Annotated in this window: 163 protein-coding genes, 11 pseudogenes and 1 riboswitch (1 of these 175 running past the window's edge); of the genes and pseudogenes, 69 read left to right on the top strand and 105 right to left on the bottom strand. The window is 69.8% G+C overall.

Annotation, left to right across the window (positions count from 1 at the left end):
• On the top strand, positions 1-3,360 hold a 3,360-nt coding region (locus ABEA87_RS04350), incomplete at its 5' end, for an RHS repeat domain-containing protein (RefSeq protein WP_345626244.1).
• A 5-nt stretch (positions 3,361-3,365) separates the two neighbouring features.
• Here the strand turns inward: ABEA87_RS04350 and ABEA87_RS04355 are convergent.
• A complete protein-coding gene (locus ABEA87_RS04355) occupies positions 3,366-5,393 on the bottom strand; it encodes a hypothetical protein (RefSeq protein WP_345626246.1) in 2,028 nt (675 codons plus the stop codon).
• Between the two features lie 23 nt (positions 5,394-5,416).
• Positions 5,417-30,154 carry a hypothetical protein gene (locus tag ABEA87_RS04360; protein ID WP_345626248.1) on the bottom strand — a complete coding sequence of 8,246 codons (24,738 nt, stop codon included), beginning with the start codon at positions 30,152-30,154 and terminating at the stop codon, positions 5,417-5,419.
• A gap of 262 nt (positions 30,155-30,416) precedes the next feature.
• Between ABEA87_RS04360 and ABEA87_RS04365 the strand changes: the two genes are divergently transcribed.
• Both ABEA87_RS04365 and ABEA87_RS04370 read left to right on the top strand, forming a co-directional pair.
• Entirely contained in the window at positions 30,417-30,743 is a 327-nt protein-coding gene (locus ABEA87_RS04365) for a WXG100 family type VII secretion target (RefSeq protein WP_345626250.1), read from the top strand.
• 11 nt (positions 30,744-30,754) lie between these two features.
• Complete coding sequence (locus tag ABEA87_RS04370) at positions 30,755-31,081, top strand: WXG100 family type VII secretion target (RefSeq protein ID WP_345626252.1); 327 nt, start codon at positions 30,755-30,757, stop codon at positions 31,079-31,081.
• A gap of 74 nt (positions 31,082-31,155) precedes the next feature.
• On the opposite strand, the gene ABEA87_RS04375 is transcribed toward ABEA87_RS04370, so the two are convergent.
• Both ABEA87_RS04375 and ABEA87_RS04380 read right to left on the bottom strand, forming a co-directional pair.
• The gene (locus ABEA87_RS04375) at positions 31,156-31,536 is read right to left on the bottom strand and encodes a hypothetical protein (RefSeq protein WP_345626254.1); all 381 of its coding nucleotides are present in this window, start codon (positions 31,534-31,536) and stop codon (positions 31,156-31,158) included.
• Between the two features lie 7 nt (positions 31,537-31,543).
• Entirely contained in the window at positions 31,544-33,136 is a 1,593-nt protein-coding gene (locus ABEA87_RS04380) for a S8 family serine peptidase (RefSeq protein ID WP_345626255.1), read from the bottom strand.
• Positions 33,137-33,603: 467 nt separating this feature from the next.
• Between ABEA87_RS04380 and ABEA87_RS04385 the strand changes: the two genes are divergently transcribed.
• The 5 genes from ABEA87_RS04385 (at position 33,604) to ABEA87_RS04405 (ending at position 38,317) form a co-directional block, all read left to right on the top strand.
• A complete protein-coding gene (locus ABEA87_RS04385) occupies positions 33,604-34,464 on the top strand; it encodes a carbohydrate-binding protein (RefSeq protein WP_345626256.1) in 861 nt (286 codons plus the stop codon).
• A complete protein-coding gene (locus ABEA87_RS04390; RefSeq protein WP_345626257.1) occupies positions 34,465-35,658 on the top strand; it encodes a sensor histidine kinase in 1,194 nt (397 codons plus the stop codon). It abuts the gene before it with no gap.
• On the top strand, positions 35,655-36,311 hold the full coding sequence (locus tag ABEA87_RS04395) for a response regulator transcription factor (protein ID WP_345626258.1): 657 nt from the start codon (positions 35,655-35,657) through the stop codon (positions 36,309-36,311). The genes ABEA87_RS04390 and ABEA87_RS04395 overlap by 4 nt, the downstream gene beginning before the upstream one ends.
• A 151-nt stretch (positions 36,312-36,462) precedes the next feature.
• Positions 36,463-37,200 carry a response regulator transcription factor gene (locus ABEA87_RS04400; RefSeq protein ID WP_345626260.1) on the top strand — a complete coding sequence of 246 codons (738 nt, stop codon included), beginning with the start codon at positions 36,463-36,465 and terminating at the stop codon, positions 37,198-37,200.
• A 292-nt stretch (positions 37,201-37,492) separates the two neighbouring features.
• Positions 37,493-38,317: a nuclease-related domain-containing protein gene (locus ABEA87_RS04405; protein WP_345626262.1), complete on the top strand. Its 825-nt coding sequence runs from the start codon at positions 37,493-37,495 to the stop codon at positions 38,315-38,317.
• Between the two features lie 25 nt (positions 38,318-38,342).
• Here ABEA87_RS04405 and ABEA87_RS04410 read toward each other — a convergent pair whose 3' ends face one another.
• Both ABEA87_RS04410 and ABEA87_RS04415 read right to left on the bottom strand, forming a co-directional pair.
• Positions 38,343-39,998 (bottom strand): alkaline phosphatase family protein, encoded by a 1,656-nt coding sequence (locus ABEA87_RS04410; protein WP_345626263.1) that lies wholly within the window; start codon positions 39,996-39,998, stop codon positions 38,343-38,345.
• Positions 39,995-44,842 (bottom strand): LamG-like jellyroll fold domain-containing protein, encoded by a 4,848-nt coding sequence (locus ABEA87_RS04415; RefSeq protein WP_345626264.1) that lies wholly within the window; start codon positions 44,840-44,842, stop codon positions 39,995-39,997. Before ABEA87_RS04415 ends, ABEA87_RS04410 begins: the two co-directional genes overlap by 4 nt.
• A gap of 561 nt (positions 44,843-45,403) precedes the next feature.
• Between ABEA87_RS04415 and ABEA87_RS04420 the strand changes: the two genes are divergently transcribed.
• The 3 genes from ABEA87_RS04420 (at position 45,404) to ABEA87_RS04430 (ending at position 47,969) form a co-directional block, all read left to right on the top strand.
• The gene (locus ABEA87_RS04420) at positions 45,404-46,621 is read left to right on the top strand and encodes a lysylphosphatidylglycerol synthase transmembrane domain-containing protein (protein WP_345626266.1); all 1,218 of its coding nucleotides are present in this window, start codon (positions 45,404-45,406) and stop codon (positions 46,619-46,621) included.
• A 105-nt stretch (positions 46,622-46,726) separates the two neighbouring features.
• Positions 46,727-47,260 carry an SRPBCC family protein gene (locus ABEA87_RS04425; RefSeq protein ID WP_345626268.1) on the top strand — a complete coding sequence of 178 codons (534 nt, stop codon included), beginning with the start codon at positions 46,727-46,729 and terminating at the stop codon, positions 47,258-47,260.
• Positions 47,247-47,969: a class I SAM-dependent methyltransferase gene (locus ABEA87_RS04430; protein WP_345626270.1), complete on the top strand. Its 723-nt coding sequence runs from the start codon at positions 47,247-47,249 to the stop codon at positions 47,967-47,969. Before ABEA87_RS04425 ends, ABEA87_RS04430 begins: the two co-directional genes overlap by 14 nt.
• Before the next feature lie 234 nt (positions 47,970-48,203).
• Here ABEA87_RS04430 and ABEA87_RS04435 read toward each other — a convergent pair whose 3' ends face one another.
• The 3 genes and pseudogenes from ABEA87_RS04435 to ABEA87_RS04445 form a co-directional block, all read right to left on the bottom strand.
• On the bottom strand, positions 48,204-50,546 hold the full coding sequence (locus tag ABEA87_RS04435) for a CDP-alcohol phosphatidyltransferase family protein (protein ID WP_345626272.1): 2,343 nt from the start codon (positions 50,544-50,546) through the stop codon (positions 48,204-48,206).
• Positions 50,547-50,801: 255 nt separating this feature from the next.
• A pseudogene (locus tag ABEA87_RS42515) lies at positions 50,802-51,064 on the bottom strand (IS982 family transposase); the annotation flags it as partial.
• 146 nt (positions 51,065-51,210) lie between these two features.
• The gene (locus ABEA87_RS04445; protein WP_345626276.1) at positions 51,211-51,972 is read right to left on the bottom strand and encodes a class I SAM-dependent methyltransferase; all 762 of its coding nucleotides are present in this window, start codon (positions 51,970-51,972) and stop codon (positions 51,211-51,213) included.
• A gap of 87 nt (positions 51,973-52,059) precedes the next feature.
• Between ABEA87_RS04445 and ABEA87_RS04450 the strand changes: the two genes are divergently transcribed.
• Positions 52,060-52,197 carry a hypothetical protein gene (locus ABEA87_RS04450; protein WP_345626278.1) on the top strand — a complete coding sequence of 46 codons (138 nt, stop codon included), beginning with the start codon at positions 52,060-52,062 and terminating at the stop codon, positions 52,195-52,197.
• 133 nt (positions 52,198-52,330) lie between these two features.
• On the opposite strand, the gene ABEA87_RS04455 is transcribed toward ABEA87_RS04450, so the two are convergent.
• Entirely contained in the window at positions 52,331-52,798 is a 468-nt protein-coding gene (locus ABEA87_RS04455; protein ID WP_345626280.1) for a MarR family winged helix-turn-helix transcriptional regulator, read from the bottom strand.
• A 98-nt stretch (positions 52,799-52,896) separates the two neighbouring features.
• Here ABEA87_RS04455 and ABEA87_RS04460 point away from each other — a divergent pair, with 98 nt between their 5' ends.
• The 3 genes and pseudogenes from ABEA87_RS04460 to ABEA87_RS42520 all read left to right on the top strand — a co-directional run.
• Positions 52,897-53,445, top strand: coding sequence for an NADPH-dependent FMN reductase (locus tag ABEA87_RS04460; protein WP_345626281.1), 549 nt, complete (start codon positions 52,897-52,899; stop codon positions 53,443-53,445).
• On the top strand, positions 53,442-54,728 hold the full coding sequence (locus tag ABEA87_RS04465; protein WP_345626283.1) for an MFS transporter: 1,287 nt from the start codon (positions 53,442-53,444) through the stop codon (positions 54,726-54,728). Before ABEA87_RS04460 ends, ABEA87_RS04465 begins: the two co-directional genes overlap by 4 nt.
• Before the next feature lie 285 nt (positions 54,729-55,013).
• Positions 55,014-55,259, top strand: a pseudogene (locus tag ABEA87_RS42520) (transposase); the annotation flags it as partial.
• 95 nt (positions 55,260-55,354) lie between these two features.
• Here ABEA87_RS42520 and ABEA87_RS04470 read toward each other — a convergent pair.
• The 5 genes from ABEA87_RS04470 to ABEA87_RS04490 form a co-directional block, all read right to left on the bottom strand.
• The gene (locus tag ABEA87_RS04470; RefSeq protein ID WP_345626285.1) at positions 55,355-56,266 is read right to left on the bottom strand and encodes an amino acid ABC transporter permease; all 912 of its coding nucleotides are present in this window, start codon (positions 56,264-56,266) and stop codon (positions 55,355-55,357) included.
• Entirely contained in the window at positions 56,263-56,919 is a 657-nt protein-coding gene (locus ABEA87_RS04475) for an amino acid ABC transporter permease (RefSeq protein ID WP_345626287.1), read from the bottom strand. The genes ABEA87_RS04470 and ABEA87_RS04475 overlap by 4 nt, the downstream gene beginning before the upstream one ends.
• 16 nt (positions 56,920-56,935) lie before the next feature.
• Complete coding sequence (locus tag ABEA87_RS04480) at positions 56,936-57,844, bottom strand: glutamate ABC transporter substrate-binding protein (protein WP_345626289.1); 909 nt, start codon at positions 57,842-57,844, stop codon at positions 56,936-56,938.
• A gap of 53 nt (positions 57,845-57,897) precedes the next feature.
• The gene (locus ABEA87_RS04485; RefSeq protein ID WP_345626290.1) at positions 57,898-58,680 is read right to left on the bottom strand and encodes an amino acid ABC transporter ATP-binding protein; all 783 of its coding nucleotides are present in this window, start codon (positions 58,678-58,680) and stop codon (positions 57,898-57,900) included.
• A 381-nt stretch (positions 58,681-59,061) separates the two neighbouring features.
• Entirely contained in the window at positions 59,062-59,421 is a 360-nt protein-coding gene (locus ABEA87_RS04490) for a hypothetical protein (RefSeq protein ID WP_345626292.1), read from the bottom strand.
• 451 nt (positions 59,422-59,872) lie between these two features.
• On the opposite strand from ABEA87_RS04490, the gene ABEA87_RS04495 reads away from it, so the two are divergent.
• Both ABEA87_RS04495 and ABEA87_RS04500 read left to right on the top strand, forming a co-directional pair.
• Positions 59,873-61,078 carry an NAD(P)/FAD-dependent oxidoreductase gene (locus ABEA87_RS04495; protein ID WP_345626294.1) on the top strand — a complete coding sequence of 402 codons (1,206 nt, stop codon included), beginning with the start codon at positions 59,873-59,875 and terminating at the stop codon, positions 61,076-61,078.
• The gene (locus ABEA87_RS04500) at positions 61,075-61,995 is read left to right on the top strand and encodes an RNA polymerase sigma-70 factor (RefSeq protein ID WP_345626295.1); all 921 of its coding nucleotides are present in this window, start codon (positions 61,075-61,077) and stop codon (positions 61,993-61,995) included. Before ABEA87_RS04495 ends, ABEA87_RS04500 begins: the two co-directional genes overlap by 4 nt.
• Before the next feature lie 176 nt (positions 61,996-62,171).
• Here ABEA87_RS04500 and ABEA87_RS04505 read toward each other — a convergent pair whose 3' ends face one another.
• Together ABEA87_RS04505 and ABEA87_RS04510 are read right to left on the bottom strand one after the other, a co-directional pair.
• A complete protein-coding gene (locus tag ABEA87_RS04505) occupies positions 62,172-63,119 on the bottom strand; it encodes a glycoside hydrolase family 16 protein (protein ID WP_345626297.1) in 948 nt (315 codons plus the stop codon).
• A 30-nt stretch (positions 63,120-63,149) separates the two neighbouring features.
• A complete protein-coding gene (locus tag ABEA87_RS04510; RefSeq protein WP_345626298.1) occupies positions 63,150-64,781 on the bottom strand; it encodes an extracellular solute-binding protein in 1,632 nt (543 codons plus the stop codon).
• 405 nt (positions 64,782-65,186) lie between these two features.
• Here ABEA87_RS04510 and ABEA87_RS04515 point away from each other — a divergent pair, with 405 nt between their 5' ends.
• The 5 genes from ABEA87_RS04515 (at position 65,187) to lspA (ending at position 70,494) form a co-directional block, all read left to right on the top strand.
• On the top strand, positions 65,187-66,242 hold the full coding sequence (locus ABEA87_RS04515) for a LacI family DNA-binding transcriptional regulator (protein WP_345626299.1): 1,056 nt from the start codon (positions 65,187-65,189) through the stop codon (positions 66,240-66,242).
• Between the two features lie 112 nt (positions 66,243-66,354).
• On the top strand, positions 66,355-67,971 hold the full coding sequence (locus ABEA87_RS04520) for an FAD-dependent oxidoreductase (RefSeq protein WP_345626301.1): 1,617 nt from the start codon (positions 66,355-66,357) through the stop codon (positions 67,969-67,971).
• 47 nt (positions 67,972-68,018) lie between these two features.
• Positions 68,019-68,996, top strand: a complete 978-nt coding sequence (locus ABEA87_RS04525) for an ABC transporter permease (RefSeq protein WP_345626303.1) — start codon at positions 68,019-68,021, stop codon at positions 68,994-68,996.
• Positions 68,993-69,907, top strand: coding sequence for a carbohydrate ABC transporter permease (locus ABEA87_RS04530; RefSeq protein WP_345626305.1), 915 nt, complete (start codon positions 68,993-68,995; stop codon positions 69,905-69,907). Before ABEA87_RS04525 ends, ABEA87_RS04530 begins: the two co-directional genes overlap by 4 nt.
• A gap of 80 nt (positions 69,908-69,987) precedes the next feature.
• Positions 69,988-70,494, top strand: coding sequence for a signal peptidase II (gene lspA, locus ABEA87_RS04535; protein ID WP_345626307.1), 507 nt, complete (start codon positions 69,988-69,990; stop codon positions 70,492-70,494).
• Between the two features lie 279 nt (positions 70,495-70,773).
• On the opposite strand, the gene ABEA87_RS04540 is transcribed toward lspA, so the two are convergent.
• The 3 genes from ABEA87_RS04540 to ABEA87_RS04550 form a co-directional block, all read right to left on the bottom strand.
• Positions 70,774-71,316: an RBBP9/YdeN family alpha/beta hydrolase gene (locus ABEA87_RS04540; RefSeq protein WP_345626309.1), complete on the bottom strand. Its 543-nt coding sequence runs from the start codon at positions 71,314-71,316 to the stop codon at positions 70,774-70,776.
• 94 nt (positions 71,317-71,410) lie between these two features.
• On the bottom strand, positions 71,411-72,004 hold the full coding sequence (locus ABEA87_RS04545; RefSeq protein ID WP_345626311.1) for a cation transporter: 594 nt from the start codon (positions 72,002-72,004) through the stop codon (positions 71,411-71,413).
• 81 nt (positions 72,005-72,085) lie between these two features.
• Positions 72,086-72,988 (bottom strand): phytanoyl-CoA dioxygenase family protein, encoded by a 903-nt coding sequence (locus tag ABEA87_RS04550; protein WP_345626313.1) that lies wholly within the window; start codon positions 72,986-72,988, stop codon positions 72,086-72,088.
• A 98-nt stretch (positions 72,989-73,086) separates the two neighbouring features.
• Here ABEA87_RS04550 and ABEA87_RS04555 point away from each other — a divergent pair, with 98 nt between their 5' ends.
• Complete coding sequence (locus ABEA87_RS04555) at positions 73,087-73,971, top strand: helix-turn-helix transcriptional regulator (protein WP_345626314.1); 885 nt, start codon at positions 73,087-73,089, stop codon at positions 73,969-73,971.
• 43 nt (positions 73,972-74,014) lie between these two features.
• On the opposite strand, the gene ABEA87_RS04560 is transcribed toward ABEA87_RS04555, so the two are convergent.
• The 12 genes from ABEA87_RS04560 to ABEA87_RS04615 all read right to left on the bottom strand — a co-directional run bounded on the left by ABEA87_RS04560 (position 74,015) and on the right by ABEA87_RS04615 (position 90,753).
• Positions 74,015-76,147: a golvesin C-terminal-like domain-containing protein gene (locus ABEA87_RS04560; RefSeq protein WP_345626316.1), complete on the bottom strand. Its 2,133-nt coding sequence runs from the start codon at positions 76,145-76,147 to the stop codon at positions 74,015-74,017.
• A gap of 67 nt (positions 76,148-76,214) precedes the next feature.
• Positions 76,215-77,141: a dihydrodipicolinate synthase family protein gene (locus ABEA87_RS04565; RefSeq protein ID WP_345626318.1), complete on the bottom strand. Its 927-nt coding sequence runs from the start codon at positions 77,139-77,141 to the stop codon at positions 76,215-76,217.
• Positions 77,142-77,144: 3 nt separating this feature from the next.
• On the bottom strand, positions 77,145-78,758 hold the full coding sequence (locus tag ABEA87_RS04570; RefSeq protein WP_345626320.1) for an FAD-dependent oxidoreductase: 1,614 nt from the start codon (positions 78,756-78,758) through the stop codon (positions 77,145-77,147).
• A gap of 6 nt (positions 78,759-78,764) precedes the next feature.
• Complete coding sequence (locus tag ABEA87_RS04575) at positions 78,765-80,999, bottom strand: MGH1-like glycoside hydrolase domain-containing protein (protein WP_345626322.1); 2,235 nt, start codon at positions 80,997-80,999, stop codon at positions 78,765-78,767.
• On the bottom strand, positions 80,999-81,838 hold the full coding sequence (locus ABEA87_RS04580) for an ATP-binding cassette domain-containing protein (protein ID WP_345626323.1): 840 nt from the start codon (positions 81,836-81,838) through the stop codon (positions 80,999-81,001). The genes ABEA87_RS04575 and ABEA87_RS04580 overlap by 1 nt, the downstream gene beginning before the upstream one ends.
• On the bottom strand, positions 81,835-82,827 hold the full coding sequence (locus ABEA87_RS04585; RefSeq protein ID WP_345626325.1) for an ABC transporter ATP-binding protein: 993 nt from the start codon (positions 82,825-82,827) through the stop codon (positions 81,835-81,837). The genes ABEA87_RS04580 and ABEA87_RS04585 overlap by 4 nt, the downstream gene beginning before the upstream one ends.
• 2 nt (positions 82,828-82,829) lie before the next feature.
• A complete protein-coding gene (locus ABEA87_RS04590; RefSeq protein ID WP_345626327.1) occupies positions 82,830-84,335 on the bottom strand; it encodes an ABC transporter substrate-binding protein in 1,506 nt (501 codons plus the stop codon).
• On the bottom strand, positions 84,335-85,300 hold the full coding sequence (locus ABEA87_RS04595; RefSeq protein WP_345626329.1) for an ABC transporter permease: 966 nt from the start codon (positions 85,298-85,300) through the stop codon (positions 84,335-84,337). The genes ABEA87_RS04590 and ABEA87_RS04595 overlap by 1 nt, the downstream gene beginning before the upstream one ends.
• Positions 85,297-86,226, bottom strand: coding sequence for an ABC transporter permease (locus ABEA87_RS04600; RefSeq protein ID WP_345626331.1), 930 nt, complete (start codon positions 86,224-86,226; stop codon positions 85,297-85,299). Before ABEA87_RS04600 ends, ABEA87_RS04595 begins: the two co-directional genes overlap by 4 nt.
• Entirely contained in the window at positions 86,223-87,305 is a 1,083-nt protein-coding gene (locus tag ABEA87_RS04605; protein WP_345626333.1) for a LacI family DNA-binding transcriptional regulator, read from the bottom strand. The genes ABEA87_RS04600 and ABEA87_RS04605 overlap by 4 nt, the downstream gene beginning before the upstream one ends.
• A 341-nt stretch (positions 87,306-87,646) precedes the next feature.
• On the bottom strand, positions 87,647-88,390 hold the full coding sequence (locus tag ABEA87_RS04610; protein ID WP_345626335.1) for a hypothetical protein: 744 nt from the start codon (positions 88,388-88,390) through the stop codon (positions 87,647-87,649).
• 8 nt (positions 88,391-88,398) lie between these two features.
• Positions 88,399-90,753 carry a fibronectin type III domain-containing protein gene (locus tag ABEA87_RS04615; protein ID WP_345626337.1) on the bottom strand — a complete coding sequence of 785 codons (2,355 nt, stop codon included), beginning with the start codon at positions 90,751-90,753 and terminating at the stop codon, positions 88,399-88,401.
• A 247-nt stretch (positions 90,754-91,000) separates the two neighbouring features.
• Between ABEA87_RS04615 and ABEA87_RS04620 the strand changes: the two genes are divergently transcribed.
• Positions 91,001-93,589, top strand: coding sequence for an amidase family protein (locus ABEA87_RS04620; RefSeq protein WP_345626339.1), 2,589 nt, complete (start codon positions 91,001-91,003; stop codon positions 93,587-93,589).
• A gap of 84 nt (positions 93,590-93,673) precedes the next feature.
• Here the strand turns inward: ABEA87_RS04620 and ABEA87_RS04625 are convergent, their stop codons facing one another.
• Positions 93,674-94,099 (bottom strand): DUF2218 domain-containing protein, encoded by a 426-nt coding sequence (locus tag ABEA87_RS04625; RefSeq protein WP_345626340.1) that lies wholly within the window; start codon positions 94,097-94,099, stop codon positions 93,674-93,676.
• 15 nt (positions 94,100-94,114) lie between these two features.
• Positions 94,115-94,741 carry a class I SAM-dependent methyltransferase gene (locus ABEA87_RS04630; RefSeq protein ID WP_345626342.1) on the bottom strand — a complete coding sequence of 209 codons (627 nt, stop codon included), beginning with the start codon at positions 94,739-94,741 and terminating at the stop codon, positions 94,115-94,117.
• 120 nt (positions 94,742-94,861) lie between these two features.
• On the opposite strand from ABEA87_RS04630, the gene ABEA87_RS04635 reads away from it, so the two are divergent.
• Positions 94,862-95,443 carry a TetR/AcrR family transcriptional regulator gene (locus tag ABEA87_RS04635; protein ID WP_345626344.1) on the top strand — a complete coding sequence of 194 codons (582 nt, stop codon included), beginning with the start codon at positions 94,862-94,864 and terminating at the stop codon, positions 95,441-95,443.
• Positions 95,444-95,533: 90 nt separating this feature from the next.
• Here the strand turns inward: ABEA87_RS04635 and ABEA87_RS04640 are convergent, their stop codons facing one another.
• The 8 genes from ABEA87_RS04640 to ABEA87_RS04675 form a co-directional block, all read right to left on the bottom strand.
• A complete protein-coding gene (locus ABEA87_RS04640; protein ID WP_345626346.1) occupies positions 95,534-99,073 on the bottom strand; it encodes a glycosyl hydrolase 53 family protein in 3,540 nt (1,179 codons plus the stop codon).
• A 126-nt stretch (positions 99,074-99,199) separates the two neighbouring features.
• Complete coding sequence (locus ABEA87_RS04645) at positions 99,200-100,012, bottom strand: DeoR/GlpR family DNA-binding transcription regulator (RefSeq protein ID WP_345626348.1); 813 nt, start codon at positions 100,010-100,012, stop codon at positions 99,200-99,202.
• 143 nt (positions 100,013-100,155) lie between these two features.
• Positions 100,156-100,410: a hypothetical protein gene (locus tag ABEA87_RS04650; protein WP_345626350.1), complete on the bottom strand. Its 255-nt coding sequence runs from the start codon at positions 100,408-100,410 to the stop codon at positions 100,156-100,158.
• Between the two features lie 35 nt (positions 100,411-100,445).
• Positions 100,446-101,378, bottom strand: coding sequence for a carbohydrate ABC transporter permease (locus ABEA87_RS04655; protein WP_345626352.1), 933 nt, complete (start codon positions 101,376-101,378; stop codon positions 100,446-100,448).
• A gap of 94 nt (positions 101,379-101,472) precedes the next feature.
• Positions 101,473-102,405 carry a carbohydrate ABC transporter permease gene (locus ABEA87_RS04660; RefSeq protein WP_345626354.1) on the bottom strand — a complete coding sequence of 311 codons (933 nt, stop codon included), beginning with the start codon at positions 102,403-102,405 and terminating at the stop codon, positions 101,473-101,475.
• Positions 102,405-103,748, bottom strand: coding sequence for an ABC transporter substrate-binding protein (locus tag ABEA87_RS04665; protein WP_345626356.1), 1,344 nt, complete (start codon positions 103,746-103,748; stop codon positions 102,405-102,407). The genes ABEA87_RS04660 and ABEA87_RS04665 overlap by 1 nt, the downstream gene beginning before the upstream one ends.
• Positions 103,749-104,132: 384 nt before the next feature.
• Positions 104,133-106,847 (bottom strand): NEW3 domain-containing protein, encoded by a 2,715-nt coding sequence (locus tag ABEA87_RS04670; protein ID WP_345626358.1) that lies wholly within the window; start codon positions 106,845-106,847, stop codon positions 104,133-104,135.
• A 229-nt stretch (positions 106,848-107,076) separates the two neighbouring features.
• Positions 107,077-109,080 (bottom strand): glycoside hydrolase family 97 protein, encoded by a 2,004-nt coding sequence (locus ABEA87_RS04675; RefSeq protein ID WP_345626360.1) that lies wholly within the window; start codon positions 109,078-109,080, stop codon positions 107,077-107,079.
• Between the two features lie 484 nt (positions 109,081-109,564).
• Between ABEA87_RS04675 and ABEA87_RS04680 the strand changes: the two genes are divergently transcribed.
• The 3 genes from ABEA87_RS04680 to ABEA87_RS04690 all read left to right on the top strand — a co-directional run bounded on the left by ABEA87_RS04680 (position 109,565) and on the right by ABEA87_RS04690 (position 115,461).
• Positions 109,565-112,846, top strand: a complete 3,282-nt coding sequence (locus tag ABEA87_RS04680) for an NPCBM/NEW2 domain-containing protein (protein WP_345626361.1) — start codon at positions 109,565-109,567, stop codon at positions 112,844-112,846.
• Positions 112,847-113,227: 381 nt separating this feature from the next.
• Positions 113,228-114,172, top strand: a complete 945-nt coding sequence (gene sigJ / locus ABEA87_RS04685) for an RNA polymerase sigma factor SigJ (protein WP_345626564.1) — start codon at positions 113,228-113,230, stop codon at positions 114,170-114,172.
• 92 nt (positions 114,173-114,264) lie between these two features.
• On the top strand, positions 114,265-115,461 hold the full coding sequence (locus ABEA87_RS04690) for an NAD(P)/FAD-dependent oxidoreductase (protein WP_345626363.1): 1,197 nt from the start codon (positions 114,265-114,267) through the stop codon (positions 115,459-115,461).
• A gap of 215 nt (positions 115,462-115,676) precedes the next feature.
• Here the strand turns inward: ABEA87_RS04690 and ABEA87_RS04695 are convergent, their stop codons facing one another.
• Both ABEA87_RS04695 and ABEA87_RS04700 read right to left on the bottom strand, forming a co-directional pair.
• A complete protein-coding gene (locus ABEA87_RS04695) occupies positions 115,677-118,319 on the bottom strand; it encodes a kelch repeat-containing protein (RefSeq protein WP_345626365.1) in 2,643 nt (880 codons plus the stop codon).
• Between the two features lie 2 nt (positions 118,320-118,321).
• On the bottom strand, positions 118,322-122,410 hold the full coding sequence (locus ABEA87_RS04700) for a carboxypeptidase regulatory-like domain-containing protein (RefSeq protein ID WP_345626367.1): 4,089 nt from the start codon (positions 122,408-122,410) through the stop codon (positions 118,322-118,324).
• Positions 122,411-122,473: 63 nt separating this feature from the next.
• Here ABEA87_RS04700 and ABEA87_RS04705 point away from each other — a divergent pair, with 63 nt between their 5' ends.
• Positions 122,474-125,278, top strand: a complete 2,805-nt coding sequence (locus tag ABEA87_RS04705) for a helix-turn-helix transcriptional regulator (RefSeq protein WP_345626369.1) — start codon at positions 122,474-122,476, stop codon at positions 125,276-125,278.
• An 81-nt stretch (positions 125,279-125,359) separates the two neighbouring features.
• Here the strand turns inward: ABEA87_RS04705 and ABEA87_RS04710 are convergent, their stop codons facing one another.
• Entirely contained in the window at positions 125,360-125,893 is a 534-nt protein-coding gene (locus tag ABEA87_RS04710) for a PadR family transcriptional regulator (RefSeq protein WP_345626371.1), read from the bottom strand.
• Between the two features lie 100 nt (positions 125,894-125,993).
• On the opposite strand from ABEA87_RS04710, the gene ABEA87_RS04715 reads away from it, so the two are divergent.
• The gene (locus tag ABEA87_RS04715) at positions 125,994-126,677 is read left to right on the top strand and encodes an alpha/beta fold hydrolase (RefSeq protein ID WP_345626372.1); all 684 of its coding nucleotides are present in this window, start codon (positions 125,994-125,996) and stop codon (positions 126,675-126,677) included.
• A gap of 121 nt (positions 126,678-126,798) precedes the next feature.
• On the opposite strand, the gene ABEA87_RS04720 is transcribed toward ABEA87_RS04715, so the two are convergent.
• From ABEA87_RS04720 to ABEA87_RS04780, 13 genes are all read right to left on the bottom strand, one after another.
• Entirely contained in the window at positions 126,799-128,397 is a 1,599-nt protein-coding gene (locus ABEA87_RS04720; protein WP_345626373.1) for an LTA synthase family protein, read from the bottom strand.
• A 491-nt stretch (positions 128,398-128,888) separates the two neighbouring features.
• A complete protein-coding gene (locus tag ABEA87_RS04725; RefSeq protein WP_345626375.1) occupies positions 128,889-129,797 on the bottom strand; it encodes a metal ABC transporter permease in 909 nt (302 codons plus the stop codon).
• 5 nt (positions 129,798-129,802) lie between these two features.
• On the bottom strand, positions 129,803-130,693 hold the full coding sequence (locus ABEA87_RS04730; protein WP_345626377.1) for a metal ABC transporter permease: 891 nt from the start codon (positions 130,691-130,693) through the stop codon (positions 129,803-129,805).
• Positions 130,690-131,589, bottom strand: a complete 900-nt coding sequence (locus tag ABEA87_RS04735; protein WP_345626379.1) for a metal ABC transporter ATP-binding protein — start codon at positions 131,587-131,589, stop codon at positions 130,690-130,692. Before ABEA87_RS04735 ends, ABEA87_RS04730 begins: the two co-directional genes overlap by 4 nt.
• 5 nt (positions 131,590-131,594) lie before the next feature.
• Positions 131,595-132,551 carry a metal ABC transporter solute-binding protein, Zn/Mn family gene (locus tag ABEA87_RS04740; RefSeq protein WP_345626380.1) on the bottom strand — a complete coding sequence of 319 codons (957 nt, stop codon included), beginning with the start codon at positions 132,549-132,551 and terminating at the stop codon, positions 131,595-131,597.
• A 63-nt stretch (positions 132,552-132,614) separates the two neighbouring features.
• A complete protein-coding gene (locus tag ABEA87_RS04745) occupies positions 132,615-132,743 on the bottom strand; it encodes a hypothetical protein (RefSeq protein ID WP_345626382.1) in 129 nt (42 codons plus the stop codon).
• A complete protein-coding gene (locus tag ABEA87_RS04750) occupies positions 132,733-133,125 on the bottom strand; it encodes an SCO5389 family protein (protein ID WP_345626384.1) in 393 nt (130 codons plus the stop codon). Before ABEA87_RS04750 ends, ABEA87_RS04745 begins: the two co-directional genes overlap by 11 nt.
• Positions 133,126-133,153: 28 nt before the next feature.
• Positions 133,154-134,122: an ATP-binding protein gene (locus tag ABEA87_RS04755; RefSeq protein ID WP_345626385.1), complete on the bottom strand. Its 969-nt coding sequence runs from the start codon at positions 134,120-134,122 to the stop codon at positions 133,154-133,156.
• Between the two features lie 70 nt (positions 134,123-134,192).
• Positions 134,193-134,678 carry a Fur family transcriptional regulator gene (locus tag ABEA87_RS04760; protein WP_345626386.1) on the bottom strand — a complete coding sequence of 162 codons (486 nt, stop codon included), beginning with the start codon at positions 134,676-134,678 and terminating at the stop codon, positions 134,193-134,195.
• Positions 134,679-134,762: 84 nt separating this feature from the next.
• Positions 134,763-135,164, bottom strand: a complete 402-nt coding sequence (locus ABEA87_RS04765) for a Fur family transcriptional regulator (RefSeq protein WP_345626388.1) — start codon at positions 135,162-135,164, stop codon at positions 134,763-134,765.
• A 135-nt stretch (positions 135,165-135,299) separates the two neighbouring features.
• A complete protein-coding gene (gene rpsN / locus ABEA87_RS04770; RefSeq protein WP_345626390.1) occupies positions 135,300-135,605 on the bottom strand; it encodes a 30S ribosomal protein S14 in 306 nt (101 codons plus the stop codon).
• A 2-nt stretch (positions 135,606-135,607) separates the two neighbouring features.
• Positions 135,608-135,775, bottom strand: a complete 168-nt coding sequence (gene rpmG / locus ABEA87_RS04775) for a 50S ribosomal protein L33 (protein ID WP_345626392.1) — start codon at positions 135,773-135,775, stop codon at positions 135,608-135,610.
• Positions 135,775-135,888 (bottom strand): large ribosomal subunit protein bL28, encoded by a 114-nt coding sequence (locus ABEA87_RS04780; RefSeq protein ID WP_425570758.1) that lies wholly within the window; start codon positions 135,886-135,888, stop codon positions 135,775-135,777. The genes rpmG and ABEA87_RS04780 overlap by 1 nt, the downstream gene beginning before the upstream one ends.
• A gap of 209 nt (positions 135,889-136,097) precedes the next feature.
• Between ABEA87_RS04780 and ABEA87_RS04785 the strand changes: the two genes are divergently transcribed.
• From ABEA87_RS04785 to ABEA87_RS04800, 4 genes are all read left to right on the top strand, one after another.
• Positions 136,098-136,346: a type B 50S ribosomal protein L31 gene (locus ABEA87_RS04785; protein WP_345626394.1), complete on the top strand. Its 249-nt coding sequence runs from the start codon at positions 136,098-136,100 to the stop codon at positions 136,344-136,346.
• A 29-nt stretch (positions 136,347-136,375) separates the two neighbouring features.
• Complete coding sequence (gene rpmF, locus ABEA87_RS04790; RefSeq protein ID WP_345626396.1) at positions 136,376-136,555, top strand: 50S ribosomal protein L32; 180 nt, start codon at positions 136,376-136,378, stop codon at positions 136,553-136,555.
• Positions 136,552-137,790 carry a GTP-binding protein gene (locus ABEA87_RS04795; RefSeq protein ID WP_345626398.1) on the top strand — a complete coding sequence of 413 codons (1,239 nt, stop codon included), beginning with the start codon at positions 136,552-136,554 and terminating at the stop codon, positions 137,788-137,790. The genes rpmF and ABEA87_RS04795 overlap by 4 nt, the downstream gene beginning before the upstream one ends.
• A 251-nt stretch (positions 137,791-138,041) precedes the next feature.
• A riboswitch (cobalamin riboswitch) is annotated at positions 138,042-138,257 on the top strand.
• 132 nt (positions 138,258-138,389) lie between these two features.
• The gene (locus tag ABEA87_RS04800; RefSeq protein ID WP_345626400.1) at positions 138,390-138,899 is read left to right on the top strand and encodes an acyl-CoA thioesterase; all 510 of its coding nucleotides are present in this window, start codon (positions 138,390-138,392) and stop codon (positions 138,897-138,899) included.
• 42 nt (positions 138,900-138,941) lie between these two features.
• Here the strand turns inward: ABEA87_RS04800 and ABEA87_RS04805 are convergent, their stop codons facing one another.
• The 7 genes from ABEA87_RS04805 to ABEA87_RS04835 form a co-directional block, all read right to left on the bottom strand.
• A complete protein-coding gene (locus ABEA87_RS04805) occupies positions 138,942-139,679 on the bottom strand; it encodes an ABC transporter permease (RefSeq protein WP_345626402.1) in 738 nt (245 codons plus the stop codon).
• A gap of 11 nt (positions 139,680-139,690) precedes the next feature.
• Positions 139,691-140,554: an ABC transporter ATP-binding protein gene (locus ABEA87_RS04810; RefSeq protein WP_345626404.1), complete on the bottom strand. Its 864-nt coding sequence runs from the start codon at positions 140,552-140,554 to the stop codon at positions 139,691-139,693.
• The gene (locus ABEA87_RS04815) at positions 140,551-140,874 is read right to left on the bottom strand and encodes a transcriptional regulator (RefSeq protein WP_345626406.1); all 324 of its coding nucleotides are present in this window, start codon (positions 140,872-140,874) and stop codon (positions 140,551-140,553) included. The genes ABEA87_RS04810 and ABEA87_RS04815 overlap by 4 nt, the downstream gene beginning before the upstream one ends.
• Entirely contained in the window at positions 140,871-141,506 is a 636-nt protein-coding gene (locus ABEA87_RS04820) for a transporter (RefSeq protein ID WP_345626408.1), read from the bottom strand. Before ABEA87_RS04820 ends, ABEA87_RS04815 begins: the two co-directional genes overlap by 4 nt.
• 142 nt (positions 141,507-141,648) lie before the next feature.
• Positions 141,649-142,632 (bottom strand): TAXI family TRAP transporter solute-binding subunit, encoded by a 984-nt coding sequence (locus ABEA87_RS04825; protein ID WP_345626410.1) that lies wholly within the window; start codon positions 142,630-142,632, stop codon positions 141,649-141,651.
• A gap of 120 nt (positions 142,633-142,752) precedes the next feature.
• Positions 142,753-143,259 (bottom strand): tetratricopeptide repeat protein, encoded by a 507-nt coding sequence (locus ABEA87_RS04830; RefSeq protein WP_345626412.1) that lies wholly within the window; start codon positions 143,257-143,259, stop codon positions 142,753-142,755.
• Positions 143,260-143,352: 93 nt separating this feature from the next.
• Positions 143,353-144,300: an NADP-dependent oxidoreductase gene (locus tag ABEA87_RS04835; protein ID WP_345626413.1), complete on the bottom strand. Its 948-nt coding sequence runs from the start codon at positions 144,298-144,300 to the stop codon at positions 143,353-143,355.
• A 98-nt stretch (positions 144,301-144,398) separates the two neighbouring features.
• On the opposite strand from ABEA87_RS04835, the gene ABEA87_RS04840 reads away from it, so the two are divergent.
• The 3 genes from ABEA87_RS04840 to ABEA87_RS04850 all read left to right on the top strand — a co-directional run bounded on the left by ABEA87_RS04840 (position 144,399) and on the right by ABEA87_RS04850 (position 147,681).
• Complete coding sequence (locus tag ABEA87_RS04840) at positions 144,399-144,800, top strand: winged helix-turn-helix transcriptional regulator (protein WP_345626414.1); 402 nt, start codon at positions 144,399-144,401, stop codon at positions 144,798-144,800.
• Positions 144,801-144,974: 174 nt separating this feature from the next.
• On the top strand, positions 144,975-146,108 hold the full coding sequence (locus tag ABEA87_RS04845) for a tyrosine-protein phosphatase (RefSeq protein ID WP_345626415.1): 1,134 nt from the start codon (positions 144,975-144,977) through the stop codon (positions 146,106-146,108).
• 382 nt (positions 146,109-146,490) lie between these two features.
• Positions 146,491-147,681 carry a hypothetical protein gene (locus ABEA87_RS04850; protein ID WP_345626417.1) on the top strand — a complete coding sequence of 397 codons (1,191 nt, stop codon included), beginning with the start codon at positions 146,491-146,493 and terminating at the stop codon, positions 147,679-147,681.
• A gap of 104 nt (positions 147,682-147,785) precedes the next feature.
• Here the strand turns inward: ABEA87_RS04850 and ABEA87_RS04855 are convergent, their stop codons facing one another.
• Positions 147,786-148,391, bottom strand: coding sequence for an NAD(P)H-binding protein (locus ABEA87_RS04855; RefSeq protein WP_345626566.1), 606 nt, complete (start codon positions 148,389-148,391; stop codon positions 147,786-147,788).
• Positions 148,392-148,557: 166 nt separating this feature from the next.
• Between ABEA87_RS04855 and ABEA87_RS04860 the strand changes: the two genes are divergently transcribed.
• Together ABEA87_RS04860 and ABEA87_RS04865 are read left to right on the top strand one after the other, a co-directional pair.
• On the top strand, positions 148,558-148,923 hold the full coding sequence (locus ABEA87_RS04860; protein ID WP_345626419.1) for a PadR family transcriptional regulator: 366 nt from the start codon (positions 148,558-148,560) through the stop codon (positions 148,921-148,923).
• The gene (locus ABEA87_RS04865) at positions 148,920-150,296 is read left to right on the top strand and encodes a permease prefix domain 1-containing protein (protein ID WP_345626421.1); all 1,377 of its coding nucleotides are present in this window, start codon (positions 148,920-148,922) and stop codon (positions 150,294-150,296) included. The genes ABEA87_RS04860 and ABEA87_RS04865 overlap by 4 nt, the downstream gene beginning before the upstream one ends.
• On the opposite strand, the gene ABEA87_RS04870 is transcribed toward ABEA87_RS04865, so the two are convergent.
• Complete coding sequence (locus ABEA87_RS04870) at positions 150,287-150,841, bottom strand: GrpB family protein (protein WP_345626423.1); 555 nt, start codon at positions 150,839-150,841, stop codon at positions 150,287-150,289. The genes ABEA87_RS04865 and ABEA87_RS04870 overlap by 10 nt on opposite strands.
• Positions 150,842-151,262: 421 nt before the next feature.
• Between ABEA87_RS04870 and ABEA87_RS04875 the strand changes: the two genes are divergently transcribed.
• From ABEA87_RS04875 to ABEA87_RS04885, 3 genes are all read left to right on the top strand, one after another.
• A complete protein-coding gene (locus tag ABEA87_RS04875) occupies positions 151,263-164,507 on the top strand; it encodes a Tc toxin subunit A-related protein (RefSeq protein ID WP_345626425.1) in 13,245 nt (4,414 codons plus the stop codon).
• 138 nt (positions 164,508-164,645) lie between these two features.
• Positions 164,646-165,767, top strand: a complete 1,122-nt coding sequence (locus ABEA87_RS04880) for a hypothetical protein (RefSeq protein ID WP_345626427.1) — start codon at positions 164,646-164,648, stop codon at positions 165,765-165,767.
• Positions 165,768-165,839: 72 nt separating this feature from the next.
• On the top strand, positions 165,840-166,820 hold the full coding sequence (locus ABEA87_RS04885; RefSeq protein WP_345626429.1) for an asparaginase: 981 nt from the start codon (positions 165,840-165,842) through the stop codon (positions 166,818-166,820).
• 77 nt (positions 166,821-166,897) lie between these two features.
• On the opposite strand, the gene ABEA87_RS04890 is transcribed toward ABEA87_RS04885, so the two are convergent.
• Positions 166,898-167,245: a cupin domain-containing protein gene (locus ABEA87_RS04890; RefSeq protein WP_345626431.1), complete on the bottom strand. Its 348-nt coding sequence runs from the start codon at positions 167,243-167,245 to the stop codon at positions 166,898-166,900.
• Between the two features lie 367 nt (positions 167,246-167,612).
• Here ABEA87_RS04890 and ABEA87_RS04895 point away from each other — a divergent pair, with 367 nt between their 5' ends.
• Both ABEA87_RS04895 and ABEA87_RS04900 read left to right on the top strand, forming a co-directional pair.
• The gene (locus ABEA87_RS04895) at positions 167,613-168,347 is read left to right on the top strand and encodes an SDR family NAD(P)-dependent oxidoreductase (RefSeq protein WP_345626432.1); all 735 of its coding nucleotides are present in this window, start codon (positions 167,613-167,615) and stop codon (positions 168,345-168,347) included.
• A gap of 36 nt (positions 168,348-168,383) precedes the next feature.
• A pseudogene (locus ABEA87_RS04900) lies at positions 168,384-168,629 on the top strand (ISL3 family transposase); the annotation flags it as partial.
• A 48-nt stretch (positions 168,630-168,677) separates the two neighbouring features.
• Here ABEA87_RS04900 and ABEA87_RS04905 read toward each other — a convergent pair.
• From ABEA87_RS04905 to ABEA87_RS04915, 3 genes are all read right to left on the bottom strand, one after another.
• Positions 168,678-171,527, bottom strand: coding sequence for an AfsR/SARP family transcriptional regulator (locus tag ABEA87_RS04905; protein ID WP_345626434.1), 2,850 nt, complete (start codon positions 171,525-171,527; stop codon positions 168,678-168,680).
• A gap of 243 nt (positions 171,528-171,770) precedes the next feature.
• A complete protein-coding gene (locus ABEA87_RS04910) occupies positions 171,771-173,453 on the bottom strand; it encodes a sulfatase-like hydrolase/transferase (protein WP_345626436.1) in 1,683 nt (560 codons plus the stop codon).
• A gap of 279 nt (positions 173,454-173,732) precedes the next feature.
• Positions 173,733-174,227, bottom strand: coding sequence for an RICIN domain-containing protein (locus ABEA87_RS04915; RefSeq protein WP_345626437.1), 495 nt, complete (start codon positions 174,225-174,227; stop codon positions 173,733-173,735).
• Positions 174,228-174,998: 771 nt separating this feature from the next.
• Between ABEA87_RS04915 and ABEA87_RS04920 the strand changes: the two genes are divergently transcribed.
• Positions 174,999-176,291: an MFS transporter gene (locus tag ABEA87_RS04920; RefSeq protein WP_345626439.1), complete on the top strand. Its 1,293-nt coding sequence runs from the start codon at positions 174,999-175,001 to the stop codon at positions 176,289-176,291.
• A 157-nt stretch (positions 176,292-176,448) separates the two neighbouring features.
• Here the strand turns inward: ABEA87_RS04920 and ABEA87_RS04925 are convergent, their stop codons facing one another.
• Positions 176,449-180,282 (bottom strand): discoidin domain-containing protein, encoded by a 3,834-nt coding sequence (locus tag ABEA87_RS04925; RefSeq protein ID WP_345626441.1) that lies wholly within the window; start codon positions 180,280-180,282, stop codon positions 176,449-176,451.
• A gap of 407 nt (positions 180,283-180,689) precedes the next feature.
• Here ABEA87_RS04925 and ABEA87_RS04935 point away from each other — a divergent pair, with 407 nt between their 5' ends.
• The gene (locus ABEA87_RS04935) at positions 180,690-180,905 is read left to right on the top strand and encodes a hypothetical protein (RefSeq protein WP_345626442.1); all 216 of its coding nucleotides are present in this window, start codon (positions 180,690-180,692) and stop codon (positions 180,903-180,905) included.
• Positions 180,906-181,332: 427 nt separating this feature from the next.
• Here ABEA87_RS04935 and ABEA87_RS04940 read toward each other — a convergent pair whose 3' ends face one another.
• Together ABEA87_RS04940 and ABEA87_RS04945 are read right to left on the bottom strand one after the other, a co-directional pair.
• Positions 181,333-181,704 (bottom strand): PIN domain-containing protein, encoded by a 372-nt coding sequence (locus tag ABEA87_RS04940; RefSeq protein WP_345626444.1) that lies wholly within the window; start codon positions 181,702-181,704, stop codon positions 181,333-181,335.
• Positions 181,701-181,961, bottom strand: a complete 261-nt coding sequence (locus ABEA87_RS04945) for a hypothetical protein (protein WP_345626446.1) — start codon at positions 181,959-181,961, stop codon at positions 181,701-181,703. Before ABEA87_RS04945 ends, ABEA87_RS04940 begins: the two co-directional genes overlap by 4 nt.
• A gap of 124 nt (positions 181,962-182,085) precedes the next feature.
• Here ABEA87_RS04945 and ABEA87_RS04950 point away from each other — a divergent pair, with 124 nt between their 5' ends.
• A complete protein-coding gene (locus ABEA87_RS04950; protein ID WP_345626568.1) occupies positions 182,086-182,475 on the top strand; it encodes an MmyB family transcriptional regulator in 390 nt (129 codons plus the stop codon).
• 265 nt (positions 182,476-182,740) lie between these two features.
• On the opposite strand, the gene ABEA87_RS04955 is transcribed toward ABEA87_RS04950, so the two are convergent.
• The 4 genes from ABEA87_RS04955 to ABEA87_RS04970 are packed head-to-tail and all read right to left on the bottom strand — an operon-like array spanning position 182,741 to position 185,015.
• On the bottom strand, positions 182,741-183,505 hold the full coding sequence (locus ABEA87_RS04955) for a DUF899 domain-containing protein (RefSeq protein WP_345626448.1): 765 nt from the start codon (positions 183,503-183,505) through the stop codon (positions 182,741-182,743).
• A 30-nt stretch (positions 183,506-183,535) separates the two neighbouring features.
• Positions 183,536-184,195: a DUF2182 domain-containing protein gene (locus tag ABEA87_RS04960; protein WP_345626569.1), complete on the bottom strand. Its 660-nt coding sequence runs from the start codon at positions 184,193-184,195 to the stop codon at positions 183,536-183,538.
• A 48-nt stretch (positions 184,196-184,243) separates the two neighbouring features.
• Positions 184,244-184,594 (bottom strand): ArsR/SmtB family transcription factor, encoded by a 351-nt coding sequence (locus ABEA87_RS04965; RefSeq protein WP_345626450.1) that lies wholly within the window; start codon positions 184,592-184,594, stop codon positions 184,244-184,246.
• Positions 184,581-185,015 (bottom strand): SRPBCC domain-containing protein, encoded by a 435-nt coding sequence (locus ABEA87_RS04970; RefSeq protein WP_345626452.1) that lies wholly within the window; start codon positions 185,013-185,015, stop codon positions 184,581-184,583. The genes ABEA87_RS04965 and ABEA87_RS04970 overlap by 14 nt, the downstream gene beginning before the upstream one ends.
• A 133-nt stretch (positions 185,016-185,148) precedes the next feature.
• On the opposite strand from ABEA87_RS04970, the pseudogene ABEA87_RS04975 reads away from it, so the two are divergent.
• Positions 185,149-185,512: pseudogene (locus ABEA87_RS04975) on the top strand (transposase); the annotation flags it as partial.
• Positions 185,513-185,630: 118 nt separating this feature from the next.
• Here the strand turns inward: ABEA87_RS04975 and ABEA87_RS04980 are convergent.
• Positions 185,631-185,876 (bottom strand): annotated as a pseudogene (locus ABEA87_RS04980) (IS30 family transposase); the annotation flags it as partial.
• Between the two features lie 13 nt (positions 185,877-185,889).
• Between ABEA87_RS04980 and ABEA87_RS04985 the strand changes: the two are divergent.
• A complete protein-coding gene (locus tag ABEA87_RS04985) occupies positions 185,890-187,020 on the top strand; it encodes a glycosyltransferase (RefSeq protein WP_345626454.1) in 1,131 nt (376 codons plus the stop codon).
• 285 nt (positions 187,021-187,305) lie between these two features.
• Here the strand turns inward: ABEA87_RS04985 and ABEA87_RS42525 are convergent.
• The 4 genes and pseudogenes from ABEA87_RS42525 to ABEA87_RS05000 form a co-directional block, all read right to left on the bottom strand.
• Positions 187,306-187,467 (bottom strand): annotated as a pseudogene (locus ABEA87_RS42525) (phosphotransferase-like protein); the annotation flags it as partial.
• Positions 187,468-187,578: 111 nt separating this feature from the next.
• On the bottom strand, positions 187,579-188,265 hold the full coding sequence (locus ABEA87_RS04990; protein ID WP_345626456.1) for a fascin domain-containing protein: 687 nt from the start codon (positions 188,263-188,265) through the stop codon (positions 187,579-187,581).
• Between the two features lie 640 nt (positions 188,266-188,905).
• Entirely contained in the window at positions 188,906-189,706 is an 801-nt protein-coding gene (locus tag ABEA87_RS04995; protein WP_345626458.1) for a hypothetical protein, read from the bottom strand.
• 79 nt (positions 189,707-189,785) lie between these two features.
• Positions 189,786-189,920, bottom strand: a complete 135-nt coding sequence (locus ABEA87_RS05000; protein WP_345626460.1) for a hypothetical protein — start codon at positions 189,918-189,920, stop codon at positions 189,786-189,788.
• 691 nt (positions 189,921-190,611) lie between these two features.
• Between ABEA87_RS05000 and ABEA87_RS05005 the strand changes: the two genes are divergently transcribed.
• On the top strand, positions 190,612-191,544 hold the full coding sequence (locus ABEA87_RS05005) for a S41 family peptidase (RefSeq protein ID WP_345626462.1): 933 nt from the start codon (positions 190,612-190,614) through the stop codon (positions 191,542-191,544).
• Positions 191,545-191,687: 143 nt separating this feature from the next.
• On the opposite strand, the gene ABEA87_RS05010 is transcribed toward ABEA87_RS05005, so the two are convergent.
• From ABEA87_RS05010 to ABEA87_RS05030, 5 genes are all read right to left on the bottom strand, one after another.
• Positions 191,688-191,861 carry a hypothetical protein gene (locus tag ABEA87_RS05010; RefSeq protein ID WP_345626463.1) on the bottom strand — a complete coding sequence of 58 codons (174 nt, stop codon included), beginning with the start codon at positions 191,859-191,861 and terminating at the stop codon, positions 191,688-191,690.
• 221 nt (positions 191,862-192,082) lie between these two features.
• Complete coding sequence (locus ABEA87_RS05015) at positions 192,083-192,853, bottom strand: DUF998 domain-containing protein (protein ID WP_345626465.1); 771 nt, start codon at positions 192,851-192,853, stop codon at positions 192,083-192,085.
• Positions 192,850-193,338 carry a MarR family winged helix-turn-helix transcriptional regulator gene (locus tag ABEA87_RS05020; protein ID WP_345626466.1) on the bottom strand — a complete coding sequence of 163 codons (489 nt, stop codon included), beginning with the start codon at positions 193,336-193,338 and terminating at the stop codon, positions 192,850-192,852. Before ABEA87_RS05020 ends, ABEA87_RS05015 begins: the two co-directional genes overlap by 4 nt.
• Positions 193,339-193,685: 347 nt before the next feature.
• Positions 193,686-197,168 carry a multifunctional oxoglutarate decarboxylase/oxoglutarate dehydrogenase thiamine pyrophosphate-binding subunit/dihydrolipoyllysine-residue succinyltransferase subunit gene (locus tag ABEA87_RS05025; protein ID WP_345626468.1) on the bottom strand — a complete coding sequence of 1,161 codons (3,483 nt, stop codon included), beginning with the start codon at positions 197,166-197,168 and terminating at the stop codon, positions 193,686-193,688.
• Between the two features lie 226 nt (positions 197,169-197,394).
• Positions 197,395-197,634, bottom strand: a complete 240-nt coding sequence (locus tag ABEA87_RS05030) for a TetR family transcriptional regulator (protein ID WP_345626470.1) — start codon at positions 197,632-197,634, stop codon at positions 197,395-197,397.
• 740 nt (positions 197,635-198,374) lie between these two features.
• On the opposite strand from ABEA87_RS05030, the gene ABEA87_RS05035 reads away from it, so the two are divergent.
• Positions 198,375-199,070, top strand: coding sequence for a hemerythrin domain-containing protein (locus tag ABEA87_RS05035; protein ID WP_345626472.1), 696 nt, complete (start codon positions 198,375-198,377; stop codon positions 199,068-199,070).
• A 227-nt stretch (positions 199,071-199,297) separates the two neighbouring features.
• Here ABEA87_RS05035 and ABEA87_RS05040 read toward each other — a convergent pair whose 3' ends face one another.
• Positions 199,298-200,221: an RNA polymerase sigma-70 factor gene (locus ABEA87_RS05040; RefSeq protein ID WP_345626473.1), complete on the bottom strand. Its 924-nt coding sequence runs from the start codon at positions 200,219-200,221 to the stop codon at positions 199,298-199,300.
• Between the two features lie 147 nt (positions 200,222-200,368).
• Positions 200,369-200,842: a carboxymuconolactone decarboxylase family protein gene (locus ABEA87_RS05045; RefSeq protein ID WP_345626474.1), complete on the bottom strand. Its 474-nt coding sequence runs from the start codon at positions 200,840-200,842 to the stop codon at positions 200,369-200,371.
• A gap of 340 nt (positions 200,843-201,182) precedes the next feature.
• Between ABEA87_RS05045 and ABEA87_RS05050 the strand changes: the two genes are divergently transcribed.
• From ABEA87_RS05050 to ABEA87_RS05075, 6 genes are all read left to right on the top strand, one after another.
• Positions 201,183-201,485: a putative quinol monooxygenase gene (locus tag ABEA87_RS05050; RefSeq protein WP_345626476.1), complete on the top strand. Its 303-nt coding sequence runs from the start codon at positions 201,183-201,185 to the stop codon at positions 201,483-201,485.
• A gap of 46 nt (positions 201,486-201,531) precedes the next feature.
• Entirely contained in the window at positions 201,532-202,284 is a 753-nt protein-coding gene (locus ABEA87_RS05055) for an AraC family transcriptional regulator (protein WP_345626478.1), read from the top strand.
• 370 nt (positions 202,285-202,654) lie between these two features.
• Positions 202,655-202,960, top strand: a complete 306-nt coding sequence (locus ABEA87_RS05060; RefSeq protein ID WP_345626480.1) for an MFS transporter — start codon at positions 202,655-202,657, stop codon at positions 202,958-202,960.
• Positions 202,961-203,207: 247 nt separating this feature from the next.
• Positions 203,208-203,474, top strand: coding sequence for a YbaB/EbfC family nucleoid-associated protein (locus ABEA87_RS05065; protein ID WP_345626482.1), 267 nt, complete (start codon positions 203,208-203,210; stop codon positions 203,472-203,474).
• A 26-nt stretch (positions 203,475-203,500) separates the two neighbouring features.
• Positions 203,501-204,079 carry a hypothetical protein gene (locus tag ABEA87_RS05070; RefSeq protein ID WP_345626484.1) on the top strand — a complete coding sequence of 193 codons (579 nt, stop codon included), beginning with the start codon at positions 203,501-203,503 and terminating at the stop codon, positions 204,077-204,079.
• A 104-nt stretch (positions 204,080-204,183) separates the two neighbouring features.
• Complete coding sequence (locus ABEA87_RS05075; RefSeq protein ID WP_345626486.1) at positions 204,184-204,519, top strand: hypothetical protein; 336 nt, start codon at positions 204,184-204,186, stop codon at positions 204,517-204,519.
• Here ABEA87_RS05075 and ABEA87_RS05080 read toward each other — a convergent pair.
• Positions 204,516-205,172: an HAD family hydrolase gene (locus tag ABEA87_RS05080; RefSeq protein ID WP_345626488.1), complete on the bottom strand. Its 657-nt coding sequence runs from the start codon at positions 205,170-205,172 to the stop codon at positions 204,516-204,518. The genes ABEA87_RS05075 and ABEA87_RS05080 overlap by 4 nt on opposite strands.
• 747 nt (positions 205,173-205,919) lie before the next feature.
• Here ABEA87_RS05080 and ABEA87_RS05085 point away from each other — a divergent pair.
• Complete coding sequence (locus tag ABEA87_RS05085) at positions 205,920-209,294, top strand: S8 family serine peptidase (protein ID WP_345626490.1); 3,375 nt, start codon at positions 205,920-205,922, stop codon at positions 209,292-209,294.
• Between the two features lie 226 nt (positions 209,295-209,520).
• Here the strand turns inward: ABEA87_RS05085 and ABEA87_RS05090 are convergent, their stop codons facing one another.
• Positions 209,521-210,243, bottom strand: coding sequence for a hypothetical protein (locus ABEA87_RS05090; RefSeq protein ID WP_345626491.1), 723 nt, complete (start codon positions 210,241-210,243; stop codon positions 209,521-209,523).
• Positions 210,244-210,259: 16 nt separating this feature from the next.
• On the opposite strand from ABEA87_RS05090, the gene ABEA87_RS05095 reads away from it, so the two are divergent.
• Positions 210,260-210,568: a hypothetical protein gene (locus ABEA87_RS05095; RefSeq protein WP_345626493.1), complete on the top strand. Its 309-nt coding sequence runs from the start codon at positions 210,260-210,262 to the stop codon at positions 210,566-210,568.
• A 298-nt stretch (positions 210,569-210,866) separates the two neighbouring features.
• Here the strand turns inward: ABEA87_RS05095 and ABEA87_RS05100 are convergent.
• Together ABEA87_RS05100 and ABEA87_RS05105 are read right to left on the bottom strand one after the other, a co-directional pair.
• Positions 210,867-211,046 (bottom strand): annotated as a pseudogene (locus ABEA87_RS05100) (hypothetical protein); the annotation flags it as partial.
• A gap of 184 nt (positions 211,047-211,230) precedes the next feature.
• Positions 211,231-211,536, bottom strand: a complete 306-nt coding sequence (locus ABEA87_RS05105; protein WP_345626495.1) for a hypothetical protein — start codon at positions 211,534-211,536, stop codon at positions 211,231-211,233.
• A gap of 342 nt (positions 211,537-211,878) precedes the next feature.
• Here ABEA87_RS05105 and ABEA87_RS05110 point away from each other — a divergent pair, with 342 nt between their 5' ends.
• The 4 genes and pseudogenes from ABEA87_RS05110 to ABEA87_RS05125 all read left to right on the top strand — a co-directional run bounded on the left by ABEA87_RS05110 (position 211,879) and on the right by ABEA87_RS05125 (position 215,030).
• The gene (locus tag ABEA87_RS05110; RefSeq protein ID WP_345626497.1) at positions 211,879-212,646 is read left to right on the top strand and encodes a hypothetical protein; all 768 of its coding nucleotides are present in this window, start codon (positions 211,879-211,881) and stop codon (positions 212,644-212,646) included.
• A 149-nt stretch (positions 212,647-212,795) separates the two neighbouring features.
• Positions 212,796-213,050: pseudogene (locus ABEA87_RS05115) on the top strand (IS21 family transposase); the annotation flags it as partial.
• A gap of 235 nt (positions 213,051-213,285) precedes the next feature.
• Positions 213,286-213,816, top strand: coding sequence for a hypothetical protein (locus tag ABEA87_RS05120; protein ID WP_345626499.1), 531 nt, complete (start codon positions 213,286-213,288; stop codon positions 213,814-213,816).
• Positions 213,817-214,355: 539 nt separating this feature from the next.
• On the top strand, positions 214,356-215,030 hold the full coding sequence (locus ABEA87_RS05125; protein WP_345626501.1) for a TetR/AcrR family transcriptional regulator: 675 nt from the start codon (positions 214,356-214,358) through the stop codon (positions 215,028-215,030).
• A 165-nt stretch (positions 215,031-215,195) separates the two neighbouring features.
• Here ABEA87_RS05125 and ABEA87_RS05130 read toward each other — a convergent pair whose 3' ends face one another.
• Positions 215,196-215,603, bottom strand: a complete 408-nt coding sequence (locus ABEA87_RS05130) for an NADPH-dependent F420 reductase (protein WP_345626502.1) — start codon at positions 215,601-215,603, stop codon at positions 215,196-215,198.
• A gap of 47 nt (positions 215,604-215,650) precedes the next feature.
• Positions 215,651-215,782 (bottom strand): annotated as a pseudogene (locus ABEA87_RS42530) (NAD(P)-binding domain-containing protein); the annotation flags it as partial.
• A gap of 65 nt (positions 215,783-215,847) precedes the next feature.
• Here ABEA87_RS42530 and ABEA87_RS05135 point away from each other — a divergent pair.
• Positions 215,848-216,252, top strand: coding sequence for a winged helix-turn-helix transcriptional regulator (locus tag ABEA87_RS05135; RefSeq protein ID WP_345626504.1), 405 nt, complete (start codon positions 215,848-215,850; stop codon positions 216,250-216,252).
• Positions 216,253-216,299: 47 nt separating this feature from the next.
• Here the strand turns inward: ABEA87_RS05135 and ABEA87_RS42535 are convergent, their stop codons facing one another.
• Positions 216,300-216,953: a zinc ribbon domain-containing protein gene (locus ABEA87_RS42535; protein WP_425570763.1), complete on the bottom strand. Its 654-nt coding sequence runs from the start codon at positions 216,951-216,953 to the stop codon at positions 216,300-216,302.
• 387 nt (positions 216,954-217,340) lie between these two features.
• Between ABEA87_RS42535 and ABEA87_RS05140 the strand changes: the two genes are divergently transcribed.
• Positions 217,341-217,796: a hypothetical protein gene (locus tag ABEA87_RS05140; protein WP_345626506.1), complete on the top strand. Its 456-nt coding sequence runs from the start codon at positions 217,341-217,343 to the stop codon at positions 217,794-217,796.
• Between the two features lie 151 nt (positions 217,797-217,947).
• Positions 217,948-219,263: pseudogene (locus ABEA87_RS42540) on the top strand (IS701 family transposase); the annotation flags it as partial.
• Positions 219,264-219,420: 157 nt separating this feature from the next.
• On the opposite strand, the gene ABEA87_RS05160 reads toward ABEA87_RS42540, so the two are convergent.
• Positions 219,421-219,954 (bottom strand): hypothetical protein, encoded by a 534-nt coding sequence (locus ABEA87_RS05160; RefSeq protein ID WP_345626512.1) that lies wholly within the window; start codon positions 219,952-219,954, stop codon positions 219,421-219,423.
• A gap of 65 nt (positions 219,955-220,019) precedes the next feature.
• Between ABEA87_RS05160 and ABEA87_RS05165 the strand changes: the two genes are divergently transcribed.
• A complete protein-coding gene (locus ABEA87_RS05165; protein ID WP_345626514.1) occupies positions 220,020-220,736 on the top strand; it encodes a TetR/AcrR family transcriptional regulator in 717 nt (238 codons plus the stop codon).
• Positions 220,737-220,917: 181 nt separating this feature from the next.
• Here the strand turns inward: ABEA87_RS05165 and ABEA87_RS05170 are convergent.
• A pseudogene (locus ABEA87_RS05170) lies at positions 220,918-221,101 on the bottom strand (transposase); the annotation flags it as partial.
• Between the two features lie 326 nt (positions 221,102-221,427).
• A complete protein-coding gene (locus ABEA87_RS05175) occupies positions 221,428-222,057 on the bottom strand; it encodes a UDP-N-acetylglucosamine 2-epimerase (RefSeq protein WP_345626516.1) in 630 nt (209 codons plus the stop codon).
• Positions 222,058-222,228: 171 nt separating this feature from the next.
• On the opposite strand from ABEA87_RS05175, the gene ABEA87_RS05180 reads away from it, so the two are divergent.
• A complete protein-coding gene (locus ABEA87_RS05180) occupies positions 222,229-223,155 on the top strand; it encodes a hypothetical protein (RefSeq protein WP_345626518.1) in 927 nt (308 codons plus the stop codon).
• Positions 223,156-223,161: 6 nt separating this feature from the next.
• On the opposite strand, the gene ABEA87_RS05185 is transcribed toward ABEA87_RS05180, so the two are convergent.
• The 4 genes from ABEA87_RS05185 to ABEA87_RS05200 all read right to left on the bottom strand — a co-directional run bounded on the left by ABEA87_RS05185 (position 223,162) and on the right by ABEA87_RS05200 (position 227,742).
• Positions 223,162-224,859: a serine/threonine-protein kinase gene (locus tag ABEA87_RS05185; protein ID WP_345626520.1), complete on the bottom strand. Its 1,698-nt coding sequence runs from the start codon at positions 224,857-224,859 to the stop codon at positions 223,162-223,164.
• 388 nt (positions 224,860-225,247) lie between these two features.
• Positions 225,248-226,261 (bottom strand): sporulation-delaying protein SdpB family protein, encoded by a 1,014-nt coding sequence (locus tag ABEA87_RS05190; RefSeq protein ID WP_345626522.1) that lies wholly within the window; start codon positions 226,259-226,261, stop codon positions 225,248-225,250.
• A complete protein-coding gene (locus tag ABEA87_RS05195; protein WP_345626524.1) occupies positions 226,255-226,908 on the bottom strand; it encodes an SdpA family antimicrobial peptide system protein in 654 nt (217 codons plus the stop codon). The genes ABEA87_RS05190 and ABEA87_RS05195 overlap by 7 nt, the downstream gene beginning before the upstream one ends.
• 99 nt (positions 226,909-227,007) lie before the next feature.
• Entirely contained in the window at positions 227,008-227,742 is a 735-nt protein-coding gene (locus tag ABEA87_RS05200) for a hypothetical protein (RefSeq protein WP_345626526.1), read from the bottom strand.
• Positions 227,743-227,935: 193 nt separating this feature from the next.
• Here ABEA87_RS05200 and ABEA87_RS05205 point away from each other — a divergent pair, with 193 nt between their 5' ends.
• Positions 227,936-228,448 (top strand): Calx-beta domain-containing protein, encoded by a 513-nt coding sequence (locus ABEA87_RS05205; RefSeq protein WP_345626528.1) that lies wholly within the window; start codon positions 227,936-227,938, stop codon positions 228,446-228,448.
• Here the strand turns inward: ABEA87_RS05205 and ABEA87_RS05210 are convergent.
• Positions 228,402-230,686, bottom strand: partial view of an AfsR/SARP family transcriptional regulator gene (locus ABEA87_RS05210; protein ID WP_345626530.1) — the 3' portion only. Its footprint extends 895 nt past the window's final position; 2,285 of the gene's 3,180 nt are visible here — the last part of the coding sequence; its start codon lies off the right edge, out of view; it ends in the stop codon at positions 228,402-228,404. The genes ABEA87_RS05205 and ABEA87_RS05210 overlap by 47 nt on opposite strands.

The following is a 230,686-nucleotide window of genomic DNA, read 5'->3' on the forward strand; positions in this document are numbered from 1 at the left end:
GCCGACATCACCTACCACGGCATCGACACCGTCTATACCTACACCGACCACACGACGGTCACCTACGACAGCAACGGCAACACCATCGACGAGAAACTCGCCGACGGCACCGACTACACAAACTTCGACCACGCCGGCCACCCACACCACGTCGACATCCCACCGGGAAACGGCAACCCAGCAACCTCAGCCAACATCACCTACCACGGCACCGACACCGTCTACACCTACACCGACCACACGACAGTCACCTATGACAACAACGGGAACACCATCGACGAAAAACTCGCCGACGGCACCGACTACACCCAATTCGACAGCAACGGCAACCCACACCACGTCGACATCCCACCGGGAAACGGCAATCCAGCCACCTCCGCCAACATCAGCTACCACGGCGCCGACACCGTCTACACCTACACCGATCACACCGTCGTCACCTACGACAGCAGCGGCAACATCACGGACGAGAGACTCGCCGACGGCACCGACTACACAAGTTTTGACGGCAACGGCAACCCCCACCACGTCGACATCCCACCGGGAAACGGCAACCCAGCCACCTCGGCCAACATCAGCTACCACGGCGCCGACACCGTCTACACCTACACCGATCACACCGTCGTCACCTACGACAGCAGCGGCAACATCACGGACGAGAAACTCGCCGACGGCACCGACTACACAAGTTTTGACGGCAACGGCAACCCCCACCACGTCGACATCCCACCGGGAAACGGCAATCCAGCCACCTCCGCCGATATCGCCTACCACGGCGCCGACACCGTCTACACCTACACCGATCACACCGTCGTCACCTACGACAGCAGCGGCAACATCACGGACGAGAAACTCGCCGACGGCACCGACTACACAAGTTTTGACGGCAACGGCAACCCCCACCACGTCGACACCCCAGCCCACGACGGCCAACCAGCAACCTCAGCCGACATCACCCACGTCGGAAACGACACCGTCTACACCTACACCGACCACACGACAGTCACCTACGACAACAACGGGAAGATCCTCGACGAAAGGCTAGCCGACGGCACCGACTACACCCAGTTCGACAACAACGGCAACCCACACCACGTCGACATCCCACCGGGAAACGGCAACCCAGCCACCTCCGCCGATATCACCTACCACGGCACCGACACCGTCTACACCTACACCGACCACACGACAGTCACCTACGACAACAACGACAAGGTCATCGACGAGAGGCTGGCCGACGGCACCGACTTCACCCAGTACGACGGCAACGGCACGGCACACCACGTCGACATCCCAGCCCACGACGGCCAACCGGCAACCTCAGCCGACATCACCTACCACGGCGCCGACACCGTCTATACCTACACCGACCATACCGTCGTCACTTACGACGGCAACGGGAAGATCCTCGACGAAAAGCTCGCCGACGGCACCGACTACACCCGGTTCGACGCAAACCAGAAGCCGACCGAAGTGTCCATCCCGGCCCACGGGTCGACGCCGGCGACCTCGGCGCAGATCGCCTACGACAACGCATACACGCGGTACACGTTCGCCGACAAGACCGTGCTGACCTACCAGGACAGCAACAATGCGCTGGTCAGCGAGCGGCTGCCGGACGGCACCGTCTACACCCAGTTCGACGCGAGCCAGAAGCCGCACCACGTCGACGTGCCCGCCTACAACGGGAAGCCGGCCACCTCGGCCGACATCAGCTACTCCGACGGCCACGTCAGCTACACGTACCCCGACAACACCGTCGTCACCTATGACGCGGCGTCGAACACGCTGCTCTCGCAGAAGCTGCCCGACGGCACGGTGTACAGCGACTTCGACGACAACGAGCAGCCGCACCACGTGGAGGTCCCGCCGACCGCCGACAAGCCGGCCATGTCCGCGGCTATCACGTACGACGGCGGGCACACGGTCTACGCGTACACGGACGGGTCGATCGTCACTTACGACACCGCGTCCAACACGATCCTGACCGAGCGGATGCCAGACGGGCAGGTCTTCAGCGACTTCGACAAGGACGGGCTCGCGCACCATGTCGAGATACCGGCCACCGACAAGGCACCGGCCACGTCAGCCGACATCAGCTACGACGGCGGCCACACCACCTACACGTACCCCGACCACACCGTGGTCACCTACGACACCGCCACCAACACCATCATCACCGAGAAAATGGCCGACGGAACCGTCTACAGCGACTTCGACGGCAACGGGGCCCCGCACCACGTCGAGATCCCGGCCACCGACAAGGCACCGGCCACGTCGGCCGACATCAGCTACGACGGCGGCCACACCACCTACACGTACCCCGACCACACCGTCGTCACCTACGACACCGCCACCAACACCATCATCACCGAGAAGATGGCCGACGGAACCGTCTACAGCGACTTCGACGGCAACGGAAACCCGGGCCACGTCGAGATCCCGCCGCAGAACGGCAAGCCGGGCACCTCGGCCGACATCACGTACGCGAACGGCCAGGCCATCTACACGTACAAGGACGGCACCAAGGTCTATATCGACACGGCCAGTAACCAGGTTGTCAAGCAGGAGATGCCGGACGGCTGGGTGATCAACTACGTGGACGGGAAGCCGTCCAGCGGATCGAACTCGCAGACCGGCGACACGGTGACGATCACGGTGGACAAGAACGGCGACTCGGTCTGGACGTACTCGGACGGGACGGTGGTGTACCAGGACCCGAACGGCAACGTCTACAAGGAGGTCGCCAACGGCTGGACCTTCACCGAGTTCGACGGGGACGGCAAGCCGACGTACGGGACGATGACGGACTCCGACGGCAACACCGAGACCGTCACGATCAACTACAACTTCGACGGACTGGGCGACACCCAGTGGATCTACACGGATGACGGCCAGACGACGACCATCGTCACCGATCCCAATGGCGCTCCAATCTCGGAGACGAACAAGGACGGCACCTTCTTGTTCTCCGTGGAGCTACCCAAGCTGTTGGCCGCGATCAAGACGATCTCCGTCGAGCGGGACACGATCAACGCGGCCATGAAGGCCATCGCCAACGATTTCGACGTCATCCACCAGGATTGGTGGACCGGTCCGGGCAGCAGCTCGTTCTACAGCCACATCCTCGACTTCCGGAACCTGGAACAGTCGGTGGCCAGCGTGCTCTCCGAGGCGATCCAGCGGATGGAGATCTCCTACAACAACTATGTGGAGGCCGAGCGGGCCAGCGACAAGAGCCTGACACCGATCCCGGTGGAGGCCGGGGCACCGTTCCCGGTCGATCGGATATCCCCCGGGCACCGAATCCCGGGCCTCAACCTCGGCCCCGGGCCGGTGGTGCACGATTTCACGAGCTGAGCCGGTCACGGACACTTCATGATGGCCGTACCCACCTCGGTGAAGATCTCGTCATACGTGGGTACCTTCGCGGCCAGCGCCCGCAGCGCCCTGACCCACTCGACGCGGACGGCTGTGTCCTGGGACAGCTGCCCGGCCAGGGGCGTGATGCTCTCCAGCGCCTTGCCCCGTTCCAGCTCACCCGTGATCATGTCGCTCAGGATCTGGGCGATCCGCTGGCTGACCACGTCGCCGAGGCCGTGTCCGGCCAGGTCGGCCAGATGCGGCAGCATCTCTTTGAGCTGAGCCTCGCGCTCGGCCGGAGAGCCGGTTGCGGTGGCGTCCACCATCGGCTTGATCATCGCCCCGGGGCTGGTCCGGTCGGCGATGTAGGTGAGCGTCGAATCCAGGTGCCGGTTCGCCGCGAGCCCGATCATCGCCTTGTGCCCGGCGAAGGTCTCCGGCACCCGGTCGTCGACCTGGGCCACCTCGGCCCGCACGGCGTCGAGGCCGGCGCCGAACCGGCCGAACGACTCGCGGACCACCTCGGGCTCGGTCAGCCGCTGAGTCAGGAACGAGGCGACCGACCAGGTCGGCGGCTCGAAGGCCGGCGCGCGCCGGGTGCCGCCGCCGTCGCGCACCAGGTCCGCGCTGAGTTCGTCGGCCACCTTGGTCGGCACGGGCTGGGCGGGTTCGCGGACGGCCCAGGACTCGCCGAGGTTGGCGAACAGGCCGTCGCCGGCGGAGAGGCCGGGCGCCTGGTAGAGCACCGCAGCGTTGCGCGTGGTGAGGACCTTCAGCAGTTCGCCCGAGCGGCCCAGGTCGGCCAGCGTCACGACCAGCGGAACAGTCCTGTCGAATCCATACACCTCGAACCGCTCGTTGAGCTTCGCGGCGATGCCTCCGGCCAGGACGCCGCCCGGGCGCTGCACGCCGGCGACGATCATCGGCTGGTCCAGTTGTTCGGCAATCTCGGCCAGCTTGCCCAGGTAGGGCGCAACGGCATCCCGAGCACCGATGACCTCAATGGACATCCGCTCGCCGGTCGCGGCCTGCCAGGCGAAGAGTTCCAGCCCGTCCCGGGAACCGGCGGCGAACGAGCCGTCCCGGACGCCGAAGACGCCGTCCCGCAACCCGGACAACCGCTCGACCACGCTGGCCGCGCCGGGCAACGTCGCGAAGCGGATCGGACCCGCCTCCCGGGGCAGCAGGGCAGGCGCCGCGGCGGCGACGTCGATCATGCCGAGCGCGCCGGTGCGCGGGTCGCGGACGGCCAGGAAGACGCCGCCGGCTCCGACCAGGGCGTGGCCACCGGGCGGCAGGTCCCGCAGGCCGAACTGCAACGCGCTGTAGCCGGGCACCTCGACCGGCGTGGTGCCGGTGGCGGTGAAGGGGTCGGCGACCGGCTCGACCGCCGTGGCCGTGCCGCGTAGCGCTTGCGGGAACGCCCGCTGGACCAGCGTCGGGGCCAGGCCCACCTGGACCCCGTCCGGGGTCAGCACGATCATCTGCCGCGCGTGCTGGTCACCGAGCGTCACGTCGGCGTCCGGGATTTCTTCGTACGCGCCTACCGCGCGCGTGGTCAGCGGCGCGATCTGCACCCACGTGCCGGTGCCGGGCCCGACCTGCTCCCCCACGTCGTCCAGGTAGACGATCCGGTGCTCGCCCAACTCCAGGACGGCGCCGTCGTCGGTCAGCGCCGCCCGTGCGTAGCGCACCGGCACGCCCAGCCGATCGGCGATGTCGCCCAGCCCGGCCGGGCTCTTCGGCCCGAAGACCGAGGTGGGCAGGTGGAACACGGTCTTGTCGAGCGATTCGGCCGGGTAGAGGCCGAGGTAGGTCTGCAGCCGCGGCCAGTCCACAACATCGGGCCGCAGCGGCACCAGCGTGGTCAGGCCGGAGGCGACCGGGCGGGGCTCGGCGGCGATCGTCGCCAGTTCGTCCGGCGGCACGTCGTTGACGCCGACGAAGAGCGCGTCCGGGCCGATGGCGATGCCGTCGGCGCACAGCTCCGGCGGCCGGTTACTGAACAGCAGCGGAAGGTTGAGGGCCACGGGGGTCTCCAGGGGCGATCGGATCAGCAGTTGGACAGGGTTTCGGTGAGCAGGCGCAGCGCCTCGGCGTGGTCGGTCGCCCGGTCGGCGGCGAACCGCCCGGGCAGGCCCTCGGCGGCCAGCCGTTCGCGTAGCCCGGACAGCCGTAGCACCGCCAGCCAGCGCTCGTTCGGCGTGATCGCGCACTGGGTGACCAGCCACAGGGCGTTCTGGTACGTGTTGCCCTCGTTCGGCCCCTCGGCGGCCTCATCCAGCGTCATGCCCAGGACCATGGCCGTCGCTTGGACCACCTTGGCGTTGATCAGATTGCGGTCCAGGCCCCGCTCAACGCCCCCATCCGGCGCGACCAGGCCCTTGGCCAGCGCCACCGCCTGCGCGCCGGTGAGCTTGCCCTCGTACAGCAGGCCGAACAGCTGGTCGTTCCAGCCGCGCCGGTCCTCGACCGACGCCTTAGTCTCCAGGTATTTGCGGGCGACCACCGGGGACAGCGGGCCGGCCGGGGCCGGACGTTCCAGCGGGCCGGCGCCGATCCCGGCGTCCGAGGTCTCCGGTTCCAGTGCCTGCTGCTCCGCGGTGCCCAGCCCGCCGGCCGCGCGGGCGAGCTGGAGCAGCACCTGGGCGGCGGCCAGTTCCCGGTTGTCCGGGTCGGCAGCGACCTGGCGGTCCAGGGCCGCCCCGATCGCCGGGTCCAGCAGGGTGGACAGTTGAGCCGCCAGGTGCTGCTCGGCGGCCAGCCAGTCGGGCTGGTCCAGCCACTCGGCGAGCGCGGCCGGGGGGGCCAGTCCCTCCGGGCGGTCGAGCCCGGCGGGCAGCTCGAAGACGTCCGCGTCCAGCGCGACCGGCTTGGCCAGCGGAACGCCGTCGGCGCCGACCGGCTGCCAGGACTCGCCGAGGAAGGTCGGCACCCGGATGACCGATGGGACCCGCTGCCGGTCGAGCAGCTCGGTCAGGGCCGGGGCCTCGCCGGTCGAGACGACGGTCGGCACCTCGCCGGCCTGGGCATAGCGTCGCAGCAGCGTGCCCAGCGTGGTCAGCTCGGCGCTCTCCCGGGCCGGGTCGGCTGCGCGACTGTCGTTGAGGCGCATTCCGGGGCCGAGGCTGCCCAGGGCCGGCCCGCGGATGACCAGTACGGGCCCGGCGACGATCGGCCGCGACGCCTCCAGGACGGCGCGCAGCGTCTTGGCGTCGCCGGCCCACGACTCGACCGAGCCGATCACCGTGAGGTGCCCAAAGCGCCACGCCCGCTGGCCGGCCTTGAGGCTGTCCGGATCGATCACCACCGCCGGCGGGCCGTACGCGCGGTAGCCGTCGTCGCTTTCGCCGATGAACAGTTCGTCGGCGTCGTCCGGACCCGCCTGGGTCTCGGTGTCGCCGTCCGGATAGACCGAGATCAGGTCGACGCCGAGCGTGTAGGCGACAGCCTGCTCGGCCAGCGCCGACGGCAGTTCGGACCGCATGATCGGGTCGCGCAGGATCTCGGCGAACACCTGGCCGGCGGTCAACGGGCTGCCGTCGGCCGCGGCCCGGGCGACCTTGCGGGCCAGCGGAGCCACCCGCGCCTCGGTGTCGTCCGCGTACGCGTGATCGAGGTACCGCAGCACCAGCGGGTCTCCGGTGTCCAGGAGTCTGGCCAGGTCGGTCATTGTGCTGCCGCGCTGGTTCTCGATCGCCAGGATCATGTCGTCGAGGACCGCCCCATCCATCTGCGAGACGACCAGCTTGCCGGCAGTGAGATCGGCCAGCATGGGCAGCTCGACCGTGCCGGCGGCGACCTGGTCGGCCACGTGGGCGAGCAGGCTCGGGCCGTCATACACGCCCTCGGGCGGCAAGTGCCGTTGCCGGCCGACGCTGTCCATCACCACCCGGAACAGCCCGTCGGCGTCCTTGGCGGCGTCGGTGCCGTGGGTTCGCCAGGTCTCCGGTACGGAGGCCTGGGAGTCCTCGGAGAACACGCTGTCGGTGTCGGTGTCGGTGTCGGTGCCGGCGGCCGTCCCGGTCGCCGGCTCGGCGTCGGCCCGGACGGTCACCGAGGAGACATCCGAGACGTGGGAGACCGAGCCCTCGCCGTCCGACGAAGGCGCGGTCCGAGCAAGGCGTCGGCGGGTCACCGACGACACCAGCATGGCCGCCGCCCGGGTGTCGATGTCCTCGAAACCGGAGAAGTCAACCCTGTCCGGCACATCTCGCGTGAACAGTGAACCCGTGGCGTCGGGGTCGTCCCGGGACAGTACCGGGATGTCGCTGGTCCAGCCGAGCCCGGCCAGCGCCGGGTAGCGATGCTTCAGGTCCAGCGCGACCGCCGCCACGAGTAGCTGCACCTCGGTCGGGTGCAGCTGCGGCAGATCGTCCACCTCCAGGTGCGCGGTGGCGGTGATCAGCGTGAAGTCGCTGGTCCGCACGCCCGGGTCGGAAACGACGCTGAGCACATCGGTGAGGGTCTGCCACCCGCTGCTGCCCTTGGGAAGCCGCACCGTCACTCGGTCCTCGGCCACCGAGACGTTCGACCGGTCGACCATGGCGCTGGCGACCGTGGCCTGGCCCCGCGCGACGTGGAACGACAACGCGATCGGCGCCGGCCGCGACAGCTCCGGCAGGCGCGGCGGCAGCGTACGCCCGACCCGGGCCAGCCGGGCCACGAACGCGTCGATCTCGGCCCGCATCGCCGCGTCGTCCGCCGCCTCCCGGTGCCGCCGGACGATCTGCTCAAACCGCCGCAGGTACTCCTGGTCGAACGCCGCCGCCCGCCAGTCGCCCAGCAGTTGGGCGGCCCGGCCAGGCTGGTCGTCCAGCGTGCCCAGGGTGTCGTTGGAGGCGCGGGCGCTGTCGTAGAGCTGCCAGATCTCGGCCGGGGCGATGCCGAACCGTTCTTCGAGCCCGGCCGTCCAGTCCTGGAAGCCGGTGGCCAGCCGACCTGGCCCGGCCGTGGCGGTCTCGGCGTACCCGGTGGAGCCGATGTATGCCGCGATCGCGCGCGGATCGGCGTGGGCCAGCCGCCCGGCGGTCAGCAGATCGTCCAGCGGTGCGCCGAGGACGATGGCCCGCCTCACCAGATCGGCCGGGACGCCGAGGTGCTCCCGGGTAGCGGTGAGCAACGCGGCCGGCAACGACTCGCGCGGCCGCGGCTGCCAGCCAGCCTCGCGCAGCTCGGCGGCCACCCGGGACGCCGCGGCGTGCCGGTCCGGCCCGGCATTCAAGCTCCGCAACCGGGTCCGCAGCTCGTCTGCGGTGTCGGTCCACACCCGCTCGAAGTCCTGCGGGTCGGTGGACAGCGCGGCGGCCAGCAGGAACAGCCGGCCGGGATCCTCGATCCCCCACTGCCCGGCGAGCCGGGGCAGGTCGGTCGGCATCCGGCCGATCCGTAGCGCGAAGCCGCGGACCCACTGCTCGCTCACGCCGAGCGCGGCGACCAGCGTCCGCAGGCTTTCGGCGTCCCAGTGCTCAAACGGCTCGCGGCTGGCGGCGTACGACCAGGCCTCGCGCAGGACACCGTCCCAGTCGTCGTCGGAGAACCACTGCTGCCCCCGTACGGTGACCGCCTCGGTCGGGTCGAGGCCGAACGTGTCGGCCCGCCAGATTTCGGCCAGCGGACGGATCCGCTCCAGGTCCTCGGCGTCCTCCAGGCTGAGGTCGCGGTCGAGCAGGAACGCGGCCCGGGTCGCCAGGTCGCCGGCCAGCACACCGTCAAGCCGGGACAGCCCCTCCCGGACGTGCCTGGTCAGCTTGTCGCCGTCGCCGTGGATGGCCACGGCCTCGTCGTCCTCGCGGGCCCACAGCGGCCCGAGCAGGCGCAGCAGCACGGCCGGCCGGATGTCCAGCTTGCTGGCGACGGCGTGCACGGTGGCGAGCAGGCCGGCGTCGAACACGCCCTCGGCGGCGTGCTGGGTGGCCCGGCCGATCGCGTCCTCGATCCCGTCCAGCCAGCCGCCGTCGTACATCACCTCGTCGATCAGCCCGGCCGGCGCGATCCCGAGCGCCTCGGCTACGGCCGCAATCCGGACCAGGTCGAGGGCGGCCGACCGCTCAATCTGCGACCGCAGCTCATTCGAGTCCACCTCGAACTTCTTCGCCCACCAGTCGGCCAGCAGCAGGTCGGCCTGGTTGCCGGCCGGGGCGACGAAGAACTCCCCGGCGACGTCCGGGTCGAACCGCTCCTCGCGGAACCGTTCCCACTCGGCCACCGACGCGTCGTGCAGCTGGTACTCGGCGGCCAGCACGCGGGCGAGGCTGCCGCCCAGCTGCTGGAACTGGTACGCGATCTCCCGCGCGTGCAGTTGCCCGACCCGGCCGGTGCCGTCCATGGCGGTCAACACGCCTTCGCCGGCCAGCTGGGTGGCCTCGATGGCGAGCGCGAAGGCTCGGCCGATCATCGGGCCCGCCCCCGCGGCATCCAGCATCTCGAGCCGGCCCCGGAGAGCCTCGGCGCGGTCGGTGATCCCGGCCTTCTCGGCGACCCGCAGGGCCGAGTTGGCGACGTCCCGGGCGAACGTTTGCCGGGTCTCCATCGGGTTGTTGACGGCCACGCCGGTGACCTGCCGGGCAACGCCGAGCACGTCCTCCATGAGCGCGCGGAGGTCGTCCGCGCCGCGCTCCGGCAGGAACTGCCGGGCCGCCCGGACCGCGGCGGTGACCGCGGTGATGGCACCGTTGGTGGCGGTCAGTTGCTGGATCTTGTAGTCGAGGTCGGCCCCGTTCAGCCCGGCCGCGCCGTCCCGCAGGAACTGCAACTCGGCCAGCGTGAGACCGTCCGCGCCGGTGCCCAGCCCGGCCGCCCACAGCCATACCTCGGGCGTGATCCGCTCGTCGTCGAGGTTGAGGTAGGCCCGGATCGCGGCGACCACCTGAGCGGTCGAGGGCCTGATGTTCTCCGGCATCGCCGTGACCCGCCGCAGCACGCCGTTCAGCGGCCGCAGGTAGGACGGGTCGACGTCGAGCGCGGACGCCAGGTCGACCAGATCGCCCGGCTCCCACCCGGTCTGCTGGGCCAGGCGTAGCAGGTCCCGGGTGCTCGGCAGGTGTCCGGTGTACGCGGCCAGTTCGACCAGCCGCCCGGTCTGCTCAGGGGTGAGCCGGGTCGACCGGACCAGCGGGAGCAGGCTCCGGGCGTCGACCGAGGGCAGCGTCGCGAACGGTTGCAGGCTGCCGGGGTCCACGCCGAGATCGGCGGCCAGTTCGTCCAGCTCGGTCGGTTGGAGCGTGCTACGCCAGGCCCGGTCGAGCACCGACTGCTCGGCGTCGCCGTACGGCCCGGTGCGCGGCAGCGCCCTTTGCAACATCATGCGCACCAAGTCCGGCGGGACCTCGTGCAGGGCAGTGGCGGTCAGGCGGCTGAGATAGCCGGCGGCCCACCGGGATTGGGGCAGAAGGTCGCGCAGATTGTGTACGCCGAATCCGAGTCGCGCCCCCCACCGGATCCAGTGGCCCTGATGTTCCGGCGCGAGGCCGCCCGCGGCCAGGTTGTTGCGGATCACCTCGGCCAGCTGAATGCCCTGGATGTCTGCGTGGACCTTGAGCGGGTCGCCGGTCATGCCGCTGGGTGGCGGGACCGGCATCGAGCCGTCCAGCACCCGCGGGTACGCCGTGGTCAGCCAGGCCAGATCGGCCGGGACCACGCCGAAGACGTCGGCCGCCGCCTGCACGGCATGCGGCCCGGCCAGGCGCAGGCTCCGGGCGTACGCCGACGCGTCGAACTCGGCCCGGGCGGCGCTCGCGGTCAGGGCCGCACGGACCAGGTCGTCGGGCAGCTCGTTGAGCAGGCCGAGGGTCACCCCGCGGGCGGTCAACCGGCCCAGCACGACGTGGTCGGCCGCGTCCAGGCCCAGCCTCCCGGTCAGGTCGACCAGCGTGACCAGGTCGTCGTCGGTCCGGACGCCAGCGCTGCCCAGGTGCTCGCGTAGGCGGTCGGTCCAGGAGAGACCGACCGGGTCGACCTCGGTGGCGCCGGCCAGCACCGCGCGCAGCGGACCGGCCACCACGGCCAGGTCCGCCGGGGGGACGGCCAGGTCGCGGACCACGGCATAGAGCGGGCCGGGGTTGACACCGAGCTGCTCGGCCACGGTGACCACGTCGTCGGGGAGCCCACCGAGCACCACGGTCAGACCGGCCAGCTGCCGGACGCCCTGGTCGTCCAGGCCCAGCCAGAGCGCCATCCGGTCAGCCCGGACCGGGTCGAACGCGAGCACGGTGTCCGCCGCGAGCCGTGAGGCCAGGCTGCCGGTGATGCCGCGGCCGGCCAGCCACGTCGTCAGGCGCGGGTCCAGCTCGGCGTACGACGGGACGGTGCTCCACGCGTTGACCAGGTCTGGCACGTCCGGCATCCGCACGTCCTCGGCGTGCGCCTGGTCGATGAGCAGCAGCAGATCGTGGAACTGGCCCTGGGCCACCGGCTCCGCGACACCCGGGGCGGACAGCGTCTGACGCATCAGGGCGAGCGCGGCGCCCACCTCGTCGAAGAGCTCACGAGATCGCCCGGTCAGCAGCGGACGCAGCCTGGCGCCGTACCCGACCTCGTAGTCGTGCGTGATGCCGGCAACCGTGTTGCGCAGGTCCTCGATGGGCCTGGCCGCCTCGGCGGCGAACCTCGGCCCGGAGACCTCGGCCGCCCGCATCATGAACACCTGGACGTCGGCGCCGGGCGGGACGGGCGCGCCTTCCGGCGGCCCGTACGCGCGGTAGCCGTCGCGGCGGCCGATGATCAGTGTTGTCGTGGCGTCCGGCACCGCGTGGCCCAGCGACGCCCCGGAGTCGGGCACGACCACCAGGTTGACGCCGAGCGCGGCGCCCAGCGCCTGCTCGACCGTCGCGGCCGGCAGGTGGCCGCGCAACTGGTCGTCGGTCAGCGCCACCGTGAACACGTCGGCCGCGGTCAGGCGGGTCCGGTCGACCACCGCCGCGGCGATCTGGGTAGCGATCGGCGCCAGCGGGGACCGGTCGGCGGCGAAGTGCTCACCGATCCGGGACTGGACGTGGGAGTCGCCCGCGTCGATCAGCCGGGCCAGTTCCGGCCGGGCCGACGCCGGGCTGCGGCGCGGGCCCTCGGCACCGTCCGGGGTCACCAACGCGACCACCGTCGCGTCGTCCAGCAGCCAGCTGAACAGCCGGCCGGCGGTGTAGCCGCTCAGCGCCGGCAGCCGCTCGGGATGGTTGCGCACCTGGAGGGCGGTGTACTCGAACAGGCTGGCCGCGTCCCGGACGCCGAACGGCAGCGGCACATTCTGCCGGGTGGCACTGTCCAGCACCGCCCGGGCCACGCCGTTGCCTGGCGCGTCGGGCAGCTCGTACGCCCGCCATCCCGGCGGCGGCCGCCACTGGTCGGCGACCGCACCGGCGGCAATCGCGACCAGCATCGCCTGCGCGCGGGCGGCCGGGTCGGCGAAGGCGTCGAATTGGGCCGCGTCGAGCGCGGGTGGCCGCGCGGCGACCACCACCCGGTTGCCATTCAGTTCCCGGCGCAGCGCGGCCAGCGCGTGCTCGCGCTGGCCGAGCGGCATGGCCAGCGCGCCCAGCAGCGCTTGGATTCCGCCCGGGGTCAGCTGGGCGAAGTCGACCGCGGTAACGGGTCCGGGCAGGTCGAGGCCGGAGATCCGGGCGTCGCCGGCGACGAAGCCGCCCGAATGCCGGTCGACGAACGCGAGCGTGCGCCACGCGTTCTGGCCGAGGTCCATGGTCACCGAAAGCCCGCGCGATGACTCCACCAGCCGGATCTCCGGCCGGCCCTGGATCGCCGGGCGGAGTTCGCGTTCCGCCGCCGGGAAGAGCGGCAGCGTGACCGACAGGCCGGCCGGCGCCGGCGGTCCCAGCACGAACGGGGTAACCGAGCCGCCGACCTCCCTGATGCCGGCGGCGAACTCGGTGATCGCGTCGAGCAGTCCCGGGCCGGTGCCGTGGGCGGCGACGATCTCCTGGAACCGCCCGTTGAACCGGCGCGGGTCGACCGCGGTCCGCAGGTTCTCGACGGCCACGCGACCCGCGTCGGCCGGCATCCTCAGCAGCGAGCCGAGGGGGCGCCCGGTCGACCGCAGCTGGGTGTGCATCGACCAGATGTCCGCCGGGTCGACGCCCAGCGTGCCGAGCCGCTCGGCCCAGGCCCCGTAGCCGTCGGCCACGATTCGCGGGGTCGCCGCCGGGTCGGCCGGTGTGGACTCGACGAACGCGACGATCAGGCGTGGGTCGGCGCCGGCCAGTCGGGCCGTCTCGATCAGCTCTCTCACCGACATCCAGGCCCGGTCGGCCAGTTCGCCAAGGTCGGTCGGCACCCGCTCGGCGCTGCGGGCCAGCTCGAACAGGTCGAGGGTGAGCGAGCGGGTCGGCGTGGGCAGCTCGCCGGTGGCCCGCAGCTCATCGGCCACCTGCCGGGCCGCCGCGTTCCGGTCCGGGATGCCGTTGAGCGTCTTCACCAGGTCGCCGCTCAGCCGGCCGGCCAGGTCGCGGGGGTCCACGCCCAGCTCGGCCGCGACCAGGAAGATCCGTCCCGGGTCCACCACCGACCAGCGCCGGGCCAGGTCGGGCAGGTCGGTCGGTACTCGGCCGAGGCGCAGGCTGTGGCCGCGGATCCACCACCAGCTGATGCCGAGCGCGGCCGAGAGCCGGTCCAACGCGTCGGTGCTCCACTGACCGGTCGAGTCGCGCCGTTCCAGGTCGGTGAGCAGCAGGTTCAGAACCTGGTCCCACTCGGTCACCGAATACCAGTCGCGGTCCTGGGCGTTCACGAATGGACGCTCGTCCAGGCCGAACGAGCCGGCCTGCCAGCGCCGCAGCGCCGAGGTCATCCGCGGGAGTTCAGGCAGATCGGCCAGCGTGAGCCCGGTGTCGGCCATGAAGGTGAGCCGGGTCCGCATCCCGGGGAGCAGCCCGTTCAACCGCTCCAGCTCGGTGGTGAGGTGCTGTTCCAACTCACCTATGCCGCGCGTACCCGAGTCCAGCAGCGCGGGCACGGCCCGGACCAGCAGGTACTCCGAGACGCCGAGGCGTTGGGACAGCGCTCGCAGCACGGATACGGTGGCGGCCGACATCCGCTCGGCCACCGCGAGCCGCAGGAATGCGGGATAGGTCGAGTCGCTGCTCCGGGCGAAATAGATCAGTTCGCCGGCCGGCATGTTCAGCGACTGGGCGTGCGCGGCGATGTCCCGGTGGTCGATGGAGGCGGAGCTGCGCAGGGTCTGCTCGATGTACTCGACCGGAATGCCCAGCCGCCGAGACCATAGCGACGCCAGCACCAGGTCGTCCTGGCGGCCGGGCGGCGGGGCGTACCGCGGGATGCCCTCGTCGCCCGCGAGCGCCGGATACCGGGCCAGGTCGGCCCGGCGCGGACCGTCCTGGGCCGGCGCGATCTGCTCCCCGGCCGCCGCCAGGGCCAACCACATCCGCTCCAGCTGGCCGGTCAGCGTACCGGCGATCCGCCGGAACTCCTCGCTCGCGCCGTCGGCCGCGGCCAGCGAGGTCAGCGTCTCCTGGGCCAGCATGGTCGACATCCGGACCAGCTGGACCGCGTCGTACGTGCTCATCGGGGCCGACCGGACCAGTCTGTCGCGCTCGGCGCGCAGCGCCTCCGCGTGCGGCAGGGCGACGGAGGACCGCTCGGCGATCGACAGGGCCGCGCTCACCGCGTGGGCCGCCGGCAGGCCCGGGTCGGTGGTGAGGTGGGTTGCCAGGTGGGACGCGGCCCCGGCCAGCCGATCCAGACTGGTCAGCAGGGCACCGCGCCCACCCGCCTGGCGGGCCGTCCGGGCGACGGTGTCGGCCGCCGCTATCGCCAGCCCCCGGTTCTCGATCAGCGCCCGGATCGCCGGGTCCCGGCGCGACAGCTCGCGGCGCAGGTAGGTCATCTCGTCCGGCGCGAACCCCTCGGCCCCGGCCGCGCCCAGCCAGAGCGGCCAGCCGAGCGCGTCCCCGCGCGGGTCCGCGACGAACCCGCCGATCATTTCTCTCAGCTCGGCCGCCGAGGCCTGCCCGGCCGGAACGATGTCGCGGTAGCGGTCCAGCACCGGCTTCCACGGCAGCAGGTGGCGCGGATCGGTCCGCAATCCGGCCGAGAGCCCGGCGGCCTGGCTCAGGTCCAGGCCGAGCCGGTAGGCCGAACGCATCAGGTCGGACGGGACCCGGCCGGTCGCCCGGACCAGGTCGATGACCTGCCGGGCCGCCTCCGGGGTCGGGGCCAGCGTCTGCAGCGCGGCCACGAAGGTCCGCGGATGCACCATCGGCAGGTCGAGCACCTGCTTCAGCGCGGCCGGGTCGACCCGCATCGAGTCGGACCACGAACGCAGCTCGCCCGGCGTGTGGCCGTTGGCCGCGATCAGGTCCCGGACCGACTCGGCCAGCTCACCGCCGGGACCGGTGGCCGGCACCATCTCGGCCACCGCGCTGCCCGCCCGCCCGGCCCGGACGTCGTCGAGCAACTCGTAGACGTACGGATCGAGGGCGTGCCCGGGCAGCAGCGCGACCAGGTTCTGCACGCCGAAGCCGAGCCTCGCGCTCCACCGGACCCACTGGACGTACTCGGGCCCGCTGAAGCCGTGGGCCATCAGCCGCTGCTCGATCAGGTCACCGAACGCCTCGCCGGAGCGCCCGGCGACCGGCTCGCCCTCCAGTCCGGGCAGCTCGCGGAGCAGGAAGTCCAGCTCGGACGGGGTGAGGCCGAGCCGGACCGCGGCCGCGTGGACGGCGCCGGCATCGGCCAGGCCCAGCCGCTGCGCCAGCGTGTCGAGGTCGAGCAGGGACCGCTCGGTGCTCGCTCGCAGCGCGGCCCGCACCAGGTCGTCCGGCAGCTCGGCCAGCAGTTCCAGGGAGACGCCCTGCCCGCGCATCTCGCCCAGGGCGGCCCGGTCGGCCGGGTCGAGGCCGAGGCGGGCGGACAGGTCGATGAGGTGAGTGAGATCGGTACGGCTGCGGACGCCGGCCTCGGCCAGCCGCGTCACGAGCCGATCCACCCACGGCGGGCCGGCCGGATCGGCCGTGGCCTCCGGGCCGACCGCATCGACCAGCACGTCGCCCAGCACGGCCCGGACGCTCCGCGGGTCGACGCCCAGGTCGCGGACGACCGCCCACAGGGGATCGGGCTCGGCCAGGCCCATCTCGGCGGCGATCCCCGGCAGATCGTTCGGCACCCGCCGGAGCACCTCGGACAGCCCGATCAGCTGCCGCCGCCCGGCCGCGTCCAGGCCCAGCATGCCGGCCAGCGCGTGGGCGGCCGCGTGATCGAACGCGTACCCGGGATCGCCGGCGATGCGTTCGGCCGCCGCCCGCGTGAGGCCCTGGTCCAGCAGCCACGTGACGGTCTCGGGTCGCTCGGGTCGCGGGTACGCCGGTGGGGCCAGCGCGATCGCGTTCACCGGCGGCGGGACCAGCGCGGCCACGCCCTGATCGGTCTCGGCCAGTTCGGCCGCGGTGCGCTGGAAGAAGTCGTAGCTGCGCAGCGTGTCGCGAATCTGGCCGTACCAGTCGGCCGGGGCCTGGCCGGCCTGGGCCAGCCGGGCTACCCGCTTCATCCCGTTGAGCGCGGCGACGAACGCCTGCAGCCGGTCCAGGACCAGCTTGGCGTCCAGTTCGGTCCGGGCCCCGTTCGGGTCGGCGGCCAGGGCGTCGGCGGCCAGTCGGGACAGCTGCCTGAGGTGGTCGTCGGCCCACCACCCGTACCGTCGCTCCAGGCCGGAAACGAAGGACGGCACGGTCGCCGGCGTACGCGGCATCAGCTCGTCCAGCGTCGGTCCGGTGGTCAGCACGTTCCTGACCATGAAGATCTGCGGCGGCGGCGGGATCGCGGGCAGCGGAGCGGGAACCGGGGCCAGGACCGAACGGGGCACGTTGTCCTCGACCACGGCCACTAGCCACCGGGTGTTCGTGGGCTCGGCCCTCCAGCCGTCGGTGCCCCGGATCCGGGCCTTCGCGGCACCCCGGACCCGGAACAGCACGGTCCGGTGGGCAAGCACGTTGGGCGTGGTGTCGCCGGCCTCGCGATGCAGACCGGGGGCCCGGGTCAGCCGGTAACCGCCGGTGCTGCCGCCGGATCCGCTCTGCACCGGCTCGCCGCCGGTCGAACTCGGGTTGAAGTAGTTGACCTGCGCGGTCGTGTAGTTGCCGGGCGCGTTCGGCACGCTCTTGTCGACCTGGTTCTGCTTGGCCCACAGGTTCACGCCGAGGCTGGCGTTGGCCGTGGCGGTCCGGCTGGCCCCGGCACCGGACCGGGCCGAATGGCCGAACACCGGGGCGTGCTCCAGGATGGTCTGGGCGCCCTCGCCCACGGGGTACGCCTGCGAGGGGTTGTTCTCGGTGTAGTCGTAGGACTGTTCCCACGGCCCGGCCGCCACCGGCTCGATGGCCAGCGTGGACATGTGCTCCCAGGCATCGGTCGCGATCCCGGTCGGGAAGTCGTGCTCGGCGCCGCCTGGGGCGAGGAACCGGTGGACGCCGACCTCACCGGTCATTCCGGAGACGTAGTCCTCGATCCGCTCGGCGCCACCGTCTTTCCTGATGACGTCCGGCAGCACCTGCTTGGCCAGCGCGGTCAGCTCGACGAGTCCATTGAGGAAGCTCATCCGCTCGTTGGCCGGCGGCGCCGTGTACTCGCCGAGCACCAGACCGGGCTCACGCGGGTCCTGGGCGCTGGACTGCGGCGGGGTCAGCCAGGCAGGCGGTGCGACCCGGATGGGCTCGGGCGAGGTGTCGCTGGCCGGCACCCGTACCTCGGCTATCGAGTCGACCCACTGCGGCGCCAGGGCCGACTGGCCGCGGACGGCCTCGGCGACGGCCGGTCCGATCGCGTTGACACCGCTGGCCGGGGCGGGGACGACCCGCAGCGCGAGCTCGACCGGGACGCCGAAGTCGATCATGGTCGCGTAGTCACGGGAGGTGTGCCGGTCGTCGGCCCGCCGGTCGTCCGACTCGGACCGGCTGGCCTGGCCACTGACCCGGCCGGCCGCGGATGGGTTGTGCCACCGGGTGCTGGCCGGCTGGCCCGGCGACAGCACGCTGACGCCGCCGGTGCCGCTCTTGGTGACCGAGGAGCCCTTGCCCTTGCTGACGCTCCGACCGGCCACCCCGTGCGTCTCCACGCCACCGCCGTCGGCGACCCGGCCGAAGAGGCGGCGGGCGTCGTCGAAGGTGTCGAAGCCGGGCGCCGGCCGGGCGATCAGCTCGACCCGGCCATTCACCTGACCGCCGTCGCGGGTGGTGGTGAACCGGCGCGAGGCCAGCCGGACCGGGCCGGTGCGCAGGCCGGAGCCGAAGTAGCGCAGCATGCCCGCATTCAGCGCATCGCCCGCGCTCAGCTCGGCGATGGCCTCCAACGCGGTCGCCGAGTAGGTCCGCGAGCCGGGCCGCGTCAGGCCCGGGATGGCCGCCTCGGCCGCGGCCAGTCCGTTTCTCCAGAGCGCCCGTCCGGGCGTGGGCGGCGGGGGCGCCGGAGCGGCGGCCGGCTGCCGCGTGGGCAGTTCCATCGCGGCCCCACCGCCGCCGGGAATGCCGATCCGCCGCGCCTGCGCGTCGGTGATCTCCCCTCGCGCCGGCGCGGGTGGGGCCGCGTTGGCCGCCCGGCCGGTCTCACGCACCTTGAGCACCAGGCCCGCGCCCAGACCCAGCCGGGCGGCGACCCGCCGGGGCAGATAGCGCACGGTCGCGTCGGCCGGCGTCCGGTGGGCCTGGCGCTCCCGCTCGTCGGCCCCCCGGCGGGCCACCTCGGCGTCGAGCCGGGTGGCCAGCTCGGCCGGGAGGTCCCGGATCAGCTGGTCCCGGGCGGCGCCCATGGACCGACGGGCCCGCCACAGGTCGGCCAGCTCGGCGAAGTTCAGGTACACCTGGACCGCGTCCGGCACGTCCACCGCGCGCTCGCCGCTGCTGGACAGGTCGGCCACCGCCTCGATCACCGAGGTGGCCAGGTTGTGCGAGCCGGCGACGATCCGGCCCACGAAGGTCAGCGGGATGTAGACCAGGTACAGCGGGCCCAGGTGGGTCTGCGTCCGCGTGTCGTTGACGTCCCCCGAGCCGGCCACCGAGCGGTTGCTGCCGCGGGCAACCCGGCCGCCCACCGCCGGGTTGGCGGTGTAGGCGCCCTTGAGCAGCGCCGGGCCGCCCGAGAGCTCGAACTGATGAGTACGGCTGGACGACTCGCCCCGGCCCTGGCTCTCGGTGATGCCACCAGAGTGCTCGACGTACCCGTCCCGGGGCGCCCGGCTGCCGGTGGCGTCCGGCGGCGGGACGATGTACCGGGGCACGCCCGGATAGGCCTGCAGTTGCAGCGAGCCCTCGGTCTGCGAGACGGCGCCGGCCTCGTGCTGGTGCTCCGAGACGTAGGCGCCGGTGAGCATCTGCCACAGCTTGTCGCGCAGTTTGGCCGGGTTGACGAACGTGCGCCGCGACGCCGCCGACAACGATCCCAGGCTGGCCGGGCTGGCCCCGACCAGTGAGCTGGCGACGCGTCCCTTGGGGTCTCCGAAGACTTCCAGGGCCAGCCCCTGGAACAGCCGGTTGAGCGCCTCCGAACCAGCCACCGTGGTGGTAGCGGCGAGCTGCCCGTACTGCTGGTCGGCCGGGCGGTCGAGGGCGGCCCGGTCGGCGTCGGTGACCGGGCGCGGATCGGTCACGGCCGGGGCGGGCGCGACCTGGCCGCGCAGCACGAACACGTCCGGCACCCAGGCCCGCACGGTCACGTCCTGGTGGTCCACGGTATGGCCACCGGCATCGGTGGGGCTGTACCGCCAGAGCGGCTCGTTGCTGGTCGGCTTGTACAGCTCGGCGGTCAGCTGGCGCCGCACCCGGAACGCGTGCACCGGCTCGGCCGGCGCCTCGATGATGGTCTGCTGATCGAACGTGATGCCGTGGGACGCGTCCCGGCCGTACCCGCGCACGTACTGGTAGGGCCCGACGCTGAACGGAAACGCCCGGAACAGGTCCCGGCCGGTGCCCGGGGCGATGTCGAACTGGCCGCGAACGCTGACCGAGGCCGAGATGTTCTCCGCGGTGCTCAGCCCGGTAGCGCTCTCCGCGCCGAAGATCGACTTGGCGGTGTCGGTGCCACCCAGATGCTCCGCGTTGGGCGTGCCCGGGGCCCGCCGGGTCTGCCACCGCACGGTGACCCGCTCGATGGTGTTGGCCCGGGTACGCCGTTCGAACGGGATCCAGATGCCGTAGCCGTCGAGCTCGTCCCAGCTGGCCTCGCGGTAGTCGGAGTCGATGGCCTCCAGGTACCGCTTGTAGTTGGCCGCCTGCATCGGGGTGGCTTTCGCCCCGTCGGCGGCCACGAAGCCCTCGCTTTTCAGCTGGGCCAGCACCGCGTCATCGACGCCGGGTACGCCGGGCGCGTCCGCGATCGTGAAGTCGCTGATATCGGCGTGCCCGGTCGCGCCGGTGCCACCCCATTCGATCTCGGCCGGCGGGTGCAGGTTCGTGTCCGCGGCACTGAGATTGACCCGGACCCGGCGGATCCAGCCGCCGGCCCGCTCGGTCGCCCGCCCGGTCCACTGGGCGTCGCGGACCGGAGCGGTGCCACCGTTGAGCAGCTGCGCGTGGAACTCGAAGTCGACGTCGTCGACCTCGGCCAGCTTCAGGTTGCCGTCCGGGTCGGACGAGGTCTCCCAGCCCTTCAGCACGGCCGCCGAGCCGCCCGAGCTGACCGAGTCGATGGTGGACTGGCCGATCCGTGCCTGGAACGACGGCGTTGCCTGGTGGTAGTGCCCGTACGTGCCGGTGTCCTCGAACTTGGCGCCGGTGAACAGGCCGCCCAGGCCCGCCCCGAGGTCGGCCGCGTTGCGCAGACCGGCCGACCCGCCCACGCCGGCCACGTTCAGCCGGTACGCCTCCATCCGGGCCGACGGCGAGTCGGCCAGTTTCCGCACCGGGACCGGCCGGGCCCGCAGCTTGAGCACGCCGACGAACGCGCCGTCCGCGTCGAACAGCGGCTCGGAGACCAGGCCGGTGTTGCGCAGCCGGGCCAGGCCACCCTGGAAATTGGTCGGGTGCAGGAACCGCAACAGCTGCCGCTGCGAGTCGGCGCCCAGCCCGTTCAGCTCCGGGATCCGGGTGCGCAGCTCGACCTCGATGCCGCCCGGGTTCTGCAGCCCGTCCAGGATGATCAGCTTGTCCCGGGCCAGCTCCCGGGCCCGCTCGTCGACGGTGCCGGGCAGCGGGATGATCGGTGCCGACGGCCGGGCGAGGTGCTGCGGGATCTGCGCGATCACCTGGTCGGCCCCGTCCGCGAAGCGGTCGACCGCGCCGAGCGGCTTCACCGGTTGGTGGCTGCCATCGGCCGGGGCCGGCGGCGCGGCGTCGGCAGGCGCGACCATGACCCGCCACCGCACGCTGAACCTGTGCGGCACGTGGGGCTCGCGCAGCCGCAGCGTGAAAAACTGGCGGGATCCCGAGCTGACCGAGAAATCCCGCAGGTACTGGTTCCAGGTGAGCGTCGGGCCACCGCTGACCGTGATGGTGCGCAACGGCCCGACCTTGTTCAACAGCCCGAGGACGCTGCTGATCGGCAGCGGGATGTCGCGGTTGTTCGACGCGCTGTGCCGGGCGTCGATGGACGAGGAGTGGATGGCCCGCAGCTCGCCTTCACGGTCGGCCGACGTGGTGTCCTCGCCCACACCGTCGCCGGCCAGCGTCGCGAACAGCGTGACCCGGACCGCCGTGGGGCCGTCACCGAGCACCTCGGAGATGCCGCTGGGCGTACTGGTCGTCGGCAGGTCCCGGGCGAGCGTATCGGCGGTGACTCCGGCCATCGCGGCCGTCCGCAGCTCTTGCCGTTGCTTCTTGGACCCGGCCCGGTCCGGATGCTGCTGCCAGTACTCGTCCAGCGCCTGTCCCAGCTCGTTCGCGACCAGCTCGGCGTCGTCGTCACTGACCACGACCTCGGCGCCGACCGGCAGCATGCCGCCGGACCCGAGGTCGGTGAGGTCGGCCTGCCGGGCGCGCCGGTCGGTCCAGCCGTCGACCACCCGCTGCTGCTCGTCCACGGCGGTCTGCGCCTGTTGCCGGGCGTTCTCGTCCCGAATGACCTCCCGCTCCCGCTGCCCCAGCAGCTGGCTCGCGTTCGGCCCGTCGGTCTGAGAGATCCGCTCTCCCTCGTTCTCGATAGCGGCGATCCGCCTCTCCTGCTCGGCGATCGCCTCGTTGAGGTCGTCCCGTTCCCGGATCGCGGCGGCCCGAACGCGTTCGTTGGCCTGCCGGTCCGCGTCGGCGGTCGCACGCTCGGCCCCCTGCGCGGCGACCTGATCCATCAGCCGCCCTCGCTCGGCCCGCGCGCGGGCGAAGCGCTGCTCCGCGGCCCGCGCGGCCTGGTCGTCCCGCTCGGCCTCGGCCGCCCGCGCGGCCCGCCGCGGGTCCTCGGCCGCCCCCTGGAACCCGCCGAGCCGCTGCTGGGAGCCGTCGGCGGTGGCGCGTGCGTCCTGGGCTGCCGATTCCAGCCCGGGAAGCTGTCCGGTGAGGGTGTTCAGAGCCGCCCGGCTCGCGGCGATCGCGCCGTCGAGGCGGCTCACCCGGCCGGCCGCCTCGGTGGACAATCGGGTCGCCTCGGTGATCCGGTCCTCCACGTCATCCAGCGTTTCCCGCTGGTCGTCGAGCTTCTCGGTGGCCGCGTCCTGGTCTGCTGTCAACTTCTCCAACCGGGTGCGCAGGTCGTCGCGCAGCTGCCGGGCCTCGTCGCGCAGCCGGCGGGTCGCGTCGAGCACGGTGGTGGCGGCGTCGAGGACGTCGGTTCGGCGGCCCAGCTCGGCGTTCGCGAGGGCCAGCCGCTGGCGGACGGTCGCGGCCGGCAGGTCCAGGCCGGGATCTGGTGGCGCGGTGGCCGCCGGCGCCGTGTTCATCAGGTGCTGCGGCTCCCGCGGCGCGGGCTCGGGCCAGGCCGGCGGCTCGCCCGCGATGCCGAGCGCGGCCATCGCCTCCTTGAGCGACGGGCCCAGCCCGCGGCCATCCGGCCCGAGCAGGCGGAACTCCTGGCCCGACGCGATCGACGGCCGGCCCATCGCGTCCAGCTTCAGCTCGCCGAGCAGGACGTCGCCCTCGCCGTCGGGCAGGATCCAGTTCACCGCGTTGGCGCCGATGACCGCGCCCGGCCTGATGCTGTCGAGCCGGTCGCCGAACGTGTGCGGGGCGCCGGTGACCGCACACATGGCCAGGATCAGCGGCGTCTGCGGTGAGACGCCGAGCCTGGTGAGTTCGGCGTCGACCGCGCTCGGGCTCATCGGGCCGGCCGCGGTGAGCAGCTCGCCGGTACCCGGATCGATGCGGCCGGCGACCGTGACGTACCCGGGGAACCTCCACAAGGTACGGATGGCCCGACGGGCGTCCTCGGACAGGTCCGGCCACGGCAGCAGCCAGCCCGCGTGGATCGGTTCGGCCACGACCGAGCCGGGGTCGAGTTCGCCCGGTGCGCGCCCGACCCGCAGGACGTTTTCCAGCGCGGCGGTGACCGGCGAGACGTGGACGGCGGGCCGCCATCCGGTCGCGCGAATCGCCGCAGCCGCCCGGATCACCGCGGCCCGCGGCCCGGCCGGATCGTTCAGCGCACCCAGCTGGCCGGCCACCGGTTCCAGCTCGCGCGGATCGGCGCCGAGTTCGGCCGCGAGCCGCAGCAGCTGGGCCGGTCGCCGTACCCCCCACCGCTTGGCCAGGTCGACCAGGTCCGTGGGCACCCGGCCGATCAGCGAACTGAGGCCCATCAGCCATGCGTCGTTCGTGCCGAGTTCACCCGCGAGCGAAAAAAAATCGACCGCGGACCAGCCGGCCGCCTCCACCTCGGCGGTGAGCAGCTCGGCCACCGCGCCCGACGAGAACCATGGCTGGGCCGCGGCGGCCCTGGCCAGTTCGGAGTCGACACCGAGCACGGTGGCGAACCAGCCGGCAGCTTCGGTGCGGATGAGGTCGGTGTCCGCGATGTCGTGCACGGTGAGGCCACGATCGGCCAGGAAGTCCAGCCGTGGCCCGATGCCGCCGAAGCCGTTGCCCAGGGCGTGGTCCAGCCCCGCCAGCGCCTGCTTGATCCGGCCGACCAGCCGGCTCATCGAGACCGGCCCCTCGGTGTTCAAATAGGACAGTGCGGGGACCAGTGCCGCGACCGGAACGTCAAACTCGACGGCGAGCAGGCCGGCGAGTTCTCGGGTGCGGGCATCCGCCGCGAACGGTCGCGCCGGGTCGTACACGGGTCTCGTGGTGGTGCGCCGTGCCTGGTCGAGCAGCTCGGCGGCCGGCCTTCCCAGGCCGTCGGCCAGGCGTAGCAGCGCCCGCGGGTCGATCCAGCCGCCGCGTCCCAGCGCCGGGGCCAGCTCCGCCGCCGGCACGCCGAGCCGGTCGGCCCACCACGGCGCGAGCAACCGGTCCGCCTCGCGGGCGGCGCTCGTCTCACGGCCGATCTCCTGCCGTTCCTCGTCGCTCAGGTGCGCCCCGGTTTCCCACAGCGCGGCGTCCCAGTCCTTCGGGGTCGGCCCCTCGGCGATCCGCTGCCGTGCCGCCAGCCCAGCGCTCAGCGCCTCGCCGACCGTCGCGGCCTCGGGCCCGGACACGAGGTCGGCCGCGGCCCGCACGAGGTTCACGGCCTCGACCAGGCCACCCGCGAAATCGTCCAGTCCCGATTGGACGGCCTGCCGCCGGTGGGGGTCCGCACCGGACAGGGTGAGCGCGGCGGTCGCGGCGGTCCGGGCGCCGTCGGTGGCGGACAGGAGGTCGGGGGCGGACAGGGCCAGCGCCACGTCCCAGGCGCCGTCCAGGATCCGGGCGGTGGCCTCGCTTCCAACGCCGCCATCCCTGATCCCCCGGATCCGGTCGATCGCGGCGGCGAGGTCCCGGTGGGCCGGGGTGTCGTGAAGTACGCCCCCGTCGAGCAGGTGGGTGAGCATCGGCAGCGGTGTCGCACCGGCCAGCCGGGACAACTCTTCGACGCTGCTGCCCGCCGACCGCACCCAGTCCCGGACCATCCCGGCCAGCCGCCGCGGGCTCGGCCGCTCGCCATCCGCAGTGCCGTCGATCCGGGCGCGAACCGGATCGAGCCAGCCCAGTCGCCCCGCCTCGACGCCGAACTCGGCCGCGAGGCCGGCCAACTCCTGGTCGACGGTGTCCACGATGGACGAATCAGCGGCGGGCGGTTGCGGGGTGCCGTGGGTGCCGGGGGCGGGGTCGGCGGAGACCGCCTCGATGGCGGCCAGCAGATCGACGCCGACCGCGCGGCCCTCGCCGGTCCCCTTCGGAAAGAACTCCCACGACAGCCGGCCGTGCCCCGACACCCACCGGCCGTCCCCGGTCCGGCTGGCCACCCCCCGGGATGACAGCACGCCCTGGCCGCGCAGCGTCCGCAGCCGGTCGGCGAATCCCGTGCCGATCCCCTGGCCCGACGTGAAACACGACACCAGCGCCAGCTGCTTGCCGGCCACACCCGGCAGACCCGAGACCAGCCGCTCGAACTGCCACGCCGGCAGCAGCCGGTCGCCCACCCGCACCCGACCGTCGCCGGTGCCGTGCACGAACACCACGAACCAGCCCGGGATGCTGCCCAGCTCGCGGGCCGCGGTCAGCTCCCGCCCGGTGAGCGCGTCGTCCGGGCCCGGCAGGTAGTACCCGCTCGGCACCGGCACTCCCGGCGTCGCCTTGGTCTCGATGTGCGTCGCGGGTGCCAGCACCCGACCGTCGTCCACCGTGCCGTCGCGGAACGCGTCGAACTCCAGCCCCGCCAGTCCGGCGGTGGCGCCTTCCAGTCCTTGGGCATCGTGGATCGAGTCGAGGTGATCCAGCGCCCGCGCGATCGTGGCGGGCTCCAGGGTGTCACCCAGCCGGTGTACCTGAGCGTCCCAGGCGACCAGCCGCCAGCCGGACTCGATCGACCGGCTCGGGTCGGCGTCGACCGCGAACACCGTTGCCATCCGGTGCCTCCGGCGCAGCTGCTCGACCGCGCCGGAATCGCCGGTGACCAGCAGGACGCCGGTGCGCGGCAGCGCGGGATCGCCGTCCAGCAGGGCGCCCAGCGCGTCGAGCCGGATCCGGGAATACCGGGGCGCGCCGCCCGGGCCGACCCGGTCCGGGCGCAGCACCACCAGCGGCCGCCCCCGCCCCGCGGCGGCCTCACCCATCGCGGCCAGTCGTGGGTCGATGGCCGTCGGGGGCTGGCCGACCCAGCGCAGGCCGCCCGCGCCGGCCGGCCGTTTCCACGTTGCGGAGTCGAGACGTTCCTGCCGCACCGCGCCCGGACCGCGCACCGCCAGCTCGTCGAGTTCGTCCCGGCGCAACACCCGTTCGAGCCGGCGCACCCGCCCACCGGGCTCGCGGACGTCCCAGCCGTCCCGGCTCACCAGCCCGTCCGGGTCCGTCGTGACGCGGTTGCGCTGGCCGGTGCCGTGTGGCCGGACGATCAGGGCCCGGTGCTCGTCGGCCAGGGCGGCGAGCTCCTGCTCGTGCGAGTCGCTGGCGACTCCCGAATCCTTCGGCTCGAACAGCACGATCAGGGGCCGCGGGGTGTCCTGGTCGTAGCGGCGCACCACTGCCGCCAGCGTGCCGAGGTTGCGGCCCGGGTCCATCAGCGAACCCGACGGCATGCCCGGCGCGGGAAGGCTGCGGGCGTCCAGGTGGTGGAACACGACCACCGGCGCGTCCATGCCCGCCGTGACGCGTTCCAGGGTGTCGACGTTGCGCCGGTGCTCCTCCCTGGGGACGGCACCGTAGCTCCCGGTACCCGACAGGGTGCCGATCTCCCTGCCGTGCGGTCGCGCCCGGGACGGCAGGTCCGGCTGCCAGCGGCTGGACTCCCAGACCGCGCGAGCCTGGTCGCGGACCTCGCTCGCGTCGACCGGGAACAGCTCCAGCAGCTGCGCCAGGCCGGCCCGGTCGGCCTCCTCGGAGCGGTCGCCGAAGTGCTCGCCGAGCTTCTGCGGCCGGTAGTCCGCCGGTCCGCCCTCGGTGGACAGGCGCACGAGCCGTTGCGCGGTCCGGACCAGGAACTGCAGGTGCCCGAACTGGTCCAGGCCGTCCGGGAAGCGCAGCTCCCCGTGGTCTCGGTCGGGCTCACCGATGCTGTCCCGCAGCGCGTGCAGCGCCAGCACGGACTTGTCGTGGCCGAACCGCGTCAACCCCTCCCAGTCGAGGTGGTCGAATCCCTCCGACGGGATCGGCTGCGTCTGTGCGGAGCCACGGTGGTACGGGCCGTTGGCGCCGATCCGGAACAGCACATCCATCCGGTGCAGGATGTGGCGGAGCAGGTTTTTCAGGCGGTCCGGCTGCTGCTCGAAGGACTTCAGCGAAATGTGGATGTGTGAGCCGGCGTGTTCGTCGAAGATCCCGCCGTGCCGGTGGATCACCGCCATCGTCAGAGCGATGTCGTACCAGCTCTGCCGCCAGGCCCGTCGCCACTCCCACTCGTCGTAGGGGAGGATGGGGGTGATCGCCTCGCCTGTGACGGTCGAGTCGTTCTCCACCTTCCAACCGCTGCGCTTCCTGCTGTAACCCGCGAGCATCGCCGCGTGGTACGGCTCCAGGCGGGGTTCCCGGATCAGCCCGAATCGGTGCAGGTCGGCGGTGACCCCGCCGTTCACCTCCGACGGATCCTTGCCCTTCCCAGTGCCGTATTCGAGCTCGTCCCCCCAGTCGGTGTCCAGGTCCCAGGGCAGTGGGTCCAGTTGGGCGGGGATGGTCGACTCCCGCAGTGTCCAGGCCACCAACTCCCCGGCGGTCACCGGCTCGCCCGGTGCGAGAGACCGGGCGAGGTGACCGGTCGCGACGGTCGCGTAGCCGGACGGCTGTCCACGGCCGACCAGTTCCCAGTCGCCTGGCATGCCATCGTCTGGCCACTGCACGGCCAGGTCGCTCCGGAAGACCACGACGCGCTGGCCGGCACCGGGCGCGAACACCGGGACCTTCGAACGGCCGACCTGCTCGCGCAGCCAGGCCAGCAGTGGCTCGGACATCGGTGAGGCGACGGCAACCCGGATCGGGAGCACCGAGATTGCCGACAGCGCGGATTTGAGTGTCTTCCGGTCGGTCGCCTCGTCGCCGCCCAGGAACACGGTACGCACGTCGGTGCGCAGTTCGGCGGCCCTGGCCACCTCGAGCGAAGCGGCGCCGTACACCGTCCTGTCGGACGGCACGATCCTGCTCAGCGCCTTGCGCATGCCGGGCTCGGCCGACGAGCCGCGCGCGAGCGTCAACGCCGGCACGGTTCGTGAGGGGTTGACCGACCCGGCCGGCACCGGGTGGCCGTGTGGGTCGAGCCGCAGCACTGTCGTGCCGAGTTGCTCGACGGCGGCCGCACGCACATCATCCGGGTCTGCGAACGCCTCCGCGTCCAGCAGGCCCGGCTCCTGCGAGTCGATCCAGCGCAGAGTCGCGCCGGCCGCTCCCGGCTCCGACCACAGCCAGAACGCGTGGCTGGGCCGGCCGCCCTCGGCCGGCAGTCGCAGCAGAGCCATCGCCCCGGGCGTGTCGCGCAGCCAGCCACGCAGCCCGGCCACGTCGGCCAGCGGCTGCGGGGAGCCGCCCAGCAGGTGCCCCAGGTCGGTGATCCGCAGGGTCGCGGGGTCGGCCGCCGCCTCGACGTCGGCGATGTTTCCCGCGCGCCCGTGATAGGCGACGAACGCCGCGTACGCCCGCGGTACGCAATCGGCGAGCGCGGTGTCGAGGTCCTCGTCCGGCATCGTTTCGATAGCGGCGATCAGCTCACGCATCCGGGTGGCCGCCGGAACATCACGCTTCCGGCCGATCGCCAGGGCCCTGCCGACGGTGCCCTCAGGGTCTGTGGCGGTCCCGGCGAAGTCGCGGGCGGTGGACGAGGCGCTCGGGATCCCGGTGGCGGCACCGGTCGGATCGATCAGCAGGGCCATGGTGTCCGGCGCGCGCAGATAGCCGGTGCGGACCGCGTCCCGGGCCGGGACGAAGCTGGCGGCGTGTGCGGTCAGGCTGCCCGGCTCGAACCACCGGAGGTCGCCGCCGGCGTCCGCGCCGAGCAACGCGGTCCGCCGTGGCGACCTCGCATCCGGCAGGTAGGAGACGAGCGCCATGCTCCCCCGCGCCCCGCTCAGCGCGGCCAGCAGCGCGTCCGGACCGGTCGCGGCCGGCGGTGCCGGCGGCCGGCCGCGCAGATCCCCGGCGTCGACCGACCGGACCGGCCGGCCCAGCGGCTCGGGCTCGCCCCCGGCCAGCGCGTGCAGGTCCTCCTCGCCGGCCGGCATCGGGGTATCCGTCAGCCGGGTCGCGTCGTGGCCCGGCGGAGCGCCGTATCGGGCCAGGTAGGCGCCGACGGCCAGCGCGGCCGCCGGCACCGTTTCGGACCGTTCGGGCATGGCGGCCAGGAACCGTTCCAGGCGCTCCCAGGACGCGGGTAGGTCCCCTTCGGCCAACTCCAGAGCGATGTCCACCGCTGCCCGGGCGGCCACGTGCGACCGCGGCAGCACCCGCACCGCGGTGGCCGCCTCCAACGAGGTGACCAGGCCGGCGCCGTCGACCGGGACGATCCGGGCCTGCTGGTCGGGATCGGCCGGCAGGCCGAAATCCTCGGCCGGCAGCTGCACCTGGGTCTGGTAGCGCTCGGCCAGGTTCTCGGCCCGGGCCGTGCCGCCGACCAGGTTCCACGGCACCACCACGATCCTGTCCCGCATCGGCTGGCCACGCAGCAGTTCCCCGGCGGTGCTGATCGCCGGGTCCTCCTCGGCCAGGAAGACCAGCTGGGCGCCGGCCGGCCGGGGCGTCCGATGCGCCGCGGCCATCACCTCGGGATGGCCGGTGCGGGTCAGTCCGTCGGTCAGGATCACGACCGACGCGCCCGCGCCCAGCAGCCTGATCTTGAGACAGTTCTCATCGTCCGCCACATCAACCCCCAACCCGCGGGTGTGGCGTCGCCGGTGGCGCGAGCGCGTCACGCGCCTGCCGGCCCGGCTGCCGCCCCACGACACCCTGACACCAGCGGATCACCGCGCTGAAGTCCCCCATTCCCCGCGTCCGGACGTCCGTATCCGGGGTAACCCGCTGTCCCGCGAAGCAGCCACTGTCCAGCGCGTACCCGGTCCTGCGAAGCTCGGCGGCATAGCCGGGTACCGACCGGCGCCGGTCTGGAAGGCAGGAGGGCGACCGATGGCATTGCCGGTCGACATCACCCCGCAGATGCTCGCGGACGGCAACAAGAACTGCGTGAACACCGCCGAGGCCATCGGCGACGAGCTCGCCACCGTGCGCGGCTACGTGTCCGACCTGGCCGCCCAGTGGCTCGGCGTGTCGTCCACGCAGTACGTGAATCTGATGGCCGACTTCGACACGTACGGCCGGATGTTGCACGACGCGCTGACCGGTATCGCCGACGGCCTGCAGGGCAACTACCACAACTACACCACGACCGAGTCCACGAACGAGGCCCAGCTGCTCCAGGTCAACGGCGCCATCCCCGGCGCGAACCTGGGCTGAGGGAGGACATCATGGCAGACCCCGCGGACAGCAACCTGCGCGTGCCGCCGGAACTGGAGAACGCCGGCGCACAGTTGTCGGGCACCGCACGAACCATCGATGATCAGCTCTCCACGCTGAAGAACCAGCTGGTGCCCTTGCAGGACTACTGGCAGGGCCCGGCCCAGTCGTACTACCAGGACCTGCAGGCCGAGTGGAACGTGGCCGCCCAGGGCCTTTTCGGCCCGGACGGCGTGATGGGCGAGATCGCCTCGGCCCTGAACCTGGCCTGGAACAACTACACCGACTGCGAGTGGGCCAACGTGCGCACCTGGCAGACCGGCGCCTCGTCCTCCTGAGCCCAGGCTTCCCTCAGCGCCGGCCGGATCCCTCCGGCCGGCGCTTTCGCGATCCTGATGGGTGGGCGCGGCCATCACGCGGTCCGCAGGGCGGTCAGCGCCCGGCGCAGGGCCGGATCGCCCACCTCGGGCGGCCGGTAGCCGGCCGCCCGAATGTGAGCCAGCAGCTCGGGATCGGGTGCGAGCCGATAGGTTCGCAGGTAGTACGCGGTGGCCTCGCACCACACCCAGGTGCCGTCGGTGGCGAACCCGCCCGGCACCACCTCGGAGCCGTCCCCGGTCATCACGTCGCGCATCCGGATCAGGCCGGTGAGCAGTGCCCGCCCGCCGTCCAGGTAGGACAGCACGCGGGCGGCCTCGCCCTCCTCCAGCAGCGGGTGGTCGACCGTCAGGCGCGGTCCCCGCCCGTCCACGACGTCGTAGACGCGTGCTACGCGTACGCCCTGCTCACCCATGGTTTTCTCACCCCGCCGAGTTCCCGTCCTCCAGGTAGGCGGTCTCGTCGCCCTCGACGTTGGCCCGCAGCAGCCGCCGGATCCGGGTCGCCATCAGCCCCAGCGCGATCAGCAGGACCACGCCGATCAGGGCCAGCAGGATCACCCGGCCGCGACCCGAGGTGACCGAAGAGACCGGGCCGCCGCCGGACGAGTCGTCCTTCTCGTCGGCGGTCACCACCGTGGTGACCGCCGCGCCCGGGTCCATCATCTTGGCGCCCCCGGACGCGCCGCTCTCGGGCTTCGCGGTCTGCTTGATCCGGTCGGCCACCCCGGCCGCCGGCAGGCTCGGGTACGCCGCCCGGATCAGCGCCGCCTCACCGGCCACGAAGGCCACCGCGTACTGGGTACCGCTGGCCACCACCGTGCCGGTGCCGGTCAGCCCGAGCGTGCTCACGCTGCCGCCGGGCGCCGCCACGTCCACCGAGCCGGGCCGGTACGACGCGATCGGCTGCCCGGCTTCGCTGACTCCGCCGACCCGCAGCACGCCGTCGGTCGGCAGCGCGTCCGCCGGGACCGGGACCGAGGACGCCGGCGCCGCGCACACCACCACCACGTCGTGGTCGACGGCCTGCTTGATCGCGTCCACCACCTTGGCGTTCGAGGTGTCCACGTAGGAGCCCAGCGCGATCACGGTGGCGCCGGACGCGGTGGCCACCGTGATGGCGGTCGCCTCGTCGTCGGTCTGGGCGTGCGGCGCGGTGGTGACCACCCGTACCGGCATGACCGTGGCGGCCGGGGCGATGCCGGCCAGTGCCCCACCGTCGCCCGGCTGGGCCGCGATGATGGCGCCCATCCCGGTGCCGGTGCCGAGGCAGTCGACGTCGCCCCGGCCGCTGCCGGAAACCACGTCCACGCCGACCGACACGTGGCCGGCCAGTGGGGTCAGGCTGCCGTCGATGCCGGAGTCGACCACGGCCACCAGCTCACCGCTGCCCTTGGTCCGGCTCCACGCCTGGGCCGCGTCGACGGTCTGCCGGGCCCAGTCCGGCTGCTTGCCGGCCGGCGTCCCGGGGGCACAGCCGGACCCCGCCGGCGTCCCGCCGGACCCGGCGGAGCTGGGCGGCACGGCCGGCAGCTTGCCGCTGGCCGGGCTCGCCGGCTGCACGGGCGTGATGCCGCCCGGCTCCGCCGGGCGCGCGCTGTGGGCCGGCACCAGCGGCGTCCCGGCGATGCCCGGCGTCGCCAGCGGCGTGCCGGGCAGCGTGGCGGGCACTTTGGTGGGCAGCGAGCCGTACTGGACGCCGGCGCCGACCGCGTCCCAGGGCAGCACCAGTTCCCAGCCGGGGTCGAGCTTGTTGGCGTCGGTCAGCGCGGCGCCGTCGGCCTGCTGCCGCCCGACGTTGAGGTTGTAGATCTCGACCGCCCGCGAGGAGGCGCCCAGGAACCGGGTCGCGATCTCCGAAAGGTTCTCCGGGGCGCCCTGGTAGGACGTCGTCGCGGTGTAGTACTTCACGTACGAGATGTCGTCCGCCTGGGCGGGCGACCCGACCAGCGCGGTCACGACCGCGGCGACGCCTGCCACGATCACGGCCGCACGGACCCGGCCTCTGTTGGTCATCGAGTGTCCTTCCGCCGGTCAGCGCACCGGCACGATCACTGCGGTAGGTCCCCTTGCGGGTCCGGTCTGCTCCCTGCACGACGAACCCGCGCTCCGCCGCGTTCAGCGCGATGCCACCCGACCCGTCCCGGTTTCCGGGACCTCGATCCGGGCCGGCTGGGCCTTTCGACTCAGGAAATCGGGCCGCGTCAACCCCTACTGTCTGGCCCATGGCCGCGCCCGGCCCCCAACCAGCCGGGCATCTCGTAGGGAGTTCCCAACCTCGCCTTTCCACAACGGCTCCGGCCCGGCTGCCGGATGTCGACATAGTCACGGTTGGCCGAGTTCCGGCCCCTTACCCGCAGGCCACGGGCCCCGGCGTCGTCACTGGCGCCCGGAAACGCTCCTTCGAGCGTTGCGGTAGGTGTTGACCATGAGTACGGTATGCGGGTCCGAGCCTTCGACAAGGCCCCCAAGGAGCGCGTCCGGTGCAGAGCGACTCTGCTCCGGAGGTTGGCGGCAGCCACCCCACGGTTGCCTCCAGTCACCCGGAGCCGCCCGAGGACGACCCGGTCCGGCGACTGCTGGGCGGCCCACCCGTTCCAGTTCGCCAACTGGGTCTCCGGCACTGGCTCGGCATCGCAGGCCTGGTCGCGGCCATCGCGGCGGCCGCCTTCGTGCTACCCCCGCTGATCACCTCCTCGGACGGGCCGCCGGCACCGCAGCACGCCGCCGCCGCGCGCAGGTCATCCGACCCGTCCCCGGCCGCGGTCGACGAGTCCCCGAGCGTCCCGCCACCGGCCGCCTCGGCCACCGCGCCCACCAGAGCGCCCGCGACCGGCGGCCCCGCGGCCCCGACCGGCGGGTCATCGGCCCCGACCGGCGGCTCATCGGTCGCGGCCGGCGATGACTCGGCGCCCGACACGCCGGTGCAGCCCGAGAAGGCCAAGCCGGGCCGGACGTCCGGCGTCGACACCGCACCCTCGTTCAAGCCGACCACTGTGCAGGCCGAGGCGGCCTCCCTCACCGGGGGCGCCGAGGAGGTCGAGTGCGCCACCTGCAAGGCCGGCGCCCGGGTCCGCTGGCTCGGACAGGTCGACGTGCATGTCACCATCCCGTCGGCCGGCCAGTACCAGATCACCGTCGTGTACGAGGCGAACGGCGACCGGAGCCTGGACGTGTCGATCGACGGCAAACCACCGGTCGCCACCCTCGCCGTGACAGGCACCAACTGGACCACCCCGAGGTCGGTGACCGTCAACGCCCACCTCCCGGCGGGATCGGTCGACATCGGACTGTCCGCGGGCGCCGGCAGTCCACCCGACGTCGACGCCGTGACCATCTCTTAGATGGAACGGCACATCGCCACCGTCGCGGTGGTCCGCGCGGTGCTGGTCGGGCGCCTGATCATCATGATCGCCGCGATTGTGGCCGGCATCCGGCTGGTCGACGACCCGACCCGGCCGCTGCTCGCCCTGCTGCTGGTCGCCGCGGTCACGATGGGTCAGCTGTTCCTGATCAGCCGACACCCGGCGATCCTGCGGCGGCGGCTGGGCGCGGTCACGCTCGAGGTGGCGGTGACGCTGGCCGTCCTGGCCATCAGCCAGGGCGGGCCGGCCTACTTCTGCTACGCGGCCGGCTCGGCGATGTTCGCCGGCACGCTGCTCGGCAGCGGCGGCCTGATGATCTGGCTGGCCCAGGCCGGGCTCGGTCTGGCCGTAGTGTTCCAGCTGCTGCGGGCCACAGTGCCGGACGCCCGCTCGGTTCTGGCCCCGTTCCTGGTCGCTATCCCGATCATCGACATCGTCGGCGGGCTCGGCGCGGCCGCGCTGACCGCGATCCTGACCCGGTACATCCGGCTCGCCATCGAGACCACGACCATGGCCCAGCGCTCGGCGGCCGCCTCGGAACGGGCCCGGCTGGCTCGAGAGCTGCATGACTCGGTGGCCAAGACCCTGCGCGGCGTCTCGTTCGCCGCGGTGGCGCTGCCGTCGTCGCTACGCCGGCAGCCCGACCTCGCCGAGCAGCTGGCGGCCACGGTCTCCGCCGGCGCCGAAACCGCCCAGCGCGAGGCCCGGGAGCTTCTCGGCGCTCTTCGCCGGGACGTACCCGACCAGCCGTTCGCCGATACCGTACGGGGAATCTGCGCGGCCTGGAGCACGACCAGCGGCACCCCGGTCGCGCTGGACCTGGCCCTGATCGAGCCGACGCTGGCCGCCCGCTACGAACTCACCCAGATCCTGCACGAGGCGCTGCGCAACGTCGTTGCGCACGCCCGGGCCACGCGCGTCGCGGTCACGCTGGCCCGCGTCGGGGAGCTGGTCGAGCTGACCATCCGGGACGACGGCGCCGGTTTCGCGGTGCCCGACGACCTGTCGTTGCTGTCTGTGCGGGGCAGCTTCGGCGTGGTCGGCATGTCCGAGCGGGCCCGGACCGCCGGCGGGCACCTTGCGATGCGGTCCCGGCAGGGCTCCGGCACCACGATCGTCGTCACGGCCCCGGAGGCCATCCTGGCCGTACGTCGAGTAACGGCGAGCCGATGATCGACGTACTCATCGTCGACGACAATCCCATCGTGCGTACGGCCATCCGCGCGTTCCTGGACGCCGCCGAGGACATCCGGGTGGTCGGCGAGGCTCCAGACGGCCGTACCGCGCTGACCAGCGCGCAACGGCTGCGTCCGACCGTGACGCTGCTCGATCATCGGATGCCGATCGCCGACGGGCTGAGCGTCATCAGCCGGTTGGCCGACCACACGGCCGTCCTGGTCCTGACGAGCGACCCGGACCCGCACCTGATCGCCGGGATGCTTCAGGGCGGCGCCAGAGGCTACCTGGTGCACGGTGAGTTCGACCCACCGGAGCTGATGCGCGCGGTGCACGCGGTGGCCTCTGGGCAGGGCTGGCTGTCCCCGGCGGTCGCCGCGGTCACCATCTCGGCGCTGCGCGATCACGCGGCCGAACAGCGGGTCGAGACCGACCGGGCCGAGCAGCTTCGCCGCTACCGGGAAGGGTTGGAGCTCACCCGTCGCGAGCGGGACGTGCTGGAGCTGCTGTGCGCCGGGCACTCCAACGCGGCCATCGGCCGGCGCCTGCTGGTGAGCGAAAAGACGGTGAAGAACCACCTCAATCACATCTTCACCAAGCTCGGCGTGGCCAACCGGACCGAGGCCGCGCTGCGGTGGTCGGGTCGCTGATCCATTGCCAGGAGGCGCACTCGAAGTCGCGTTGAACTTCCGGGCAGCGATTTCCGTCGTGTAAACAGCGGGCAAACGCCCGCCACGGCCGGTGCTCAGCGCAGCGCGCCAGCGATTCGAGACCGAACGGCGTAGATGAACCATGGCCTCTGTGCCGGTTGAACCGTCACCCGGACCGCGCCGCAACCAAGGTCCGGCGGTCGCCGCTTCGCCGGAGTCCGCGGTGCGGGCCGGCGCCCCGATCGACGTGATGATTGTGCACCCCGAGCCCGAGGGCCGGGCCGCGATCCGGTGTTTGCTCAGCGATGGCGACCGGGTCCGGGTGGTCGCGCTCACCGACAACGGCGCCGACGCGGCGACGGAGGCGGTGCGGTTGCGGCCGGCGGTCGTGGTGGTCGACGATCGGCTGCCCGGCTGGGATCGGATGGCCCTGAAATCCCGGGTGGTGCTGCTCACCGGCGAAACCGACCACCAGACCATCGGGACAATGCTGCTCGCTCCGGCCTCGGCCTACCTGGTCTACGACCACTTCGAGCCGGCCGACCTGCTCGGCGCCGTGCAGGCGGTGGCGGACGGGATGGCCTGGCTGTCGCCGATCGCCGCCTCGGCCGCGGCGACCGCCATGCGCGCGGCGGGCCGGCCGACCACGCCGCACCGGCCGGCAGCACCGGCGAGGGATAACCAAGCGTGGGACCAACGGCTCACCGGGCGCGAGCGCGACGTGCTGGAGCTGCTCTGCCAGGGCATGTCGAACTCGGCCATCGCCACCGCGCTGGCCCTCACCGAGAAGACGGTAAGGAACCATCTCCACCGCTGCTTCGCCAAGCTCGGCGTCCGCGACCGGGCCGAGGCGGTGCGCCGGCTGGCCGCCGTCACCCAGGTCCCCTGACAGCAACCCGCGATGACGCTCAACGGCGAGCCGACGAAGGACGTGCGGCGGCGCCGCCCGCGTCATTCGTCTGTACGCGGGCGGCGCCGTGAAAACAACGTGTCTCGGGTGGACGCATCGGGGCTTTCATGCATCCTGACCAGGGGAGCCGTCCTCAGCCGGAGATCTCGGTCGCGCCGCGGGTCATGCCGACGCCTCATCGACAAAGCTCTCCGACCATTGACACCCCTCATCGCCCCGTCAATGATCGAGTGAGGTAACGGTCGAAATGTAGCGGCGAGAAGAGGACCTGGTGCGGGTCGAGTACCTGTCCGACCACGGCGGCCAGCAGCTCCAGCAGGCCGAGCAGCAGCTGCACGGTGCTCAGGCCGCGTTTGTCGAGTGGCACGGCGCCTACGCCGAGGCGGCCAGCGCGTTGAAGGCCACCCGCCGTGCGAAGCCCCTGTGGAAGCGACTCCTGTCGGTACGCACTCCCGAGGAGCGCGACGCGCTGGCGCGCAGCGAGCAGGCCAGGCAGCAGGCATCCTTCGCACAGTCCGGCGTGCAGCAGCTGAGTCACCGGGTCGAGCAGCGGGCGGCGGGAGTGCGGGGCGAGGACGCCCTGGCGTGGGGTCTGTCCGGCCTGCCCGACGCGTGGGTCATGTTGCGGGGCTATCGCAACCGGCGGGGCGAAGCCGACCACGTCCTGGTCGGGCCGCAGGGCGTATGGGTCATCGAGGTGAAGTTGCGGCGGGTTCGGCTGCATGTCAACGGCGACGAGTGGCGGTACGAGAAACTCGACCGTTGGGGCAACCCGGTGGAGAGCGGGTGGGCCACCGACCGCAGCGGCAGGAGCTGGGCGCGGCAGGCGTCCGATGTGGCCGAGGACCTGGCGGCATGGCTGCACCGCAATCACCATGTCCTGCCCGTGCGCAGCGCGGTGATGCTGATGCATGAGGACGCTCAGCTGGGCCGCTGCGACGACCTCGCCATCGACTTCGTCGCGACCCAGCCGGGGCTGCTCCTTCAGGAGATGTGGCGGCGCGCGACACCGTTGACCGCCCAGGCCTGCGAGGACATCGTCGCGCTGATCCGCCGCGACCACCAGTTCCACAACCGGCGGCGGCGGTCCTCCTGAGGCCGATCGACCTCACGTCGAGGAGTCAGGCGGGAGACGGCCTGGTGCCCGGGGGCTGGGTCGGTACCGTCTGGTCGGCGCGGGGCAACGGCGGTGTGTTGCTCGGAATGGACTTCTGCAGGGCCGACAGGGTGGCGTAGGTGAGATAGGTGCTCGCCGGGTTGCTCGGGTCCATCGGCGAGGTCGCGACGCCAGGGCCGGACTGGAAGACACTCATGAGGTCGCCGAAGGTCTCGCGGCGCCAGTCACTGATCCCGGCGAACATCTTCTGACCATCGAAGACGACCTTTTCGATCAGTTGCAGGCACGAGGTGTGGTCGAACTTGTCCGACGCGACGTACCCGCCGACCGTCCAGGGCGAGACGATGACGCAGGGTACCCGGAACCCGGAACCCAGCGGCATGCCCGGCTCGTAGAACTCGTCGGCCGTGCCAGCGGGCGGAACCACCGGGGGCACGTGGTCGAAGAGCCCGTCGTTCTCGTCGTAGTTGATGACGAAGACGGTGGACTTCCACAGGTCGGGGTTGGCGGCGATGGCGGCGAGCTTGGACGCCAGGTAGGCGGCACCGTCGATCGGCCGCTGGGCCGGATGCTCGGTGACGGCGTTCGGCTGCAGGATCCAGCTGACCGTCGGGAGGGTGCCGTTGTGGCAGTCCTCCTCGAACGAGGTGGTGTAGTCGAACGGCCTGCCGCTGTAGGGGTTGATCAGGCTCGGGTCCTGACCGGCGGCGCCATTGCCGTTCGGCGAACCGAAGAGAGTACTGCCGAGGGCCGCGTTCTGATAGAGACCGAACGGCACGGTCTGGTCGGCGTTCCAGATCTTGGGGAACGCGAGGAAGAAATTGTGGTTGTTGTTGTCGAGGTTGGCCTGCATCTGCGTGGGGGTTGTGGGCTGGGCGGTCGTGGCGCTCTTGAGCGGCTGGTAGACCTTCCACGAGATGCCCTCGTTCTGCAGCACCTCGGCGGGGGTGGTCCACGACAGGGAAGCGCCGGCGAGCACCGAATTGCTGGTGATCGGGCCACCGGATGCCTGTACCGACCCGGTCATCCACATCAGCCGGTTCGGGTAGGTCGGACCCATGATCGAGCAGTGGTAGTTGTCGCAAATCGTGAAGGCGTTGGCCAGCGCGTAGTGGAACGGGAGGTCGTCCTCGGTGAGGTACGCCATCGTGTACGGCCCGTTCGACTGCCCCTCGACGCTGCCGTGCGTGCGCACGAAGCTGTCCATCCGGCCGCCGTTCCAGCACTCGTGCTGGGGGCCGAAGTCGTGCGTCAGTGAGCTCAGCGTCTGGCTGGGTGCGTGGAACGGCAACAGGTAGCCCAGCGGGTTGGCGGGGTCGGGCTGGTGGAAGACCGACAGGCCGTTGGGCAGCGTCATCGCGTCCGGGTCGCTGAAGCCGCGCACTCCGGGCAGGGTGCCGAAGTAATGATCGAAGCTGCGGTTCTCGTTCATCAGGAAGACCAGGTGCTTGATCTGCGACGGGTCGAACTCGGGCAGGCCGTCGTCCTTCGCTGTCGTGGTGATGGCGCTCGCCGGGCGCATCGCCGACGGCAGGTAGGACGCGAGGCCGGCCCCGGCGACCAGCGCGGCCCCGCCGCCGAGCAGGAGGTTGCGTCGAGTCAGAGGCTTGAGGGAGGGGGTGCTGCGTTTGTCGCTCACGGTGTTGGCGTCCTCGCTCACTTGATCTTCTTCTGCGCGCTGGTGGCACTCGCCGCGATGTAGCCGTTCGTCGCGCCCGTCACGCGTACGCTCAACTCCTGGCCCTTCAGCGCCTTGGTCGGGGTGAAGGTCGCCCCGGTCGCCCCTCGGATCGGCTTACCGTCGGCCAGCCACTGGTAGCTGAAGCACAGGCCCGAGGGCTCCCAGTTGCCGGTGTTCACGCGAACGGCGACGCCGGCGGCGACGTTGCCGGTGATGACGGGCTTGCCCGGCTTGACCGCGACGCTCACCACCAGCGTGTTGCTGGCCTCGCCGGCCGTGGTGAAACGGTAGCGGCCCGCGGCGGTCGCGGTGAAGCCGTACGACACGGTTCCGGAGCCGTTGGTGTGGAGCGTCTTGAGCGTCACCCAACGCCCCCGGACCTCGTCCTGCACGGCGACCTCGGCGCCGCGCACCGGTCGCCGGGTCCTGGCGTCGGCCACCGTCGCCGTCAGGGTCACCTTGGTGCCGTACCCGACCTTCGTCGCGGACTGGCTCGCGTGCACGACGATCCCCGCGCTCGGGGCGGTCGGCGTGGCCTTGACCTCCATGGACGGATCCGAGGTGACGGTGCCGTTGACGGCGACCACCTCGAACCAGTACGCACTGCCGTCGCGCAGCCCCGAGACCTGGCAACTGGTCGCGGTCGGCCCGGCGGTGCACGCCGGCTTCGACAGGTCTTCGCCGTGCGAGGTCGTGCCGGCGAAGACCTCGAACCCGGTGACGTTGTCCTCGGCCTCCCACGAGACGGTCACGGTGTGGTCGCCCGCCTTCGCGCTCACGTCGCCCGGGGCCGACGGGACCGTCCGGGTCACCCCGAAGGCCGCCGACGTGGCGCTCGCGTAGCCGCTCAAGGAGGCCACCAGGGTCACGCCGTCCGCGGCCTGCGACATCGCGCACGTGTACGTCGCCTGGCCCGCCGAGAGCGGGTGGGTCAGCCCGCCGTCGCAGGCCAGCGCTCCGGCCGGCACGCCCGCCGGGGCGAGCGTGACGCTGCCCGTGGCCGCCGGGTCGACGTGCCCGCCCGGTACCTCGGCCGCGAGCGTGACGGTGAACTGCTGCCCCTGGACCACCGACGACGGCGGCTGGGCGGTGAAGGCCAGCGTGCCACCGGCCGGGCCCGGCCCCGGCGTGCTCGGGACGGGCATGCCGGCGATCTCGTTGACGTGGCTGGAGTTCGCGTCGGCGACGAAGACGTCGCCGGTCGTGTTGTCGACGGTGATGCCCTCCGGCTGGATCGGCGGGTTCTTCACCATTGTCGAGATCGTGTCGTCGGGTTTCACCAGCCGGACGGCCTTGTTGGCGGTATCGGCGATGTAGAGGTTGCCCGCGGCATCCACCGCGATACCCTGCGGGTCGTTGAGCTGGGCATGGATCGCCGGACCGCCGTCGCCGCTGTCCGACGGAACGTAGTTGTTGGCGACATACGCCGCGTGGTCGCCCGCTACTGTCGAGATCGTGCCGACCGCGGCGTCCACGCGCCGGACCACGTTGTTGGCCGAGTCGGCGATGTAGAGGTTGCCGGCCGAGTCCACCGCGACCCCGTACGGCGAGGCGAGCTGCGCCGAGGTCGCCTTGCCGCCGTCACCGCTGTAGCCGAAGGTGGCCTTGCCGGCACGAGTCGAGATCGTGCCGGACGGGGTCACCTCGCGGATGACGTTGTTGCCGGAGTCGGCGATGAACAGGTCGCCGTCCGCGTCGAGCGCCAGTCCCTGCGGGTCGTACAGTTCCGCGGCGGTCGCTGGCCCGCCGTCACCCGAGTAGCCGCCGCTGCCGGTGCCGGCGTAGCGAACGATGGTGCCGTCGGCGGCGCGGATCTCGCGCACCACATCGTTCCCCGTGTCGGCGACGAACACGTTGCCCGCGTCGTCCACCGCGACGCCGGCGGGGTACATCAGGAACGCCGAGGTCGCCGGCCCCCCGTCACCGGAGCCGCCGGTGCCCGCGGCGCCCGCGACCGTCTTGGCGCTGCCGCCACCGGTCGTCATCGACCCGACTGTGCTGTTGGCCGTCTCGGCGACGTAGAGGGTGCCCCTGCCGTTGGTGGCTACCGCGGCACCGTGCCCGGTCGACGGCGACAGGGTGGTCTGGCTGAACGTTGCCGGGATCGTCGCCGCGCAGACGTTCGGCGGGCTCGCGGTGTTGAACAGCGGTGTGGTCTGGGCCTGCTGCGCGGCGAAATCGCGGCCATTGTTGTGCGTGTTCGTGCATCCGCTGTCGTTGCGGTAGTCGCCCTCGGTCGCCGTCAGCGCCGGGGCCGGCACACCCAGCGAGTACGTTGCCTGGCCCGTGCTGACCGAATCGATGACGTCGGAGGCCGGCAAATCGACCTCCTGCCCCGATCCGTCGACCAGCGCGACGATGCCGTCCTGGGCGAGGTCGAGGTCCGGGGCGGTCTGGTCCGGTGCGACGCTCAGGTCGGACTCGTCGCCTTGCCCGGTGTCGTGGCCGGCCAGCAGGAAGTACTGGCCCGGTGCCAGGGTGGTGTCGTCGAGTGCCGCGGTGGCCCCGGGCACCGGCGTACCGTCGGCCGCGAAGTACTGCAGCGAGAGCCCGCCGAGCGAGACCGAGGTGGTCTGGCTGGCGTTGAGCAGCTCGACGAAGTCGTTCGCGAAATAGGAACCCGGCTCCCCGCCGCCGCCGTACACGGCGGAGATCTGGAGCTGACTGTCGGCGGCGGGGATCGAGCTGAACGCTGTCTTGTCCAGCTGCGCGACCTGGCCGGCCGAGAGCGGGCGGCCCCAGATCTGCGCCTGCTCGACGGAGGCGGGGATGTAGTTCTCCGCGCCGCCGGTGGCCGAGGTGTCGGCTCCGAGGGTGAAGCTCTGGCCGGCGGAGCCGGGCAGGGTGATCGGGCCGGATGCGGCGACCTGGCCGACCTGCAGGCCGTTGAGGTAGAGCGTGATGTTCGCGCCGTCGTACACGCCCACGGCGTCGTACCAGGTGTTGGCGGACGGCAGGGTCACGATCGGCCCGGTGTAGCCGCCGGCGGTGTCGGCCTCGAAACTGATTTTGTTGCCGACGATCACGAAGCCGTAGCCGCCGTTGTTCTTGTCCGAGCAGACCGATGGCCCACTCAGGTAGCCGGTGGACGTCTTGGTGGTGAATTCGCCGTTGTACTTGAAGACGCACTGCATCGCGACCGAGTTCGCCAGTGCCGGCCACCGGCCCGACAGGTCGAAGGCGTAGGCGTCGCTCGTGCCGTTGAAGCTCGCCACGTCGCTGCCGAGCTTCGGGTCGGGGGCGATCGCCGGCGAGCCGATCCGCTTGGCCGGCGTGCCGTGGGCGTAGTCGAGCGGCGTGCCGCTGGCGAAGCTCACGTCCAGCACGTCGCCGGATCCGACCGGCTCGGTGCTGACGTTCTGCGCGTACAGGGCGGCGACCTGGGCCGCGCTCAACGGACCCGACCAGATCCGTGCCGCCGCGACCGAGGAGGGGATGTAGTTCTCCGCGCCGTCGGTGGACGACACGTCCGCGCCGAGGTTGAAGTCCCGGCCGGCGGCGCCGGGCAGCTTGATCGGGCCGGATGCGGCGGTCTGCCCGACCCGCACGCCGTTGAGGTAAAGCGTGAGGTTCGTACCGTCGTACACGCCCACGGCGTCGTACCACGTGTCGGCGGCGGGCAGGGTCGTGTGAGCCAGCGTGTAGGCGCCGTTGAAGTAGCCCTGGAAGCTGAACTCGTTCCCGACCAGGACGAAGCCGTAGCCGCCGCTGTTCTTGTCCGAGCAGACCGACGGGCCGGAGGATCCGGAGCCGGGTGTCAGGGTGCCGTTGTACCTGAAGTAGCACTCGACCGTGACGGCGTTCTGGAGCGACGGCCAGTACGGGCTGAGGTCGAAGCCGTACGCGTCGCTGCTGCCGTCGAAGGTCGCGACCCCGGTGGCGAGGGTCGGGTCGGTCGCGATCGTCGGCGCGCCCATCGTCTTGGCGGCGATGTTGTTCGCGTGGTCGACCGGCGCGCCGGAGGCGAAGTCGACGTCAAGCACGTCGGGCGTGAGCGTCGGTGGGGTACTGGTGCCGCCGGTGCCGGTCGGACTCGGCGTCGGTGAGGCGGTCGGCGTCGGCACGTCGTTCGCGGCGTACAGCGCGCTGATCTGGTCGGCGGTCAACACGGTGCTGTAGAGGCCGACCTGCGCGACGCTGGCGGCGCCGAAGGACTCGATGCTGCCGAGCGTGCCGGCCGCGGAATCGGCACCGAGAGTGAGGTGGGTCGCGCTCGCGCTGGGAGCGTGGATCGCCCCGGTTGCCGGAGTCTGCGCGACGAGCGTGCCGTTGAGGTAGAGGTCGACGTTGCTACCGTCGTAGGTGCCCACCGCGTCGTACCAGGTGCCGCCGGCGATCGGCGCGGTTGCCAGGGTGTACGACGTCGACGCGGCAGCGACCTGGAACTCCACGGAGCTGCCCACGACGGTGACCGAGAAACCGCCGCCCTGCTTGTCAGAGCAGACGGACTGGCCGCTCGAGCCCGTGCCCGTGGAGCCGCTCAGCGTGCCGTTGAAACGGAAGTAGCACTCGAGCGAGATGGTGTCGGTGATGCTCGGCCACTCGGCACCCAGGTCGTAGGTGTACCCGTTCTGGCTGCCGTCGAAGGTGGCCACCTGACGGCCCGCGGCGTCGTCCCCAGCAATGGTCGGAGCCGGCGAGCCGACGGTCGTCAGCGTGAGGTTGCGCGCGGTGTCGGCGGCCGATCCGTTCGCGAAGTTCACGTTGAGCAGGTCGGGGACGGGCACCGGGGCGGCGGATGCCCGCGTGGCGACGACGGTGATGGCGGCGACGAAGGCGAGCGCGACAGCGGTCACGGCGGCCGGCAATGCCCTGGTCTTCACGAATTCCTCGGCTTCTTCCACAGCGAGCTTCGGGGCGAGACTGAGACTCGCCAGCGGGAATGAACGGCGAGTGGCCGCGGGCTGTTGCTAAGATCAACTCGTACGGACGAGTCTGCCGGAGTGGATTGTCACCGGCCCCTCGCGACGGCACGCGGTCTCCGCTCACGAACCTCACCGGGGCCGCCCGTCGAGGCGGGTGAACCCGTAGCCGTAGTCGTGCCACCCGTGTCCCGCCGCGCGGGCCTCCGCACGCTGGTGGGCGGCGGTGCTCCCGCACGGTGGCGACGGTGTGCTTGTCGATGGCGACCACGGGAGCTGTGGGAGCCGGAGGGTGAGACTCCCTCCGGCCACCCGCCAGGGCACTTCTACCTTCCCGGACAACGCCGCCAGCCCGGCGGACCAGCGGGCGACGCCGAGACCATCCGTGGCGGACACGATGGCGGGCAGCGCGGCTGTGGCGGGCGTCCCCAGGAGCCGAGGCACGACCGGCCGCCGGACCGCTTTGCGCCGCTCCCGGATATTTGAGCCATATGTCCGGCAGGTCCGTGTAACGATTGTTTCGTGCGATCAGATGTGGTCGGCTTCGGGCGAGCCGTGCGCCGGTTCGGCCCGTTGTTGCTGCGCCTGGCCGGCGGCGTCACCGTGCTGTGGTTTCTCGTGCGGCTGCTGGGTTCGGCCCCGTTCGAGGAGGGCCTGCGGGCGGTCACCTGGCCGGCGGTCGTGGCCGCCGTCACGCTCACAGCCCTGACTACGGTGTTTTCTGCCTGGCGGTGGCGGGTCGTCGCCCGGGCACTCGGCATCGGAATTGGCTGGCCGGGCGCGATCTGCGCCTACTACCGTTCTCTGTTCCTCAACTCCGTACTCATCGGCGGTGTTATCGGGGACGTGCACCGGGCGGTCGCTCATGGCCGGCGCGCTGGAGACGTGGCGCTGGGGGTGCGCGCGGTGGCGTGGGAGCGGCTGTGGGGTCAGGTCATCCAGGCCGTGGTGACCGCCGTCGTATTGCTGACGCTGCCCTCGCCGGTTCGGCCCGCGCTGCCGTACTTTCTCGTGGGTGTCGCGGGCATAGCCGTGTGTGCCGCGCTGGTGGTGCGCGGCGCGGCTCGCCGTGGCTGGTCGCGGCTGGCACGCGCGGCCAGGGCCACTTCTGATGACCTGCGTTGCCAGCTGCTGGCCCCGCGCGTCTGGCCCCAGCTCATGCTGGCATCGGTGCTGAACGTGGCCGGGCACACGGCTACGTTCGTCATCGCGGCCCGAGTCGCCGGCTGCACCGCGCCCCTGGGCGAACTCGTCGCGCTGCTGATGGTGGTCCAGACCGCAGTGGTGATCCCCTTGAGTATTGGCGGATGGGGGCTACGGGAGGGTGCCGCCGCCTGGGCCTTCGCCGCAGCCGGGCTCGGCGCGGCCACCGGGGTCACGATCGCCATGCTCTATGCGGTCCTCATGCTGGCCGCGGTTGCCCCGGGCGCTGGCCTACTGCTGGGGGACGCCGTTCGCCGCGGTCGCGGCCCCGGCCACCCGGGCGAGTCGGGCCGACCCGGTCTGGCCCTCAGACCTGGGAGGGCGTTCCTGGCTGACCGGCGGGCACCGGGTGACCGGCCGCAGCACCCGGCGAACGGCGCCCTTGACCTGGTGCGAGGCCGCGCGGCTCGTCCCGTGTCACCGGTGAGTGTTCGGCAGCCAGCGGTGCGACTGAGGTCCCCAGCCACGCGAGGCGGTCGAGCGGATTGCCAACCACGGCGGGCTGATCTTCTGTCTGCCCTGCCGGGTTGTGGATGAGCTCGCTGCGATGGTGGCTAACCTGACCGCGCGTGGCATCGGTCGACTGTTCGCCAAGGGCGGGACCATGATTCACACCCACCTGAGAAGCAGGAGGAGCAATCGATGACAATCAGAACCGAGAGCCGCATAACCATCGCTAGCGGCTTCCGTGAGGTGTGGGCGTATGTCTGTGACGTCGGACGCTGGCCGGAGTGGGCGCCAACGGTTCTCGAATGCTGGGTCCGCGGAGGAGCTCCGCTTCAGCCCGGCTCGCGGGTGGAGCAGCGGGCTAAGGGGATACTCGGGTTGACTCGCGGCCGGAGCCAGCAGGTGACCGCTGTCGAGGAGCCCCGCTACGTGGCATTCGCCGGGCCGATGGGTACTTCCGCGGCGCGCTGGGCAATGGAACTCGAGCCAGTGGATGATAGGCAGACCGACGCCAAGATGTGGATCGAAGTCGACCTCGCGGGCATCATGCGCACAATCCCCGGCCGTACTCTCCAAGGCAGAATTCAGCGGGTGAGCGATCTCGAGATGGCGGCGATCAAAGCTGCGGTCGAGTCCGGTACACGCAATGGCGCGGAGTCCCAGATGGGGTGGCGCCCCGTTTCTACGCGACGCTACCGAGATCGAGGAGCACGCCGTGAGGCAGACTGACAGTACGCGGGAACGTCTGATCAAGGTATACCGCAAGAAGGCGAAGCACTACGACATCACCTCCCGGCTCTACCCCGCGCCCTGCTACCCCCAGCGGGCACAACGCCTCCGGGCCGTACAGGCGCTCGGCCTTCGCGCGGGTGACAGCGTGATCGACATCGCATGCGGCACAGGCCTGAACTTCCGGCTGATCGAGGAGGTAATCGGTCCCCACGGCCGGATCGTCGGCGTCGATCTGACCGACGCGATGCTCGCCCAGGCCCAGGATCGGATCGAGACGAACGGCTGGAGCAATATCAGCCTCGTGCAAGCCGACGCGGCGAACTTCGACTTCCCAACGGAGGTCGACGCGATCCTGTCCACGTACGCCCTGTCACAGGTGCCCGAGTGCGCAGAGGTCATCGCCCACGGCGCTGCAGCCCTTTCCGGAGGCGGACGCTGGGTCGTGCTGGATCTCAAGGTTCCCGACAACACGCCTGGGTGGCTGACGCAGCTCGGAACCGCGATTGTGCGGCCTTTCGCCTCCATAGATGAGTGGATCATGCGCCGCCCGTGCGACACGATTCGCGCAGCCATGCAGAAGGAACTGGCCGATCTCTCCTGGACCGAGTTGTTCTTCGGGACCGCCTTCCTGGCTGCCGGGTCCGCGGCCCTGGAAAATTCGGTTACGACCGCGAGGGGGCAGCGGCCATCGGTGACCATCGGCTGACAAAGCATCCTCTCGCCTGAGGCCCGGCACCGACGCGAGGCCTTGGCGGACAAGTCGATCCAGCGCGTCGAATCCTTGAAATGACCTTGCGCGTGGACGTGCGGCAGCGCCGGTGGCCCGGACCGAGGTCCACTAACACGGCTTCGGTGCTGTTGTGGAGGTGCCAGACGCAGATCAGGATCGATCGGCTGACCGCGACGATGGCTACGGAAGTGTAGGGATTCTGGTGAGGGTTCACCGGGGCGAAGTGAGCGTCACCGGTGACTGGGGCGTCGAGCTGAACGCGCTGAGGAACCGGTTGCGGAATGCGTCCATCGATCCCACCGGAGCGTCCGGGCCGGGCAGCAGCCCGCTCTGCCAGTTCCACGAGGCCACGGCCGCGATCACCTTCGGGTCGGGTGTGATGATCGAGATCGGTACCTCATGATTGGCACTGGGACCGCTGACCGTGCTCTCGGGCTGGTGGTCACCGAGCGCGATCACTACGAGGTTCGGGTCGTGCAGCCGGGTGATCCATTGGGTGAGCGCCGTCATCGAATACTGGATGGATTGCCCGTACAGCGCTTGTACCGTGCTCACGTTACGCCAGGCCACGCTGGGCGCCAGGCCTTGCGCGGGCATCGGATCGAATATCGAGCCGTCCCCCAACTGGTCCCACGACACCATTCGTGGCTGCGGCGTCCACGGGGTGTGTGAGGAGACGAAATCGATCTCGGCCATCACCGGGCTGTGGCCGGGCTGGAGTTCGAGCCGCTGGAACGCCGCGAGCGTGAACTGGTCGGGCATCGACGCGTAGCTGAACATCGGTCCGTGGTAACCGACGTTGCGCCGGTCGTACATCTTGTCGTAGTGGTAGAACGAGGTGCCTGGTCCCCACGTCTGTTTGTCGGACGGGGCGTCGCTGACCGTGCGCCAGCCTGCTTGCTTGAACGCGTCGCTCAGCGTGTACCGGTTGCTGGCCATCAGCTGGTTGTACCGCTGCTGGTTGTTCACCCAGAGACCGGACTGCAGCGTCGAGTGCGCGAGCCAGCTGATTCCGCCGAACGTGGGGGACGTGAGGAACGCACTGCGCGTCTGGTAGCCAGCCTTCGTCAGCGCGGTCGTGCCGGTGCGCAGCACGGCGTCAACGCCCGGCGAGAACGACGTGCCTTGCACCGCGACCTGGCCGTAGCTCTCCACGAACGCGATGATCACGTCCTTGCCTCGCAGACCGGTGAGCAGGTTCGAGGTGGGAATTCTGGCGTACTGGTCGGGCTCATGGATCATGTTGTCGAACTGCTGGTGGTCACGCGCGCTCGTCTGGGCATCGTGCACCTGCGACTCGACGACGCGCGCCGTGCTGGTCGAGGCGAGCGGCTGGCCGGGGCTGACCTGAATCGACAGGGTCGCGGCGACCACGGCGACCAGACCCAGGACGGCGACACCGCCCGCCGAATTCCGTCGATGGCGGGCGGTTGCGCTGGTGAGTCGTACCGCGGCCACGGTGATGAGTGCGACGACGAGCGCGAGGGCGAGCAGGACGAGGACGAGCGCCACGCCGGTCGCCAATGTTCCGATGGAGTCGCGTGCGAAGCCGATCGCCGGGCCGACGTTTTCCCAGTCGAGTACCGGATTGAACGGTCGGGCGAACTCCTGATATGTGACAAGGTCGAAGACTTTGCACGCAGCGAGCAGGCCGAACAGGACCCCGGCGATGACCGCCACAATGCGCCGCGGTCGGGCCGGGAGCAGCAGCGCGATGGCGACCAGCACCAGGCCTTCGACGGGGATGCGGAGGAACGCCGCCGGCGTCAGCAACTCGAGCCGGTCGGGCGCGACGAGCACGCCCCACACGACCGCGCCCGCGCCCACTGCGGTCAGGCGGCGCAGCACCCGGCGGGTGACTGGGCCAGCGCCGGCGCGGTAGAGCCAGACGACGCACTGACCGAACGATGCGGCCAGCATGACGAGCGCAATGCCGACCACCACCATGCCGACCGTCTGAGGCAACATCCCGGATGCCGCGATGGTGAGCGCGACGCCCTGTACGGTGGCGACGAGCCGACGCCAGTAGCGGGAGGGCAGCGGCGCGGCCAGCCATGGCAACACCCATCCGGCGAGCAGGAACGCGTACCGAAACGCGCCGATCGCAAGCACCCAGCCGCCGTAGACGCGGGCGACCTCGACGCTCAGCACCAGGATGAGGAACGCGTCGAACTCTCCGTCGAGGCGGGCGCCAAACGGCGTCGCGGTTCCGGTACGCCGCGCCACCTGACCATCGACGGCGTCGAGCAGGAGCGCGATGGAGGCGAGCACGACGATCGCGGTGACCTGGGTCGTACGGGTGAATGAGTCCACAACGAGTCCGGCGACCCCAGCGATCAGCGACGCCCGGGTCAGCGTCACCCAGTCCGGCGGCAAGATACCCGGAGACTCGCGGCGCGCCCGACCGGCGACCACCAGTGCGGTCGTCGTCCAGCTGGCGGCCAGCCCCACGATCCAGCCCGCGACGCTGAGCCCGGTCGTCAGCGACAGGACTCCGAGGAGTACGGGCGTGACCAGCGTGCCGAGCAACGCCCCGAGCCGAACCGTGCGCACTTCGCCCCCCGATAGACGATGAACCGTCGCGACTACCTGATCTAGAGCACGAATCAGGGACCGCGAAGTTCACCTCGAAGCTTGAATCGGATGGCGGACCTGCCCGTTGTCGACTGCTTCATGCCATTTCACGGTAGGCCGGTAGCGCTCGGGAAGGGCCGGGTTACAAAAAGCTCGGGTCGGAATGTCAGGGTCGGGAAGGCCTCGGCCGCCTGTCTCGTCGGCCTCGACCGCGTCCCCGGGCTGGCTGCGCTGTTTAATGATCGGCTGTCCGGTGCGCCAGTTGCGCCATCGCGGCGGTCAGGGCGAGAACGGGTTGCAGGATCCGGACGGCAACGCCGCGGTACGCGGGTCGCACCACGGTCATGCCGTTGTCGTTGAGTCAGGTTTCGGTGTCACGATCGCGGTAGCCCTTGTCCACCACCAGAGTCAGCCCATCAGGGTAGATGAAACATGTTCGGCTGCATGATGGCCGGGCCGATAAGAACCTCACGTTCGTCGGTCTTGGCGTTGGTCAGGCGAACACGACCCCTGACGTACAGTGCGGTCGCGAGGGTGACCAGATCGACGTGCGCGTGGCCTCCATGGTCATCGATGCTCAGCAACGTCGATCGTGGACGCCCTCATGACCGTTCGCTGTCCTGCATCCCTTGGAATCGATCATCTAGAGCTTCTCGGCGACGATCGCGAATTTCCGCATTCGACCACTGCTGAGCCAGTCGGCCCACAGTTCGTGCGCGGCCACCAGCTCATGAAATCCCCGCGCGCCAACGTGGTTGGCGATCCGCACCGCGTCCGCCCGGTACGCGTACAGGAGCGCCGCCGCGGTCTCCGCATGGGATTTAGTGCACTCCGACTGCCACGTAATTGTCAGGCCGACGTCGGCCAGTAGGTCAGTCAACTCGGCCAGTTCGATCGGCCAGGCGGTGTCGGCATCGGGCATCCGGTCGCGCTCCGCCGGGGTGAGCGGACCGCCCTCTTCGACGGTGAAGGCGAACCGCCCGCCCGGTTGCAGCGCGCGCGCCACCTCGCCCAGCAGGGTGCGCTTGTCGGCGAACGCCAGCATGGTCTCCAGCAGAAGCACGACCTCGACAGGGTCGTCGGGCAGCGGCGGGATACGTGCCTGGTCGAACCGGCAGGGGAGATTGCCGGCGAGTTCCCGAGCGATCTCCAAGCCGCTCGCGGAGTAGTCGACGCCGAGGTACTGGCAGCCGAACTCGGCGGTGATCAGGCGGCCGGGACCGGCTACCCCACAACACGCGTCGAGCACCGAGACCCCGGAGCCGATCCTGGCTCGGCCGGCGAGTTCACGAATCTCGCTGGCGAGCACGAAGCTCTCCTGACCGACGTACTCCCCCGGCGGGTAGGCGGCTTGCCGCGCCCGTTCCAGAGCCGCCACGAAGGGGGCGCGCTGATCTTGCTTCACGACGAGCCCCTCATCAGGTTGTCTCGGGTCGAACACTATCTTCTGAGCCGCTGCGAAGTGGGCGGTTCACGTCGCCCGATCGACTCGATGCGTGACGAACACGTACTCCCGACCGGGGCGGTCGGGGCGGGCGTCATGGACATCGAGGCTGACGAGCTCATTCTTGAGTTTCGCAATCTGGTCGAACAGGTGTTTGCGCGGCTGTATGCGGTTGCCGATCGCTGACCGGATGCAAGATTGTCTTGACGCACAGCCTGACGGGCGGGGTTTGCCCAAATACGTTCGCTGACTGTGTGATCGAGTGGGAATCTGATCCTATCGAGCGTCTGCGATCGGCGGCTGTGGAGCGCGAGCGTGGTCAGGTGTCCAGCGAGCGGAGGTGGGCGGTAATTTTGCGGGTGATCCTGGCCAGGTCGGCGAGGTCGGTGGCGGTGAGTTGGTCGATGACATGGCGCCGTACCGCGTCGACGTGACCGGGTGCGGCGGTCTCGATGGCCCGGCGGCCGGCGGTAGTGAGCCTGACGTCGGTGCCGCGCGCGTCGGTTTCACAGGGCAGCCGGTCGACCAGACCGCGGGACGCCATGCGGGCGACGTGGTGCGACAGCCGGCTGGGTGACCAGAGGAGCCGGGTGCCCAGGTCCTTCAGGCACCAGCGCGGTGCGTCTGCGTCGTTGAGGAGGCTCAGCACGTCGTAGTCCGGCTCGGACAGGCCGGAGTCGGCCGTCAGCTCGCCGGCCAGCCGCGCGTCCAGCAGCCGCTTCATCTGCCGGTATCCCGTCCATGCCGCCTGCTCGGACTCGTCGAGCCAGCGCACCTGCTCCGCCATGCGTACCACCATATCCGGTGAGATGTTGACACGTCACACAGTCTGATTGCATGATACGTCAAGCAGTTTGTGTGACGCGTCAAGCAAAGGAGGCCGGCATGACCGTGGGGATCGTGATCAGCAGTACCCGACCGGGTCGGGTGGGCGACCAGATCGGGGCCTGGATGGCGGGCCGGGCCGGTGCCGGCGGTGACCTCATCGACCTCGCCGAGCAGGGCCTGCCGTTGCTCGACGAGCCCGAACACGCCTCAACCGGGAACTACGCGCGAGCGCACACGCGGCGGTGGAGCGAGCGGATTGCCGGCTGCGCCGCGCTGGTGTTCGTGACCCCGGAGTACAACAGCTCGTTCCCGGCGTCGCTGAAGAACGCGCTCGACTTCCTGTACCACGAGTGGCGCGGCAAGCCGGTCGGCGTCGTCGCCTATGGCGGCGTCTCCTCGGGCGGACGGGCCGCGCAGTCGCTGCTGCCCGTCCTGGTACACCTCGGGATGATCCCGGTCGGGACGCGGCTGGTCCGCTTCCGCGACCACCTCGCCGACGGGCGGTTCGTCCCCGGCGACGCGCTCGACTCCGACGCTGACGATCTGCTCGCCACGCTGCGCCGCGCCACAACGCCGGTCGTGCCGGTTCCACCGCTCGCGTCGTGAGGCTCGGCCGGCCCTTCACGTTGCTGTGGGCGGGGCAGAGCGCGAGCCTGATCGGCGACCAGCTGACCCGGCTGGCACTGCCTCTCGTCGCGGTACTCGTCCTGCACGCCACGCCGGGGCAGGTCGCCGCGCTCGCCGCGGCCGGCCAGCTGCCCTTCCTCATACTGGCGCTGCCGGCCGGTGTCTGGGTCGCCCGCTTCGGCCTGCGACGGGCAATGCTCGCCGCCGACATGGTGCGCGGCGTCGCGATCCTGTCTGTTCCGTTGTTCGGCGCTGGCGGCTATCCACGACTGCTGGTGGTGGCGGTCGTGGTCGGTGTCGCCACGGTGCCGTTCCAACTCGCGTACCAGTCCGTGGTGCCCGCGCTGGTGCCCGCCGAGCTCATACCGGCAGCCAACCGGCGGCTGACGCTGTCCGAGTCGGCGGCCGCGCTTCTCGGCCCCGCCGCCGCCGGCCTGCTCGTCGGCGCCGTCGGCGCGGTTCGCGCGCTGTACGCCGATGCCGCGAGCTATCTGGTCAGCATCGCCACCCTCGCCGCCGTCCGCGACGGCGGCGCCATCGGCCACGCGGACGCTGGCGGCGCGGTCCGCCAGGTCATCGCCGGCTGGCGGTATGTGCTCGCCAGCCCCCCGCTGCGTGCGCTGATGTGGGCCAGCGCCCTATTCAACGCCGGCTTCGCCGGCTACGAAGCCCTCCTCACGGTCTTCGCCATCCGCACCCTCCACCTGACCCCCGGCACGCTCGGCCTGAGCGTCGCTGCCGGGGGCGTCGGGGTGCCTCTGGGCGTCGCGCTCAGCCGCACCGCGGAACGGCGCGTGGGCCGGGGCCCGACGCTGGTGCTCGCGGCGGCCCTGTCGGCCGCCGGCCCGTTCCTGGTCGCCGCGGCCACCCCGGGCACCGCCGTCCAGTTGGTCGCTGCGGCCACCGCCGTCACCGGAATCGGCGGTGGCTGCTGGGGGGTCGCCGCACTCACCACGCGCCAGCTGCTCAGCCACCCAGACATGCGCGTCCAGACCACTGCCACACATCGCTTCGTATCCCTCGGCGTCCTGGCGCCCGCGGCCTGGGCGGCCGGCCTCGCCGCCGACACCGTGGGCCCGCGCTGGGCCATCCTCACCTTCGCCGCCCTGGGTGCCCTCTCTCTCCTACCGCTCCTTCGCGTCCCACGCCTCTCCTGGAGCACCCCAACCGTGAGAGCGGCAGCGAGCACACCGAAGACAACAGCGAGCACGTACTTGGGGCTCAGCCGATCCACGAGCGGAACAACCAAGCCGAGACCGTAGAAGTAGCCGAAAGCCGGCGGTTCGCGGACAGTCGGCGTGTCGAGGTGGGTCACGACCGCGGGTTCACGGAGCATCGGCGGTTGCCCATGGATCCCTGAGAGGGAGTCCACCGCGGATGCCTCGGATGCGTACCCTACCGGGGTCGTTGATGCGCGTGCTGGAGCTGTTCCGGCCACGCTTTACGGCCCCGACCTTCGCCACGCTCGTGACCCTGCTGGCCGGGATGGTCGCCCGGCCGGCGCACCGCACGGTGTGCGGCATGCTGCCGGCGCCGGCGCGGCCGGGGTGTGGCATCACAGCCGGGCGCACCGGTTCTTCGCCGCCGCCCGCTGGGACCCCGACACGGTCGGGTTGACCTTGCTGCGGTTGATCGTCGGGCATCTGCTGCCGATCGGGGCACCACTGCTGGTGGCCGTCGACGACACCATGTTCCGCCGTGCCGGGCGCAAGGTCCACGCCGCACATTGGGGCTACGACGGCTCGCTGAAGGTCGCCAAAGGCAACCGCGGCACTGCGCGCATCTTCACCTCCCCGCGATGGCCACCGCGAACCCGGACTCGGCTCGTCGCACGGCTCAGGACTCGGCTCGTCGCACGGCTCAGGACTCAGCGCGTCGCACGGCTCGATCAGCCCTTCGCCGAGACCCGTTCCAGCAGCCGCACCAGCCGCGACAGGATGAAGCCGGCCAGGAAGAACATCACGGCCGTGACGATGATCGCCTGGAACACCACCCTCGGCTCGAATGAGCCCATCGTCTCGCCCCGCCGCAGCGCCTCCGGGTAGGTCACCGCCACGCCCAACGTGGAGTCCTTGAACAGGATGACCAGTTGCGTCAGCAGCAGCGGCACCATCCGGCGGATCGCCTGCGGGAGGATGACCAGCCGCATCGCCTGGCCGCGGCGCAGTCCGACGGCGTACGCGGCCTCGCGCTGGCCGCGATCCAGGGACAGGATGCCGGTCCGGTAGATCTCCGCCATCACCGCGCTGTTGTAGAGCGTCAGCCCGATGACGACGTACCACATGGGTTCGATCGGGTGCAGGTACACCGGGAACAGCAGGTACGGGAACAGGATGAGCAGCACCAGCGGGAAGCCCCGGAAAAACTCGATCCACGCCACGGCGGGCAGCCGCAGCGCCGCCGTACGGGACAGCCGGCCGAGCGCCAGTGCCAGTCCGATCACCAGGGTCAGCCCTCCGGCGATCACCGACGCCTTGACGTTGTTCAGCATGCCCTGGCCGAGGTACCTGAGGATCTCCGGGGACAGCACGTAGGACCAGCGCGCCCGTTGCAGGTGGCCGTAGCGGTCCAGCCGGTACGCGACGAACACGACCAGGCCGGCCAGTAGCACCAGGCAGCCGGCGGTGGCCACCCGAACCCGGCGGCGTCCCCGGGGCCCGATGGCGTCGTAGAGCACCGCCGTCTCCCCCGAACGCGCCCGGCGGGCCCCGATCGCACGGGGCGGCGCGATGCGCGGCGGCTCCACCTCGGTCATCGCGTCGCTCGGCACCGCGTCGCTCGGCATCGTGTCGCCGGTCATCGCGCCACCGCCGCGCGCCGCTCGAACCGGGCGACCGCGTAGCCGGCCGGGATGGTGATGATCAGGTAGCACACCGCGATGGCGATCAGCAGCGGCATGATCTGGCTGGGCGCGTCGCGGGCGAGCTCACCGAATTGGAAGGTTATCTCCACCACCCCGATCAGGCTGGCCACCGCCGTGTTCTTCACCAGTGCGATGAAGATGCTCCCCAGCGGCGGAACGACCGTGCGAGCGGCCTGCGGCAGGACGACGTGACGCAGGTTCTGCCCGAAGGTCAGCCCGAGCGCGCGCCCGGCCTCGGCCTGTCCCCGGGCGATCGAGTTGATGCCGGCCCGCAACGCCTCGCACACCTGCGCCGCCGTGTACATGACCAGAACGAGCAGGGCGGAGGAGAACGGGCTCACGCGTACCCCGAGCTTCGGCAGGCACAGGATCGCCACGAACATCAGCACCAGCAGCGGGACGTTGCGGAACCATTCGACATAGGCCAGTCCGGCGGCCCGCGCGGGGGCCGCCGGACTGATCCGCAACACGGCCAGAATCGCGCCGAGGATCAGGGCGCCGGCGTACGAGGCGAACGCCAGCAGCAGGGTCGCGCGGAATCCCTGCCAGAACACCGGCAGACTGTCCACCAGGAAGTCGACGCCGTTCATGGATGGCCGGGCCCGCTCAGTACCGGTCGACCGACGGCTTGGTGGGTGCCTCGGGCAGGAACTGGCCGGCGGTCTTCGCCCACGCCTTGTCCCAGTCGCCATTGGTGAAGATCTCGTCGAGCGCGTCGTTGACGAAGGTCCGCAGTTCGGTGTCGTCCTTCTTCAACCCGATACCGTACGGCTCCGTGGTGAACGGCTTGTTGATCACCTTGAGTTCGTCGGGACTCTTGCTCACCAACCCGAGCAGGATCACGTTGTCCGTGGACAGGGCGTCGTAGGTGCCGTCCTTGACCCCTTCGGCGCACAGCGCGTAGCTGTCGAGCGTCTGCGGTTTCAGGCCGGGGACCTTGTCCTGCAGGTTCTTCAGCGAGGTCGAGTTCTGTTGCGTGCACACCCGCTTGCCGGCCAGGTCGGTCACGCTCGCGATGCTCGTGTTGTCCTTGCGTACCAGCACGTCCTGCCCGGCCTGGAAGTACGGCCCGGCGAAGTCGATCTTTTCCTTGCGCGCCGCGTTGATGGTGTACGTGGCGACGACGAGGTCGACCTCACCGTTCTCGATGACCTGCTCCCGTACGGCAGTCTTGGCCTCCTTGAACTCCACCTTGTCCGGTGAGCCGAAAATCTTGATGGAGATCAGCCGGGCGATCTCGGCGTCGAACCCCTCGACCTGCTGCGATGTCGGGTTCTGCAGGCCGAAGCCGGGCTGGTCGAACTTGGTACCCACGACGAGTTTGCCTTTGTCCTTGATGGCCTGCACCGACCCGGACAGGCTGCCGGCCGCCTTCAACTGGTACCCGATGGTGGGTTCGGGCCTGGGGCCGCCGCCCCCCGAACCGCTGTCCAGATCGCTGGTGCTCCCGCAGCCGGTGATGGCGAGCGCGACCACGCTGACGGCCACGGCCACGGTGACTCGGATGGTACGCATGTCGTCTCCTCCCGCCGGTCGGGACGGTCGCGACCGACCGCCCGCCGGCAGCGTCAATGGGCGAGGACCTTGGATAGGAAGTCGCGGGCCCGGTCGGTCCGCGGGTGGTCGAAGAACTCGGCGGGCGGGGCCTGCTCCAGCAGTTGGCCGTCGGCCATGAATACCACCCGGTCGGCCGCCCGCCGGGCGAAGCCCATCTCGTGGGTGACCACGACCATGGTCATGCCCTCGCCGGCGAGCGCGGTCATCACGTCGAGCACTTCGTTGATCATTTCGGGATCCAGCGCCGAGGTCGGCTCGTCGAAGAGGAGCACCTTCGGGTCCATCGCGAGGGCGCGGGCGATGGCCGCCCGCTGCTGCTGCCCGCCCGACAGCCGTGCCGGCATCTTGTCCGCCTGGTCGGCGATGCCGACCCGGCCGAGCAGTTCGCGGGCCCGGCGGCGCGCCTGTTCTCTCGGTACGCCGCGCACCTTGACCGGGCCCAGGGTGACGTTGTCCAGGACCGACATGTGCGCGAACAGGTTGAACTGCTGGAAGACCATGCCCACCTCGGCGCGTAGCCGGGCCAGCGCACGACCCTCGACCGGCAGCGGGCGGCCGTCGACGTGGATGTCGCCGGAGTCGATCGGCTCCAACCGGTTGATGACGCGGCACAGCGTGGACTTGCCCGATCCGGACGGGCCGACGACGACAACAACCTCGCCGCGCGACACGTCCAGGTCGACGTCCCGCAGTACGTGCAGGGATCCGAACCACTTGTTCACCCCGTGCATCGCGATCAGCGGCGCCTCGGACGCCGACGCGCGGGGTGCGTGCGCCGCGGACGGCGCGCTCATCGCCGACCCTGTTCCGGCTCGATCACCGGCACGGACGGGTTCACCGGCCGCGGGGTCATCGGCCGGCGCGGCTGTGGCCGGCGCGGAACCGGTCCACAAGGGACGTTGCGGTGCGGAAGGCGCACAGCGCGGGTACGGGTGCTGATGCGGGTGCTGGACATGGTGTCGGGTCTCCCGTCGGTGCACGGGCACGGGTCATCGCGACGAAACCGTGGTCGCTGTTGAATGCGTTCGCGATCGGTCTACCGACCGGCGATGCGGCCGGCGGTCGGACCGGTGTCGCGAGAAGGTGTTGGCGCACCGGCGCTGCGGCCGGTGAAAAAGGGCGACTGGATCGGCTGGCCCTGGCGTCGGCCGGCGCTGGCCAAGGGCCCGCGTGCGTCAGCCGGTGAACGGCGGTGGTCCGCGCCCGCCGGGCTTTCGCGACGCGGCGGCACCGCCCAGCCGGCAGCAGCCCGAACCCAGCAGCAGGAGCAGCGCCAGCGCAAGTGCGCTGGCGGGAATCACCGCGCCGGAGCCGGGTGCGCCACGCGGGGACCGGGTCCTCGACCGCGGCGCCCGCAGCGCGGACCACGGTGCGGAGTGCACGGCGGCGGAATGGACCGCGGTGACACCGGCGCGCTCGACGACCGGTATCCCGGTTGCCGCCAACCGACTCTGACTGAGCATGACCAGGACAGCGAGAGCGCCGACGATCAGAGCGACCGTCGTCAGGTGCCGTCGAATCCACTGATCCCGCATCCCGCTCAACGGTACACGGCGAAATAGCATTCGAGACTGTCGACTGATTTCCAGTTCGGTCACGATCGCATTCCCGTTCGAAGGTTCACGCCACCGGCGCCGGTCAATTCCCTAGTCATTTGCGGAAATCAACATGTGCGCCAATCCTTCGGCTATCGCCTGCCGCCGTTGCTCAAGAACGTGCGACCGGTCATCGCGCGCGTCGTACAGAACTCGACGGTCCCCCACCACTTATCAGGCCGGCCGAATGGGAATCCATTGAACCCGCCCCAACGCACCGTGCGAGTGTGGGGCGCCCAGCGGACGAGCGCCCGCGAGCACCCTCCGGTCCTGGTCCGCCGCTTGTCACCGGGGCGTTTCGCGCTGTGTCGCGCGTCACACCGACCGCATGTCACGGCCGGACGGGCCGGTTCCATCTCCTGAGCGTCACAGGCAATCGGAGGAGGAAACGATGAGTGCACCGAGCGAAGCCCACGAGGCAACCCCCCACCGCGTTCTGATCCTGGGCGCGGGTTATGCGGGGATGGCCGCGGCCATCCAGCTCGCCGGTCGGGTCAAGCGGCGCGGGGACGCGCAGGTGACGCTGATCAACGCGCAGGACCGGTTCACCGAACGACTCCGGCTGCACATGACCGCGACCGGGCAGCGGGTTGCCGAGCTGAGCATCCCGGAGCTGCTGGACGGCACGGGTACGCGGTTCGTGCGCGGCTGGGTGACGGCGGTGAACGCGGACGCGAGGACCGTGCGCGTCGACGACGACCGGGTACTGCACTACGACACTCTGATCTACGGGTTGGGTAGCGTGGCCGACACCGAGACAGTGCCGGGCGTGGAGGACTACGCGTACAGCCTGAACAGTTTCCAGGACGCGGAGCTGCTGGCCGGCCGGCTGGCGCGACTCGGCAGCGGGACGGTGGTCGTCGGTGGCAGCGGGCTGACCGGCATCGAGTCGGCGGCGGAGATCGCCGAGCAGTACCCGAAGCTGAACGTCGTGCTGCTTGGCCGCCACGAGCCGGGTGCGACGATGACCTCGAAGGCCGGGGCGTACCTGCGGTCCGCGCTTGAGCGCCTGGGCGTCCAGGTGCGTAGCGGAGTTGAGGTCACGAAGGTGCTGCCGGATGCGGTCGAATTGGTGGGCGGGGAGACCATCGCCACCGAGGTGGTGTTGTGGACCAGCGGCACCCGGGTGTCCCCGTTGGCGGCCGCCGCCGGGCTGACCGTGGACGAGCGGGGCCGCATCGTGACCGACACCGGGTTGCGGTCGGTGTCGCATCCGCAGGTGTACGCCGTGGGCGACGCGGCCGCGATCGCGCAGGGCTACCGCGTCATGCACGGTACCTGCCAGGGGGGCATGCCGACCGGAGTGCACGCCGCGGTGTCCATCGTTCGCGCGTTGCGGGGTAGGCAGCCCAAGCCGTTCCGCTTCGGCTACTACCACACGCCGGTCAGCCTGGGCAGGCACGACGGGGTCGTGCAGTTCACCCATCCCGATGACAGCCCCCGACGGCTGCACCTGACCGGCCGCATCGCGGTGAGGTATAAGGAGACGGTGACTGCCTCACCCTGGCCTACCTTCGGCCGCATGAAGAAGATGCCAGCCTCGGGGGCCTTCTGGCCGCGGGGTGGCCGCTTCACCCGGATCCGGGCGTCGCGGTGACCCACTCATATGCGGACGCGGGTCAGCAGGTTTTCGACCAACACCGCAACCTGCTGTTCTCGGTGGCCTACCGCATCCTCGGCAGCGCGGCCGATGCCGAGGACGCGGTGCAGGACGCTTGGCTCAAATGGTCGGCGGCCGACCGCTCGCAGGTGGCCGATGCCAAGGCGTACCTGGCGCGGATCGTGTCGAATCTCGCGCTGGAACGGCTGCGCTCCAGCCGGCACAAGCGTGAGGTCTATGTCGGACCGTGGCTTCCGGAGCCCATCCTCACCAGCGGCGACACCGCCGAGACCGTGACGGAGGCGGAGTCGGTGTCCATGGCGATGCTGGTGGTTCTGGAGACGCTGAGTCCGCTGGAACGCGCGGTGTTCGTGCTGCGGGAGGTCTTCGACTTCAGCCATGCCGAGATCGCGGAGGCGGTGGAGCGTTCGGAGACCGCCGTGCGGCAGGCCGCACACCGCGCCCGTGAACATGTACAGGCCCGGCGTCCCCGCTTCACCGCGGACCGGTCACGGCAGCGGGACGCCACCGAGCGGTTCCTGGCCGCCGCGACCGGCGGTGACGTCAACGCCCTGATGGAGCTTCTCTCGCCGGGGGTCACGCTGTGGACCGACGGGGGCGGGAAGGTTCGCCAGGCCATCCGCCCGATCGTCGGCGCACAGACGGTTGCCTCCTGGTTCGCGGGCATCGGCACCGTCACCTACCAGGGAGTCGCGCCCGCCGACATGAACGCCCAACTCGTTGAGATCAACGGTGGGCCTGGTGTGCTGTTCAGCGGATTGGGTCGGGTGGTCGCCACTGTCACGTTCGATTTCGGCTCCGACGGCCGCATCATCGCCATCCACAACGTCGCCAACCCGGACAAGCTCAAGGCGATCGCCGACGGCACCAGTCACGACATCGGGACGCGTTGACCGTGGCGGCCTGAACGTGGCGGCCTGAACGTGGCGGCCTGAACGTGGCGGGCCTGAACGTAGCGGGCCTGAACGTGGCGGGCCTGAACGTGGCGGGCCTGAACGTGGCGGGCCTGAACGTGGCGGGCCTGAACGTGGCGGGCCGGCGCGCTCGTGGCGCGCCGGCCCGTCGATGGTCACTGGAGATTCTGGTCCTGGAACACGTGCACGTAGTCGACGTCGAACTGCTGGGGGAACGGCGTCGTGTCGTCCGGGTGCCCGAACCACGACGCGCCCAGAGCGGTGTCCATCACGATGTACATCGGGGTGTTGAAGTAGTTACCGGTCAGGCTGATCTGGCAGGTGGCCTTGTTGTCGACGTAGTAGGTCAGGGTGGGGCCGGGCTCCCAGACCAGGCTGTAGAGGTGGTAGTCGGCGGACAGGTTGACCGGACTGTTGTATCCGGTGGCTCCGGTGCAGCCCTGGTTCTGACCGAGGTCGGTGCCGTTGGCCGTGTCCGCGTAATGCAGGCCCTGGTTGACCACGGACGGGGTGTTCCACAGCTCGGCGAAGTCGATTTCGTTGCCGCCCGGCCCCGGCCAGGCCGAGTTGGTGTTGCCCTGCAGCCACAGCGCGGGCCACACGCCCGGGCCCATCGCCGGAATCTTCGCCCTGACTTCGATTTTGCCGTAGGTGAAGGAGAAGCGGCCCTTGGTCCAGACCATCCCGGAGGTGTACGCCTTCGAGCCGTACTGGCGCTTCTCGCTGGTGATGACCAAGTTGCCGTTGCTGCCACTGACGTCGAATGAGGTGAATACCTGGTCGTTGCCGAGGCTGTCGTTGACCAGGCCCTCGATCACGCCCCACTTCTGCGGGTCGACGCCGGTGTCGAAGCCGTCTCCCCAGACCTGCTGCCAGGCGTGCGGGTTGACGATGATGTTGCCGCCGGTGCGGACCACCTCGGTGCCGTTCGTGACGATGGCGGCGGGCCGGGCCCCGGTCGTGCCCGCGGCGGCCGGGCCGCCGGTGGTGACGGCGGCCAGTCCCGCCGCGACCAGAGTCACCGTGAGCGCCCCGGAGACGGCGGCGAACCGGCGGCCGCGCCGCCATGACGGCGTGGTCTGTTGATCGGTACGCGTGTGCATGTGCTCTGCCCTCCTCGGATCGGGTGTGCCTCAGTGCAGTTGCGCGTACGCCTGTTCCAGTTCCTTGGTGACCTGGTCACCGCCGGCGCTGCGCCAGTTGCTCACCGTCTCGTCCCAGCCGGAGACGGGTTTGTTCCCGCGGAGAATCTCGCTCAGCGAGTCCGTGAGGATCTTGTTGATCGCCGCACCCTTGGTGGCGTTGGTCGGCGAGTAGAGCCCGACCGTCGGGTCCGAGACGAGCAGGGGCGCGACCTTCTTGTGGAAGTCGTACTGTTTCTGGACGATGTCCTGTCGGCCCGGGCCGAGCGTCGGTGACGCGTCCACGATGTACTGCATGGGAATTTTGGTCTCCACGCTGCCCGTGCTGGTGGCCACCGGCGCACCGTCGACCATGGTGTAGTCGGTGCCGGCCGTGCCGAACTTCCGGAACAGATGCTCGGTGGTGCCGACCGGGGCGGCCATCCAGTTGCAGACCTGGAGCAGTTGTTTGATCCGGCTGGCGCTGGCCTTCTTGATGGCGGTGACCGCGTAGCTGCCGGATCCGGTGAAGTGCTGTGATCCCCCGCCGGAGTACGCCGGTGCGACCAGGCCGCCGACGTTGACGCCCGGGTACGTGCTGACGAAGATGTCCCAGGCCGCGTACCCGTCGAGGGTCATCCCCACCTTTCCGGTGCCGAACCAGTCGCGCTGTTGCTGGAAGGTGGCGCTGAAGGTGTCCGGGTGGAACAGGCCCGCCTTCCACATCGACGACACGATGTCCAGCGCCTGCTTGTACGCCTCCGTGGTGACCGCGTTGGTGAGCTTGCCGCCCTGCTCCTGCCAGGCGTTCGGCGCTCCGGCGATCTCCAGCGCGAACTGCATGGCGCCGCCCCCGGCCGCGCCCGCGTTGCCCAGCGCCCAACGGCCGGCCTTGGCGTCGGTCAGCCCCCGGCACAGGTCCAGGAATTCCTGGTAGTTCTGCGGCGCCGGATTGAGCGAGCGCTGCGCGATGAGGTCGTCGCGGGTGAACATGATGGAGCCGATGCTGGCTCGTGGGGTGGGCAGTCCGTAGATCCCACCGTTCGCGACCATCGGCTGCCAGCTGAAGGTGGGGATGTTGGCGAGGAACGGATAGGCCTTCACGGCGTCGGCCGAGAGGAACTCGGTCAGGTCGGCGAACAGCGACTTGAGTACCTGTGGCAGCTGCGGCGTCCAGGACGGCAGCATCACGATGTCGGGCAGGTCGCCGCCGGCCAGCGTGGTGGATACCTTGCTGCTGTAGTCGCTGTCCGGCACCATGTTGAACTTCAGGTCGGCGCCGACCTTGGCGTTGAGCGCCTGCCAGAACTTGTTGCCGCCCAGGGCGGGCGGCACCGGCGTGAAGGTGTCGACCAGGATGTTGACGGCGCCGGCACCGGTGGCCGGTGGCGACTGGTAGGCGGTGACCGGGTTGGCCGGGTAGCGGAAGAAGCCGGGCAGCAGGTCCTGGCCCGCCGGCAGATCCGGGGTCACCTGGTCGTACGGGACGTAGGTGGGCAGCTTCAGCTTGCTGTTGGCCTGCGTGACCCCGGCCGCGCTCGGGCTGCTGCCGCAGGCGGCGAGCGAGGCGGAGGCGGCGGTTAACGCGATGGCACCCGCGCCGCGCAGTAACGCGCGCCGGCTGACGGCCTGTGCGGTGGACACGGTTGTCCTCCCATCGGAACGGTGGCGTCCCCCACCACCGTTGCGGGCGCCGGCTGGGCGCCTCGCGCGACGGCGGTTTGAGGACGGTTCGAAGTCGGGCGGGAATCTGTGACCCTCTTGCCGGCGCCTGGCCGAAGCTGACCGCGCCGCCGCCCCCGGCCGGAACGATCAGCGCCGAGAGCCCGAGGTTGCCGTGATAATGCGCCTCAGTTGCTGAGGCCACACCATACGAGCGGGTCATCCCGCTGTCAACAGCGGCCTACGCCCGGTGAACACGAAGTACCCAGCCTAGCAACGGAAACGGGGGCGGCTCCCGCTTGACTCGGTCGACCGGGCGCGGCTAACGTCGACTGTGATAACGCGCTTAATCATCGATCGGCCCGGACAGGGAAGGTGACGGCTCGGATGGACGCCCAGCCCCGCAAGCGCCCGACCCAGGCGGACGTCGGGCGCCTCGCTCGGGTCTCCCCGGCGGTGGTCTCCGCCGTGGTCAACGGGCGCGGCGGCGGTGTGCGGGTCAGCGACCAGACCGCGGACCGCGTCTGGGAGGCCATCCGGCAACTGGGGTACGTGCCCAACGTCGCGGCCCGCACCCTCGCCGGCGGGCGTAACAACATCGTGGGCGTCTTCACCTACGAGGCCGTCTTCCCGACCGAGGCGAAGAGCTTCTACCACGACTTCCTCGCCGGCATCGAGGAGGAGGCGGAGGAGCGGGGCTGCCACATCCTGCTGTTCACCGGATCGCGCGGCGAGGGTCGCCGCCGCAGCATCTACAAGGACGGCGTCAACACTCTGCAACTGGCGGATGGAGCGGTCCTACTCGGCCAGGACGAGGACCGCGAGGAGCTGGCCGAACTGCTGCGCGACCGCTACCCGTGTGTCTTCGTCGGGCGGCGAGAGATCGCCGGCGGCGACGCCTCCTACGCCGCGGCCGACTACGCCTCCGCCGCCCAGCGCATGGTCGACTTCATCGTCGAGCACGGACACCGGCGGATCGGGAGGATCCAGAGCGCCTGGCGCCACGAGGCGCTCATCGACCGCGAGGCGGGATTCGTCGCCGGGTGCCGCCGGCACGACGCCGCCATCGACTCGGTCGACACACTGGTGGCGCCGTCCGGGGACGCCGTCGCGAACCTCGTACGGATCCTCATCGACCAGCAGGTCAGCTGCGTGGTGACCGACGACCACGCGGCCGCCGTAACCGCGTGCCGGACGGCGCGGGCGCGGGGGCTGCGGATCCCGGAGGACCTGTCCGTCGTGGCCCTGGGCGACTACCCCGGTGACGACGCCGGAGACCAGCCGATCACCACCGTGATCACGCCCCGCCGGCAGATGGGCATGGAGGCCGTCCGGTTGCTCGCCGGGCTGCTCGACGATCCTGCCGATACTCGCCCGCGCCGCACCGTTCTCGACTGCGGCCTGCGGCTGGGCACGACGGTGGCGGCACCGCCCCGCCACTGAGCCCGCCGACCATTCAGCTCGCCGACCACCCCGATCGCCAGTCGCCCCGATCGCCAGTCGCCCGGATCGCCAGTCGCCGGGGCGCACCTTTACGCACGAGGGAGAGGCCCACATGCCTGAGCGACGCTGCGATGTTCTCGTGGTCGGTGGCGGCCTGGGCGGCATCGCGGCCGCGCTGGCCGCGGTGCGACTGGGTCGGCAGGTCATCCTCACCGAGCAGACCGACTGGCTCGGCGGGCAGCTCACCGCCCAGGCCGTGCCGCCGGACGAGCACCCGTGGATCGAAGAGTTCGGCTGCACCCGGGGATACCGGCGACTGCGCACCGGCATCCGGGACTACTACCGGCGCAACTACCCGCTGACCGAGGCGGCCCGCACAGCGCCCGAGCTCAATCCGGGCAAGGGCCGGGTGAGCCGGATCTGCGCGGAGCCCCGGGCGTCGCTCGCCGCGATCGACGAGCTGCTCGCCCCGTACCGGGCAGACCGCTCGCTGGAGGTGCTGATCCGTTGCCGGCCGGTCCGGGTCGACACCGACGGCGACCGGATCGCGGCGGTGACGCTGCTCGACGAGGACAGCGGCACCGAACTGGTGGTGTCGGCGTCGTACGTGCTTGACGCGACCGAACTCGGGGACCTGCTGGAACTGGCCGGCGTCGAGCACGTCACCGGCGCCGAGAGCCGGGAGCAGACCGGCGAGCCGCACGCGCTGCCCGGCCCGGCCCAGCCGTTGGACCAGCAGGCCTTCACCTTCTGCTTCGCCTTGGACTACCGGCCGGGCGAGGACCACACCATCGACCGACCGCAGCAGTACGGGTTCTGGCGCGATTACCGGGCGGACTTCTGGCCAGGCCCGCTGCTGAGCTGGTGGGACGTGTTTCCGGCACAGCTCACGCCGTACTCCAGGGCAATCTTCGAGGACCCCCGCGAGTACGCCAACGCCCACTCGTTCGACCTCTGGCGGTACCGGCGGATCCTGTACCGCAAGCACTTCGCCCAGCCCCCGGCCAGCGACGTGACGCTGGTGAACTGGCCGCAGGCCGACTACTGGCTCGGTCCCCTGGTCGGGGTCGACGAACAGCGGCGGCGGCGCAACCTGGCCGCGGCCAGGCAGCTGAGCCTGTCGTTCCTGTACTGGATGCAGACCGAGGCGCCCACCCTCGACGGCGGCACCGGCTATCCGGGCCTGCGGCTGCGGGAAGACGTCATGGGTACCGCCGACGGGCTGGCCAAGCAGCCCTACGTCCGGGAGTCGCGGCGCATCCGCGCCGAGTTCACCGTGCGGGAACAGCATGTCGGGGTCGCCGCGCGCAGCGGCCTCACCGGCGCCGAGGAGTTCCACGACTCGGTCGGCATCGGCAGCTACCGCATCGACCTGCACCCCAGCACCGGCGGCCCGGCCGGACCCCGCACCTTCGTCGACGTCGAGACCTGGCCGTTCCAGATCCCGCTGGGCGCCCTGTTGCCGGTGCGGGTGGAGAACCTGCTGCCGGCGGGAAAGAACATCGGCAGCACCCACATCACCAACGGGTGTTACAGACTGCACCCGGTGGAGTGGGGTATCGGCGAGGCGGCCGGCGCGCTGGCCGCGCACTGCCTCAACACCGCGCTCGTGCCGCGCCAGGTGCGGGCGGACCCGGCCCGGCTCGACGAGTTCCAGGATCTGCTCACCGAACTGGGTGTGGAGCTCGCCTGGCCGGTCGAGGTACGGACGATGAAGAAATACTACTGAGCTTTTCCCGCACGCCCCGCCCGCCGGGGCGGACCGAGGAGGGTGCAATGGCCGTCGATACCGCGATCGGCAAGGCCGAGACCACGACGCGAGCCGTGCTGGCGCCGCCGCGCCGGCCGTCGCTGCGGGTCCGGTGGCGTCGGGACCGGACGCTGCTGCTGATCGCGCTGCCCGGCCTCGCCGCGCTGCTGGTCTTCCACTACCTGCCGCTGCTGGGCAATGTGATCGCCTTCAAGGACTATCAGCCGTATCTGGGCATCACCGAGTCACCCTGGGTCGGGCTGACCAACTTCCGCGCCATCTTCACCGGCGACCCGGCCTTCCTCAACGCGGTACTCAACACGCTGGTCATCTCGATGCTTCAGGTGCTCTTCGTATTTCCGGTACCCATCGGGCTGGCGCTGCTGCTCAACTCGATGGCCTCCGAACGGCTCAAACGCGTCGTGCAGTCCGTGCTCTACCTGCCGCACTTCCTGTCCTGGGTCATCGTGGTGGCCATCTTCCAGTTCATGCTCGGCAACACCGGACTGGTCAACACTTTCCTGCACGCCCATGGCGGCGGCGGCTTCGACCTGATCGGCAATCCGGGACTGTTCAAGGAGTTGGTGACCAGTCAGGTGATCTGGAAGGACACCGGCTGGGGGACGATCCTGTTCCTCGCCGCGCTGTCCCGCGTAGACCCGGCGCTCTACGAGGTCGCCCAGATGGACGGGGCCTCCCGGATGCGCCAGCTCTGGCACGTCACCCTGCCGGGGATCAAGTCGGTGATCGTGCTGGTGCTCATCCTGCGCCTCGGCGACGTGCTCTCGGTCGGCTTCGAGCAGATCCTGCTGCAGCAGAACGCGGTGGGCCCCCACGCCTCCGAGGTTCTGGACACCTACATCTACAACAACGCGGTGGTGGCCGGCGGTTGGGGTGTCTCCGCGGCGGTCGGTCTCATCAAGGGACTGATCGGCGTGGCCCTGGTACTCGGCGCCAACAAGATCGCGCACATCTTCGGAGAGCGGGGCGTGTACCAGGGATGAGCATCGGAATTTCCAGAGGCCGCCGACCGGTCGGCGCCGGGCTGGCAGTCGCGCTCGCCCCGCTACGGGCCGTCAAGGGACTGGTCCTCACGTTGTGCTGCCTGGTCGTGGTCGTGCCGCTGCTGGCGGTCGTCTCGACCAGTCTCGCCGATCCGCGACAGGTCAACGAGGCCGGTGGGTTCGTCCTGTGGCCGCGCCATCCCAGCCTCGCCGCGTATCGGGCGGTCTTCGCGGGCGGGGTGGTGACCCATGCGATCCTGGTCTCGGTCGCCATCACCCTGGTCGGCACCGTGCTCTCCCTGGCCAGCACCGCGCTGCTCGCCTACGGACTGTCCAGACCGGGTAGCCTCGGCTCCCGGCCGATACTGATGGTCCTGCTGTTCAGCGTGCTGTTCTCACCGGGAATCATCCCGATGTACCTCGTCGTGAAGCAGCTGGGGTTGCTCAACAGCTACTGGTCGCTGATCCTGCCGGTGCTGATCAACGGATTCAATGTCATCGTCATGCGGGAGTTCTTCCTCGGACTGCCCCAGGAACTGCTCGACGCCGCCCGCATCGACGGCGCCGGCGAGCTGAGCATCCTGTTCCGCGTCGTGCTCCCGCTGTCCAAGGCGATCCTGGCGGTGGTCGGCCTGTTCTACGCGGTGGCCTACTGGAACAGCTTCTTCTCCGCGCTGCTCTACCTCGCCGATACCGTCAAATGGCCGTTGCAGCTGGTCCTGCGCACCTACGTGGTGAACAACGCCGCGATCGGGGTGGACGCCTCGGCGCTGGCCGGTGCGCCGGCACCACCGCAGCAGTCACTGCAGATGGCGATCCTCGTCATCAGCCTCGTGCCGATCCTGCTGCTCTACCCCTTGCTGCAGCGGCACTTCGCCAAGGGCATCCTGCTCGGCGCGGTCAAGGGATAGGCCGGCCCGAGCGGAACGGCGCTCAAAGGCCAGGACAGGCACGGCCCGCACGGGCCGTGGCCGTCTGCCAGAATTGCCGCATGCATCCGATCGCAGCAGCCCGCCGGCTCGTGTGGCTGATGGCCCTGGCCGGGTTCGCGGCGGACCAGATCACGAAGGCACTGGTCGCGGCACATCTCGAGGGACAGCCACCGATCCAGGTCGTGGGCGACCTCGTGAGCTTGAACGCCTCCCGGAACTCGGGGGCCGCGTTCTCGTTCGCCCCCGCGGCGACGGCGGTATTCACCCTGGTCGCGATCGGCGTCGTCGTGGTCATCGTCCGGGCGGCCTCCGCCCTGCGGTCCACCGGCTGGGCGATGGCACTCGGGTTGGTCCTGGCGGGCGCGGCCGGCAATCTGACCGATCGTCTGCTGCGTGCCCCGGGCCTCGGCCGCGGCGCGGTCGTCGACTTCATCGACGTGCGACACTTCGCGACCTTCAACCTCGCCGACGCCTGCATCACCTGTGGGGCCGTCCTCGCCGTCCTGCTGAGCATGCGCGGCATCCCCATGACCCAGAAGACGGCGCCCACCGCCGAACCGGCGTAGCCAGCACGGGCCGGACTGGACCCAGCGGTGGTCCCGCCCCTGACCGTCGGTGCCAGCTGCGTCAGTCGGTCAGGCCGGCGCTGATCAGCCAGATGTGTTCGCAGGTCGCGGACGCCTTCCGCAGCGCCTCGCGGGACTCCTGTGAGGCGTGGTAGAAAGTCCGCTCGACCATCCAGCACAGGGCGCGCGCCATCGCTGACGCTTGGTCCGCTTCGTCGCTGGCGGCAACGCCGGCTCGTTCCAGGACGGCGGTGATGGCCGTGATGAACAGGAGTGACCTCAGTCGGCGGTCTCGGCGAGGAGGTCTCGGAGTAGCCGCTCACCCTGGGGCCACGGGCCGAAGCCGGCGGCGGGGTTGACGTGGCCGGCGTCGCCGAGGTCCACCAACCGCGCGCCCCACTGTTGGGCAATCAGCCGGGACCAGCCGATCTCTGCCCAGGGGTCGGTGCGGCTGGCCGCCAGGACAGTCGGAAACGGCAACGGATTCGCCCCGGGCGGGCCGAAACCGGCGATCGGCGCACCGAGGGACGCCGAATGGTCGATATCGGGCGGCGCCACCAACAGCGCCGCGCGGACCCGGGCGTCGTGCCGATGCGCCCAATGGGCGACGGTGTGACAGCCGAGACTGTGCGCGACCAGCACCACCGGTCCGGTGGCCCGCTGGATCGTGTCGTGCAATGCGGCGACCCACTCGTCCAGGTCCGGCCGATCCCAGTCCCGCTGCTCGACCCGCACGGCGCCGCGCCGGTCCCGGAGCCAGTGGGACTGCCAGTGATCATGCCCGGAACCACCCAGGCCCGGCACGACGATCATGTTCTCCATGGCGGAGACGGTAGTGCCCCGGCCTCACCGCCGCCGAGTACCGCACACCGCCCGCCGGTCCAGTGCCCGCACCGGCGCCGGCGCACGGCCGGGTTCACGACCTGAAGATGGCCCTCACCTCGACGCCGGCGTAGCCGGCAAGGACGTAGCCGGCGAGAGGATCGGCCCACCACCAGCCCTGAGTGGCGTTGAGCACCAGACCGGCGAGCACCGCGGCGGCGAGCACGCCGTCGATGAGGGTGACTCGGCCCTCCGTGCGCAGCACCGGGTTGTCCAACGCCGCTCCGGTGCGGGCCTTGCCCGCCGCCAACCCGAGCATGGCGATGGTGGTGGCCGCCGTCCAACCGATACCTGCCGGGCTGTGTCGAGGGTGATAGCCGGCGAGCAGTACGACGCTGGACTGCGCGAGAAGATACGCGGCCAGGAGCGCGAACGCCACGCCGATCATCCGTAGCGCTCGCCGCTGCCGATCCCCACCCGTACCCGAGAGTTCCCAGACCACCACGACGGACGCGCCGATCTCGATCAGCGAGTCGAGTCCGAAGCCGGCCAGGGCGGCCGATCGGGCAGCGATCGCCGCGATGGCCAGGACCACGATGCCGACGACGTTCCAGCCCAGTGTCAGATATTCCAGGGCGAAGCCACGCCGCAGCAAGCGCCTGCGAACCGCCTCATCTGCGAAAGCCACCCGCCCATTATCACGCCGCTACGGTTGCCAGCCGATGTCGGAATTCCACGACCTCCGGCGAGCTCGTTGTCCGGGTAGGGTTCAGCGGTCGCAGCCACCCTCCTTGTCGGGCCGCACGTACGCCCGGGTGAGGTCGGTGATGCCCTTGTACGCGTACGGGTCCTCACCGGCGACCAGCACGACGTCGCGGTAGTCCCAGTTGGCCGGTGAGCGGCCGGCCGGAATCTTCCACGGCAGCGGCGAGGTCGCGCTCATGTAGTGGTTCGCCAGCGCCCGCCGGTACCCGTGCCGGCCGGTGTTGGGCAGCGAGCGATGCAGCAGGTACCCGTTGAAGACCACCGCCGATCCGGCCGGAACCTCCACCGGTACGGCGTCCTCGTCGCGGTACGGGAAGTCGTACGCCTCCACCGAGCAGTCGAAGCGGGGGTCGTCCTGCTCCCGGTCGGGGTAGAGCACCCCGCGCCGGTGCGATCCGGGAAGCACCCACAGGCAGCCGTTCTCCACCGTCGCGTCGTCCAGCGCGATCCACACCGCGGTCAGCGACCGGTCGCGAGTCGGAATGAACAGCTCGTCCTGGTGCCAGGGCTGGCCGGGCCTGCCCTCCGCCTTGATGAACAGCATCGACTGCATCGCCTTGACGTCCGGCCCGATGACCCGGGTCAGCACGTCGAGCACCCGTCGGTGTGCCAGCGACCGGCGCACGACGGCCGACAGCTTGTGCGGGTGGTGGACGCACAGGTACCGGCGCAGCACGTCGGCGTCCGGCTCGTCCGGGGCGCTGGTTGGCCGACCGTCGATCGCGCCCAGCTCGCCGCGGCACAGGCGCACCGCCTCCGCGTTGACTTCGGCCACCTCGCCAGGCGTCAAGGCACCCCGCAGGACCCCGTACCCGTCCACCCGAACCTGCTCGATCAGCGCGTCGGAGACGGTGTCGTGGTGGACGACCGACCGCGCCGCGGGCACGGTCGAGTTACTCCCGGCCATCGCTGCTCCTCGTGTCAGTAGGCGATCTAACTGGCACCAGTATCTGTGGAAGCACCCTGACCGGCCATGTCCACGGCACCCCGGTAACCTGTCTGTTCATGACCTCGCGCTCGATCCGGGCGCGCCTGCGCAACGGGCCCGCGGTCGCGCACTACCCGCCCGGGGCGACCCTGGGTCCGCGCGTGCTGCCCTGCTTCGAATTCGTCTGGATGCTGCGCGGGCAGGCCAGCCACGAGTACGACGACGACTCCGGCCGGCACGCACACACCATCGCGCCGGGCCAACTGCTGCTGTCCCGGCCCACCGCGCGAGAGCACTACGCCTGGGACCGTGACCGAGGCTGTGTCCACGCGTACGTGACGTTCTACCTCGATGATCCCGGGCCGCTGGACGCGCCCGGCGGCTGGCCGACGGTCCGGCAGCTGTCCACCGCGGACCCGATGGCCGCGTTGTGCCGGTACCTGCTGTGGCTCGGCGGAACGGACGCACCCCGTGCGCCCGCACGCATCGACGAGGTCCTCGGCTGGCTGCTCGACCTGTTCGTCGACGGTCCCGTCACCGACCTGGACGACGCGCCGCTGCCCGAGCACATACTCCGGCTCGCCGATCACGTGCGCGCGGTGTGGACTACCGACGGGACGCGGGCGCTGCGCCTGGACGAGCTGGCCTCGGCCGCCCGAGTCTCCGCCGGGCACCTGACCCGAATGTTCCGGCAACGGTTCGGCCCCGGGCCGGTGGGTGCGGTCGAACTGATCCGGCTCGCCCGCGCCGCCATCCTCCTGCAGCGCAGCAACCTGAACATCGGTGAGGTCTCGGACGCGTGCGGCTTCGCCAACCCGTTCCACTTCTCCCGCCGCTTCCGGGCGGCGTACGGGGTGGCCCCGCGCGGGTACCGCGCCGACCGGCTCCGGGATCCGCTCGACCCGGTACGCCGGTCGGGCCTGCTCCCGCTGGCCCGGCGGCTGCTCGTCGAGGACCTTTGACGGGTGGGGTGGCCGGGTCGACCGCCCCACCCGCCGGTGCGGTTCAGCCTTGGCGGATCAGCTTGACGGCGTCGGCGATGACGAACCCGTCGGCGTTGTCGCTCAGCTCGATGGAGCTGCCGAGCCCGCCCTGGAACGGAAAGACGCCGAGAGACACCCAGGTGCCGCCCGGCGCCGCCGGCGTACCGGCGAGCTTCTGGTTGACCGGCACCACGGTGGCGCCCTGCGCGTCGATGACGGTGTACGGCGCGTTGGTGGCCCGGTTCGAGGCCGGCGTGTACGACACCTGCACCTCGTACTGGCCGTCACCGAGCACGGCCGGCTGCCACCGCACCACGCTGGTGCCGGTACCCGCAGCGTGCGACGAGTAGTTGCCGCCGTAGTAGCCGGCGACGCCGGTACCCGCCGCCCAGGTGCCGGACACGACCGCGTAGCCCAGCCCGGCGTTGTCCATCACGATTTCGTCGCGCACGTCGGCGGCCGCCGGCGCCCGGACCAGGCTCAGCGCGTTGACGGAGATGAGCTGGCCGCCACCCCGCCCCGCACCGGCGAGCGTGAACCGGACGTCGTGCCGGCCGGCGCGCAGCCGCGTCGTGCCGAGGGGTACGACGTCGTAGCCCTCGACGGTTTCCGCGGTCGTGTCCACGGCGTAGTTGTGCAGCTTGGCTCCGTCGACCGTCACGGTGACCAGGCCGCCGTCGACCGGCCGGTAGTAGCGCAGGCCGATCTGGTAGGTGCCGGTGTGCGGCACGGTGAACGGGAACTCGATGTAGTCACCGACCGCGCCGGGGGTGAACAGCGCGCGGGCACCGTCCCGGGCGGTCGGCTCCTTGATGATGGACAGGATCCCGGTGGACCGCTTGGCCTGCCGGGCGTTCTTGCCGAGGTCGCACACCTGCTCGGTGATGGCCGGGCCGGTGGCGAGGCTGTCCCGGCCCTGGGTGAGCCACTCCAGGTTGAAGCGCGCGACGTTGACCCGCAGCGGCGCGCTGGCGTTGTCGCCGTCGCAGCCGTAGAGCAGGACGATGGTGCCGTCCGACAGGTGGGCGAGGTCGGAGTAGTAACCGCGGTTGGGGTTGATGACCCGGCTGTACCGGTAGGAGTACGCCTCGTCGTAACTCACCGACACGGTCATGTTGAACCGCGCGGGAGAATCCGGGTGGCTGAACAGCATCCGGTTGACGTCCTTGCTACCCGGGCCGCCGGTGTAGCGCACGGTGCTGGCGTCGACGGAGTTGAACACTCCGGTGGCGCCGTCCAGCTTCGGCTGCGACCAGGTCAGGCCGCGGTCGTGGCTGATCGCGATGATCCGCTCCCCGGTACCGCCGGCGCCGTTGCGACCGTTGATGAGCACCGAGCCGTCGTCGCGCTGCACGACCCGGGCCTCGTTCATCGGGTAGTCCACCGTTACCGGTACCTCACCGGTGGTCTGCCAGGTGCGGCCGTGGTCGTCGCTGTAGATGGACGCCACGCCATAGAAGCGTTGCTGGACCGTGTTGCCCACGATGACCCGGCGATGCGCCACGTTGAGCAGCAGCCGGCCGTTGTCGAGCTGAATGCCGTGGCCCGGTCCGGGGCTGTGCAGCGCCCAGTCGTACGGGAAGCTGTCGAACAGCCCCGCGAAGTGCGTCGGCTCGCTCCAGGTGACGCCCTTGTCCTTGCTGGACACCATGTACAGGTCGGCGCTGTCGCCGGAGCAGCTGGTGTTCTCCGGCAGGCGCAGCGACAGGGCGTAGAACAGGAAGACCTCGCCGGTGTGCCGGTCGACGACGAGGGTGGGGTTGCCCCACGACTGGCCGTCGACCGACGCGACCACGGTCTGCGTGTCCTCCCAGGTGTTGCCGCCGTCGAGGCTGCGCCGGGCGAGCAGGTCGCGGGGGCCGGCGTCGCACACCTCGTACCGGCCCTCGGTCATCGCGATGATGGTGTCGTCGGGCAGCACGGCCAGCCCGTGCACGTGGTAGTTCACCAGCGGGCCGACTCCGGCGTCCCACAGCGTCGTCTCGTCGAAGAACGCCGGCCGCGGCCCGGCCGGATGGTGCGCGCCGTCGCCCGGCTTACGTCCGGCCGTCGCGGCCTCGGCCGGGCTGGCGACCAGCGCGGCCGAGGCGACGCCGGCGGCGCCGGCCGCCAGTCCGATGGTGAACTGTCTGCGGCTGATGCGTCCGTCTGCCATCTGATTCCCTTCGAGGGTGTCGCGTTCCAGGGGTGTGGTGGTTCACGCGCGGTCAGGAACCCGGCGGTCAGCCCTCCTTCGCGTCGTCGTGGCCGCCGAGCAGGTAGGCCCCGATCGGCCGCACGACGGCGGCCAGCCGGCGGAGTTCATCGGGGGTGCACGCCAGCAGCGGCGGCGCGGCGTGTGGCGGGCACAGCCCCCAGGAGGCCAGCAGGGCCTTGACCGACGGCACGCCCGGGCGCACCGAGTGCAGCCGGGTCAGCTCGGTGGCCAGTGCCTGCAGTCGGTCGACCTCGGCCCGGTCGCCCTGGTCGTGCGCGGCGACCAGGTCCACGGCCAGGCGGGGCGCCAGGTTGGCGATGCCCGGCACGATGCCGCTCGCGCCCGCGCGCAGGGCGGCGCCGAGCGCCTGCTCGTCGCCCTGGCTGACGGCGAAGCCGGTCCTGGTGCCGGCGGCGGCGAGCAGGTGGGCCAGCATCGCGGGGTCGCCGGAGGAGTCCTTGGCCCCGACGATCCCGGGCATCGCGACCAGCGAGTCGACGGTGGACGGGGTGAGCGGTGTGGCGTACCGGGGCGTGTTGTACGCGACGATCGGCAGCCCGAGCGCGGCGACGGCCGCGTAGTGGGCGACCACCTCGGCGTCCGAGTGCCGGAAGTAGATGGGTGGACTCAGCACCAGCGCGTCGGGTGAGGCGACGGCCGCCAGTTCGGCGCGGTGACGGGCCTCGTCGGTACCGGGGGCCGTGACGTTGACCAGGATGACGCCGGCCGGCACCAGGGCTCGCCACCGGTCGGCGACACCTGCCACGTACGCCGCGGTGCGGTCGGCCCGCACCAGCGGCCCCTCGCCGTTGCTGCCCAGCAGCATCAGGCGCCGGACACCCGCGGCGGCGAACGCGCGCAGCAGTGGGCCGGCGGCGTCCGGATCGGGTACGCCCGGCGCTGACATCGTTGTCACCATCGGCACGACGACGCCGTCGAGCAATCCATTCATGGTTCAGTACCCCCGCACCCGCGGCCACGACAGCTCGAAACCGTCGGCGACCAGTTCGTCCTGGAAGCGGCGCAGCGCCCCGGGATCCTCGTATACCTGGTCCGGCTCCACCCCGTTGTTCAGGCAGTGCCCGGCCAGCGCGCCGGCCGCCTCGCCGATGTTCCACTCGACCGGGTGCAGCCGGTAGCAGCCGTTGGTGATGTGCGTGGTGCCCAGGTTTTTCCCGGCCGCCAACAGGTTGCGGGTACGCACCGGCAGCAGCGCGCCGAGCGGGATCTGGAACGGGCAGCTGCCAACGTCGATGTAATTGTCGCCGCCGGTCGACGGGTGCAGGTCGATGCGGTACATGCCGACCCCGACACTGTCCGGATAGGACACCGCGCCGCGCTCACCGCGTACCGCGAGGGACAGGTCCTGCTCGGTGACCGTACGGCGGGCCCTGATCCGTCGCGACTCACGCACGTACGGCGCCTTCGCGAACCCGTCCGCGGTGCCCATCACGTCCGGGCGCAGCCGCAGACCGGCCCATCCGGTCCCGCCGTCCGGCCGGGGCGCCTCGGTTTGCAGCCAGTAGAGCATGCTCAGGGCGAGCTGCCGGGAACCGTCCAGGTGCTTGTCCCGCTCCTCATCCGAGACACCGATCAGCGGGCCGGGCAGATAGTCGATCATCGGCCAGTTCACCACGACGACGTCGCTGTCGAGGAATCCCGGCTGGAACTGTTCCCGGGCCAGGATCCGGCGGAACGCCCACAGGTCGCGGTCGCCGGGATCCCGGCTCTGGTCCGGATCGACCGGCCCCTTGGACCCGTGTGGAACGAACGTGCGGCCGAGCGGTTCCAGGGTCCGCGGGTCGGGCGCGACCAGCGACAGCAGACGGTCCGGCCAGAACGGCGGCCGGTACTCGCGCCAGAAGCCGTATTGGTCCGGCCGGTCGATGGTGTGGTCCTCGCCGGCCCGGTGCTCGACCGCGAACACCCAGGAGAAGGCCTGCATGTTGTCCGGCTGCGCGATGGCCGGAGCGCTCGGCTCGCCGGTGTCCGACTGCGCCTCGAACCCCGTGACGTGCTCGATGCCGCCCAATGGCAGCAGGTCCCCGAGTTCCGTGGCGTCCAGGACGTACGGCGCGCTCGCCTCGACCAGTGCGCCGTCCGGCCCGCGCAGCGTCACCCCGCGTACCCGGTCGCCGTCCATCTCCACCGACACCGGCCGGTGCCGGTACAGCACGCGCAGGAGCCCCGATGCCAGGTACCGGCCGACCATCGCCTCCAAGACGAGGGCCGCCGCTCTCGGCTCGTGGCACAGCCGGCTGACCCGGCCGAGGCCGGGATTCAGGTCGGGCGTCTCGCGGGCGGCCGGAGTGAGCGGGTACCAGGACCGGTAGTGGTCGCGGATCGCGTTGCGCAACGCGCGGTAGGACCGCGTCGCCCCGAACTGCTCGATCCACGGATGCTCGTCCGGTGGCACGCCCTGGCTGGTGAGCTGCCCTCCGAGCCAGTCGGTCTCCTCGGTGAGCAGCACCCGCCGACCCCGGCGCAACGCCGCCAGAGTCGCCGCGATGCCGCCGACACCGGCACCCACCACCAGCACGTCGCTGTCCATGGACGTCCGGCCGGTCACTCCACATCACTCCTTAGCACTGAACTCCTTCGTCACTGCCGCCCGCACGCTGAATTCGGCGGCGGACGGGCCGCACGGCTCGAGACGGACCAGCCCGTGCCCGTCCGCCTCGGCGATCCAGGTGGCGTCCCCGACGCGTACCGCTACCTTCTCCCCCGGCGCCACGGCCGGTGGCACGCCGACCAACAGCCGGCCGTCGGACGGGTCGACGGTGACCACGCCGCGGACCTCGGCGGTGGTCCGCTGGTATCCGGTCACCACGGCGCCGGGCGGCGTGTCGAGCAGCACCCGGTCGCCGAGCGTGACGGTGAGCCGGTCGGCGGCCCGCACGCCCAGCGATCCCTCGCCCAGCGCGAGGTGTTCGACCGAGGCAGGGCGCCCGGGGTGCGCGAATCGCCACCCCTCCGGCCGGGGGTCGGCCAGCTCCTGGATGGCCAGGTAGCCGAGCAGCCCGCCCCAGCCCATCAGCCCGTCGGAGCGCGCCGCCAGCGGGCGCACGTCCTCCCCCGGCACGATCGGGTAGTTCTCCCGGACGTGGCTGTGCTCGGTCCATTCGCCGAGGAACAGTCGCAGCAACGCGTCGACGATGGACCGGCTGTGGCCGGTCAGTCCGTAGCGGCGCAACCCCTCGACGGCGAGGAACGCCATCGGTGCCCAGACCCGGCCGCGCCAGTACCGGGTGCTGAAACCGGGGTCGTCCCGGGCGGTACTGGGCAGGGGCGGATCGCCGCCGAGCACCGCCGGGTCCAGCAGTGCCTCGGCGAGGGCGCCGGCCGGCCCGGGATCGGGCAGGCCAGCGAGCAACGGATACAACAGGGTCGGCGAGGTGTGCTCGGAGAACCGGCCGTCGGCCCACCGGTTGCCGTACCGGCCGCGGTCGGCGTCCCACAGGCCGGCGGCGTGGCGGGCCAGCCGGGCGGCGTCCCGGGTGAGGGTCTCGGCCGCCTCGTCGCCCAGGATCCCGGCGATGGCCGCGAGCGCCTGAGTGTCGGCGAGGTACAGCGCGTTGAGCCCGACGTCGGCGAGGTTCATCGTGTGGGTGGCCGGGTCGAGTGCCGCGTCGTCGTACATCGGCGAGTCGTCGAGCCCCGACTCCCGCTTGGCCCGGTCGAGGGTAGCCGACTCGGGGTCGCCGTCGACCGGGTCCGAGCCCCAGGCGAGCAGGCCGTGCGGCCCCTGCCGGGCCCTGGTCCACCAGGCGTGCCAGTCGCGCAGCGCCGGATACGCGCGGGTGAGCAACTCGCCGCGCCGGGTCTGGTCCGACAGGCCGCTGCCCAGGTATGCCTTCAGCACGGTGTACGCGCCGACCGGTGGCTGTGACCGGTCGTCGGTGCGGCCCTTGTCGTCGCTGACCCGGTTGGGCAGCATGCCATCGCCACCGGCCTCGGACAGGATCTGGTCGAAGATGCCCTCGGCGTAGGCCGGATCCACCCAGGCGGCGACGAGCCCGGTGAAGAACGAGTCCCAGGTGTGCAGCGCCCAGCGGCCGTAGAAGCCCTCCCGCTCGCGGCACACGAAATCCCGTGAGGTCGGCGTGAGCACCCGGCCCAGATCCGGTGCGTAGATGGTGTTCCAGGTCAGCGCGCGGGTCATCGCGTCGCCGGCCGCGCCCAGCCAGCCGGAGGTACGCGGCAGCGCCACGTCCGCCCGGGCGGCGGCGGGTTCGATGCGGGCGGCGACGGCGGCGGCCACATCGGCAGTGGCGACATCGGCAGTGGCGACATCGGCAGTGACGGCGCGCGTGGCGGCGCGGCGCAGGGCGATGGCGACCGTGGCCGCGCCCGGAAACACCAGCCGTCGCGGGTCGTCGGCGTCCGCGATGGGCGCGGGCGCACACTCCAGCACCCAGTCCTCGTCGCCGTGACGCACCATCAGCCGCCCGAGCTCGTGCCGCACGGCCACAGGGCGGCCACCGAAACCGGGTGCCTCGTCCACGACGAGTACCGGGTCGGCGGGGCCCTCGCGATCGGCCAGCACGTCCAGTTCGTCCCCGCCGCCGCGTACCCGCAGGGCCAGCTCGGTGTCGTGAGCGCACACCGACACCGCCGCGTACCCGCCGTCCACCGTGTGGGGTCCGAGCCGGACGAGACCGTGCCGCCAGGTGAACCCGTCGAACGTCGCACCGGATGCCGCGCGCAGCGCGAACCGCAGGCGCAGTCCGGACGGCAGGTGCACCCATCCGGTGTGGTACTGCACATCCCAGGTGTTCCACCCGCTGGGCACGGGAACCATTCCTGCCATCAGTCCACCGTCTCCACCGGGTCGGTCACGTCGAGGTCCGTCACGTCCAGGTCGAGCGCCGCGTCCAGCAGTTCCTGGGTGTAGGGGTGCTGCGGGCTGGCGAACAATTGCTCGGTCTCGCCGGACTCGACCAGCTCCCCCCGGCGCATCACCGCCACCCGGTCGGCGATCTGCCGCACCACGCCGAGATCGTGGGTGATGAACAGGACCGACAGCCCGCGCTGGTCGCGCAGGTCGGACAGCAACCGCAGGATCTGCGTCTGGACCGAGACGTCCAGCGCGGACACCGCCTCGTCGCAGACCAGCAGGCGCGGCTTGAGCGCCAGCGCGCGGGCGATGCTCACCCGCTGGCACTGCCCGCCGGACAGCTGCGACGGCCGCCGGTCCAGCACGGTGGCGTCCAGCCCGACCTGGTCGAGCAGGGCACGCACCGCCGAGCGGCGGTCGCCGGGCGGCGCCACCGACGGGTGCGCCTGCCACCCCTCGGCGACGATCCGACCCACCGTCATCCGCGGGTTCAGCGACGAGCGGGGATCCTGGAACACCATCTGGATGGCCCGGCGCAGCGCGGCCGGCCGGCGGGCGCCGGCGCCGAGCCGCTGGCCGTCGAAGACGATCGCGCCACTGCGCTGGCGGATCAGCCCGACGACGCACCGGGCGACCGTGGTCTTGCCGGAACCCGACTCGCCGACCAGCGCCAGGGTCTCGTGGCGGCCGACGCGCAGGCTGACGCCGGCGACCGCGTCGACCCGCGTGCCGCCGGGGCGCCACGGCCGCTTCGGCCGGCCATAGGCGACCCGCAGGTCATCCACGTCGAGCAGGGCGGTCGACGGCGTCATGCTGGGATCTCCTCGGCGAAGTGGCACGCGCTCCACCGGCCGGCCGCGACCTCGCGCAGAGCCGGGACCTCGGTGGCGCAACGCTCCCGTGCCATCGGGCAGCGCGGGTGGAACGGGCAGCCGGACGGGCGAGCCAGCGGGCTGGCCGGGGCGCCGGGCAGCGTCGCGGCGAGAGTGTTGCGGGTACGCACCGCCGGAACGCTGGCCGCCAGCGCCCTGGTGTACGGGTGCCGGGGCGCGCGCAGCAGTTCCCGGGTCGGGCCGCGCTCACAGACCCGGCCCGCGTACAGCACGACCAGGTCGTGCGACACGTGCGACATCACCCGCAGATCGTGACTGACCAGCAGCATGGACATGTCGCTCTCGTCCTGCAGGGCGCGCAGCAGCCGCAGGATGCGCGCCTGCACGGTGACGTCCAGCGCGGTGGTCGGCTCGTCGGCGAGCAGCAGCGACGGGCCACCGGCCAAGGCCATCGCGATCATTGCCCGCTGCCGCATGCCGCCGGAGAACTGATGGGGGTAGTCGCCCGCCCGGCGCTGCGCGTCCGGGATGCCCGCCCGGGTCAGCAGACCCACCGCGGCCCGGTCGGCCTCGGCGCGCGAGCTTCCGTTGCGTCGCAGGAACTCGCCGACCTGCCGGCCGATCCGCTGGCTGGGATTGAGCGCGGACAGCGGGTCCTGGAAGATCATGGCTATCTCCCGGCCGCGTACCCGGCGCCGCCGCGCCTCGCCAGCGGTGAGCAGGTCCTCGTCGCGCAGCAGGATCCGTCCGGTGCAGGAGGCTCCCGCCGGTAGCAGGCCGATGACCGCCATCGCCAGCATCGTCTTGCCGCTGCCCGACTCGCCGATGAGCCCGGTGGTACGCCCGGGGCGGACCGAGAAGCTCACGTCGTCGAGGACGGGATCCGCCGCACCCGTCGCGGGGAGGAGCACCGTGAGGTGCTCCACCCGCAACAGGCTCTGCGGTTCGAGAAGGTCAGGCGTAGGCACGGTCAGGAGACCGTTACCTTGGCGAAGTCCGGCAGGTAGCTCGGGTCCGGTACCAGCCCGTGCACGTTGGACCGGTACGCGTACGCGATTTTCAGGCTCATGGGGTACATGCCGACCGCGTCGTTCCAGATGATCTGTGTCGCCTGGGCGTACAGCTGCTTGCGTTGGTTCACGTCGCTGGTCGAGCCGGCCTGGCTCAGCAGCGTGTCCAACTGGGGGTTGCAGTAGCCATTCCGCTTGGCCGCGCAGGTGTAGAGCCGGCCCAGGTTACTCGCGGCGTCATAGGTCGGCGTCGACAGCGACTGGAAGTTGATGTCCCAGTTGAGGGCGAGCAGGTCCTTGAGGAAGACCGCGCTCTCCTTCTCGATCGGGTCGACCTTCACGCCGATCTTCGCGAGGTCGGCCACCACCGCCTGGGCGAACTGGGAGTAGCTGTCGCCGCTGTACTGGAAACGCAGCGTCTTGCCGAAGTCGAACCCGGCCGCCTGTAGGGCCGCCTTCGCCGCGTTCGGATCGTACTTCACCGCCGGCTGCGGGGCGTATCCGAGCACGGACGGCGCGACGACGGACTGGGAGACGGCGCCGGTCTGCGGGTACAGCGACTTGATGATGGTCGGGAAGTCGACCGCCTGCCACAGCGCCCGGCGCACCTCCGGCTTGGACAGCACCGGATTCGAGGAGTTGAACCACATGGTGTACACCGACGTGGCGGGCACCGTGGCGACCTTGATGTCGTTGTTGCCGGACAGCTGGGCGAGCTGATCGTCGGGGATGCCCCAGGTGGCCTGGATCTCGCCGGTCTTCAGCGCGGTCATCTCCGTCGAGATGTCCGGGATCACCTTGACGATGAGCTTCTTCAGCTTCGGCACGGAGCCGTAGTACTTCGGGTTCGGCACCAGGTCGACTTCCTGGCCCGGAGTGAAGCTGTCCACTGTGAACGGTCCGGAGCCGACCGGCTTGGTGAATGACGAGTCCTGCACGCCGGAGGGCACGATGTAGAACAGGGTCAGCTTGCCGAGCAGCGCCGGATCGGGCGTCTTCAGCGCGACCACGACGGTGTCCGGCCCGGACGCCGTCATGGTGTCGCCGGTGAAGTTCGACGCGTTCGGCCCCTTCAGCCGGATCAGCCGATTGAACGAGTCGACCACGTCCGCGGAGTCCAGCGCCGACCCGTCGGAGAACACCGCGCCCTTGCGCAGGGTGAAGGTGAACGAGGTGGCGTTCGGGTTGGCCTGCCACGAGGTCGCCAGGTCACCGACGATCTTCCCGGTGGAGTCCGGCCGCACCAGGCGGCTGTAGATTTCCTGCCCAATGATCTCCGTGCCGACCGACGCACCCTCGGCGCCGTGCGGGTCCAGCGCCTCCGGCGGGTACGGGCTGGCGACGGTCAGTGCGCTATTGCCATTGGCGACCGGTTGGGCCGCCGATGTCGAGCACGCGGTGGACAGACCGAGCGTGGCGACCGTGGCGATCGCAACGCCCGACAGTACACGTCGGTGCGCTCCCATCAATGACTCCTTTCGAGGCCGGACGCGTCATCGCGTGCGGCCGGAACAGTGGAGCGGGCGGGGCCACGGCGGGCACCGGACCCGAAGAAGGCGTTGAACTGGTCACCCAGCAGCCCCACGCTCACCACGAGCAGCGCCAGCGCCAGGCCCGGGAACAGGGAGATCCACCACGCGGTGGACAGATATTCCTTGCCGGTCGAAATGGTCTGACCCCAGGACACGGTGGACGGCGGCAGGCCGATCCCGAGGAAGCTCAGGCCGGCCTCGGCGAGCACGATGAGGCCGAACTCGATGGTGGCGAGCGCGACCACCGGACCGAGGACGAACGGCAGCACGTGCCGCGTCACGATGGTGCGCCAGGGCAGGCCCATGACCCGGGCCGCGGACACCCATTCGCGGTCCCGCAGCGACAGCGCCAGACCGCGGGACAGCCTGGCGAACGATATCCAGCCGGTGAGCGCGAGGGCGACCACGACCACGGTGATGCCGCGGCTGAACAGGCCGGCGACGACGATGGCCAGCACGATGCCGGGGAACGCGAGCAGGATGTCCACCGACCGGCTCAGCACGCCGTCGACGAACCCCCGGGTGTAACCGGCGACGACGCCGACCGCGACGCCGAACACCGCGGACAGGGTGACGGTGAGCGCGCCGATGATGACCGAGGTCCGCGCGCCGTACACGACCTGGTCGAGCACGCTGCGCCCGAGCGGGTCGGTACCGAGCAGCGAGGTGCCGCCACCGCTCAGGGCCGATCCCGGGCCCTTGAGCCGATCGGCGAGCGACGTCGCGATCGGGTCGTACGGGACGACCATCGGACCGATGATCGCGAGCAGCAGGTATGCGGCCACCACGATGGCCGGAATCCAGCGCAGCTTGCCGGTCAACCGTCCGGCGCCGCGGCGGCGCCCCGGCTCGGGTGTGCTGGCGGCGACGTCGGCCGCCTGCGCCAGCGCCCCGGTCACGCCCGCGCCCCGGTGCGGATACGCGGATCCACCAGCGCGTACGACACGTCGACCAGCAGGTTCAGCACGACGACGATGGCGGCGATCAGCGCGACCGTGGCCTGCACCACGGCGTAGTCGCGGTAGCTCACCGAGTCGACCATCAGCGACCCCAGTCCCGGCCAGGCGAACACGTTCTCGACGATCACCGCGCCACCCAGCAGCGCGCCCATCTGGAGCCCGACGATGGTGATCACCGGGACCAGTGAGTTGCGCAGCGCGTGGCCCGTGAGGACCTGCACGTTGGTCAGTCCCTTCGATCGGGCTGTCTGGACATAGGGTTCCCGCATCGAACTCGCCACGCTGGTGCGGGTGATCCGCGCGACGATGGCGGTGAACGGCAGCGCGAGAGTCACCGCGGGCAGCACGAGATGCACCGGGGAGCCGGGGCCGGAGCTGGGCAGCAGCCGCAGCGTCGCGGCGAACAGCAGGATCAGCATGATGCCGACCCAGAAGGTGGGCATGCCCTGCAGCAGGATGGTGAGCCCGGAGACCACCCGGTCCAGTGCGCTCTCCGGCCGGTACCCGGCGAGCATCCCCAGCGCCAGGCCCAGGATCACGGCGATCAGCGTGGCGGTCAGCGTGAGGTCGATGGTCGCCGGTACGTGGCTCAACACGACCTGCATGGCCGGCGCCTCGAACCGGTACGAGCGGCCGAAGTCGAACCGCGCCAGTTGCCCCAGGTACGACAGGTACTGCAGCGGCAGCGGACGGTTCAGGCCCATCTGCTCGCGGAGTGCGGAGATGTCGGCCCGGCTGGCGTCCGGACCCAACAGCAGCGTCGCCGGGTCGCCGGGCGCGAGGCGCACCAACACGAACATGAGCGTGACCGCGCCCCAGAGCACGAAGACGCCGACGAGCAGGCGCCGCAGGATCAGCCCGATCACCGGCGTCGCCCCCGGCCGGGCTCGGCCACCGTGCCGCCCGGGATCTGCGTGCAGTCCAGCAGTACCTGCCGGGCCTCGCCCTCGTCCGCCTCCAGCAACTGGATGAGCAACCGCACCGCCTGCCGGCCCAACTCCGGCCGGGGCAGGTCGAAGCGCGTCCAGTCACGGGTGGTCTCGGTGCGTGACGGGTCACCGAGCAGCGCGACGGACAGGTCGTCCGGTACGGACAGGCCGGTCTCGGCCGCGGCGGCCTCGATGCTGGCGGCCACGGAGTCGTCCTCGCTGGGGTCGGCGACGATGGCCGTCACACCGTCCCGGACCCAGGCGCCGAGGTCCGGCGCGGTGACCACTCCCGACGACGGCAGCCGGTGCACGATGGCCGCCTCGACGCCCAGGCCGCTGTCCTTCAGGCCCCGCCGGTACCCGCGTTCGCGGTCGCGGGTCGGCTCGGCACCCTGGTACGCCTTGACGAACAGGATCCGCCGGTGACCCAGCTCCACGAGCCGGCGCACCAGGTCACGCGTGGCCGACACGTAGTCAGGGGCCACATAGGATACCCGGGCGCCGGGAACCTCCCGTCGTCCGATGAAGACGAACGGGAAATCCTCCTTCACCAGTTCGGACAGCTCGGTCCGGCGCACGTGCCGGCCGAGGAGCACGGCGCCGTCGGTCAGCTTCAACCGGTTCACGCCGTCGACGTAGATGCGCCGCGGCCCCGACGCGCCGGCCGAGCTGAACAGCACCAGGTCGTACCCCTGCTCGGCGACCTCCTCCTCGACCCCGAGCAGGAACGGGAAGTAGAAGTCGCGCTGGTCGGTGGGGAACACCGCCTCGAACGTGAACAGGCCGAGCAGCCGGTTGCGCGCACCCTTGAGGCTGCGCGCCGCCGGATTGACGCGGTAGCCCAGCTCACGGACCGCGTCCAGGACCCGGGCCCGGGTCTCCGGACTCAACCTGGCCGGCCGGTCCGGCGTCTCGTTGATGACCTGCGAGACCGTGGCCTGGGAGACGCCGGCACGCCGAGCCAGGTCGATCTGTGTCGGTGGCCGTCTCCGCCGCCCCGGTGCCCCGTCGCTCACCCGCGTCGCCCCTCCTGCCGCGCCGATGGTTATACGTATCGCTTGCTGATACGTATAACTGGTTATACGTATCAGCGACCATAGGCGCGGAAAGATCACGTGTCAACGGATCTCCGGCTACTTTCGAAACCTCTCTGAAATGCCCGATTGCATGCCCGAACGCCGGTCCGTCGGACCCGAGGAGGGTCTTTGCCTTCGTCCGTTATCCCAGGCATGGATCGGAATGGAGGGAATCTTGCCGATCACGTGGGAGACCTCGGATCTCGCGGAGCGCCGGCCCGGGGATGGCATGGTGCGCACGACCCGGATGGTGCGCCGTTACTACCGGGCAGTCCCAGCGGTTACCCGCGCAGCGAGGCGCGGGCGGCGGCGATGGCGTCCAGCAACTCCAGCTGGCACTCGTCCCCTCGCTCGATGCACTCGAGGTCCACGCCGCACTCGCGCTGCCGCTCCCGCAGCCGCGACCACCACGGGTACGGCACGGATACCGGGAAGGCGAACGGGTCGAGGTCCACGGCCCGTTCCAGGAGCTCCTGGAACGGGTCCTGGACGTGGGCGCCGACGATGAGCCACTGGTCCAGTTCCCGGTAACTGACCACGCCGCCGGCGATGCCGTCGGCCCACTGGGTGAACAGGGCGGCCAGGCTCGTAGAGGCCCGGACCGAGTCCCACGCGTCGGGACTGGCCTCGTAGCGCCAGATCTCGCCCTCGTGCTCACCGGCGAGCACGAACGTGTAGACGATGAGGTCGAACTGGAACAGCGGTATCTGCTGCCGCCAGGGGAACGGGGTACCGATCGTGAAGGACAGCTTGTCCAGCGTTTCGCCCACGTCGGTCGGCCACGGCAGCAGCCATCCACCGTTGGGGAACAGCCGTTGGGAGTCCCACCCCTGCGCCTGGAGCCAGCTCAGCTGCTCGGCGACCTGGTCCACCGCGAAGAGCCGGTGCACCAGGTCGGGAGCCGGCTCGCCACCCAGGTCGGGGCGCTCGGCCGCGGCGTGGTCGGGCCAGGCGAGGCCGGCAGCGGTCGCGGCGGTGCGGTACGCCTCGGCCGCGCCGCGTAGCACCCGCAGGCTGTCGAGCATCGCTGCGCTCAGGGCCTGGGCGCCATGCAGATGCTGGCGCCGCCGTCGCTGACCCGGAACCCGAAGCTCGGTCCACCCGCGTCGACCCAGGGCTTCACCGGCAACACGATGAACCTTTCGTTGTCCTTCACGCCGCACTGACTATAGAACCCGGAGATGTCACTGGCCTGGGGCAGCGACTCCGTGGTGGGTACCGGTTTGATATCGGCAACCAGGCCGGAGAGGTTGACCGCCTGGTTGGTGGACCAGAACGGGAACTCGTCACACGTCGTACCGGCCGCCCGACCGGTGCACGCGTTCGGCGTGAAGCGCGAGTCGCTGTCGAACCAGTTGCGCTGGAAGCCCGCGCTGATCGCGGCCTGGCCGCCCAGGCTGCGCGCCGGGTAGTACCAGACCGACCGCCCCGGTGGCTGCGGGAGGCCCCCGTTGCCCGCTATCGCGGAAACGATATGCGTGCCAGTCTGGTTCATCGGCCGGAACCGGTAGTTCACCCCGCCGGGCACGTACACGGCGAAGTTCGTGCCGCAGCCGCTGGGGAAGTTACCGGATTGCTGGGCGGTGCATGCCTCGTCGACCGCCACCTTGAGCTGCGAGTCGGACTGGTCGTTCCAGGCGAAGGGAAGGCCGTAGGTACCGGTCAGTTCCTTCGTGGTCTTGACCACCTCGGCATACAACTTCAGGCTGTTGTACCAGATGCCCTCGTCCGCGCCCCAATTGTCGAAGGTGTCGAAGTCGGTGTCGGGCGAGATCGGGTACTCCAGCACCCCACCGATGCCGATCTCCGTGGGGAACAGGATCGCGAGCAGGGCGCTGAGGACGAGTCCGATGCCGATGCCCACGGCGGTGACGACGAGGAAGGTGGAGGCGGCGGCCGCGATGGACGCGAGGACCGAAACCTCCACCGCCTCCTCCGCGGGCGCCAGCAGCAGCGCGCACGCGCCCTCCTCGCACCAGGTGATTGGTTCGATCAGCGTCGAGGGTGCGAAGGCCGGCTTGGCAACGCCGGCACTCGGGATGACGTCCATCGACGAGATGATCGGACCGTGACCGGGCGGCGCCACGGTGGTGAGCAGGGTGGTGACGTCGTCCGAACAGTTGATCACCTTGTTTCCTGACGGCGGCAGGAAACCCCGGATGCAGCCGTCGTTGGCGGCCTTGTAGCAGCCGACGAAGATCTGCGTGCTGCCGCCGGGGATCGGTACCCCGGCACGGCTGCTTGACGCGACGTAGAAGTCGCCGCCCATCGCGGCGCAGCGCGAGGTCTCGCTCGCGTCCATCTGCCGGGTATCGGCCGGTACCAGGGAGGCGCTCGTCGTGGTGCTGAACGAGCCGGAGATGCTCCGCGATTGGGTGCCGTCGGCACGCAGGGCGTCGACCCGGAACACGTACGGCGTGCCTTCGTCGAGCGGCTCGATGATGAAGCTGATGGTGTCCTGGGTGGTGCACGTACTGGCCGGGTTGCCGTTGGCGTCCTGGCAGTACTGGTCGAGCGGAAACTCGGCGATCGGCTGGCCGTCCAGGAAGGCCCGGTAGGAGACGTCGGTGGCGGGATCGGGCTGCCAGACGGCGGTGGCGCCGCCCTCCTCCGGCGTGATGGTCAGGTTGGCGTTGGGCGGCGGCGGCGGCGCGGCCGTGGCGAACGACGCCGTGGCGGGGGTCTTTGAGGTGTTGCCGGCCAGGTCGACGGCGACGACCGAGACGGTGTGGCCGGTCGAGGGCGCCAGCCCGGTGACGGTGTACGAGCGGGTGCCCACCGTGGTCCGATGGGGGCTTCCGCCGTCGACGGACACCTCGTATCCGGCCAGGCCGTAGTTGTCGGTGGCCGCGCCCCAGCTGACCACGGCGCCGCTCGACGTGACTTCGCCGACGGTCAGGCCGGGTACGTCGCTCGGCGGGATCAGGTCGACCACGGTGAAGGAGCGCAGGATCCTGGCGGTTCGCTTGGGGTCGCGCTTGGCTCGCACGCACACCTGGTTGTCGCCCAGGTGCGGCGGGCGCAGGCCGGTGCTCCACGACACGGCCCAGGCCGCCACCCCGTCCGGTCGCGGACCGATGGTGAAGTCGGCGGTCGCCACCTGCTCGTCCGAGACATCGACCATCGTCGCCTGCTTGTGCAGGATGCCACCGACCGCGATCCGGCCCTGCTCGTCAACGCTGACCTGGGCGCCGCTTCCCGGCTGGTCGACCCGCAGCCGGATGGAGGAATGGTTTTCCTCCGGCACGGTCATGCCGGCACAGCCACCCGGCGCCGGCTGCGCAACGTCGGCGTGGGCGGCTGATGGATTCACCCAGGCGCCGGTGGCCACCAGCGAAACGACGACCGCAGCCGCCAGCACGGCCTTGCCAAGGTACCGATGGCGCATTTACCCACCCCCGCGACGGTAATCGGCCTCGATCACCATAGATGTAGCGAGATATTGCATTCAATGCGCAGTTGCGGCCGACCATTGTCACAGATCGGACAGGCGACCGTTAGCGCGGCCAGCGGTCACGGCGTTGATCGCGGTGGGCCAAGTGATCATTCCGTAACATGATCGACACGGATCGAACATTCGATCTCCCTAGCGTCTGGCCCGTCAGACCTTTCTGACGAAAGTGGAGGGAGCAAGAGTGAGGCGAACTCACCGATCGCGCGCGGGGTTGGCCGGCGCGGTCATCCTGGGCGCGACGGTCCTCGTGACCAGTGTCGCGCCCAGCCCAGCGGTCGCTAGCGCACCCGCGACCGCGCAAGGCTACCCATACCTCGCGCCGTACTACACCCAGGGCAACCTCATCGGATCACCCGATATCGACAAGGCCGACCTCGACAAGCTCACCGGCGCACTCGGCGCCGGGCGGGGCCAGTCCGCGTACGCGGCCGTCTCCGCCGCCGACTACGACGGCGACGGCGCGATCACGGTGACCGACGTCGCCGGCATGGCACAGCGCATGATCTACGACGACGGGCCGTTCGACCTCGTCGAGGCGTCCGCGCTGGACATGCAGAAGGCGATGAACGCCGGCGTGACCAGCTCGGTGGCGATCACCCAGGACTACCTCAACCGGATCGCGGCGTACGACCACACCGCGGCGGGCGGCACCGATCACGGACTCAACTCGATCCTCGCCACGGCCCCGCAGGCGCTCGCCGAGGCCGCGACGAGCGACGCACGGCGTGCGGCCGGGCAGTCGCGGGGCATGCTCGACGGCATCCCGGTGGTCCTCAAGGACAACTACGACACCACCGACATGCCGACCACCGCCGGCTGCGAGTGCCTGGCGGACAACCAGCCAGCGAATGACGCCTTCATGGTCACCGGCCTGCGCGACGCCGGCGCGATCATCCTCGGCAAGGCCAGCCTCGACGAGTTTGCGACCGGGTTCAGCTCGGAGTACTCCGTGGGTACCCGCCAGGCCGACGGCACGATGGGCCCCTCGATCAAGGTGTACAGCCCGTACAACCTCACTCGCACGGCGGGTGGGTCGAGCGGTGGGACCGGCGCCTCGATCTCCGCCAACCTGGCCGGCATCGGCTTCGGCACCGACACCGGCGGCTCGATCCGCGACCCCAGCTCCTACAACCAACTCGTCGGCATCCGCCCGACGGTCGGCCTGACCAGCCGGGACGGGATCGTCCCGCTGGCACTCACCCAGGACAGCGGCGGCCCGATCGCCCGCTCGGTGTCCGACGCCGCGATCGCCCTCGACGCGGTCACCGGCATGGACCCGAACGACCCGGTGACCGCGGGGCAGCAGGGCAAGGTACCGGTGTCGTACACGTCGTATCTCGACCCGCACGCCCTCCAGGGAGCCCGGCTGGGCTACCTGCCCTCGCTGGTCGGCACCAACCCGGTCGTCAAACGGCTGTTCACCCAGTCCGTCGCCGACCTGCAGGCGCAGGGCGCGACCGTCATCGACCTGTCGGCCGACCCGGACGAGCCCACCGTGGTCTCCGACATCGCGGCCATCGGCAGCATCTCCAGCGGCAGCACCGACGAGTTCAAGACCGACCTGAACGAGTACCTCGCGGCCCACGCCGGCCCGGGCGTCACCGACCGCAGCCTCGACGACATCGTGCGCGACAACCTCGTCTCACCCGACTACTCCTCCCAGTACCGCACCCGCGACAACATCACCGACGCCCAGTACCAGGCCTGGCTGACCCAGCACACCGCCGATATCGCCAGCAGCCTGCAGAAGATGACCACCGACCTCGACGCCGGGCACCTCGACGCGCTGATCTACCCGACGGCCGGCCAGTACACGACTCAAGGCAACAACCTGCGGCTCAGCCCCAACACCGGCATGCCCGCGATCACCCTGCCGATGGGCCAGTCCGATCCGGCGCTCGACGGTTCGGCCGCCGTGGCCGGCGCCGGCGTCAACCTCGAGATGCTCGGCCGCAAGTACGACGAAGGTCAGCTCATCGGGCTCGCCTACTCCTACGAGCAGGCAACCCACCACCGCACCACCCCGCCGCTCTACCCGGCCCTGCCGGGCACCGACGCCGCCACCTCACCCGTCGCGACCGGGCCGGCCACGACCGGCGGCGTGACCGTGACGGCCTCGACCGCGCACGCCGAGAAGGGCGCCACCGTGACCGTCACGGTCAAGGCGAAGGCGGCCTCGGACCTCTACGCGTACGACCTCGCCATCGGCTACGACCCGAAGGTTCTCGCGTACGTCCCCGGCAGCGCCGGCACGGACGTCAGCGGCGCCACCTACGACCAGACTAAGCCCGGCCAGGTCTCGGTGATCCACACCAAGCTCGGCTCCTCGCCGCCCGCCTCAGGCGAGGTCGACCTCGCCACGCTGACCTTCAAGGCGGTCGGGGCGGGTACCACGGCTGTCTCGCTGCCCAGCCTGGTGACCGTCGACGCCGCCGACAAGCCCACCACGACCACCGGCCTCGGGTCCACGCCGGTGGAGGTCCTCGCCGACTGGAACGCGCCGACGGTCTACGACAACGGCGACCGGGTCTGGTACCAGAACTCGGTCTGGCAATCACAGTGGTGGACGCAGAACCAGAAGCCCGGCGACCCCTACGGTCCGTGGATGCAGATGACCACCACCCCCGACGGCACCGCGCTGTGGACCCCGTCACGGGTCTTCAACACCGGGGACAAGGCCGTCTACCAGGGCGTCACGTACATCGCCCAGTGGTGGACCCGCAACCAGGCGCCCGGCGACCCGTACGGCCCATGGAAGAAGGCGACCTGACCTGACCAGCACGTGGCGGGTGGCGATCGGAAACGCAGTCTCCGGCCTCGCCACCCGCCGGGTCGTCACCGGCTCGGGTACACCTCAAGCCGTCATGATGTCGTCGATGCCCGGTGATCGCCGCGGCGCGCCGGTTTCAAGGCCCGGCCGGGCGGATCGCGTCTGCCAGGTGAGGTTCAACTGGTCGCGGCGGCCGATGCGCCGCATCCGTGCGGCGATGGCGTCCTGCATCAGCCGCAACTGCTGCTGGTCGTCGGCCTCGGCCAGCAAGACAAGTTCCTCGCCGGTGGCGAGCAGCGTGCAGCGTCCGCGGTCGAATTCGATGACCCCCTCGGTGTCGGAGCACTCGGCACGGCGCGGCATCGCCGCGATGTCCTCGCCGTGCTCGTGGTTGTGGGTGTGGTTCCGTTTGTGGGGAAGAAGGACGCTGAGCTGGGCGGTGTGCCCGCACAACTGGGTGAGGTAGCGGCCGGGGCGATCGGTACGGATGCGCGCTTCGGCGGAGAACATGGCTGATTCCCTTTCCTAGAGCCTCGTGCAGGCGGCCAGCCAGGCGACGACGCCGCCCGGGTGCACGGTCGACATGCTGGTTGTGGCCTGGATGGAGTCCACGGTCCATCCATCGGCGAAGCAGGATTCGAGGTCGCCTCTGGACATCGCGTGCGGCGGGATCGGTTCGGTGGCGTGCCGGTCGCTGTAGCAGAGTGCGAACAACCGGCCTCCGGGCACCAGAACCGTTCGCAGACCATCGACGTAGCGGGATCGGTCCGCAGGAGTCAGCGCATGCAGGAAGAGGGAGTCCAGGGCGGTGTCGAACCTGTCAGTCAGCTCCGCCAGGCGCAGCGCGTCGTGCTGAACGAACCGTGCGGTCAGGCCGCGCTCCCGCGCCTTGCACCCGGCGACCGCCAGCGCCTCGGCGGCGCGATCGATGCCCGTGGCGTCCAGGCCGGCCGCCGCGGCCATCAGGGTGTGCTCCCCGGTCCCGCACCCGACATCCAGCACCCGCCCGCGCAGCGCGCCGCGTTCTGCCAGCTCGAACAGCGCCGGCTGCGCGGCGCCGATCTCCCATGGCGGACGCCCACGGTACGCACTGGCGATCGGGGTCTGCGGCCCGGCGGGACCGGTGTCCTGATGGGACGGCAGTTCGGGCATGGCGAGGCTCCTTCGGTCAGCTGTGCCTCTCGGCTGGGTGGAAGCAGCGCCAGTTTTTCAATACACATTGTCGCTGTCAAGTCATCTGTCTAACCGGAGTCATTGAGTACGATGGGCGACATGCCGAGGATCTGGAACGAGACGATCGAGGCGCACCGCGACGCCGTCCGGGAGGCCACCATCAACGCCACGGCCGCCCTCGTCGCCCAGCACGGCCTGACCGGCGTGACCATGTCGCAGATCGCCAAGGACACCGGCATCGGGCGCGCGACGCTGTACAAGTACTTTCCCGATGTCGAGTCGATCCTGGTCGCTTGGCACGCCCGCCAGGTCGACGACCACCTGCGGGAACTACTCCGGGTACGCGACCGGACGGCGGGGGCCGCCGAACGCCTGGAGGCGGTGCTGACCGCCTACGCTCAAGCGATCTTCCACCGGCGTGCGCACGACAACGACATCGCGGGCATGCTCCACCGCGGCGAACACGTTGCCGCCTCTCATCAACACCTGCGCGAGTTCATTCGCGAGCTGATCGCCGAAGCCGCCGCGGCCGGAGCGGTACGCGAGGATGCCCCCGCCGAAGAACTCACCGTCTACTGCCTGCACGCGCTCGCCGCGGCCACCAGCCTGCCGGACCAGGCGGCGATCCACCGACTCGTCCAGACCACCCTCACCGGGATCCGCACAGGCATTCGGAAGTAGCGCGAGATCGGGGCGTCCCGTCGCCACGGATGCCATCCACGGTCATGCCCCGGGGACCTACGGGTCTCCCGGGGCATGACGATGGTGCGGTTACTGCTTGGGTTTGCTCTGGCTGGCCGCGCCGACCTGGTTGGCGTAGATGACCGGCTGGGCGGCGTGCTGCTGGTTGAACATGCCGAGGTTGCCCTGACCATCCCCGTCCCAGTAGAAGACCCCCAGCCCCTTGCCCTCCGGCAGCGAGGCCACGATCGAGTTCAGGTCCCGTTGGTAGGAGGCCTGCCCGGCCGGAGTCACCAGGTACCCCGGCAGGGTGTCCGGGTAGTTCGCGTTGGCCGCGTTGTAGGTGCCGTACCCGCCCTGCGGGTTCTGCGGGAACTGGTCTTCGGCGATCATCACGTACTTGTGGAACCGGTTGACCAGCGCGGTGAGGTTGGCCTGCATGGCCGACATCGGCCCGTGATACCAGGGATAGTACGACTCGCCGATGACATCGAACGGCACGCCCGCCGCGACCATGTGGTTGAACCAGTCGACGGTGGTGGCGTTGTCCGCGCCCCGGTCCACATGCAACTGGATGAGCAGCTGGTGCCCGGCCGGGTTGCCCGCCTTGGCGCCCTGGACCGCCGACCTGAGCAGCGTGGTGAGCGACGTCCAGTCGGCCTTGCCGGTCCGCGGGTCGAAGAGCAGCTTCCCCGAGGCCTGCACGTCCTGGACGGCCACGGTTGCGTTGTGGTCGAACTCCAGCGGTTCGGCCAGGGTGATTCCGGTGCCGTCCGGTCCCGCCGTGCCGACCGAGACCACCCGGTCGGTCTCGGTGAGCTGGTTGGGTACCAGGTTGGCGCCGGCGTCGATGAACAGCGTGTCGCCGGGCCGGATTCCGCTCGTGCTGGCCACCTTGATGGTGGTGGTACCGGCCGGGACGACGGTGCCTGATGCTCCGGCGATGGAGGTGGCCGCCCAGATCGTCCCCTGGGTGATCTCATTGCCGATCGCAGCCTGGTCGACCGGTGTCCCGTTGGCCGCGAACGCGGCGATGACCGACTGCGTGTAGTCGTGAATCGAGGTGGCGAGCTGGTCGAGCGTCTGGCCCGCCCAGGCCGACGGTACGTTCTGGTGTTGCGGGTCGGCCCAGGTGTCGGAGTAGTGGAAGTCGAGCAGCAGGCCCATGCCGGCCGCCTTGATCTGCTTGGCCATGGCCAGGTCGTTGGCGAGGCTCGGGCAGGACGCCGTTGAGCAGTCCGGCCTACCCGGGTCGATCCACAGGCGCAGCCGCACGTAGTTGAGCCCGCCATCCTTGAAGATGCTCAGGATCGGCTCGCTGGTGCCGTTGAGGGTGTAGGTCGCGGTGTCGGAGATGAGGGTGGACAGGTCGGCGCCGAGTTCGAGGTTCGCCGCCGGGTGCGCGTCGGTGGAGAACACCCGCAACTCCTGCACGCAGACGTTGCGCTCCCGCGGCTCCTGGTAGGTCAGCGTCACATACCGCGCCTTGACGGTGGCCGCGGTGTTGGCCGCCGAGCCGGCGAACAGATACAGCGCGCCGGGGTTGACGGGGTTGTCCGCGCCGGCCGCCTGATGGGGGAACGGCGTCCGGCCGGGCTTTTCCAGCCCGGTCGAGATCTGGTACGTGGCGCCGTCGCCCGACTGCTCGCCGGAGAAGGTCACGCCGGTACCGGTGATGTCGACCGGCCGGCCCAGGTCGATGGTGACCGTGTGCGTGCCTAAGGTGCCGGGGCACCAGGCGCTGGTGCCGTCGCCGTCGGCCACGTTACCGACCGGCGTACCCGGCGCCGCGCCGTCCTGCGTGCTGGCCTTGGCACCGATGGCGGCGTCGAGCCCGGCGGGCAGCGGCGGCAACGTCCCCGGCTGGGGCGCGGCGTCCGGCTGCCCGGCGCCGCCCGCCGCGTCGTTGGTGGCCGCGAGCTCGGTGGCCGCCGGATCGGTGGCCGGCTGGGCGGCGCCGGTGGTACCGGTCACGGACGGGCTCAGCGCGAGCGAACGGCCGTGGTAGAGGGTGGCCGAGGAGCCGACCCGGAACGCGTCGGCGGCCGGCTGCGCGGCACCGGCGGCGGTGAACCAGCCCAGGCTGCCGGCGGTGTCCGGAGTGGAGTAGAAGACTCCGCGCCCCTCGTGACCCGGCAGGCTGGCCAGCAGCGACACCAGGTCGCGCTGGTAGCTGGCCTGACCGGCCGGCGAGATCGCGTACCCGGGCAGGGTGTCCGGGTACGGCACGGTCGTCGAGTAGCTACCGAATCCGGAGATGTTCGCGTACGGGAACTCGCTCTCGGCGACCACCAGCGGCTTGTGGTACCGCGCCGCGAGGTCGCGCAGGTTCGCCGCCAGCGCGGTGAAGGAACCGTTGCGCCACGGCAGATAGGCCTCGCCGATGACGTCGAACGGCACGTGCGCGTTCGACAGGTGGTTCAGGAAGTCCACGGACGCGGTGTTGTCCGCACCGCTGTCGAGGACGACCTGGATCAGTGGGGCCTTGCCCCGGGGCGCACCGTCGCGTGCGCCCTGGGCGCCGGCCGCCAGCAGCGTGGTCAGCCCCGACCAGTCGGCGTGCCCGGTGGACCCGAAGCGCAGCTGCCCGCTGGGCCAGAGCATGCCCTGGCTGATGTCGTTGCCCAGGGACACCTCGGCGACCGGGGTGCCGTTGGCCGCGAACGCGGCGATCACCGACCGGGTGTAGTCGCGCACGCTACGGGCCAGCGTGGACAGGCTCTGGCCCGACCAGGCGGCCGGGATCGGCTGGGCGGCCGACGAGGTGGGCGTGTCGGAGTAGTCGAGCTCGAGTGACACCTTCATGCCGGCGGCCTTCAGGCGCTTCGCCACAGCCAGCCCGTTGGTCAGATCGGCACAGGTGGCACCGCAGTCCGTGGGGTTGACCAGCAGCCGGACGCGGCCGTAGTTCATTCCTCCGCTGGTGAGAATGGACAGCATGGATTCGGTCGTGCCGCCCGAGGACCAGGGCTGGGCGTCGTCGGCGACCAGGCCGGTGAGGTCGCCGCCGAGCTGGAGCGTGGGGTCGGAGGTGGCGGTGTCGGAGAACACCCGGAACTCCTGGACGCAGATGTTCTGCTCCCGGGGCACCTGGTAGTGCAGCGTCACGTACCGCGCCTTGACGGTCGTGTCCGCATCGGCGGCGGAGCCGGCGAACAGGTACAGCGGGCCCTGCACGATGCCGTTGCGGTCACCGGGCGCCTGGTGCGGAAGCGGGGTCTGATCCGGCCGATTCACGCCCGTGGTCACGCTGTAGAACGAACCGTCGTTGCCCTCCTCCCCGGAGAAGGTGACCCCGGTGCCGGTCACCTGCGTGACGCGCCCCAGGTCGACGGTGAGGGTGTGCGGTCCGACGGTACTCGGGCACCAGCGGCTCGTGCCGTCGCCGTCGATCGCCGCGGCCAGGCTACTGCCCGGCGCGGAGCCGGTGTCGGCGCTGACGTGCCGGCCGATGGCCACGTTCAGGCCGTCGGGTAGCGGAGCGAGGGTTGCGGCTTGGGCCGGCCCCGCGACCGCCGGCAATCCGGCGGTCGCGGCCATCACGGTGCCCAGCACGAGGGCGGTCGCGATGGTTGGCCCGACCATCGCGGCGCGCGCCAGGCGGCGCCGCGCGGCTGATGTCGGTGACAATTCAACTCCCAGGTTCGATGGGTGGGCAAGCGGAGTGAACATTCACAGACTCGGCGCTGAGAACCTCCTCACGTGGTTCATTGCCCTGTGACGGCTGCCGCTGTCGCGGCGGGTGCCGGGCGGTGGTCAAGCGGCAGTTGGTGGGTCCGGCGCGCCGCGCACCGCCGCCACCTCGGCGACCAGCAGCTCGCCGACCTCCGACGACAACCGGTTGCGCGCGGGGCCCGGAAGCCCAGAATCGGTAATCAACACGTTCGCCTCCCTCAGTGGCGCGATCGTCGAGATCCCGACCAGCTCCCATTTCGTGTGATCGGCACACACCACCAGGCTGCGAGCCGCCGCCACCAGGGCCCGGTCGGTCTCCGCCTCTAAGAGATTGGGCGTGGTGAACCCGGCCTGAAGGCTGAACCCGTGCGTACCCAGGAAGAGCACGTCCACGTTCAACGCCCGGATGGCACTGACCGCGAACGGCCCCACCAGGGCGTCGGACGGGGTACGGATGCCGCCGGTCAGCACCAGATTCTGATCCGGCCGCTGCGCCTTGTAGAACACCTCCGCGACCGGGATCGAGTTGGTGACTACCGTCAGATCGCGCACGTCCTGCAGCAGCTGTGCCAGCACGCGGGTTGTCGTCCCCGCCGACAGTGCGATCGCCGTGCCCGGCTGGACCAGGGCCGCGGCCTGCGCCGCGATCGCCTGCTTTTCCAGCCGCTGGCGCACCGACTTCACCGCGAATCCCGGCTCATCCGTGGCGTGCCGATTCAGCGCGGTCGCCCCGCCGTGCACCTTGGCTACCAGACCCTTGTCGGCGAGCGCCTCCAGGTCGCGGCGGATCGTTATATCCGACACGCCGAACTCGCGGACCAGATCCCCGACCCGGACTCCGCCCAGCCGCTGCACCATTTCATGAATAGCCTGTTGCCGCTGCTGCGCGAGCATCACTCCCCCTCGCCACCGGAAGTCGCCGCACCGCGTACGGCGGCTCCGCCATCGCACATCGCCTGCGCGTTCGCGCCTACACCACGGCACCGCGCCCGATGCCGGGCGCCACCGACGCGCGCGGCACCGGTGCGCCACCCACGTCACTCGGCACGAACGTAGAACCTTGCCGTCTGTCCGGGACGCAGCGTGCTCCCGCAGCCGGATGCCGTGACGCAGCGACTGGCCATCACGCCCGACCGGCCGGCCCACCCCTGCGATTGGGCGGGCGGCGGGATCGGTGGGACGCCCGGGGCGCTGGTGGCCTCGCACGTGCCAGGCACGTCGAGGACCGGCATGACACCCGATCGCCGGGATGCCAGCCAGTCCTCGACGTGCGCCAGGGCGCCGTCCGTCATGAACGCGTGTCCTCTGCTTGGAACCGGTACCGTGGTCAGCCCTTGGTCGAGCCGAGCGCGAGGCCCGCGATGAACTGCCTCTGGAGTACGAGGTAGACCACCAGCGTCGGGATCGCCGCGATCAGGGCCGCCGCGGCGATCATGTTCTGGTTGCTGACGAACTGACCCTCCAGGTTGGCCAGGGCCGACGTGATCGGTCGCTTGTCACCCTGCTGAATGAGGACGATGGCCCAGAAGAAATCGTTGTAGATCCAGGTGGTCAGCAGGGTCGCCAACGCCGCGATCGCCGGGCGGCACAGCGGCAGGGTCAGCCGCCAGTACCGGGTCCACAGCGAGGCACCGTCCACCAGGGCCGCCTCGTACATTTCCTGCGGCAGGGTTCTCATGTAGTTGCTGAGAACGAAGACGCAGAAGCCGAGCTGGAAGCAGACGTTGATGACGACGAGACCGAGATAGGAGTTGTACAGCAGGCCGCTGCCGCTGAGCCAGGTGGGCAACGGGATCAGCAGGTAAAGCCGGTACAGCGGGGTGATGATGACCTGCTGGGGCAGCAGGTTGCCGGCGGTGAACATGATGAGCAGCGCGACGCTGAACCTGAAGTTCAACCGCGACAGCACGAATGCCACGGCCGAGGCCAGGCCCAGCGTCACGATCACCGCCGGCACCGTGACCCAGACCGAGTTGAGAAAGAACTGCTGCATCTGTGACTGGGTCCAGGCGTCACTGAAGTTGCTGAACGTCAGCCCGTGCGGCAACGAGAAGTACCCGTGCTTGGACGTGTCGGATACCGGGCGCAGGGACACGTACAGCGCGAACACGATCGGGATGATCCACAGCACGGTCGCGACAATCATGAACACCTGCGCGGCCACCCGGCCGGGGCGGACACCGGAGCGTCGCGCGGAACGCTCCCCCGGTCCGCTCCGGCCGGTACCGGCGACCGTCGTGGGGCTGGCGGCCACCGTCATCGCTGTGCCTCCCGAATCTTGTCCGTCTTCTCCGCCCACCGCCGATGCCTGCCGCGCACCGTCGTCGGTCCCGCGTGATCCATGCCCGCCCCCGTCATACTGGTTCCTCTCGGCGGAAGTTCTGGTAGAGGAATATCGAGATGGGGACAAGCGAGATCACCAGCAGTACGACGCCGAGAGCGGAGCCGTACCCGATCCGGGTTTCCTCACCCACGATGTTCTGGGTCACCAGGATCGACAACATCTCCAGGCCGGGTAGCACCGGGCCGTGGCTGTTGATGTAGACCAGATCGTAGGCACGCAAGGACTCAATCACCGTGACCACGAGGATCACGATGTTGATCGGCTTCAACACCGGGAAGACCACCCGGGTGAAGGTCTGCCAGGCGTTCGCGCCGTCGATCAGCGCCGCCTCCCGCAGTGCCGGGTCGACCGCCTTGAGCCCGGCGAGGTAGAGCACCATCACGTAACCGGCCTGGCGCCAGGTCGCCTCGACGAGCACCGCCCAGAGATTCAGCTTCGGGTTGCCGAGCCAGTTGATCAGGTTGCTGTCGTGGTTGTGACCGATCACAGTGTTGATCAGGCCGTAGTTCGGCGAATAGATCAGTTCCCAGATGATGCCGATCAAAGCCAACGAGAGCATGACCGGCAGGAACAGCACGCTCTGGTAGATCCGGCTGCCCTTGATGTTCCGGTCGATGATCACCGCGAACAACATGCCCAGCGGGGTCGCGAAGCAGACGAACACGAGCAGCCAGATCGCGTTGTGCTCAACGGCGGGCCAGAACTGCGGATCGATGCTCGCGGCGATCCGGTAGTTCTCCACCCCGTACCCCTGGATCTGGCCAAGACCGCCGATGCCGTTCCACTTCGTGAACGACAGGGCGACCGAGGCCAGCGCCGGGAACCAGATGAACACGACGTCTGCCAGTACAGGAATGCCCAGCAGCAACGCCGCGACCAGCTTGTCACGTCGCGACAGTTGACGCAGCCTGCGCCGGGGACGGGATCGGGTAGCGGTGACCATCAGCTCGTGAAGATCGTCTTCGCCTGAGCCTCGATCTGGCCCTGCAGCGTCTTGATGTTCCCGGCGCTGGGATTGGTGATGAACTTCTGGATCGCGGGAATCATCACGTTGTCGGCGAAGCCCGGGTCGGTGTCGCGGTCCATGAACTGGGACACCGACTTGCACGCGGCGATCGCCTGGACCGACTTCTGCTGGATGGCGTTGTAGGTCGGCACGCTGGCGTTGTTGGCCAAGGCAACGTCCCACTGGTCGGTCTTGAGATAGGTGGCCTCGGCCGGCGCCGTCCCGATGTACTCGAGGACCTTCTTGGCGGCAGCGGCGTTCTTGGCGTTCTTGGAGATGCAGAAACCGTCGGTCGGGGCGTCCATGTAGTCCTGGCCGTAGGTCGGGTTGATCTCCGGGAACGGGAAGAAGTCGAGGTCAGAGAGATCCTTGCCATCGGTCACGTACTGCGCCGCGACCTGGTTGGTGCCCTGGAACATCATGCCGGCCTGCTTGTTCTCCAGCGTCTTGGCCGCGTCCTGCCAGATGCGGCCGGTCGAGCCGGTCTGGCAGTAGGGCAGCAACTCGGCCCACTGGTTGAAGACATCGGTCACCTTGGAGTCCGTCCACGGCACCTTGTGCTTCATCAGATTGATGTGGTAGTCGTACCCGTTCACGCGCAGGTTGATGATGTCGAACGTGCCCAGCGCCGGCCATCCGTCCTTGTCGGCGTACGCCATCGGGATCAGCCCGTCCGTCTTCATCTTCTTCACCAGAGCCATGAAGTCGTCCCAGGTCTTTGGGATCGTGTAGCCCTTCTCGGTGAACGTGCTCTTGTTGTAGAACACGACCCACGGGTAGTTGTAGATCGGCACGAAGTAGTAGTGGCCGTCGAGTCCCTTCGACAGCCCCTGCGAGGCCGCGTTGAAGTTCGAGCCGATCTTGTCCCAGACGTCGTCGATGTTGGCGATCAGCCCCTGCTGGGCGAAGAACTGCATGCGGTAGCCGGCGAACCAGGTGAACAAGTCATCGGGCGTGCCCTGCAGGTACGAGTTGATGTTGTTCTGGAACGTGTTGTGGTCGGTCGTGTTGACTTTGATGTTGACGCCCGCGCTGGTCGTCGCGGCCTGCGTCAGGGCGGCGAAGGCCTGCTTGGGGGCCGGGTCGGAGTAGTTCGATCCGAAGGTGACCGAGTTGCCGCCGGACGAGCCCTTGTCGCTGCCGCCGGAGTCGCCGCAGGCCGCGAGGATGCCCGGAAGCGCCGCTGCGCCGAGCGTCGATGCGAAGCCCTTGAGCACCGAACGGCGGGAAGCCGGGAAGCCGGACGCCCCGGGCCGAGCTGGGAGATCAGGAGCCGCCATGATGTGCCCTCCAACAGTGTAGTCCATCAATATTCAGCATCATGCAACAGACTCGAACACTTCCGGAAGTTAACTGCCGTTGCACAAGAACTGTCAAGGCTCCGTCGGATTCCGGTTTCATCACGCGGGTCTTCGAGACAGCGCCGCAATCGGCGGCATGCCCAGCGGCCAGCACGCCACGGCCAGACCTGGCCTCGAGGACAGGCTCATCCGTCGGCGATTCGCTCTGCTCGATTCGACATCTGTCGGAGGTCTCGACCAAGGATGCGGCCAGCGGCTGCGCGAAACGCCTGCACCGAAACCGATTCGGGGCGATCGTCCGTCAGCGGCCTCGACCTGGGCGCGGGCTGCCGGGCGTCGGTGAACGCCCGGCAGCCCGTCCGGTCAGGCGCCCGCCGGCGCCACGGTGATGCGGTCGATGTCGGGGCCGAATGCGGCCGGGTTGGCGAACTCGATGGTGTTGCTTCCGGCGACGAGCGGCAGGGTCACCGTCTCCGTCCCCAGGGTGTTGAAGTCCGCGGTGGTGGTGTCCGTGAGCGTCTGCGGCGTGCCGCCGTCGGCGCTGACCATGACCTGTCGGGGCGGCGTCGAGCCGTCCAGGTAGGCGATGGTGACCTGGTAGTCGCCGGCTGCCGGCACGGTCACGTTGTTGAACGTCACCGTGCCGCCATTGCCGATGAAGCCGACCTTCTGGCCGCCGGAGCAGGCGGTGCAGTTGGACACCTTGGCGCCGCCACCCAGGGTGTTGGCCGAAGACTCGGCCTCGTACGAGATCGGGCCGGGGCCCTGCGCGGTGGCATCGACGGTGAAGCTGTTGAAGACCGCCTGGGCCGGTGCACCGGTGGCGTGCGAGGTGACGAACATGCCCGCGTCCTGGGTCGCCGCCTGTGCCGGTACGTCGGCGGTACCGACGAGGGACCACGAGGCGCCGTCGGTGGAGTAGTAGCCGGTGTACACGGAGCCGTTGCGGATCAGCTTGAGCCAGACCGGTACCCGGTCGGGGATGGTGCCGTTCGGCGGGGTCACCGCGTTGATGTGGGTACCACCGTTGTTGTCCCACTCCAGCTGGATGCCCCCGGACGGGGACTCGAACAGGATCACGCCCTCGGGGCCGGTGCCGGAGGCGGTCATGTCGTTGCGCACGATGATGCCGGCCTTGCCGTAGCCCGTCAGGTTCTGCTGGGACACCACCTCGGTCTGGAGGGTGGCCGTGTTGCCGACTGCTCCCGACAGGTACGTGGTGCTGTAGCCGTCGGTACCGCTGAACAGATCAGCTCCGGCTCCGGAGATGCCGAACTGCTGGCCGCCCTGGGCGAACGAGGCCGGGGCGTCGGTCGCGGACGAGTACGTCCGGTACGGCGCCGAAACCGGTGAGCCCGTGGTGACGTTCGCGCTCACGCTCACCTTCTGCGGCACCAGCAGGTACCACTGGTAATTCGCCGTACCGGTCAGCGCGTCGACCTGGAACAGCGTCGCTGGCGCCGGCGCCACCACCCGGAACGTCGCCTGTACCGACTTGCCGACGGCTACCGAACCGAACGAGGTGGCCGAGGTCGGGGTGACCGTCCAGCCCGACGGCGCGGTCAGCCCGAGCCTGGCCAGTTGTACCGGCTGGACGCCGTTGTTGGTGAACGTCTCGGTCGCGGTCACCGGTTGCCCGGCGATGGCGCTGGACAGGCCGCCGATGGCCAGCGTGGTGCTCGGCGGGGTGAGGAACGTCAGCTTGCTCGGCGTGATGCGCAACAGCGCCACACCGTGCGACGGCACGTCGGCGGCGATGGTCGCGCCGCTCTCCGTAATCTTGTGTGACCACAGGTCGTTGACCAGGTATCCGCCGCTGGCCGACAGTCCGATCGCGGACGCGGTGGTGGAAACCACCGCAGGCGCCGTACCGGTGTTGAACAGCCCGACGATGACCTGGCCGTTCGGCTCCTTCTTGGCGAAGACCTGCTGGGTCGCGCTGTTGGCGATCCGGGACGCGTCGATGGCGTCCTGGTCGACCTTGAGCACCTCGGTGTTCTTCAACAGGGACAGGTCGGTCGGGTCGAGGTTGGTCAGGTCGGTACCCAGGATCAGCGGCGAGGCGGCCAGTGACCACAGACTCATCTGCGTCTTCCGCTCGTCCAGGGTCAGGCCATCGCCGCTGCCGTTGCCGATTTCCAGCGAGTCGTAGTCGTTGAAGCCGTCCGGGCCGCCGTACGGCTGCCAGCTGGCGACCTGGTTGAACCGGGAGCTGATGCTGCTCCAGGAGGTCAACGGGAAGCTGCTGCCGCCGGACTCGCAGCTGTAGCACTCGATGTCGCCACCGGTGCGCCAGCCGTCGGAGAGCTGCTGCCAGGTCGAGGCGCTGCCGATCGCGAGGTTGTTGGACAGCTCCAGGTGAATCGGCCGGCCGGTCTGCTTCAGCGCGGTCGACCACGCCTGGATGTCAGGGATGTCGTTGACCCCGACACCATCGATCTTGATGTAGTCCACACCCCACGAGGCGAACTCGTCGGCCCACGAGTTGATGAACTCCTGCGCGCCCGGCTTGGTGTAGTCGATGCCGACCATGCCCTTGCAGTTGTAGTTGTTCTCGTTCGCCGTGGTCGCGATGTCATCGGCGTGGTAGCTGGTGCCCTCGATCGCCGTGTTCTGCGCGACCGCCTGCTTGGAAATGCCCGGGGTCACATACAACCCGAACTTCAGGCCATCGGAGTGCACGTAGTCGGCGGTCACCTTGATGCCGTCGGTCGCCCCGCTGGGTGCAAACTTGGTGGGGTCGGTGACCCAACGGCCGTAGCTGTCGACGTTCGGTCCCTGGCTGCCCGGACACTGGTACCAGAAGTCGTCGACGTTGACGTACTGGAACCCCGCCTTCGCCAGCCCGCTGCTCTTCATGGCGTCGGCCTGGGCCTCGATGTTCGTGGCGCTCGGGTCGTGCCGGATGAAGCTCCAGCTGCTCCAGCCCAGCGGCGGGGTAACACCGTGCTGGGCGGCAACGGTTGCGGCGCCACCGCTTGCCACGGCGCTGTCGTGCGCGCTCGCCGCCGGTGCCCCCGCGACGAGGGCGAGCGCGGCGATCGGAGCGGCCAGCACCACCGCCGCCAAGCCCCGCACCGCGGTTCTCGTGCGTTCCCTCTTCGTGCGTCTCTCCCCGGCCATCGTCATGCCCCTTTCGTCCGTCGGGCCGCCTCGCGCGACTGGGCGCCGCGAGAGCAATCGAGAGGCTGGGACCAATCGCGCGGCGGCACCGATTGTTTGGAGAAGGATCTGTTGGCGCAATGTGTGAGCCGAGGCCCTCAGGAGCCCGACGCGTTTCGGGCACCTCTCCCCTCCCCCGGCGGGATCAGGACTTCGCGAGCATGACCGCCTGCCCTCCGCTGGGGGCCAGCAGCATGGACAGGGTGGTGGAGGAGGTGACCGACGTCGTGGAGACGACCACGGGCGTCCCATTCGGCGCGGCGGCCGCCGCTCCGTCCGCGTACGTGGTCGCCTGCCATGACCCGGCGCCGAGGAACTTCAGCGGCACCTGAAGCACCCGGGCCTGTTCATTGGTCATCGCACCCAGGTACCAGGTGGCGCCCCGGCGCCGGGCGATGACGATGTACTGGCCGATCTCACCGGCCAGGGCCCGCGACTCATCCCAGACCGTGGGGACGGCGTCGAACCAGGGCAGCTCCGGCCAGTCGCCGGTGGCGTACTTACTCGGCGCGTCGTACCAGTAGAGCCACTCCAACGGGCTGTAGTAGACGGCGGCCATGGCCAGCTGGTGGGCGTTGGTGGTGAGATCCCTCGACTGGGCCAGGCAGATCGTGTAGTCGATAGGCCCGGCGAGGTTGCGGGTGTATGGCAGAAGGACGTTGTGCGTCGCGGTCGGGAAGTGCTCGTTGCCCCGCACGCCCTCCAGGTTGATCCAGTTCGGGTACGTCCGCTCCTGCCCGAACGGGCGGAGGTCGTCGTGCTGGTTGACCAGCAGGTGGTGCCGCGCGGCGGCCTCGGCGAACCCGATGACCTGATCGGTCTGTGCCTGGGTGCCGTCCAGGATGAACCCCAGCTTCAGGCCGGCCACGCCCCAGTCTTCATACAGCGTGAACAGGCTCTCCGCATCGCCCAACGCGATCCGGTTGACGTAGAGGATGACCCCGACACCCTTGTCCTTGCCGTGCGCGATGACCTGTGCCAGATCGAGGGCGGCGATCGGCATGGTCGGGTCGGAGGAACTGCTGCCCTCGGGCCCGTACCAGCCGGCATCGAACTCCACATAGGACAGATCATGCTCGGCGGCGAAGTCGACGCAGTCGAGCCCACCCTGAGTGGTCAGGGTCGTGACGCGCATCGCCCTGCCCGGCTTGATCCAGCTCGGGTCGCCGATCGCGGCCGGCTCGGCGAGCGTGGCTACCAGGTCGGCATGGTCGACCAGTTCGGTAGGGCTCGCGCCGAGCACCAGAACCCGCCAGGGGGTCGAGAACGGCGCGCCTACGGCGAAACTGGTGACCGCGGGGCCGCTACCGGCCCTTCCGGCGAACTGCATCAGGTGAACCGCCAGCGTCTCGCCGGAGCCACTGGTCAGCATCATTCGCGGGTAGTGGTCCCGCGCGGCCTCGCACAGGCAGGCCAGAACTCCGCCCGGCAGCACCGCCGTGACCGGGTTGTCGAACAACGGCCCCGAGTCGGTGGTCGACGAGCCCGACTGCGGTATCGCCGAGGGCGGTGCGAGCACATACGCGTCCTCGTCGCGTGAGCCGTAGATCGCCGTTCCGGCCGGTAGTGCGAAGGCCGTCAGCTCCGCGGCCAGTTCGACGGTCGAGGGTGCCGAGTCAATCTCGTAACGCAGCGCCACCCCCGCGTCATAGGCACGCGCAACGATCGAGAACGTGACCCGGCTGGGCAGGTCGGTCAGCGGCAGGCGCGCCTCCTCGTACTCGTCGCTGACCGTCGCGTTGCGCCCGTACACCGGGGTCCAGGTGCCGTGGTGCCGTCGGTGGGTGGCCCGACCGGCTCGGGCACCCGGCCCCAGATCGTGGCCGTCGGCCAACCGCAGTCCCGCGACGGATGACGCCACCACCTGGTGACCGTCATACGCGACCGCCCATTCGAGAGCATGGGCGCCGACCCAGACGCCGATCTGCGCACGCCGGTCCGGGCTGACCGCGACCGCCGCCGAGGCCGGGAACAGCGGGTGCGCCGATCGTCCGTCCGGACCGGGGCCATCGGCGTGCGCGGCGGTGGCCGGTGCGGCCGACAGGGCCAGGCCTCCCGCGCCGGCAGCGAACAGTCCACCTAGGACGGTCCGTCGGGGCACCCGCCCGCGGTTGTCTGCTCCCGACCCCGCCGGTACCTGCTGGTTCATCTCGGCCTCCGCTCGGGAAGGCGACACGTTTGAACAGGCCAATGTTCAAATATGTAGCCTCCTGTTGGTCTCCGCGCGAACATACTCCGACCAATGCCGGCGAGACAAGAGGTCGCCCGGCCGCACCCCCTGAGTGACGCCCCATGGGCTGGTCCTGCTGGCCAGCCATCGGATCCACGCCAACGGTGGGACCGACGTCCCGCGCTTGTCCATCGGGCAGCGGCGCGAAGACCCGCGATGGCGGGCCTGCGGCGCGGCACTGACGGGGTCATCCGGCGCCGGGAGAGCCTGTGGCGAACAGCGCGGAGACCGGGGCGTGAGCTGCGGAGATCTGGGCGCGCCGAGCGCCGAGCGCCGAGCGGCATCCTCACGTCCGCTCGGCACCTAACTAAATCAAACAGATCACTATTGACTTCATCAACCAATTGAGCATAATCAAACACACTTAAATAGGTGACACGGCTTCCTGCACGAGGAGATCGTGATGACGCGACGCTCACTTGTCTCGACGTTGCTGGCCGCGGCGACAATTGCCGCGCTGACCGCGATGGCCCCGGCACAGCACCCGACGCACACCGCGCAGCGAGCCCCCACCGCCCAGGACGCCGCACTGTCGGCACCGGCCGCGGCCTCGACGGCAATCAACATCGACGGCACCGATACGGGCCGCGTGTTCGACGGGGTGGGTGCGATCAGCGGCGGCGGTGGCAATTCCCGGCTGTTGACCGACTACCCCGCCGCCGAACGCAACCAGATACTCGACTACCTCTTCAAGCCCGGCTACGGCGCCTCGCTGCAGATCCTCAAAATCGAAATTGGTGGCGACGCGAACTCCACCGACGGCGCCGAGCCGAGCATCGAGCACACCGCGGGCGTGGTGAACTGCGACGCCGGCTACGAATTCTGGCTCGCTGAGCAGGCGAAGAAACGTAACCCGAACATCAAGCTGTATGGGCTCGCGTGGGCCGCACCGGGCTGGATCGGCAATGGGAACTTCTGGTCCCAGGACATGATCGACTACCTGACGACCTGGCTCGGCTGCGCGAAGTCCCACGGCCTGACGATCGACTACCTCGGCGGCTGGAACGAAAAGGGCCACGACGTGGCCTGGTACGAGGACCTGCACGCCGCCCTGGCGGCGCGGCACTACCCGACCAAGATTGTCGCCGACGATTCCGGTTGGAGTACGGCCGATGACATGGTCAAGGACCCCGACTTCGCCGACGCGGTCGACATCCTCGGCGCCCACTACTCATGCGAGGGCGGCGACGGCGGAAACGCCGACTCGTGCTCGACGACGCAGAACGCGATCGCGACGGGAAAGCCGCTGTGGGACAGCGAGCAAGGGTCGCAGGACTACGACACCGGAGCGGGTGCGCTGATCCGCGCGATCACCCGCGGGTACATCGACGCGAAGATGACGGCCCTGCTGAACTGGCCGCTGATCGCGGCGATCACGCCGAACCTGCCGTTCCCGACGACCGGTCTGATGGTCGCCGGTCAGCCGTGGTCGGGCAACTACACCGTCGGCGACAACACCTGGGTGACCGCCCAGGTGACCCAGTTCGCCCAGCCCGGCTGGACGTTCCTCGACGCGGCCAGCGGCTACCTGGCCGGCAATCGCACCAACGGCAGCTACATCAGCCTGAAGTCCCCTGACTCGTCCAACTTCAGCACGATCGTCGAGACCACCACGGCAACCGCGGCCTCGACCGCTTCGTTCACCGTCAGTGGCGGACTGCCGAGCAAGCCGATACACGTCTGGGCCACCAAACTGAATTCGACGAGCGACAGCGACCATTTCGCACACCTGACCGACCTGACGCCGGACGGTTCGGGCAACTTCAGTTACACGCTGCAGCCCGGCTACGTGTACACGTTCAGCACGGTCGGCGGCGCCTCCCGCGGACACGGGGTCAGCCCGGCCCCACACGCGCTGCGTCTGCCGTACAGCGACAATTTCGACAGCTACCACGCCGGGCAGGAAGCACGCTACGTCTCGGACATGCAGGGCGCGTTCGAGGTGCAGCCGTGCGCGGCGGGCCGGCGCGGCATGTGCCTGCAGCAGATGGCACCGACCAAGCCGATCGAGTGGCAGCAGGACAGCGACGCGTTCACTCTGGTCGGCGACCCGTCATGGACGGACTACACGGTCAGTACGGACGTCGAACTGGCCAAGCAGGGCACCGTCGAGCTGATCGGACGGGCGGGAACCCAGAGCCGGCCGCAGTCGCACCAGCAGGGTTACTACTTCCAGATCAGCGACACCGGCGCGTGGACTCTGCTCAAGAGCGACGCTGACGGCAACCGAACCGTACTGGCCAGGTCTGCGGTGGATTCCCTCGGCACCGGCGCATGGCACCGGCTCGCGCTGACATTCGCCGGCCCGTCCATCACCGCGTCGGTCGATGGCAAGACCGTCGGTGTCGTCCACGACGACTCATACCCGGCTGGTCAGATCGGGCTCGGCCTTACCTCGTACGTCACCGACCAGTTCGACAACCTATCGATCACTTCGACGCACAGCCCGGCGCCGACCGCGGCACTGGCGGTAACGCCATCGACGAAGACCGTGCAGCGCGGCAAGAACCTGAACGTCACGGCCACGTTCTCCGTGCCGCGCGGCGCGAGCACCGCCGAGGGGATCAACCTCAGCCTGACCGCACCCGCCGGATTCATCGTCGACGACCCCACCCCGCAGGTGTTCGGAGCCGTCAAACCGGGGCAGCGGGTCTCGGCGGTGTGGGGGCTCACCGCCCCCGAGGACACGGAGTCGACCGCGACGATCACCGCGACGGCTACCTTCGCCCAACACGACGTCGCGCACTGGCTTACCCAGGGGGCACCGGTGCAGGTGGTCAACCCGCCGCCGCCCTCGGGCACCGTCGACGTCAGCGGCATGGACTTCCTGTCATCCACCAACGGATGGGGTCCGGTGGAGCGCGACGAGTCCGTCGGCGGCAACAACGCCAACGACGGCCAGGCACTCAGAGTCGCCAACACCCCGTACGCCAAGGGTCTGGGCACCAACTCGATCAGCGACGTCAAGCTGTACCTCGGCCGCAACTGCTCCAGCTTCACCTCGACCGTCGGCATGGACGATGAGGTCGGCGACGGTACCGTCACCTTCAGCGTGGTCGGTGACGGCAAGACGCTCGCCTCGACGCAGACCATCAGGGGCAGCGACCCCGCACAGCAACTCACGGTCAACGTCGCCGGCGTTGACGTGCTCGACCTGATCGTCGGCGACGCCGGGGACGGCAACGCCGATGACCACGGTGACTGGGCCGAACCACGACTGACCTGCGTCGGGCCGTCGCACTCAGGCGTCAACGACGTCAGCGAGCTGAGCTTCGCCTCCGCCACCAACGGTTGGGGCCCTGTCGAGCGCGATGAGTCCGTGGGTGACAACCAGGCGAACGACGGCCAGCCGCTCAAGATCGACGGAACCGCCTACTCGAAGGGCCTGGGCACCAACTCGGTCAGCGACGTCACCATTCAGCTCGGCGGCACGTGCTCCGGCTTCAACTCCACCGTCGGCATCGACGACGAGGTTGGTGCCCAGGGCTCGGTCACCTTCAGCGTGGTCGGCGACGGCAAGACGCTCGCCTCGACCACGACCATCAAGGGCGGCGATCCGGCGCAGAAGCTGACAGCGGATCTCAGTGGCGTTCAGACACTCGACCTCATCGTCGGGGACGCGGGTGACGGCAATGCCTGGGACCACGGCGACTGGGCCGCGCCGCAGATCACCTGCACCGGCTGACCGGCCGGCTGGGCTGCTACCGGCTGGTAGCGTGGACGGCACCCGGTTGAGCGGGTGCCGTCCACGGTGGCTGATAGTGCTTTGGCGCGAGGGCCTCACCCGGCATCGTCGGGGTGCTCCGGCGTGATGGGCCTGCCGTATCCGGGACGGCCGGACTGGTCGATCCCGTGGGCGGCCCAGGAGTAGAGGTGGATCGCGAGCCCGTCGGGATCGTCGAAGACACGCGCGGCACAGACCGAACCCGACCCGGGTAAGGCACCGCCGATGGAGCTTCACGGCGTACCGGACCTGGCTGGAGAACGCGGCGGTCCACGAGCTGTTGGGATGACGGCAGGACTCGCGGCGAACAACGATCCCGGGCCGGAGTACTACGATCGGGCCATGCCCCTGACCGCGGACGACGTCGACCGGTTCGTGGCCTACCGGCACCGCCTGGAGGCCATCGCGTACCGCCTCCTCGGCTCCGCCGCGGAGGCTGAGGATGCCGTGCAGGAGACGTTCCTGCGCTGGCAGGCCACCGACGTCGACCGCATCGAGGTTCCCGAGGCCTGGCTGACCAAGGTGCTCACCAACCTGTGCCTCAACCAGCTCACCTCCGCGCGGGCCCGGCACGAGACCTATGTGGGCCAATGGCTGCCCGAGCCGCTGCTCGCCGGAGACCCGCTGCTCGGCCCGGCCGACACCGCCGAGCAGCGCGAATTGGTCTCGTACGCGGTCCTCACCCTCATGGAGCGCCTGTCCCCCAACGAGCGGGCGGTGTACGTGCTGCGGGAGGCCTTCGACTACCCGCACCGGGAGATCGCCGAAATCCTCGACCTCACCGAGCCCGCCTGCCAGCAGATCTTTCACCGCGCCAAGCAGCACGTCGCGGACGGCAAGGCCCGTACCGAGATCGACGCAGCCGCTGCCCGGCGGATCGTCGAGGAGTTCCTGGCGGCCGCCACCAGTGGCCAGACCGAGCCGCTCGTGCGCCTGCTCACCCAGGACGCCATCGCGATCGGGGACGGCGGCGGGAAGGTCCCGGCCCGGGCCAAGGCGTTCGAGGGCGCCGTCGCGGTCGCGAAGTTCCTGCGGGGCCTGTTCAAACCCGGCGAGGCCAAGCGCGCCATCGCCGGTGGCGCGCCCGGGGTCTACGCCTGGACCGCCAACGGCGACCCCGCCGTCGTGGCGGTCGTGGACGGCCGGGTCGTGGGCGTCATGTGCCTGGAGGTCAGCGCCAAGGGCATCGCCGCGTTCCGCAACCAGGTCAACCCCGACAAGCTCGGACGTGCGACCGCGGTGTGGGCGGCTACCGACCACGGGCAGCCCCTGTTCAACGCCTTCTGACGATCAGTGACCTGCTTCACATCGCGTTCCTGTCAGGGATCGCCGGGCTGCCCGGTTCAAGTGGCGAACCCAAGCGAGACGGGAGCATGGAAATGCAGCACCGCATCATCGTCCTCGGAGCCGGATACGCCGGAGCCATCGCCGCCGGACGTCTTGCCAAAAGGCTGGGCCGCGAGGACGTCGCCATCACCCTGGTCAACGCCGAGCCCGACTTCGTGGAACGTGTCCGGATGCACCAGCTGACCGTCGGCCAGGACCTCAGGCCCCGGCCGTTGCGCGAGATGTTCGCCGGCACCGGCGTCGAACTGAGGCTCGCGAAGGTCACCGGCGTCAACGTCGGACGCAGGACCGTCGCCGTCATCGACGCGAACGGCGCCGACGAACTCGCTTACGACACACTCGTCTACGCCCTCGGCAGCGGCTGGAGCGCCCAAGGCATCCCCGGCACCGACGAGCACGCCTACGAGATCGCCAGCCGCCCCGGCGCACTGCGCTTGCGCGAGCGCCTGGCCCACCTCGACGCCGGGCAGACCGTGGTCGTCGTCGGCGGCGGCCTCACCGGCATTGAGGCCGCAACCGAGATCGCCGAGGCCCGCCCGGACCTCGACGTCGCCCTCGCCGCCCGTGGCGACCTCGGCGACTGGCTGTCGCCCAAGGGCCGCCAGCACCTGCGGAAGGTCTTCGGCAAGCTCGGGATCACCGTGCACGAGCACGCCGCCGTCACCGGGGTCGAAGCCGACCATGTCGTCACCGGCGACGGTACGGCCATTCCGGCCGCGGTCACCGTCTGGACCACCGGCTTCGCGGCCCACCCGATCGCGAAGGCGACCGCCCTGGAGCTCACCGGTACCGGTCAGATCGTGGTCGACGGGACCATGCGCTCGGTCTCCCACCCGGACGTGTACGCCATCGGCGACGCCGCCTTCGCGATCGGCGCGGGGAACAAGCCGCTGCGGATGTCGTGCGCTTCGGGCACGCCGATGGCGTGGCGGGCCGCCGACTCGATCGCGGCGCGACTGACCGGCGGGAAGCTCTCGAACGCGCCGCTGCGCTACTTCAACCAGTGCATCTCATTGGGTCGCAAGGAAGGATTGATCCAGTACGTCACGGCCGACGACCGCGCCGTGCCGGCGGTTCTGACCGGCCGGTTCGCCGCCGTCTACAAGGAGCTGGTCTGCAAGGGCGCCGCCTGGGGCGTTGCCAACCCCACGCTCGGGCTGCCAACCCGGCGCCGCCGCGTCACGCGGGACCAGGCCACGGCGGGCTCGGCCGTCAAGGCGCTGGCCTGATACCGGGGGACGATGAGCACGCGCCGCACCGGGGCGCTGTCGCTACGACAGCGCCCACCCTCACCACGCCAGCTGCTATTGCCGTGTCAGGCAACCTTTGCCCCGTTGTATGAGCGGTGCTGAGGTGTGGTGTGTGAGCTGGGTGTTCGTGGTGGTCGGCGGATTGTTCTCGTACCTGTGCGGTGGAAGAGCCGGCCTGACGGCTCGGCAGCACCTCAGCACCGCAACGGCGTCACCGTCAGATCCTGCACCTTGGCTCGCGTCCCCTTGACCTTCAGGCTGGCCACCTTCGGCGTCCAGTCGTCGCCTCCGGCCGTGATCTGTAGCGGGCTCTGCGCCTGATCCACCCACAGCGCGTACCGCCCGTCGGTGTCGGTCGTCAGGGTGGCCTGTTGGGTGTGCCCGGCGATCCAGACGTTCGCGCCCGCCAGCGGCTTCGTCGTTCCGTCGCATCCGGTACCGCTGATGGTGCCCATGACCTTGGTCCACGATCCCGGCGGGTTCACCCGCATGGTGACGTCGATCGTCTTGACCCCGTACGGCGTATCGCTGCGTACCAGCAGGGCGGCGTCGTACGTGCCGGGCTGGCTCACCACGCTCGCGTCTGCCTTCACCCACACCCGCGCGCTCTGCTGCGGCGCCACGGTGAGGGTGGTCCCGCCCAGCGACAGCCACGCCGCGTCGCGATCGCTGCCGCAGTCGGCGTAGCCGGGGAGCGTCTCGACGTACGGCGAGTACGAGCCGAACGACTGCGCCCCGCCGATTTTGTACACGCCACATGCCATCGCGCCACGCGTGAGCTGGTTCTGCGAATCGGGCAGCGGCGACCAGGTATCCGTGACAGGGTCGTACGCGAATCCCTTGTTGGTGCTCAGTCCTGCGTTCACGCCACCGGAGATCAGCAGTTTGCCGTTCGCGACGGTGTAGCCCATCGCCCACAGCGCCATCGGCACCTGTGCCCGGCTGGTCCACGTGTTCGAGGCCGGGTCATAGGCGTACGTCGCCGTCGAGACCGTGCCGAAGCTCTGCTGCCCGCCCGCGCAGTAGACGATCCCCTCGATCGCGCCGCAGCCCAGCCACGACTCCGGCGTGGGGTAGTCGGGCAGCCGTTGCCAGGCGTTACTGGCCGGGTCATAGCGGAACACCCCGCTGGTGCCGCAGAAGGCCCGGCTGTCGCAGCCGCCGACCACGTACAACTGGCCGTCGAGTACGGCCGCGGCCGCGTCCGCCTCGGGCACCGGGATCGGCGCGCCGGTCGACCAACTGTTCGTGCTCGCGTCGTAGATGTCGAGGTCGCCGGTGATCTGCAGGCCGTCGCTTCCGGTGGCGCCGTCGACCACATAGAACTTGTCGCCGATGAACGCCCCGAGCCCCTCCAGCCGGGCCTGCGGCTCGCTCGCGATCTGGCTCCACGCCCGCGTGCCCGGGTCATACACGTAGCTGGCGGCCACCGGCTGGCCCTGCGACGAACTCGAAATGCCGCCGAAAGAGTAGATCTTGCCGCCGTACGCGCCGGCCACGTTGTCGCGGATGTCGATCGGGTAATCCGGCAGCGACGACCAGCCGGCCGCCGGCGGTACTCCCAGCCCCGACCACGGCTGCCCCTGCTCGTCCGCGATCTGGAAGTCACCGGGCCGCTCGGCCAGCGTGATCTGCGCCGGGGCGGTGCCGGTATTGGTCACCGTCAACGGGACGCGCCCCGAGCCGCCCAGCGCGGCTGCCGCCGTCACCGTCTGGACGACCGCGATCTGCCCGGCGGGCAGCGCGAAATCGCTGCCCGTCACCCGGTCGGCGGCGATCGTCGGTTCCTGCTTCAGGTCGTGGTACTGCAGCTTGGACCCGACGAACGCCTGGCTGCCCTGCCCCGGCGCGAACATCGCGTACCAGCCGTTGGCGTCCGAGGTGGTGGCGCCCGACGGCCCGGCGATGCGCGCACCGCCGACCGGAGCGGCGGTGTTGGCGTCGGTGACCCGCCCGGCGACCATCCCACCCGGCACGGCGTCGCACCGGCGGTCGCCGATGAACACGTCATCGATCGCCCACCAGCGCCCGGCGGTGACATCCGGGCTGGTGTAGTAGTGGAACCGCACCCGTACGTTCGGCTGGTGTGCCGCCATCGGGATCCCGACGTCGGCCCGCTTCGGACCGGCGTCGAGCAGATCGGCCCGCCAGACGTTGCTCCAGGTGGCACCGCCGTCGATCGACACATCCACGTCGCCGATGCCAGAAGGCACCGTGTAGTCCCACATGGTGAAGTCGTAGGCGAAACCGATCGAGGGGGCGTCGAGCTTGCTCAGGTCGACCGCCGGCGACACCAGCGTGGAATCCTCGGCCTGCCAGGTGTAGTACTCGTCGTCCATGACCGCGAAACCGCCCTGGCCACCGGTGTGGTTGCCGACCTTGCCCGGGTCGTCGAACCGCCACACCCAGCCCTGGCCGATCCCGTCCTGGACGGTCCAGCCCGACGGTGTCGACCCCGAGTCGAAGCCCTCGATCAGGCCGTCGGTCGCGTACTGGTAGCCCGGCGCCCGGCACGCATCGGCATCCACGGCGAGCGTGACCTCCGCCGACGGGCCGGTGACGGACTCGTCCGCCGCCTGGTACCCGGGCGAGCTGACGTGCAGGTCATAGGCCGCCGCCTCCGGTACGACCAGCGAGTATCGCCCGGTGACCGGTGACGTCTGCGCGCTGGCGCCGCCGACCGAGACGGTCGCCCACAGCGGCCAGCCATGCGCGCCACCGTCGCGGACCACGCCGGTCAGCGTCACCGTGCCGGCGGCATGAGCCGGGGTCGGCGCCGCAGCGAGCATGACGAGCATGCCGCAGAGCGCGGAGAGCAGGGCGATGAAGCGCTTCATTGTCAACATCCCGTCCGGGTCAGCGTGAGATTGGCGACGGTCGTACCGCCGGGCTGCACCTTGGCTGCCGACACCGTCGCCGGGAACCAACCCGAGGCCGCCGCGGTGATCGACAGCCTGCCGTTGGCCCGATCCAGCCACAGCGTGTACCGGCCCTCGGCGTCGGTCCGCAGCGTGTAGTCGCTGATTTTTCCGTCGACCGCCACCGTGACACCGGGCACCGGCGCGGAGCCTCCCCCGCAGGCGGCACCGGAGACGACGCCGGTGAGTTTGCCCCAGGTCGTCGGTGGAGTGACCGAGAAGGTCACGCCCACCCTGCCGGTCGCATAGGGCGTGTCGCCCCGCACGTCGAGCTCGGCGCTGTTGGTGCCCGGCTGGTCCAGCGCGGTCGCGCTCAACGCCACCGTCACCTGCGCGCTGGCCCCCGGCGCCAGCGTGGTGCCGCTTGCCGATGCCGACAGCCACGGCACCGGATCGGCCGTGTCGCAGGCGGCGTAGCCCGGCAGCAGCTGGGCGAACTTGGTCGGCGCCTTCGTGGCGTCCAGCCCGCCGACCGTGTAGAGGCCGCACGCGCTGGCCGAGCCGTACACCGCCTGGTTGGCGTTCGGTAGCGCGGTCCAGGTGTTCGTGTCCGGATGGAACGCGAAGCCCCGGTTCGTCACCACGGTGCTGTTCGACGTCACGCCGCCGGACACCATCAGGGCGCCGTCGGCCACGGTGTACCCCATCCCCCACAGGTCGATCGGGAGGTTGGCCTGCTGGGTCCAGACGTTCTTCGCCGGGTCGTAGCTGTACGCGCTGGTGCCCGTGCTGCCCCCGCCGTCCGATTCCCCGCCGGCGCAGTACAGCTTCCCGGCGATGCCGCCGCAGGCCAGCCAGGACGCGTTCACCGGATAGTTCGCCAGCGTGCTCCATGTGCCGGCCACCGGATCGAAGCGCTGCACGAACTTCTTGCCGCACGAGGCCTGGCAGCCACCGACCAGGTACAACTGGCCGCCGACCACCGCCGTTCCGGCCGCGGCGACCGGGTTCGGCATCGCCGGACCCGAGGTCCAGGAATTGCTCTGCGGGTCGTAGATGTCCATGTCACCCCGTACCTCGCTGGTCTCCGACCAGCCACCGGCCACATAGAACCTGCTGCCGATGAAGCCCGCCGAAGGGGTCGCCCGCGCGTGCGGCATGTCCGCGATCGCCGTCCACGCGCCGGTGGACGGGTCCAGCGCGTAGCCGCTGCGCGTGGTGCCGAGAAGCGAGTCACCGCCCACCACGTACACGGTGCCGTCGTGGTAGCCCGCCGCGCCGTCGCCGATCGCGCTCGGGTAGTCGGCGACGCTGGTCCACGGCGGCGCGGCCGGGGACGCCACCGCGGAGCCGGTCGCGCCGGAGGCTGCCCGTGCCGTGAGCCGGGCCGGTGCGTGCGGCGAGAAGTTTCCGTGCACCGCCTGCACCGCAGCACCGCCGCCGGTCACCATCGGCGTCGTGCCCACCGGCGCCTCCGACAGGTCGAACGTTGCCGGGGCGGTGCCGTTGTTGGTGACCGTGACCGTCCTGGTCGCCGACCCGCCGAGCGGCGCGGTCGCGCTCACCCCGGACTGCGCGATCGACAATCGGCCCGCCGCGAGCGAGAAGTCCAGGACGTTGATGGCGTTGGCCGTGACGGCCGCGGTCTGCGTCCGCGTCTGGTACCGGGTCAGGGAAGCGCCGAACGACTGTGACCCGGGCGCCGAGAACCGCCAGTACGAGCCGTCGGCGGCCGACGCCGTGGCGCTGGAGGTGCCGCCGGTGAAGGTCGCGCCGGCCAGCGTCGAGCCGGTGTTCCGGTCGCGGACGTGGCCCAGCACCAGGCCGCCGGCCTGCGGGGTGCACACCCGGTCACCGACGATCACGTTGTCCACCTGCCACCACAGGTCCGCACCCGCCGTGTAGTGGAAGCGCACCTCGACGCCGGGGTGGCCCGCCGCCGCGGGAATCGGCACGGTGACCTGCGACCTGGTGAGGTTGGTGGCGGCGGCCCGCCACGCGTTGGTCCAGGTGGTGCCGCCGTCGACGGAGTAGTCCACCTCGGCGACCGCGCTGCCCTGGGTCTCGTAGTCGGTGTTGAACCACACCGCCGGACTGGTGGTGCCGCTCAGGTCCAACGGTGGCGAGACGAGCGACGTGTCCTGGTGGTCATCGCCGTAACCGAGGGAGTACACCCCGGCGTATCCGCCGCTGCTGCCCGTCTGGTTGCCGTTTCCGGTGGGGTCACCGAACTGCCAGACCTCGGCGTTCCCGGCGTTGTCCCGCACGCTCCAGCCGGCCGGCACAGCTGATCCGTCGAAGGTCTGCTGCGCGATGGTGCGGGTGGTCCCGGCCTGGTAGCCCGGCGCGGTGCACGCGTACCGGTCGATCGGCACGCTGAAGTCTCGGGTGAGGTCCGAGGTGCCCACGGCCACGGACGCCGTCTGCGTGGTCATTCCGGGGTAATCACCCGCGACGCTGACCTGGTATGCGGCGCCGACCGGCAGCGACACCGAGTAGTGCCCGGTGACCGGGTCGGTGTGGAACGTGCCGTCCGGCATGCCCGCCACGGTGAGCGTCGCGGCCAGCGGCCAGCCGTGGTCGGCGCCCTCGCTCACGGTGCCGCTGAGGTTCACCCGGGGCTGGGCGTCGAGCGCGAAGTTCCGCGAGGTGGTCGCACCGTCGGTGACGGTCAGGGTCGCGTGCTGGGTGTCGTAGCCGAACCGGGTCGCGCTGACGTCGTAGCTGCCGACCGGCACCGTGAGGTCGTAGTGCCCGTGCACGTCGGTGGTGCCCTGCGCCTTTCCGGCGGACACCGTGGCGCCGCTGATCGGCGCACTGGTCGCGGCGTCGGTGACGGTACCGGCCAGCTCGCCGTGCGGGCCGAGCGCCTTGAACGCGGTGATGCCATTCGGGGTGCCCAGCCCCGTCGGCCCGTCGTAGCCGGGACCGGCCGTGCACAGGTACGACGGGTCGCAGTTGCCGTTGTTGCCCTGGGTCACGTCGTTCAACGCGCCGCTCTGCTCGTACGCGTAGGACACCGGGTACTCGCCCGAGCCGGGCTTGCCGGCCAGTGCGTACACGCCGGCGATCAGCGGCGCGGCCAGGCTGGTGCCGCCCGATGTGAGCCAGCCCGACTGCTGGAACGAGTCATAGACGGCAAGGGGCGTGTCCGGGTCCGCGACCGCCGACACGTCGGCGATCGAGCGCGTGGAGCAGCCTGTGTCGCTCTGCCAGGCCGGCTTGGGGTCGTACTGCGAGCAGCCGCTGCCCGGACCGCCGCCGTGGCTGTCCCACACCGATTCGCTCCAACCCCGGCTGGTGCCCGAATCGCGTACCAGCGACGTGCCGCCGACCGACGTGACGTACGGCGACGCGGCCGGGTACTGCGGGCCGTAGCGGGCGTCACCGGAACTGGCCACGATCGCCGTGCCCGGGTGGTCGAAGTACTGCGCGTCGTCGTCCCGTTGCGTCGGGTCCTCCGGGCCGCCGTAGGAGTTCGACACGACCTGCGCGCCCTGCGCCACCGCCTGGTCGACCGAGGCACCGAGGTTGTTCAGGTAGTTGTCGTCGGATTCGACCAGCAGCAGGTGGCAGTCCGGGCAGACCGCCGACACGGCGTCGAGGTCCAGCGAGATCTCCACCGCCCAGCTCGCGTCCGCCGGCGGGTAGGTGGTGCCGCCCCGCTGGTCGATCTTGCGGAAGCAGCCGTTCGCCGTGGTGCACGCCGGCAGCCCGTACTGCGCGCGCCAGGTGGCGAGGTCGGCCTCGGCCGTCGGGTCGTCGAAGGCGTCGACGAGCGCGACGGTCATACCATCGCCGCCCGTCGCCGGCAGGTTGTAGGCGGCGCGGATGTCGCTCGGCCCGTAGCCGTCCGGAGTCGCCTCGGCTGCCTTGGCCGTTTTACCGGTGCGCACCCGCAGCACCGACATGCACTGCATCTGCCCCTTCTCCGTAGGTGCGGCGCAGACCTGCTTGGTCTGCCCGTCCGCCGACGGCGTGGGCGCCGGTGCCGCGAGCGCGACACCCGGGACGGCGGCAACGGTCAGGGCCACAACGGTCAGGGCGACGGTCATACCCGCAAGACGCATGGGAGCTACTGGATCACGATAGTCAAATGCGATGATCCGTAGGGAGTACTGATTTTTGACAGCATGGAGGAGCTGGTGCGGCAGGGCCCCTTACCTGGATTCGTCGGCAGATCCGGTGAGCTGGGCGCGTTGCGGGAGGCTCTGAGGTCCGCTCCGGCGATCGTGGTGGTGGACGGCGAGGCGGGGGTCGGCAAGAGCCGGCTGGTCATCGAGGCACTCGCCGGGCTGCGCGGCGTACGGCAGTTGCGGGGCGGCTGCGAGCCGGTGCAGGAGCCCTTCCCGCTCGGGCCGGTGCTCGACGCCGTGCGCGAGCATGCCCTCCGCTCGCCGCTGCCCGGACCGCTGAGCCCGGTCGTCGGCGCGCTCGTGCCGTACCTGCCCGAGATCGCCGCCGCGCTGCCGCCGGCCCCGCCGCCGCTCGGCGACCCCACGGCCGAGCGGCACCGCCTCTTCCGGGCCGTACTCGCCGTGCTCGACGACCTCGGCCCGGCCGTCCTCGTCCTGGAGGACGTGCACTGGGCCGACGCCGGCACCTGCGAGTTCGTCGCGTTCCTGGCCGCCCGGGTGCCGGCGCGGCTGGCCGTCGTGCTGACTCTGCGCAGCGAGGACAGCGCGCAGCTGCCGATCTGGGAGGCGCTGGCCCGGGCTGGCGCGTCGAGGCGGATCAGCCTGGAGCCGCTGCCGCCGGCTCAGGCCGGCGAACTGGCCCGTCAGCTGCTCGGCTCGGCCGAGCTGCCCCACGGATTCGTGACCTCCCTCGTCGAGGCCACGGCGGGCATCCCCTTCCTGATCGAGGAGGTGGTGCGTACCGCGTCCGACCTTTCGGCGGGCTTGCCGGTGCCGACCGCGCTGCGCGACCTGCTGCGTGCCCGCTGGTCGACGCTGGACGACGACGCCCGCGAGGTGCTCAGTGCCGCCGCCGTGCTGGGCACCACGCCGGACGAGGCGCTACTGACCCGGCTGGTCGGCGATCCGGCCCGGGTGGCCCGTGCGCTGAGTCGCGGACTGGCCGCCGGGTTGCTGCACGAGCAGGACGGGCAGTGCCGGTTCCGCCATGCGTTGGCCTGGCAGGTCATTCACGAGGGGCTACCGACGCCCATCCGCCGGTGGCTGCACCTGCAGGCGGCTCGGCTGCTCGACGAGGACGACGGGCCGCGACCGGTCGCCCGGCTGGCCCACCACTACCGGCAGGCCGGCGCCACGACGCAGTTCGTGCGCAGCGCGGAGGCGGCGGCCGACCTGGCCACGTCGCACGGCGACGACGCCACCGCGGCGCAATTCCTGGTGCCGGCCGTGCAGGTGCCGGCCCTGCCGAGCGCCGACCGGGCGCGACTGGCCGGCAAGCTCGCCCGCGCGGCGGTGGACGGTCTGGCCCACTCGGTCGCCGTCCCGGTGCTGACCGACCTGCTGGTCGACGACGAGCTACCCACCGTGGTGCGCGGCGAACTGCGGTTCATGCTGGGTCGGTTGCTGCGCCAGCAGGGCGAGGCCGAGCAGGGCTACCGCGAACTCGAGCGGTCCGTGGACGAGCTGGCCGACCGGCCCGACCTGATGGCCAGGGCGCTGGCCATTCTCGCCGTACCGGACCTGGTGGTGGACCGCCCGGTGTCGGTGCACGTGGCCCGGGGAGCGCAAGCGCACGCCCTGGCCAGCGGCGACCCGCGCGTCGCGGTCGCGGTCGGCATCGCCCGTACGTCGTTGGCGATCGAACTCGGCGACCCGTCCGGCTGGCCGCTCGTCGACGCGCTGCGCCGCGATCCCGCGCTACTCGGCAATCCCCGTGAGCATGCCCGCGCCTGCATCAACTGGGCGCAGGCCGCCCTTCACGTGGGCGACGTGGCCCGCGCCGAGTTACTGCTGGCCGAGAGCCGCAGGGCCGTCGACGAGGTGGCCTATCTGCGCTTCGCGGGGCTCGTCGACCTCATCGAGGCCTGGGTCGATCTGAGCGCCGGACGCTGGGACGGCCTTATCGACCGGGCGCGCGCTCTGGTAGGTACCCCCCGCGAGTTCACCGCCGCGGCGCTCGATGCCCGCCTCTTGCTCGCGTCCGTGCTCTGTCTGGCCGGCGATCTCGACGAGGCCGAACCGCTGCTGCGCGACGTGATCGCCGATGCCGCCCGGGTCGGAGCGTTCCGGCCGCTCGTCCCGGCCCGCACCCAACTGGCCAGGATGCTGCTCGACCGGGGCCAGCCGCGGGCGGCGGCCGATGAGGCGGCCCGGGTCCTGCGGATCGTGCGGATCAAACAGCTGTGGCCGAGCGCGGCCGACGCCACGCTGTGCCTGGTCGACGCGCTGATTCGCTTGGGCCGCCCCGACGACGCACGACCGGCGGTCGACGAGCTGACGGTCGCCCTGCGCGACACCGACGCGCCAGCGGCGCACGCCCGGCTGGTTCAGTGCCGGGCCGAGCTGACCAGCGACGGAAGGCTGTTCGACGACGCCCGCCGCCGGTTCACCGAGCTCGGGCTGCGTTACGAACAGGCCGACGCCGAGGCGCGGCTGGGCCGTCATCTGGCCACCCGGGGCGATTCGGCCGCGCCCCAATGGCTGGAACAGGCACTGCGCTCGTTCGACGCCCTGGGAGCCCTCGGCGGCATCGCCGAGGTGCGCCGGACGATGCGTGGGCTCGGAATTTCGGTGCCCTACCCGTGGCGGGGCGGGCGGCAGTCGTACGGTGCGCGACTGTCCCCGCGCGAACGCGAGGTGGCGGCCCTGGCCGCATCGGGCACGACCAACCGGGAGATCGCGGAGCGTCTGTTCCTGTCGCAACGCACGGTCGAGAGCCACGTGGCCAGCGCACTGCGCAAGCTGGGCGGGCGCTCGCGCCGCGAGCTGGCGACGTTGCTGAAGCTCGCCGGCAACACCTGAACGGAGAGCGCGCTGCGTTGGTTCCCATCGCCACGTTGACCCGGCTCGGATCAGCGGCGAGATCCCGCTTGAGGCCCCACGTTAGGCCAGCTCCTCTTCGAGCTCGGCAATGACCTTGCGCAGCCACTGCATGTCACTCTTCTTCGTCACGGCGGCGAGGGAGAGCATGCCCTTGCGGAATCGGTCGGTCATCTCGGCGGAGCGTAGTGGGCGACCGTCGTCGTAGAAGTAGCTGGCGGGCTTCTCGTAGAAGTCCAGCCGGCGTTTCAGCACCCGCAGTTGGCTGTCGGGCTCTGGCAGATGGCCGAGGAAGGCGAGAAGGATCATGAATGAGTTGCGATCGGTGATCTCGACGTCGGCGGGATCCGCGAGCCGGCGCAGAAGTTCCTGGTGACCGGAGTCGGTGAGGTCGAACATTTGCCGCGGGGTCGCGCCGCGGCCGGGCAGGTCCTCGCGGACGACCAGGCCCGCGTCGCGCAGCCGGTTCAGGGCCGGATAGAGGGCTCCGTCGCTGAGCGGACGGATGTGCCCGGATAGCCCGGAGATGCGCTCACGCAGCTTGCTGGCGTGCAGAGGTCCTTCCGCCAGAAATCCCAGGATGCTCAGTGTGAGCATCGCCACCTCCCTCGCAGACGTTTTTCGGTACCAACGTCGAGTGTATCCTCGAATCGAGTCCTCGAATCGAGGAGTACCCTTCAAACCAGGGAGTTGCGGCGTGGCGACATTTGTGCTCGTACCCGGCGGCTGGCATGGCGGTTGGTCGTACCGCCCGATCGCACAGGCCCTTCGGCAGCGCGGCCACGACGCGTACCCGGTCACGCTCACCGGCCTGGGCGACCGGGCGCACCTGCGGGCGGCCGTCGCGAATCTGGACACTCACATCCAGGATGTCGTCAGTGTCCTGGAGACCGAGCGCATCACCGACGCGGTGCTTGTCGGGCACAGCTATGCCGGGATGGTCATCACCGGGGTCGCGGACCGCTGCCCAGACCGCATCGGGCGCCTGGTCTACAGCGACGCCTACGTGCCAGCCGACGGCGACTCCATGTGGGACCTGACCACTCCGGCGTTTCGCCAGTTGTTCCTCGAGAATGCGACCGCGGACGGCTTCCGGGTCGCGCCCCCGCCCGGTCTTGACCCGAGGACCGCGGCGCATCCGCTCCCCTCCTTCCTGCAGAAGCTCCGCCTCTCCGGAGCGCCCAGCCGCGTGCGTCGCCGCGACTACCTCTACCTGAGCGGCTGGCAGGGCAGCCCCTTCGCGGGGGTGTACGAGCGGCTGTCCCGGGACCCGGCTTGGCACACGCACCGCCTGCCGACCGGCCACAACGTGGTCGCCGAGGCACCGGACAAGCTGCTGGAGATTCTGCTTCAGGGTGGCGGAGTGGCGGCACGCCCTTGACCTGCGCACCCTGCACTGACCGCAGCCGGCGGCACCGGCATTCCGGCTCGGCCGGGCGCGTGTCCGCCGGTCGATCGGTCGCCGACGGACGCGCGCCCGGGGGGTATCGGGTGCCGGTCGATCAGTTGCTGGTGGCGCTGAACGCGGTCAGGAAGCGGTCGCGGAAGGCGTCCATCCGCCAGTTGGGCGCCCCCGGGCCGGGTCTCAGGCCGTCCTGCCACCCCCATCCGGAGATCCGGTCCATCACGGCGGGGTCGTGGGCGATGATCGTGATCGGCACCTCGTGGTTCGCGCCCTGGCCGGAGACGATCGTGGCGGGCTGGTGGTCGCCGAGGAGGATCAGCACGAGGTTCTTGTCGTCGTAGGTCTGCAGGAAGGAGATGAGGCTGTTCAACGAGTACTGGATGGATTGGCCGTAGGCCGCCTGTACCTGGTGGGCGTCGCGCCACACCGTGGTCGGCGACTGGCCCTGTGCGGGCATGCCGTCGAAAATCGAGCCGTCACCGACCTGGTTCCAGTCGACCAGCCGCGGCAGGGGCGCCCACGGCGTATGGCTCGACACGAGGTCGATCTCCGCCATGACCGGGGTGTGGTCGGGCTTGGCGAGTTCCAGATTCTGGAAGGCCGACAGGGTGTACTGGTCGGGCATGGACGCGTAGCTGAACGAGGGGCCGGCGTACCCGACGTTGCGGGCGTCATAGATCGTGTCGTAGTGGTAGAACGACGTTCCCTCCGGCCAGTCCTCTCTGTTGGACGGCACGTCGGCGACCGTCCGCCAGCCCGCGCGCTTGAACGCGTCGCTGAGGGTGAAGCGGTCGGTCTTGACGAGGTCGTTGTAGCGCTGCTGGTTGTCGATCCATAGGCCGGACTGCAGAGTGGAGTGAGCCAGCCAGCTGATGCCACCGAATGTCGGCGAGGTCATCCAGGCGCTCTCGGATGAGTACCCGGCCGCGCGCAGCCGGGCGGTACCGTCGTCAAGCACGGAGTCGACCTGCGGCGAGAAGCTCGTACCCTGGACCGCGACCTGCCCGTAGCTTTCCACGAAGGCCACCACGACATCTTTGCCGCGCAACGCGCCCAGCAGGTCGCTGCCCGAGGCGCCCCGGAACGGGTCGACGGCCGCCGACTTCGCGAACGACTGCTGATCCGCGATGCCCGCGCGCACCTGGCTAACCTGCTCGTAGGCGGCGCCGGCAGCGCTTGTGGCGGCGATCGGCGCGCGCGAAACGATCTGCGCGCCGAAGGCGGCGCAGAGAACCCAGACGACGCCGAGCGCCGCTACGGTGCGCAGGGACGTGGCGCGGTGCCTGGTCAGGAGTCGACTCAGGCGCAGCACGGACAGCGGCGTGAAGACGAGTACGGCAATGGCCGCGGCCACGAAGACGATGAGGAACACGATCGCGTCGTGCCGCCCGATCGCGTCGCCGAGCAGGCTCACCGCGGACCCGGCGTAGCTGCGGTCGATCACCGGATTGAACGGCCGGTTGAGCGCGACGAAGAAGACCATGTCCAGGATCTTCACCAACGCCAGGACGCCGAGGAGCACGCCGACGGTCGCCATCACCACATTTCGTGCCCGGCCTGGCAGGACGAGGACCAGCGCGGCGAGGACGATCCCTTCGATCGGGATGCGGATGAACACCGCCGGCGTCAGCTGAGTGATCTCCTCCGGAGCGACGAGAGCGAACCAGACCAGCAGGAACGCCAGGATGGTGGTCACCGATCGGGCAACGGCACGCCACCGGCGCCGCCGGCCGCCACCGGCGAGGTCAGGTCCGGTGTCGCGGCCCGGCACGGGCTCGGAAGGGCCGGTGGCCGGGTCGCCCACCGCGCGTCTGCGCGATGCCAGCCGCCGAAGTGGTTCCAAGATCAACAGAATGCCCTCCAACTCGCCCGTTCGGCCCGCCGACGCCAGACCGGATCAAGCTGCCCGCGGGATGGAGAAAGTGCCTCCGCATAGGGCACGCCGCCGGCCCCGTCGTGGTTCAGCGGGCGGCCCGGCAAGCAGAGTCGGGTTGGCCGTGCACCCACGATGAGCCCTCGCCAGGCCGGAGGCGGACGACCGCTGACGCAGCGTGCGTAGATCGGGGCCGTGCCGGCCCGAGCACGGGTAGACCCTCTTCGACGAAGCCGGCACCACAAGTTGTGCTGGCCCATCGGTCCCGTCCGAGCCCAGGACAGGTCGTTCTCTGGCGAGAACGAGGGCGGCGGTTACCGGCCCTCGTCAATTGTCGCCGACGAGGTCAGAGCGGGAACGCGGGGCGGTTGTGGGCTCGTTCGATTGGGCTCGGCAATGCCGTCGTAGTGACGGCGTCGCAGTTGGCCGGCGCCCATCGTCGCCAGGTAGGTCAGGGTGGCTACGGCGAGGATGGCGAAGCTGGGCGGCATCTTCGGGATGAGGTAGCTGGCGGCCAGGCCGATCCAGACGCTGCCCACCGCGATCGCCGCGGACAGGCCGAGGGCGCGCAGCGGTCGGGTGGTCATCCGGGTGGCCGCCCCGGCGGGCGCGGCGAGCAGGCCGAGGATGAGCAGCGCGCCGACGACCTGGGTGGATTCCGCGGCGGTACCGGCGACCAGGACGAGAAATCCGAAGCCCAGCAGCCGGACCGGCACCCCTCGGGCGGCGGCGACATTCTCGTCGAGGCTGGCGAACAGCAGCGGCCTGGCGATCGCCACGATCACCGCGCAGATGACCAGGGCGATGGCAGCGGTGACCATGGCTCGGGACGAGGACAGGCCGAAGATGGAGCCGAACAGCACCGTGACGCTGGCCGAGCCGTTGCCCGATCCGCTGCGGGTGGTGGTGTAGAGGGTCAGGAAGAACACGCCCAGGCCGAGGATCCAGGCGAACACGCCGCCGATGACCACGTCGTCGGGGCGGCCGCGGCGGCCGAGGGTACCCATGCCGAGCGCGACCAGGATGGTGATGGCGAACAGGCCGATGCGGGCGTCCAACCCGGCGGCCAGCGCCGCGAGGGCCCCGGTGAAGGCGACGTGGGACAGCGCGTCGGCGGTGAACACCTGGGCGCGCAGCACCAGAAAGTAGCCGACGAGGCCGGCGGCGAGGGCGACGGCGGTACCGGCGAGGAACGCGTGCTGCATGAACGGTTGGCTGAACATCTCGGTCATGCTCCTGCCGGTGCGGGCGCCGGGGCGCGGGTACCCATCCGGGCGTGGATCGCGGTGCCGGCGTAGGTGAGGGCGTAGAGGCCGAAGGCGACGGTGGCCAGCCAGAACCCGATCGGGTAGGGCGAGTAGTAGGCGATGAACAAGCTGACCCACACCGTGACCAGCGCCAGCACGACCGACAGGATCAGGCTGCGCGCCGGGCGTGGGGTGACCAGTTGCGCGGTGGCCGGCGGCAGGACCAGCAGCGCGAAGACCAGCAGGGCACCGGTGATCTGGCTGACCTCCGCAGCGGTCGCGCCCAGCAGTACCAGGAACACCGCGCCCACCGCACGCACCGGTACGCCGTGCGCCCGGGCGGTGTCGGCGTCGATGGAGGCGAACAGCAGGGGCCGGCCGATGACGACCAGCACGATCAGCGCCGCCAGCCCGACCAGGGCCAGAGTGGCGACCTGCCCGGTCGTGATGCCGAGGAAGCTGCCGAACAGCAGCGCGTTGGTACCGTTGAGGAATCCCTTGTACAGCGCGATGAACAGCATCCCGGCGGCGAGGGCGAAGGCCTGCACGGTGCCGATGACCGCGGATTCTTCCGTGTAGCCCCGGCCGCCGCGCTGCGGGAGGGCCGCGATGACCAGTGCCGCGAGGATGCAGAACGCGAAGTATCCGAAGGCGACGCCGAGGCCGGCCAGTACGGCGGCGGCGGCGCCGGGGAACCCGGCAACGGCCAGGGTGTGGCCGGCGAAGCTCTGCCGGCGCAGCACCATGAACCAGCCGACCAGGGCGGCCAGGACGGCAACGATGGTGCCGGCCCGGAACGCGTTGACCATGCCGAGGTATGACCACATGTCCTGGAAATCGGCGAGCAGGTTCCAGGAAAAGCCGGCGGTCATGCCACGCCGCCGTGGCGATCGGTGTGGCGGGCGGGCGCCTCGGGTTGGCCCACCACCACGAGACGTCCATCCGATGTGGACAGTACCTCGATCGGGGTGCCGTAGAGGCGGGTGAGCGTGTCGGAGGTGATGACCTCGGCGGGGGTTCCGGAGACGGCACCGCCCTGACCGAGGTAGATGACCCGGTCCAGGTAGGTCAGGATCGGGTTCACGTCGTGGGCGACGATCATCACGGCGACGTTCTCGGCGCGCGCGATGCGACCGATCAGCGCGGCGACCGCGGCCTGGTTGGGCAGGTCGAGACTGTCCAGCGGCTCGTCGAGCATGAGCAGCTTCGGGCGGCGTGCGAGGGCCTGGGCGATGAGCAGCCGCTGTTGCTCCCCGCCGGACAGCTGCCCGATCGGCCGGTGCGCGTACCTTGTCGCGCCGACCAACTCGACCAGTTCGCCCACGCGGGCGGTGGCCGCACGGGAACGGGCGCCACGTACCGGCAGCCCCCACCGGTCGCCGTCCAGCCCGAGGCGGATCACGTCCACTCCCCGTACCCGCAGGGAGGCGTCGAAGCTGCGCCGCTGCGGCAGGTACCCGACCTCGTGGTTGGCGTGGCCCGGCACCTGGCCAAGCAGGCGCACGCCACCGGCGGCCAGCGGGACCAGGCCGAGGATCGCCTTGAGCAGAGTGGACTTGCCGACTCCGTTCGGGCCGAGGATGGCCACGAACTCGCCGGCGGCCACGGTCGCGTCGACCTGGGACCAGATGGTGCGGCCGCCGAGCACGGCGGTCGCCTGGTGGACCTCCACCAGTGTCGGGCGGCCCTCGGGGCCGCCCGACAACGTGGCCCCGTTGACGCCGGTCGGCTGGGGAGAGCCGTTGACGGTCTCGGGTGCGGTGGTCACGATCTCTACTGCTTCCCGGTGGCCTGGCTCAGTGCCTGGTTGAGGGCATTGAGTTGGGCGACCTGCCAGTCCTGGAAGGACGCGCCGGCCGGGGTGAGCGTCTCGGTGATGGTGCTGACCGGAATCCCCGCCGCCTTGGCCTCGTTGACCTGCTGCTGCACGTCCGGCGTGGCGTTCTGGCTGTTGTACACGTACACCTTGATCTGCTTGTTCTTGATCTGATTGTCGATCGTCGCCTTGTCCTGCGCGCTCGGGTCGCTGCCCTCGCTGATGTCGGTCAGGAACGCCGACGGCGTCAACAGGTTCAGGCCCAGCGCCGGGGACAGCATCGCGAAAATCGACTCCGAGGCGCCGACCGGGGTACCCGAGTAGTTCGCCTTGATGGAGGCGATGGTGTCGAAGTAGGTCTTCAGGTTGGTGTTGATGACCGTGTCGTGCTGGGTGTCGAAGAACGACGCGTCGGCCGGGTCGATCTTCTTGTAGTCGGCGGTGATCTGATCGATGACCTGCCGCACGTTGGTCGGGTTGTACCAGCGGTGCGGGTTGTCGCCGTCCTTGGCACCCACCAGGTCACCCACGGTCAGCGTGGTCCGGGCCGACGACGGGTTGGCGTCGGCGAGCTTGGTCGCCCAGGCGTCGTACCCGACCCCGTTGATGATGGCCAACTTCGCCGAGGCGATCTCCCGACCGTCGGCCGCGGTGGGCTCGTAGTCGTGCGGGTCGGCATCGGGATTGTTGATGATGCTGGTGACCTTCACGTGCGAGCCACCCAGCTGGCCGGCGAGGCTGCCCCAGAAGTTCTCGGCGGCCACCACGTTGATGGTGGTGGAGCCCCCCGAGGTGGTTGAGGCACTGGACGAGGTGGAGCAGCCGGCGAGCGCGAGGACCGCCAGCGCGGCGGCGCCGGCCGCCGATCCGATCCGACGGCTCCGGAAGCGCTCCGGCATGGATATGGAAGACACGGCAAGCCTCCGTGCAGATGTGTCAAATGGTCAGCCCGACGCTAACGAAAACCACAGTCGTTTTCAAATGCGGTAATCGCCATGGAACATCGCGCCGTCGGCGCCGACCTTGTCGGTGCCGGGCAGCCGGGCGAGCAGGAGGTCGAGGCCCTCCGGGCACGCACCGGCCCCCGGCATCTGGTCAGCAGTCACGCAGTTCGGGTGACTGGTTGAGCAGTTGGCCGCGTGGAGAGATGAACGCCTGGTAGCGTTCGCCACCGACCGCCGCCAGGCGGAAGGCCGCTACCCGGTGGCAGTTCTGGAAGGCCAGCTTCACGCCGAAGTGGCGCTCCAGCCCGCCCCGGATCGCGTCGCTGGCCAGGGCGCGCAGCAACTGACCACGCTGCGCCTCGCTCGGCGGCGGAACCGCGTGGTCGGCGAACTCTCCTTCGCCACCGTTCAGGTCCTCGGCGACCTGGCTGACGACGTTCCAGGCGTACGGCAGGGACTGGCGTACGCAGTCGACGAACTCGGCGTCCGAGACCTCGCCGGCTTCGGCGCGTTCCAGCAGGGCGGTGGGGACATCCAGCGACATGTGCTTCTCCCAACGGATGCGGCGATAGTTACCGGGATAGAGCGGGAAGCATTGCGGGCCCGAGGGTGAACTCGGGGTCGATCTGCGCGGCGAGGTCCTCGCCGGTCCGGTCGTTGGCCCACGCCCGCGCGTTGCGCAGATGAAACCGCGCCGCCTGGCGGGAGAAGCGAGCCCAGTCTCTCGGCGTGGCGTCGACCGCCTCGCGCATGGCGTCGAGCACCGCCCGACCGGCCGGCTCCAGGTCGTCGATCGGCCCTGGCCGGCCCTGCTCGGCGGCCCGCACGTGCCGGGACACCCCGAAGCAGGCCAGCAGGTCCGCACCGACCTGCTCGCGCAGGAACGCTTCGTCGGTCTCGTCGGCGATCTTGTTACCCACCACCGACACCGCGACCTCGTAGTCGGCGGCGTACTCCAGATACTGGCGGTACACGCCGACCGAGCGGATCGTCGGTTCGCACACCACGAAGGTGCGGTCGAAGCGGGTGAACAGCCCGGAGGCGAACGCGTCCGCGCCGGCGGTCATGTCGACCACGACGTATTCGTCGTCGGCATCCACGAGGTGATTGAGGATCAGTTCCACCGCGCCGACCTTCGAGTGGTAACACGCGACCCCCAGATCCGATTCGGCGAAACCGCCGGTGGCGGCCAGCCGCACGCCGTCCAGGTCGCGCACGCACCGCCGGTAGATCGGGTTGTCGTCCACCACGCGAAGCAGCCGTGAGCCGCGCCCGGGCGGGGTGGTCTTCACCATCGCCGCCGTGGCGGAGATCCTCCGGTTGTCCCCGCGCAGGTACTCCTTGATCTCGTCCAACTGCTCGCCCAGCGTCGGGTGCGACGCCGCGTCGCCGGCGTCTTCCCCGAGTGCCACGGCGAGGTTCTGATTGATGTCCGCGTCGAGGGCCAGCACGGTCCGGCCCTGCGCGGCCAGTTGGCGGCTGAACAACGCGGTCAGGGTGGTCTTACCCGCACCACCCTTGCCAACGAAAGCAATCTTCATGTTTGGGATCTTTCCGGTCGAACAACTCAGTCAAGACACTGATACTCATTTTCAATAAGAGTGTCAAGAGTCACGGCGCGTCGCCGACCGTCGAAGTTCGTCGGGCCTCGCTGACCTGACCGGAGATGCGGCAGCGGCCGCACACCCCGTAGACGTCGCTGCGCTCGACATTGGCCACGAAGTCCGCGTCCTGGCGGGCGGCCGCCAACCACTGGCGCACGGTGTCGACCGGACGCTCGATCACCCGCCCGCACCGCTCGCAGACCAGGTGCGCGTGCGGCCACGGGTCGCAGATCCGGTACCGCTGCTCCTCACCGGCGAACACGTGCACGATCCCCGCCCCGGCGAACGAGTGCAGCACCCGGTACACGCTGGTGATCCCGAGCCGCGACCCTCCGGCGCGCAGCAGGTCGAAGACCTCACCCGCGCTGACCGGCCGCTCCCGCCCCACCAGCAGCTGAAATACCGCCCGGCGGGGCACGGTGATGGTCAGCCCGGCGGCGCGCAGCACCCGCGCGGTCGCGTCGCCGTCGACGTGCGCCTGCCCTCCGCCCACGCGACTATCACAGCGCTAACGATAACGATTGTCAACTCCACCACGGCGACGCGGTGGCGACCACGGCGATGACCGCGGCCGGAGCTACCGCGTCGCGCAGTCCGCGCAGGTACCCACGATCTCGATCGTGTGATCCGCGTCGACGAAGCCGTGCGCGGCGGCCTGGTTGCGCGTCCAGCGCTCGACCGACGGGATCTCCACCTCCACCGCCCGGCCACACAGCCGGCAGACGAGGTGATGGTGGTGGCCACGGCCGCAACGCCGGTACAGCTGCTCGCCGTCGGGCAGCCGCATCTGGTCGACCTCACCGGCGTCGGCCAGCAGCTGCAACGTGCGGTACACGGTGGTCAATCCGACCTGCGCGCCCTCGTCACGCAGGTTCGCGTGCAGCTGCTGTGCGCTGCGGAAGCCATCCGTGGCCGCCAGCAGCGCCAACACCTGCGCCCGCTGCCGGGTGTTACGTGTGGCCCCAGGCACGACGCTCATCACCGTGAACTCCGATCCCCCACCCAACGCCCGACGCCGGCCGGGGACGAGCCGGCCGGGGGTGTCATCCTACGACGGATTGACCAGCCACGACGAACTACGCAGCCGGTCCGGACACCCCCGCGGCCCGCCGCGCTACCAGCTCGCCTTGCGCACCCCGGGCAACTCGCCGCGCAGTGCCATCTCCCGCATCCGCACCCGGGACAGCCCGAACGCCCGCAGATGGCCCCTCGGCCGCCCGTCGACCAGGTCCCGATTACGCAGCCGGGTCGCGCTGGCATCGCGCGGCTGGCGGGCCAGCTCGGCCAGCGCCGCCGCCCGCGCCGCCGGGCCGGTCGATGGATCGACGATGGCCCGCTTGAGTACCGCTCGGCGCTCCGCGTGCCGGGCCACCATTTCCCGGCGCCGGATGTCCTTGACGACCTTGCTCTTCTTCGCCATGCTCAGCGCTCCTCACGAAACTCGACGTGCCGGCGCGCCACCGGATCGAACTTGCGCAACACCAGCCGGTCCGGATCGTTGCGCCGGTTCTTGCGGGTCACGTAGGTGTAGCCGGTTCCCGCCGTGCTGCGCAGCTTCACGATCGGTCGCACCTCGGTGCCGCGGGCCATCAGAGCCTCACCCCTCGCATCGGGTTCCACCGCCGAGTGGTGCGCCGGGACGAGCGGGAAACCGCGTTACCGGGGCCGGGACCGGCGCCGGTGATTTCACATCGTCGAGACATGGGGCTCCTCCTTCGAGACAACGGTGGGCACCGGGCGGCCCGCCGCGGGCCATCCGGTGGGCCCGGCCGCGAGGATCGGGGGGTTGCGTGAATCGCGGCGGGCGCTGTCTATAATGACAATCGTTTTCAACTAAGTCCAGTGGGGGCACCAGGTCGTCACCGACCGCCCCGACCGGCGACGCCCCGGACGCCCAACAGGAGGAGCAACCATGAAGCGCGACATCCACCCCGCGTACCGCCCGGTCGTGTTCCGCGACCGCAGCGCCGACTTCGCCTTCCTCACCCGCTCCACCGCCACCAGCGGACAGACCATCGAATGGACCGACGGAAACACCTATCCCGTCATCGACGTCGAGATCTCCTCGGCCAGCCACCCCTTCTGGACCGGCCGCCAGCGCTTGATCGACTCGGCGGGTCGGGTCGAGAAGTTCCGCGCCAAGTACGCCCGCAACCGCTGACCACGACCGCACCAGGAGAGCCCCTCACCATGGCCGTACCGAAAAGGCGCACCTCCCGCGCCAACACCCGCCACCGCCGCGCCCAGTGGAAGGCCACCGCCCCCACCCTGACCCCCTGCCCCTGTCCCCGTCGAGAGACCGTCGTGCCGCACCGCGCCTGCCCGCACTGCGGCCTCTACCAGGGCCGCCAGATCCTGGACGTACCGTGACCGGCCGGCTGCCCGTCACCGTGCTGTCCGGCTTCCTCGGCGCCGGCAAGACCAGCCTGCTCAACCACGTCCTGGCCAACCGCGACGGGCTACGGGTCGCGGTCATCGTCAACGACATGAGCGAGGTCAACATCGACGCGTCTCTGATACGCGACGGCGGCCAGTTGTCCCGCACCGAGGAGCGCCTCGTCGAGATGACCAACGGCTGCATCTGCTGCACTCTGCGCGAGGATCTGCTGACCGAGGTCGCGGAGTTGGCGCGGCGAGGCGGGATCGACTACCTGCTCATCGAGTCCAGCGGCATCTCCGAACCCATGCCCGTCGCCGCCACCTTCGCCTTCGGCCTGGACGGCGACCAGGTGCTCGACGACCTGGCCAGCCTGGACACCACGGTGACGGTGGTCGACGCGGCCACCCTGCTGGCCCTCATCAACGCCGGGGAGTCGCTCGAGGAACGAGGCCTCGCCGCCTACGACGGCGACGACCGCGGCATCGCCGACCTGCTGGTCGATCAGATCGAGTTCGCCGACGTCATCGTGGTGAACAAGACCGACCTCCTTCCCGGCGACGACCTCGCCACGGTCCAGGCCCTCATCACCCGGCTCAACCCCTCGGCACGGCAGGTGCGCGCCGTCCACGGCCGCGTCGATCCGCGGCAGGTCCTGCACACCGGACTGTTCGACCTCGCCCGCGCCGAGACCGCACCCGGCTGGGCGGCCGAGCTCAATAATGAACACATCCCCGAGACCATCGAGTACGGCATCGCCAGCACCGTGTTCCGCACAGCCACCCCGTTCCACCCCGGGCGGCTATGGGACCTGTTCACCGACCGGCTCACCGACCTCGGAGTCGTGCGCTCCAAGGGATTCCTCTGGCTCGCCAGCCGACCCGAGGTTCAGGCCCTGTGGTCACAGGCCGGCCCGAGCGGAGCGTGCGACCCCGTCGCCGTACCGGTCGCCGCCTCCGGGCAGTGGCCGGACGATCCGGCCGAACGCGCGGAGCTGAGGGGCCGGTGGCATCCCGTCTTCGGCGACCGCCGCCAGGAACTGGTCTTCATCGGCGTCGGGCTCGACACCGCCGCGCTGCACGAAGCCCTGTCTGCCTGCCTGCTGACCGACGAGGAGGTCCGCCGGGGTCAGGACGGGTGGCGGCGGCTGCCCGATCCGTTCCCGTCGTGGGACCTGTCGGAGCTGGACCACGCCGACCACGCCGCGATCGGCTCCGGTACCGCCTGACCCGGCGCCTCGACAACGGCGGCGCGCCACCGGGGGTCGGTGCGGCTATCAGTCCGCGTCCACACTGGTGAGCGCTTCGTCACGACCCGCCGGCGATGGAACCGTCATCCGGCACCAAACCGAACCACACCGGCCGCGCCCCTCCCGCAACAGCAGGCACGACACCCCGTGACCGTGCGCCCCGTCACATTCTCGCCCACCCGCCGCCTCTCCCCCGCACGCGGCGACAGTGGGCCACCACCGCGTCGACTATGCTCGCCGATGGCGCTGGTACGCCCGACCACCTGGCCGGGCGTCGCAAGAGGGAACCCGGTGTGAATCCGGGACTGCCCCGCAGCGGTGAGCGGGAACAACCGCCGTCACAAGCACTGGCCCGCCAGGGTCCGCAAAAGCGACGGCCAGTAGGCGACCGGACGTATGCGGTCATGCCCGCGAGTCCGAAAACCTGCCCGCGCCGCGCCCACGCCTCGGCGTGGGCGCCGCCGTCGACCTCGCGGGTGGGCCGAACGCGCGTACGCGTCATGACCGGATCGGTCGTGGCCTCGTCCGCCGTTGCGTTCCATGCCGCCGCTCTTTGCACGGAACGGAACGAACCGCACATGACCACACCTGGCCGGCCACCATCCGCCTCGCAACTGACCGTGTCGCAGATCATGGATCAGCACGACACCAACCTCATGGGCACCGTGCACGGCGGGCGCATCCTCAACCTCATCGACTCCGTCGCCGGAGTCGTCGCCGCCCGCCACTCCGAAGGCCCGGCGGTCACCGCCGCCATGGACGAAACCCTCTTCCTGCAGGCCGTGCGCGTCGGCGATGTCGTGCACGTCCATGCCCGGATCACCTGGGTCGGGCGCAGCTCCATGGAGGTCGCCGTCAAGGTGACCGCCGACCGGTGGGACCGCGCGGTGCCACCGACCACCGTCGCCACCTCCCACCTGGTCATGGTGGCCATCGACGACCAGGGCGACCCGCGACCCGTACCGCCACTGCTGCCCGAAACGGACGAGGACCGCGAAGCGTTCCACCACGCAGAGATCCGCCGCCAACACCGGCTCGCCCTACGCGAAGCCCTCGCCGCGCTCCACGCCGACAAAGCATCGGTGTGACCGGCGCGGCGTCCTCGTTGGCATGGCTGCCAGGCGGTGGCCTCAGCGGAAACGGCGTCCCTCGTCCCGGCGGTAGGCCCAGGCCGCCAGGAGTCCGGCGGCCACCGTCCACACGCCAAGCATGACGACCGACAGCGGACGGAGCGGAAAGTCGCCGACCGCGGCCCACATCAGTTCCACGGCGCCGCGGGTAGGCAGGTACGGTGCGACGGCCTCCACAAAGGACGGAGCCTGCCGCGGTGCGGACAGCAGCCCGCCGAGGAAGGCGAGCGGGAAGAAGATGATCTGAGCGACCGCGAGCGCGGCCTTCGTCGGCAGCGCGTAGCCGATGGCCAGACCCATGAACGTGAACGGGATCGCGGCCACGAATGCCGCGCCGATGCCAAGGAGCAGCCCGACCACCGTGGTGTGCGCCGCGGTCAGGAAGGCGGCGATCAGGATCACCGGTACCAGGGACAGGAGGGTCATGGCCAACCCGGCGATGACGCGCCCACCGAAGCGGGGCCCCGGACCCGCGGGCAGGGTACGGGTGTAGGGGTCCCAGGGCTCGGACCGGTCGGCCGCGACACCCACGCCGTATCCGAAAAGATTGCTGGTCATCACGGCGAACGTGACCATCGAGGCGGTCGCGAAGGTGGCGCCGGCCGGGTCGTCGCCGGTGAACGGGACGACGAAGAAGAGCATCGAGGCCGTGGGGAAGAAGGTGGAACCGAGGACGGCGATCGGCACGCGGAGCGTCTCGAGCAGGTGGAACCGCGCGTTGGTCAGGACCAGGCTCACGGGGAACCCTTTCAGGCGGCGGTCAGTTGAAGGAAGGCTTCCTCCAAGGTGGTGGGTCGGATCTCCAGGTCGCGGAACGGTACCGTCGCGGTGACGAGATCCCGGACAAGCTGATCGGGATCGGGGGTCAGCAGGTGCAACCGACCGTCTGACTCCGATGTGGACACCACCCCGCGCAGGCGGGGCAACGGGGTCGAGGCCATACTCACCCGGTGCACGCCGACCAGTCCACGGATGGCGGGGACGGTGTCGTCGGCGAGGACGCGGCCGGCGCCGAGCACGACCACCCGGGTGGCGAGGGCCTCGACCTCTTCGAGGTTGTGGCTGGTCAGCAGGACCGCACCCCCTTCGGCGTGGAAGGCACGGATCGCCTCCCACAGGACATGGCGGACCTCGACGTCGAGCCCGGTGGTGGGTTCGTCGAGGAAGACCAGGCGCGGTCGGCCGACGAAGGCCAGGGCGACGCTGAGCCGTCGCTTCTGGCCGCCGGACAGGCCGCCGGTCTGTCGCTTCACCAGTCCGTCCAGGCCGAACCGGGTGAGCACCTCGCCCCGCTCGAGCGGATTGTCGAAGTGGGCGGCCACGTAGTCGACGCACTCGCCGACGCGCAGGGTGGCCGGTAGACCGGTCTCCTGCGGGGTCAGGCCGATGTGCTGACGGCGGGCCGGGTCGCGTGGGTCGCCGCCGAACAGGGTGACGGTGCCGGAGCTGGGCCGGCGCAGGCCGACGAGCAGGTTGACCAAGGTGGATTTTCCGGCGCCGTTGGGGCCGAGCAGGCCGATCAGCTCACCGGGCTTGATGTCCAGGCTCACGCCGGCCAGGGCGAGTTCGCGGCCGTAGCGACGGGTGACGTCGACCGCACGTGCCAGGGTCATGGGGTCTCCTCGGATCCGGCGGCGTCGAGTAGTGCGTGGAGGGCGGCGGTGTACTCGTCGAATGCGAGCCGGCCGCGGCGACTCAGGCGAAGCAGGGTGGTCGGGGTGCGGCCGTGATGGGTCTTGGTCACCACGATGTACTCGGCGTCTTCGAGCTTGCGAAGGTGGACGGACAGGTTGCCGCCGGTCAAGCCGAGCAGTTCCTGGAGTCGGGGGAAGGCCATCTGGTCTCCCTCGCGCAGCGCCGAGAGCACCACGACGACCCGCAGCCGGACCTGGGCGTGGATGACCGGATCGAGGTCCGGCACGGGCGCGGTCATGCGTGACGCCGCCAATGCAGCCACACGACGAACCCGGCCACCAGGAGTCCACCGCCGCCCGCGACCGAGATGACGAGTGAGTGCCAGCCGGGCCCGGCCAGCACGCCCGCGATGTTGCTGATGCTCAGCCAGATGCCGAGCGCCATCAGATCCCGCGACTGCCAGGCCGCGCTGCCGGCCAGGTACAGCACGCCGACCAGGCCCACCGACGTAGCTGCCCACAGCAGGCCGACCTCCGACGCGGGTAAGAGGTCACTGAAGTGGACGCAGATGACGGCGTTGCCGGCGAACGCGGCCAGCCAGCTCAGCCCGTACCGCAGCCCGCGAACCGACGAGTCGCCGGTGATCTGGCGGTTCGCCCGGGCCCCGGCAACGCCGGACACCAGAAAAGCGATGATCATCAGGGCGAACAACGCGGCCAATGGGAGCCCGCTCGGCATGTTCACCCGGACCTGCTCGTGCGGGCCGTGACGCAGAAACAGCAGGCCGAACCCGACGAGCCAGGCCAGTCCCCACGGCCAGTAGATGAGCCGCGGGTCCGGACTCAAGCTGCGCACCGCGGCATCGCGCTGCGTCTCGATCAGCCGCAGCGACTCCGCCGCGCTGACCGGCGCCGCCTCATCCGTGCCCATGCGCGTCTCCTCGACTGACTTCAAACAACTTTGAAATGCAGACCTCAATGTACTTTGAAACGCAAACCTCGGCAACCCAGAACCCGCATCACCCACCCGGACGCGGCCAATGCTCCGGCGTCGGCGCTCTACCTCAGCGGGGTCAGGCCGGGTAGCCCAACTCCCGCCAGACGGCACGGGCCCGCGGGTGCAGCGGCACATCGAACGGCGTGGCCGGCGAGTCGATGACCATCCGGTCCAGTGGCAGCGGCGCCTGCCGGACCGGGCCGAGGTCCCAGACCAGGTGGTCCTTGGCGGACTCCAACCCGCGGCAGAACTGCTCGACGACCAGGTCGGAGGTGTCGGACCGGCAGAAGACCGGCCACCCGCTGTAGTCGATGGTGGGCACGTCGGCCGGCAGCGACGGGTAGAGCGACTTCTCGATGACGCCCCGCCGAAAGCCCTGGTGTTCGAGAATCCGCAGGTGCTCGTCGTCAATGGGAAGCAGCGAGGCCCCCGCGCCGGCCACCGCGTCGGCCCACAGGATCGTGCCCTCCTCGAAGATCGCGTCGATCTCTCCCGCCGCGAGCCGGCCGATCCGGTCCGTGTCGCCGCGCATCGGCATCGGCTGGTCGTAGCTCACGGTGCCGCCCCAGGCCGTGATGTCATCGAGACTCAAGCCGTGCGCCCGGAGCACCACGTCAACGGAGATGCTGGTCGCCGCGTCGAGGGAGCCTCGCACGGACACCCGCAGCGGGTACCGGGCGGCCGCGATGTCGGTGAGGCGCTCGAACCCGAGCCGGTCCGCGACGGCGAACCCGAGTTGGTCGTAGTGCGGCAGCACCGCGATCGTCGCCACGTCCCGCGGGCGGTCGTAGGCGCCCCGGCCCAGCCGGGCCATGTTGAGCAGAGCGACCGGGTTGAGGATAGCGACGTCGAGGCGCCGGTGGTGCACCTCGTCGATCGAGTCCGGATGGTTCGCACCGTAGAAGCTGAATCGCGCGGCCGGATCCGTGTGGCTCTCGAACACCACCGAGACCGCCCGCAACGGCCAGTCCTCGCTGAGCATCATCTCGTGCGCGACGTCCAGCATGAGCAGCGGACGCAGGTTGAGCGGGTTGATGGGCGGCAGGCCAGGAAGAGTCAAGGTATTGCCTCCAACGTTTCGTGAAGAACAGAGTCACGCTATCGCCGGAGACGAGAAAAAGGGCCCTGCCACCGCACAGCACCGCCGGCAGCAGGGCCGAGAAACAGCCAAGCCGGCGAGTCAGCCGGGTTCAACCAGGAGCCGGGCGTAGTTGGCCATCGAGCGTTGATAGCGTGGCAGGTGCTTGGCGAGCGCCCCCACGGCGATCGACACTGCCTCCCGCTCGCGGCCAACGCTGGTCAGGGCCAGCGCGAGCGTCGCGCTGACGGCGTCGTCGAGTTCGTCGGAGCCGCGCTCGCGCTCCTCGGTCAGCAGCCGGATGCTCTGCTCGGCCTCCCCGATGTTGCGCAGCGAACTGGACAGCTGGATCACCGAGCGCCGCCGGCGGATACCGTCGATGCCCAGCTCCAGCGCCTTGCGGTAGAGCTGGACCGCCTTGTCGGAATGGCCGGTCGAGTCCAGCGCGCAGGCCCGCTCGAACGCCGCCACCGGATGATCCGGGCCCAGTTCGTCGGCGAGGGCGCCAACCCGCTCGCGGAACTCCTGTTCATCCCAGGCGTCGGGCGCAGCGTTGAAGGCCGCCCACAGGTCCGCACTGCGCTGCTCCCAGTCGGCGTTCGGGTTCATCGCGTAGCTCCTCATGGTCGTCGGGTCAGACGGGGACTGTCTCCGAGCACCTGACGGTAGCGCGCCGTTTCGGAACCGGCGGGTCGCGCTGCCCTACCCCACGGTCAGCACGATCTTGCCTCGCGCGCGTCCCGCCTCGCTGAGCTCGTGTGCCCGGGCAGCCTCCTCTATCGGCAGAACGCGCTCGACGGCAACGCGCAGGGCGCCGCGCTCGACCAGCGCGGTGATCTCGCGCAGGTCCGCGCCGGACGGGGTGAAGCCGAACTCGACGTAGCGCAGGCCGCGTTCGCGAGCCCGTTCGCGAACGGCGGTCCGGTCCGGCCCGGTGCCTCGGACATCGAGCAGAACCCCCCGCGGGCTAAGGGTTTCCAGCGACCGCGGCCCGTAGTCACCGCTGATCGGGTCGAGGACGATGTCGATGTCGCGCGCGACGCTGGCGAAGTCGACGCCGGTGTAGTCGATGCACTCGTCGGCGCCGAGCTTTTCCAGGAAGTCGTGCTTGTCCTTGCGGGCGGTGCCGATGACGTACGCACCGTGTGCCTTGGCGATCTGCACGGCGAGGTGACCGATTCCGCCGGCCGCGGCGTGGATGAGCACGCGCTGCCCGGCCCGGACCCCGGCCACGCGCACCAGTGGTTGCCAGGCGGTCAGTCCCGCGGTGGGCAGCGCCGCGGCGTGCGGCAGGTCCAGGCTCGACGGAGCGGGCGCGAGGAGGTCCTCCGGGACGGCCACGTACTGGGCGTAGGCTCCGCGCGGAGGCAGCACGGCCCCGTAAACCGCGTCGCCCTGCTGGAAGCGGCTCGCCTGATCACCGATGGCCGTCACGACCCCGGCCAGGTCCAGGCCGAGCGTGAACGGCGGTTCCCCGAGCCGGCGCAGAAGTCCGGAACGCCGCTTCCAATCCGCCGGGTTGAGCCCCGCGGCGTGAACCCGCACCAGCACCTCACCGGGCCCGGGCAGGGGACGATCGGTCTCGATGATCTCCAGGACTTCCGGGCCACCGAAAATCCGCTGGCTGATCGCGCGCATGCGCAGGTTCATGTCGTCTCCTTGAGGGTGGCGCCGTTCACCACTGGTTCATCCTGCAAGACGGCGGTATCTGTTGTGAAGTGCGCACCTTTCTGATATCTAGGTACCTCATGGATACCAAGGAAGAGTCGACGTTCACCTACCGGCGCGACTGTCCCTCCCGCACCGTCGTCGAGGTGCTTGCCAACAAGTGGGCGCTGTACGTCCTGGCCGCCCTGCGCCGTCATGACCGGCCGATGCGCTTCAACGAACTGCGGCGCATCCTGGACGGCATCACGCAGAAGATGCTGACCCAGACGCTGCGGGCACTGGAACGCGATGGCCTCGTCAGCCGTACCGTCTACCCGACGGTTCCGCCCAAAGTGGAATATGGTCTGACCCCGCTCGGGGTGGAGGCGGGACGGCTGACGAGCGCGATCGCGGACTGGTCACTGGAGCACGCCCGGCAGATCCTGGTGGCCCGCCACGACTTCGACGAGCGCAGCGCGGCGGACCCGGTTCCCGTCGGCTGATTCGGGCCCTCGGCCGCTTCTCCACGTGCCGCTCGGGGTCGTTTCGCCCTCACAGCGGCGAGGTCGCCGGCCGACGATGCCAGAGTCGCAGGTCAGCGCGTTGTTCAGGGAGAACTCCCACGACCCTTGCGCAGGATTCGCCCGCCGGCCATGATCGCTTCCTACAGTCCGCGGATGAAGATCCCTACCCATTCAGATAAGCGCAGGTCAGCGAGGGTGCGCACGGTGGTTGCCGCGGTCGCCAGTGGCGCAGCCGTGCTGGCCATCGCGACCCCGGCCGCAGCGGCTCCGGCCCGATCCCTGCCGCTGCCCGCCGCGGTGATTCCGTTCACCTCCGCGACGGTGACCGACCCGGCCGGCGGCACGGTCACGGTCTCCTGGTCAGCACCCCAGGCTCGCAGCGTGCGCGTCTACGACGGTACCGACCCGGCACACGCCACCCACTACGTCGGCGCCAGCCGGGGTACCGGCAAGCTCACGGTCCACGTTCCCGCCGCCACCCGCGAGTACTTCCGGCTCGTACCGGATCGCGGTGCGCCGCTGACCATCGGCCAGCGCAGCCTCGGACTGGCCAGCGACCCGAACCTGCGTGATGTGGGTGGGTACCGCACCACCTCCGGCCAGTGGGTACGCGACGGGGTGCTGTACCGGTCCGCGGCACTCTCGCTCACCCCGGCCGACCTGAAGGTGGTCAACGCCCTGGGCCTGCGCGAGGACGCCGACCTGCGTACCCCGGACGAGGCGACAGCGACCCCCGACATTGTCCCGGCCCGTGCCCACTACGACGATTTCAACGTGCTGGGCGCGCAGGGCACGCCGGCCGCCCCGATCACCTCCGAGGCCGACGCACAGCAGCTGCTGATCGACGGCGAGCGGCAGATGGTGCTGTCCGACTCGGCGCAACAGGCATACCACGACCTGTTCACCACCCTGGCCCACACGCCGGGCGCGAGCCTCTACCACTGCTCGGCCGGCAAGGACCGGACCGGATGGGCGACGGCGGTGTTGCTGACCCTGCTCGGCGTACCCTCCGATGTCGTCATGCACGACTACCTGCTGAGCAACCAGTACTACTTCGACTCGCCCTCGGTGCAGAGCACGCTCGCGGCGATGCCCCCGGCGACCGCGGCGATCTACAAGCACGTGCTCGATGTCGAGCCGGCCTACCTGCAGGCGGGCCTGGACCAGGTCAAGGCGAGCTACGGGTCGATGACCAACTACGCCCTCCGCGGGCTGCGACTCAGCCCGGCCACCCTGGCACTGTTGCGGGCGAAGCTGCTGACCGGCGCCCCCACCGGCCGCGCCTGACCGAATGGCTGGGCCGGCCGCCCCACGGCGCGGCCGGCCCGGCGCACCGGCATCGCGCGCGGCACCGGAACCGGGCGAGCCGATGAGCGGAAGCGTTTCGGCGAGGCAACGCCATGCGGTGCGTGGTAGGTCGTGGTGAGGATCGTCGGTGACCACCTGGGCGCTGGCGTCGAGGCGTGCGACCAACGCAATCGCCGCGACGCGGGGCACGCCACAGCTACCCGTGATACCTGGGCCGGTCACCGCACCGCGGCTTATCGATCTTGACGCTCGGCGGTTCAGGGGTGTGATATAGATATATTCCCGAAGATCAACCTTCGACCTGCGGGGAGAACCTATGACCCACACTGTCATCCGCCGACCTGGCGCGCGGAGACGTAGCGTGGCTGCTGCCGTACTCCTCATCGCCGGCCTCGCTCTCACCACGGCCTCCGCCCCCGTCTCGGCCGGCGCGCCGGTACCGTCGCCACGCGACCCACACGGCGGCCTGCTGCCGAAGGGCAATGGCGTGTGGATGTACGACTCCGTCCACGCCGGCGCCGGGTACGGACAGCTCACCCTGCCCGGCATGTGGGCACCCGAACTGAACTCCTACAACCAGGCGGCCGGCAAGGGCCACGGGATCAGCGTGCTGTTCAGCTACGGGACCGATGTCGAGATGTACTGTCCCGACCTCGACCCGACTCAGTGCACGCCGGACGACCTGGACGTCTACTACACCCCCGACGGGAGCGGAGCGCAGTCCACCCAGGCATATGCCGAGCACGCCCGCGTCATCGGCGCGCGTCCGGTCGTGTCACCCGTCATCGACGGCCGAGTCGGCGCGGATTACCTCACCGGCTTCAACGACCTGAGCCCCAGCCTCGCCCGGAGCTTCGCCGACAAGGTCGCCGCGCAGGTGTGCGCCGATCCGCGGGTGGACGGCATCCAGTTCGACATCGAGCCGTTCGATATCAGCACCGCCAACGGGCAGTACTACTTCTACCTGCAGATCGCCAAGGACTTCGCCGGTGCGCACGGGAACGGCCGGGGTCGAGACCCGTACAGGTGCGTCGGGCCCGAGCACCCGCAGGGCCGGTTCTTCTCCATCTTCACGTTCGCCCGCTCCATCCAGGCCGGCACCGTGAGCGCCACGCACATGCAGCAGATCGTCAACGGCTACCACAACGGTTACGTCATCGACTCCCTGTACGACCTGGCCGACACTCCGGGCGGTACGTTCAACCCGGTGGCTGCCTACACCAGTGCCGTGGATACCGAGGTGGCCAACATGAAATCGTGGGCCGACATGCTGAAGATCCCGTACGGCATGGGGATCCCGGCCGCCTCCTCAGCGCACGAGTATTCCCAGTGCGTCGGTCCGGCCTGCCAACCGGCGTCGGCCGGCGCACCGATGCTCGAGTACACCCAGGCGGCGCTCGCCGCGATGGACGCGCACAGCGTGCGCGCCGACCACCTGTACCTCGGTACCGACGTGTGGGACCTGAGCAGCATCGACACGGACAGCGACTACAACAAGCTGCCCGCGACGGCCCCGTCGACGGTGCTCAGCTACCTCCAACAGCACCTGTAGCAGCGGCCGCTCCCCGTGTGCCCTGCCCGGCGTTCTCCGGCAGGGCAACGGGAGGCCGTCAACGAGGATCGCGGCCCGGGGTCGGCCGCGACCGACCCTACGGCTCACCGGCCCAGCGCGCGGATCTGCTTGTTCTCGATGATTTCGGGAGCGCCGGACGGCTTGTCCAGGGCCACCCGGATCATCGCCTGGGCCAGCGCGTCCACCCCTACCGAAAGCGGCCCGTAGAGCGCACGGACCACAGCGTTCGTCCGCCGCGGAAGCACCTTCGCCGGGCGGAAGCAGAACACGTCCAGGCCCGGACGCCGCGCGGCCAGCTCGCGTAGCCCGATCTCGGCGCGGCCCTTCACGCTTCCTGGCTTCACGCCCCAACCGCTGACATAGCAGAATCGAAAATCGCCGGCCACCACCGCGTCGACGAACGCGATCGGGTAATCGACGGTCAACCGCTCGTGGAGCGCCTTGTCACGGCCGGGCGCGAAGCGGCTGCCGAGTGCCCAGATGCAGGCGTCGTGGTCAGCCAACCGGGCGACCAGGTCGGCGTCGTACGCGGTGAAGTCGTCCAACACGAGCGACTCGACTTTGCCCGAGTCGACGGTCACCGGCCGCCGCGCCAGGCACGTCACCCCGGTCACGTCGGGTCGGTCGACCAGGTGCCGGAGCGTCTGCGACCCGATGAACCCGGTCGCCCCGGTGAGAACCACTCGCATCGTCAGCACTTCCACACTGTCTGTCGGGTCCTCCGTGGACGCGTATGCAGTTGGAGGGTGTCAGCGTACCCGCTGACTACCGGGACACGTGACCGGCCGTTGCGCCGAGGCGATACCTACCAGTACTATGCATCATAGTGCTAGGGGTGGAGCGGGTGAGGGTTTCGTGAAGGTAGCCAAGGATCTGGTGGCCGCGTCGGCGACACCGATGGTGCTCGGCATCCTGGCCGAGGGCGAGAGCTACGGCTACGCCATCCTCAGGCGGATCAACGAGCTGTCCGGGGGCGAGCTGGACTGGACCGAGGGGCTGCTGTATCCGTTGCTGCACCGGCTCGAGCGCCTCGGTTATGCGGAGTCGAGCTGGCAGTCGGTCACCGGCGAGCGTAAGCGAAAGTACTACCGCATCACCGACAAGGGCGTGGCCGAGCTGGCCGAGCAGCGCCGGCAGTGGGACACAGTCATGCACGCGCTCAAGGAGATCTGGCATGACCGTCTGCCGCTGACCGTGAACCCGCTGGAGGGCCCCGCATGACAACACCGGACGGGCAGGAGGAGTTGGAAGCGCAGTTCGCGCAGTGGCGCCAGTACGTGCTGCGCCGCAGGGTGCTGCAACCGTCCGACGCCGACGAGCTCGAAGACCACCTCCGCGGCTCCGTCGACGAACTCGTCGCGGTGGGCCTGAGCCCGGATGAGGCGTTCCTGGTCGCGGTCAAACGGATGGGCGGCCTCGACGAACTCTCCCGCGAGTTCGCCCGGGAGCATTCGGAACGGCTGTGGAAGCAGCTGGTGCTGACCGCCGACACCGGCAGCCCGGTCGCCGACCGGCGCTCCCGGCGGGACCTGTGGGCGATGGTCGCCTGCGCGGCGGGCGCGGCGGCGTCCGTCAAGGTGCCGGCACTGTTCGGGCTGAGCTTTGAGCACGACGGCTCGTTCTACGCGCGAAACCTCACCCTGCTCGCGCTGCCCTGGCTGGCGGCGTTCCTGGCCTGGCGCCGGAGAGCCCGACGGCCAGTGATCGCGATCCTGGTGGCGCTGTTCGCTCTCGGCGCCGTGGCGGCCAACGCCTATCCCCTGGCCGACAAGTCGCAGTCCGTGGTCGTCACCAGCATTCACCTTCCCATCGCTCTGTGGCTCGTGGTCGGTCTGGCCTATGTCGCCGACGACTGGCGCTCCTTCCGCCGACGCATGGACTTCATCCGCTTCACCGGCGAGTGGTTCATCTACTTCGTGCTCATGGCCCTCGGCGGCGGCGTACTGGCCGCGTTGCTGTTCAACACCTTCAGGGCCATCGGGATTCTTCCGGACGAGTTCACCTCGAATTGGCTGCTTCCCTGCGGCGCCACGGCTGCGGTCGTCGTGGCCGGGTGGCTCGTCGAGGCCAAGCAGAGTGTCGTCGAGAACATCGCGCCGGTCCTCACCCGGCTGTTCACCCCGCTGTTCACGGCAGCCCTCCTCGCCTTCCTCGTCGCCGTCGTCTGGACCAGCCACGGCATCGACGTCGAGCGCGAAGCGCTGATCCTGTTCGACCTCCTGCTGGTCGTGGTGCTGGGACTGCTGCTCTACTCGCTCTCGGCCCGCGATCCGCTGGCCCCGCCCGGCCCGTTCGACAAACTCCAGCTCGCGCTCGTGGTCAGCGCGTTGGCCATCGACGTGCTGGTGCTGGTGGACATCACCGGGCGCATCACCGACGAGTACGGCAGTACGCCCAACAGGGCGGCCGCGCTCGGCGAGAACGTCATCCTGCTGGTCAACCTCGCGTGGTCGGCGTGGCTCCTGCTGACCTTCATCCGTCGGCGCACGTCGTTCGCGGCGCTCGAACGTTGGCAGACCGGCTACCTGCCGGTCTACGCCGCGTGGGCCTGGATCGTGGTCCTCGCCTTCCCTCCGTTGTTCGGCTACGTCTGACGCTCCGACTGCCGCCGCGAATCGTTCGCGGCGAGCCATCGATAGGCGTCGGCGGTGATGCTGGCGACCATGGCGCTCTTGCCGTCCGTGTAGGCGTCGCGATCGTGGGTGTGCCGGACGGCCAGTTCGCGTTTGAGTCGCGCGTACTGCCGGGCCGCGTGGGGATGGGTTCGCAGGTAGTCACGGAACGCCAGCACGTCGCTGAATCGCGCAGAGCCGGTCGGCACCAGGTGCAGATGATGGGTTCGGCGGGCGGGGCTCGGCTTGCAGAACCAGTGCATGACGTCTTGCCGGTAGGGCGCGTAGCAGTAGTCGAGCTCCGCGAGCAGGTCGATGCAGGGTCGCGACGAGTCGAGGTCCCCGACGCCGACCATGATGTCGATGATCGCCTTTGCGGTCAGACCGGGGACGGCCGTGCTCCCGACATGATGTATTCCGCCGGTGACGTGTGACCCGAGCGCGTCGGCGAGAATGCCGGCCTCGTGCTTGAATTGCGCCGGCCATGCGGGGTCGTAGGCGCGAAGGCTTATCGGCTCGTCGCTCACCGGGAGAACGAGGTTTGTCTCGTCTGCCATGACTCCACCCTGCCACATCGAGGATCGGCTCCGCGGTACCGCGGGTGTGGCTTGTTCGCCGGACCCGCCGTCATCGATGGAACCTTTGGATCGTCCGGATCGGCTGGTGGGCCGATGTGGCGCGGCGCGGTTCGCGCCGTAGCGTCAGGGCAGCCAGAGTCACACACCCTCGTGGGTGCCGCGCGATTCCGTCCCCGTCCTCGATCCGACACTTCAGATAGCCGGAATTCGACAAACATATTCAGCAAGACGCCTGCGCCGAAGCCGTGTCCCCTTCGGGGGGACGGCGAAGCGTCGCAGGCAACCACATCGACCGATCCACTCCGGCGGCACCGCAGACCCTGTGGCGCCCCGGTCGTGTGCGCCCACGATGGCGCAGGGGAGGACTCCGGTGCTGAGAGACGACTCATTACCCAGCTACCAGCAGCTATTCGGCGAGTTGGACTTCAGGACCGACGACGACGCACGATCCGTCTACTCCCCGGGCGCGTACCTGGTCGAACTGCTCGGACTGCTCGAGGAGTCCTTCGACCGGCCGCCGCTGCTGGAACGCCGGCCGGACCTGCGGCGGGTCGTCCTCGACGCGGACAACACCTTCACCGAGACGCCGTACCTGGACATCGTCAACGAGGTGCTGGAGCAGCTGATCGGCGCCGATCCGTACGGGACCCTGAGTACCCGCCTGCACCCGTTGGGGCTGCCGTTCTCGCTGCGCAACGAGCGGCTCAACAGGTACCTGAGCTACCTGGGGGTCACGCGGGAGGAGCTGTACCGGCTCTTCGCGGTCCAGGTGGACCACGACCTGGTGGCCCGGGAGTACCTCGACCTGTCCGCCGAGGACGTCGCGGTGGTGACGACGGCGCTGCCGGACGAGTCCGCGGTCAAGTCCGCCTACGGGCTCGGCGACGGCGACGCGCTGGCCGACCTGCAGGACGTCGAGCGGTTCAGCGCGGCCACCGGGCTGGCCGGGGACCAGGTACGGGAGTTGGTCGGCGTCACCCCGCAGCGCAGCGCGATGAGCCCGGACGGGACGCGGATCGAGCCACCGGCCGGCGCGGACACCGTCGGGGTCGACTGGTTCGAGTGGGCCAACCGGTTCGTCCGGCTGGCCCGGCTGACCGGCCTGACCCTGACCGACCTGGGCCTGGTGCTGTCCAGCTGCTGCGCCGGACGCATCGACGCGCAGGCGCTGCGTACCGTCGCGGTGGTGCTGCGGCTGCGGCGCGACCACGACCTCGCCGTGTCGGAGGTCTGCGAGCTGGCCGGCGCCGTGGACCCGGCGGTGATCGACGGCTGTTCGGGGGACATTCTGGCACCCCACAACCGGGACTACCGGGCTCGGCTGTCGGCCGCGATCGGCGTGTCCGACGCGGACATCGTGACCATCGTCGGTCGCTACCGGCAGCGGTACGACGCGCAGGAGCCGAGCCCGTTCGACCGGGGGGACATCGGGCAGCCGGAGATCACGTTGTTGTCCCGCGTCGGGCGGCTGGCCGGGGCGCTCGGCGTCGCGGTCGACGAGCTGTTCGACGTGGTGGTCGCGCTGGAGAGTGACCCGTCGCTGCCCCGGTACAGCACCTTCACCGTGCTGGGCGCGGCACCCGACCAGACGGGCGACTACTACAAGATCCTGGCCGGCGGCGACCCGCCCGCCAGCCTGTGGCTGACCCAGCTGCTGTTCGCGGTGGTGACCTGGACGCAGGCCACCGGCTTCACCGCCGACGAGCTGGCCGGCATTCTCGGCGGTCGCCCGGAGCACGACGACGGCGACCAGGTCGCGGCGCTGGACGCGCTGAAGCATGCCTTCGACCCGTCCGCGTTGCGCGCCGAGGTGTTCGTGTCGGACCGGTTCGGCGAGCGCGCCGCGAGAGTGATCCACGACGTGCTGGTCGGGTACGGCGACGGGGTGGTCTCCGGCCGGGACGACCGGCTGCTGCGCGTCGATCCGGACGCGGTGCCGGCCGCGGCCTACGACGCGGTGAGCGAGCTGGGGGTGATCACCGCGGCGGACTTCGTCGGGCTCGGCCTGGATCAGCGGCTGACGGCGAAGGTCTTCGGGAATCTGGTGTGGCTCGGGGTGCTGGGGGCGGACGGCACGCTCGCCGTCGAGTCCACCGCCGGGCTGGCGCTGGCCAGCGACTTCAGCGGGTACACCGAGCCGCTGTTCAAGACGATCGGCTCGGTGGTCAACGGCACAGCGGTGTTCTTCCCGTCCGACCTGCTGGTACTGGACGACCTGAGCCCGCAGCGGCAGTCCGAGCTCTACGACAACCTGATCTTCAATAACTACCTGGACGAGGACGGCAACCTCCGGCAACCGGACTTCTTCACCGACGCCGGCAACCTCGCGCGGTTCGCGGTGAACGCGGACCTGTCCGACCTCACCGAGCCGGTGCGACAGCTGCTCGACGAGCGGATCGCGAGGTTCGCGAGCGAGCCGCTGGCGCTGGACCCGGGGATCTTCGCCGCTCTGCCGCTGACCGAGGCGCAGCTCACGGCGCTGACCGAAAGCCTGCGCTTCAACGGGTACCTGGACGACGAGGGTGGCTACCGGGACAAGGCGGCGCTGGCCACGCTGCCGCTTTCCGGTTTCCGGCTCGCGCTGGAGTTCTACCCGAATCGCGCGGCCGTGCTGGACGCGATGCAGGGGCAGGTTGCCGCGTTCAAGACGGCGCTGGACACCTTCAGCCCGGACGACTTCGCCCCGCTCGCCGACGAGGCGATGAGCCGGCGGGTGTTCGACGCGCTGAACGGCAGGTACACCGGCGGCGGGCGGGTGCTGGACGAGACCCTGTTCGCCGACCCGGCGGGCACGCTCGAGCTGGGGCCCGACTACACCGACTTGGAGCGGCAGACCGTCTACCGGCGGATCGTCACGGTGCTGGCCGACCAGGAGCCGTACCGGCTCGGGTCCGCGGCGCTGACCGGTCTCGGCTTCACCGACGACGAGCGGGATCAGCTGTTCGCCTGGCTGATCGAGGTGGGCCTGCTCGACGACAGGCACGCGGTGACACCGGACTGGCTGCCGTACCTGCGGACCGTCAGCCACGCACTGGAGTTCGTCGTGCCCGGGCTGGAGGACTACAGCACCGACATCTTCTTCCTGCTGCACGCGGTCGCGGGCGCGCAGGACGCGGCCATCGCCGAGCTCGGCCAGCGGCTGACCGACCAGGCGCGGGTGCAGCAGAGCAGCCTCTACGGCGGGCTCGCGGACGCGTTCGGCGTACCGGTCGCGGCGGTGGCGGCGATCGCTGAGGCGGTCACCGGCGGGCCGCGGCAGGCGTTGGAGGTGCTCATGGCCCCGGTGCTGGCGGCCGCGGACGACACCGGGGAGGTCAACGCTGTCCCGGCCGACCCGCACTTCCAGCTCGCCTACCGCCGGATACGCCGCTTCGCGGTGCTGGCGGCCAAGCTCGGCCTGGACCCAACCGAGATCACCGCCGTGTTCACCGACCAGGATCTGGTCGGCAAGTTCCCGGAGCACCTGGCGCTGCCGCCCGGCGTGACCCGCTTCGACACGCTGCTGGACAGCCTCGACGGCACCATCTACGCCTTCGGCCCCGGCGGCTACTGGACCTACTCCGCGACCACGTACGCGCTGGCCGACCCGGCGCCGCACCCGCTGTCCGAGCTGTCCGACCGGTTCGGCGCGCTGGTCAGGGTCGACGCCGCGTTCCGCCGCGACACCGGCACGGAGTGGCTCATCGGCCGCGACGCCGAGGGCGCTTCGCACACCTTCACCCGGGAGCAGGGCAGCACCCGCTGGGTACCCCGCGACCAGGTCTGGGGCAGGATCCGCAACAACTTCGACGACCCGGCGCGCATCGACGCCGCGTTCGTCGACTCCGACGGGCGGACCTACCTGTTCAGCGGCGACCAGTACGTGCGCTACTCCAGCGGCCACTTCGTCACGGTGGACGAGGGGTACCCGCGGGACACCGCGCAGTGGTGGGAACGGGAGCAGCTGGGCGCACCGTTGCCGCCGGCGTTCCGGGCCTCGATCGACGCCGGCTTCCTCGGCCGGGACAACCGCATCCACCTGTTCGCCGGGGACAGCTGGCTGGCCAGCGGCGCCGACCAGAGCCCACGACCCCTCGCCGAAGTCTGGGGCCGGGTCCGCAACACCCTCGCCCGCGCCGACCGGGTCGACGCCGCGCAGGTCGACGGCCCGCTGGTCCGGTTCTTCGCCGGCGACCAGCAGGTCGCGTACTCCGACTGCGTGGAGAACGACGGCGTGCTGGCGGACGAGGGGTACCCGCGCCGGATCGCCGACGTCCCGCCCGCGTTCGAGGGCCGCGTCGACGCGGCATTCGTCGACGCCACCGGCGTGACACACCTGTTCCGCGGCGACCGGACAGTCGCCCTGACCGGTTCGGACGCCGAGGTCGTCGCGACCGCGCAGCGCTGGGGGGTGCTGCGCCCGGCGCTGCCCAGCGGCACCGTGGACGCTGCCCTCGTCGGGCTCGACGGCCAGACGTACCTGTTCAGCGGCGACACCTACCTGCGCTACTCCACGGACGACTATTCCGTGGTCGACCCCGGCTACCCCCGGCTGATCAGTCGCGACTGGGGCGGGCTGACCCAGGTGGACGCCGGCACGGTGCTCGACGGCGCCGCGTACCTGTTCGGCGTCGGTGGACTGCTGTTCGACCTGCCGCCGGAGCTGGACCCGGGCGACCTGACACCGGCGCTGCGCAACCGGTTCGCCGAGCACGGGCTGACCCCGACGCGGGTGGACGGTGCGGCGCCGGAGTGGCGCGTCGAGACCGAGGAAGGGATCACGCTGACCGTCCGTCGGGAGGGCAAGCGGGTCAAGGTCTTCGGTGACGGCTCCCGGTTCTACGTCCGGTACTCCACCAACGACTACGGCACCCCCGACGCCGGCTACCCCAAGCCGCTGACCGACAACTGGTGGAACCTGCCCGACGGCATGCAGTTCGGGCCCATCGACGCGGTGTTCACCGGCCCGGACGAGCGCACCTACCTGTTCTCGGGCGGCCGGTTCGTCACCTTCGACGCCCGGCACCGCTGGTGGTCGCAGCCGCAGAGCCTGCACGAGCACTGGGACAGCATTCCGTTCGACCGTCTGGACGCCGCCTTCGTCGGCCACGACGGCCGCACCTACCTGTTCTGCGAGGACCAGTACGTGCGCTACTCCGGCGGCGACTACACGCAGGTCGACGACGGCTACCCGCGCACCGTCGACGCGTTCTGGGGCAACGTCGTCAACACCATCGCCCGTACCGGGCGGGTGGACGCCACGCTGGTGATGGACGTGACCGAAACCGTCGACGGGATCGACGTGCCGCGCAGCTACACCTACCTGTTCTCCGGCAACCAGTACGTGCGGTACGCCAGCGGCGACTACGCGGTGGTGGAAGACGGGTACCCGCGCCCCGTCGGGCAGCTCAACTCCGAACCCGGGCTGGGCGCGCTGGACGTCATCCTGGACCGGGTCGACGCCGCCTTCGCCGACCGGCGCACCGCGTACCTGTTCCGCGACGACGTGTGCCACGTGGTCTCGGCCAGCGCGTACCGGCGCTACGACGACATCCCGTGCCTGCCCGGGATGAGCAGCGCCTTCATCGAGAACGGCGCGGTGCTGGTGCAGAAGCCGGAGGGCTGGATGCACCGCTCCTCGCTGGAGGGGCGCGCGGTGAGCGCGACGCCGTTCCGGCCCCGGACGCTGCGCACCGTACCGGAGGCGTTCCGCACCGGCCTGGACGCCGTGCTGACCGGGGCGGACGGCAACACGTACCTGTTCAAGGGCCCGGCCTGTTTCAACGTCGGGCTGGGCCGGGAGTACCCGCTGGCCGACGAGTGGGGCCGGCCCCGCAACCTGATCTACCAGAACGGCGCGGTGGACGCCGCGTTCGTCGGCACGGATCAGAGGGTCTACCTGTTCAGCGGCGACCAGTTCGTGGTGTACCCGGACCCGTCGGCGACCACCATTGACGGCGACCCGCGCCCGATCGAGGCGCACTGGGCCGGCCTGACCAGCGTGGGTCTGGCCTACGTGCGCGACGGCCGGACATACCTGTTCGAGAAGCCGGACGACGCGGGGACGATGCGGTGCGTGGTCTACTCCGGCGCCGACTACCGCCGGCCCGACGACGGGTACCCGGCGACCGTCGACGCCGGGTTCTGGGGCGCACCGGAGGGCTTCGGCATCCCTGACGCGGTGCTGTTCGAGGGCGACACCATGCTGCTGCTGCGTGGGCGCAGTTGCCTGTCCTACGACGCAAAGGCCGGGCGGTGGTCGTACCCGCGCCCGATCGACCGGCTGTGGCCGGGCTTCGACCAGTTCGTCTCGGGACGCGGCGCAGGCCGCCTGCGCGCCGCCTTCACCGCGGCCGACGGAGCTACCTACTTCTTCGTCGGTGACCGGTACACGCGCTACGCCGACGGGACCTTCTCCGCGCCCGCGCCGACGCGGGAACGGTGGGGCCTGTCCGGCAACCCGTTCGTGCCCGCCGACGGCAGCGGGTCGGTGGACGCCGCGTTCGTCTGGCGCGGCGAGCAGACCTACCTGTTCTCCCAGGACCACTACGTGCGCTACACCGGGCCCGAGTACCGCTACATCGACGCCGGGTACCCGAAGAAAATCGCCGGCAACCTGCGCACCGAGGAGCCGTTCGTCAACCTGCCGGAGTCGTTTGAGGACGCGCTGGGCCAGCCCGGCGAGCCCAGCGGCATCGACGCGATCGTGGCCAACGACCGCAACGTCTACATCTTCATCGGCGGCACCTGCCACGCGGTGTCCCGCGCACTGACCGCCACGATCGGCATCGACACCCTGGGCAAAATCCGTAACACCATCGCTGAGCGGCAGCGGGTGGACGCGACGCTCGTCGCCGACGGGCACACCTACCTGTTCTCCGGCGACCAGTACGTGCGTTACTCCGGCTACGACCACCGGTGGGTGGACGACGGCTACCCGAAGTCGATCGGCGACGCGCTGCCGGGCGAACTGCGCCTGCTGCCGCTGCCGGACGAGTTCGCCGACGGGCTGGACGCCGCCTGGCGTACCCCGGACGGCCGGGACACCTACCTGTTCAAGGGCAGGGAATTCCTGCACGGCGGCGACCTGCGGCCGGTCACCGACCAGTGGGGCAAGGTGGACAACGCGTTCACCACCGGGGCGCCGGGGCTCGACGCCGCCTTCGTCGCGCCGACCGGCGAGCTCTACGCCTTCCGCGCCGGGCAGTACCTGCGGTACCCGGCCGGCCGGCTCGCCCAGCCCGATCCGGACCAGCCCGATCCGGATTTCTCCGCACTGGCCGAGGAGGGCTTCCCGCGTACCGTGAAGGACGACTGGGGCGACCTGCCTGACGACTTCGAGACCGGCCCGGACGGCGCCTTCAGCTTCGAGGGCCGCACCTATCTGGTCAAGGGCGACCGGTACGTGCGCTATCGCGAAGGCCGCTACGACCAGGTGGAGCCGACCTTCCCGCAGGAGTTCGCGCACCGCTGGTCGTCCTCGGCCGACTACCGGCTGGGCGACCTGCACACCATCGTCCGGTTCGTGGACCTGGCCCGCGCGCACCCGGACGGCCTGGCCGCGTTCCTGGTCACCGGAGACCAGGACCCGTACGCGTACCTGTCGGACCTGTTCGGTTGGGATGCGGAGGAGCTGCGCTGGGCCAGGCGCAACAGCGCCCTGCTCACCCCGGCCACCGACGAGGAGACCCGGTTCGAGATCGAGTTCCTGCTCGCGCTGGTGGACGCGTTCGCGCTGGCCGGCAAGCTGGGCGCCGGACTGTCGCAGGTCTACACCCTCGTCTGGTCGAAGCTCTACGACACCGACACCGACACCGACACCGACACCGCAGTCGCGGCCGACGCTGCGGCCGGCACCGAGACCGCGGCCGGCACCGACACGGACGGCGCGGCAGGCACCGGCGTCGCGGACGACACCGAGACCGACGCCGACGTCGCGGCCGACTCCGATGTCGACGTCGACGCCGCGGCCGACGCGCTGTACCAGCTGCTCGAAGCGCGTACCGCCGCGACCGACTGGGCCGTCCTTTCCGCACAGCTGGACAACGAACTCAACGTGCTCAAACGCGACGCCCTGGTGCCCACGGTCATCGAGCTGAATCCGCTGCTGCGCACCTCCCGGGACCTGTTCGAGCAGCTGCTGATCGACGTGGACATGGGCAGCGCCGGCACCACCTCGCGGGTGCGCGAGGCCATCTCGGCGACCCAGCTGTTCCTTCACCGCTACCTGCTGGACCTGGAGGCGGTCACGCTGCCCGAGGGCGCCGACCCGGACGAGGTGCGGCAGCGGCTGAAGCGCTGGTGGAGCTGGATGCGCAACTACCCGAACTGGGTGGCCAACCGGAAGGTCTTCCTCTACCCGGAGAACTACGTACGCCCCGAGCTGCGCGGCGACAAGACTCCGGCCTTCGTCACGCTGGAAAACGACCTGCTGCAGGGCGAAATCACCGACGACAGCGTGCGCACGGCGTACAAGCGCTACCTCGACGAGTACACCGAGGTTTCCCGACTGGCGATCGCGGGCGGCTACGTCTACATCCCCGACGACGTCCCGGCGGGTACCCGCCGGCTGGTGCTGTTCGGCCGGACCCGCACGGAGCCCAAGCGCTACTACTACCGCGAAGCCGAGTTCCGCGACGGGGACAAGCTCTCCGCCTCCTGGGACCCGTGGCTGAAGGTGGACGTGCAGATCGACGCCGAGCGCGTCGACCCGGTGCACGCGTTCGGGCGGGTGTTCGTCTTCTGGCCGGTCGTGGAGACGGTGCTGCCCGACGACCTGGCGACGACCACCATCGTGGCCAAGCAGGACGGCGACGCGCAGACGGTGACCGCGCCGCCCCCAATGTACCGGGTACGCATCTGCTACTCGTTCGGCAACCTCAACCAGGAGTGGGTGCCGGCCCAGGTGCTCGCGGTGGACACGACGCAGGCCGGCCCGATCTTCGACGTGAGCCTGTACGTGCAGGCATCCCGGACCGTGCCTGGCGGCCCGTCCGGCAACCACGACTCGATAGTCGTCTCCTGCTCCTACACCGTAGCCGGGCCCACCGGCCCGCAGGCGGTCAGCTCCGCGTTCTCGCTCACCCCCGAGCTGTACGGGCTGCGTGCCGAGGGGACGGTGCCGCCGGCGGGGCCCGCCGACCTGGACCTGATCTTCGCCGAGCCGGACACCAGTCCGATCGACCCGGCACAGGTGGTGCGGTTCAACGCCCCCGCCGACACGCAGGACGGGCCCTGGTTCAGCGTCGACCACAAGGGCGGCAGTTTCCTGTGCCGGCCGATCACCGTGCCCACCGAGCCGCAGCCGACGCAGCCGCTGCGGGACAACAGCGACCGGCTGCCGAGCAGCTGGCGGCGCATCGACGCCGCGTTTCGGCTCAGCGACTCCACGACGTACTTCTTCACCAACACCTACCAGAAGTTCAAGGTGATCACGGCGGACACGGCCACCGCCGGCCGGGCCAACCTGGTCACCGCCGACCGATGGGGAATCATCGGCACCAACCTGAACCAGACGGGTGTGGTGGATGCCGTGCTGGTCCGCACCGACCACGTGTACCTGTTCTCCGGCACGGAGTACTACCGCTACCCGTCGGGCGCCCTGGGCGCGCTCGAGACCGGCTACCCGATGCCGATCGGCACCAACACCGACAATCTGCCGCGCTGGTCGCGCATTGACGCGGCGTTCACCTCGCCCGACGGCACCGAATACTTCTACTCCCGCGCCCAGAACGGGGTGGTGACCTCCACCGACCTGGGAAAGGTACGCAAGCTGGGTGACCTGTGGCCGGTACCGCCCGACGTCACCCTGGACACCGTCGCCTACGTGGGCGACCGGGCGTACCTGATCTTCGGCGACCGGTACCTTCCGGTGACAGCACAGCCGCCGGACCCGAAGGACAAGGACGGCAAGGACAAGGACGGGCGGCAACCGCTGGCCGGCAACAAGCTCGGGCTGCCCGAGACGGCCCCCGGTGGCCCGTCGGCGCCGTACCTGGGTGGCGTGGTCCGGTTCGACAACGCCGGCAAGTCCTACGTCGTGCTGGCCGCCGACCAGGACGACCAGCCGCGGCGGACCATCGACCTGGGCCGGATCCCGACCGCCATCACCAGTACCGGGAAGGTCGAGGCGGCCTACCTCGCCGGGGACAAGCTCTACCTCACCTCGGGCAGCGAATTCGTCCGGTACACCCTGACCGGCACCACGATCCCCGCCGTGATCGACGCCGGCTACCCCAAGCCACTGGCCGAGCCGGTCAACGGCGTCTTCCGTCGCGACGACCGGCGGTACGTGATCAGCGGATCCCGGTACGCGGTGCTCGCCGACGGGCTCGAACTGGACGCGCCGCTGACCTACTTCCCGATCCAGGGCAACTGGCAGGCGCTGCCGGCCGGCGTTCCCGGCGGGCTCACCGGAGTCCTGGACACCAGCAACACGATCTTCTTCTTCCTGGACAAGCAGTACGCCGCCTACCCGACCTCGGGAGCCATCCCGCCCCCGTACGAGATCGCGGCGCTGCCCCACGAGATCATCCGGCTGACCTCCAGCACCGCGTACGAACTCAACCGCCAGCTGCTCGTCGGCGGGGTGGACTCGCTGTTGACCCCGCAGACCCAGGAGACCGACGAGCTGCCCGCGTTCAGCGCCAGCCGGTCGGACGCCACCACCATCCAGGTGCTCCCCCAGGTCATGACCGCCGGCGCCCCAACCAGCTCGTACCTGGACTTCACCAGCGCAAACGGCGGCTACTACTGGGAGATCTTCTTCCACGCGCCGCTGCTGATCGCGCAGGCGCTCAACAGCGCCCAGCGGTTCGAGGACGCCCAGCGGTGGTACGAGTACATCTTCGACCCCACGCAGCGCACGGACTACTGGCGCTTCGTGCCGTTCCTCGCCGTCGACGTGAACGCCCTGGTGGCGAGCTGCCGCGGCGACCTGGCCGATCTCGGCGACACCGCGGTGCAGTCCGCGCTGGAGCCGGTCCTGCAGGCGGTGGCGGCGACGGCGCCGGCCTTCGGCCAGGCCCGGGAGCTGACCACCGACGAGCGGGCGTACCTGAACGGCCTGGCCGGCGACGGGCTGAACGAGATCACCACGGAGCTGAACGCGCTGGCCCCGGCCGATGTCGTGCGCAGGCTGCAGGAGCGGGTAGCGATGATCGCCCGGCTGGGCCGGCAGTACGACCTCATGGGCGACCGGGGCGCCATGGTCAAGGCGTACCTGGACGACCCGTTCGATCCGCACGCGATCGCCGAACTACGGCCGGTGGCCTACCGGCGGGCGGTGGTGATGGCCTACATCGACAACCTGATCGACTGGGCCGACATGCTGTTCCGGCAGTACACCGCGGAGAGCGTCGACGAGGCGCGGATGCTCTACATCGTCGCCTACGATCTGCTCGGCCAGCGCCCCTACGACCTGGGCGCACGGGCGCTACCTCCGGCGGCCAGCTACGAGGCGCTCGACAGCGCGCCGGCCGCAGCCGGCGCGCAGGCCGATTACCTGACCGCCGACGGCACGCTGCTGGACGGCGCCGGATCGGTGCACGCCGGCGTCGCGCACCCGTACTTCTACGTTCCGGACAACAGCACCTTCTTCGACTACTGGACGCTGGTCGAGGACCGGCTGCGCAAGATCCGCCAGTCGCTGGACATCATGGGCATCAGCCGCCCGATCCCGCTGTTCGAGCCGCCGGCCGACGTGCTGGCGCTGGTGCGCGGCGCGGCCACCGGCACCGCGTTGGACCAGGTCGCGGCCGGCGCCGCGGTACCCATGCCCTACTACCGGTTCGCCTACCTGTTCGCTAAGGCGGAGGACCTGGTCGACCGGCTTCGCCAGTTCGGCGGCGACCTGCTCAGCACGATAGAGCGGCGCGACGCGGAGCAGCTGTCCATGCTCCAGCAGCGGCAGGAGGCGGCGATCCTGGAACTGACCCGGGGCGGCAAGGAGGCCGAGCTCGTCATCGCCAACGAACACCTGCTGGAGATGCGGGCCGCGGCCGACGGCGCCGCCACCCGCGTCACGCACTACGAACAGCTCATCGCCGCCGGCCTGTCCCCGGTGCAGCAGGCGCAGATCTCCATGATGTCCCTCGGCGCGACCGCTCACTTCACCGCCAGCGGACTGAAGATCGGCGCGGCGGTCGCCAAGGGAATGCCCGAGGCGCTGATCGGGCCGTTCATCTTCGGTACCGAGGTCGGCGGGGACGAGATCGGCGGCGCGCTGGATGCCGGGGCGGACGTCGCCTCGACGCTGGGCGAGGGGTTCAGCCTCCTCGCCGAGCTGCTCGCCATCCAGGTCGACCAGGACCGCACGGTTCAGGACTGGAACGTCCAGCTGGCCACCGCGCGCACCGACGTGGCCCAGATCGCACACCAGGTGGCGGCGGCCGAGTTGCAGGTCACCATCGCGCAGCGCGAGCTGGACATCCTCAACCGGCAGGCGACGAACAACGCGGAGGTGACCACGTTCCTGACCGAGAAGTTCGCCGGCGTCGACCTCTACAGCTGGATGGTCGGCCGGCTGTCCACAATGTACTTCCAGAGCTACCACCTCGCCTACGACACCGCCCGCGCGGCCGAGCGCGCCTACCAGTTCGAGCGGGGCATCGACGGCGGCACCAGCTACATCCAGCCGACGTACTGGGAGAGCCGGCGCCAGGGCCTGCTCGCCGCCGAAGGTCTCGGGCTGGACCTGCAACGGCTGGGTAAGGCCTACGTCGACGCGGACCGCCGCAGTATGGAGATCACCAAGCGGATTTCGTTGCTGGCCCTGGACCCGCTGGCCCTGCTGGACCTGAAGAACACCGGGCGGTGCGAGTTCGCGCTGACCGAGGCGCTGTTCGACCGCGACTTCCCCGGGCACTACCGCCGCCAGATCCGCACGCTCAGCGTCTCCTTCGACACCGACCAGGCAGCCGTGGGCGTGAACGCCACCCTGACCCAGTTGGACAACAAGACGGTGCTGTCGGCCGATCCCCAGGCGGTCAAGTTCCTTCTGGACCCCAAAGGAAACCCGCCGGCGACGCTGCGCGGCGACTGGCGGGCCAGCCAGCAGATCGCCTTGTCAGACATCGAAGATTACCGGGACAACAACGGGCTGTTCGAGCTGCGCTTCGACGACGACCGGTACCTGCCGTTCGAAGGTACCGGGGCGGTGTCCCGGTGGCGTCTGGACACCGGCGGCAAACTGCCACCGGCCGAGTTGCGGGACGTGACGATCGTCGTCAAGTACACCGCTGACCCCGGCGGGGACGCCTTCGCCACCGCCGTGCGGGGCATGCTCAAGCCGTACCCCGCGGCCCGCTTTTTCGATGTGGCCACCGACTTCCCCGACGCCTGGGCGCAGTTCCTCGACAACGGCTCGGACACCCTGGTCCTGCCGCTGGCCCCGGACCTGTTCCCGGACATCAGCGGCCGGCAGATCACCGGCGTCTACGCGAAGTACCAGCTCACCGCGCCCGGCGCCGCCCGGTTCCAGCTCGGCGGGGACGCCCGGCTCGCGCTGGCCGACGGCAAGCTGCTCACCACGCCGGGCCTGGTTCTCGGCGCGGCCGGCTGGACGCTGCGGCTGGACGGCGACAAGTCCGCACTCAACGACGTCGGCCTGGTGCTGACCTACCGGGCCGGCCGTTAGGCGCCTCACGGGAAGGACCCGCACATGCAGCCGGAGCGACCGACAAGAGTACTGAAGAAAGAGCCTAAACCGCCGAAGCAGTCGACGAAGAAACCCAACACCCCATCGCCCGAGGTGCTCCGCTCGTCCGACACGGGCGTGACGAAGACCAAGAGCGCGCTGCGGGCAGTCGGCGTCCAGGCCACCATCACGACCGCCGGCGCCGACACCACGGCGCCGAAAAGCACCGTGACGCTGCTACACCCGGTGCAGCCCACCGGCGGCGACACCGGCGGAATCACCAAGAAGGTCACCGGGCTGGCGACCGGCGAGTTCGCGAAGGCATACGCCGAGCAGGTGTCCTCGATCGAGGCCAAGTGGGATGCGCTGAGCCCGAAGGAGCGGGTCGCCGCGCTGCTGGCCCCCGCGAACGCCGCCCTCACCGCGCTCGGCGTCCCGCCGCTGAACCCTCAGCTCTCGTTCCTGGGCGGCGACCCGACCTCGGCCAGCTTCTTCAGCTCAGCATGGATGATGCAGTACGGCAACCAGTTCCCGGTCCCCGGGCTCAGCCACGACAAGTTTTCCCGCGCCGCCGGCACCATCTACCACGAAGCCCGGCATGCCGAGCAGACCTTCCGGGTGGCCAGGAAGCTGGCGGGCGACGGTAAGAACGAGGCGGACATCAAGGCGATGCTCGAGGTCGACCAGACGATCGCACAGGCGGCGTTGAAAGCCCCGCTGACCGAGGCGCAGCAGGATGAGTGGGCGCAGGCCGCGGCGTGGCAACTGAACCTGGAGAAAAAGGCGGGGCTCGCGCTCGCGGACACCGTCAACACCAGTATGTTCGCCGCGATGGACAAGTACCAACAGAGCCAAACGGCCTGGCAGAACTACCAGAAGGCGGCGAGCAACGATCCGGCGACTCCGCCGGAGGTCAAGCAGTGGTACGACACGATCGCGGCCGCGGACGAGGGGCCCGATTACGTCGCGGAGTTCAAGGCGGTCCTGCAGCAGAATTACCTCCAGGACCGGGAGATGTTCAAGCAGTGGTACCGGTTCTACGCGAACATGCCGGTCGAACAGGACGCCTGGTCCGTCGGCGGTCAGGTCGAGCAGCTGTTGTGCGGCAAGGCATACACCCCCGAAGACGTCCTGGCCGACCTGGGTCCGGACGACCGCACGATGACGGCGATCGCACAATCGCAGTCCGACATGCTGTACCAGTCCCTCCTCGCCGCCCTGAGCGAGTACGCACGGCAGAACGACCTGCCACAGCAGTAGAAGCGCCCAGATCGGTTCGTATAGTGGCTACGGCGCGTACCCGGCGCGCCTCGGCCGGCAGGAGTCTCACGGATGAGCGTGGCGTTGTTCGCCCTCGGCGGGACGATCGCGATGAGTGGGCACCAGGGCGGGGTCGTCGCCAGGCTCACCGCCGCCGATCTGACCGCCGGCGTACCCGGCCTGGCCGAACTGGGCGTGCCGGTGCACGTCCACGACGTCGACGCGGTACCGAGCGCGGACCTGACGTTCGCACGGATCCTCGACGTGGTCGACCGGGCCGCGGCCGCCGTGCGGGGCGGCGCGTCCGGGGTCGTGGTCACCCAGGGCACCGACACGCTGGAGGAGACCGCGTTCCTCGCCGACCTCGTGTGGCCGCACGCCCAGCCGCTGGTGTTCACCGGTGCGATGCGCAACCCGACCCTGGCCGGCGCGGACGGTCCGGCGAACGTGCTCGCCGCCGTCGAGGTCGCCGCGAGCCCGGCGGCCCGGGGCCTCGGGGTGCTCGTCGCGTTCGACGACGATATCCACGCCGCGCGGTGGGTACGCAAGACGCACAGCACCAGCACCGCGACGTTCGCCTCCCCCAACGCCGGGCCGATCGGTCACGTGGTCGAGGGACGGGTACGGGTGCTCGCCGCGCCGCCGCCCCGGACCCCGCTCGACCGCCCCGACCCCGAGCGGCTGGCGACCACCCGGGTCGCGCTGCACACCATGACCCTCGACGACGACGGCGCGGCGCTGGACGGGCTGGCCGACACCCACCAGGGCCTCGTGGTCGCCGCGTACGGAGTGGGGCACGTACCGTCCGCGCTGGCCGCCCCGCTCGGCACGCTCGCCGGGCGGATACCGGTCGTGCTCACCTCGCGCACCGGTGCCGGCCCGGTGCTGTCGCACACCTACGGCGCGGTTGGCTCGGAGACCGACCTGCTGCGGCGCGGATTGCTCAACGGCGGCCTGCTGCACCCGTACCAGGCCCGGGTACTGCTGCGTACCCTGCTCGCCGCCGACGCCGACCGGGACCGCATCGCCCGGGTGTTCGCCGAGCGGGCCTGACCCTACGACGGGCACAGCTCCCAGTACTCCAGCCCGGCGGTGCGGCCAGCAGGTGCGGGAGCTGGAGCGATTGGAAATCAACCCGGGTTGGCTGACCGTGGCGTGCGCGAGCCGTACGCCGGGCCGAACGCCACGAGCAGCGCCAGGTCCTCGGTCACATCGTCGAACCGGTGTTCCTCACCGGCCGGTACGAAGATTACCGAACCGGTGCTTACCTCGGCCGCACCGTCCGGGGTCACGATCCTGGCCCGTCCGGCGGTGACCACATAGATCTCGTCCTCGGTGTGCGGGCTCTGGTTGTCGAGCCCACCGGCCGGGATGCAGTACGTTCCGACCGACAGGTTCGGCACCCGGAACTGCTCCACCCAGTCGTTGGCACCCTCGCCTGGCGGCGCCCACGTCCCGGCCCCTTCGATGATCTGCATGGCGGGAGCCTAGTACCTCGGCCGCCTTTGTTGACCGGCGTCGCGACGCGGACGACCAAGCGGCCCGAGTGGGCAGGAAACTTCGACACGACGGTGTCGCTGAGCCGGTGAAGGATGAAGGAGACGGTTTCCCCACGACCGAGGAAAACCGACGGGCTGCCGTACTGGTGCTTCGGTCTGGGACCGTTTACGGGCTCTTCGCAGTCGACGGTGTAGCGCAAGCTCTAGAAGCCTGGACCGCTCGGTCAAGAGCCCGGTCCGATCGTGGCGTCTGATTCTCGCCAGCAATCGCCGTGGTCCGTTGATGTACTTGGTCTCTGCGGCCGCTCAACATGAGGGTCGCGAAGCCATCATGAGAGGACCTGACGTGAAGATCGCGCTCGTCACCGGTGCCAACAAGGGGATCGGGTTGGCAGCTGCTCGGCGGCTTGCACGTGAGTGCAGCCACGTGATCGTTGCCGCCCGGAAGTCCGACGCCGGGGAGGAGGCAGCGGATCGGCTGTCGCGTGAGGGGTTCTCAGTGAGCAGCCTCACGATGGATGTCACCGACCCAGCCTCGGTGCGTGCGGCCGCCGCTGAGGTGTCCGAGCGTTTTGGGCATCTCGATGTGCTCGTCAACAATGCGGGAATCCTGCCGGAGGCAACCAACGCGGATCCGAAGGAGGTCCTCGATCTGGCGATGTTCGAGCAGACCTACGCCACGAACGTTCTTGGTCCGGTCGCCGTCGTGGAAGCGTTCTTGCCACTGATGCGCAAGAGTCCGGCCGGGCGGATCGTGAACGTCTCGAGCACGGTGGGATCACTCGCTCATCAGACCGACCCGAACTCTCCGTGGCATTCGATGGTCGTGCCGGCCTACCAGTCCTCCAAGGCCGCCCTGAACGCGATCACGATCGTGCTGTCCAAGGCGCTCGCCGATACCTCAATCAAGGTGACCTCGGTGTGTCCCGGATGGGTGCAGACCGATCTCGCGCCTGGCAACAGGGAGCAGGCACCCGTCACCCCCGAGGAAGCCGCCGAGGTTATCGCTCAGGCTGCGGCCCTCGGCGCCGCTGACGCAACGGGAACCTTCATCGACGCTAACGGACCCGTGAGCTGGTGAGGCCGCGCCCGAAGGCCCCTTCACGAACCTGGTCAGGTGCCCGACACTGCCGCTGACAATGGCTTCGGCCGTCCCGACCTGACCAGCTTCTGCCGACTCGACGAGCTTGGACTCGAAGTCACGGGGCAGCGGCTCGCCCCAGATCGGGCGGTGCTGGCGTGCCGGGTCGTCGATCCGGACGGGTGGTGCCGTCGCTGTGGCTGCGAGGGAACCCCGCATGACACCGTGGTCCGACGGCTGGCGCACGAGCCGCTCGGCTGGCGGCCGACAACGCTGGAGGTCGCGTGGAACACGGCCAACGACGCTGTCCCGACGGTGACGAAGAACCTTTCAAGATCTTTTTTCTCGACGAAGATCCCGCAACCGGTCGCGGAAATCGTCGATACGGTCTTGATCACCTACTCGGCCGGTGAGGCTGATCGCCCTCTCGCACGACTCGGCCGCGCTTTGCCAATTCCCGAGCTCGAGATAGGTTTCACTCAGCTTGTACAGCCCCTCGGCCTCGTGGAACCAGTTGTGATTGCGCCGCCAGATGGCGACGGCCGCCTCCTGGGTGATGACCGATTCGGACAGTCGGCCGAGATCGCGGTAGCACAATCCCAGGTGGATCAACCCGGCCGCCTCGCCGGCCTCGTCGTGCAGATCCCGAGAGATAGCGATCGACCGTTCGCAGAAACGAGCGCCATCCGCGGGCGCACCCAGTTGACGGGAGACGTCGCCCAGATTGCTCAGACACAAGCCCTCGAAGTAGCGGTCACCGATGCGCTGCATCACCTCCAGGGACCGTTCGTAGTATCGGACGGCAGCCTCGAATTGACCCGATTCCCGATGCATGAGGCCCAGATTGCCCAGCGCCCGTCCGCGACCCTGCTGGTCGCCCAGTTCCGTCCACGCTCGCAGGCACTGCTCGAGTTGTTCGGCCGCATCGGTGAATCGCCGGGTTCGTAGGTAGGCGATACCGAGTTCGTTCATGAGCCATGCCTCGCCGGCCCGATCGCCGATCTTGCGCGCGCTGGCCAATCCGACCTCGTTGACGCGGACGCCGCCATGCCAGAATCCGCAGTTCTTGTGGAAGCCCCCCAGAGCCGCCGCCAGTCGCCAGGCGAGATCGTGGGCGTCGTATTCGACCGCACGATCCACCAAACTCACGATCGCAGGTCGTTCGGTCTCGAACCAGTCCACATATTTGCCGGCAGTGATCATGGCGGGATGGCTGTGCGTGTGAGCCGGCGCGTTGAGCGGGAAGTGTGGGGCGCGCGGATCCATGATGCGTACGGTCGAGCCGCACGTATTCAAGTACCAAGCCAGCACGCGGCGGACCGCGGCGACGCGATCCTCTTCGTTGCCATTCCGGAATTCCAGCTCGCGTGCGAACCCACGGAGTAGATCATGGAATGAGTACCGGTCGGCGGTGGTCGACCGTAGGAGATTCGCGTCGACAAGTGATTCGAGAATATCGCTGGCCTGTGAGACGGTGTCATCGAGCAGTTCGGCCGCGGCATGGACGCCGATGTCCGGCAGGTCGATGGCACCCAACAGTCGGAACGCGCGTGCCGCCGACAGCGGCAGTCCCGCGTAACTGACCTCGAAGCACGTGCGCAGTGCCAGGTCGCCGACCTTCAGTTCGTCGAGCTGCCGGCCGCGATCGCTCAGTCGGCTGGCCAGTTCCGCGATCCGCCACGTCGGCCGGCTCGTCAACCGCGCGGCGGCGATGCGAACCGCCAACGGCAGGCCGGCGCACACGCGTAAGACCGCACGGGTGGCGTCAGGTTCAGCGGCGACCCGGTCCGGACCGACGATCCGGGCGAACAGGCTGTACGACTCGCTCTCGGTCAGGACGTCGAGATCCAACCGCCGGGAGGCTTCCAGATCGGCCAGCCCGTTTCGGCTCGTGATCAGCACCCCACACGTTGCCGAGCCGGGCAGCAGGGGCCGTACCTGGGCCGCGTCGCGCGCGTCGTCCAGCACGACGAGGACCCGCCTGTCCGCGAGCAACGACCGGAACAGTGCCGCGCGAGTCTCCAGATCAGCCGCGATCCGGGAGTCGGGTACACCCAGACCCGCCAGCAGATAGCCCAACGCGTCGGCCGGGCGCAGCGGGTTGGTCATGCCGCGCAGGTTGAGGTAGAGCTGCCCGTCCGGATAGTTCGGCGCGACCCGATGGGCAACGTGCACGGCGAGGGTCGTCTTGCCGACTCCGCCCCCGCCCGAGACGGCGGACAGCGCGACCGCCACGGGCCTGCCGGTGCCGGGCATCAGGGCCGCGCCCAGCTCCCTCGCCTGCTCGCCGCGGCCGGTGAAGTCGGCCGTGTCCGCCGGAAGCTGTGCGGGCCGCAGGACCCTCGGCGGCAGTGGTGCCTGGACCTCCGGCGCCATCACGTCCCGGTCGCCGCTCAGGATCGATGCGTAGAGCTGCTGCAGGTGGGGCGCGGGGTCCACGCCAAGCTCCTCCACCAGGCGCCCGCGAAGCTCGTGGTAGGCCGCGATCGCCTCGGACTGGCGCCCGGACCCGGCCAGCGCCCGCATCAGCAACGCTTGCAGCCCTTCCCGCAGCGGGTACCGGGCCGCCCACTCCGTCAACCGGCCGACGAGGACACCGTGGCGGCCCAGCGACAACTCCAGCTCGGCAAGCAGCTCCAGACCATCGACGTACTCCTGCTCGATCGTGCCCGCTTCCACCTGCAGCGTCGCGCATTCGATGCCGTCGAACGCGCGGCCCCGCCACAGAGCCAGCGCGTCTGCCATCCGCGCCGCCGCCGCCGCGACGTCGCCCTTCTCGCGGAGTGCGCGGGCCTGTGCGATCAGCCCGCGAGCGCGGCCGAGGTCGATGTGGTCGTCCGCCGCGACCAGCAGGTAGCCGCCGCCGCTGGTGAGGATGACGATTTCGGACTCAGTCGACAGCGCGCGGCGCAGGTCGCTCACGAACCCTTGAAGGCGGGTCGTGGCGCTGGCCGGTGGTGAGCAGTCCCACAGCGCGTCGATCAGCCGGTCGCGCGAGACGACGCGTCCCGGGCTGACGCAGAGCAGGGCAAGCAGGGCGCGCGCCCGCCCGCCCGGCAGTCGCACGGCGACGTCGTCCGCGTTCCGGACCTCCAGCGGGCCGAGGATATCGAAGCGCAGCGTCTCTCCCCCTTTGCCGCAAAATCGGTCGGGCGACCAATTCCTACCACGCCGAGTCACGCACGGCCGTAGCGGAGTCGTAGTCGGGCCGTAGCGCCGCCGGGCAGGATATCGGCGCTCTGCGCGGTTGTCCGTCCAGGCCGGCCGGCCAACAGGGGTGGGCGGCGACCACGCCGCTAACGCGCGGCCGGGCGACGTCATCTCGAAGTTTCAGGGCCAGTTCTGATCAGCTCGGGTCGTCCACTGTTCCCGGGCATACCGGGGAAAATCATCCCCACAATGGAAGGGCAAGAGTAGCGGAGCTCACGAAACCCTGTCCGCGATCCCATCGACATCCGGCGCGCGGTCCTCGCCCACCGCGGACATGTAGCTCATCCACGAATACGCTGGATCGGCACGGTCGACCAGTTCGCGGTAGAGACCGCGCTCCAGACGTTCCCTGATCCGCGCGTAGGTCGGCGCCTGGTACACGTTGTGCAACTCATGGGGGTCGTCGCGCAGGTCGTAGAGCTCGTTCGAACTCTCCGGATTGAACACCAGCTTGTACCGCTCGTCGCGGATCATCCGCTGGGAGTAGGGGAAATGATGGCCGTGGAACTCGGCGACGAACTGCTTCGGCCAGTCGGTCACCTGCTCCCCACGCAGCAAAGGCAGCAGGCTGCGCCCGTCGGCCGGTTGCATGGGCGGCAGCCCCGCGAGATCGAGGATCGTGGGCGCGATGTCGACCAGTGACGCGAATTCGTTCCTGCTCTGCGCCGGCATCCCGGGCACTCGGAAGAGCGCGGGGATCCGATAGATGTCTTCATACATCGCCGGACCCTTGTCATGCAGGCGATGAGCACCAGTGAACTCCCCGTGGTCGGCGGTGAAGACCACTGCGGTGTTGTGGGTCAGGTCGAGTTCCTCGAGGGTGTCAAGAAGCATCCCGACGCAGTGATCGATCATCGTGACGTAGCCCCAGTAGACCGCGATGAGCTTGCGCCACCGTTCGGAGCCCAGTGCGTCGGCGGACCAGTACTCCGAGTACCGCCGTTGGACCTCCGGCTTACCGTCGAAGGTCTCCGCCATGGATGGTGGCAGCGGAACGTCGGCCGGGTGGTAGAGGTCGTAGTACTTGTCTGGGATCAGGTACGGCAGGTGTGGCCCGAACCAACTGCAGGTCAGCCAGAACGGACGCCCGTCGCGATGGTGGTCGGCGCCGTAGCGCTTCAGCAGGTCGGTTGCCCGCTCCGTGAGGAACCACTCCATTGTTGCTTCGACCGGTTGTCGCAGACGACCCGCGAGCAGGTGCCCACGCCCGCTTCCGTTGGGGGCGACGCCGAACTCGGCGTCGGTTACGGCGAACGGCGGGTGTGCGCTGTCGGCCAGCCACCGCTGGTACGACGGATGGTCGAACGGGTTGAGAGCGCCGGGCAGGTGCTCGCCATCCATGCCGTAGTACTCAGGCCCTCGCTCCCGTCCGATATGCCACTTGCCAACGTGACCGACGTTGTACCCGGCTGCGCGCAGCGGTGCCGGGAGCATCCCTACGTGATCTGGGATCTCGCTCTGTGCGCCGCCGCTACGCTCCGGGTTGAAAAGCATCCCGTGCCGGAACGGGTGCTGCCCGGTCATCAACGACGCTCGTGCCGGCGTGCAGATGGCGGTCGGTGTATAGAAGCGATCGAAGCGGGTGCCTTCAGCGCCGATTCGGTCCAGGTTCGGCGTCTGGATCGCGTCGTTGCCGTAGCACCGCAGGGTGTCGACGCGGTGCTGGTCGGTCATCAGGAACAGCACGTTTCGCCGCTCGGGCAAGGTCCACCTCATGTCGAAGGAAGTCGGCGTCGACCCGCACCGCCTTGAACGTGTCGATAACCGGTGACCAGACAGCCGCCGCGTCGATGGCCCCAGACGAAAACGCGCTGACCACGGTACTTGGGTCCAGATTAACCACGTTGACGTCCTTAAGGGACAGACCCGCCTCTTCAACGTCAGGTTGAGGATCATATCACCGGAGGTGCTGTGACACAGCGCCTGAGATCCGCCGCCCGGACCCGGGCCGCGCTCGGCGACCGCCCGACGCCGCCCCGCTCCCCCGTGACTACCGGCGCGCTGCTCGACGACACCGACCTTGTCGCCCTGTTCGCCGCGCTACGACCTGTCCCACCGGGCGTTGAGCAACTGCTGGTCGAGCGCGGTGTGGCCGCCGATGGGGTAAGCGCAGCCTGCGCGAGGTGTTCTCGGCGGGCGCACCGAGAACACCTCGCGCATTAGCAGTTAGCGGCCTCAGGAAGCGGGCGGGTTCGGATTGGGCGACCAGTGCCACCACTGCTCGCTTCCGCCCACGGCGAGATAGACCTTGTGCGAGAAGTCGGTGCACAATTGCCTACCGGTGTTGACGCTGACGAGCCAGCCCTTGTTCGGTAGGCCCCCCAGATCCCACAGTTGCCCCCTGACCGTGGAATTGCAGCTCGTCTGATAGACGTGGAAGGAGTCGAGATTAGCCAGACACCGACCGGTCGCTCCGTTCGCCATCAGGTAGTACCCATTGGGCAAGGGGCTCAGGAACCAGTACTGATTGTCGATGCCACAGTCGGAGACGGTGTAGGTGGCCGAGAAGTCTCCCACGAGGCAGGCCCCGGTCGCCTGGCTTCTGAACCAGTACGGACCAGCGTAGAGATTGGGATGCGTGACGACAGGTTCGGCCGCGAACGCGGGCGCGGCCCCGGGCGCGATCAGGGCTGCGGCCATTGCGGTGGTCATGAGCAATTTTCGTAGCATGATGCCCTCCTCGTGACGATGGAATGGGGTGGGATCTGAGAGCCAGCCATAGTGGGGGCAACATGCGCCGCATCGAACTACCGACCTCGACTGCTCCCTGACCCTCAGAGCATTCGCGGACAGTCCGCGCGATCCCGGAATGAGATTGTCGGCCCTTGCGGGCGCCCGCGATCCTCAACGGACCTCGCGGCCCGGGCGCACGGCGGGCGCCAGCAGGGTAGTAAATTGTCCTAATTTTTGGTGATCGTATCTGCGTGATGTCGACAGTCACTGGCCGCGGCCTCGCGTTTTGGCCCCCCGGAGGGCCGCGCCTCTGCCCTCAGTATGGCCGACACCGACCCGCATTAGAAGGCCATCAATGAGATCATCTTTGTCGATGCAGCGCCACTGAGCTGGGATTATGGGTCGATCGGCGGTCGATCGGGACGGCCCCTCGTCATCGTCGGGCCGTATCTGCACCCCACGTAGGGCGCGGAAGCTCTCGCGATGGCGACAGGCCCCGCCTGCCCTGGTCCAAAACGTGGCCACTGGTTGAACCGCATACCGGCTTACCCTGCCGGCCCGGCACATCGGGCTCAAAAAAACGGTGGGCTTCCGCGCACCGAGAAGGAGGCCGATGTCGGCATTCCCTTCTCACGGGGGCTGCGCCTTAAGATCTCCTTGCCAAAGCCGACGGGGCGGATTGGGGTGGGTGTTGGTGGGTCCACCAGTCGGCGGTGCTCACGCAACCGTGGCACGCAACGCCAGTGTCGATCGTAGGACCAATTCATCGTGATCCGGGCCAGTCTCGTTCCACTGCAGTACCCGGCGTTCCGCAATCTGGCCGGCGGGCGGTTGGTCAGCGTGCTCGGCAACGCGATCGCGCCGACGGCGCTGGCCTTCGCCGTACTCGATCTCACCGGTTCGATCGGAGACCTCGGCCTGGTGGTCGGCGCCCGCTCCCTCGCGAACCTGGTCTTCCTACTGTTCGGCGGGGTGCTCGCCGACCGGCTACACCGGCAGATCGTGATGGTCGCATCCAGCGCTTCGGCCGCCGCGACCCAAGGGGCCGTCGCCTGCCTGGTGTTGACCCATCACTCGACCATCCCGCTGCTCGTCGGGCTCTCCGCGGTCAACGGCATGGTCAGTGCCATCGCGTTGCCGGCCACCCAGGCGTTGACGCCGCAGACCGTACCGGCGGAGATCCTGCAGACCGCCAACGCCATCAACCGTTTCGGCGTCAACCTCGGCACGATCGGCGGCGCCTCGGCCGGCGGCCTGCTCATCGCGGCCCTCGGACCCGGATGGGGCATCGCCCTGGACGCGCTCAGCTTCGCGCTCAGCGGGCTGGCCTTCAGCCGGGTCAGGGTGCCCGAGCCGACCAGGGTGGCGGCGCCCCGCCGCGGCACGCTGACCGAACTGCGCGAGGGCTGGACGGAGTTCGCCTCCCGGACCTGGGTCTGGGCCGTGGTTGTCGGCTTCATGGTGCTCAACGCCGCCGAGACCAGTTCGCTCAACGTGCTCGGCCCGGCAATAGCCGACCAGACGATCGGGCGGCGGGAATGGGGCCTCGTCCTGGCAACCCAGACCGCCGGCCTGGCCCTCGGCGCGCTGGTCACCCTCTGGGTGCGGGTACGCCGGTTGCTCCTGCTCGGGGTGGCCTGCATGCTGGGCGTAGTACCGCTGCTGGTCGTTCTCGCCGCAGCGCCACGGTTCACGATCCTGCTACCGGCCGCGTTCATCGCTGGCCTAGCCACCGAGCAGTTCAGCGTCGCCTGGGAAACCTCGATACAGCGCAACATCCCCGCCGACCGGCTCGCCCGCGTCTACTCGTACGACGCCCTCGGCTCGTTCCTCGCCATCCCGCTCGGGCAACTCGCGATCGGACCCGTCGCCCTGGCCGCCGGCAACGAGGCGACGCTGCTGCTCGCCGCCGGCTTGACCACGATCGCGGTGCTGGGCATGCTACTCACCCGAGATGTGCGACGGTTGGGAACGCAGGAGACAAACCAACGAGCTGCGCCAACTTCCGCGCCGGCCGGTACTCCGTCTCCTGACGCCGCAGTCCCAGACGCGACCGCATGAACGAGCGGTCCGTGCCCAAGGTCAGCGATGCGCTGGCCATACCGCTGCGATCAGCCCCCTCCGGCACTTCCCGGCGTCCGGACCCGAACGTCACCGTGCGGGTGATCGCGGTACTCCCGCCGGCGGAGTACCGCGATCACCCGCGTGATCTGTCAGTTCATTGCACGACGGACCAGACGAAGGTCGCGGTACCCGTGACCCCCTGGGAGTCCTTCGCTGTGACCGTCACCGTGTAGGTGCCGAGCGTGGTGCCGGTACCCGAGATCGTGCCGTTCGAGGCGATCGTGATGCCGGGTGGCAGCCCGGTCGCGGTGAAGCTGAGGGTCTGGGACGTGTTGGAGTCCACGGCCTGCATGGCGAACGAGACCGCGGCGCCCTTCGGGCTGCTGTAACCCCACGGGTTGACCACACCGACCGTCTCCGAGCCCGGCACCCCCGAGTTCGGGGTGACGTTCGCGCTGAGCGCGGTGTTGGCCGGCGAGACGCCGGCGCCGGAGGTGCCCGCGGCGACCTGGCCGGTGAGTTCGTGCGCCAGGCTGGTGGTGGCGGACAGCGGCCGGTTGGCCGAGGAGTCGCCGACCGAGATGCCGTAGGTGCCGGCCTGGGCCTCCCACTGGTTGTCGGTGGCAGACCAGTTGGCCAGGTCGTGGATGGTCAGGGTGAAGCTGACCGTCGTGCTCTGGCCGGGGTTGAGGTTGACCCGCTGGAAGCCGGCGAGTTGCTGAGGCGGGTTGTTGCTGGCCGCCGGGTCGTTGACGTACATCTGCGCGACGTCCGCCCCGGCCCGGGAGCCGGTGTTGGTGATGGTGGCCGTCACCGTGGCGGTGCCGTTGGCGTTGAACGCGCCGACGTTGAGGTTGGAGAAGGAGAAGTTGGTGTACGACAGACCGAAGCCGAACGGGAACGCGGGCGTGATGTTCTTCGCCTGGTACCAGCGGTACCCGATGTCCACGCCCTCGCTGTAGGTCACCCCGGTCGCGGTGCCCGGCCACTGCGCCTGCGTCTGCGCCGGGACCTGGCTCAGGCTGCTCGGGAAAGTGACCGGCAGCTTGCCGGAGGGGTTGGCCGTGCCGAAGATCAGCGCGGCCATGGCGTTGCCGACTTCCTGGCCGGGGTACCAGTTCGCGAACACGCCGGCGACCGAGTTCAGCCACGGCATGACCACCGGACCGCCGCTGTTGAGCACCACGATGGTGTTCGGATTCGCCGCCGCCACCTGCTGGATCATCGACTCGTCCGTGCTGGACAGGTCCAGGGTGGCGAGGTCGGATTCCTCGCCCTCCGGGAGGTTGACGAAGATGATCGCGTCGGTCGTTGCCCTGGCCGCGGCGACCGCCTGCGGGATGTTGGCGGTGCCGTTATCGTTGCCGGCGGTGTAGGTGACCCTGACACCTGACCCGACCGCGTTCTGGATCCCGGTGATCGGCCAGACCGTGTTGGAGCTGGTCACCGTGCCGCTGCCGCCGCCAGCGAGTTCCACGCCCGCGCCGGCGTCGGTGCCGATCACGGCGATCGACTCGGTGCCGTTCGGGTTCAACGGCAGGATCCCGTTGTTCTTGAGCAGGACCGAGCCTTCCTCGCTGAGCTGCCGCACGGTCTGCTGGTGCGCCGCGGAGGTCACGGTGTTGGACAGAGAGCCCGCGGCCGGGTTGTCGAACATGCCGAAGGCGAACATCTGGGTCAGGATCCGGGCGACGGCCGCGTTCACCGCGTACTGGCTCAGCGTGCCGTTCGCGATCGCGTTGGCCATGTCCGTCGCGATCGAGCCGGGGAACGGCATCCCGATCTCCATGCCGCCCACGACCGAGGCGACGTTGTTGTAGTCGGCCCCCCAGTCGGAGGTGATGTAGCCGCCGAAGTTCGCCTCGTTGTTCAGACCCTTGATCTGCATGTCGGCGTTCTGGCAGGAGGCGGCGCTGTTGACCACGGCGTAGGAGCACATGAACGACGCCGGTGCCGACTGGTAGATGGCCGACTGGAACGGAGCCAGGTACAACTCCTGTAGCGCCTGCTCGCTGACCGTCTCGTTGTTGTTGCCGTTGGGGTACTGCTCCTGGTCGTAGGCCGCGACGTGCTTGACCATCGCCTGGACGCCCTGGCTCTGCAGGCCCGTGACTTCGGCCGCGGTGATCTGGCCGGCCAGGTACGGGTCCTCACCGTAGGTCTCGTAGGTCCGGCCCCACCGCGGGTCGCGCACCAGGTTCGTCGTGGGGCCGAGCGAGACGTTCACGCCTTTGCCCGCGAACTCGGCGCCCATCGCGGCACCCTCCTGCTGGATCAGCGCCGGATCCCAGGTGGCCGCCGCGTTCTCGCCGTCGGGGTAGGCGGTGACCCCGCCCGTCCCGTCGCCGACTCCGTTCGGGCCGTCCTGCATGTTCATCGCCTTGATGCACAGGTTGGGGATGGCGGCGACCTGGCCGATGTACGACGAGCCGCCGTCGCCGGAGAGCAGGGTGAACTCCTCGGACTGGTTCATGGTGTTCAGCACCTGCTGAACACGCTGGGCGATCGGGGCGGTGGAGTTGACCCACGGGCAGACCCCGTTGCCGCCGTTGCCGTTACCGCCGCTGATCGGGGCGGTGGTGGTCAGGCCGTAGACGCGGAACTCGATGATCGAATCGCCCCACTGAGTCGCGCGCACGGTGGCGTACACGCGGATGTAACGGTCCGTCGTCGAAAGGGTCAGCGACTGGCTCCCGCCGGTGCCGGTGGTGGTCGAGTAGACCGTGCTCCAGGTCGCGTTGTCGTTGGACACCTGGATCTGGAACGCCGAGGCATAGGCGGCCTCCCAGAGCAGGCTCGCACCGCAGATCCGGGTCTGGGAGCCGAGGTCGACCTCCAGCCACTGCGGGTCGCTGTACGCGCTCTCCCAACGGCTGCCGGGGTTGCCGTCGGTGGCCGCGGATGCCAGGTTGCCAGTGGCGGAATAGGTCGAGGAGGCCGTGGTCGGCTGGCCCAGAGCAAGATCCTGGTACCCGCAGTACTGGGTCGGACCGCTACCGCCCGTCGGGCTGGGGCTCGGACTGGGGCTCGGGCTGGGCGACGGGCTACCTGTCGGGCCGGTACCGCCGGTGCCCGTGTGCACCACGAACTCCCACAGCGAGTACCCGTACCCGGTCGCCCGCGCCGTGCCGTACATCCGGACGTACCGGCCGCTGCCGGAGACATTCAGCGTCTGCGTCCCGCCGGTACCGGTCGTGGTCGTGTAGATGGTGGACCAGGTCGACGCGTTGTCCGACACCTGGATCTGGAACGCGGTCGCGTACGCCGCCTCCCACTGCAGCGTCACCTGGCACACCGACGTCGAGGCGCCGAGGTCGACCTGCAGCCATTGCGGGTCAGCGGCCGCGCTGGACCAACGGGTACCGGCGTTGCCGTCGACCGCGGCGCTGGCCGGGGTACCGGCGTTCTCGGTGGAGGACGCGGTCGCCGGCTTGCTCAGCGCGGCGTTGGCGGTACCACAGCCGCCGCCACCCGCGAGGGTGCCGTAGACCTGGAACTCCCACAGCGAGTACCCGTACCCGGTCGCCCGCGCCGTGCCGTACATCCGAACGTACCGGCCGCTGCCGGAGACATTCAGCGTCTGCGTCCCGCCGGTACCGGTCGTGGTCGAGTAGATGGTCGTCCAGGTGCTCGCGTTGTCCGAGACCTGGATCTGGAAAGCCGTGGCGTATGCGGTCTCCCACTGCAGCACGACCTGGCTGACGGTCGCCGACGACCCGAGGTCGACCTGCAGCCACTGCGGATCGGCGGCCGCGCTGGACCAACGGGTACCGGCGTTGCCGTCGACCGCGGCGCTCGCCGGGGTACCGGCGTTCTCGGTGGACGATGCGGTGGCGGGCTTGCCCTGCGACAGCAGGGTCGCCGCCGCGTGGGCAGTGCCCACGGCGACCGCGAGCCAGGCCAACAGGACCATAATCAGCGCACCGGCCAAAATCAGCCGGCGCGGTTTTCGGGCACGCCGAAGCGGCATCAGGTCATCAGCAACCATGACTCTTCCCCACGGGACGGTATGGGACGGAGGGGAGAGCGCTCTCCGGATTAGAGATTCGCCGTGCGGCCGCACTCTGTCAAGATTGGCGGTCCGCCGCGGGAGCGCTGCCGCGGGATCTGTGGCCATCGACGAGCCTGATCGGGACCGCGCTGACCAGGGCTTTTTTCGGGACTAAAGTTAAATGGCGGACCGTGGTCTGCCGGCAAAATTGGCACACGGTTGCCAGGACCAGGAGGCCGTCGTTACCGTCTACCTTGTCTTCTAACCTGTCCGGTCGCTGATGCATCAGGCCGCGTTGGACGCTGAGCTGGACCCCGACCGACTGTCCTTCACCCGTACGCTGCACGTGGTACGCCGCCAGGTGACTGCCCAGGCGGCATTTTCCCCCCGGTAGCCTCGCGCGAGTGCTGGCTGGGACACTGCGCGAGATCCTCGCTCGGCTCCTGCCGGTCCGCCGGCTCCGCTCCAATCCGCGGGTCATCAAACGTAAGATGTCCAGCTGGCACCTCAAACGCAGCGACCATCGCTACTGGCCGCAACCCGAATCCCCACCCAACATCACCGTCGTGGCGGCCATCAAGACGAAGCCGAACAAGCGCACACCAATCCAGCGTCACTAAGTCGCGCTGCCACCCTGGGACCGAGCCGGAGTGCGCGGTCTACCGGTACTACGACACCGACGAGTGCCGGCCCCGCTGAAGGCTTGTCCGCAGGGCTGCCGCTGGAGTACTGACTCCCAGGCTTGCCGACTTGTCGCCGATGCGCGGCCGTAGTTGCGGCTGAGGCTCGGGCACGTTGGGTTGGGAGTGATCAGCCGCGCCAGACCTGGATCCAGGTCGACTCGCTCCGGTGGCGGCACAGCAGGCCCGACAGCCGCCGGCCGGACGAGCTCGCCGCCATCTGCCGGATCGGGGAACACGCGATGGCCATGTGGTCGGATCAGGGTACCGTCGCGGATCCGGCGCCCGATCTACCGCGACTACGTCGCCGGGGCACGGTGTGTTCGCCATCGCTGAAGCCCTCATCGCCGACGACTCGACAGCGCCGTCAGATCGTGAACGTCTCGATCCCAAACGGGCCGTAGACGCCTGGCTCGCTCGTCATCACCAGCAGACCCTGCGGCTGCAACGGGCCGACCCGTGCAACCTCGATCGCATGCGCAAACCGCCAGTCGACTCCGTCCGCGATCAGCCTCGCGGTGAAACCGACGGCCGCCAGACCAAGGTCCGCGATGTCCACCCGGTGTAGCGACCCGACATGATCGGCAATCGGCGGATCATGTACCGCAGCCCCGAGCAGACTCAGTGCCGGCACGACGAGCCGCGCATCCGTCTCCGGCGCCGTGGCGATGGCCCGCGAGACGTTCTGGTTCCTGCGAATCGCCAGGAGTGCCGTGTGGTCCAAGACGACCGTCGTCATTCCCCGGCGCCCGACCTGTCAGCAACCGACCGCCAGAACGCCCGCCCAGCGTCGAGGTCACCATCGACCAACTCGACCCCGAAGCCCTCCCGCAAGACCGCAACGTTCTCCTCCATCTGAGCAGCACGCTCCGCGGCCGTCGGCTCCGCATTCGCAAGCGCACCGACAAGATCCCGGATCGTCGTCGACCGCTCCTTCGCCAGCGCTGCCAGTCTGTCACGGACCTCGGTCGGTACCTTGATCGTCGTGTCACTCACATCGTGAGTATACCGGTGGTATACCTAGCGGTCCAGGGGCGCCGTTGGGGGGCGCGTTCACGATGGTGACCGCGTCGACTCGCTCTTTTCACCGACTTCGACGCACTACCCCGCCGCGAGCGCAATCTCGTGCGGTTCGTCCTCCTCGACGACGCCGGCGCGGGAGCTCTACCTCGACTGGCCGCAGGCGGCCCGTGGCCCCGTCGCCAGCCTGCACCTCTACGCCGGGCGGAATCCGGACGACGCCCAGCTCACCGAACTGGTCGACGAGTTGTCCATCCGTGACCCGGATTTCCGCCGATGGTGGGCCGACTACGACGTGCACCGGCACAGCTACGGTGCCCACCGTTTTCACCACCCGGTCGTCGGCGAGTTGACTCTCAACTACGAGGCACTCGCCCACAACGCCGACCCTGAGCAACTCCTCGGGCTGCACACCGCCGAACCCGGATCCCGCTCCGAACAGGCCCTACACCTCCTGGCGAGCTACGCGGCCACCCCATCAACAGTCTGACCGCCGGAGAGCCCACCACGACCACCTCGCGCGGCGGCCCATCCACCGTTCGACGGGCAGCGGAGTAGGACGCGCAGGTCAGGGTCGCGTCGGCGGTACCGGCTGACCAGAGTCACGCAGTCCATCAGCATCGGCCCGATTCGAGGATGCGCCATCTCGCCAGGCCGCCCGTGCCGCGGGCGGCCTGGCGTGGACAGGCATCGGTGTGTCGGTGCCTGCGTCGTCGCCGATCCGGCAAGACCAGCGCGGCGGGTCTGGCACGTTCTTACTGGTTGTCGTACTCGTCGTGGCGGCGCCACCAGTGGCCGGTCTCGTTGCGGCCCAGCGGCGCCCGGTCGAGCCACTGCCACATGCCCCACAGGATGTCCAACCCCCGCTCGCAGGTCGAGTAGGTGTGGTAGACGGTACCGTCCTGCAGGACGAACGCGCTCATGCCTGGTCCTTCGCGCCGGTAGGTCTGCCAGTCCGTGCCGACAATCGACTGGGTGAAGGCGTCGCGGGAATCCTTTTCGCCGGTCGCCGGCCGCAGGTCCTGCTCACCGAAGTTGTACGCGACGGCGCCGGCCTCCCACTCCTGTTTGGTGTGGGCCACCCCGAAGTCGAAGTTGAAGTCGCTGCGGTATGAGGACGCCCACGGGAACGTCCACCCCATCCGCTGCCGGTATGCGTCGAGCTCGGCCAGCGGAGCCCGCGACACCGCCCAGAGCGTGACATCGTGGTTCGCGAGGTGGACCGCGCAGCCATCGAAGCCGTCGGCGATTGCGGAGCAGGACGGGCATCCGGCGGTGTAGTCGGGCCCGAACATGAAGTGGTAGATGAGCAGCTGCGAGCGTCCCCGGAACAGGTCGCCCAGCGACGCCGTCCCCTCATCGGTCTCGAAGCGGTAGTCCTTGTCGACCCGGACCCAGGGCAGTTCCTGCCGCCGTCGGGACACCTCGTCGCCGCGCCGGGTCAGTTCCTTCTCCGCCTGCAGCAGCTCCAGCCGCGCGGCAAGCCACTCCTCGCGCGTCCCCGTCTTGTGACTGGTCATCGCCTGTCTCCCTGGTATGAATTGGTAGCGTTACATCATCGGTGGCGTGAGCCCTGGAATCTGCGAGGGCGCAAAGATGATCAGAAGTCCGAGCCAGACGATCGCCAGCGCCAGCGGCACATCGATGGTGGCCTTCGCGGGCAGCAGCTTCTGGGCGCAGGCAAGAACGGCGACTGCTGCCATCCAGAACAGGCTCATCACGCCCACCGCTAGCAGCATCGCCATCAACCCGATGCACGAGCCGACGCAGCAGAGCCCGAACTTCAGACCAGAGCCGGCATCTTCGTGGCAGCGGCGACGGAAGTAGCGCTTGACCGGCGTGAGTTCGTACGCACCCGCGGCGATCACCACCGCGCCGGCGGCCAGCGATCCGTGCGGCCGCTCCAGCGCGTACGCCACGACACCCGCCAGCGCCCAGACGGCCAGATAGGATCCGGCGAACAGCGGCGCGGCACGCACCCGACCGCGGACCTGCGCTTGCCTGGCCACGGCCGGGGCCGCGCCCGGCAGCATCATCGCCGCCATCATCGTCACCCACGCCAGGGCGAAAAAGCCGAACGACCCGGGCCGGGTCGCGACCCCCATATCCATGCCGTCCATCAACCAGACCGCGATGACCCAGCATGTGGCGGCGAGCCCGAGCGTCGCGGCCAGTACCGTCGCCGGCGTGGCCGCGCGCCGGGATTCCACGTTCGCCAACGGTCCTCCCTCGTCGATGTACTCAGGCGGCGACCTGCGTCACGTGGATCCGCGAGCATGCTGGTCGAGGTGCTCTTTCAGTGCGTCGAGCGGGCCGTCCCAGTCGCGCGCCAGGGCGGCCAGGAACTGCTGCGCCACTTGCATCGGCGCTGAACGCAGCCGGTACCGCACGCGGCGCCGCTCACCCGGTTCGGCCGTCACCAGACCCGCCTCGGCCAGCAGCGCCAGGTGCTTGGCGATCGCCTGCCGCGTGATCGGCAGGCGGTCGGCCAGGTCCGTGGCGGTCGCCGGACCCTTCGAGGCCAGCGCGGCCAGGATGGTGCGCCGGCTCGGGTCGGCCAGGGCAGTGAAGACGCGCTCAGCGACCGCCTCGACGTCAGGCGGCAGCATCGAGGTAGTCGGAAAGCTCGCCCAGCTTCCTCGCCCACCCGTGGGTGTTGCCGTCAAAGGCCGTGCGGTGCGCGTCCTCGGGAAGCTGCGCGAAACCGGACTCGACCACGGTCAGCCGAGTGCCCGCACCACTCGGCTCCAGCGTGAACTCGACGTAGGTGCGGCGTGGATCGTCCTCGGGCAGCCCGTGCAGACGCCATGTGTAGCCGAACACCGTCGGCTCCTCCACCCGTTCCACCCGTATGTCAAGGCTGTGGCCGCTGTCGCCCGTCAGACGGGCCGAGCCGCCGGGGCGCAGGTCGATGGCGGCGTCCTTGCCGAACCAGGCGCTCAGCCCCTCGGCCGTGGTCAGCGCCGCCCATACCTCAGCCGGCGGGTGAGCGATCTCGACGGTCCGCTCGATTCGATCGGGAAAGGCCATGCCTACCTCCAGCAAGTAGCAACCATCTGGTTGCGAAAGTATCGCAACCGCCTGATTGCGTCAACTGGTCAGCCTCCGGGAGGTGAGTTTCGCGTCGGCTGCATTGCTGAGTTCCCCCGCTCCGACGGAGCGGGTCCTGGCCGGCATCCGTGTACCCCGATCGGACGGAGGGCGGCCCCGCACCCGACCCGATCGGGTCCTCGCGGACAAGGCCTACAGCTGCCGAGCCAACCGCGAGCACCTGCGCGAACGCGGCATTAAGCCACCATCCCCAACAAGACCGACCAGCCGAAGTATCGGCAGAAAAAGGGGTCGAAGGGCGGCCGGCCACCGACCTTCGACCCCGAGACCTACAAGCGGCGCCACGCGGTGGAGCGCGGCATCAACCGCCTCAAACGCCACCGCGGCGTGGCCACCCGCGACGACAAACTCGCCGTACGCTACCTGGCCACACTCACATCGTCGCGATCCACGAGTGGCTCCCACCCCGCCTATGAAACGCAGCCTGGTCCCGTCCTCGTTGTGTTCTAGTTTCGGCTCGCGATGCTTACATGTTGTCGGTCTGGGCCGAGCAGCATCACGCCCACCCCTCGGGTGTCGTGGTCGGGACGCCCGAGAAGGGCGGTGTTTCACAAGCCCCGAATCAGAGACTTTGAAACACGCGGTAGAGCGCGGCATCCGCAACGCGCGACCGGTCCGCAGACACGCGACCAATTCGGGCTTCAACGCTCGAAAAGAGACTGGCAGCTCGCCTCGTGTGAGATGCGTATGGACTCATCATCCGGGAAAATCCACCGTCAACCGGTTGCTGATCTGTTCCGAGCCCCACCCGGTGACCCAACGGCGATCCCCACGTCGGGGCTATTATAATTACATGCGCGTACTTTTCACCGGTGTGCCCGTCTATGGCCATTTGCTTCCTTTGCTGCCCCTGGCACGGGCCTTCCGTCGCCGGGGAGACAGCGTGGCAATCCTGGTCCCCGCCTCTTTGGCTCATTCCTTCGCGGACGAAGACCTCGATATGTTGTTTGCCGGGGCGGACAGTCCGACTGTCCGCGCCGAGGTGGCCAGCCGGTCCGGTACGGACCTACGCACCAGCAGCAACCAGGACGCCGCGATCGAGGCCTTCGTCACCGCCCGGATCGACCTCTCGATCGAGGAGTGCACGTCTGTCACCCGGCAGTGGCGGCCCGATATCGTGATCCACGATCCGATGGACTTTGTAGGGCCGTACCTGGCGTCGGTGTGCGACGTGCCTCACGCCGTGCTCACCTTTGGTGCGGACGTGTCCGCCGATTTCATCCGCGCCTCGTCCGACCGGGCAGTCCAGGATTACGCGAGACGGGGCGTGTCCTGGCATGCAGCCCGCTGGACCCTGGACATCTGCCCTCCCGACCTTCAGGTCGAAGGCTGGCAGCCTCCCCCAGGGTGGATGCCCCTTCGGCCGGAAGCCCACCAGGCTCCTTCCGGTACACCGACGCGCGAACCGAAGCCCCTGACCGGTGACCCGAAGGTGCTCATCACCTTCGGCACCGTCTTCACGAATCCCACGGCGCTTAGCCCTCTGATCAACGAGCTGACGGCACACGGCGCTGGCCTGCGAATCACTCTCGGTACGACGACGTCTGCCGGGGACTTCACCGTCGACCATCCACAGGTCGTGTTCGAAGACTTTCTACCCTACAACCTACTCCTGGACAAGATCGATATCGTTGTGGCCCACGGTGGCGCCGGCACTAATCTCGGAGCGCTGGCAGCCGGATGCCCTCTCGTTTTGCTCCCTCAAGGAGCCGACCAGAAGGGACAGGGCGAACGCGTGGCGGCGGCCGGAGCGGCGGTGCAGGTCACATCCGAGCCGGTCGACGCGATAGCGGTGGCGCGCACCGTCATCGATGTAGCGAAAGCCTCTAGCTACCGGCTGAAGGCGGAGGAAATCGCTCGTCGTATCGCTGCGATGCCGACACCTGACGAGGTAGCCACCCGACTGGCAGCCGCACTGGCTTGATGGGCCTGGAGACCGACGAGCAATTTCGGGAGTGGGTCGAATCGCCCGGCAACCTGGAGCCCCTGTGCGCCACGCATCAACGCACGCACCTCGGCGTGCACGTGCCGCCCGGCCCGCTCTGGGAGCCGCTGGGTTCCGGCGCGCCGGCTTCCAGCCGTCCGCCGAACATTTCCGCCTGGGAGGCGGCCATCCCGACGGTCCGATCGCCTCTGCTACGTCGCGGCCTGCGGCCACCGCAGCGTCACACCCGACGCCGATCCACAGCACCCGCAGCTCATCCGACGCTTGCATGGACGCCGGCATCACCTCAATCAGGGTGTCCGTCCCGAGGGCCAGCCATGGATCCGGCAGTACAGCCCGCAGACACCGAACGATCCGCGGCGTAGGCAATAGCGAGCGCGAGTTCCGGATCGGATTCCGGGTCCAAACATCATTGCCCCCAGGCACCTGGGGCTTACCCTCATACGAGTGCGGCCGAGGCTGCGGTAAGCCGGGACGCGCGCCGCGCGCCGATTCGCCCCCGCCCGGGATACCCGCCGGGCGGGGGCGAACCGTACTTCAGCAGTCCGAGTAGTCGGTGTAGAACTTCTCCCACGGTCCGATGCTGGTGCTGCGAGCGCGCAGCATCGCGTAGTTGCCGCCGGTGTAGGTCATCTCCGCTGAGACCACCATGCCGCCGTCCTGTTGAATGAACGACACGGTGTGGTCGGAGTTGCAGACCTGGCTGAACTTCTCCCACGCTCCGACGCTGGTGCTCCGGGCGCGCAGCTCACCGTAGGTGCTTCCGGTGAAGGTCCGCTCGCCTGTCACCACGAGGCCGTTGTCCTGGGAGATGATGTAGTAGTAGCCGGCCGTCATATCGTTGCAGATCTCGAACGCTTCCCACGGCCCGGGGGCGTCGCCGCGGGCGCGCAGCATCCCGTAACTGTTGCCGGTGTCGAGCATCTCCGCCGACACGTACTCGTAGCTGTCCGCGGAGTAGATGTTGTCATTCTGGGTGCAGTAGACGTTGTCGGTCGGGTTCACTCCCGAGGGCCTGGTGGTGGCCGCGGCGATCGCGGCCCGCGCCCCGCCCACCGTCGCGGCCCGGACGGGAGCGCGCAGCGGGCTCTGGGCCTGCGCCTGCGAGGCCGCGCCGACCGGATTCCCGGTCGTCGCGACAGGGTTGGCGGACGAGGCGGTGGCGGGAACCAGCACGGTGGCAGTCGCTACCGCTACCATCGCCAGCACCATCTTTGTGCGCATGCACACTCCGATCATCGTGTGAAAGCCCGCAACCATACCGATGCCGGTGTTCAAATCGGGCGGTCCGGGTTTGGTGCCTCCACACTGGTACACGCGCGTAGACCGCGAGCTTGCAAAATTCTTGCCGGCACGTTGTCGCGGACGTACCGGCTGCCGGCATCCCGTCCCGCCTCCGTCGGGCCTGGGCGCCGCCGGCCGGCCCGGACCTCGCATGAACGGAGTGGCGTAAGCGGGTGGACAGGAACAGGCCGTCGTGAAGAGACTCGGGCTGCTGATCCGGGTGCGGCCGGCCCGGGAGTTCGGCTCGGGCCGGTCCCGGTTGCCGGCTCAAATCTTCCGTCATGATCCGCTGGTTGGACTGGTCGTCAGGCGTCGCCGAGGAGCACCAGGTGCGCCGCCGGAAGATCGACCATCAAGTCGCATCTAACGCAACGATGTTGGAGGACGCAACCCTTTGCCTCATCCTCGATCGAGCCCCGTCATGCGAGCAGAGCCAACCGTCATCAACGCGTCCATCTCCGGGCAGGCGCCGTCAGGCGGAGCCGGCGGCGCTCGCGGCCGTGAAGCTACCGAGGAAGTCCAGCTCCTGTTCGTCCGGGCTGCCCGGCGCCGTCACCACACCGCCGATCGATCACGGACTTCAGTTGAACGGCCCACCGGACGGCTTGGAGTCGCCGCCGACCGCGACGAGATCGCAGTACGGGGTGATCTGGGTCTTCGCCTCGTCGATGTTCCGCGGAATGCTGCGGGGCGCCAGAAGGTATTCGTCGTATCCCGCGGTACCGCAGCGTGGTGAGCCCGTGGCCGGGTCGAACGCGCCACCCACGACCGTGCCGGCTGGGTTGACGAACACGGCAGCGGTACCTCTGGAGACCAACGGCCGGCACGACGTCGAGGCGGCGGCATACCGCAGGCTGCCAGACTCAGGTTGCTGGGCGTCAAGCTCAAGGCTACGGTAGGTGGCCGTAATCGATGGCACAGACGCGACGTTGCCCGCGAGCAGCCAGCGCGTCGTACCGAGCGAGACGTCGAACGTAGTCACCTTGTCGGGCGCGCCGTTGGCGCTCACGTCGGTGCGCACGCCGGCCGACGAACCGACGGCCACCTGCTGTCGGGGCCCGATGAGGGGGATTTCCAGGACGAGCTGTGCCGCGTTGAGTGGGTCTACTGCGGTGCGGCCCTGCACGTCGAGCACCCGCAGGGCGACTGTGGTGCGGTAGGCGGTCCGGCTGCTCGTGTTGCGCACGAGGGCGCCGAGGCTGACCGAGTAACCACTGCCGCCGACCTGAGTGTAGCCATGATCGACGATCTGTAGCCCCCCACCGCCGGGGGCTTGATCGGCCGGCGCGTCGGTGCCGGCTGGCACGGTCGAGGGCACGGGACAGGGCGTGGCCTGAGGCTGCGGCGATGAATCCGGCTGGCAGCCGCTGACCGCGACCATGAGCGTCATACACATGCCCACGGCCCACGGGGCGGGGCGAGCGCGGCGGGTTGGAATCACGACACCCTCTCGGTACGACTCAGCCGTAGATGCGGTTCCTCAACGCACGGATCCCGGCGAACTGATCGCGGATCAGTGCGGTGGCCGCCTCACGGAACTGCTGTGCGAATTGTGCCTCGTTCAGCGTGCGCACCGTGCCCGGAGCGATACGCATCCGCCATGATTGCATGCCACGCACGCTGATCGTGATCCGTCCGCATCGGTCGGCGCGCGGTAGCATGTCGCCGCGATGGTTCGCTGGTCACCGTGGTCCAGGTCATCGTCCACTGGCCGGGCAAGTCCACGCGGGCGGCACCTGAGGTGGCCGAGGATGCCCTGCGCCCTGCTCGACGCCGAGTGCGCTCTCGCAGCGCTACGCCCGGTTCAAACTCGCGAGAGCAGGCCGAGTTCCCGCACGGGCAGCGCCGGACCGGCGAGTCCCTCAGCGCCTCACGACGCGCACGGGCAGGCTGTCATGCCACAACAGGAAGGGAGGCCACGCTCGGCCGGATCGACGCGCTTCCGCGAGTTGAGTCTGCGTGGCGACCAGGTCCTGCCCGACGAGTAGCGTTCCCGCATCGCCAAGCGCGGCAAGTCGTCGTCCGACCCCTGACCCCGGGCTCGGTCACCTTCATCACGCTGTCGGGAGGCCCAGGGCGAGCCGCGCGAGACCGTTCGGTCAATCTCGCAGCGTCGACCGCCCAGTTGAGGTCGAGCTGCGCGCCTCCGCCGAGGACCGCGGCGCAGGCCGGGGCAATACTCAGTCGGGCCGGGACAGGTGCGGGGGCCACCGAGCGGACCCAGCTGTAGGCAATCGGTCGAGCAGGGGCGCCGGACGGGCCCGGTTGCTGGATAGGATCGGCCGCATGCCGATGAGCCTGGTGGAGAAAGCGGTTGAACTACTCCGGGGCAAGTACATCTTCGCTGACAAGGCGGAGGAGGCGGCCACGGCCATCCTCAAAGAGCTTGCGGCCGGCCAGTACGAAGGGTTGGACGAGGCGGCCCTCGGCGAGCGGCTGACCGCCACATTGTTCGAGATCTGCCAGGACAGACACCTACGGGTACGGGTACGCGACGAGAGCCTGCACGAGGCGCTCGCCGAGTCCGAGCTGGAGGCGGCCTGGCGGGAGCAGCAGCGGCTCACCAACCACGGCATCGCCAGAGTGGAGCGACTCGACGGCAATGTCGGCTATCTCGATCTGCGAGGTGTGACCGGGGCCGCCATCGGAGGCCGGGCGATCGCCGCGGCGATGGAGCTGGTCTCACACACCCACGCGCTCATCGTCGACCTGCGCAAGAACCGGGGTGGCTCGCCGGACGGAGTCATCTTCTGGACCAGCTACTTCTTCCCCGACGGGGACACCCACCTCAACAACATCTATGACGGCGCAACTGGTCTCACCCGCCAGTACTGGAGCCTGTCCTGGCTGCCCGGCGAGCGCTACCTCGACCGCCCCGTCTACCTATTGACCAGCGATTTTACCTTTTCCGCCGGCGAGGAGTTCTGCTATAACCTCAAGGCGCAGGGTCGGGCCACACTGATCGGCGAGACGACACGCGGCGGCGCGCATCCCACGGAAGCCTTCCCGATCACGCCGACGTTCGAGATCACGGTGCCGATCGCGCGTTCGGTCAACCCGATCACCGGCGGGAACTGGGAGGGCACAGGCGTCGAGCCCGACGTGGCGGTACCGGCGGCGCAGGCATTCGACACGGCGTACCGCGAGGCACTGCGGCAGGTGTTGGCCGCGTCGACCTCGCCGACTGTTCTGCTCGAGGCCCGCACGGCGCTGGGCTGAACGACGGCCGAGACCCGACACATGTCATGGCCTGCTCCAACGGACCTCGCGAATCTGGTCGGGCAGGCTGTTCCGGTCCGCGCACTCACATCAGCCGCGGGCCCCGTGCGCAAGCCGTCGACACGCTCGTGCCCTGACCGCCGTCACTCCCCCGCGACCGGCTCCAGCTGCATGATCGCTGCACTCAACGCCTCTAGGGCCTTCCCGGGGTGCATCTGGATCTCCGGATACCGTTCGAGTGCGCGGATCTCCAGCTGGGACAGTGACCGCATCAGCAGCACCGGGCCCTGCTCGTTCTGGTACTTGATAATCAACACTGAGCCGGCCCGCGGGCATGCCTGAGGAATGTTCTCCAGACTCGACACGGGCCGCCGATGGGGCAGACGCGCGCTGCCCCTCACGGCGTGACGATGGGGTGGATCCGGCGTCGGCGGCTCACGCAGCGGCCCCGTCCGGCCTGCTTGCTCGGCCCCGCAGTGGCTTGAGCCCGCTCGGGCTCCGCCCGCCGTGACGCGTCATCCCTTCCGCCCGGCGGGGCTCAGTTCGCGTGCGGGAGACTGTCGTGAGGCCGGTTGCTGCAATCATTCTCGGGCCGTCGAGCGGTCCGGATCAGCTGGACGGCGAGGACGGCGGTCCAGCCTGATCCGATGGTCGCGACGGTTCGCTCAAGCAGGCCATGGACGGCCGCGGTCGAGTGCAGTCCGAAGGCGATGTACGACGCCATGACGGCGACACCGACCAGCAGGGACGGCGCGCCGAGCCGCTGCCAGCCGGGCGCCTCCTTCAGGCGCCGCGACATCGGGAACGGCGAGATGGCCAGGAGCGTGACCACGACGACGCCGCCGATCACGTCCTGGGCGCCCGCGAACGTGGAGGTGGCCGCGTGCGCGCCGCAAGCGCCCGACTGGCAGGGGATCTGCAGGAATGACAGGACGTTGCCGAAGCCGACGGCAGAGAAGGCGAGCATCCACGGGGCGTAGTAGGCGGTTCGACCGGCACCACGCAGGGCCGGACGCAGTCCAAGGAGAGCGAAGAGCATCGTGCCGATTCCCGCCGTGATCAGGAGGGTCACTGGGACCTCGGCGTGGGGTGCCGTACGTGCCATCAGGTCGCTGATGGTGTCCCGGACGATGCTGTAGCCCTGTGGCTGCCAGGTCTCGGGGATCAGCCAGCCGGCCATGAACAGGATCTGCGAGACGACTCCGATGGCACCGAGGACGGTCCGGGCCCTGGTGGACACTGTTCGCCGGTCGGGATGGGCCGGCTGCAAGGCCTGGTCCGGCCGTGGCGATGTCGCGGTGCGTGTCATGAGGTCCCCTCGTTGGTTGCGTCGTGCTTCCACCACTGGTCACGCTTGCCAGGCTTGGCCCGCGTGGGCGCTGGGCCGGGCGCCCCCACGAGCCGCCCGGCAAGGCGTGTGAAGGTGCTGATCTCCTCGTCCGTCCAGGCGGCGGTCCACGCGGCGAAGAGGCGGAGGCCTTCCTCGACCATGCGGTCCATCTCCTGCTCGCCGGCCCTGCTGAGCTCAACGGTGTAGCGGCGGCCGTCCACGGCGTCCGGGCGGATCACCACGCGCCCCGACTCGCGCAGGGACTTCAGGCGGCCGGTCACCGATGACGGCTTCGCGTTTAGCTCGGCCGCGATCTCGCCCGGCGACAGCGCGCCGCGGCGGAGAAGCAGTTCCATTATCGCCACCAGCTCGGTGTCGAAGGCTCGCCCCTGCCCTCGGCGGATCACGTTCACCAGGCCCATGACGGCCCCGGCGAACGCAGTGATGTCACGTTCTTCGGCCATGTGCCCGATGCTAATGTATTTCATACGTCGTAACAAGTATGTGCCGCTGGGCCCGCGGCGAGCCAGTCCCCGACCCGGCCAACGTTCCCGGTCGGGGCACTAGTGAGCAGGAACCCACGTCGCCAATCCCACCGCTGTATGCCTTCGACACAGCCGGCGGGTGCTGGTGGAACGGCGCGAGCTCCCTGCGGTCGCACATGTCGACCAGGCGCGATCCCCAGTTAGGCCGGCACCCGCCGGTGTACCAGTACCCCGCCCACACCCACCATCAGCGCCGCGAGCAGCAGGTACGCCGGCGACGACAGCACCCGGCCGCGCGCTGGAGATGTTCGTCGTGGCGGACGTCATCAGCGCCCGAGCGCACGTGCCACGAGGTCGAGTTGTTCTGCGGTGTGCCTCTTGGCGGACCCGGTGGCGGGTGCCGCCGACGCGGGCCTGGACACCAGGCCGAGCGGCCGTCCGCCCAACAGAGGTACCAGTTCGGCCAGCAGGTAGGTCCAGGCGCCCTGGTTGCGGGGCTCCTCCTGAGCCCAGATCAGGTCCGCGGCCGGGTAGGTGTTGAGCAGGGCGCGGAGCTCTTGGTCCGGGAGCGGGTAGAGCTGCTCGATGCGGACCAGGGCGACCGCCGGGTCCGGGAACTTCGCCAGCCGCGCGGCCAGTTCGTGGTAGAGCTTGCCCGTGACGATCAGCACCCGGCGCACCGCGGTGCGGTCGGCGACCGTGGGATCGTCCAGGACGGGCTCGAACCGGCCCGCTGTGAAGGCGCTCAGCGGGCTGGCGCTGGCACGGGTGCGAAGCATTGACTTCGGGGTGAACACCACCAGCGGGCGACGCGGCCGGGCGTGAGCCTGCCGGCGCAGCAGATGGAAGTACGAGGCGGCGGTGGTGGGCTGGGCGATCGTCATGTTGTCCTCGGCGCATTGCTGGAGAAAGCGTTCGATGCGGCCCGAGGAATGGTCGGGCCCGCGTCCTTCCTGGCCATGAGGCAGAAGCAGCACCAGGGAGCAGTGCTGGCCCCATTTCTGGGCGCCGGAGGAGACGAACTCGTCCACGACGATCTGGGCGCCGTTGACGAAGTCGCCGAACTGGGCCTCCCACACGGTGAGTGCGTCGTCTCGTTCGACGGAGTAGCCGTACTCGAAGCCCATGGCGGCGTACTCGCTGAGCAGGGAGTCGTGGATCGCAAACGGCGCCTGGTCCGGGGAGAGCCTGGTCAGCGGCAGCCACTCACTCCCGGTGGCGCGGTCGTGCAGGACGGCGTGGCGCTGCACGAACGTCCCCCGGCGGGAGTCCTGTCCCGCCAACCGCACCGCGGTGCCCTCCAGCAGCAGCGACCCGAGGGCGAGGAGTTCGGCGAAGGCCCAGTCGACGGGGACGCCTCCGTGCCCCATCTGCGTCCGCCGGTCGAGCAGTTGGGCGAGTTTAGGGTGGACGTCGAAGCCGTCCGGTGTCGTGCCGAAGGCGTCCGCGACCGTGGCCAGGGCCGCGGGGTCGACCGCGGTGTCGCGGGTATCCGTCCGGGCGATGCCAGTTGTCTGCTGCGCTCCCGTCGGTGCCCACACCTGACCGGCGGCCGCGGCCGAACTGCGCCTCTCAGGGCTGTCCGTCGCGCCGCGGGTTTCGGCGAAAGCCCGCTCCAGCCGGTTCTGATAGTCGCGGTGTGCCTGGTCGTACTCGTCGCCGGTGAGGTCGCCACGGCCGACGAGGGCTTCCAGGTACAGGGCCCGTACCGTGCTCTTGTGTTCGATGAGCTGGTACATCCGGGGCTGGGTCATCGAGGGGTCGTCCGACTCGTTGTGGCCGCGCCGCCGGTAGCAGACGAGGTCGATCACGACGTCGCGGTGGAACCGCTGCCGGTAGGCGAAGGCCAGTTCGGCGACACGTACCACCGCCTCGGGGTCGTCGCCGTTGACGTGGAAGACCGGTGCCTGCACGGACTTGACGACGTCGGTGGAGTAGACCGAGCTGCGGGCGTCGGTGGGCAGGGTGGTGAACCCGACCTGGTTGTTGATGTTGATTCGGATCGCGCCGCCTGTGGTGTAGCCGCGCAGCTGCGACATCTGAACCGTTTCGCCGACCACGCCCTGGCCGGCCATGGCGGCGTCGCCGTGGATGATCACGGGCAGCGTACCGAAGGGCTTGTTCGGTCGTCGGTCCTGTCTGGCCCGCGCGATGCCCAGCAGGACGGCGTCGACCGCGTCGAGGTGTGAGGGGTTGGCGGCGATCAGCACGGGCAGGGTCTGCCCGTTCACGCTGCGGTAGATGCCCTCGGTGCCGAGGTGGTATTTGACATCTCCGGAGCCCTCGGCACTGTCGGTGCCCTCGAACTCCCGGAAGACCTGGCTGTAGGTCTTGCCGGCGATGTTGGTCAGTACGTTCAGCCGCCCGCGATGCGCCATGGCGATGGCGCTGCCGTCGAGTCCGGCCTCGGCCGCCCGGCGCATCACGGCGTCCAGCAGCGGGATCAGCGACTCCCCGCCCTCGATGCTGAACCGGGTCTGGCCCACGTACTTGGTCTGGAGGAACGTTTCGAATGCCTCGGCCTCGTTGAGCTTGCCCAGGATCCGCACCTGTTCGTCGCGGGTCGGCTTGGTGTACGGGGCCTCCAGGCGTTCCTGGAACCAACGGCGCTGGACCGGGTCCTGGATGTGCATGTACTCCACGCCGACGGTGCGGCAGTACGCGTCGCGCAGCACCCGCAGGATCTCCCGCAGCGGCAGGCGCCGGACTCCGGCCCCGGCAAGGTCGTCGCACACGAACTCGCGGTCCAGGTCCCAGAAGCTCAAGCCGTGGCTCTCGATCTCCAGGTCGGGGTGCGACCGCTGCTGGTACACCAGCGGGTCGATGTCGGCCATCAGGTGCCCGCGGACCCGGAAGGCGTCGATCAGCGCCTGCACCCGGGCCGTCTTGTCGACGGCCCGGTCCGGATCCACGTGGATGTCCGCGGACCAGCGGATGGGAGCATACGGGATGCGCAGCGCGGCGAAGATGTCGTCGTAGAAGCCGTCGGCGCCGGTGAGCAGCTGGTGGATGCGTCGCAGGAACTCGCCCGAGGCGGCTCCCTGGATCACACGGTGGTCGTAGGTACTGGTGAGCGTGACGGTCATGCCGACCGCGAGCTCAGCGAGGGTCCGGGGGCCGGCCCCGTGGTACTGCGCCGGGTAGTCCAGCGAGCCGGCCGCCACGACGCAGCCCTGCCCCCGCATCAGGCGCGGCACCGAGTGGACGGTGCCGGTGCCGCCCGGGTTGGTCAGCGACAGGGTCGTGCCGGCGAGGTCGTCGGGGGTCAAGCGCGCGTCGCGGGCCCGTGTGACGACGTCGTCGCAGGCGTGGACGAACGCCGTGAAGTCCAGCCGGTCAGCGGCCTTGACGTTCGGCACCACCAACCGCCGCGAGCCGTCGGGGTCGGTCACGTCGACGGCGATGCCGAGGTTCACGTGAGGCGGGGTGACCAGGACGGGGCGCCCGTCGATGACGTCGAAGGAGCAGTTCAGCTCGGGAAAGTCCCGTAGGGCGGTGACGATCGCCCAGCCGAGCAGGTGGGTGACGCTGATCCTTCCGCCGCGGGCCCTGGCGAGGTGGTTGTTGATCACGATGCGGTTGTCGACCATCAGCTTGGCTGGCAGGTCCCGCACGCTGGTTGCCGTCGGGATGTCAAGGCTGGATTCCATGTGCCCGACCAGGGCACGGGCGGCGCCGCGCAGCGGCTCGAAGGTCCCCTCGGACGCGTCACCGTCGAGAGTCTCGTGTCCGTCCCTTCCGAGTCTGCGCGTGGTCGCGGTCCTCGTCGGGGGGTGGGTATCTGTTGCTGCCGTCACATCTACCGACATAGTCGATCTCCTGCCATCGTCGAAACGTTCGGCCCGGCCACGGTTGTGCGGGCCGAGAGTGTGGTGGTGAGCCGCCGCAGGACGCCGCGGAGGGGAGGCCACCCGCGTCAGGGGCTGTCGACGACGGCGTCGACGAGCCGGGCGGGACCAGAACCGGGACGCAGACGGCCTGGGTGAGCACCCGGGCGCCGGCGACAGTGGTCAGCGGACCGCTCGCGGTGGTGGCCTAGTGGGAGGCGTTCGCGACCCCGGCGGTGAAACCGGCCGCGGTGACGATGCCTGTGATCAGGCTCGTGGAACCACTCGTCGTCGGGAACCGCTGGTACACGCGCCTCATCGGCAGATCCGCGGCGGCCCGGACCTCGCTCATGTTCACCGCTTGGATACCGCGCAGGTAGAACACCCGCTCGGCGGCGTCGAGCAGTTGGCCACGCAGGGCCTCCTGGGCCGCGGTCGTCAGTGACACGGGACCTCCACTAGCGGTGAGAATGACCATTCTCAAGATACAGATCGTCACTGAGAATGAACATTCTCAAGTTGGGTACCCCCGTGGTGAGCTTCGTCATCGAGCTCGCCGACACGGCACTTCTGGTCACCATCGATCGGCAGGACCATCTACCGGCCAAGCCCACTACGACCTGACCAGTCCCGACGAGATCACGGCCTGTATGGGCGACCTCACCCAGCGACTCACACAACCTGAACCCACTCCTCGACAAATCCCATAGGGACGACACCCCCCGAACTCGTCAAGGGCCTGGGAGGCGGGACCTTCCGGTTCCGGTCGTCGCCTGGGCCGAATGCCCGTAATCGGCACCGGTACGGCGTCAACATCGTCAAGAATGAGCAGGGACGCCTGCGTAGGGCCGGGTGGGCCGAGGCGGTGTGGGTCGGATCGGGCGGCATCCCCTTGGTGAATGCGGGGCACCGCGACCTGACTTCCGGATCGGGCTGCGGGCGCTACACCTGTCACCGGGGCCCCTGCGTCTCGTCGGCGCAAAACGGGCACAGACTCCGCTACCGCCACCACTGGGTGGGCCGATGTTCGCTCCTTCGCCGCGTGCCCGTCGACGACGCCGTCGGCGCATCGCAGGTCATGGCGACCGCGTCGCGATGACCTGCGCCACTGATTCGGCGCAGCGATGAACCGCTGCCACAGCCAGTTCGTTCGCGACAGCAGAAGGCCAATCGTCTGAGGAGGACCGCATGGCAGCGAAACAACCGGGACAGATGACCCGAGAGATGCACATGGTGCATACCGCATTTCGGCGCGAGTTCGGCCTGGTACCCGACCTCGTCCGCAGCGCGGCGGCGGGGGACCGCGAGCGGGCGGAGATCATCGCCGACCACTTCGGAACTATCAATGTGGCGCTAGAGGAGCATCACGGCGGTGAGGACCGTGATCTTTGGCCGCGGCTGCGCGAGCGCTGCCCGGAAGAGATTCAACCGCTCGTCCACCGCATGGAGGAACAGCACCGGCGCATCGCGCAGCTCGTGCTCGACCTGACGACGACGCTGGCGGTCTGGCGGACCGACGGGAACGCCGAAAGCCGCGACCACGCGCTGAACACCCTCGACCAGTTCCTGCCGGTGCTGCGTGAACATCTCGGCGACGAGGAGGAGCATGTGCTCCCACTGATCGAAAAGCACATCACGGGCGACGAGTGGGACACGATGGTGGCCACCTCCGCCGCCGGGACCCCGCCGGACAAGATATCGCTGTTCTTCGGGATCATGATGTACGAGGGCGACCCGGCCGCCGTTGAGGACGCCCTGCGTAACATGCCCGGCGAGGTTCGCGCCCTCATCGTCGAAGCGGCCCCACGGGCATACGCGGAGTACGCCACCCGTCTCTACGGCACGCCGACCCCGCCGCTGGGCTCCACGCTGCCCAGTCGCTGATCCCCTCGACCTCCAGGTGCCCACCCAACAGTCGTTTCTTTGTACCAGCGCCTCGACACGCCCGCCGCAGCCTCGGTTCAGGAACGGGCTCTTGGGTTGCCCCGGCAGGCACCGTCGGCCACGTTCGCCGCCCGCCGAGTTTCTTGTTGATGCCGCTGGATCGGTAGACGATGGTGTCAATGCGGATGCCTGGCTTCGGATCGCCGAGAGCGACCACGAGGCGGGTGTCAGCTCGACTGCCGACGGGCCTGCCTCACCTCGCGGTCAATCGCCCAGGCGTCGGCGACCGACCCGATATGGCCGATCTTGTCGGGGTTGATCACCGCGCGGATGGCCTGAATCTGCCCGCCGAGCACATCGAGGGCCAGAACATAGAGCACCCTTCCGTCCCGGTCGCGGAAGATCGCGCCGGGCTCACCGTTAACCTCGTGCGACTCGAGTGACACGTCGATCCGGATCAGCCACGGGAAGACGCTGGTCAGGACCCGCGCCACATTTTCCGCACCCATGATGGCCTTGGCCAACTGCGGAGCCTTGCCGCCGCCGTCCCCGACCAACCGCACATCGGCGGCTAGCAGGTCCCGCAGCCTGCTCACATCGCCATTCTTCAGCGCGTCGAAGAACCGCGTCGCCAGCTTCTGCCGCTCCCGACGGTCCGCTTCGAACCGCGGCCGCCCGTCCTGCATATGCCGCCGCGCCCGCACCAGCAGCTGCCGGCATGCCGACTCCGAACGCCCCACCGCCACGGAGATTTCGTCGAACCCGAAGGCGAACACGTCCCGCAGCACAAACACCGCCCGCTCCAGCGGGCTCAGCCGCTCCAGCAGCAGCAACGCCGCCATCGACACCGAGTCGGCCAGTTCCACCGACCGCGCCGGATCCTGATACGGATCGCTCAGCAACGGCTCGGGAAACCACGGGCCCACGTACTCCTCCCGCCGAACCCGCGCGGAGCGCAGGACATCGATCGAGATCCGCGTCACCACGGCCGACAGAAAAGCCTTGGTCGACGTGGGAACGGTCACCGAGCCGTCAAAACGCAGCCAGGTCTCCTGCACCGCATCCTCGGCCTCCCCCACACTGCCCAGGATCCGATAGGCGATCGAAAACAGCAGCGGTCGCAGGTCCTCGAACTCTTCGACCTTGCTCACGTCGGATCCCCTCCCCGAAGCCCTTTCACCCGGCCGTACTCGCCGGCACAGGCATCTCCTGACACGAACGACCGGCAGCCCGAGTAATCCCCCGAACCCGAGGGCCCGGAGCCCGCAGCCGAAACTCGAGCCCGTTGATGATGCCGTTCAGTGGAACTGCCCAGGCTCATAGTTGCCGGCCGGCTGCCGGGTAATGATATTCAACCGGTTCACCGTGTTCATGAGGGACACCAGGATCACCAGGGTCATGAGCTGCCCTTCGTCGTAGTGCTTGGCGGCGTTCGCCCACACTTCGTCGCTGACACCACCGGCCGCGTCCGCGACGCGGGTCCCCTGCTCCGCCAACTCCAACGCGGCACGCTCGGCCTCGGTGAAGACCGTGGCCTCCCGCCAGGCCGCGACCAGGTTCAGCCGCACCGAGGCCTCGCCGGCAGCGGCGGCCTCCTTGGTGTGCATGTCGATGCACACAGCGCAGCCGTTGATCTGACTGATGCGAAGCGCCACCAGTTCCTGCGTGGCGGTCGGCAACGACGAGTTCTTGAGCTCCCGGCCCAACGACATCAAGTGCTTGAGGGCCTTGCCGGCGGTCGGGTCGGCGAAGTAGTTCAATCGCGGGTCCATCGTGCGCTCCTCCGTGGTCGTCGTGCCTACACCCACGAGACGGGATACCCCGACCCCCTGTGACATGAAGGATGGATCTGCCGCAGACAGTGCTCACCGACGCTGACGCCCCAAATCGCTCTCGATAGTCATCGACCGTGCCGCGGGTGCGAGGACGTCCGGACGTGCCGAATCGTGGGCGTTCTTGGCTGCTGTGGCGGTTGTCTGGATCCAGGTGAAGAGCGGGCGTGTCCGCTGGGAGCGTGAACGCGTCCGACTGGCAGAGGCGGGCTGGCCGCTCGCGGCCGGAGGATCGAGCTATCCAATCCGCGGCCGTCGCCGCCATATTCAGGAGGTCCTCGTGTTCATCGCGATCGTCGACTTCAAGACCGCTGCCACCGACCGGGCCAATGCCCTCGCCCAACTCGACGGGCAGGGTAATCGGGTACGCGCCATGCCGGGCAACATCGCTTTCCGGATCTACGGCGCGCGTGAGGACGACACCGCGGTCACCATAGTGCACGAGTGGAACGACGAGGCTTCGTTCGCCGCCTACCTGAGGTCGGATTCCTTCGCGCAATTCGGCGAGGTGATCCGGCCGATGATGATCGCAGCGCCGGTGAGCCGACGCTTTCGCGCCGACCTGCTGGAGACGGTGGCGTAACCGGGATCACGACGAACTTCTAGAATCGGCCCGTGCGAGGCCGTCGATGACCCACAAGGCGTACAGCTTCGTCCGCACGTTCGCGCCGGAGTTCGCTCGCGACCTGTGTGTGGAGCGCCACTACCTGCTCTGCGCCTCCGCCGGGACCCTCCGGCTGGAGGCGCAGGGTCAGGCATGGTTGCTGCCGCCGGCACGGGCCGCCCTGATCGAGGCGGGCCGACCGATCCGGGTGAGCATCCCGCGGCCGGTCACGACCGCGTCGGTCCTGTTCGATACCGGATTCACTCCGGCCCCGCCAGCACCCTTGACCGTATTCGACCTCAACCCGCTGGCACGCGCACTGCTGACCGAGTGCCGCACGTGGGGCGAGTGCGACGAGCCCCTCACGGCGTACGCGGAGACGCTGTTCGCCGCGCTCGCCGCGGTGACCTGGCGGCTCGCCCAGCAGCCGAGCCCGGTCGTCGTGCCGGCGGGGCGATCACCGGAACTGCGCCGGGCCCTTGAGCTGACCGAGCAGCAGCTCGGCGGTGAGGTCCGGTTCGAGGACGTGGCAGACGAAGTTGGCCTCGCGCCGCGGTCGCTGGCACGGCGCTTTGAGGACGAGACCGGCATGACCTGGCGCGCGGTCCTGCGCCGAATGCGGGTGTTGGGTGCGATCGAGGAGCTCGCCGCGGGAGACACCCCGGTAACCACAATCGCATTCATGGTCGGGTACACCTCACTGTCGGCGTTCAACGCCGCATTCAGGGAGCTGACCGGCCGCACGCCAACGGAGTACCGGGCCAGCTTTCGGCCCTGACCGCCGAGACGGTAGGACACACCTAGAGCCGTGTTTCAGATGCTGAGGGGGCCTGGAGTAGCTGGCGCTGATCCACGGCTTGAACACGGCAAGCAACGACGCGACGAGCAGTCGCCCACTGCCATAGCCCAGAACCAGGCGAGGACACAGGCGTCGGAGCTTCTCGGCCAGCCCTTGGGCGGGATACTGTTCGCAGTCGCGGCGGCCGCACCATTCTTGTTCGACGCGTCCACCTACGCCCTGTCGTTCGTGGCGTTACTGCTGATCCGCTCGGCGTTCCAAGCGCCGCGCGACGAGCAGCCCGACTGCCCGACAGATCATCCTTGTCGGTTCGTGGTTCTACGTCATTCACACCTTTGCGCTGGTCTTCATGCCCAACCCGTGGTGGCCGGGGGCCGCGTACGGGTTCGGTGCGCTCGCGACACCCGCCTTCAACGTGGCACTTGTTGCTGAAATGTATCGGCTCACACCCGACAAGCTGCTCGGCCGGGTACGCGGCGCGGGCAAGCTGGTCGCGTGGGCCTGCATCCCTCTGGGCTCACTCACCGGCGGTTTCCTCACCGGAGCGGTCGGCACGGCCACGACGCTCTGGACATTGAGCGTCGCCATGCTGGTCATCACGGCCGTGGCTACCGCGGCGCCCAGCATGTGCACCATCGGCACGGCTTCCGGGTGACGATGCCTATTCCGCCTCCTCCGGTGGCCAGCAGCGTGCTCACGCACGTCGGCCCAGGTCACTCGGTGCGTAAACCACCCGAGTAAAGGAGTCGCCGAACCCGGCGCGTTGGCCGCGCATGCGCAGTGCGGAGGTAACTAAATCGCGAGTCGGACAGTTGGAGTATCCGAACGACGACTTCGCATAACATCTCCTGAGTTGGGCGCTTCAATGCTTCAAGTTCGCCGGAGTTAGCATTCGGGTGCACGTGGAGGATCGGGTGGCGGAACTTCACGATCGGTTACAAGATCTCAGAGTCAGCGCGTCGTCCTTGGACAAAACCGTCACCATCACCACGCACGGCGCGCCCGCCAAGATCGAGGTCTTCATCGCGAGGGGAAGCCTACGGACTCACACGAAGGAATCGTTCGAGCGCCAGGTCAACGCGGCCATCCGGATCGCCATGACGGCCTACCGGCAAGCAGCGACCAAGGCCTGGGAGAAGGCTGCCGGGATCACGGAGGACAACGAGTGAGAGCCCGTTCACTTCGATCCTCCCGGGTGGCGCTGTACGGCTGCCTAGCCGTGCTACCGGCGCTCGGCGCGGGAGCGTGCAGCAAGCCGGACACCCCGCCGCTTCAGCGGTTTCCCGACTGTCAGACGATCGTCCGCGCGATCCCCTCGAATGTCCTCGTCCAGCCACAGGCCAGGTTCCCCGGCATCGACGACGCGGAGGCCCAAGGGAGCGACGCGCGACAGAACAGCTCGATGTGCCCCGTCCTCGGCCTCGCTCGCGACGGCAGAACCCAGCTACAAGTACAAATCTGGCTCGACAGCGCGCACCTCCTGGCCACCGGCGATGGCCACAATCAGGCCGACGTGCTCGGCGAGACCGCGAAATCTGAGATTACGGGTTTCTGCATGGAAAACCCGGCAACCAGTGGCAGCCCGATAACTCGCAGCAGCTGCTACACCACCACGTTGGACGGCAGCATCGCTGGTGCGGCCGTCGTTCACAAGTCAGCGGTCGTCGCTGTTCGGATCGACGCGAAGCCGAACGGTCAGGCCAAGGACGAGTTCCAACGACTGCTCCAGGATGACGCGACAAGCCTCGCCGATGCGGTCGCCGACGCGATCTGACAACCTACCCGCGAAGAAACGGGGGGCATGTGCAGACCTTTCTCGATCGGTATGAGGAGGCCATCCGGCGGCTGCCTGTCGTGGCCACATCGCCACAAGGGTGGGTGACGGTCCGATCCTGGCTGCACTGCGTCGCGTCGGAGGTGGACGCACACGCCAGCAACGGAGCCGCGAGCCGGCACCAGATCGACCTCGCCCTGACCGCGATCGACGGCGACGGCACGCCGCCAGAGTGGCCCGACTTCTACGACGTCGGCCGGCTCAACGGCTTCGCCGGATACGCCGCCCTCGACGCATTGAACACCGACTGGTACGGCACCGGCCTCACCCACGTCCAATCGGTACGCGGGGCACTGGCCGACAGCCAGCACGGGCACCAGCTCGATGGGCGGATCGCAGCCCTGGCCGCGACGAGCCGTGCCGTACTGCCCGGGAGTTAGTTCGTCGGCTCGTTGTGCGTGCGGACCAACTCCGGCAGCTCAGCAAGAGAGTCGATCCGAAACAGGCAGCGCGACGACACGTCCGGGTCCTCGAGGATGTACCCCCACGGGCCTCGGCGTACCAGCCCGGTAGCCATCCCAGCCGCCTGCGCCGGCCGGACGTCGTTGTCCAGCCGGTCACCGACGTACAGCACCTGGCCCGCTGGGCAACCAGCCTCGACCACGATCCGATCGAAGAACGCGGCTGTCGGCTTCTCTACGCCCCAGCCGTCCGAGGTGCCGATAACGTCGACCGGTAGGTCGAGTGCGCGCAGGATGGTTTCGGCTCGGGCGGTCTGATTGCCCGACAGACCGACGAGCAGGCCCTGTTCGCGAAGGGCGACGAGGCACGGGCGGGCGTCGGGGTACAGGTTCTCCTCGGTGAACGACTCGGGCTGGCCGGCGGTGGCCCGGCGCTCTCGCTCGGCGGCGAGGTCGAAGCCGGGCCGGAAAACCTGGAAGGCCTCCCGGTAGTGAAGGCCACGAGCGATCACCGCACCAAACACGGCAGAGAAGGTGTGCCGAGGCACGCCCAGCCAGTCCGCCCAGGTCCCGTACTCCCGAGACTCGTCCACGATCGTCTCGCCCACGTCGAAGAACACTGCCGAGATCATGCACCGATTCTTTCGTACGCCTATCGCCTCAGCCACCAGTCCCCTCGCCAATATGTACGGGTGCACGCTGGCTCCAGCCTTGTCGCCAATCGTCAGTTGGTCCATGGCGACCCCAGTAGTCCCGTGGCCCAGCGGCATGCTCACGCAGGTTCGCCCAGGTCGTCGACAGGATGACCCGCCCGGGCAGAGGACTCGTGCCATCGCTCCCGCCGGCGCACCCCGGCAGCGAGTACCCGTTCATAAGCACACGCCACAACTCCCAAATCGTCCTAGGATCGTCGCCACGATCCCCTCTGTGCGCTCACGCCTCGACCCACCCCACCGACCCGCTCCGCGCTCGTGCGCGGCCTCGCGCAAGACGACTGATCCCCGGTTCGCCTCATCACTGTCGCGCCACGCTGAGCGATACCGAAAATCAGCCTCGAACCGACTGTTGGCGTAGCTTCCGATGTGGTGGCCCGCGCCGCGGTGGAGATCCCGACCAGGCCGGCCACTCGGTGGAACAGTCGCCGGCGGGATGGCTGCGTGCCGCCGGCCGGCTCGGTACTGAACGCGGCGTATCGCAGGACCCCATGATCGCGATCATGGGGCGGGAACCTCCCGCGATCGACCAATGAATTTTGCTTAATTTCCATACATCTATTAATTTGAGTTGGTTGCCGGGTTCGGCTGAGGCTCGGCCGCGGAGTTCCGCACCGCGCTCGTGGTCACTCCATACGGGTAAGACGCCTTACGGGAGGTACGGGGTTGAGGGCACGACGGAAATTTTCGATCGCGATACTCGTGGCCGGGCTGATGCTCGGTTCCGGCCAGGCAACGTGGGCCGGGCCGGGTGCGTCGAGCACCGGCACCAGCACCAGCACCGGCGTGAGCGGGAAGGCGGCATCCGAGGGCACCGCCAAGCCGGCGACAGTGACGCTGCTGACCGGCGACCGGGTCACGGTGACGCGGCCCGGTTCGCAGGATGTGCGGGTGGCACCGGCCAAGGGGCGTGAGCACCTGACGTTCCTGACCAACCGGGTCGGCGGGGATGTGTATGTCATTCCGCAGGACGCGGTGACGCTGGTGCAGTCGGGCAAGCTGGACCGACAGTTGTTCAACGTGTCGGCGCTGGTGCGGTTCGGGTACGACGACGCCGGGCGGGATACCTTGCCGCTGATCGTCGAGTACCAGGCGGGTACCGCCCGGCCCGCCGCGGTCGACGCGCACGGTGCCCGGGTCACCCGGAATCTGCCAGCGGTCAACGGTGCCGCCGTGGTGGCGACCAAGGACTCGACGAACGCCTTGTGGCCAAGCCTGGTCAGCGGGGCCGGTACCGCGCATCCGGACGTCGCACCCGGCATCGCCCGGATCTGGCTGGACGGCCAGCGCAAGCTGCTCGACGATGTGAGCGATCAGCAGATCGGTGCGCCGGCCGCGTGGCAGGCCGGGTACACGGGTGCCGGGGTCACGGTGGCGGTGCTCGATGGCGGCATCGACACCACGCATCCCGACCTGGCCGGCAAGGTGGTCGCCGAGCAGAACTTCTCCGCCGACCCGAGCCCGACCGACACCTTCGGGCACGGTACCCACGTGGCGTCCATCATCGCCGGTACCGGCGCCGCCTCCGGCGGCCAGTACAAGGGCGTAGCCCCGGACGCGAAGCTGGCGGACGGCAAGGTGTGCGAGTCCGATTTCTGCGACGACTCGGCGATCCTGGCCGGCATGCAGTGGGCCGCCGCCGACGAGCACGCGAAGGTGGTCAACATCAGCATCGGCGGCGGCGACCTACCCGGCGTCGATCCGCTGGAGCAGGCGGTCAACGACCTGACGGCGCAGTACGGCACGCTGTTTGTCATCGCCGCCGGCAACGACGGGGCCGACGGCACCGTTGAGTCACCGGGCAGCGCCGACGCCGCGTTGACCGTCGGTGCGGTGGACAGCAAGGATCAGCTCGCGGACTTCTCCAGCCGCGGCCCGCGCGTCGGTGACTCGGCGCTCAAGCCGGACATCACCGCGCCCGGCGTGGACATCATCGCGGCGAGGGCGGCCGGCACCGAACTCGGCGAGCCCGTCGGCGACTCGTACGTGAAGCTGTCCGGCACCTCGATGGCCACCCCGCATGTCACCGGTGCGGTCGCGCTGCTCGCCCAGCAGCATCCGGAATGGAGCGCCGCGCAGTTCAAGGCGGCCCTGATGGCCTCGGCCAAGCCGAACCCGGACCTGACCGCGTACGAACAGGGTGCCGGCCGGGTCGACGTCCGCCGGGCGATCGGCCAGACGGTCACCAGCGACCCGGCCAGCGTGTCGCTGGGCCTGCAGCGGTGGCCGCACAACGACGACCAGCCGGTCAACAAGACCGTCACCTACCACAACGCGGGTACCGCCGAGGTCACGCTGAACCTCGCCCTGAACGTCACCGGCCCGGACGACACCGCACCGGTCGCCGGCATGTTCACCTTGGACGCCAACCAGGTCACGGTACCGGCGGGCGGGCAGGCGCAGGTCACGCTCACCGCGGACACCCGGGGCTCCGGGCCGGACGGCCGGTACTCCGGCGAACTGCTGGCCACCGCTGCCGGCGGGACGCAGGTCAGCACCCCGGTCGGCGTGGACAAGGAGGTGGAGAGCTACAACCTGACCATCAGCTTCGTGGACGGCAAGGGCGCGGCCTCCACGGACAACGCCGCCCAGTTGATCGGTACCGATCCGGCCAACACGGGTCTCCTGGACTTCCCGTACGACCCGTCGGGGACCGTGACGCTGCGGCTGCCCAAGGGGCATTACGACCTCGAGTCCGCCATCTACACCGATAACGGCGGGCAGTATCCAGACCTGGCGATGGTCGCCGAGCCGGGGCTCAACCTCACCGGTGACACCCATGTCACGCTCGACGCCCGGATCACCAAGCCGATCGACCTGACGGTACCCGACCCCACGGCCACGGCGTACCTGTGCTTCGTCGGGTACGACCATGTCACGTCGACCACGTCGATAGGCGTGGGTGCGTTGGGTGAAACCTTCGACGGCATCACCACCGCGCAGGTGGGGCCGAGCCTTCCGCCGACCGAGCTACGGGGCGCCATCGCCAGCCAGTTCGTCAAAGCAAACGCGGACGGTAGCGCCGCCGGCACCCCCTACGTCTACGCGGTCGGCGAGTTCCCGGCCGGCGGGCTGCCCACCGGGTTCGTCAAGCACTACGCCAAGAAGGACCTGGCGACGGTGCGTAGCGAGTTCGCGGCCGTGCAGCCGGGCGACGACGCGAACTACCTGTTCGAGTACGCCGAGTCCCCGTTAGGCACCGGCGCCTGGTCCGCGGCGATTCCGGTGACCCTGCCGAGCACCCTCACCCGGTACCTCAACAAGGCGAGTTGGAACAACGAGCTCGACACCGGAACGACCGGACCGGACGGCTTCCCGCTCACCGACGCGGCGCTCACCTCGGCCGCGACCTATCAGCCCAACCGGAAGTACCAGGAGCGGTGGAACAACGGCCCGTTCGGTCCGGCCTTCCCGACGCCGTCCCTCCCGTTCGACTTCGTCACCCGTCAGGGCGACGAACTCATCGTGGATCCCGCACTGTTCAGCGACGCGTCCGGCCACAGCGGAGGGTCGGCGTACGACTCCGGGCTCATCACCGTGTACCGCAACGGAGTCCAGCTCGCCCAGCAACCGGCCCCCGGTGGCGAGTTCACGCTACCGGCGGACACCGCACAGTACCGGGTGCAGACCCAAGCGACCCGGTCCGGATTCAGCGGGTTGAGCAGCACGGTCACGGCGGCGTGGACATTCCGCTCCGGACACGTCAGCGGTACCGGGTTCGCACCGCTGCCGGTGATGGCGGTGCGGTTCACTCCGAAGCTGGACCCCAGCAACCGGGCGCCGGCCGGCCGATTCACCATTCCGGTCGCCGTGGCGCATCAGCTCGGCAGTACCTCGGCCAAAATACGCAAGCTGCGCGTCGACGTGTCCTACAACGACGGCCAGACCTGGCGGCCAGTCGCGTTGCGTGAGTCCAAGAACGACTGGACCGCCACGGTCAACCAGCCCGCCGGTGGGTTCGTGTCGCTGCGCGCCAGCGCGACCGATTCGGCGGGCAACACGGTGGAGCAGACCATCATCCACGCGTACAGCGTGAAGTAACTTCGAGATAAAAGCGGGCGCCGGGCCACCCTCCATCGGGTACCCGGCGCCCGCCGCTCGTGCCGGCCGGTAACCCGGCGTCTCACGGTGGGCCCACCCACCGGCTGTTCCATCGATCCGCCGGCTCGGCCAGGGGGCTAGCACCAGCATGAGGCGCGGGAACCTCCGGACGGGATGGGCTTCGACGAGCCACATCCCGGCCGGAGGTTCCCTGGGTGGTTCTCGGTCAGCCGGTGCAGTTGCTGCAGGAGTTCAGCCAGCCGATCACGGCCTTGCCGATCTTCTGCGCTCCCTGACTGGCCTCGTCCGGATCCATCGCCTTGGACTGGTTGTCTTCGTCCCCGTCGACGACGAGCTCCACGAGTACGTTGCCCACCCGCATGCCGAGCTCGGTCCCGCCGTGCGTGATGTCGTCGCTCTTGACAGTGACGTTCTGGGAGAACGCCCCTTCGCCCAGGCCGGACACTGCCGCGACGGAACCGTAGGTGGAGCCGTCGTCGTCCGTCGTACCGGCGTCCTGCTTGGATTGCGACTCGTCGTCCGAGAGCGCGTTCTGCGCCTCCTCGATCGCCGGATCAGTGCCGTCGGCGAAGGCGTACAGGTCGATGCCCACCAACCGATCCGCGCTCGTATCGGCGTCGATGTTGTCCCACTCGCAGTCGGTCTGCTCGTAGTACGTGTCGTCCGACGTGTCAGGCTTGTCGTCGGTCTTCACACCCTGCGGCACCAGCGATTTCATGATCGACGCGGGGAAGGCGTCGCACGCCGGCAGCTTGTGGTAGACCGTCGAAGAGGATCCGGACGACGACCCGGACCCGGACGACGACCCGGACCCGGACGAAGACGAGGTCGAGGACGGGCCGGCGAGCGGCGATCCGCCGCCGTCGCCACTGCCCTTGTGGACCAGGACCGCGGCGGTGATCCCGCCGCCCAGGAGCAGAACCACCACCACCGCGACAATCGCGATGACGATCGGCGTCTTGGAGGACCGCTGCGGCGCCGGCATGCCGGGCGGGAACGGACCGCCGGGCGGAAACGGACCGCCAGGCTGGTACGGACCACCGGGCGCGCTCTGCCACCCGGGCTGGTATGGCGCACCGGGCTGGTATGGCGCGCCGGGCTGGTACGCCGCGCCGGGCGGCATCGACCCCGGGGGCGGCATGGGCGCGTTGACAGGCGCCGGCATGGTGGGCGGCGCCGAGGTGGGCGGCGCCGAACTCACTGGCGGCACCGGGCCCGAGGACGGGGGCCAGCCGGCGGGCGATGTCGCGTAACCGGGCTGCGACCCCGGCGCCATCGGCGGAGTCGAGGTCACCGGCGGCACCGGGCCCGAGGACGGGGCCCAGCCGGCGGGCGGTGTCGCGTAACCGGGCTGCGACCCCGGCACCGGCGGCGGCACCGATCCCGCGGTCGGCGCCGACGGAGCCCACTGCGAGGGCTGCCACCCCGCGGGCGGAGCGACCTGCCCAGGGGGCGTGGCCTGCCCGGGCGGGGTCGCGTAGTCGGGCTGTGAGTCGGTCGGGGGGTACGGCGGGGGAACCTGGCTGGAGTTTTCTTGGCCGGGGGGTTGAGTCACGAATGCTCCGGGGGTCGGGCGAGGTTGGACGAGCGAGGGTACGCGTCGGCCGGATCAGTCATCATGTTGACCATGTACGGTACCGAGGCATCGAACGCGCTGCGCAACGCGGGTCCGATCTCGCCCGGTCTCGCCACAATCTCACCGGCACCGCCCAGCGCGCGCACCACGTCGTCACCGTCGGTCCAGATATGCTTGTCGCGATCCCGCCGATGCGTCGTGGACCGGCTCACGCTGAGTATCACCGCCGGCAACTTCGCCCACGAGCAGCCCGCCTGCACCAGGTATACCATCGTCGCGAGCAGGGCCCGATCGTCGACCGACGCCTGCCGCCATGACTTGAGCCCTCGATAAACCCAGTCATCCCTGCCGGCAAGGCGCCCGTTCGTTCACACGACGCGGCCCCGCATTCCTATCCACGGATCCGGGTCTGACCCGGACCATGCGGTCATGGCTCGTCGATACCAGCCGCTCCCGGCCGCCTATCAGGAGTGGACAGACGTCGGTCACCGGCCACACCTCGGCATCCAGCTTCGGCAGTGGTACGCCACCGCGAGCGCTCGATGCGTACCCGGCCTCGACGACCGCCATCGTGCGCACGACGTCCTCGATGCCGGTCGGGAGGTGAGGCAGCGAGCCTTCGAGGAAGCGCAGCAGCGCGCCCATCGAGCCGATGAAGGCATCGGGGAACCACGACCCCTCGAAGGGCAGCGGCTGCCATAGCGCCCTTGGTGCCCTCCCATTTTGACGAAGCTCTGCTCGTACTTGGGCCCACAGTGGTTCGGTCGTGGATCAGGCTGCCAACAGTGACGGACATAAGGGCAGGCGAGTGCGATGTGGTACGACGCACAACTCGTGCCGTGTGTGCCATCGGGCCACGGCACGTGCGGTGCCCCGGCCGGCGACGAGATGTTTGAACTCGTTCACGCCAACGCCACTAGTCGATCAAGTCTTACATTTCTATCGATCGGTATGCTGCCCGGAAATCCTCACGAGGGACGGGAGCCCATGAACCCTGACAGGAATCTGCCGCGTCGCGCGCTCCAGCTCACCGGCGCCGTGCTCACCGGCACTGTGGCCGCGGTGGTCATCTTCGCCGGTCCGGCGGTCGCGGCCACCGGTACCGTGCACACCGCCGGGGCGTCGCTGACCGTACGCTCCGGGCCGCACACCACCTCCGCCGCGGTCGGTTCGGTCGCCAACGGCGCGACCGTCAACTTCAGCTGCCAGACCACCGGCGACACGGTCACCGGCACGTACGGGAAGAGCAACATCTGGGACAAGATCTCGACCGGGTACGTCAGCGACACGTACGTCTACACCGGCTCCGACGGCACCGTGGCGCCAGCCTGCGGCGCGGGCCAGGCGTGCTCGGCGGCGGGCCTGGCCGACCCGAACGGCTGTGCGGCGGCCGTGTCCTGGGCCAAGTCCCACGAGACGACCGCGTACCACGCCGACTACTACAACCGCTGCGACCACGTGATGGCTCTGGCGTACGGGTTCCCGGCCAGCGGCTCCACCACGGCGCTGGCGCACTGGCAGGCGGTACCGGCGAAGTACAAGCACGCGGGCGACCGCACCGTACCCGCCGGCGGGCTCGCCTTCTTCGGCGGTGGCGCCGGCCACGTCATGATCTCCATCGGTGGCGGGAAGTTCGTATCCAGCGACATCCACGGCGACGGCACGCTGACCGAGACGACCATCGCACAGATCGAGAATTCGTGGGGCAAGCCGTACCTCGGCTGGACCCAGCCCTGGTTCCAGTACAACCATTAGAACCGTTGACCGGGCGGCGATCCGGCCGCGGGCGCGCGCCTCACGCGGTGCCACGCGGCCGGGCACCGTCCGGTCGGGCCGGCGCGGCTCGGCGGCCACCGCCGGTGGCCAGACCACACACCGGCCGGCGCGCGGTGCCGCTCTGGACACCACTCAGGCCGGGTCAGGAACGGGTCCTGCCGGTGTTGATGATGACGCTGGGATTCTCCCGGTTCATGACCGCGACGATGATCCCGACCCGGCAGGCCGGCGACATCCTGTCGGGCAGGTGGACGCTGATCGGTGGGGTCGGTCCGGTGACCAGGACGTTGGTCCGGGACAGGGAGTCCGCGATCGGTGGAACCGGACGGGTCAGCGCACCGGCGGTCTCGTCGTCGATGTCCACCCCGATACTCACCGTTCCGTCGACCAGCCGGCGGGTATCGCCCCTCGAACAGCAACTTTGGGGGCGCCGACCGGCGCGCGCGTCTGCATAGCGTCGGTCAGAATTCTCAACCTTTGATCAATAGCAGACGCAGACGCCTCCAGCGATCTTCCGTCGGCCAGCCGTCAGCAATGCCACAAAGCGTCGCGACCATGCCACCGTGGTCCAGACGGCCTGGGGATGCTTGCCGCGAGAATGTCCACAAAGGAGAGTAGATGCGAATCACTGTCACCCGACTCGGCATCGCGGCCGCGCTGGTCACCCTGATCGCGTTGGCGCCGGCGGCGGCCGCCTCGGCGTCCGTGGGTGGCCCGACGCCACCAGTACCGACCGGACCTGGCAGTCCCGGATTCCCGCCAATCCAGCTCCCGCCAGCCGATCCCCACCAGGTCGCCTTTATCGTGCAGAACTACACCAACTGCACCATGGTGTTGGAGCGCGACAATCTGACCGCCGGCTATTACCACGGCAAACCCCCGCAGGTCGTCCAGAGCGGCACGAAGATCATCGCTGACCAGGCCACGGCCACCGGCAGCGTCAGCGGCGTCATCGACTACGGCATCGTCTGCGACCTGGTGATCGGCGAACCGGTCGTGGCGCAGGGCGCCATCGAGCTGGCCTTCGACCTACCCGAGACCGGCCCCGCCTACTGGAAGGCGAGTGTCCTGTCCGGCGACTTCACGGTGACCGCGAGCAACAGCAGCCTCATTCCCGGCTCTCCCTGGATAGACGTCGACATTACCTGACCGGGCGCGCGCGGGCGCGTGCGCATCGAGCGCGCGCCCGATCCAGGCGTTGATGAAATGACCGGCCTGACCGGCCGAGCTATTGCCGTGTCAGAGAACCTTTGCCCTGTTCTGCCGGCAGTGCCGGGTGTGGCTCTGTGACCTGGGCTTTGTCGTGGTGGGCGGTTGTTGTCGCACCCCTGTGCTGCACTACGTGGTGCCGAGGCGTCGGGATCCCGTGATCACAGCGGCCACAGTGGACGACCTCCGGGCCAGCAGCCGTCGAACCGGTAGCGGCCGGCCGCTCAACGCCTCCGATGCCGGCGCCCCCTGCTGCTCGGTGGCACCGCCCTGGCCCAGATGGCGCGAAACTTCTCGGGCCCCGCGCACCGTGCGCAACCGGCATCCGTGCGTGGCCGACCGCGGTACGGCGTGTCTGCTCGCTTGCGGAGCCGGGACGCGCCGGCACCTCGCGCCCTTGCGTTAACTGCACATCGTGTGTACTTTTCGTTAAGTACACATGCTGTGCAGTTAACGCTGGGAGCGGGGAGGTCGGTGCGGTGGCTGAGCACAACGCGCGTAGTCGCCGTACGCGGCAGGCATTGCTCGCCGCGGCGCGGACGCTGGTCGAGCGGGATGGCGTCGCGGCGGTGACCATGGCATCGGTCGCCGAACACGCCGGTGTCACGCGTCGCGCGGTGTACCTGCACTTTGCTACGCGAACCGAGCTTGTCACCGCACTGTACGAATCCGTCATCGAGTCGGCGGAACTCGCCGCGTCACTGACGTCGGTATGGCAAGCGCCTGATGCGGCGACGGCCGTCGATGAGTGGGCGCAGCATGTGGCCCGCTGTCACACCGAGCTGATCCCGGTCGGGCGTGCGTTCCAACGGGTGCGGGGAACGGATCCCGATGCCGGGGACTACTGGGACGTGGTGATGCGGCAGTGGCGCAAATCGTGCCGGCGGCTGGCCGAGTGGCTCGCCGCTGAGGCGCGGCTCGCGCCGGCGTGGACGGTCGAGACCGCGACCGACATGTTGTGGGCGTTGATGTCGTTCGACGTGTTGGAGGCACTCGTCGTCGATCGGCGGTGGTCGCGCAAGAAGCTGGCGCGGCGGCTGTCGGTGCTACTGCGTTCCACGTTCGTTACCGAGCCGGAGCCCGCCAAGAAGGCGTCCAAGAGGCAACGGCGGTCATCGCGGGAAGGAGGCGACCACCATGGCGAAGAAGGCTAAGAAGGGCAAGAAGGACAAGAGCAGCAAGAAGGGCAAGAAGTAAGCGGCGCTGCCCACGACACGTGGTCCGGTGGTGACGATGACCGCCACCACCGGACCGCGCCGCACGGGCACGTGGTTGGCACCCAAGCTTGGGGCCGACCGCCCCTTCCTGGCAAATAGAGCTCACTGGGCGATCGCCAGCGCGAACGGCACCGGTCCCAAGACTGCGATCAGCGGACGAACCATGAGCACAAAGGACTCCGGCCACCAGGCAGTTTCGACACCGCCGAGGTCGATGATCCGCTGCGGTGGCCAGCCGAGGTCGGCCAGCAGACCCGCCCCCGCTTTCTTGGCATCCGCATCGTCACCGGACAGGAAGGTCGACGGCGGTACGGCCAAGCTGACGGGGTCAGCCATCAACGCCGCCGGTCCTACCGTGTTCAGCGCCTTGACCACGCGAGTATCGGGAAGCACGCGTTGAAGCTCGTCCGCGAGGTTTCGGTAGAGCAGGCGTGACGCGAAGCCGTCCGGCCCCTGTTCCACGGCGTTGGCGACGTCAACGAGCACTTTGCCGGCCAGGGCTTGGCGCACTCCCCGAGTATCTCGATGGACACCGCGCCAGGCAGCGCGTTGATGACAATCTCCGCCCGGGCGGCCGCAGACTCCAGACGGTCGCGTGCACCGACGATGACGTCGTGTCCGGCGGCAGACAGCGCCGGAGCCAGTGCGCGAGCCACGTTGCCGGCGCCGAGAATTCCGATCCCACTCATGCCCCGACGGTAGGCTGGATAATGTCTCAACGGCAGTAGGCACTTTAAGGTGCCGGGAGGATCGGATGGTCACCAGCAGCGCACACGAACGCCGGGCCGGTGCACGCTCGACATACCTGATATCGATGGCCGCATGCCCGACACACCGCGGTCTGGATCGGCTCGGTGACAGCTGGGTCAGCCTGATCCTCAAGGAGCTAGCGGACGGGCCACGCCGGCACGGCGAACTGGCCCGCGCGGTCGCCGGCGCCACCCAGAAGATGCTCACCCAGACGCTGCAAGCGCTGCAACGCGACGGCCTGGTGGCACGATCCGTGATCGATTCAATCCCGCCACGCGTCGAGTACCGGCTGACGCCGCTCGGCGAGACCCTCCTTCCGGTGATGGCCATGGTGACCGAGTGGGCTGAGCGGCACATCGGCGACATCGACACCGCACGCGCGACCTACGATTCAGTCACGTCAAACTGATCACGCCGGTACCCACAAAGAGCGTCTCTGATTTCCCTGTGTGTTCCTCAGTGATTCGGGCGCTTCGCCGTTGGCACTGGTGTGGGGTGTACCAAGCGGTGGAGGCCGTGGCCGAGGAGTGCATCGCGGACCCGGTGGGGGCGGGTGGGAATCGTGGTCGGTACCTGGAGGCCTGGATGGGTCTCCTGGGGTAGCCGTCCCGCCGGACGCTTGCCGGTAGCCGCCTGTAGGGCGACTGCTGACGGGGCGGGAGCCTGCCGTCGCAAGGGCAGCAGAGGTGAAGATCGCAGAGTCCGGGGTTGGACCTGTGTGCGGGTGGGACCGGTCTTGCGTCGATCCCGCCGCGACTTACTGGGGGCTGCGGGGCCGCGGTTGCTTCTTGAGCCGTGCGGGCCGTCGCGGGTGGATCGGGTGTCGGTGGCGGTGCGGATGACCCCAGTGCCGGTGGTGCGGTCGCGGCGGGTTGTGGTCTGGTTGGTCAGGCCGCGGGCGGCGATGCGTTGCGCGGCGGCGTGATCTCGATCGGCGGACAGCCCGCACCCGCACACTGCCCACCGGTACCCGGCCACGAGCCGGTCTGGAGCTTTGACGTGCCTGAGGGCGGCGCCGCAGCGGGGGCAACCCGAGGAGGTGCCCGGGGCCGGGACCCGAACCACCGCGATGCCGGCTTTCGCGGCCAGATGCGCCACGGCGGTGAACACTGTGCCGCGCGCCGGACAGTCGCCGGTTGAGGCTGCGGGATGCGCCGCGGGTCTCGAGGTAGATGACGGTGGCCTTCACGCTGGTGGCCTGATCGACCAGCCAACCGGCCGTGGACCAGGCCAGCGCGTGGTTGAGGTGCCGGATCCGGGCGCACACCGCCTCGTGCTCGACTCGCAACCGACCCACCTTGCCACCGGGTCGCCCGGTCAGGACGCCTTGCCGACACGACCGGCTCCGCGCTTGGATGTCAACACGATGATCACACAACGCCACCGGTCGTTACTGGCAATGGCTCACTATCCTGGTCAGCGGCGGTTGAATGAACCAGCCGCAGGCCCATCGAGGGCGTCCGACCGCCCTGACCGCGGCCATGAGAGTATCCGCTCGTGCCGATCGAGCCAGAGCATCCGCCCCTGCCCGCCGGTGATGCCGAGGCGGAGCTTCCCGCGCCCACGATCGAGGACTTGGTACGGTCGCTGGAGCAAATGCTGCGCCGTGCCCGCCGCGTGCGGGTATTCGATCGAGAAGGCAGAGTCGAACCCGATCCGAAGCGACGCGACCGCGAACCGCCGACATTGCTCGCCAATCTGACCGGAGCCGACACGTTGGCGGAACTGGTCAGCGCGCTTCGCTTGCGCAATACCGAGATCATGAACTGGATGGGCGTGCCTGACCTGTGGTTCGAGGTCGCTGACGACCACGGATCGCGGCTGGTTACCCTGGGGCTGCTCAGCCCGGACTGGTTGCGCTGGAGCCCGAACGGAGACCTGCGGCTGTCCGCGCCCGAGTCGCTGACCGCCTGGTTGACGAAACACTCGCTTCCCTCGACGTGGCGAACGTGACCGTCGAGCAACCGGCCGGGCTCGGCTCGGCCCGGTGACCAACCATCGCCGCCGGGATGCCCGCGCCTGCGCGTCCGCCTAGTAGTACTTTGTTAGGTTTTTGTGGCATCTTCGCTTGTATGTGCGTCGCTGGGCTGTTTGGCTGCGACATGTGGATGGGCGGGAGCTGTCTAGAGTGCGGGCGCAGCTGGAAGACTTTGCGGCAGAGGTGTTTGCGGGATTGCCGCGGTCGGATCAGCGAGCGACTGGCCTGCGATACCTGCGTGGGCTGATGATGGATGGTCGGCGTAAGTCGATGCAGCCGATGGCGCAGCGGCTCGGGGTCGATCACCAGCAACTGCAACAGTTCCCGACGTCCTCGACCTGGGATGTCGCTGGTGTCCGGCGACGACTGGCGACGGCCGCGGTTGACGTGGTGGCGCCGCGGGTGTGGGTGGTCGACGACACCGGCTTTCCCAAGGACGGTAAGCCTCGGCATGTGTAGCGCGGCAGTACTTCGGCACCCTCGGTAAGGTCGCCAACTGCCAGATCGCGGTCAGTGTCCACGCCGCGACCGACGCGGCCTCGGCAGTGTTGGACTGGCGACTGTTCGTGCCGGAGGCCTGGGACGACACCTGTGTGCCCGACCCCGACGGGAAGCCCGCGAACTCGCACGCCCGCAGGCTGCGCCGGCAGCCGGTCACCCTGGATGAGGCCGGGGTGAAGAAACCACACGTGCGCCAGCAGTTGCCACGCGCCGAGCAGCTCGACCAGACCCTGCGGCGGCGGGCAGCGTCCAAGGTGCCCGACGGTGAGCGGTACCGGCCAAAGTGGTTGATGGCCCTGGAATGCTCGACGAATTGGCCGAGTGGGTCTGCGCCCGCCATTGTTGACCGTTGACGCCGGCTACGGCCAGGTCGCCGAGTTCCGTCAGGGCCTGACCGAGCGGGGTATCAGCTACATCGTGGCCACCACGTCGAGCACCACCGCCCAGCCCGGCGACGCCCAACCCGTCGAGGCCCCCTACACCGGGGTCGGCAAGCACCCCACACCGAAGTACCCGCAGCCCGCCCGCAGCCTCAAGGAACTCGCCCTCGCCCACGGCGCCGACGCCACGACTCGGGTGCGCTGGCGAGCCCCGCTACCCGCCCCCGACCGCGCGGCGGACTGACCTACCGGCGAGTTGGCCGGGCACTTCTTCGCGACGACGGCGTCCTACCCGAATGCTGGCTGCTCGTGCAATGGTCTCCCGACCAGGATGAACCCACCGACTACTGGCCGTCCGACCTGTCCGCGGAAACCTCGCTGACCGAACTGGTCCACCTGGCCAAGAGCCGCTGGCGCGTCGAACACGACTACCGCGAACTCAAGACCGGCCTGGGCCTAGACCACTTCGAAGGCCGCTCCTGGATCGGCTGGCACCGCCACGTCACCCTCGCTGCGGCCGCCCAACTGTTCCTCACCCTACTACGGCTGACGCGCCCAAAGCAGCGGGGCAAATCTGAGCCTCTACGCCGCCCTCCGGCAACTGCAATACCTACTCGCGACGTGGCTCGGGTTCTGCCCCTTCTGCCGCCAACTGGTCCCAACCTAACAAAGCACTACTAAGAACTCCTCACAAAATGATGACCGGGAGTCGTCTGGCTCAGCCGCGCGTCTTGCGTGGCGCCAGGGTGTAGCTGAACGAGATGACGAAGTCGATGACGAGCGCGATCGCCCACGGCGCCATAGGTGCCCACATCGGCACCGTACGGTCGATGTCCCCAACCAGCAGGGTGAACAGGCCGAGCACACCAGTGGCGATCAGATAAGCGAGCAGGTGCCGAAGCCATTGGCGACGCTCGTGGGAGGCGTGATCGCGACCGACCAGCGGTGGCCGGGTAGGTGCAGGCCCATGGGCGAACCGACGCGCGAAACGCTGGCCGGCCCAGCTGACCATCTGACGTCCGAAGGCGACGGATACGCCGAGGTAGATCGCCGCGAGGCCGTGCGACGGCGAGGCCTCGCCGCCACGCCGCAGGTCGACCAGCGAGGCCACAACAAGGACCACGTCCACGAGGGGCACGCTTATCAGCAGGACCGCACCAAGCTTCCGTGCAGGCAGGACATAGCGGGTGGCCAGCGCAGTCGCCAGCAGAATCCAGAATGCGACCTCACATCCGACGATCAGCGCGAGCACACTCGTCTCCCTTTTGTCGCACACTCGTGTTATCTTTTATAGCATGACCGTGCGATAATGGACGGGTGCCGAAGGTCGTCGACCACGAAGTCCGCCGCCGGGAACTCGCCGAAGCGCTCTGGCGGGTGACCGTCCGCGACGGCGTCGCAGATGTCTCCATCCGCTCGGTGGCCGCCGAGGCCGGATGGTCCTCAGGCGCGCTGCGACACTATTTCTCCACCCGCGCCGAGCTGCTCGCGTTCGCGTGCCAACAGGTCATCGACGAGGTAACCAGCCGCGTGTCAACCATGCGCCGCACGGGTAGTGCGCGCCAAGCGGTCAGCGACACCCTCCTGCAGACCATGCCGGCCGATACCACCCGTCACACCGAGGCATCCATCGCCTTCGCTTTTCTGGCACTCGGCCTCAGCGACCCCGAACTCGCACGCGTGCAGCGCCTGCACTTCAGCAGCATGTACGAGCTGTGCCTCCAACTGCTCCGGCACCTCGACGCCGAAAATGCCCTGACCCAGGGGCACGTAACGCTGGAAAACCTGGCCCACCGGCTGCACGCCCTCGTTGACGGGCTGTCCGTACACGTGCTCGCCGGACATCTCACCGCCGGAGACATGATCGCGCAGCTCAACGCGTACCTCGACGAGCTGACCGCGGAACCGGAAAGCGGCAGTCCGGCCACGAGTGGCTCAAATCAGGGTACTCGATTGGGGAACAGCCGGGGCCAAGGAATGGGCTCTCAAGGACATCTCCGATCAGCGCCGGGATCGAGGCACCGACGCCGTTGACCTGTCTATCGCCCACCGAGTTCAAAGCGGAACTTTAGCGAAGCGATGCCAGCAGCTGATGACGCAGGCAAGGCGCAGGAACGCTTCGTGGATGTCGTCGCGGATTTCCCAGCTCATGCGCATACGACGGAACCCGTACAGCAGTGAGAAGCCGTGCTCGACGACCCACCGGTACACGCCCAGCCGCCCGGGACATGTCCAGTTGTCCGGCGGCCCGGAGTCCTGCCCAGCAGTACCTCGTGCAGCTGTTGCCAGACGCCGGCGTCGTTCCAGGCCCTCAACCTGCGCCAGCAGGTCATTCCCGGGCCGAACCTGAGTTCCTGGGGTAGGTACTCCCCGGGTATCGCGGTGTAGAGCACGAACAATGGTTGACAAACCGGGCGTAACATTCGTCATACCCGTGCCCCGCCGCCCTCCCGGACACCAGCCACGCCCAAGTCGTACGGCCCGCGGGCCCGACCGGGGCATGACCCACGACCGGGACACGCACTCCGGATCAACCGCGACCGCAACCGCGAGCCCCAGCGGGCGGTGCCGACCTGAGCCCTTCGCCATCAACCCGACCGTTCGCGAGGTCGACGGCTGCCAGTGACATGCGACGTGACCGTCGTCCCGGGCTCGGCTGACCTGGCTGTGTGTCGTGACGGCCGTGGTCGCTCGATGTCGAACGCGCCGCTCCCCACACGAGACGTCAGCGGCGCGAGTGCCGCGTCGCTACGGGGACGGCCTCGGCTGGCGCGACCAGCTCGACAATATGATCGGCGGCTTGACGACGGCGAACCACGTTGACCCGGGAGTAGTAGCGCATCAGCGTCCCGGGATCATGACCGAGCCGCTCAGCCACCTCGGGAATGCCGTACCCAGTATCGAGAAGGTCGGAGGCGAGAAGCTGCCGGACCTGGTGCGGGCCGATCGGCCGGACCCCGGCCCGGACAACAAGTTGATTGAACCGGCTGGTCACGTTGTCCGGCCCTAACGGCTGACCAAACATATACTCCGATACGCCCGCCGTCTTCGACCGCGGCCTGGTATCAATCAGAGGAAGCAGCGGGCCTCGGCCAGGGGTCCAGACCGGACGCGGGTCGTCACTCTCCCGCGGCTGGATGCGCTGGTAGAACGCGGCCAGCGACACGGCCATAGTCGTCGTGGTGTCGCCCTGGACGACCAGCAGGTCCGGATTCAGGTCGCCCAGTGCGGCGTCCATCCGTTCGGCGATCCTGGCGGTGAGGCCCGCCAGGGACTGGCCGTCCGTCATCAGATTCAGGTCCATCTCGATCAACGGAAGCCGGACCTGGGCGTAGAGAGCGCCGCATCGGCACATCGCGGACGTGCGCGGGCGTCTTAGTCTGTGTGCGTAAGGTCAGTGGTCGACGCGCCATCAACGGTTTTGGGAAACGGACGTTGATAGCGCGGGCGAGGGCCCGGCTCGCAGCAGCAACGGCTGACGAGCGTCGATTGTGGACCGTTCCGGTGGGTGGCCAGGAGTGGAGTCATGACCATGTACGGCGGCGGCGATCAGGACGGCGTGACCGTCAACTTCGATGAGACGGTACGCCTCGACGAGACGGCGCACGCCGGCCAGACCAGGCGCGTCGCGGACAGCGCGGACATGGCCGAGACCACGCCCCTGCCGGACACCACGCGGCCGGCGGACACTGCGGGCCGGACCATCCCGGTCGGCACGACCGTGCGCACGGATCCGGATCGGCTGGCCGTTACCCGGATCGACCACACCGCGTACGTCGAGGCACGCGACGACTCCGCGGGGGCCACGGTGCCCGAGACCCGAGACCCTTCAGTGGATCCCCCGCCGCAGACCCCGGTTGGGCTGCCCCGGCGGATACCCGCGCACAGCCCTGCTCGGGGTATCGAGCCCGACCTCCGCACGCCGACGGAGTTCGGGATGGGAAGTGGTGACGGGGCCGCACCGGTGCGTATCGGCCGTGGCGTCATCCCACCCACGAAGCCAGCGAACTACCCCGATGTCCGCTCGATGCCGCGACGGATATGGGGCCGCACGGTGCGGGTGCTCAGCTCGCTCGCGACGGTCGTGCTCATCGCCGCCGCGGCGTGGACCGGGTGGCAGTGGTGGCAGCACCTACACAACAAGGTCCAGGTCGCACACGTCACGGTCGCGCCGGCGCAGCGGCTCGACGGTCAGTGCGACGTGCAGTACGACATCGTCGGCACCATCGTCACCAACGGCAAGTCCGGCACCATCTCCTACGAGTGGCTGCGCAGCGACGGGCAGACTTCGGGCACGTTGACGCAGAGCGTCGGGCTCGGCCAGCGCAGCACGACGGTGCATCTCTACTGGAAGTTCACCGGTGAGGGCTCCCTGACCGCGAGCGCGACGCTGCACCTGCTCAGCCCGCAGGCGCCGAACGGATCGGCGCATTTCGGGTACTCGTGCGGGTAGCGCCGGTCAGCCGATGCGGTAGCAGGCTAGCGGGCCGGCGGTGTCGCTGCCCAGGGTCTGGCCGCCGACGGTGATCGTGGCGGTGATCTGCACCTGGCTCAGATCGCCGCACGCATCGGCGACGCTGGCGGAGTCGGTGCTCTGAATCGTTCCGCTGCGCGTCACCGTGATCGGGACATCCCACTGTTGCGACGGGCTGCTCGCCGGCGTGCCGGTCACCGAGACCGGGAAGTAGCGCACGTGCAGCGTGGCGTCTCCGCTGCCGGATGCGAGCATGGTCGCGGTCCACGTGATGGCGTTGCAGGTCGCTCCGCCGCACGTCGTGGAGGTCAGCTGGCCGTTGACGAGGAAGCGCTGGAAGGTCAGCTGGGTCGATGGCGAGGGCGCCGCAGCCGTCGGGGTCGGCGCCGGTGCCGGCGGCGTGGTCTTGGTGGCCACAGCCGTCGGTGTCGGCGCGTTGGTCGGATTCTGCGCGCTATTCGGGGGTTTCTTGTCCTTTGGGTTACCCGTCGGCGGCGGGGTGGGCGCGGCCGGTGTCGACGACGACGGCGCCGCTGTGGGCGTGGGCGTCGCTGTGGGCGTCGGCGTAGCGGAGCCCGCCGGGCTCGGGGGCAGCGACGTGGTCCCGTCCACCACGGTCGCGGGCATCGGGGTCGTCGACGCCGCGGACAGTACTGTCTTCGGTGCCTCAGCGGCGAGCGCGACCTGCGCAAAAATGATGCCGGCGAGCACGATCGCCGCGGCCACGACCGCGGTGGTCCGCCTGCGCGGCGTGCCACCGCCGAGTCGGGTCCAGGCGAAGGCGGACGAGGCGATCGGCGGGGTGGGTGCCTTCGGGCGGGGCAGCAGCAGCGCGAGCAGCGCGACCCGCTGCGCGAGCCTGCGCCGCCCCTCGGCCTCCCACTGCGCGCCGTACGCGTCGCCGGCCACAACCTCCAGTTCCCGGAGGAACGTGATGGCGTTGCGGGGCCGCTGCGCCGGATCCTTCGCGAGCCCCCGGCGCAGCAGGTCACGCAGCGCCGGCGGGACGTCGTCGACCGGAATGGGCGCCTGCTCGTGCGCGCGGTACAGCTGATCCCGGTCGCCCTCCACGACGTAGGGCGGGTGACCGGTCAGTGCCTCGAAGAAAGTCGCGGTCGTGGCATAGATGTCGGTCTGGGGCGTCGCGCCGCCGCTGCGCCACTGCTCGGGCGCCATGTAACTGGGGGTGCCGGCGAGCAGCCCCTGCTCGCCGCGGTGGATGGCGAGACCGAAGTCGGCGAGCTTGCTGGTGCCCTCGGTGTCGACGAGCACGTTCGCCGGTTTGTAGTCGCGGTGGACCACCCCGCGGCGGTGCGCCGCGGCGAGCCCGATCAGCGATCCCTTCAGCACGACGAGCGCGGCCTGCGGTTCGACCGGGCCGCGTTCGCCGATCAGCGTACGCATCGAGACGCCGTCGACCAGCTCCATCACGATCGCGGCGTGACCGGCCATCTCGACGTACTCGTAGAGGCGCGTGATGTAGGGACTGTCCAGTTCGGCCAGGATCTGGGCCTCGCCCCGGAAGTCGCCGAGGAAGCTGTCGTCGCGTGAGAGGTCATCGACCAGGTATTTGATGGCCACGGTGATGCCGGTCGCGTCGTGCGCGGCGAGCACGACCCGACCCGAACCCCCCTTGCCCAACTCCCGAATCTCCGTATACCCCGGAACGCTCCATGCGCTCATCGTGCGCCGCCTCCTCAACGGCCGCGGTGACCGGTCACGCGAGCTGTCCGCGCGGACGCCGGTCCCGCTCGGCACTGTACGTTGTCGATGCACCGACCCGGATCGGTCCGGCGGGCAGCTTCGAGGGCCGACCGGCGCGTGTGCCTGCGACATTGTTGTCGATGTGCTGACACTTACTTGGTCAGATCGAGTACGGCAGCGTAGAGGTCTGCCTGTGGCACGGTTACCGGCGTTCGAGCTCAAAGGCCTTTCGCCGGCGAAGAACTTGTACACCGTCGAGCAGCCGGTGCGACGGACCATATCCTTGACCAGCCCGCACCGGGACGGTGCGATCGCTGTCATGTCAGCGCGACCGCACCGTCATCCCGGGTTCCTGTCGGGGGTTAGGTCACACCGGCTCCGGCGCGGCCGGCCGCGAGGCGGCGGAGCGCGAGGCGGCCGAGCGCGCCGGGCCGGGGCGGCCCAGCCGCCCGGTCAGCGGGGCCAGCCGGCCACGCAGCCACGGCAGCCAGCGCGGTGCGGCCACCTGATGCCCGATCGGCAGCAGGTACAGCAGCAGGCCAGCGCTCATCGCCACGTCGAAGCTGATGAGCCCCATGCTCACCGCGATGGCGTCGTGGAACAGCAGGCCGGCCGCGAGCAGCAGCCGCTTCGCCGGCGGGCGCAGCAGGATCGCCACCGCGAGGGCAAACTCGATCGCAATCGACGCCCAGGTCAGCAGCGAGACGCTGATCGCCGAACTGGTCACCGCGTCGGTCAGCGGGCGCAGCCAGCCCGGGGCGCCGAAGGTCTGGTTGCGAAACCAGTAGAACATCGCCGTACCGTCGGCCCACTCCCGTACCCCGAGCTTGGCCACTGACGCCTGGAAGTAGAGCACGGCCATCTGGATCTGGGCCAGAATCAGGCAGGCGTAGGCGACCACGCGGCCGGTGCCAGCGGCGGTCCCCTCGGGCGGCCGCTGCCAGTGCCAGCGACGGGAATCGGTCAGCGTGACCGGGACCAGCACCAGGGTCAGCACGGCAGTGATCTGGTCGCCGCCGTCCTGGATCGTCGCATTGGCCATCAGGCTCCAAGCCACGTACCAGTGCAGCGCCCCGGTCACCCGGGGACGCCATCCAGACGCGGTCAGCAGCAGCACCGTGATGCTCAGCCAGCGCGCGGCCTCGCCGTGACCGGCCGGTATCACGCACCACACGCCGGCCTTCGCGATGCCCCCGCAGATCGGCGGGATGACCCCGTTGGACAGCGGCGACATCAGTACCCGAGGCGAGGTGGCCAGCAGCGTGGCGAGCGTGCCCACGGCCAGCACGGTACGGGCCAGTCCCAGCCCGGATCCCCAGGGCGCGCGCGCCAGCCGCGGCTGCGCCCACCGCCCGAGGGCGCACAGCAACCTGGTCAGCATGTCACCACCACCCGGGCGACCTTCGACGGCATCACCGTCGACAACCCGTGCCACGCCCACGGCAGTACCTCCTGGATGGCCACGCCCACGTTTCCGCAGACGGAGTGGTGTGTCGAGAAATTCGTGATGGTGGCGGCGGGACTTAGCTGCGAGAGGCAGTCGGTGGCTTGCCGGGTGCACTCGGTCCACGCCTTCGCGGGGATCTGGTTGGTCACGATGGCCACCTCGGTGCCCTGTGACCGGGAGAGCCGGTCCAGACCGAACAGGCTGTCGCGGGTCGGGTCGGCCTGCGGGGACTCGGTCAGGGTGCGCCACCGGCCCCCGCTGCCGAGCCCGTAGACCGTGGGATCCGGGATGCGCGGGCTCTTGGTGAAAAACGCCCAACCCTCGGGTACCAGGCCGCGTATCTGCTGACTCTTATCCAACGGCAGGCTGAACGCGGTGACCGGCAGCGCGGCCTGCACCACGTACACCACCACGACCAGCGCCAGCACCGCGAGTGCGGCGACGCGCCGCCCCAGCCGCGACTGTTCGCGCTGGGCTTCCTGCGGCGTCGCCACGGGTTCGGCTGATGGGGCGATTTCGGTGGTACCGGCGCCCTCCGGCGCCGTCGTGCGGTGCTCATGCACCGCGCTGCCGGTACCCATCCTCAGCCCACCGCCGTCCACAGCTCAGTCGCGGTGGCCCGCACCACGACTTGCTGGGCGAGCCGCTGCACGGAATTCATGGATGTGTCTCCTGTCGACTCAGCCGGCGGCCGGCAGTTCGAGGCTCTGCGTGATGGTGCGCACCAGCAGTTCCTGGAGCATGGACATCTCCTGGTAGACCGGGTCGTCGACCGTGGGCACCCGGTTGATCAGCATCACGATCGACTCGCTCCAGATGAAGGCCGTGCTGCGCTCGACCGCGATCGCGTTGTTGCTCTGGTACACCGCGATGTTGTCCTCGCCGCCGTCGCGGCTCTGATCGGCGATGACGGCGAACGCCTGGTCCAGATCGGTGCGCGTGACGATAAAGTTGTCGAAGTTTTCGACCAGCTCGTTTCCGATTCCGTCGTGCAGCAGGCTGGCCGCCCGGTCGATGGCGTCGGGGCCGAACAGCTTGTCCAGCACGCCACGGGCCATCACCGCCAGGTCGTTGAGCGCGGAGCGCACCTGGTTGGGATCGCCGCTCTGGATGCGCGCCGCGAACGACGCCGACCACTTCGGGTCCTTGCTGATCGCGGCGTCGAGGGTCCGTTCCGCCTGACGCTGCGCGTCGGTCCACTTCACCGGATCACGTTGCAGCGAGGCCAGGTACGGCGCCGCCGGGCCGTCCTTGAACATCAGCGCGTCGGACAGTTGGGCCGCGCTGAACACCGGAACCTTGCTCGCCGCCGAGGCGGCCTGGCTCTGCGTCACCACCGCGGCACCGGCCAGCGCCCCCGCCACCAGTACGGTGGCCCAGCGGCGCCGTCCACGAAACGCCTTATGCACTTTCATTCCGAGGGTCTCCTCGTCCTCCCGACCGGGCGCGCCGCCCGGTTCGTAGACGAGACTGCGATGGGATCGCGCCGCTCGACAGGACCAGTTCGGGCCCACTTCGCCCGGCACAGTGGCCTGGTTGAGCGCCACAACCGTTCCACAACCGCCGGTTCCTACCGTGGACACAGATTCGGGGAGAGGAGACGGTGACATGACGATGTCGCGGCGGTTGGGCGTCGCCGGGGTGGTCCTGGCGGCGATGGTGGCGATGGTGTTCGGGTTGGGTGCGGGGCCAGCGGGGGCGAGCGGGACGGGGCTCATGCCCGCGGCGGCGCCGACCACGCCGGCACCGACGGTGAGCCTGTGCCGCGACTGCATGACGGTGAACGACGCGATCTGCTGGGAAGTGCCACCGTACCGCTGCACGGTCCCGGTGTTCATCGGCTGGATCGCCGAGGACGACGTGGTGGTGCACTACACGACCGTCGACCGTAGCGCCGTGGCGGGAGTCGACTACACGCCGGTCAAGGACGCTCTGGTGACGGTGCCGAAGGGCAGCCAGGTGGGTAGCGGCGTCATCGAGCTGACTGTCGGCAAGCCGCTGGACCGGGACCGGACGTTGCTGGTCGAGCTGTCCAGGCCGTCGCAGGGCAGACTGCTGCGCACCGCGGCCACCGTCACCATCGCGGCCGGTCAGCCGGGCAAGACGCCTGCGCGGAAGTAGCGGGGTGCTGGCGCAAGGCCAACGCGTCCGCCTCGGCGGACGCGTTGGCCTTGCGGTACAGGTCGACCGCCTGCTCCCGGTGCGAGCGCGCCTCGTGCGGGTTGCCGGCCCGCTCCTGCAGGTCGCCCAGGTCGCGGTGCACGTTGGCGGTCTCGTACGCGTCCGGGGTGCGGATGCGCAGCGCGAGGGCGAGTTTGAGGTAGCTGCGGGCCGCGGTGAGGTCGCCGCCGTCGAGGTACGCGCGGCCGATGGTGTCCAGGATGAGCGCCTCCAGGTGCTGGTCGGCGATCTCCTGGCTGAGCTGCAGGGCGCGGCGCAGGTGGGTGAGGGCGGCCCGCTGGTCGCCGCGGGCCAGGTGGCACCGACCCAGGTTGTTCAACGTCTCGGCCGCGTAGTGCCGGTCCCCGGTCTGCTCACGGATCGCCAGGGCCTCGCCGAGCCGGGTCAGCGCCGGGTCCAGGTCGCCGCTTCGCAGGTGCGCCTGGCCCAGCCCGCTGAGCGTGGCCGCCTCCAGCCGGGCGTTGCGGATCTCGCGGGTGGCCGCCAGGGCCCGGTCGAGGTACTCCAGGCTCAGGTCGGGGCGGCCCATCCGCACGTACGCATCGCCGAGGTTGTTCAGCGCCAGCGCGACACCCAGCGACCGGTCTTGCACGGCGTGGCGGGTCAGCGCCTCGTGGTAGGCCTCGATCGCCTCGTCGAAGCGGCGCATGCCCGCGTAGGCCACCGCGATGTTGTTGTACACGTGCGCCTCGCCGCGCTGGTCGCCGTGCTTGCGCATCAGCTCCAGCGCCTGGTGCAGTTCGTCGAGGGCCTCGTCGAAGCGCCGGGTCATGATGTACGCCACGCCGAGCCCGCTGCGCATCAGCCCCTCGTCGCCCTGGCCGTGGGCGGCGCGTACCCCCCAACGGCAGATTTCCACCCGCTGTGTCCAGTGCCCGCGCGAGTCGAAGAAGCCGGTCAGCAGGTAAGTCAGCTGCCACGCGGTGGTCAGGTGGCCGTGCTGGGCGGCGTAGCGCACGACCGGCAGCAGGTTGGCGCGTTCGCTGTCGAGGAAGGCGAGCGCCTGCTGGACGTCGGCGGTGAACGGCAGCCGCTGCGGCAGGTACCGAGGCGCGGCGACCACCCGGTCGCGACCCTGATCAATGATCCGGTTCGCCGCGTCGGCCACGCCCAGGTACCAGTCCAGCCCCCGCGCCACCGTCTCGTCACGGGCCGCGTGCGGCTCCTCCCGCTGCGCGCACTCGGCGGCGTAGACCCCGATCAGGTCGTGGAACCGGTACCTCCCGCTGGTCACCTCGACCAGCAGGTGCGCGGCCGCCAGCTCGTCCAGCGCGCGTGCGGCCTCGGCCTGCGTCAACGCGGTCGCGGCCGCGGCGAGGTGGGTGGTGAAGGTCGGCCCGGGGTGCAGCCCGAGCAGCCGGAAGACCCGGGCGGCCGGCGGGCTCAGCACCCGGTAGGCGCTGGCGAACACGGCCCGCACGCCCGAGTCGGCGTCGATGGCCAGCCCGTCGAGCACGTTGTCGCCGGCCAGTTCCTCGGTCAGGTCGCCGATCGGGCGCAGCGGGCGGGCGGCCAGCTTGGCCGCCGCGATGCGCAGCGCCAGGGGCATCCGGCCGCACAGCTCGACCAGGTCGGCGGCGCGCGTGGATTCGCCGTCGACCCGTGCGACGCCCAGCAGCCGGCGCAGCAGCGTGACCGATTCGTGGTGCTCCAGTGCCTGGACAACGACCACGTCCACGCTGTGGTGGGTGGCCAGCGCGGCGAGCCGGCTGCGGGCAGTGACCAGCAGCAGCGCCCCCGGGCCGGCCGGCACCAGCGGCAACACCTGCGCGGCGCTACCGGCGTTGTCCGCCACGATCAGCACCCGCCGCCCGTGCAGCAGCGAACGGTACAGCCCGGACGGCTGCGCCGGGATCCGGGACGCCGGCACGCCGAGACTGGTCAACACGTGCGCCATGGCCTCGGCTACGGTCATCGCCGCCGGACCGTCGCCGCGCAGATCCAGGAAGATCTGGCCGTGCGGGAACCGGTCGGCGGCGGCGTGTGCCCACTGCACCGACAGCGCCGTCTTGCCGATGCCGCCGGGTCCGCAGACCACCACGACGCCCGGCCGCTCACCGCCGTCCAGCACCCGGTCAAGCTCGGCCAGCGCGGTGCTCCGCCCGACGAAGTGTCCGGCCGGGGCGGGCAGCTGCGCCGGTACCGGCACGGGCGTGCTGAGCGCCGGACGCTGCTGCG

The sequence above is a fragment of the Rugosimonospora acidiphila genome (genome assembly GCF_039543385.1).
In the GTDB taxonomy this organism is placed as follows: domain Bacteria; phylum Actinomycetota; class Actinomycetes; order Mycobacteriales; family Micromonosporaceae; genus Rugosimonospora; species Rugosimonospora acidiphila.

Bases quoted from the DNA above. Each gene is read 5' to 3' on its own strand.
- ABEA87_RS04365 (WP_345626250.1), top strand. From the start codon at position 30,417: ATGGCATTGCCGGTCGACATCACCCCGCAGATGCTCGCGGACGGCAAC.
- ABEA87_RS04370 (WP_345626252.1), top strand. From the start codon at position 30,755: ATGGCAGACCCCGCGGACAGCAACCTGCGCGTGCCGCCGGAACTGGAG.
- ABEA87_RS04375 (WP_345626254.1), bottom strand. From the start codon at position 31,536: ATGGGTGAGCAGGGCGTACGCGTAGCACGCGTCTACGACGTCGTGGAC.
- ABEA87_RS04380 (WP_345626255.1), bottom strand. From the start codon at position 33,136: ATGACCAACAGAGGCCGGGTCCGTGCGGCCGTGATCGTGGCAGGCGTC.
- ABEA87_RS04390 (WP_345626257.1), top strand. From the start codon at position 34,465: ATGGAACGGCACATCGCCACCGTCGCGGTGGTCCGCGCGGTGCTGGTC.
- ABEA87_RS04395 (WP_345626258.1), top strand. From the start codon at position 35,655: ATGATCGACGTACTCATCGTCGACGACAATCCCATCGTGCGTACGGCC.
- ABEA87_RS04425 (WP_345626268.1), top strand. From the start codon at position 46,727: ATGACAATCAGAACCGAGAGCCGCATAACCATCGCTAGCGGCTTCCGT.
- ABEA87_RS04450 (WP_345626278.1), top strand. From the start codon at position 52,060: ATGCGTGACGAACACGTACTCCCGACCGGGGCGGTCGGGGCGGGCGTC.
- ABEA87_RS04455 (WP_345626280.1), bottom strand. From the start codon at position 52,798: ATGGCGGAGCAGGTGCGCTGGCTCGACGAGTCCGAGCAGGCGGCATGG.
- ABEA87_RS04460 (WP_345626281.1), top strand. From the start codon at position 52,897: ATGACCGTGGGGATCGTGATCAGCAGTACCCGACCGGGTCGGGTGGGC.
- ABEA87_RS04470 (WP_345626285.1), bottom strand. From the start codon at position 56,266: ATGACCGGCGACACGATGCCGAGCGACGCGGTGCCGAGCGACGCGATG.
- ABEA87_RS04475 (WP_345626287.1), bottom strand. From the start codon at position 56,919: ATGAACGGCGTCGACTTCCTGGTGGACAGTCTGCCGGTGTTCTGGCAG.
- ABEA87_RS04480 (WP_345626289.1), bottom strand. From the start codon at position 57,844: ATGCGTACCATCCGAGTCACCGTGGCCGTGGCCGTCAGCGTGGTCGCG.
- ABEA87_RS04485 (WP_345626290.1), bottom strand. From the start codon at position 58,680: ATGAGCGCGCCGTCCGCGGCGCACGCACCCCGCGCGTCGGCGTCCGAG.
- ABEA87_RS04490 (WP_345626292.1), bottom strand. From the start codon at position 59,421: ATGCGGGATCAGTGGATTCGACGGCACCTGACGACGGTCGCTCTGATC.
- ABEA87_RS04495 (WP_345626294.1), top strand. From the start codon at position 59,873: ATGAGTGCACCGAGCGAAGCCCACGAGGCAACCCCCCACCGCGTTCTG.
- ABEA87_RS04505 (WP_345626297.1), bottom strand. From the start codon at position 63,119: ATGCACACGCGTACCGATCAACAGACCACGCCGTCATGGCGGCGCGGC.
- ABEA87_RS04515 (WP_345626299.1), top strand. From the start codon at position 65,187: ATGGACGCCCAGCCCCGCAAGCGCCCGACCCAGGCGGACGTCGGGCGC.
- ABEA87_RS04520 (WP_345626301.1), top strand. From the start codon at position 66,355: ATGCCTGAGCGACGCTGCGATGTTCTCGTGGTCGGTGGCGGCCTGGGC.
- ABEA87_RS04525 (WP_345626303.1), top strand. From the start codon at position 68,019: ATGGCCGTCGATACCGCGATCGGCAAGGCCGAGACCACGACGCGAGCC.
- ABEA87_RS04530 (WP_345626305.1), top strand. From the start codon at position 68,993: ATGAGCATCGGAATTTCCAGAGGCCGCCGACCGGTCGGCGCCGGGCTG.
- lspA (WP_345626307.1), top strand. From the start codon at position 69,988: ATGCATCCGATCGCAGCAGCCCGCCGGCTCGTGTGGCTGATGGCCCTG.
- ABEA87_RS04540 (WP_345626309.1), bottom strand. From the start codon at position 71,316: ATGGAGAACATGATCGTCGTGCCGGGCCTGGGTGGTTCCGGGCATGAT.
- ABEA87_RS04550 (WP_345626313.1), bottom strand. From the start codon at position 72,988: ATGGCCGGGAGTAACTCGACCGTGCCCGCGGCGCGGTCGGTCGTCCAC.
- ABEA87_RS04555 (WP_345626314.1), top strand. From the start codon at position 73,087: ATGACCTCGCGCTCGATCCGGGCGCGCCTGCGCAACGGGCCCGCGGTC.
- ABEA87_RS04560 (WP_345626316.1), bottom strand. From the start codon at position 76,147: ATGGCAGACGGACGCATCAGCCGCAGACAGTTCACCATCGGACTGGCG.
- ABEA87_RS04565 (WP_345626318.1), bottom strand. From the start codon at position 77,141: ATGAATGGATTGCTCGACGGCGTCGTCGTGCCGATGGTGACAACGATG.
- ABEA87_RS04575 (WP_345626322.1), bottom strand. From the start codon at position 80,999: ATGGCAGGAATGGTTCCCGTGCCCAGCGGGTGGAACACCTGGGATGTG.
- ABEA87_RS04580 (WP_345626323.1), bottom strand. From the start codon at position 81,838: ATGACGCCGTCGACCGCCCTGCTCGACGTGGATGACCTGCGGGTCGCC.
- ABEA87_RS04590 (WP_345626327.1), bottom strand. From the start codon at position 84,335: ATGGGAGCGCACCGACGTGTACTGTCGGGCGTTGCGATCGCCACGGTC.
- ABEA87_RS04610 (WP_345626335.1), bottom strand. From the start codon at position 88,390: ATGCTCGACAGCCTGCGGGTGCTACGCGGCGCGGCCGAGGCGTACCGC.
- ABEA87_RS04615 (WP_345626337.1), bottom strand. From the start codon at position 90,753: ATGCGCCATCGGTACCTTGGCAAGGCCGTGCTGGCGGCTGCGGTCGTC.
- ABEA87_RS04625 (WP_345626340.1), bottom strand. From the start codon at position 94,099: ATGTTCTCCGCCGAAGCGCGCATCCGTACCGATCGCCCCGGCCGCTAC.
- ABEA87_RS04630 (WP_345626342.1), bottom strand. From the start codon at position 94,741: ATGCCCGAACTGCCGTCCCATCAGGACACCGGTCCCGCCGGGCCGCAG.
- ABEA87_RS04635 (WP_345626344.1), top strand. From the start codon at position 94,862: ATGCCGAGGATCTGGAACGAGACGATCGAGGCGCACCGCGACGCCGTC.
- ABEA87_RS04645 (WP_345626348.1), bottom strand. From the start codon at position 100,012: ATGCTCGCGCAGCAGCGGCAACAGGCTATTCATGAAATGGTGCAGCGG.
- ABEA87_RS04650 (WP_345626350.1), bottom strand. From the start codon at position 100,410: ATGACGGACGGCGCCCTGGCGCACGTCGAGGACTGGCTGGCATCCCGG.
- ABEA87_RS04655 (WP_345626352.1), bottom strand. From the start codon at position 101,378: ATGACGGTGGCCGCCAGCCCCACGACGGTCGCCGGTACCGGCCGGAGC.
- ABEA87_RS04660 (WP_345626354.1), bottom strand. From the start codon at position 102,405: ATGGTCACCGCTACCCGATCCCGTCCCCGGCGCAGGCTGCGTCAACTG.
- ABEA87_RS04665 (WP_345626356.1), bottom strand. From the start codon at position 103,748: ATGGCGGCTCCTGATCTCCCAGCTCGGCCCGGGGCGTCCGGCTTCCCG.
- ABEA87_RS04675 (WP_345626360.1), bottom strand. From the start codon at position 109,080: ATGAACCAGCAGGTACCGGCGGGGTCGGGAGCAGACAACCGCGGGCGG.
- ABEA87_RS04680 (WP_345626361.1), top strand. From the start codon at position 109,565: ATGACGCGACGCTCACTTGTCTCGACGTTGCTGGCCGCGGCGACAATT.
- sigJ (WP_345626564.1), top strand. From the start codon at position 113,228: ATGCCCCTGACCGCGGACGACGTCGACCGGTTCGTGGCCTACCGGCAC.
- ABEA87_RS04690 (WP_345626363.1), top strand. From the start codon at position 114,265: ATGCAGCACCGCATCATCGTCCTCGGAGCCGGATACGCCGGAGCCATC.
- ABEA87_RS04695 (WP_345626365.1), bottom strand. From the start codon at position 118,319: ATGAAGCGCTTCATCGCCCTGCTCTCCGCGCTCTGCGGCATGCTCGTC.
- ABEA87_RS04700 (WP_345626367.1), bottom strand. From the start codon at position 122,410: ATGCGTCTTGCGGGTATGACCGTCGCCCTGACCGTTGTGGCCCTGACC.
- ABEA87_RS04705 (WP_345626369.1), top strand. From the start codon at position 122,474: ATGGAGGAGCTGGTGCGGCAGGGCCCCTTACCTGGATTCGTCGGCAGA.
- ABEA87_RS04710 (WP_345626371.1), bottom strand. From the start codon at position 125,893: ATGCTCACACTGAGCATCCTGGGATTTCTGGCGGAAGGACCTCTGCAC.
- ABEA87_RS04725 (WP_345626375.1), bottom strand. From the start codon at position 129,797: ATGTTCAGCCAACCGTTCATGCAGCACGCGTTCCTCGCCGGTACCGCC.
- ABEA87_RS04730 (WP_345626377.1), bottom strand. From the start codon at position 130,693: ATGACCGCCGGCTTTTCCTGGAACCTGCTCGCCGATTTCCAGGACATG.
- ABEA87_RS04750 (WP_345626384.1), bottom strand. From the start codon at position 133,125: ATGTCGCTGGATGTCCCCACCGCCCTGCTGGAACGCGCCGAAGCCGGC.
- ABEA87_RS04755 (WP_345626385.1), bottom strand. From the start codon at position 134,122: ATGAAGATTGCTTTCGTTGGCAAGGGTGGTGCGGGTAAGACCACCCTG.
- ABEA87_RS04765 (WP_345626388.1), bottom strand. From the start codon at position 135,164: ATGAGCGTCGTGCCTGGGGCCACACGTAACACCCGGCAGCGGGCGCAG.
- rpsN (WP_345626390.1), bottom strand. From the start codon at position 135,605: ATGGCGAAGAAGAGCAAGGTCGTCAAGGACATCCGGCGCCGGGAAATG.
- rpmG (WP_345626392.1), bottom strand. From the start codon at position 135,775: ATGGCCCGCGGCACCGAGGTGCGACCGATCGTGAAGCTGCGCAGCACG.
- ABEA87_RS04780 (WP_425570758.1), bottom strand. From the start codon at position 135,888: ATGTCTCGACGATGTGAAATCACCGGCGCCGGTCCCGGCCCCGGTAAC.
- ABEA87_RS04785 (WP_345626394.1), top strand. From the start codon at position 136,098: ATGAAGCGCGACATCCACCCCGCGTACCGCCCGGTCGTGTTCCGCGAC.
- rpmF (WP_345626396.1), top strand. From the start codon at position 136,376: ATGGCCGTACCGAAAAGGCGCACCTCCCGCGCCAACACCCGCCACCGC.
- ABEA87_RS04800 (WP_345626400.1), top strand. From the start codon at position 138,390: ATGACCACACCTGGCCGGCCACCATCCGCCTCGCAACTGACCGTGTCG.
- ABEA87_RS04810 (WP_345626404.1), bottom strand. From the start codon at position 140,554: ATGACCCTGGCACGTGCGGTCGACGTCACCCGTCGCTACGGCCGCGAA.
- ABEA87_RS04815 (WP_345626406.1), bottom strand. From the start codon at position 140,874: ATGACCGCGCCCGTGCCGGACCTCGATCCGGTCATCCACGCCCAGGTC.
- ABEA87_RS04820 (WP_345626408.1), bottom strand. From the start codon at position 141,506: ATGGGCACGGATGAGGCGGCGCCGGTCAGCGCGGCGGAGTCGCTGCGG.
- ABEA87_RS04830 (WP_345626412.1), bottom strand. From the start codon at position 143,259: ATGAACCCGAACGCCGACTGGGAGCAGCGCAGTGCGGACCTGTGGGCG.
- ABEA87_RS04835 (WP_345626413.1), bottom strand. From the start codon at position 144,300: ATGAACCTGCGCATGCGCGCGATCAGCCAGCGGATTTTCGGTGGCCCG.
- ABEA87_RS04840 (WP_345626414.1), top strand. From the start codon at position 144,399: ATGGATACCAAGGAAGAGTCGACGTTCACCTACCGGCGCGACTGTCCC.
- ABEA87_RS04845 (WP_345626415.1), top strand. From the start codon at position 144,975: ATGAAGATCCCTACCCATTCAGATAAGCGCAGGTCAGCGAGGGTGCGC.
- ABEA87_RS04855 (WP_345626566.1), bottom strand. From the start codon at position 148,391: ATGCGAGTGGTTCTCACCGGGGCGACCGGGTTCATCGGGTCGCAGACG.
- ABEA87_RS04865 (WP_345626421.1), top strand. From the start codon at position 148,920: ATGACAACACCGGACGGGCAGGAGGAGTTGGAAGCGCAGTTCGCGCAG.
- ABEA87_RS04885 (WP_345626429.1), top strand. From the start codon at position 165,840: ATGAGCGTGGCGTTGTTCGCCCTCGGCGGGACGATCGCGATGAGTGGG.
- ABEA87_RS04890 (WP_345626431.1), bottom strand. From the start codon at position 167,245: ATGCAGATCATCGAAGGGGCCGGGACGTGGGCGCCGCCAGGCGAGGGT.
- ABEA87_RS04910 (WP_345626436.1), bottom strand. From the start codon at position 173,453: ATGATCCTCAACCTGACGTTGAAGAGGCGGGTCTGTCCCTTAAGGACG.
- ABEA87_RS04915 (WP_345626437.1), bottom strand. From the start codon at position 174,227: ATGCTACGAAAATTGCTCATGACCACCGCAATGGCCGCAGCCCTGATC.
- ABEA87_RS04925 (WP_345626441.1), bottom strand. From the start codon at position 180,282: ATGGTTGCTGATGACCTGATGCCGCTTCGGCGTGCCCGAAAACCGCGC.
- ABEA87_RS04940 (WP_345626444.1), bottom strand. From the start codon at position 181,704: ATGACGACGGTCGTCTTGGACCACACGGCACTCCTGGCGATTCGCAGG.
- ABEA87_RS04955 (WP_345626448.1), bottom strand. From the start codon at position 183,505: ATGACCAGTCACAAGACGGGGACGCGCGAGGAGTGGCTTGCCGCGCGG.
- ABEA87_RS04965 (WP_345626450.1), bottom strand. From the start codon at position 184,594: ATGCTGCCGCCTGACGTCGAGGCGGTCGCTGAGCGCGTCTTCACTGCC.
- ABEA87_RS04970 (WP_345626452.1), bottom strand. From the start codon at position 185,015: ATGGCCTTTCCCGATCGAATCGAGCGGACCGTCGAGATCGCTCACCCG.
- ABEA87_RS04985 (WP_345626454.1), top strand. From the start codon at position 185,890: ATGCGCGTACTTTTCACCGGTGTGCCCGTCTATGGCCATTTGCTTCCT.
- ABEA87_RS04990 (WP_345626456.1), bottom strand. From the start codon at position 188,265: ATGCGCACAAAGATGGTGCTGGCGATGGTAGCGGTAGCGACTGCCACC.
- ABEA87_RS04995 (WP_345626458.1), bottom strand. From the start codon at position 189,706: ATGGTCGCGGTCAGCGGCTGCCAGCCGGATTCATCGCCGCAGCCTCAG.
- ABEA87_RS05000 (WP_345626460.1), bottom strand. From the start codon at position 189,920: ATGCGTATCGCTCCGGGCACGGTGCGCACGCTGAACGAGGCACAATTC.
- ABEA87_RS05005 (WP_345626462.1), top strand. From the start codon at position 190,612: ATGCCGATGAGCCTGGTGGAGAAAGCGGTTGAACTACTCCGGGGCAAG.
- ABEA87_RS05015 (WP_345626465.1), bottom strand. From the start codon at position 192,853: ATGACACGCACCGCGACATCGCCACGGCCGGACCAGGCCTTGCAGCCG.
- ABEA87_RS05020 (WP_345626466.1), bottom strand. From the start codon at position 193,338: ATGGCCGAAGAACGTGACATCACTGCGTTCGCCGGGGCCGTCATGGGC.
- ABEA87_RS05025 (WP_345626468.1), bottom strand. From the start codon at position 197,168: ATGTCGGTAGATGTGACGGCAGCAACAGATACCCACCCCCCGACGAGG.
- ABEA87_RS05035 (WP_345626472.1), top strand. From the start codon at position 198,375: ATGGCAGCGAAACAACCGGGACAGATGACCCGAGAGATGCACATGGTG.
- ABEA87_RS05045 (WP_345626474.1), bottom strand. From the start codon at position 200,842: ATGGACCCGCGATTGAACTACTTCGCCGACCCGACCGCCGGCAAGGCC.
- ABEA87_RS05055 (WP_345626478.1), top strand. From the start codon at position 201,532: ATGACCCACAAGGCGTACAGCTTCGTCCGCACGTTCGCGCCGGAGTTC.
- ABEA87_RS05060 (WP_345626480.1), top strand. From the start codon at position 202,655: ATGCCCAACCCGTGGTGGCCGGGGGCCGCGTACGGGTTCGGTGCGCTC.
- ABEA87_RS05080 (WP_345626488.1), bottom strand. From the start codon at position 205,172: ATGATCTCGGCAGTGTTCTTCGACGTGGGCGAGACGATCGTGGACGAG.
- ABEA87_RS05095 (WP_345626493.1), top strand. From the start codon at position 210,260: ATGACGATCGGCGTCTTGGAGGACCGCTGCGGCGCCGGCATGCCGGGC.
- ABEA87_RS05105 (WP_345626495.1), bottom strand. From the start codon at position 211,536: ATGGGCGCGCTGCTGCGCTTCCTCGAAGGCTCGCTGCCTCACCTCCCG.
- ABEA87_RS05110 (WP_345626497.1), top strand. From the start codon at position 211,879: ATGAACCCTGACAGGAATCTGCCGCGTCGCGCGCTCCAGCTCACCGGC.
- ABEA87_RS05120 (WP_345626499.1), top strand. From the start codon at position 213,286: ATGCGAATCACTGTCACCCGACTCGGCATCGCGGCCGCGCTGGTCACC.
- ABEA87_RS05135 (WP_345626504.1), top strand. From the start codon at position 215,848: ATGGTCACCAGCAGCGCACACGAACGCCGGGCCGGTGCACGCTCGACA.
- ABEA87_RS05175 (WP_345626516.1), bottom strand. From the start codon at position 222,057: ATGTGCCGATGCGGCGCTCTCTACGCCCAGGTCCGGCTTCCGTTGATC.
- ABEA87_RS05180 (WP_345626518.1), top strand. From the start codon at position 222,229: ATGACCATGTACGGCGGCGGCGATCAGGACGGCGTGACCGTCAACTTC.
- ABEA87_RS05185 (WP_345626520.1), bottom strand. From the start codon at position 224,859: ATGAGCGCATGGAGCGTTCCGGGGTATACGGAGATTCGGGAGTTGGGC.
- ABEA87_RS05190 (WP_345626522.1), bottom strand. From the start codon at position 226,261: ATGCTGACCAGGTTGCTGTGCGCCCTCGGGCGGTGGGCGCAGCCGCGG.
- ABEA87_RS05195 (WP_345626524.1), bottom strand. From the start codon at position 226,908: ATGGGTACCGGCAGCGCGGTGCATGAGCACCGCACGACGGCGCCGGAG.
- ABEA87_RS05200 (WP_345626526.1), bottom strand. From the start codon at position 227,742: ATGAAAGTGCATAAGGCGTTTCGTGGACGGCGCCGCTGGGCCACCGTA.
- ABEA87_RS05205 (WP_345626528.1), top strand. From the start codon at position 227,936: ATGACGATGTCGCGGCGGTTGGGCGTCGCCGGGGTGGTCCTGGCGGCG.